Raw genomic sequence first — 230686 nt, 5'->3', positions numbered from 1 at the left:
GCACCCAACACATGGTTGAGCTGCACCGAATATGGGCCGTAATGATGGGCCGTAAACGTAAGCCGTAAGTTCTCTCCGCTCTCTTGAAGGAAATAGGCCAGCTTGTTGGCAGCAAACAGGCTGCTGATGTCTCCAACGGACTCATAATGGAACATCAAGTAAAGCAGCATGGCCTTGGCTGGGGTAAGTTCGGCATCCCGCGGCTTGTCCTCGCCCTGTAGGATACTTTTTATGGCTGCATTGGGCTCATAAACCAAAATGTCGATATCCAGATCGGATAGCTGATCGATAATCATAGGCTTAACAACATTCCAATCCAAACCACCGCTGCCACAACCCAAAGGCGGTATGGCAATGCTTTTTATTTGGTGCTGAATGATGGCTTCCTTTAGTGCCGGAAGCCCTTTCTCGATGTATTCAATCTTGGAGGGGGCCTTCCAGTGCTCTTTGGTGGGAAAATTAACGATATTCTTTTCGCGCAAGAGGTCGCCATCTCTCACAACCAGCATCTGTCCAGTACGGAGCGCCCCCGTTTTACACGCTTCTTTGTATACCTTGTAGTTTTTGGGGAATTGGTTTTTAAATTGCAAAGCGATGCCTTTCCCCATCACGCCGACGGTATTGACGGTGTTAACCAGCGCATCGGCATCAGACCGGAGCAAATCACCTTGCAAGAATGTAATCATCTAAAAGTATAATTTTCCTTCCCGAGCTACCTGCACAGGTATTTCAAGGTCTAATTTACGAACAATATCTGCTATTTCCTTCATTTTTGCTTCCGTATTTACAAATAGCCTATCTATATAAGATGTTGGGATATGATGACGAACCAGGAACTCTGCTTGCTTGAAATCCCTGCGCCGCAAATCGTCTTCGTTATTTTTCCAGTCTTTGGAACGGATGACATCCCATCTCAATTGACCGAAATCTTTGGGATCGGTAAAGAAACGGGCCACCTTTCGCTTGGCATGCTGATCGGTATATACGTATTGAAAATCACCGGCCAGGATATGCGCTGAATTGACTACTACATAGACAATATCTTCCTGTGGATATTGATGCACGCCTTGATAGCCATGCATAATCATGTACAACATCGGAGAATGCCCCCAAAATTAAAACGGAATATATTCACCAAGGTGGCCATAATCCGCTAACGGTATCGGGTGATTGTGCCTGTCTGTGATCAGTTGCTGGTGCCCAATATGGATATAATTTGGATCATGGGAAGGATGCTGGGCACTACATAGACCATGAACCAGAATATGCTCAATATTCTGCCAATGTACGATACGGAAAAGGAAAATAGTATCGGGTATTGACATGGCTTGGCAAAGATAGAAAATCAACCGCATAAAGAAAGTCCCGAAACGGGGAGAATCGGGGCTTGCTAACTAACCAATTATAAACTTAAATTATGAAACGATAAATCTTACTAACTGACTATATAACGCATTCCAGCCCCGCTTTGTTAAGAAATCTTAAAAAGACAATAGGGTGATAAAACTGTGTCTAAAGATACATTTCTTTAAATTATATGTAACTGTATATCCTTTGTGGTCAATTCCAAGTCCCATACCCTTATTTTTCATCGCTCTTCTTTTTGGAGATTGACCAGGTGAATAGACAGATAGTGAACACGGTCAATGCACTAAGGAGCGCGATTTTGGTTCCTTCGTGATTGAGCTGTGGTATTACAAAATAATTCCAAAAAACATTACACTAATTATATTAGTTTTTTTTGTATATTTGGATTGACATAACCAATCTACCTATGGCAAAGACGACAGAGCCTGTTTCTCTTAATGAAATGCTTGCCCATGAAAGTGATATCCAAGACCGGATTTTCAATATACGTGGAATCCAAGTAATGATTGACCGAGATTTGGCCGAATTATATGGGGTGGAGACCAAGGCGCTAAACCAGGCGGTAAAAAGAAACACAGATAGGTTTCCTGAAGACTTTCGTTTTCAGCTCTCTAACCAAGAGAAGACTGAACTGGTCACAATTTGTGACCGGTTCGAAAGCTTAAAACACGCTACGGTAAATCCTCATGCATATACCGAGCACGGTGTACTGATGCTCGCAAACGTTCTGAAAAGCGACCTTGCAACGCAGATTAGTATTCGCTTGGTTAAGGTATTTGTGCAGCTGCGTAGTTTATTAGCGTCGCATACTGGCCTTCAACTTCAGATTGAAGAAATTAAAAATGCAATAGGTAAGCAAAACAACAAGCTGTCAAATCACGATAAAACCATCGAACTGCTCTTTCAATATCTTGACGAACTAAACGATAAGATCAAGCGGCCACCACTGCTGCCGGATAGGGAAATGGTGGGGTATAAAATTGGAAGAGGAAAAGACAAAAATTAGCAAAAACACGACAGGAAAAGGTACTGAGGCAGATAATGTGATCGTGCTAAAACTCAGAAACCATTTGCTGGGCTTCCAACAAAATGACCGACGACCCTCTCCTATCGCTTTTGCTAAGTGATAACGAAGAATACCGGTTTGCAGAGGAGCTGCTAAAAGACAACAATTATTTATTAACCACCACTGATGGGGCTGTGAACGCGACAGCGTGTCCATACTGTAAAACCGGTAAACTGGTGATCAGGCAGCATACTGCCAATGGTAGTCAATTTTTAGGATGCTCACATTACTCCAGTTGTAACCAGACGTTTAAAAACCTTGACATTTTAACGGACAAGCTGATGTGTTCGGATTGCCAAAGTGGTTATATGGTTAAAAGAAATGGGAAATTCGGCGACTTTTTGGGATGTACGAATTATCCTGGGTGTACGAATACGATAAAGTTGAGGTGATACGGCAATGGAAGATGAAAGCTGCTCAATGAGTCGTTAGTGCATTACCTTGCTTAAAATAAGTTTGCTATCTTGTGCATTATGAAAACTGTGACATTAGATATTTTGAACGATAAGGCGATGAACCTACTCAAGGAGTTGGAATTGCTGAAGCTCGTCCGTGTTCGCAGACAGACCTCGACCGGTAAAGAATTGAAGAAAGATCTCATCGCTAAATACAAAGGGGCAATGACTCCTCAAAGTAAAGATGAGATAGATCGTCAACTTCAAGACCTGCGCAACGAATGGGAATAGACTATCCGTGGGATCAGCGATTACGGAGATTGAATTACATCGGCCTGTATACGGTTTTACTCTTGGTCTCATTGCCGTTATGGCTATCCATCCTATTATGCATGATGCTCGGGGGAAAATGTGCATTATCCGGCGATCAACAGATTGGTCAAGGCAACATGCGAAGAATTCGGCGTGACCTACCCGGAACATCGCACGATGGGGCAGGCATTTGCATCGCATCTCCGACATATCGATCGGCTCGGCCGCGCATAGTGTCCCGGTTGGCGGGGATAATGTCGTTGGAAAGCACCTTTGCGCCCAATGTCGCACATTATTATTTGGGTACTCCCCAGTTTGTCCGACTTAATTGCCTACATTTACGGAATACCCTTCACACCAAGCAGCACATGAGGCAACTGAAAATATCCGAATCGATTACCAACCGCGCTAATCGATCCCTGAACAGCTATTTACTTGATATAAGTAAATATGACATGCTCGCCGGTGACGAAGAGGTTGCGCTGGCCATTCGGATACGAGCCGGGGATACCGTGGCGCTGAACAGGCTGGTAAAAGGGAACCTTAGGTTCGTGATTTCGGTAGCCAAGCAATTCCAGCATCAGGGCGTGTTGCTGGAGGATCTGATCAACGAGGGAAATCTGGGGCTGGTAACGGCAGCAAAACGATTTGACGAGACACGCGGCTTCAAGTTCATATCTTATGCCGTCTGGTGGATCAGGCAGAGCATCATGTTGGCCATTTCCGTGCAATCACGTACAGTCCGTTTACCGATAAACCAAATCGCTGATTTGGTCAAAGTGAAGCGGTCGCAATCCGAGTTGGAGCAGCGATTGGAACGTGAGCCCACTGTGGAGGAGCTGGCCGATGTCCTTGGCGTTCCGTCTGAACGATTGGGCCGTACATTGTCAAACGGCGAGAGGCAGGTTTCGATAGACGCGCCTTCCCTTCATTCGCCCGATATCTGCTTATTGGATTCGTTGCCGGATGTCGGGGTGCCGACGGACCATCGGGCGATGCGCGATTCACTGGAAATCGTTATCGGAGACGCGATACGCCGCCTTCCCCAACGGGAGCAATTGGTGTTGAGCCTTTTTTTCGGGCTCGGTGGATCTGAACCGAAACGCCTCGGAGAAATCAGTCGGCAAATGGGGTTAACTACCGAACGTGTGAGGCAGATCAAAGCCAAGGCTTTAGCTTGGTTGCAGCATTCTACAGAAGGAAAAAAACTGGCTCCTTTTAGGAGTTAATCTTTCCAGGTTTTCCTTGAGGCTCTTTACCGCGGTCTTTTTTGGCGCCGTCATTCTTTGATGATCCGTTGTCATTAATGATTCCAGCAGTACCTATGTATCCTCAGGAAATGGAAATAAACATGGGCGTTGTTGCGTGTTTTCCAAACAATAACCTAACCTAATGGTAATTTATACGATACAGATACACGTCTCAGGGTTACCACTTTCCTCCTACCGCAAACAAAGTGGGGCACCGGAATACCTACGTGGATATCGACAGGCAGCGAGGAAATACACTGGCTGTGGAATAACAGGTTGTGATGGCTAACAGAGAAATTTTAAAGGAATGGGTTGATGCCTTCAACTCGGAGAACATAGAGGCAATCATGGAACTTTATGCGGACACTGCTGCCCTCTGTCTTGTAGCGAAGTACCCTGTCATTGGCATCGGAAGGAACAGCATAAAGAAAATATATCGCTGGCTATTTTCATCCGGTCGGAAGACATGCCTGCCAAAGAATATTTTTGAGGACGGAGACAACCTAATTCTTGAATGGAAAGATATCGAAGGATTTTATGCCTGCGAAGTCATCCAGTTTAGTTGTAACAAGATAATTTCCCAACGGAGTTATCAAGAAAAATTGCCGCACCTTAAATTTGAACAGCTATCTTTCCAATCAAACTGAAAATCCTTGGCTGAAGTGACCATTGAGTCTGTGTAATAGATTTTGTTCAGTCATTGAAATGGTAAAGGAATACAACATCTCCGACATAGGCGGGTTTGGCTTTCCCCCGGATGGCCAGGGTTGCCTGGATGATTGCCTTCACCGTTCCCCTGAGATTGATTATTGACTTTACCTTTGCTTTCAGTTGGACTTCGTCGTCTACCAGTACAGGTTGACCGAACCGGAGGTTTTCGATACCGTAATTGATTTCCATCTTCACATTTCTTACGTCCGCAATCTGCTTCCATAGATAAGGGATCAGCGAAAGGGTCAGGTAACCGTGGGCAATGGTTGATTTAAAGGGACCTTCGCGCTCCGCTTTCTCTTTGTCCACATGGATCCATTGGTGATCCAAGGTCGCATCGGCAAATATATTGATCTGCTGCTGGCTGATTGCATGCCAATCGGAAACCCCCAATTCTTTTCCCTCGTGGGTTTTGTAGTCTTCGTAACTGTTTATCGTTACCATGTGGTTGCCATTTCTTAATTGTATTCGTTTATTTATGGGTTGTTGGTATTGTCGGGGCAATTCTAGCGATTTCGTACCTCATATGCAATAGTTAGTTTGCTGCCTTATTCAACCTGAGGATGTAAGCGTGGTCGACACTCGATGAAGAAGGAAGGCCGCTAACTGAAAAATAAAAGGTGAATATAACCCATTATTGGAAAAAAGGCGAAATTGCAAAAGTACTGTTTCGTAAAAACCGATTAGCTTATAAATTAAGTTCGCATTATAGGTTTTGACTTTTTATTTATTTATTTGATTATGTCTTTCCATTTTGTCATTCGATCTTTAAATCTTTTGTTCGACCATCCACGCTGAAGCGCTGAATCTACTTGCATGACAATTCGTAACATCTATTGTCCATCCATTTATTCAAAAGAATCCAAGACAGATCTCCAGGTATCCGAAGGCTAAGAAAGAACCGTTGGAAGCTCCCGTTAAATTTGTGCATGACAATGACGGGGAAATAGCCAGTAACGTCATATCAACGAAAAGAGAAGGGTCAAATATAACTGAGGAAATTCCATTATTCTTTTTTATAGTGCGTTCTGCGTCACTTTTTTTGCTATTTTAGCTTAGCTCAAAAAGCGAATCGAAAACAAATATTTGCAATAAATTACAAATAGAAGAATTTCGCATATATGCGAGTTAGGCGTAATGCTACCAGCGACCGTACCAATCTGGACAGTTAGAAAAATGGACTACAATAACGATACAAAAAGACTTTCACGACTAGCTGCAATTTTGACAATTTTGCAAACGAAACGACTTTTGACAGCTTCGGAATTAGCGCATAAATTTTCAGTAAGCAACAGGACAATTTACCGAGACATAAAAGCCTTAGAACAAGCAGGTGTTCCTATTTTGACAGAAGACGGAAAAGGTTATTCTTTAATGGAAGGTTACAGAATACCACCAGTAATGTTTACCGAAAGCGAAGCCAATGCCTTAATTACAGCGGAACAACTCATTTTAAAAAATAAAGACGCTTCATTTGTAAAAGAATATTCAGAAGCTATCAACAAAATAAAATCTGTTTTACGCAACAACACCAAGGACAAAGCAAACTTACTTTCCGACCGAACTGCATTTAGACAAAATGCATACAACGACAGAACAAGTAATTATCTATCAACATTACAATTAGCCTTGACAAATTTCAACTTTGTCAGAATAAAATATCATTCACCCGACACCAACCAAACTACGGAAAGAACAATTGAACCTTTTGCCATTTACAGCACACAAGAAAATTGGTTACTCATTGCTTTTTGCTCACTACGGAAAGATTTCAGGGCATTTCGTTTGGATAGAATTCAAAACTTAACCACACTCAATGAACAGTTTGAACCACATAAAATGACCTTGCAGGAATATTTTGAAATATGCAAAGAAAAATATTTTTCACAACCCTTGACATAGGGCTGTCGCAACACCATTTTAGTTTTGTGGCTTAACAAAAAATATTTCAAAAATGAACAAAGTAAAAATTGAACCCTTTAAAGTAATCGGCATTTCTGTAAGAACCACAAACGAAAATAATCAGGCTGCTGCGGATATTCCTAACTTGTGGGGAAAATTTCTGGAGGAAGGGGTTTTAGAGAAGATCCCATATAAAGTGGACAACACGGTTTATTGCCTGTATACAGATTATGAAAAAGACCATACACTCCCGTACACTACCATATTAGGCTGTAAAGTAACTTCTTTAGAAAATATCCCGACGGGAATGGTCGGTAAGGACATCGAGGGTATAGCTTATGAAAAATTCACCGTTAGGGGAAATCTACAGCACAATATCGTTTTTAATGAATGGATAAAAATTTGGAATGCTGATCTGCCCCGACTATTCTCGACGGATTTTGAAATATATGGAGTAAAAGCGCAAAATCCGAGTGATGCTGAAGTTGATATCTTAATCGCTGTAAAATAAAAAAATGTCTCAAGAACTTCATAGCTATTACCTGAATAAAGAGGAGCCAAACAAGAGTTGCTTGCTTGCATTACGAAGTATTATTCTTGACCAAGACACAAATGTTACTGAAACGCAGAAGTGGGGAATGCCCTGCTTCTGCTATAAGAAAAAAATGTTTTGCTATTTGTGGACAGATAAAAGGACGAACGAACCGTACATCCTTATGGTAGAAGGAAAATATCTTGACCACCCTGAATTGGAAGAGGGCGACCGTTCCCGAATGAAGATTTTCAGAGTTGATCCAAACAAAGATCTGCCAATAAAGACAATAGAAAACATTTTGCAAAAAGCCTTGGATTTATACAGAACAGGTGTAATAAAACTCAAAGATTGACCGACAGAAAAGCTCATACGCCTAACAGCAGTTTGGCGCAAACCGTTATTGGACTTTAGAGGTGGATAAAAATCCTATTTTTCTCTTCAAACAGCTGTCTTTTGTTTTTTCTTGTATTTTAAAAAAGCCACGAAATCCGACACCTCTTGCCTGAGATTAGCTGGTAAGGAACTGATTTCTGCAAATAATTGAACATCTGATATCGCATGATTTTTCTCGGCTTTGGCGTTGCTTGCTTTTGCACTTTTCGTTGGCACTTCAATCAGATTATATGGAGTATTGAGTAAATTCTGATCCAAATGCAAAAAATCTGACAACTTGCGGATCATGCCTTTCGATAGCCCTCGCTTTTTATTCAGTACTTCGGATACGATTCCGCTACTTCCAATATATGGCTGTAGATCTTTTTGTTTCAACCCCAAATATTCCATTTTAAGTTTGATTATTTCTATGGGGTTGCCTACATGAATGTTGGCATGCTGATTCTCGTAAGCCTCGATCAGATCTGAAAGCAATTCGAACTGTTTTACGAGTTTTTCGTTTTCTTCAAACCCCTCCCGATCACCAAGCTCTTCCAACAAGACTACCGCCTTATTGTACTCTTCCTCATTTCTAAACATTTTCATTTTCATGGCCCTCATTTAAACTTTTCTACCGTATACTGCTTGTTTAGTTTGCAAAGCTTTGAATATGCTGCGTGTGTACCGATCCATTTAACGTAAATCACAGATTGCTTCAATTTGGCGTGAAATTGATATTTAATGATGATTCGTATGTGATTTCCTTTGATGTCAATTACTGCACGTTCAGCTCCGATAATATCTACAGCCTTTGCTCCAAACGATTCGACAATATCTTGGGGCTTTTCCCATGTTAGTGTTTTAACCAGTGATACCCAAGCTTCAAGAGCGTCCTTTACTTTCGGATTTGTTTCGATATATTTACCTATCGAAGTAATTTTAACGATTCTAATCATGCTGTTATTGCCGATTCAATGATCTCACTCTCGACTGCAAATATAATAATTTTACTCTCAAAATGAGAGATTATTTATTTTATTTTGGTCAAAACTTTACGCTATTATACATGGTTTCCATTCGATTCCCTTGTGGAGCACCAAGCTATCTCCCTCCCCAAACAAAATGAATGCAAAAAGAAACCCGTTATTCGTTATGGAGGTGAAATATGCGAATGCAAAAATTATTAAGACGGAGTTACCTATTCAAATTACTCAAGAACAATTTTCAAATTTGGGAAGTCAGGATATGCAAGCTTATTTGGGCATGTAATTAGAGATTGTACTACACCATGTTCATAAATTAAAAAAAAATACTCGTCAATAAATATGGGAACAATTCAATCCTGGTTTTAAGACAGCACAGCTTTGATATTCACGATTTGATAGCGCTGACTCCAAACTGTAGGGTAAAATATTTTGAAAGCACCGGCAAATTGGAAGTAAAGGGGCTTGAAGAAATTGATATTCGCTATTTAACCGTGCATCGATCAAAAGGCACCGAGGCCGACAATGTGATCGTGCTAAAACTCAGCAACCATTTGCTCGGCTTTCCCAACAAAATGACGGATGCCCCCCTCCTATTGCTTTTGCTGAGTGATAACGAAGCATACCGATTTGCAGAGGAGCGTAAGTTGTTTTATGTTGTGTTGACACGAACTAAAAATGAAGTGGCATTACTTGCTCCATCAGAGGCGTCGTTGTTTGTTGAAGAGCTGCTAAAGGACAATAATTATCTACTAACCTCGACCGACGGCGCTGTGAACGCTACAGCATGTCCATACTGTAAAACCGGGAAACTGGTGATCAGACAGCATTCTGCGAATGGCAGTCAATTTTTGGGATGCTCGCATTACCCGAGTTGTAACCAGACGTTTAAAAACCTAGAAATTTTAACGGACAAGCTGATGTGTCCGGATTGCCAAAGTGGCTTTATGGTTAAAAGAAGTGGTAGATTTGGCGACTTTTTGGGATGCACCAATTATCCGGGGTGTACGAATACGATAAAGTGAAATGAACCGATTCGTTATAAAAGCCGCCTAAAACAAAGCCCCGAAACGGGGTGGTGCATTCCGGCCCCGCTTTGTTACAACGGGATTGCTAAGATACGTTAAAAAGACAATATTCCGTCGGTGACACTGTTGGAATATTCTTAAACAATCCGGGAAGCGCAGTGTTGGCAATTAGGTAGTTACCTTAACGGAGAACTCATGGTCAAGCACAGCGAAATCTTTGTCGTATGGCTCATCGCCGGAATCGGGTTGTTCGGCTGCGGCGGAAGGAATACGGAATCGAACGTGGAAGCGCCAGGCGACAAAAAGCCGGGTAAGGACAAACTGCTGGAAGCAGGTGCAGATATGTTACAGGATAAATCCCCGCTCAGGCATTTCAATGCTTACCTGGATGGTTTCCATTTCTACAACGGGAATATCAACGCGCAGATGGAGGCGCACCATTATGTCCACCAGCTTAACGAGGATGTGTACCAAGCCGTCATCTTTGACGGCAACGACCGGGACGCGAAACTGATGGGCGTTGAATACATCATCACCGAGCGGCTGTTCAGGACGCTGCCGGAAGAAGAAAAAAAGCTCTGGCATTCGCATCACTACGAGGAAAAGTCCGGCGCGCTCATTGCGCCGGGTATTCCAGAAGTAGCCGAGCATGAGCTGATGGAAAAGCTGGTATCCACCTACGGTAAGACCATCCATACCTGGCATACGGACCAGCAGCGGACATTGCCGTTGGGATCGCCGATGGTGATGATGGGTTTTACTGAAGATGGGCAGCTCCATCCGCAATTGCTGGAGGAACGAGACAAGCGGTTCAATATTTCGACCGCCGAGAAGAAAGAGAAACGGGCCGACATTCCGATGCCCGACGTCGACCCGATGGCCAATGCCTGGGAACGCGGCGAACTGCGGCAGTTCATCCTGACCAACAACGTGGATAGTGCCCTGCATAAGCACCAGGGACCGGTACAAAAGGAATCAAGAAAAAGCAACGATGGAAAATGACACGAAAGTGATCCAGCAATTAATTGAAACCGCCGACAAACACCAGGGTCTTGTCCGTGTTTTACTGTACAGTTGGTCTTGTCCGTGTTTTACTGTACCGCTTTATTTTTATTACTCGCAACAAGTTGCAAAGCACAATCCGACAAGACTGATCTGCTTAGAAATAAAATTGAGCAGATAGTATCCCGCAAAAATGCGGTAGTTGGAGTGTCAATAATCGGAAATAATGGAAAAGACACGCTTTCAATAAACGGAGATGAACAATTTCCAATGCAAAGTGTGTTTAAGTTTCATATTGCATTGGCAGTATTGTCAGCGATTGATAAAGGTGCATTATCATTAGACCAACTAGTAAAAATAGATAGAGACGACCTTTGGAAAGGCTCCTGGAGTCCACTTAGAGATGAAAATCCTAATGGAGGTAACTTTACAATTGAGAAATTAATTCAATACACAGTTTCCCACAGTGACAATACAGCCTGTGATGTTTTAATAAGTCTTATCGGAACGCCTAAAACGGTTGAGGAATATATAAAAAAGAGTGGTATAGAAGATATAAAAATCACTTTTAACGAAAAAGAAATGCAGGAAAAATGGGAGAATATGTTCCAAAATTGGACAACCCCGAACGCTGCAAACGAAACCTTGAAAATATTTTTTAAAAATAAAAACAACTTACTTTCAAAAAGAAGTTATGATTTTTTTTGGAAAACGAATATAGAAACAACAACAGCATTAGGCCGAATTAGAGGGCAGCTCCCTCAAGAGATTATTGTCGCTCATAAGTCTGGATCTTCTGGTACAAATAAGGAAACTGGAATTACGGATGCTGTAAACAATATTGGGATTGTCTTTTTACCAAATGGAGCGTACTTTTACATTAGTGTTTTTGTAACAAAATCTCATGAAAATGACAAAACGAATGATAAAATTATAGCGGATATTGCGAAAGCTGCTTATGACTTTTATACTTGCCCATAGGTAATTACTTATAATGCGCCGAGTCGGCGCAGCACGGCCTTGGTGATGTCAAGACGGCATTTCATGAAGTCGCCGCTGGGTGTACCGTTGGCCTTGGTGATGCGCGTGGCGAAGAAATACACATTGTCCCTGCGCTGGACGTAGCCGACCCACCAGCCGATGTCTTTACCATCCTGTACGCCCCAGCCGGTCTTGGACCGGATCGTATAGTCGCTTGTCTGTTCGGTGACCATGACGTCTTTGAGGATATCGAGGTTGTGTTTGGAAAAAGGCAGCTTTTCTTCGTAAACGTTGACCAGCATTTCGACCTGATCGCGAGGAGCAACTTTGAGTGGCCCGAAATTCCAGAAGTCTGCATGTTCCGACACCGCGGCATTGCCGTAGCCGATGTCGTGCAGCACCTGTGCGTAGCGTTGGCGGCTGACCTTTTTGGCCAGCTCCATGAACACCCAACCGGCCGATACCTCGAACGCATGCCGCACGGTCATGTCCCGGTAGGTGGATGGTCGGTAGCCGTATAGCGCCGTATCGATGGACCCGACCCAGCCCACCGTATCCATTTCGCTATCGATGACACCCGCTTCGAGTGCGATCAGCAGATTGGGGATTTTGAAGGTGGACGCGGGCACGGTTTCGAGCCAGGAGTCGGTGCTGTCGCTGGTGATCCATTTGCCCTGCTTATAATCGAATACTGTGATGCTGCCTTTGAAGCCGCAGTCGCGGAAGGGCTGCTGGAGGTCGGGCCGGTGCGGCTGTGCGGAGACTCTGCTCATGGCCACGATGGCCAATAAGCAAAACAGGGATGGGGTGTGCGTTATGTTCATTCAGAAATAATTATTCATCAATTGTCTGCCTTCATGGCATTCATGAGTGCTTCGCAATTTGTTCTTAATGGCCTCATGGAACCTGCGCCTTCATCGTTTGTTCGTCAGGCACCCACATGGCAGGTTTCATTGCAGTAAATATAAACATAAACGGAGCAACGGGGGATTGGCCAGGGTAAAAGCTCATGTCATAAGTGCCCTTTCCGAGGCTTTTTTATTATCTTTAACCGTGCAAAAATATGGCAGGACGTTTGTAATCGGGGATGTGCATGGTGCCGCCAAGGCACTGGAGCAATGCCTGGAACGTTCGGGCGCGGACCTGACGAACGATCGGATCATCCAGCTGGGTGATGTGGCGGATGGGTATGCGGATGTGTACGCCTGCGTGGAAATCCTGCTACGCGCGAAGCATTTGATCGCATTGAAGGGCAACCATGATGACTGGTTCCTGGACTTCATCAACACGGATTTCCACCCGCACTACTGGAACCATGGCGGTCCGGGCACCCTAGAATCTTACTTGGAAAAAGCGGATAAACCGGGACGGTGGCGCGCCACGGAGTCGGGATACAAGACCGCATTGGTTTCATCGGACATCCCCCATGCCCATCGCCAGTTCTTCATGCGGCAACGTCACTATTATGTGGATGAAAGGAATCGCTGCTATGTACACGGTGGATTCAAGCCCGGTGTGCCGCTGGAATTGCAGCGCCCGCAGGATTTCTATTGGGACCGCACGCTGTGGGAAAACGCCCAGCCGGTACCGGAATTCCATGAAGTCTACCTTGGCCATACCCCAACCATCAATTGGGAGACCGACCAACCGATGAATGCGTACAATCTCTGGAACCTGGACACGGGCGCTGGCCATTCGGGCAGGCTGACCATCATGGATGCGGACACGAAGGAATACTGGCAATCTGACGCCCTGCCTGACCTGTACGCAAAGGGGTATCGCTAAGATGCACAATTTCGCCCGCGCCCTTCGTTCTGAAGTGCCGTGTATAAAATTTAAAAGGTGAAAGCTAGAAAATAACCACCATACTTATTATCTTTATTGTAACCAATGATTGCCGTGAATGAACAAACAATGAAATTGTGCAACCCAAGGACGTAATTGCGCTCAAACCCCAAAAAGCCTGTTCAGTATTTTAAACAAGCGGTGTAACTGTACCTATAAGTCAATTGTGAAATATAGAAAACCAGATAATCATGAAAAGTATACTAGTCATATTATTATTTTCAACTTGCCACACAGGGTTTTCACAAACATTCGATAATGATTCGATGTCAACGGCGCTCAGCCAATTGGTGGATTATAAAGTTGACTATGAAAGGCTCAAGAATGCCGAATTAAATCCGGAACGGTATTCAAAGAGTAAAGATTCCGTATACGCTGTATATGTTGCCCAATGCAATAAAATTAAAAGTAAACCAGACCTCGGCCTCCCCTGCCCTGAGGAAAATCGGTATTTCTGTAATTGATACACATAAGTTGCGGAAAAAAGAGAGATTTGTTTTCATGCTATGGGTTTGTGCTGAAAATTGACCCGTTGGCGATCAGAGCACGGCGGTTCATCTTCAGGATATCCAATACCCATTGCGCAAAATCTTCGGACTGCAGCACTTTATCCGGATTGCCGTCGGTTAATTTCAGCTGTATGCTCATATCGGTGGCAATAGTACTGGGAGTCAGGGTAATGACACGGATATCGTCTTTGCGCCATTCTGCCATCATGGATTGCGAAAGCGATATCACCGCCGCTTTGGATGCGGCATAGGCGGACATGCCACCGCCCGCTTTCAGCCCGGCGGTAGAGGCCACATTCACAACATCACCTTGCCCGGAGGTTTTCAGGTACGGATACAGAGCTTTGGCAACGTAATACACACCAAAGAGGTTAATAGCAAAGACTTTCTCAAAATCCGCGGAGGACATTTCCATTACCTTGCCGAATTGCCCGACTCCGGCATTGTTGATTAAAATATCTACGCCACCCAATGCTTCGGCCAGCTTCTCGATGCCGCTTTTCACCTCCTCCTCATTGGCTACATTAAACACTGCATAGCTGGCCTTCACGTCGTATCCGCGAAGCTCCGACACCGCCGTTTGGAGGTTTTCCTCATTTTGCCCGGTGATACCGACATGTACGCCTTCAGCGGCAAGCGCAACCGCCACCGCTTTTCCTAAACCGCGGCTTCCGCCCGTTATAATTGCTTTTTTCCCTTTTAAACTACTCATCTTTATCCGTATTCGTTGATTCGTTCAAAAATAGTAATATTCCGGGAAAAGCACAGCTCCATTAAGGTGATGACAATGGTCCTTTTGGAGCTATCGGCATGTCTGATATTCGCTCCCCGTGGATATGCTCATACCTGAACATACGGCGCGTCTTCCGGCGGATGTCTTTGATAAAATGCTCGGTGGTGCGCTAAGAATAGAATCATTTAGATTCGATTTACCGTTAAAGTTATTATCGTTTTATTTTAATTTATATATTTGTTATATTAATTCTAATGACATACTAATGAAACGGACAAAAATCGTTGCTAAGACGCTAAACATCGCCAGTCGGGTGCTGGCCATAGGGTATTCCGCCACCACTTTGTATGCTGGGTTCTGCATAACGACGGGAATTGGGACTGGTTTGGCTGAAGAAAACCTTTTACACATTTTTTATCCCTTTACCTCAAAGCCATTTCTCATTGTGGAAAACACTCCGCTTTACATTATATTTTCGTTCTTCCTTCCCTTAGGGCTATACAGCATATTCTTTTGGTTGGTATCAAACGTGTTCGGGGCTTTTCTGCAATCCCCCTTGTTTACCTCCCAAAATGTAGTTCACTTAAAACGGTTTTACGGATTTAATCTGATCGTACCTGCTTTGGCAACCGTAATTGCTAGTTTCTTTGTCCCGGTTGAAGATTTCATCATTGCACTAATTGCTTTACATTTAATACTCGGGGTTTTCATCTATTTCTTCGCGGAAATTTTCAATCAAGGCATTGGATTGCAAAAAGAACAAGACCTATATATCTGATTATGTCAATTATTGTAAACTTAGACGTGATGCTGGCCAAGCGTAAAATGCAAAGCAAGGAATTGGCCGAAAAAATCGGGATTACTACCGTTAACCTTTCCATCTTAAAAACAGGAAAAGCCAAAGGAGTCCGTTTTGAAACGCTCGAAGCCATCTGCAAAGTTTTGGAATGTCAGCCCGGTGATATTTTGGAATATAAAAAAGATGAAAAATGAACATATTAAGTATTTCTGGTCTCCATAAAACCTACCCAAACGGAGTGAGAGCCATTGATAATATTTCATTCGAAATTGGGAACGGGATGTTTGGGCTGTTAGGACCAAACGGTGCGGGAAAATCATCGTTGATGAAAACGATTGCTGGTCTGCAAAAAGCAGATGGTGGTGAAATTCTATTTAACGGTGAAGATGTCCTAAATGACCCCTCATCAATAAAAAAGCATTTGGGGTTCCTTCCGCAAGATTTTGGGGTATATCCTAAAGTTTCAGCCTATAATTTGCTCAATCATTTGGCAATCTTGAAAGGCATCACAAAAAGAAACGAGAGAAAGGCACAAATTAATGAACTGCTGAATAAGGTCAATCTATATGAACAACGAAACCGGGAAGTACATACGTTTTCGGGTGGAATGAAACAGCGTTTTGGGGTGGCACAGGCACTTTTGGGCACCCCAAAAATCATTATTGTTGACGAACCCACCGCAGGGCTCGACCCCGAAGAACGAAACCGCTTAAACCTGTTGCTTAGTGAAATTAGCAAAAACAGGATTGTTATCCTTTCCACACATTTGGTAGAGGATGTAAAAAACCTTTGTTACCAAATGGCCATTATCCAAAACGGAACGTTATTGTGTGTTGGAGCTCCTTCAGAATTGATGACAAAGATTGACAATAAAATCTGGCAAAAAGCAATGACCCATGTCCAATTTCAAGAATTCAAAACAGGGCATTCGTTTATCAATTACGAGTTTAAACAAGGGGAAATTTGTGTTAATATTTTCTCTGAACACCACCCCGAAGGTTTTACCAAAGCATCGGCGACATTGGAACACGTTTATTTTCATCACCTTAAAACAAATTCTACCCAATGAACCCGATTTTGCTTTTCGATATCAGGTCTTTCAGCAAACCAACCGGGTATATTGTGCTCCTTTTGTTGATGGGAGCCGGTCTATATGCAGGTTACCAATTCAACCTTACTGTTGGGGAAGGCATTTTCCTGAACGGAGCCTACACTATCGGATTTATGTTGGGGTTTTTAAGCCTATCGCTCGTTTTTATAGCCACTATCTTTGCAGGTCAATTGCTGTTTCGGGAAAGGGATTCCCGTTTCGATTTAATTGTATTTTCTACGCCCGTCAAAGAGGACCATTTTGTTTTAGGTAGGTTTCTTTCCTTCTTCGCATTAACCTTTCTATGTTTTTTATTTATGACCCTTGGGTTTATTATCGGTCAAAACTTACGGACCGGAACTGAGATGAACCCCGGTTTTCATTTATCCTATTATCTCTATCCGCTGATAGTCCTGGGAATTGTTAATTCCTTAATTGTATGCAGCGTTTTGTTCTTTTTAGGTGTTTTTACTCGAAACAAAATGGCCGTTATTATTGGTGGGTTATTACTCTACGTTTTGTACATGGTTGTATTGCTTTATTCGGATTCGCCCTTTATGGCAGGCGCATTACCCCAATCGGAAGCTGCCCAAACAATTTCGGCCATAACCGACCCATTTGGCCTCTCCTCCTATTTCTACCAAGCCAGGAACTTCACAGTGGCAGAACGTAATCATACCTTGGTTCCACTTTCGGGTATCTTTCTGTTTAACAGATTGGTAATCTCATTTATTTCCCTTTTTCTAATAGCTATCTCAATAAAATATTTTTCATTCAGGGCGGGAAATAAGCGATTTGGAAAAAGTAAAAGCCTTCGGATTATCCAAAAAGCAGGTTTTAACCCCCTAACTGCAAACCCCGTAACTATCCGACAAAATTATCATCGGGCCAGCAGCATAAAAAGCATCCTTTCATATACAAAAGTAGATTTGATTTATGCGTTTAAAAGCATCGCTTTTTACGCCATTTGTCTGCTTATACTGTTTTATGTGGGCATGGAAATATATGCCGCCATTGACCAAGGCATCCGCTTTCCCCAACACTATGCAAGTTCCGGATTAATGGCACAAACCATCAACAAGAATTTTTATTCGCTTGGCGTATTTATATCAGTTTACCTTGTTAACGAATTTTATTGGCGTAGTCGCACCTCCAATTTTTCATTGGTGGAAAACACAACCTATTTCTCTTTTGTAAAAACAGGCTCACATTGGTTGAGTATTTCTGTCCTTCTCATTGTTCTTTTACTTTTATTGATTTTGGAAGCGGTTGTTTTTCAATGGGTATTCAATTACCTGCATTTCGATGTGACCGCTTATTGGGGTGTCTTCGTTTTTAATATTTTCCCACTGATACTTTTATCGGGGTTTGCCGTATTGTTAAACGCGGTGATGAAAAGAAAATATCACGCATTGGCGGTTTCGGTCGTTTTTGCCATAATATTTGCCTCTCCTCTTTCCAAAACCCTTATCCGGTTTCCATTATTTCGGTTTTTAACGGGCTATAATGGTGCTTATAGTGATTTTTTGGGGTATGGCATTTATCTGAACAATTTTATTCAGCGGCTTTTGTTTGGCTTGGGTGTTCTTCTCATTTTCTGGTTGATGCTCGATTATTTGAAAAGAAAAAAATTCAATTTCCCCAAAATCATAATAAACATAATTGCTTTGGGACTTGTTCTCTATACTGGAAGCAATTTTCAAAAAGGCTACTTGGCCAAAGATGAAAACACCCAATTCCTGAAATCTGCCAACTACGAAAAGAAGTACCGTACGTATCAAAATCTTCCACAGCCCACAGTGGTAGCGGTTAAAACCCGTATAAATTTATACCCCTCTGAAAATGCTTATACCATTGACGGAACGTATTCAATAAAAAACCTAACCGGACAACCTATTAACAGTATCCTATTCAATTTTGACGAAGCCCTTCAATTGAAAAAGGCGGTTTTTACATTCAACGGCCAACCGTCTGAACTAAAAGAAAAGACGGAAGTCTTGACACTCACCACACCATTGGCTCCCGGAAACGAAGCGAAATTAGATTTTTCGTTGCGTTACCAATGGCATTCGGTTAACGGCCACGACCCGATGAATGCCATCTTCGAAAATGGTTCTTTTATGCGTATAAGTCGATACTTTCCGGCAATTGGTTATCAATCAGGATATGAAATCCCGGAAAATAAAAAAGACAAAAGGGTTGAATTTGGCCTTGGTGAGCCTACCGGAATTAAAAAATTGGAAGCCCCGGAAACCAATCTTCAAGATTTTATTGATTTGGATATAACAGTTTCCACAACATCCCGTCAAACAGCCATTGGAACTGGGGAATTGGTGAAGCAATGGAAACAGGGCGACCGAAATTATTTTCAGTACAATGTTCAGGATATTCCCTTCCGGTTTGCAGTTTCTTCAGCGGAGTATGCGGTTAAAAAAGCGGCTCATAAAGGTATAGAAGTCAAGGTTTTTTATCATCCCTCCCATTTTGAAAACGTAAACCGGCTGATTGAAGATGCCAAACAATCGCTGGATTACTGTACCCGGAATTTTGGTGATTATCCGTTTAAATCGGTGTCGTTTGTAGAAGTGTCGTCTTTCACGGCAGGTTTCAGCGCCACAGCATATCCATCGGCAATCTTTATGACAGAAAACATGGCTTTTCACACCAATGTAGAGGCCAACAAAGGCCAAGATGTTATCAACGAATTGGTTGCTCACGAACTTTCCCACTTCTGGTGGGGAAACAACCAGATTTCGCCCGATGACAGGGAAGGGGCCGTAATGCTTACCGAATCGTTGGCTATGTATACAGAAATGATGCTATACAAAGAAAAATATGGCGAAAAGGAGATGAAAAAGCGGTTGAAGATACACGAACAGATTTATCAATCAGAAAAAGGGTTTTCCGAACTTCAGCCACTGTTCAAAGTAACATCCGAACACACACACTTATCTTATTCTAAAGGCGCAATAGTAATGGTGAAGCTTTCAGAAGAAATAGGAGAACAACGATTGAACAATATACTCAAAAATTTTATGACGAATTATAAATATCCGAAACGTGCAACCACATTAGATTTCCTGAAAGAATTAAAGCAAGAATTAATACCTTACGAATACGAGAGAATTGAAAGTTTGTTTACGCAATAGTGTGTAGGCATCTTTTAATTTTCATACTTGACCTTTGTTTTACGTCGCTAAACTCCGATTATGCGCGCCAGTGTATTTTAACTTTAATGCGTGAAATCTTCTTTATTTCTTTGTTTTATTTAAATCAAAACATATAAACTATACACATTATAGAAACACAAAATCAATTCTACTTTTAGCGATGGGAAAAATGGGTGTTGTTTATATTAAACGCAAGAACTTATCAAAAACAAGGGTAGCAAAGCTAAAAAGAAATGGATAGCGGATTACCAAAATTGCAAATGGAATTATTTAGCTTTTTGGCCGACAACGAAGACTCCTGAGTACGGGGAGGGGTCCGATCCAATGGGTTAGGGGCTATATTAGTGACGGCATTTTAGTGAGAATCGCTGGCGGCATTTTAGTGATAAGTTACCTATCCGGTAAAAATCGTTGCTCACTTAGTCTGCGCCAACATTGAAAACTTTTCTTTCCAGAGTTAGTGGCTTAAGATAGAAAACACTACACCTATTTGATTTTTCTGCCGGCGGATGCAGATTCACATGCGTGGCAAGTATCACGACCTTTTGCGTTGCCGATGGTCTCGCAGCTTGATATGTGTGTCTTCGACCAGCCGTAAATCGGACAGCACATATTTGAAAAAAACACCAACTATTTTGAAAACCAAAAATTAGTACTACATTTGTATTATACAACTTGTATAATACAAATGCAACAATATGGGAAATGAAGGAAAACTAAAGGATCTACTATCTTCTTGGGAAGATACGTACAAAAAGGGACAGCTTACCTTATGGATTTTCCTTTCACTCCGAGAAAGTGAAAAATATGTTGAGGAAATTAAGGAATTTGTGGAAACGAAATCTAACGGAACCATAACATGCGAGGAACAGAGTTTGTATCGTGCGCTGAGAAAGTATGAGCACATCGACGTGTTGAAATACGAACTGCGAAAAGGAATGAAAGGCCCAGAAAGAAAATATTATTATTTAACAGATTTAGGTAATGAGCTTTTTAATCGGTTCGTAAGCAGAAACATTAGTCTACTTTATTCAGAGGAAATTAGAAAATTTTTAAAATCATAAATTATGAAAGCAATAACACCCTGTCTTTTAAGATTTGCGCTAACGGCAACAGGATTAACGATAATATTCCGATACTTTTTGAGCTTTGGAATAGAAGATGGATCATCAATTGCCATTATTTTGTCCGCGGTTTCATACGGAATTGCCATGTTCATTGGCGGGCTTTATTTTGGCAGAAAAGATGGAGCGTATCTACCCGTTTACGACGTTGGATTCAGATTTCATTTCATCACATATTTAGTTCATAATAGCGTTTCCGTATTGTGGTTCGCTTTTGGATTGAATTCGCAGTACGAGCAAATAGAAACGGTTTATGCAACAGCCATTATCTGGGGGATATTCCTAACTATCCATTTTATATTTTTTCTATGGGCAAGGAAAAATTCAATTAATAGCCTTAACAAAGAAGATCTATTTGAGTAATTATATTACCTCCGCAGGTAGCCAATGTGTAGAGCAATAAGGCTATTACGAAAAGCACAACCACACGTATAACAGAGACGTTGGGCCCTTCTGAATAACAGGAGTTTTTGGGGCTTGGCTTAAGGTAATTAATAGTGAGGGATTTAATTTGTATTTTTGTTACTCACAACACATTTATTAACATTTAATGTCTTTAATATTTCAGCAACATATAGAAAAGTTCGTTCAAATTTCTAATGATGAATTTGAAGAAATCAAAAAATTCTTTGACACGAAAGAGGTGGCTAAAAAGGAAAATCTATTAGAGGAAGGGCAGATTTGCAGGCATCATTATTTTGTATTGACTGGTTTACTAAGAAAATTTTACATCAACGAGAAAGGAGTTGAACAGACCACCGAATTTGCCATTGAAACTTGGTGGCTTACTGATAACTTTGCCTATGAACGCAACGTCCCCACAGAATTTTATATCCAAGCTGTAGAAAAATCTCTAGTGCTTTATATCACTCAAGAGAAACAGGAAAAGCTACTCGAGAAATTTCCGGTAATGGAACGCTATTTCCGTTTTATTTACCAGCGTGCCTTTGCAGCAGCTCAAAAACGTGTTAAATTCCTTTTTTCATTTTCGAAAGAAGAATTTTATTTCCAAGCGGTTAAAAATCATCCCGATTTTGTGCAACGTGTTCCTCAATATTTAATCGCTTCTTATTTGGGTTTCACTCCCGAATATTTAAGCGAAATACGCAAGAGGCCTCTTTCTTAAACCAGTTTAAGTTCTTTCATTTCCTTATTATTCAATTTTGTATGGAACAATTTTAAAAAAATAGTACAATGCAAAAACGATTTAACATTAAGGAAGCGGCTCCAAATGCACTAAAAGCGATGGTTGGATTAGAAATCTATACTTCTCAGTCATCTATATCCAAGACAGCCAAAGAACTTATAAAAATACGTGCTTCACAAATCAACGGCTGTGCCTATTGTATCAATATTCACACTCAAGATGCCATTAAAAATGGTGAAACCAATCAGCGTATTTTTCTATTGAATGCCTGGAGAGAAGCTGAGGGTATTTTTACAGAAGAAGAGAAAGTAGTGTTGTCAATAACGGAAGAAGTAACATTAATCCATCGAAATGGATTATCAGATGAAACCTATTCCAATGCCTTACAATTTTTTAGCGAAGCCCAAATTGCAGATCTTATAGCTGCCGTAATTACCATCAATCTTTGGAACAGGATTGTATTAAGCACTCACCTACCTATAGGACAAAGTCTTAAATAGGAGTGATTTAAAAAAATAACAAGTTAATGATTTGTGATTTTTACGGGTTGGTTTGCGAGTGTCTGACCGGTTGGTAATTTAATATTCAGCTGTTGAGGTAGGGCTTGTCAAAAGCGGGGAAAGGGCAGTCGCTTGAGACTTTTTCATATTCTAGCTTTCAGATTCCATTGAAGATACTAAGAGAAGATATGATCGCTATAAGAGTCGGTAAGAAACAAAGCCCCGAAACGGGGAGAATCGGGGCTTGTTAACTAACCAATTATAAACCTAAATTATAAACTAGTATAACGAATGTTGGCATCATTTTATTGCAATTAACTCTTTAAGAGTTAAATAGACAACGTCAATTGTGGGTTTTTAACCCTCCCGGTCTCTAAAGCGATGTACACGTCCCCTTCCGGATGAAATGATTTTTGTCAACATCGAATTTCAATTTTTGTCTGGCATCTCAAAACGCGTAACTTTATCAACCTCAAATTAAGCAATAAAATGGCCATCATGCAAAAAGCGATCATACAAGACTACCTAAATAACTATTTCAGCCATTTCGAACCGAAACTTAAAAATGCTTTGGCCAAGGGATGCACAATTAAAACTTTCCCCGCCGGCGAACAGCTGATGCAGACCGGGCAATATTTCAAGTCCACCATGCTGCTTGTGGGAGGGCTCGTCAAAGTATATCGGCAGGGAGACGACGGTGGTGAGTTCTTCGTTTACCACCTGGAACCGGGCAGTGCTTGCGCGCTGTCAATGATATGCGCCACCAAACAGGAAAAAAGTGAAGTGCTCGCCACTGCCGTTGAAGATACCACGGCATTGCTGGTTCCGATTGCGATGATGGACGACCTGATGCGTGACTACAAAACCTGGTATTACTTTGTGTTGGAAACCTATCGTTCGCGTTTTGAGGAATTGCTGGAGGTGATCGACCATATTGCGTTCAAAAGCATGGACGAACGGCTGTCCTATCACCTCGAAAAGCTTAGTAAACAGCATGGTTCCAAGGAACTGTACACCACCCACCAACAGATTGCCAGTGACTTGGGCTCTTCACGCGAAGTAATTTCGCGGTTGCTGAAAAAGATGGAACAGCATGGCAACGTCGTACTCCAGCGCAATTCCATTCAACTACGGAACTGATGATGACAATTTAATGTGAACCATGTGACCTTAGTCACCGACAACGGGCTATCCGACGACGACCTTTGCGATGGTTACTTACAACGATCGCAAAAAAATGGAAATTGTCGGTTATCTCGCTTCATTGTTTATCGGTATCGCCCTGGGCCTTATCGGTGGTGGTGGCTCCATACTCACCGTGCCTGTACTGGTCTATCTTTTTGGCCTCCCTCCCATTACGGCAACGGCCTACTCGCTATTCATCGTAGGCGCTACGAGTCTTGTAGGCGCATGGCCCAAATACCGCAAGGGATTGGTGGATGTCAAAACCGCCGTTATCTTCGGCATGCCTTCCATAGCCGCGGTATATGCCACACGCAAGTTTTTAGTTCCGGCCATCCCGGATACGATTTTCACCATAGGCGATTTTACCGTCGGAAAACCCACGGCTATCATGCTGTTGTTTGCCGTAATGATGTTTGCCGCGTCCATCTCCATGATCCGGAAAAAGCCCTGTAAGGACTGTCCGGACGATGCTGAAATCCAGTATAATTATCCCTTGATCATGTTGGAAGGTGTTTTGGTCGGTACACTCACGGGATTGGTTGGCGCCGGTGGCGGCTTTTTGATTATCCCCGCGCTGGTACTGCTGACCAAGCTGTCCATGAAAAAGGCCGTGGGTACTTCCCTGGTGATCATCGCGGCCAAATCCCTCCTTGGCTTTACCGGAGACGTCGCCAATATGCCCATCGAATGGGGATTCCTGCTGCTGGTTACCGGACTGGCCGTCCTCGGATTCTATGTGGGCAATGGGATTTCCGGCAGGGTGTCGGGATATAAATTGCAGAAAGGTTTTGGGTGGTTTGTGCTTTTCATGAGCATTTATATTTTAATTAATGAACTTTTTCTTTAAGGATCATATCCGAAGGTGACTGAAGTCACTGAATCGAGGCAACCATCGCTGGTATCTTTGTATAATGAATAAAAAAATCAATAAACGTTTATGATTGAATGGTTGAAACAACCGTGGCCGTGGTATATCGCCGGCCCGTTGGTGGGGCTTACGGTGCCCACGCTCCTGATTCTCGGTAACAAGCATTTCGGTATTTCGGCCAATCTGCGCCACGCCTGTGCGATGTGCTTCCCGTCAGACATCAAATTCTTTAAGTACGATTACCGAAAAGAGCTCTGGAATCTTTTTTTCGTCCTCGGCGCTTTCGGTGGCGGAGTCATCGCTATGTGGCTATTGGCAGACCCCAACCCCATCGTGGTCGATCCCGACCTTGTCGGCGAACTTGCCGGATATGGCATCAACGACTATTCGAGCATGGTGCCGAAACAGCTATACAACTGGGATTACCTGCTATCGGCACAAGGGCTCATCATGATGGTCGGCGGTGGATTCCTCGTCGGATTCGGCTCCCGCTATGCCGGAGGGTGTACCAGCGGGCACGCCATCATGGGACTGAGCACCCTGCAATGGCCTTCGCTCGTAGCAACCGTCTGTTTTATGATCGGCGGCTTTCTGATGGCCAATCTATTTCTACCATTTATTTTAGGATAACAGCTAATGGATAATTCAGCAACAGGAAATACGGATTTCGAGATACGCGCGCAGGATACCATATGCATCAATGAATCGCAACTGCAACACAAATGGTACCACAATATCAAATACCTGATCGTGGGTGTCCTATTCGGGATTGTCTTCGTGAAGGCCGAGGTAATCAGCTGGTTTCGTATCCAGGAAATGTTTCGCCTGCAATCGTTCCACATGTATGGCATCATCGGTTCGGCGATAGCCGTGGGTATCCTGTCCGTTTGGTTGATCAAGAAGTTTAACATCAGGACCATCTATGGCGAGCCCATCACCTTCACTCCGAAAAAATTCAACAAAGGCCAGATTTATGGGGGACTGATCTTCGGTCTAGGCTGGGGCCTTACGGGTGCTTGTCCGGGCCCACTGTTTGTACAGATCGGCACGGGCGCCACTGTGGTGGCCGTAGTGCTGCTCAGTGCGATTGCGGGCACCTGGATGTATGGTAAACTGCGGGATAACTTGCCACATTAATAAAGTAGAAAGTGACGTGCTCAATTTTTGACTCAATAAAATAAAAAGCTATGTTTTTTCAACACATTTATGATCAATCACTCGCTCAGGGTAGTTACTTGATCGGGTGCCAGGCGACCGGCGAATCCATCGTGATCGATGCCAAGCGCGACGTCGACACCTATCTTGACATTGCAAAGCAGAATGGCCTCCGCATTACGCATGTCGCGGAAACGCATATCCATGCAGATTTCCTATCCGGCACACGCGAACTCGCCGCACTCACCGGGGCAACGACGTACCTTTCGGACGAAGGCGGGCCCGATTGGCAGTACCAATTTGCGCACGAAGGGCTGCGCGATGGCAGCATTATTAAGGTGGGCAACCTCACTTTGGAGGTCATCCACACGCCGGGGCACACGCCGGAAAGCATCAGCTTCCTGCTGCGCGACCATCCGGCCACGGACGAGCCGATCATGCTCTTTACCGGCGACTTTGTCTTCGTGGGTGACATTGGCCGGCCGGACCTGCTGGAAAAAGCGGCGGGACTGATTGGGACACAGGATATCGGTGCACACCAATTGTTCCAGTCGCTGACGAAATTCAGCAACCTACCCCCTTACGTACAGGTATGGCCGGGGCATGGTGCCGGATCGGCCTGTGGAAAAGCGCTCGGTGCGGTACCCAGCACCACCGTAGGGTATGAGCTGATACGGAACTGGGCGTTCCGTTTCGAAAACGACGAAAAGGGGTTTACCGACTACCTGCTCACCGGACAACCCGAACCGCCGACGTATTTTGCTACGATGAAAAAGCTCAACAAGGTGGATCGCCCGCTGTTGACCCAAGTACCGCAGCATCCAAAGCTCACGAAAGACCAATTCCTTTCGGCATACCAGGCCGGTGCCAAGATCATTGATACCCGTCCCAAAATCAAGCATGCTACCGGAGCCATCCCCGGAAGCCTCGGCATCGAAAACAGCCGGTCGTTCTCCACATGGGTGGGCTGGCTGGTGGGGTACCACGAACAGATCGTACTCGTGGCCGGCGATGCACAGGTTGAAGACCTGACGCGCAAGCTCATGCGCATCGGCCTGGACAACATCCTCGGATATATATCTGGCGTGGATGACCTCGGGCTTACATTGGAAACGCGCAACATCATCGACATGGATACCTTCAGGTCGTTGCTTGGCAACGCAGATGTGCAAGTGGTCGATGTCCGCAGCGCCACTGAATACGCGGCAGGGCATGTACCGGGGGCCATCAACCTGTTTGTCGGTACGCTGGCCGACCACCTGGACGAATTGGATCGGAGCAAACAACTGGTTATCCATTGCCAAAGCGGCGCACGGGCAGCCATTGCCCAGTCGTTACTGGCTGCCCTGGGTTTCAAAGATGTGCAGAATTTCTCGGGCGGCATGGCGGAGTGGCGGCGACAACCCATGCCCAACGCGACGGAATAATCCGTAACTTTAACGTGTCATCACGTTCAGCAGTATGCCCTACCACATCCCCGGCCATCTAAAAGGCCTCACCGACAGCGAAGTAGCTGCTTCCAGGAAGCAATACGGCTATAACCAGTTAGCCACCGTCCGGAAAAGCTCGTGGCTGTCGCTGCTCATCGATATCGTCAAAGAACCGATGCTGATCCTACTCGTTGTCATCTCACTCATCTACGTGATTGTGGGCGATTACGGCGAAGCGGCGTTTATGTTTGCGGCCATCGTTGCCGTTTCTGCCATTTCCTTCTATCAGGATAACCGCAGCAAAAAAGCACTGGAAGCGCTGGAAAAGCTCAACGAACCGCTGAGCCGGGTGATCCGGAATTCAACCGTTGTCGACATCCCCACCCACGAGATTGCCGTGGGCGATCTCTGTATCACCGAAGAAGGAAAAATCATCAATGCCGATGGACGCATTGCACACAGCAACGATTTCTCCGTCAATGAAGCGTCGCTTACCGGCGAGAGCTTCTCCGTATTCAAGGACAGCCGGTCGGAAGACAACCGGGTATACAGCGGTACGCTCACCGTTTCCGGGCTGGCCGTCTTCGAAGTAACAGAAATCGGGAAGGAAACCCGTATCGGCAAGATCGGCGAGTCGCTGCTGACGATAAAGGCGGAACCCTCCCCCCTACAGCTTCAAATCACCCGGTTCGTAAAAACGATGGCCATTATCGGCATTGTCATTTTCCTGATGGTCTGCATCTTCCGGTACTACGAGACCGGCGACTTCGTTGCAAGCCTCCTCAACGGGCTGACGCTGGCTATGTCGGTACTGCCCGAAGAAATCCCAGTTGCGTTCACCACCTTCATGGCATTGGGTGCCTGGAAACTGATGCGGCAGGGCATCATCATCAAGCGAAGCAGCATCGTGGAAACATTGGGCAGCACCACGGTGATCTGCACCGACAAAACCGGTACGATTACCGAAAACTCGATGCAGCTGATCAACCTGTATGATTTCCGGACCGACAAGACCTACGACACGCCATCCTTCGGCGATCCGGAGCTGTCGACCCTCATTAGCTATGCCATGTGGAGCAGTGAGCCTGCCCCTTTTGACCCCATGGAGAAAACGCTTCACAACGTCTACGAGCAAACACAGCCGAGCGACCTGCGGGGCGACTACCATATGTTTCATGAATATCCGCTCGAAGGGAAACCTCCGATGATGACGCACTTATTTGCCGATGCCCACAAAAACCGGATCATTGCGGCCAAAGGTGCCCCCGAAGCCATCCTCAGCGTGTCCCGGCTTTCCGCCGATGAAAAAGAACGGGTACGAGACCGGATCAAAACATTCGCCCAGCAGGGATACCGCATACTGGGTGTGGCTAAATCCCAATTCGAAGGGGATGACTTCCCCAAAAAACAGCAGGATTTCGTCTTTGAATTCCTGGGGCTGACCGTCTTCTACGACCCACCCAAGAAAGGCATCAAAGACGTATTCCAACGGATTTACGACGCCGGGATCGCTGTCAAAGTCATCACGGGCGACAATGCCGATACCACGAACGCCATCGCCGCCCAGGCAGGCATCGTTAGCGATACCCAACCTGTAAACGGTGCCGAGATCATCAATCATTCGGAAGAAGAACTGATGCAGCTCTCGGCGCGCACCACGCTGTTTACGCGGATGTTTCCCGAAGCCAAACTGGCTGTGGTGAACGCACTGAAAAAACGGGGCGAAGTGGTAGCCATGCTGGGCGATGGCGTAAACGATGGTCCCGCCCTGAAAGCGGCCCACATCGGGGTGGCCATGGGCAATAAAGGGACGGAAATCGCCAAATCGGCCGCGGCCCTGGTGATCACCAACGACGATCTGGAAAAGCTGATCACGGGCATTGCCGCTGGAAGGCGGATTTATGCCAACATCAAAAAAGCCATCCAATACATCATTTCCATCCACATCCCCATCATTTTGACGGTTTCCCTGCCGCTGTTTCTGGGGTGGGTATTCCCACAGATCTTTACCCCGGTCCATGTCATATTCCTAGAGCTGGTGATGGGGCCCACCTGTTCCATTGTCTATGAAAATGAACCCATGGAACGAGACGCCATGCAGCGACCGCCACGGATTATGACCGACACGTTTTTAAACGGGCGTGAACTGATGATCAGCATCGTCCAGGGGTTGGTCATAACTGCCGGTGTGCTGTTAGCCTACCAACTGACTACCCAGGCTGGCGGAAGCGAAGAAAAAACGAGAACGATGGTATTTACCACGCTGATTTTCGCAAATATCCTGTTGAGCTTTGCCAACCGCTCGTTCTACTACAGCATTTTTGAGCGTTTCATGAGCCGGAATCTCTTGCTCACCGGCATCACCGTGCTGGTGCTGGTCATGCTCTTTGCCATCCTATACGTAAAGCCGCTTTCCCGATTTTTTGACGTGACATCCCTGCGGGTTTCCGAATTGGGAATTTGTCTGGCCCTAGCCGCGGTCTCGGTGTTGTGGTTCGAGGTTTACAAAGGATTCCGCAGAAAGGAACGCAGGGTTTTGGATCCCTTGACTGGGAAGGCAAAAAAGGATGCAAATCTACATTGAATACCGCCATGACAAGAAACTCCTGAATCCACCACAAAAGGATTTTATTATGAATACGGTAAGTTATTGCGGGATACTGCAGCAACTCGCGGTCTGATGCGTGGACGTATGCTGTTATGGGCGTTTAGGTATTTTGCCATAGAACGGATAGTGATCAAAAGGTTCTTCGGTATCGTTCACTGTATCTTTTGTATCCTTTCTCCATTTCATTAGACGAGAGGCCAGTTCTTGGCGAACTTTGGCGTAGCCCGAATCTTTCGCCAGATTTTTTAACTGATCGGGATCTTTTTGCAGATCATACAGTTCTTCTGCGGCTCTTTTGTCCAAATTCCATAAACGTAGTTTTTCATACGCAGGGTCATCTCTATTTTCCAGCAAAAGTTTCTTTGTATCCCCATCATCGATATCCCCAAAGAACCTGTTTGATTCCCGATTCTCCGGATCCCCCGCAGGCCAGCGATCCGGACGCAGGTTATTAATATATAGAAAGCGCGCTGTCCGGATTGCCCGCATCGGATAGCCCAGATTATCGGCCCGTACGTAGGCATGCCTTTCCCTTTCGCTGAAAATCTCGGCACGCGGATGTTTGCTTTTGCCGGTTTCAAGCAATGATAAAAGGGATTGGCCTTCCATTGATTTTGGCACCGCTATGCCTGCTGCCGAGAGAAAAGTCGGTGCCAGATCGACCAGGCTAACCATCTCGCTGGTTCTCCTTCCTTTAAAATGCCTGCCCCACCGCATAATAAGCGGAATATTGGTACTCCTATCATAGGCATTCGCTTTGACTCTTGGAAAGGGCATTCCGTTATCGCTCGTGATCACAATCAAGGTTTTATCATAAACTCCTTTTGCTTTGAGTAGCGCTATCGCTTTTTCTATGGTCTGGTCAAAACGTTTCGATTCCGCGTAATAGTCGAGGAAGTCCTCGCGCACCACGTTGCTGTCCGGCAACCATGCCGGCACCTTCACTTTCATGGAATCGATGCCCAGACTTTCTTTGAGCGATGGGTTGTATGGCCGGTGCGGGTCGTAGCTGCCTAGCCAGAAACAGAAAGGCGTATCATTTGGCTGATCCTGCATGAAATTCTCGAAACTTGGGTAGGATTTGCCTGCGGGATTTTCCTGATAACCTCCTTTCTGGAAGTTGCCAGGCCCCCAACCCTTTCCCTCCAGACCTACGCGATATCCGTTTTCAGCCAAGATACGGGCATAATTTTCGTGTTTCAGATGGAGTGTTCCATGCAGGTTACCCCCTTCGGCCAGCTGATGAGGGTATTTGCCTGTCAGGATGCTCGCCCTGGAAGGGGTACAGGAAGAAGCAGTGCAGTAGGCACGCTCAAAGACCACGCCGTCTTCGGCCAGGCCATCCATGCCCGGTGTGGTAATGGTACTGTCGCCATAAAGCGGCAAAGTCTTGGAAAGATCGTCCGCGATGATCAGCAGGATATTCGGTTTTTGGTTTTGCAATTCCTGCCCGTAGGCATACGAAGCGGTACAGAGCAATAGGAAGACTAAAAGAGTGCTTACAGGGTGTGGCATATGTTAATCAATAAACGCGCTTTCGAAAAAAAACCCGTTACCTTTTGTAAGATAACGGGTCCGCCCCAATGGGGTTAGGGGCTATCAACCTAAACCTAATGCTTAAACGGAAAAACAGTGTATTTATTTTGCCAGGCCGTAAATTATTTCTCGCTTCAAAGCTCCACCCGGTAGCGCTTGAGGTCTTCCTCAGCGCATTGCTGCAGCAGCTCGTCTTCGATGATAAGCAGTTCGAAATCCTCGCCTTTCTTGGCGAGGTCGCCGGTGATGAATTCCTCTACGTCCCACTTTTGGGGTGTAACGACGCACGTGTCGTCGCCGCCTGCACGTTGCTCGGATACGAGCATCGTGTAACCCTTGGCCTGCAGCTGCTTGAGCAAGGGGATGGTAAGTTGCTGTTCCATATACGGGAGAACAACCAGCACGACGGAATTGTTGGCGAATGTTTCCCCCGGGGCATTATTGGAAGTTCCGCATGCTTGGAGTAATTCATAAATGTTGCCTCAAATATTTAGCCGTTATTGAAATGTTGTCTTTTAACAGGTCGGAAACAGTACCTGTGAACAAAATGTTTCCACCATATTTGCCCGCACCGAGACCAACATCAATTACCCAATCTGCTTGAGCAATAACATCAAGATTATGCTCTATAACAATGATCGTATTATCATTGTCAACTAAGCTATCCATAAAATCCAAGAGTTTTTGGGTATCGCTGGGATGTAACCCCGTGCTTGGCTCATCGAGGACTATCGTTTTATGGGAATGTTTCAATTCTTTGGTCAATTTCAGGCGCTGTCTTTCCCCGCCTGAAAAACTATCTAGCCGTTGGCCCAATGTTAGATAGTCTAACCCCAATTTAAACAGCGTATCAAAAGATGTGTAGTACAATTCATCAGGAAAAAATCCGATCGCTTCCTCAACGGTCATATCCATTATCTCTACAATATTTTTATTGTTATAACGATACTTTAACACCTGTGGTTTAAAACCGGAACCTCCGCATACCTCACATGGTTGTTCTATATCGTCCATAAACGCCAAATCAATTTTTTCCACACCGATTCCTTTACAATTTTTGCAGGCGCCTTCGCTGTTCCTGCTAAAAAGTTTATCGGATACATGGTTTGCTTTTGAAAACCGCTTTCTTATATCGTCGGATAAATTTAAATAGGTAAGCAGATTGGAGCGTATGTTTGTCGCAAATAGAGACTGATCAATAATCTTTATTTCGGGATGAAATTGGGGTAGCACCTTGTTAATCAACGTACTTTTGCCTGACCCGGCCACTCCGGTAACTACAGTCATTACCTTTTGAGGAATTTTTAAATTGATGTTTTTAAGATTATACAAATTACCATTTTCAATTTCTAAATATTCATTTGCAGTTCTTGGTCTATCTTTAATTTCAATTTTTTTTGTAAAATATGAGCCGGTCTTTCCCTTTGACTTTTTTAACCCTTCAAATTTGCCTTCATAGATAATTTCTCCGCCATGTTCACCTGCTTTTGGTCCCATATCAATAATCCAATCAGCGATTTTAATCAAATCGGGATCGTGCTCAACAATTAGTACCGTATTCCCCTTATCTCTTATCTGTTTAATGATGGACGTGATATTTTGTAAGTCTTTGGGGTGGAGTCCTATGCTTGGCTCGTCGAAAATATAGAGTAAGTCTGTTAAACTATTCCCAAGATTCCTTACCATTTTTATTCTCTGGCTTTCTCCCCCAGATAGTGTATCCGTTTTTCTATCTAAGGTTAAATATTGTAATCCGATGCTGATGATGTTTTCGAGCTTTCTTTTAAGTTCGATAAGTATAATTTCATAAGTTTTGGACTGTAGAGAACTGACAAACTCAAACAGTTCGTCTATCGAAAGTGCCGTACAGTCTGCAATGCTTTTGCCGTTGATTTTACAGGATAGGATGTTATCGTTCAATCGTTTACCATCACAAACCGGACAAGGCTTCGTTATAATAATAGTTTTCAATGCCTCTTTTCTTGTGATATTTTCCTTCGATTGCTTTTTTAGAAATGCTTTTTCAATACGTGGAATTACACCTTCATATTTTGCAGTTTTCCACCAACTCCTATTCGGATTCTCGGGCTTGTGTTCGGGAGCGTATAAAAGCAGTTCCCATTCTTTGGAACTGTAATCCTCCAACTTTTTATCATTCTCAAAATAGCCCGACTGCGTATATCTCATTAATCGCCAGCCCCCGGGTTGAAAAGTAGGGAAAGCTATTGCTCCCTCGTTCAAAGACTTTCGTTTATCGATAAGGGCATCCACATTGACGGTCTGCACAAAACCAAGCCCTTCACACTCCCGACACATTCCCAAAGGATTGTTGAATGAAAACACATTGGAATACCCTACAAATGGCTTTCCCATCCGGGAATAAAGTAGTCTTAAAGAGGAGTATACATCCGTGGCTGTTCCGACCGTAGACCTTGCATTTCCTCCTAACCGTCTCTGATTGATTATAATGGGAACATTCAAGTTTTCTATCTTATCTACTTCCGGCACTCCAATATGTTGCAATCGGTTTCTGATAAAACTGCCCTGTGTTTCGTTGAACTGACGTTGAGCTTCTGCCCCAACCGTTTCAAAAACCAACGATGATTTCCCCGAACCGGATACGCCTGTAAAAACCGTAATCTGATTCTTGGGTATCTTTGCGGAAATATTCTTTAGGTTATTTTGCCTTGCGTTTGTTATGATAATGTCGTTCATATTTATTAACTTCTGTAACAATTAATAATGCTAACCAATTTCATACCATGAACAAGACGAAATGAATTCGCATTAACTGCCCCGCGATTCCTTGGAGAGTCAAACAGCAGGTAGCAATCGAGAATAAATCTATTGGTCAGCCTTAGCCTTTGGTCAGTTCATAGCGCTCATCCCCAGCGCTGATGGTCAATTTTATAACACTGCCGTCGGATACTTCAACGAATTCAACGTCCAGCGGCATTGATTTGATGAAATAACGCGTTTCGGTAGCAGGATAAAGATTGGTTTTCGGCAGCCCCTCCGCCGGTGCTTCCACCTTCAATTGTCCGTTTTCCAAAGATATATTTACGGCCAAAGCCCCGGTGTAATGTCCAACGTACTTCCGCAGCGTTGCTTCAGCCACGCGGATGGTTGGCCGGTATGGGATGTATCCCTCCCATTCCCACGGTATGGTTATGCCCGCGAGGCATTCAACGAGCTCTTTATAAATGCTTTCCCCATTCAGGCTGTTCGATAGGATTACGAACCCATCCCCGTTATCGGGGAATCCGATCGTATAGTGCTCCCACCCGTCGTCGCTGTGTCCTTCTTTGAAGAAGGCGGGCCCTTTCGGGGTGTCAAACAAACCCCATCCCAGGCCATAGGATAAGCTTATGGACGCATAGCGGTCGGTCGTATCGCTGGCCAGCGTGGGAAACTGGCGTTCGCTCACAATCCGGATTTGCGGGGAAAGCATATCCTGTCTGGATTGCGCTGTCACTCCCCTGCCTTTCAAAAAAGCTGAAAAAAAGCGGGTATAGTCGGCAATCGTGGTGACCATGGAACCCGCTGCGTTGGCTTCTTCCCGTTTGATGATGGTCAAAACATTTTCATCGTGGTCATGCCCGGCAGCATGTTTTGACTCGAACCGTTCCTGCCACACAAAGCTGGAATTCCCCATCCCGAAGGGTTTGAATACCTTTTGCTGCGCAAGCTCCTCCAGTGTCTGCCCAGTGATCTTCTCTACCACGAACTGAAGAAGGTACATCCCCTCCCCCGAATAGGCATACCGGCTGCCTGGAGTAAAAAAGATTTTCAGTTTCTGGCTTCCATCGGGATTCAGCTGCCGCCAGTTGGGAAAGCCTGTGGTATGATCGAGGCAATGCCTGGCCGTGATGCTCTTCCAGCGGTCGTCGTCTTGAAGATCCTGGTATTCCCGGTATGTTGGCAATGGCTGTGGCAGGTATTCGTGCAGCGGCCGGTCGAGATCCAGCGTCCCCTCGTCCACCAGTTGCATCGCCAAAAAAGCAAACAGGGGCTTAGCAAGCGAAGCGGCATAGAAAAACGTGCTGGTATCGTTCAATTGCCCCTGGTTTTTGTAACCGTATCCGTAAGCGCGTACACCCTGCACCTCACCGGCATGGATGACGCCGATGGATAGCCCGGTTACGCCGGCTGTATCCATCAACCGCCGGACGACGCTGTCGACGGTTTCCATGGCGATGGCACTGCTGCCCGGACTACTCCTTTCGTGCGTTTGCGCCGATAGGGCAAAAGACCCGACTAATCCGATCCATAGGCCAATGGCTTGTTTACCCCAAGTCGTCATGTCATTCTGCTTTTCTGTTCGTTGTCAACGTATGCGCCATCAGCCGATATTGGCTACAACCTGTACCGCAGGGAGACGGCGTGCCAGATGGCCTGTGCAAACGCGGCATTGTCCGCGCCGCTTTCGAATCGCCAGCCATCACCTGAATTGACCAGTATATGCGGCTCGTCGTCGAGCCGGATGCGGAGGGTGTGGGCATAACGGTCCACTTCCTTCTGCAGCAGCCGCAGTTCATGGTCGGAGCCAGCGAATGTGATCCGTAGCGGCAGACCGATGTAGGCGGGCTTCTGTTCAGCTGAAATAAGCTCTTCCATGCGAATATAATTGACTACACAAAAATAGGACGAAACGGCCGATAGTTATCCACAATCTTCGAAATACCTAAAAATAGGTAGAACGGACATGAAAAATGTAAATACTGGTTTTCGTGTATTGATCACAGCGAAATTTACGTATAATTTAGTGAAGACATCATTTAACTAAAGCGCGATGAAAAATCTGTTCATTATTTTTGCATTGGGGTTCTTACTTATCGGTTGTTCTAAAGACGAATCCAAAGTTATTGAGAATGACAATTTCGAAACACTTTATGGCGGCAGACCGTATGTCGGTACAGCACGAGGTATTCGATCACAACAAAACGTGGCGGATTATACTTGGAATGGAGAGGGGCGGGTGGCAGTGATTGAAAGTAACAATGATTCTATTTCTGTGGTATTTATGGCTGATTTTGATGATGAAGGAGAAATTAACCTCAAGTTTCGGGGTAAAATGCATGGCTCCGAATTGAGATTGGAAGCTGAAGGTAGTGATAATTATTTTGTAATTAGCCAGGAGGAGATAGCGGGGCAATTTGAAAACGCAGGTCAAAGCATGGCATTTGATGGGGTTTTCCAGCGTGGAAAGGTGGATCTAAACGTGAACGTACTTTTTAAGCAGACTAATGGCGCCTTCGCTGCTGGATCGACCTTAAATTTACAGTTAAATACAAGTCGGGAAATTCCTACTGAGGGAGACAATGGACCGGGTTGTGATATGCGACTCGTTCCAATCTGGGGTCCAGCTGGCATGACCATGGGCATGGTACCGGATTGTTAGGCAAGTTTTATTCCGGACTTAGTATTTCCAGTGTCTTGCCATCGGAAATGCCTTCGAAGTACTTGTCAAGTACAGCTCGAAAAACCGGCATACCGCTGTTCCCGAGAGGACTTAGGTCAGCATTTTCAGGGTTCGCAGCGTTATTGAATACCGTGGTGTCTTTACGGGTGCAATGCTGTGTTCCCAATCGCTCCGCGCTTCTCCGCTCAGCACGTAAAGCGACCGGCGCCTCACTGGCAGTGTAATGATGGAGCCTCGGCCCTGCCGTGTTTTCTCGTAGGGCCGGAAGCGAAATCTGCAATCAGACATCAGGGATATGCCGATAATGATGTCGAATGGCGGTGCATCCCGGTGCCAATTGATTACCGCCCCGGGCGGATATTCGGTTACTAGCATTTCTTTGATATCTGCGGCGGGCACATTAAGTTGCTTCGCTACGTGCTCCAAAAGCGCGGTGAAGCCTTCGGGAATCGGCCGACCTTCTGTAATCGTCCGGCTGTCGAAATGGTAATCATATCCAAAGCTCCTTACTTTCCGCTTGGCTTCATAGCCCTGGAAAATCAGTGGATGTAAATCCAACCGGCTGATTTCTTCCAACAGTGCTTGTTCTTGCTCTTGGGACAGAAATGGCTCAATGTAGCTGAATCCACGCAGCGCTTTTTCCTCAGCCGGAAAGAGGGAAGTTTGCGCCACCATTATTTGCGCTATGGTAAGTTGCTGTTTCATATACGGAAAAACAACCGGTACGGTGAATTGTTGGCAGAATGTCCGGATGCGATGATGGCGCGAAAATCCCACTCTGCATGGAATTGTAGCGGTGACGACCGTCAAAGCAATTGCGTAACAAAGAAGCTATTATCTTAAAATGAAACTGATTCAGGTTTTTGTGCCCTTAGCGGATAACAAGGGCGATCATTTTCCGGAAAGTTACTTTAACGAGCTCAGATCGGCCTTCAAGGAAAAGTTCGGCGGGGTAACCATTTTTAAACAAATGCCCGTGGAAGGATTTTGGAAAGACGCGGACGAAAATACAGAGAAAGATAGGTTGGCTATTTTCGAGGTCATGGCTGAGGCATTGGATACGGCGTATTGGAAACAATTGAAAGTGCAGCTCGAAAAAAAATTCAGTCAAAGGGATCTACTGATCCGGCACTGGAACGTAAAGGCAATTTGAATTTCTACAACCGGTACCGCAGGGCGACGGCGTGCCGATGATGGCACTTACTTTTTGCCGGCAATTAACTCGCTGATCGATTTATCAATCCGCCGTTGCAGTGTCTCCGGCGTCTTTGCGGATCCGATCGATTCGGCGTGCACCCGCTGCCTGCTGTAGGAAAGCGACTCGAAAAAACGCTTTGCCGCCGGATTTTCATCCAGCGCCTTTTGCAAAGCATCTGGTACGGTTACTTTCCGTTCTTCCGTATCCAGCTCGATCGTGACATCAAGCGTGTCGCCGCCTTTCACGCCGGATTCGGCACGGACGGTCGAATTGACTCCCACCATGTATCGTCCACCCATGACCGCAACGGTACTGCGGTAGGTGTAACCTTTGAGCGTCACCTTGACCGGCGGTCGCTTGCCTGCTCCCAGTTCCTCAATAATGGCATCGGGGATAATGATGCCCGCTTTGTTTTTCCCCTCGGAATGGATCGTTGTCTTAAATGTTGCCATAATCGTTTAAATTTAATTAACTCATGGGTACAAAGTTGAGGTGATTTCTGGAAATCCGTCCGTGTTGAATACGACAACATTACGGGGTGAATACGACATACTGTGATTTACTGAGATGTTAATGTAACGCAATGTCAGGACAAGACACCCGCTGAATCAGCGTTTTTTTTTATTTTTGATAAAAAGGCAAGTATGAATACTAATAACGCATTTAAGGTTGATTTTTATATTAACTACGCAGGTCGTTGTGAAGAAGCATTTAAGTTTTATGAAGAGTATCTTGAAGCGAAAATAACTAATATGATGTTTCACGATCCAGTCCCTCCGAATTTTCCTAAAGAATGGCCAAGACCAGTACTTCATTCAGTTTTGGAAATTGGTGGCAATGTACTTAGAGGCTCTGATATTGCTCAAGCCGAACCAATGCGGAGTGCTTATCTTACATTGATTACAAATACGCCGGAAAGGGCAGATGAAATCTATGAAGTACTTTCCAAAGATGGAGAAGTTTATATGAAAATCGAGAAAGACACATTCTTCGCAAACAGATTTGCAATGTTTCGAGATAAATTCGGAACTGCTTGGATGCTTATCAATGAGAAAGAATAAATGACCTTGCAAGAATATTTTGAGCGCTATCACTACTCTATTTTTGAACCCTGACATAAGGCTGTCACTCAGCAGGAATAAGTTTGCATCATTAATTAATCTTTAAAAGATAAAATATGGCAAACGAAATTAACTCAAGCAATTTTGAAATGGTTGGCACAATAACATGCTTTATAAAAAACTTGGAACCACCGGTAAGCAATGGAACAAAAAAAGCTTATGAGTAAACTAAATGCAATTCCAATCATGGAATTCAAAACAGCTGAGGCATTTGAATATTGGCTCGTAACGAATCACGATAACTCATATGGTCTTTGGATCAAAATATTCAAGAAAGATTCGGGGAAAAAGACCATCAGCTATGCTGAAGCACTTGACGTAGCGCTTTGCTACGGTTGGATCGATGGACAAAAACAAGCATATGACGGACAAGCATGGCTACAAAAGTTTTGCCCCCGAAACGCAAAAAGTATTTGGTCCAAAATAAATATTGGACATATCGAAAGATTAATTAATGAAGGAAGAATGACCCCCGCAGGATTAAAGGCTGTCGAAAAAGCCAAAGCTGACGGTAGTTGGGAAAAGGCATACGATCCTCCGAGCAAAATGACTATCCCTGAAGACTTTCTAAAAGAACTTAGCAAAAACAAAAAAGCAGAAGCGTTTTTTAGGGGTCTCAATAAGACCAATCTGTTCTCCATTGGATTTCGCCTTCAGACCGCAAAAAAACAAGAGACAAGAGAAAAGCGTATGAAAGAGATTATAGAAATGCTGGAAAAAGGTGAGAAATTCCATTAATTGGTAGCGCCTGCTATGGTATAACGCTCACCGACAATCTTCACTGCCGATAGGTCATCGGTCAATTTCGCCAATTCATCTACCTTAAACTCGTATGTTGCTGAAAAGAACTATTTAAGCAACGGCCCGCCTATTCCGGACTTAGAATACCCAAGGTCTTGCCATCGGGAATGCCTTCGAAATACTTGTCAAGTATGGCTTGGAAAACCGGATCGGCATCAGGCACCACTGAAAAAAGCGTCATGCACGATCGGAGCTTGAGGTCGTCTGGCGAGCCGAAGACCGCGGTCGCATCATCGGTGGCAAGACGGAGTAGCTCGTGGGAGATTTCAACCAGCCTTGGTCCCAAAGCCGGATGGCGGAGATACGCATCGGCCTCTTCCCTATCCCGGATCGCATAGTAGCGCGAGGTTTCACTGAACCCCAATCCAGCTAGCTGCGGAAAGATGTACCACATCCAGTGGCTGCGCTTGCGGCCGTTCTTTATTTCTTCGAATGCGGTTGTGTAGTGCCGCTCCTGCGCCATGACAAACCGTTGTAACTGATCATCCGCCATGATTCGTCATGCTTATCTATTCATTTGCCCAAAGACCGTGCCGTGCAGCTAAGTTGGACGGCATACTGATGGCCAATATGAAGCGGTAACAAAGGTCAATGAGCGGCCTCCCGCCTTCAGCGGAACGATGTATTGTCCCATTAAAAGCCCGCGTAGAGCGCTAAGCGCTAATTTCAAGCTTATATCCTTTGCCGCGTATAACAACAACGTTGATATTAGGATCAGGTTCCAGTTTTTTTCTGAGTTTTGAAATAAACATATCCAGGCTGCGCCCCACAATAACACCTTCGTCTTCCCATATCTCTTTTTGCAACCGGCTCCTCGCTATGACCTGGTTAGGAGACAATGCGAAAATAAGCAGCAAACGCGCTTCCGTGTCAGTCAGGCCTATGGTGCTTTTATTTATTACCAGTTGCCGTTCCTGCACATCAAACAAGACCGATCCAAAAGTTAAAATACCGGTATTGTGATTGCCAGGCTCGGCTTTTCGAGGTTTAACCGATCTAAAAAAAATAAAACCAACAAATGCTAAAATTGACAGGCTGCCGAAAATATAGCCATTCTTTGCGGTATCTATTGGTGCCGGTTTAAATTTAATGTTGACCAGGTAATGTCCTTTGGGTTGCACTCTTCCCCTACAAGCTATAATATCATTTCTTTCATCGTTGGATATTGCGTATCCATAGGCTATACTGGAGTTGCTATAGTTCAGAACATTAACAACATAATCACTTGCGAGGGGGTCTTTGGCCAACAAACGCCGGGTAGTATTCACCAGCGAATCCGGTTGAAAAGTAAGCTCATTCTCAAAGCTGATCTGGTATTCATTTTCGGCGATCTTTTTTACCGGAAGAACCCTTGATTTACTGTCGCCCGATTGCGTGAGTAGTTCATCTCCTATCCTCCGAAGCAAAACTTCCCTCCTGGCAATATCAAAGTCGTCACTGCCGGTCATACTGACAGTCACGTATGTTGCGGAGAGAAAAAGGAGCAGTATCAATCCCCACAGGTAATTGCGTTTCCCGGAAAGTAGATTTCGGCTAAAAGACATACCATTTTACGATTTATTTACAAAGGTTACATTTTTATTTACAATTCAAATTCCTCAGGCTGAAATATATCAAAGTAATTTTGTTGGACAAACTTTGAAAGGATATGAAAAAAATCATTTATGCGCTGATCTTACCGCTGGTTGTGGTAAGCGGATTAGTATTTGCGAATCGCGAAATTAACAATGAAACTTCTAAGAAGCCCGGCCCAAAGCCGCTTACTGCTGCCGAAAGGGAGGCCGAAATGAAAAAATGGAAGGCTACCCCTGAAGGCACGAAGTTCACAATATGGGCAGTTTCTCCCGAAGGTAAAAAAGTGCTTGCCACCGCTGCTAAAATAAGGGAAAACATTAATGAGTATACGAATATGGAGGCTGTAGTAACCGCTCTTTCTCTTCCGCCAGGCTCAAGATTAGGTTTCGGTGTGATGGCCAGGATCAATGGTGATGACTATATTATAAAATTTGAGCCGGAAAAGTCTCAACTTGAACAATTGCATAGCCTGAAAGTTAACGACAAGATAATTGTAAGAAGCCATAATGTATCGCACGCGCCCAAGTATTCATACCCAATAATATCAGGCGAATATGTAGAACGAGATGGGAAAGTAATTTATAAACATGTCCCTCGCGAAGACGGTTGCTGAGGAAATAAATTAGTATGTGGTTTCGTGCAGATTAAACAGCTGTCTTTTGTTTTTTCTTGTATTTTAAAAAAGCCACGAAATCCGACACCTCTTGCTTGAGATTAGCCGGTAAGGAACTGATTTCTGCAAATAACTGAACATCTTTTGCACTTTTCGTTGGCACTTCAATCAGATCATATGGAGTATTGAGTAAATTCTGATCCCAATGCAACTTTTTTCCTTTGCCGATTTATCAATGGCAGAATGGAATTGAAGAATGCTCCCGAAACGCCGGATGAACACCTTAATGGACATTTTTGTATATTTACTTTTTGATACAAAATGAAATTCGAGAAACATTTTCCGGCTGAGCGATTAAGGCCCTACATTAAATACGTCGTAGTGTCGGAGAATGATATGGAAAGTGAATACAAGGTTCTGCCATCCGCTGGTTTGGTTATCGGTTTTCAGTATAAAGGACAACTTGCTTCAGTAAAAAACAACGCTGAAAGTAAGTTGTCTTCCGCAAGGATTACGGGGCTTACAGACAGCTACAATATCTTTAAAAATTCTGCGAACATAGGAACCATATTGGTTTATTTTACCGAAATCGGGTTTACGCATTTTGCTTCTCATCCAGCCCATGAACTTTTTAACCTAAGCCTTTCATTAGCTAATACTTTTGATAAAAATGAAATAACGGAAGTTGAAGAAAAATTAGCGATTGCTAGCACCGATAAACTTCGGATAAAAATCGTAGAGCAGTTTCTACTATCCCAACTCAAAGACAGACAAACAGACAAACTAATTGTTGAAGCGGTTAGACTCATTTACGGAAGTAATGGAACTATCCGCATAAAAGAACTGAACGGAAGACTATGTATCAGCCAAAGCCCATTTGAAAAGCGGTTTAGAAAAGTGGTTGGAACAACAGCCAAAAAATTTGCTTCCATTGTTCGCTTCAACGCAGTTCTTGACAATCTGAACGAAACCAAAACGCTGACAGAAATCTGTTACGAAAACAATTTCTTTGACCAAGCTCATTTTATCAAAGACTTCAAACAGTTTACTGGCGACACTCCCGAGAATTTCAAACGCTTGTTGTAAAAAACGACTTTTTACAATTACAGACGTTTTCGTCACCGCATCTTTGCACCGTAATCTTCATGTAAAGACAACTGGTAAAATCAAATCATTGCGTGTCACTCAATAAATCGTTTAACAATTAAAATCAAGGAAAAATGTTTACAGTGGAACAAATTAAAGCAGCGCACAGCAAAGTGCAATCAGGTGCGGACTTTCCGTCTTACATAAAGGAAATTAAAGCATTAGGTGTTACCTATTACGAAACCTTTGTAACAGATGGACACACAGATTATTATGGGGAAAATGATTACAAGACCGCTTCGCCCGCAAGGTATGAACCCTTGACTATTGCCCCTGAATGTAACAAAGAACAATTCAAAGCAGACTTAAAGAAGCATCAACAAGGCAAAACGGACTATCCGACTTTTATCGGAATGAGCGCAAAACTTGGTGTCGAAAAATGGGCGGTTTGTATGGAAAAAATGACTTGCACGTATTACGACAATGCGGGAAACGAAATTCTGGTTGAAGAAATTCCGCAACATTAAAACGAACAGTATATATTCTTGTATACGAGCATGGTATAGCCCCCCGGATTGTCGGCGGAACGTTCAATTGATCGCACTTACTTTCTATCGTTACGAATAGCGCTTGCGACGGAGACGACCATTAAAGTCATAGTTGACACGCTTGCTGCCCACACGTCGAATCCGACCTGCCATGTCGTAGTCGATGCGGTGTTTGCCAACTTGCCGGACGCGGCCTTTAACATCATAGTCTATACGTGCTTCACCGATCTGACAGAGACGACCATCTAAATTATACTGCACCGAAGTGCTATCAACTCGTTTGATGCGGCCTTTAAAATCATATTCAATGTGGATATTCTTCGTTTGAAACAGCTCCGGCTCAAATGTCGTCAGTTTCCCTTTGCTGTCGATCACCAGATAAAACGGTCCTTCCCGCAACACAATATCGGGCGAATGGGGATTTTCTCTTACTTTGATCTTTTGGCCATTCGCAAGATTTATGATAATCAGCACAAGGAACGTAAGTGTTATCGCCTTGAAAGAGCAACCTTGGCTCTTTAACCCGCGCAGTTCAAAACCCAATCGCGTGACGATTTACGGGTGTGAATTTGCTCATTTCAATTTCGCCTGCTTGCTCGGATACGAACGCGATATAGTCCTTGGCGTGTGGATGCTTGAGCCAAGGAATCATCAATTGCCATTTCATATCAGCGAAACAATCGATGCGGCAGATTTGTTGTCCGGAATATTCAATATAACCCCTGCCTGACTTTTTTTTGACGTTGTTGATGACCTTTCGTCAGATGAAGCGATTTACCTTTATTAATAGTTATGATTTAATCCAATTTTATATGAAAGCAAACGTTTTATTCATTGTTTTTTTGTTTACACTATCCAGCATGCTTGCTTGCAAAAAGGATGGCCTGTCTGCAGCGGAAGCGACTGAGGTCACGACCTTGGAAACAGAGTATATTGCCGTGAGCGGGATTACCGATGTCGACTATGCCTTCAACCTTCGTTTCGAAAAGGCATCTGGCATAAAAGAATATGGCATTGTATTTATACCGTGGATCAATGAAAAATCAGAGACAACGCCAACTATTGACGGTGAACATGCGGTACTTATCCCGTTTGAAGATACGCCAGCGACCGCGGGCGCGGTCATAACCAAAAAAATGACCTTTTATTTTTTTGATTTCAACAATGCCAATTACAGGGCTTACGCGATCCTAAAAAATGGCACAGTAGTCTACGGCGAAACACTTTACTTTGCGCTAGGCAGTTGATGGGCGGGGTATTACTTAAGGAATCTTAGATAGATCCTCCATTACGTAATCAATCCAATTTGCTTGCTCTTCGTCAATAACCATTTGCGGAGTAAACCCTGTTCTGTCGATCGGATTTGCATCCGTCCATGAGGATTTCTCAATCGGTATGTACAGTTTAAACGCATCAAACGGAAGTTTTGTGGGATTTGACATTCCTGCATAATCCATCATCCCGATTGTAGGTTGACCATAGGTGATCACTTTTTTACTTTGCTTAGCTAAATGGAAGAAATATTCCGTTGAACTGCCCCCCAACTCATCCACCAATATCGCGACCTTTGCAGGTTGTTTTAGAACAGAATCCAGGGGAAAGCTTACGCTGGGTAAAGGGTAAAATGTTTCGCTGGTTTCCGGCAATTCCTTGTAGGTTTTTCTATATTGATTTAGTGTTTCTTCGGGAAAATATTTTTTGTAATCATCCGGTATCGGATGGTTAACAAAACCGTCTAGATCTTGAAGCTTCTTGGATACATTCGCTTTCGAAACCCGCAGGTACGTCTCTCCTTGGTCTATTTGATTGGTAGCCAAATAGGGGATTAAACTCACCCAGCCTGAACTGCCGCCACCATTTCCCCTGAGGTCAATAATGAGGTATTTGGTATTCCTGATAGCTGAATCGCTCTTCGTAACAAGTTGATGAATGGCACCTTCATTGTTTTCGAAAGTAGGGATTTTAAGATAGCTAAAATCGCTATTCAATTTTTTGAACAATAGCCCATTATTGTTCCCACGCCAACTTTCAAACTCCTCCTCCTCATTCCCGGACAGGGTTACGCCTGTTTTTGCCCAAAGCTGAAAATTCCAGATTTTCAGCAAATTGCCTATTTTCTTTGCAGGGATGTTCACATTGATATTTCGGTTATACAATTTGGTCGAAAAGTTACCGCCATTTTTAACCAACGTGAAGTAAACGAAGCCTTTCGGGAACTGATCGTTTTCAGACGATCGCTTAATGGCCTTATAGGTATTTTTTCCTTGCTTGATAATGGCAATTTCTGTATTGTTTACGTCTCTCCAAACGCCTTCGATTGAATGATCTCCAGTTTGTCCGAATTGCTTATCCGTTCGGTGCATATCGTCGATTACCGAGCTATCAATCTGAGCGTTGTATTCGATTCTGAAGTGCTTGTCATAAAAGAAATTCACATATTCTTTCAATAGTAAATAACAATCCATGGGTGTGTTCGAATCGACCGCTTTTTCTTGCAGTGTATTTTTCAGCTGGCTGTATCGTACTCGGTTTGCGGGCTTTATTTTATCGGGAAAGCCGGCATAATTTTCTTCTGTTTTTTGAATGGTCTCTTGCAGATTATCCAAGCAGTTGCATCGCTCTTGCCCAAAAGCAACAAATGAAACGAAAACAGCGGAGATTAGGAGTGGATGCTTAATCTTCATATGGTCTGCCATAGAAATAGTTAATTGATGATGAACAATCAAAATTACTCAAAATTCCGATAGATGGATTAATTTACTATTCACACCACTCCTAACCTCCACTATGCCATTCCCATACACTGTGATGCTTGGCCAAAGAGCCGATGAAATCCAGAAACCCGCCGTAAAAATCATGGTATCCGATTGTGCTGCTATCCCCAATCACAATCAGCTTTTTCCGGGCACGGGTCATGGCTACATTCATCCGCCTGGTGTCGGCTAAAAAGCCGATTTGCTGCGCTGCATTGCTCCTTGTCAAACTGATGTAGATGACGTCTTTTTCCTGGCCCTGGAAACTGTCTATGGTGTTCACTTGCAGCTGTTCTGCATAAGGCCGTAACCGATCGTCCTGCGCGATGATTTCACGCAGATAAAGTGATTGGGCGCGGTACGGCGTGATGATGCCGATGCTTGGAAAGGCTGGGTCCGTAGGCGGCATGCCCAGGTTTGTTACAAAAGAAGCAAGGTGATTGCGTAAAAAGTGTGCCTCTTCCGGATTGGAAATGGCGTGATCAACGACGGTTTCCTCAAATCCGGCACCCGCGGTATCGATAAACATAATCGGGCTGTCATCGCCGCGCAATGTCCGATGGGCAACGGCAGGCGCTGCCTGTAACCGATCTGCGTAGAAAGCCATAGCGGGGTATTTCATAATCTGGGCATTCATCCGGTACTGCACATCCAACAGCGATACGTGGGCAGGATGTTGCGCAACTAATTTTTCGAACAGGGTGTGGTATAATCCCCCGGTGGCCAGACGGTTGGATTTGACCGTAGGCGGTAACTGGCAATGGTCACCTGCCAGGACGACGCGATCCGCTTTCAGGATAGGGATCCAACAGGCCGGTTCCAGCGCCTGCGCAGCTTCGTCGATAATAACGGTTTGGTACCGCCGATCGCGAATGGTGTAATGGTTGGCACCCACTAAGGTAGCGGTGATTACTTGCGCCTTGTTAAATACATCCTGAACAACATAATCCAACAGCTGATCAATCTCTTTCCGGATTTTACGCGCTTCGTCAAACAGCGCCTTCCGTTGATCCCGCTCGGCCTTTCCGAAATGGCGTTTGTATTTATGCGCCATATCCATATATGCCCGGGCCTGCTTCTCCAGGATCTTGATCGTTTTATGGGAGGCGTGGTTGTCTACCTGGGCATCCAACGTGAGTTCCTGTAAATGCTCCGAAACTTTTACCGGGTTGCCGATGCGGACTACCGACAAGCCGACCGCGTCAAGGCGCTCCGTCAGCACGTCTACGGCCGTATTGCTCGGCGCAACGATGAGGAGTTGATGCGGCCGCTGCTTCAGGAGCGCTTGTACGGCATAGACCAGCGTCGTCGTTTTACCCGTGCCGGGAGGCCCATGCAGGATAGAGAGGGGGCTTTCGCCCAGTATATGGGCTATCGCCTTGTTTTGGCTGGGGTTTAGGCGGTCGTTTTCATAAGCCGGATTGGGAGTCGCCTCGCGAACATCGGCTTCGCCCAGGAGCTGCCTGATCAGGTCGCCTTGTTTTTTATCGGTAAGCGCGAGGCTGGCTTCGTGCAGTGCTCGATGCATTTCTTTGTATGAATTCTCATCGAACAGCAGGTCGACCCCGAGCCTACCTCCACGGCTCCATGCAGGAAGTTCGTCTACGCGAGACGAAATCCGTAGGATGTCACGACCGGCAAATGCAATGATCCCTTGAAGCCGATCCTGCTGCGGATTATGGTTTGAAAACAAGGAGACGGGCATGCCGAACCGGAACCGATGCCCCGCTTCGGTATGGTTGTTTTTGTTTACCGTGATGGTGAGGTAATCACCCAGTCCTAATTCGTGATTGGTTATCGCAACGGGAAACCAGGTAACACCAAGTGCAATCCGTTCCTGAACGGAGCGCTGCTGCAACAGTGCTTCGTGCTGGGCTTTATCAAATGCCTGTTCCTGATCCAACAACGTCGCCAACTCATTAAAATACTTCATAAGGGAATCTGCGATATCAATGCTCGCAAAATACGGTCTTTTTTAATGAATATTTTGGTAATCCTAGCTCCATTGCCAGGTAGCAGGGATATACGCACGGTATAATGTTTCTAAACTATAAGTAGATGGCTATTGATTAGTTGGATGTGCTATTTTTGGCGGAATAGAAGAAAAACTAAATGGCGAAGACTAAACTAACAATCAATAACAACGGATCGGTGAGAATTGAAGGCGACTTTGAAATCGTAGACAGAAATGGTGATGCCTATGGCCTACAAGGTAGGTCCGTACTTTCCATTTGCCGTTGTGGGCTTTCAAAAAACAAACCCTTTTGCGATGGATCACACAACGGGCACTTCGAGCATGAGGCGATAGCTTTTGATCTGCCGCCAAAAAAGGCATAACATCATCGAATTAAACTACTAACGGCCGCTCCAGCTACTTTAACGTACCGCAAACAATCGCGCCCTTCGGATAGATCAACGGGCTCAGGTAGGGAATATTGAGGTTAGCGCCACGTAGCAGGAACCATCCGCCCATTACGATGCAGAGCATAGGCAGCCAAAAAGCGAAGTTGAAACGCGCACGGAACTTGGCGAAGCTACCCAGTAGGGATACCGACAGCATGGCCGGCCAGGTACCCAATCCGAACAACAGCATAAACAGCCCACCGCCGCCCACAGAATCGGCACTGAGCGCTGCCGCCAACGCCATATATACCATGCCGCAAGGCAGGAGGCCATTAAGCATACCCACCACCAGGTGCCCACCCGGTCGATAAAGCCAGTATCCGATCCATCGGGTCAATGGGCCGACCAGCTGTTGCTGCAGGCGGGAAAAGCTGTCGAAGCGTTTTCCGAAAAGGGAGAACAGCCCCATGCCGACCAGCAAAACTCCGGTAATGAGGGTTACCCCTTGTTGCCACGCTTTGATTTCAAATACCCGACCAATTCCGCCTATGGCCAATCCAAGCAGTCCATACACCATCACACGGCCGAATTGATATCGTAACTTATTGCTTACCACCTGCCAGGGGCTGTGAGACTGTCCATCGGAAAACGCCAACACCAGCGGTCCGCACATCGCCACGCAATGTAGGCTCCCAAACAGCCCCATGAAGAATGCCAGCGTATAATAGCTCATGTTTGCTTATTGCTTTGGCGAAACTTGCACCGTGTCTGTGGATTGATGCATGGAATCAATTTTTCGCAAGTGATCGTAATTCAACCCGCGTTCGTAATAATCTTCCGCAACCAGCGAGTCGGTATCCTTGCTCACCATGTATATGCCAAACGACACAATCAGTGCCATGAAGAGTGCCAGTGCTAATGCTATTCTCGTTCCCCAGTTCATTCGCTATCAATTATTGCCCGCCCGGTGGCGCCACAAAGGTGGTTTTCATCGTCTCAATCACTTTCCCGTCTGAGACCACGCCGATCTTCACATCGGTTTTGTACGTCGTTATCGATTGCTGTGGGCTGATCAAGAAAAAAGTCAGTTGTGCCGTAGCGCCAGCTTTGAGCTCGGCCACTGGATTGACTACCCGGATCGTCATACTCCCCCCTATTGCTTCCAGCGTAAACGGCATGTCGGTACTGGTTTTATTGATTAGCTCCAAACTGTACAGGTTGCTCACCGTGCCGTCTTCATGGACCTGATAACTGCTGCCTTTTGCACGCAGCAACGTACCGTCAACCTGCGACCGGCTGAAAATGAGCCATCCGAACACGGCGATGAGTACGCTTAGCACCGCCGTATAGGCGATGGCTCGTGTGTTTCCCGGCTTTTTGGCATTTCCTTCGATCTCATTGACCGAAAAGAAGCCGATCAGACGTTTTGGGCGATCTAATTTTTCCATGACCGCATCGCAGGCATCGATGCAGGCGGTGCAGCTTACACACTCCATCTGCAGACCATTCCGGATATCGATACCTGTGGGGCATACCTGAACGCACAGGCTACAGTCTACACAATCGCCGATAGCTTGTTCGGCGCCCTTTTTCCGATGACCACGTGGTTCGCCCCGGCGATGGTCATAAGCAATGGTTATGCTTTGGTCATCCAATAATACACCCTGCAGCCGCCCGTAAGGGCAGATTGTTGTACAAACAATTTCTCGCAGATAAGCAAATACGCCATAAAACACCAACGTAAACAAGATAATTGAAACAAATCCACCAAGATGCTGGCTGACAGGATCTGTCATGATCTTCCAAAGCTGATCGACACCGATGATATAGGATAAGAAAATATTGGAAATCATAAAAGAAATGAGCAAAAAGATCATATGCTTAGCAACCTTCTTCACATACTTACCTGTCGTAATGGGCTCCTGATTTAGCTTTTTCTGTTGTGTCCAATCACCTTCGATCCAATATTCGATGCGACGGAATACCAACTCCATAAAAATGGTCTGGGGGCAAGCCCAGCCGCACCATACACGACCGTAAACCACCGTAAATAAGACGATGCATACCATGGCAATCAGCATCCCGAACACGAAGATATGTAGATCTTGCGGCCAGAATACACTCCCGAACAGCACGAACTTACGCGCGATGATATTGAACAATAGGAACGGTTCACCGCCGATTTTGATAAAAGGGGCAGCAATAAAGAACGTCAATAGGGTATAACCAAACCATTGCCGACGGTTGAACCACCTGCCTGCCGGCTTTTTGGCATAAATCCAGTTGCGTTTGGGTTTTGACTCCGCGGCCATTCCTGCTGTACCCATGGTATCTTCCTATCGTTGTTTATCCCGCTGTAGCGGCCGGATCAACTGCTTCGCTGTGTTCCTTAGCCTCATACTCAACCTTTTCCCCCTGCGGATCCTTGGCATTTGGTGGGTTTGTACCACGGAGCGTAATGATGTAGTTCGTCACTTCGGCAATCTGCGCCGGTGTGAGGCTCTGCTCCCAAGGCACCATGCCTTTATCCAGTACGCCATACTTTATCACCTTGAATATATCCTGCACTTTGCCACCGTGAAGCCAGTAGTCATCCGCCAAGTTTGGTCCAATCCCTCCTTCGCCGGCTCCCCCATGGCAGGCGATGCAATTCTGGGTGAAGATCGCCATTCCGGCTGCCACCGTTTGGGGATCCGTATCTACCGTTACGGTATTTTCGTCAACATTGTCTGCAGCTTGTGCCAGCCACTCCTGCCTTGCCTGCTCCGCACGTGCCATTTCACGGTCGTACTCCTGATCTTGATTGAGCCCCCAACCAAACACATGATATACACATAAGTAAACCACAGCAAAGGCCAAGCTGGCGTAAAACATGCCGTTGAACCAGGCAGGAACCGGATTGTCCAACTCGGTAATGCCATCATATTCGTGGTCAATGACGAGATCCTTTTCCTCCGCTAGCGGGCGCAGTCCCATCAGTTTGTTCCACCACTGCTGGCGTCGATTCCGCCGTACGAACTTAGCCTCAGTCAAACTTACTTTTTCTGCTTCCAGCACGTGTGGCATTGTAACACGTAACATCACACGCATGGCCCGTAACACCACCAATGCAGCGATCAATACGACCACCATGACCACAAAGAGCGCAACAATCAGGGTATCGTTGGAAGAATCTAAGGCGATTATTTTCATGGTCTGCTGCATTTAGTTAGTTAAATCATCATCCTTACTCCCCGTTTCATCCACGGGCAACCCCTTCATGTAGTTGACATCATCCTTGGGCATTCTGAAGAGCATAATACCTACTGTAATGAAGAAGGCAAGGAAAATCCATAGCGATGCAATGAGATACCATTCATTGCCGCTCAAATCCGTTAGTTGCTTAAACATCGTTTGTTCTTTACTATATTATTCATTCGTTGCCGTTCCTGCTGGTACGTTGATGTCCGTCCCCAACCGTTGGAGATAGGCGATCATCGCGATGATCTCTCGATCGGCCCGTACATCCACACCCTGCTGGCCCATTTCGGCAGCGATTGCTTCGGCCTGCTCGCTGAGGTCAACATTTGCGGTATTGATATCCGCATCGGTATACGGCACCCCCAATAGCCGCATAGCATTCAGTTTAGCTTTGGTTGCTGTCGTATCCAACGATTGCTCGATCAGCCAGGGATAGGGCGGCATGATGCTTCCGGGAGAGGTAATTGTCGGATCCAGCATGTGATCGAAATGCCACTTATGCGGATATTTCTTACCGATGCGATGGAGGTCTGGCCCCGTCCGTTTTGATCCCCAAAGGAAGGGATGGTCATAGACAAATTCGCCAGCTTTGCTATACTCCCCATAGCGCACGGTTTCCGAACGGAATGGGCGGACAGTCTGCGTATGGCAGTTGACACACCCTTCGCGGATGTACAGGTCGCGGCCCTGCAGTTCTAATGCGGTATAGGGTTGTACACTGGATATGGTAGGCACGTTGGACGAAATCATGAAGGTAGGCATCATTTGAACGATGCCACCAATCAAAATGGTGATCAGTGCCAGCACCATAAACAAGATGGGCTTACGCTCCAATCGGCGGTGTGGTGCACGTTCGTTGACGAGTACGGGTGTTAGTTCGGGCGCTTCGGCCGGCTCATTGGCTAAAAGCCGCCCCTGCTTCATGGTTTTCACTAGGTTGTAGGTCATCAGGATCACGCCCGATAAGTAGAGGGCGCCGCCTATTGCACGCAGTAGATGCATGGGTATAATCTGAAGCGTGGTAGCCAGGAAATTTGGATATTTCAACACGCCTTCGGGCGTAAACTCTTTCCACATCAACCCCTGTACCACGGCAGCCCAATACATCGGAATCGCATAGAAAAGAATGCCCAGTGTACCGATCCAGAAATGTGCGGAAGCCAACTTTTTCGAATACAGCTCGGTTTTATAAATACGGGGTATCAGCCAATATAGGATGGCAAATGTCATAAAACCGTTCCATCCCAGCGCCCCGACATGCACGTGGGCCACAATCCAGTCAGTGAAATGTGCGATGGCATTGACCTGCTTCAGCGAGAGCATCGGCCCTTCAAACGTGGCCATGCCATAAGCGGTAAGCGCCACGACCATGAATTTCAAAGTAGGATCGGTGCGTACTTTATCCCACGCACCACGTAGCGTGAGCAGTCCGTTGATCATCCCACCCCAGCTTGGGGCAATAAGCATCACGGAAAAGGCGACGCCAAGGGACTGCACCCAGCCCGGCAGGGCGGTATATAATAGGTGGTGCGGGCCGGCCCAGATGTAGATGAAAATCAACGACCAAAAATGCAGAATACTGAGTTTATAGGAGTAAATAGGCCGGTTGGCCATTTTGGGCAGGAAGTAATACATCATACCCAGATACGGCGTAGTCAAGAAAAACGCCACCGCATTATGCCCGTACCACCATTGCACCAGCGCATCCTGCACGCCGGCATACAGGTAATAGCTTTTCCACATCGAAATGGGCAGCTGTGCCGAATTCACAATGTGCAACACGGCAATCGTGACAAACGTAGCAATGTAAAACCAAATGGCTACATACATATGGCGCTCGCGCCGCTTGATGATGGTACCAAACATGTTGATACCGAAAACCACCCAGATGAGGGTGATAGCCACGTCAATAGGCCATTCCAACTCCGCATATTCATGCGAGGTGGTGAGGCCCAACGGCAAGGTAATGGCGGCTGCTACAATGATGAGTTGCCAGCCCCAGAAATGTACCCGGCTCAGGAAGTCGCTGTACATCCGGGCTTTGAGCAGTCGCTGCAGTGAATAATAAACCCCCATGAAGATGCCATTACCGACAAATGCAAAAACAACTGCATTTGTATGTAGAGGGCGCACACGTCCGAACGTCGTATATTGCAATTCGAAATTCATAAATGGCCATACCAGCTGTATGGCTACCAGTAAGCCCACAGACATCCCGATGATCCCCCAAACGATCGTGGCGATGCCAAAGTCCCTGACGATTTTGTTGTCGTAATTAAATTTAGTTAGCTGCATTGCTATCGTTGTTTTTCCGGCGGTAAAATTACCGTCATCGCAGTGTCATTCGAGTGATTGGTATCGGGTTTAAAAGTGATGATGATCACTATTTCGTACCTGTGCAATAAGCCGTCGATCGGGAATGCATCTGGAAAAACGATAGCTCGACTGATCAGCAGTCGCAGAATGGAAATGAAATTGTTACCTTTGGAGTAGCGAAACAATTATGGATATCACATCTTTCAAAGATTTATTAAAAGAGACCACCCCTCCTATTGGTCTCACCGTGCAGCTCGAAGCCTTGTGGTATGACGGTAAGGGCGACTGGGATCATGCCCACGACTTGATAGACGATCTGGATGACAAGCAGTCTGCCCACGTACACGCCTACCTGCACCGTAAGGAAGGTGACCTGTGGAATGCCGACTACTGGTACCGCCGAGCCGGACGGCAGCGACCTTCCGCTACGCTGGAAGAGGAATGGGAAGAGTTGGTCAGGATTCTGCTTTAAAATCCGCCTTCCGTTCGCTTTAGACCTCGCTTTCATCATCAAACAGCATCCTTATCGATGGGGTATGCGTGTCCTCGTGCTGCCCAGTTTTGTTGGCCCAAAAAAAAGCAGCGAGGAATATCAGGGCGATAAATACACTGCAGCCGATGAGGAAGAAAATAGCGCTCATGACAAATCCTTATTAAGATGGTTTTTAATAGCATATAAATGAGTGGCCACCGTCGTAAATCCGATAATGGTGACCGTACTCAACGGCATCAGCACGGCAGCAAACAACGGTGACATCGTTCCCATGACGGCAAAACTCAGCCCTACGGTATTATACATTAATGAAATTCCGAAACTTGCATGGATGACCTTTCGAACGTCTTTTGCAAATGCAAAGAATCGTGGCAGCTGGGCAAATGATTTTCCATCCAATACCGCATCGCATCCTGGTGAGAAGTTGTTGATATCGTCGCTCACCGCAATTCCCAAATCGGCCTGCTTCAGTGCGCCGGCATCATTGAGCCCATCACCAAACATGCACACAGCCCTCCCCGCAGTCTGCAACGAACGGATATATTCCAGTTTTTCTGCAGGTAGCCGATCAAACAACAAATCCGCATCGCTGGGAAAAACCCCGCGCAACCCATCCTTATCCCGATCGTTATCGCCGGAAATCAGGTTTAGCTTGTAATCGTCCGCTAGTCTGCCCATTAGGGCTCGTAGATTTGGCCGCCACGGCTGCTCCGCATGGAAACAACCCATTATCCGCTCATCAATAGCGATGTAAGTCCGGCTTCCTCCGCTTGCACCTGGACTACCATCGACCACCCCGATGAAAGCACCACTGCCCACACGTATACGATGTGTACCGACAATCGCTTCGATACCTTCACCCGGTAGCTCACGGAAATCGGCGGCAACCAGCGGAGCAACAGCCCCAGCCCAATTCACCAATTCGCGGCTAACCGGATGGCTGGAGTTTCGGCACACGGCCACCACCATGGCCAGCTCGTTTGCCGAAAGGTCGCCTTCAAAATGCATGCGGGAGGCATCCGGCGAAGAAATGGTTCCTGTTTTGTCAAAAACCAGGCAGTCTATCGCCGCCAACTGTTCAATGGCAGCCGTGTTCTTTACGTAGAAACGGTTTCGGTCAAAAACACTTAATGCGGCCGACAGCGTAAATGGACTGCTCAACGCCAATGCGCAGGGGCAACCAATAATTAGTACCGCTGTAAAAGCACCCCAAGCCTTTGCAGGGTTATCCTGGAAAAACCAATACGTCATGGCAGTTATTGCCACCGTAAGCAACGCGATCGTAAAATACCGGCTTACGACATTACTGAATGTCCGGAATTTCCGTTCATATTGCTTGAATGCCTCATTATTCCACAACTGGGTGAGGTAGCTTTGCGACACAGCCCTCGTTACTTCCAGTTCAATTGCCGCTCCCAGCTGTCGCCCCCCAGCGTAGATGATTTCGCCAAGCACCTTTCGTACCGGCTGGGATTCTCCGGTTACGAAACTAAAGTCGATAGCGGCGTTTCCTTTCAAAAGGATGGCATCCGCAGGGATGATCTCGTTATTCCGGATGACCAGCCGGTCCCCTACTTGGATGGCTGCTATCGGCACCGGCTTATTACCATCCTCGGTGATGCGGGTTACCGCCACCGGAAAATAGGATCGGTAGTCGCGCTCAAACGAGATGTGATGATAGGTGCGCTGCTGTACCCACCGGCCTACCAGCAAGAAGAAAACAAGCCCACAAAGTGTATCGGCAAACCCGGCACCGCTGCCGCCAATAATCTCCCATGCCGTGCGCAGAAACAGCACCAAGATACCGAGTGCCAGCGGTACATCCAGGTTGAGCTGCCGCTGCCGCAGGCTATGCCATGCAGACCCGAAGTAATCCCGGCCGCTATACAACAAAACCGGAAGCGTAAACGCTAAGTTCATCCAGCCGAAAAACACCGAATAACTGGCCTCGAATGCCGCCATTCCGAAGTACTCCGGAAAGCTGAGCATCATCGAATTGCCAAAACAAAATCCGGCAACGGCAATCTTAGCGATCAGCCCTTTCTGTGAGAATTTCCGGTTTTCTTGTACGACATCCTGCAGGGTGATTTTCGGTTCGTAGCCAACATCCGCGAGCAGCTCCACCAACCCGCGCAAACTGAGTTCATCCTGTTTGAACGTAATCGTCACCTGCTTCTTCATGAAGTCACTTTGCGATGTCATAATCGCCGGATGCAACTTATACAGGTGCTCAAGCAACCAAATACACGAGCTGCAATGGATCGCCGGAATGTAACAGGTGATAATCGTTAGCTCCTCATTACGGAAATCGATGAGTTTATCGGCTATTGTGGCTTCATCTAGGTAATCATACCGTTCACTGCGCGCTTGCCTTTTCTTTCCGGGATGTGTATTATACCGATAATATTGTTGCATGTTATTGCTATGCAACACCTGGTATACAGTTTGGCAACCCAAGCAGCAAAAGGCATGGTCATCCAGCTCATACGGTGTATGGGCAGTCGGATCACCGCAATGGTAACACCTGGTTTTCTCAGCTATCATACGGCCTTACTGAATAGCGGCTTTGACTGTTGTTTATTATGTAACCTTTCGTCGAATGCCATGCAGATATTGCGCAAGAACGAGAAGCCGGTCTTTGTTGCCCTAATGGCAGTGCCATCCCATATCGCCAACCCGTCTTCAAGCAATGGTGTGAGGCGACGGATTGTCTTGGCCGCCTGCGCACTGGGCATATCCAATAGCGTAAAACCCCGGCACATGATATTGAGGATATGTTTCCGGATCTGTAAATCGATATCCGTAAGTACATGGCCCTTGAAAACAGGTAGCTTCCCTTCCCTCACCAGTGCCTGATACGCTTCGACCGATTTTGCATTCTGCGCAAAAGCCGTCCAAGAATCGCTGATAGCCGACACACCCAGTCCGATAAGCAATGGCGTGTACCGATCGGTATATCCCATAAAATTCCGGTGCAGCGATCCGCCGTCCGCAGCAAGGCACAACGGATCTTCCGGCAAAGCAAAATGATCCATGCCCACATCGCGGTAGCCCGCCTGACCAATCATCCGCTTGCCGAGGTGATATAACTCCAGTTTAGCGCTCCCTGTCGGCAGATCGGCCTCGGTATAGTGTCGTTGGCCTGGTCGCATCCAAGGCACGTGGGCGTAACTATAAAACGAAATCCGGTCGGGCCGCATCGCCAACGCCTTTGTCATGGTTTCGCGAACCGTTTTGGGCGACTGCAACGGGAGGCCGTAAATCAGGTCAAAGTTGATAGACGTATAGCCGATGCGGCGGGCGTCTTCCATCACCCGCCTTACGTCGGCGTCGGTTTGTCGGCGATTGATTAGCCGCTGTACTTCGGGGTCAAAATCCTGTATGCCGAGGCTCAGCCTCTTAAACCCAACATCGAACAACGTTTGGAGATGATCCACCGTTGTATTCGCCGGGTGAGCCTCGAATGAAAATGAGGCCCCGGCAATCACCTTGCTCCCCGCCAGCAATCCTTCAACCAAGCGGCGAAGCTGGTGCGGACTGAAGAACGTGGGGGTTCCGCCACCAAGATGTAATTCGGCAATAGGAATTTCGTCCACGCCGAGGCAATTGCGATAGAGCTTCCATTCTGCCAATACCGTATCGATATACGGCTCTTCCACGCCATGGTTCTTCGTGATCCGTGTGTTGCATCCGCAATACGTACACAGGCTCTCGCAGAAAGGAAGGTGGATATAAAGACTTATTCCCTGCGAAGATGACACTGCGAAGCGCGAACGGACGTGATGATTCCAGTTATCCGAATTCCAGCCTTGCCCATCCCAGCACGGTACCGTCGGGTAACTGGTATAGCGTGGCGCAGCCACATCATAGCGCTGTATCAAGTCGACAATCTTATTTTCTCCCATGGTGCTATCTTTTTCTATCCATTGCACATACCTTTTGGCAACAACAGGCCTTACCTACGCATTTGCCTGTATCCCATGCATTGAGATTACGCATGGTTTGCTTAGCAATACTTTCAAGCGTCTGGTCTTCTTCCGGCACATTGGCAATATTGAAGCCCATCCGTGTTGCTTCCTTTAGGTCGATATGTGTAGTGGTCTTCGAGCGGGTAATGATTTTAGTTACACTGATCGCTTTTAACTCCCAAAGCATTTGGCGATCGAGGATGTCATAGTCCGATATAATCACAACGTCCTTGCCAAGCGCGAAGGACACAGTCTGCGAATTCAATTCATTGGAAATCAAAGTCAAATCATGCCTCTTTCCGTTGGCTACTGCTAAAAATTCCTTCTCTTGCGGTTTTATGCTGTAGGCGATAGCTTTCATGTTTCATCATTATTCCACAAAGCTAAACGGGGCAGCGATAGCCGTAGATGAAGGCCATCAGGATAAAAAGTGATTTAGATCACTTTCGGCGGGTTACTGTTTGATGTGACGCAGTTTATTCAATGACAAGACACGGATGGCATTTCCCTCCTTCGCAATCAGTTTCTCGTCCTTAAAATCGGCAAGCATCCGGCTGATGGTTTCATTGGCGGTACCCGCCAGGGAGGCCAGGTCATCGCGCGAAATACGGATTAGGCATTCGTCGGCTATTACGCCCGACAACGTCTTGTCTGCGACATGGATTAATGCATTGGCCACCCGTTTGCGAACGGAATCATAAGCGAAAGCCAATAATTGGGCCTCCTTGCCACGGATATTGCCCGAAAGCAACTTGATGAATTTGCTGGCGATACCCGGCTTGCGGTAGAGCAACTCAAAGAAATTATCCCGCTCGATAAGCGCCAGCTCCGCATGCTCGAGGGTCTCCGCATTATCCGTATACTGCTGTTGAAGCAATACCGCTCCATAGCCAAAAAACGAACCCTCTGCATGGATATCCGTAGCAAGCTCCCGGCCGTCTAGGTAATGCAGGAACCGCCGCACCTTACCTGTTTTCACAAAGTAGACATACAGGGGTGTATCGCCTTCTTCGTAAACCGCCTGCTTTTTTTTGTAGGTTTTCAGCCGCGACCGCTGCACGAGTTCTTGAAGCAATATATCCTGTTCCTCCTCGCTCAGGTACAGGTTTTTCAGATTGATACTTTCCGATTCCAGTTGTTTACGTTTTTTCAGACGGGTCTCAATCGCATTCAGCAGTTCGATATCATCAAACGGTTTGGTCAGGTAATCATCCGCCCCTAACTCCATCGCCTTGCGCATATCGGCCCGTTCGGCCTTGGCTGTCATGAAAATAAAAGGTATCGTTGAGGCTTGTTGATGTTTGGAAAGCATGTAAAGGACACCAAAACCATCCAGTTCCGGCATCATGATATCGCACAGGATGACATCCGGCAGGTGCTTCAACGCCAGGTCTACACCTGTCTTTCCTTCGGATGCGGTATACACCTCATAGCCGGTGAGTTCGAGGATTTCCTTCGTGCCTTCGCGGATATCATCGTTGTCTTCGATGATCAATATGGTTGTTTTCTTAGCTGCCATTTTGCCTACGATGTGCGGAATGTAAGTGTAAAAATTGCTCCTTTATCCTGCGCACTGTGACAAGCCACTTCTCCCCCCATCAGTGACACGTACCTTTTCACGATATTAAGACCCAAGCCGGTACCTGGTATATTGCCTGTATTATGCGCGCGGAAAAACGGCTCAAAAAGGCTTTTCTGATCGTCCTTGGGGATGCCGATGCCATCGTCTTTTACGATAACCGTACACGTTTCGCCATTGATTTCCGTACTGAATTCAATGAACGTATTTTCGCCCGAATACTTAATCGCATTGGAAATCAGATTAATGATACTATTTTTAAGCAGGTTGGCATCCAACGCAAACGCCCCCTTAGCTCCGGTATGCTGGTAAACGATATGCTGGTTCGTTTTGCAGATCAGCTGCATCTCTTCAGTAATTTCCTCGGCGAGCTCCACCAGGTTTATTTCTTCGTTGTTTGCCAATACCTTACCAGCCTCTAGCCGTTCAAGGGATAAAAAGTCATTCAGGATACTGGTCAGCAACTGCACCGAACTTTTAATCCGGGCTGTGTGCTTGAGTACGTTGGCGGGATCCGGCCTTTCTACATATTTTTCAATTAACGAGGCCGACAACTGCACGGCGCTGAGCGGCGTTCTAAACTCATGCGAAGCCATAGACACGAAGCGCGATTTGAGTTGATTGAGTTCCTTTTCCTTTTCTAGCGATTGGCTTACCTCGGATTTGGTCCTTTCCAGTTCGGACACCAATTTAATCAAATCTTTTGTACGGTTACTAACTGTTGCTTCCAACTCCTCCATGTGTTGGATGAGCTTTTCCTCCGCCTCCTTTTCTTTTGACAGGTCATGTACGAAGCCGGTAAAGGCAATCTTGTTTTCATAATGCACCTCACTCACTGCCAATCGGAATGGAAACGTCGTTCCATCCTTGCGCAACCCCCTCACCTCCCTGCCAATACCGATAATTTTCTTGACGCCGGTCTCCAGGTAATTGTGGAGATACTGGTCATGTCTACTGTGGTCCGGTTCGGGCATCAGCATCGACACGTTGTTACCGATTACTTCATGTGCTTCGTATCCGAAAATATTGGACGCCGCCGGATTGATCGAATCCACGATACCGTGCCGGTCGATCGTGATGATTCCATCGATTGCATTTTCGATAATTGCCTTGAGTAACCTCGACGTATCCATCTATCCTTTGACCAACTTTTTATACTTGATACGCTGGGGTGCATTGTCTCCCAAACGCTTCTTACGGTTTTCTTCGTACTCGGAATAATTCCCCTCAAAGAAATAGACCTGCGAATCGCCTTCAAAAGCAAGGATGTGCGTACAGATGCGGTCGAGGAACCAGCGATCGTGTGAAATAACCACGGCACATCCGCCGAAGTTTTCCAATCCCTCTTCCAGCGCCCGTAGTGTATTGACGTCGATATCGTTTGTAGGTTCATCCAGCAGCAGTACGTTGGCACCTTTTTTTAGGGTGATGGCCAGGTGTACGCGATTTCGTTCACCGCCGGAAAGTACGCCTACTTTCTTCTGCTGGTCAGCGCCATTGAAATTGAACTTAGACACATAAGCCCGTGAATTCATCACCCGGTTCCCCAACTGGATATTTTCATTTCCTCCGGTGATGTTTTCCCAAACCGTCTTATCAGGGTTGAGATCGTCATGCAACTGATCGACATACCCCACTGCTACGGTCTCCCCGACACGGAATGTGCCGTTGTCCGGTTGCTCCTGCCCGGTGATTAATCGGAAGAGTGTTGTTTTTCCGGCGCCGTTGGGGCCGATAATGCCTACAATGCCCGCTGGAGGCAATGAAAAGTCGAGGTTTTCAAACAACAGTTTATCGCCATACGCTTTACTGACTTGCTGGGCTTCGATGACAACATTGCCCAACCGTGGGCCCGGCGGAATAAACAGCTCCAGTTTGTCCTCTCGTTCCTTGGTTTCTTCAGAGGCCAGTTTTTCATAGTTATGCAGGCGGGCTTTGGATTTAGCATGCCGTGCCTTGGGCGCCATACGCGCCCATTCCAACTCGCGCTCCAGGGTCTTCTGTCGCTTACTTTCCGATTTTTCCTCTTGTGCCAGGCGCTTGGCTTTTTGGTCAAGCCATGAAGAGTAATTCCCTTTCCAGGGAATTCCCTCACCCCGATCGAGTTCCAGGATCCAGCCCGCGACATTGTCTAGGAAATAACGGTCGTGCGTCACCGCGATAACCGTACCCTTGTATTGTTGCAGGTGTTGTTCGAGCCAATCGATGGACTCTGCATCGAGGTGGTTGGTGGGCTCATCCAGCAGAAGCACATCCGGTTCTTGCAGCAACAACCGACATAATGCCACCCTGCGACGTTCGCCTCCTGACAATGTGGCTACCTTCCGATCCGGATCGGGGCAACGCAAGGCATCCATCGCACGTTCCAATTGGCTATCGATCTCCCATGCACCGGAAGCGTCGATTTCATCTTGAATCTCCCCTTGGCGGGCCAGTAGTCGGTCCATTTCATCGGCATTTTCGTAGACTTCGGGAAGGCCGAATTTTTCATTGATTTCCTCGTACTCCCGGAGCAGGGCCATCACGTGAGCCACTCCCTCTTCCACCACCTCGAGCACCGTTTTCTGGGCATCCAACTCAGGTTCCTGGGCCAAATAACCCACGGTATACCCCGGTGAGAATACCACTTCGCCATTGATGGATTTATCCAGCCCGGCTATGATGCGTAACAGCGATGACTTACCCGAGCCGTTCAGGCCGATGACGCCGATTTTGGCCCCATAGAAAAAGGAAAGGTAAATATTTTTCAGCACCTGCTTTTGGGGTGGGTAAACTTTGCTTACCCCCGCCATGGAGAATATGATCTTTTCGTCTGACATGCAATGGTCTTTTAAAACGCCCGTAAAAACAAGAAGTGCAAAGATAGTCAGAAAGGTGCAATAAAAGCTTTTATGCCACCTGACAAAATGTTATATTTGTATCAATGGCTTAATTGTTGATAAATGTTACACAAATATTAAGGGCATAAGCGATAATTTTCTTTACATTTATCGCATCCTTAGCATACAAAAAGAAAGGTAAAACATTCATGGAAGCAAAATTTTCGCCTCGCGTAAAGGATGTGATTTCATACAGCAGGGAAGAAGCCATCAGGTTGAAGCATGATTATATCGGCACCGAGCATTTGTTGCTCGGCCTTATTCGTGAAGGAGATGGCATGGCCATCAAGATACTGAAACATGCAGGGATCGACACCACCGAACTACGCAAGTCCATTGAAGATGCCGTGAAAGGTTCTTCGATGTCTCGTGCCCCTATTGGCAATATGCCGCTTACCAAGCAAGCGGAGAAAGTATTGAAAATCACATACCTGGAAGCAAAAATCTTCAAAAGCGACGTTATCGGTACCGAGCACCTGCTCTTGTCTATCCTCCGCGATGAAGACAACATTGCCTCACAGATCCTGCAGCAGTTCGACATCAACTATGATGTATTCAAAGCAGATGTTGAGCAACATAAGGCAGGCATCACGGATCAGGCACCGGGTTCGGCTGCCGGCGATGACGATTTCAAAGAAGAAGATCATTTCAGTCAGCCAAAGAAGGTATCCGATATCAAATCGAAGACACCGGTGTTGGACAACTTTGGCCGCGATCTGACCAAAGCTGCCGAAGAAGGCCGCCTGGATCCTATTGTAGGCCGCGAAAAAGAGATCGAGCGTGTTTCGCAGATCCTATCACGCCGTAAAAAGAACAACCCCATATTGATTGGCGAGCCTGGTGTAGGTAAATCGGCCATTGCCGAGGGACTTGCGCTGCGCATCATCCAACGTAAGGTATCGCGGGTGCTGTTCAACAAAAGGGTGGTTACGCTTGACCTGGCCTCTTTGGTGGCTGGCACCAAATATCGTGGCCAGTTCGAGGAGCGTATGAAAGCAGTGATGAATGAATTGGAGAAATCGCCGGACGTCATCCTATTCATCGACGAGATCCATACCATTGTAGGTGCCGGTGGTGCTTCGGGGTCATTGGACGCCTCCAACATGTTCAAACCGGCATTGGCCCGTGGTGAAATCCAATGCGTTGGTGCCACCACACTCGACGAATACCGGCAATACATCGAAAAAGATGGTGCACTTGACCGCCGTTTCCAAAAAGTGATGATTGAGCCCGCTACGCATGACGAAACGGTGGAAATACTGAACCGCATTAAGGAAAAGTATGAAGAGCACCACAACGTCAACTATACGCCCGAGGCCATCGAAGCCTGTGTGACGTTGACCACACGCTATATCACGGATCGCTTCCTGCCAGACAAGGCCATTGATGCCCTGGATGAGTCGGGCTCTCGTGTGCACCTCACCAATATCCACGTGCCGCAAAGCATCATCGATATCGAACAGAAAATCGAGGAAATAAAGGTCGAGAAAAACAAAGTGGTCCGCAGCCAGAAATACGAGGAAGCGGCTAAACTGCGCGACACGGAGAAAAAATTGCTTGAAGAGCTGGAAGAAGAAAAGACTGCTTGGGAAGCCGAAACCAAAACCAAGCGATATACCGTAACGGAAGACAACGTCGCCGAAGTGGTGTCAATGATGACCGGCATCCCCGTACAGCGGGTAGGGCAATCGGATAGTCAGAAGCTCTTGGGTATGGCCGAATCGATGAAAGATCGCATCATCGGGCAAGACGAGGCCGTGAAGAAACTGGTTAAGGCGATCCAGCGCACGCGCGCTGGATTGAAAGATCCTAAAAAACCAATCGGTTCGTTTATCTTCCTGGGTCCTACCGGTGTCGGCAAGACCGAATTGGCAAAGGAACTGGCCCGCTTCATGTTTGACAGCGAGGACTCCCTCATCCAGATTGACATGAGCGAATACATGGAGAAATTCGCGATCTCCCGCCTAGTGGGTGCGCCCCCGGGATATGTTGGCTATGAAGAAGGAGGCCAGTTGACAGAGAAGGTACGCCGCAAACCGTACTCGGTGGTGTTGCTTGATGAGATTGAAAAAGCACATCCCGATGTCTTCAACCTGTTGCTGCAGGTATTGGATGAAGGGCAGCTTACCGATAGCCTTGGCCGTCGCGTGGATTTCAGGAATACCATTCTCATCATGACCTCCAATATCGGAGCCCGTCAATTAAAGGATTTCGGGCAAGGCGTGGGCTTCACGACCGCTGCCAAGACCGAACAGGCAGGAACGCACTCACGCAGTGTAATTGAGAATGCACTAAAGCGCGCTTTTGCTCCTGAGTTCCTGAACCGGATCGACGATGTGATTGTGTTTAACTCATTGGATAAGGAACACATTTTCAAAATCATTGACATTGAACTGAAGTCGCTCTTCGTCCGCATTGAAGCTTTGGGCTACAACATTAAGCTTACGGATGCCGCTAAGGAATTCGTTGCCGAAAAAGGCTTCGACAGCAATTTTGGTGCGCGTCCGCTTAAGCGAGCTATCCAAAAGTATCTGGAAGACCCCATCGCCGAAGAAATCCTCAAAGGCGTGGTGGCCGAAGGAAACACACTGGAGATTGACTACAAGAAGGATAAAGAAGAGGTAGTCGTCAACATACAGGCAGGTGACAATGGTTCTTCCAAACCGTCGGACCTTGCCGAAGAAAAGAAAGACGACTAATTAAAGGTGCATAATGTAATCGTTAGCGGCCGGCTGATATCAATCAGCTGGCCGCTATTGTTTATTAGCAGGCTCCCAAATTGCTAGGAAGTGGAAAGTAGCTCATCAACGCAAATAGATACGGAACGACACTCCCCCATGCAACCAACGATATTTTTCCTTGCTTAACCCCTCCAAAGGAATGGCGACAAACGGTGTGATGACCATATTATATCGCTTTAGGATTGGCGGGCTTAACTGGCCAGCTATGTGGACGAACCCTAAATAGGTTTTCCCCATATAGAGCGAATCGGACCGTTTGGACGTTGTCCGCTCGCCAACCAGATGGCTGGTTGTATCTCCGGATAAAACGTCACCCTTTACCCATCGAAAGGATTGGAGGATGTCCGTGCGTTGGTCCCGGACCACCCGGAAAGGCACCAGCCCCAAAGATGCTGAGAAATTCTTGGTAACCAGAAAATTTAAGGATACCGGGATTGCGACCATGCCGACTGAATGCCTTATCCCGATGAGTTGCCTCCTTACGGTATCGGTCATATCGGGGGCCATGTCCACCCCAACCCTTAAATTCGTATAGCTTACCCCGATTTCCGTGGATATCCGGCTAAACAGTGGGATTTGCGCAGCTATCCCACCGCCAAAAGAGAATCCCTTGTTCGTGAATGCGGGATTGATGTTGAACCCTATCCGTGTATCCCTCAAATTTATCCAGTTTGATCTTGCCGGTTTGGTCTGCGCCGGATCCCCATGCCTGGGCAAATCTGCACCGAAGTGTCCCGCTTGGAGCCCAACGTTTTTGATGGCCTGTGCCTTGGGTATCGAATCGAGCATTATCCCGGTTGTATTAGCCGTTACCGAGCTGGGCTGGGTTTGTAACTCCCGGTTAAAATCCGGCAATCGCTGAGCAGGCATTATTGCTTCGGGCATTTCCCGCATTTGATCATCACCGTCAACCAAAGGCGGGATAGCACCTACACTAGCTGTGTCTTTCGTCTGTTGCTCCCGGTCTCCAATACAATAGGGCACCGCTTTGGGTACCTTCCCTCCGATTTCATCCTTCCGATCAAAAAATGGAAGAAACCTGACTGATGCATAGACCATCAGGAAGAGGGAGGCAGCGACCCCAGCTAGTTTTATAAAAAGCGGAATGGGTTTCCGCTGCCTGTTTTTTCTTTGCCGTTGGAACCGCTTCCATTCCCCGTGGTCATATGGCTCCTCAAAATCCTTCAGGAAGTCTTTGATGCCGTTTATCAATTCCTTCTTTGGTCTCTTATCCATCGTGCCGCCCCCCGAAATAATTGCTATACAATTCCCTTAATCCCTGTTTTGCCTTTGCCAAATAGACACGGCTCGAACTGACCGGTATTTTTAGCATCTTCCCGATTTCCTCGTGCGAATAGCCTTCCAATTCGTATAAGTTGAACACGATCCGGTGCACGTCAGGCAAGGCTTGTATGAGACGTAAAATATCATCTATCCCCAGCCTGTCATCCATTTCTATAGCGGGATGGTTTTCCAATCCGTCTAAGGGTGTAACCTCAGGCATTGTGCGCTGAGCACGCAATCGGTCTATGGCCGTGTTGACGGTAATGCGAATTAACCAAGCCCTCAGTATAATCGGCTTATCCTGACCTTCGCCCCTGAAGGTTGACAATTTGCTGAACGCCTTGACGAAACTATCGTTCACGATTTCCCGTGCTACTTCCCTTTCCTGCACATACCTGCGGGCTACCCCCATCAGTTTGCCCCAATACCGGCTATAGAGTTTTTCCTCCAGTTCGGCGGTAAGGTCTACCCGGCCATCAAAAAAATCCGTTAAATACTCGTCATCTTTCCCGTCCACGTAAAGCAGGTATCCTGTTCGTTTGAATCTAAAGTTTTGCGTCTCCAATTGTATAGACGAGTATGCTGTGTAAAACGCTAATAAAAATATTCGCTTTTTTCGTTTTCCGTCATTTTCCCGACAAATATGGAAAAACGCTTAGCGTATTAAGTGGCTGTTCCGTCTAAGTTTATGAGGGATACCGAATAACGGCACCCTGTGCAACTTTTCAATTTTCCGTACAGCTCCATGCACCTATCCGTCATTATACCCGTGTTCAACCGCCCTTTCGAAGTAAGGGATTTACTGGAAAGTCTATCCATACAAACGGATCCTGTTTTTGAGGTAATCGTCGTTGAAGATGGTTCAATCATTAAATGTGAAGATGAAGTGGATACTTACCAATCAAAACTGAACCTTCATTATACTTACATCTCAAATTCAGGTCCGGGACAGGCGCGCAACGCAGGGAGCAGGATTGCTAAAGGCGACTATCTGATTATCCTTGATTCGGATTGCGTATTACCGGCGTCTTATATCGAAACCGTCAGAACATCGCTATCACGGAATTACTCCGATGCTTACGGTGGTCCTGACAGAGCAAGGGAAGATTTCACGTCGTTGCAACGGGCGATAAACTATTCCATGACTTCCTTTTTTACCACAGGCGGTATCAGGGGCGGGAGTGAAAAGCTAGACAAATTCCATCCCAGGAGTTTCAACATGGGGTATTCTGCGGAAGTATTCGAACGTACCGGTGGGTTTTCCACGATGCGATTTGGTGAAGACATTGATATGAGTATCCGAATTATCGATGCCGGATTCAAGACTCGACTGATCAAGGACGCATATGTATATCATAGAAGACGCACCAACTTTCGGCGGTTCTTTAAGCAGGTGTATAACTCGGGCATTGCGCGGATCAACCTATACAAACGACACCCTCATTCGTTGAAGTTGGTGCATTTGGCTCCTGCTGCATTCACCATTGGGGTTGGTCTGATTGCTGCGCTGTCCGTAATCGTATCCTCATGCTTTCTCCTGCCGCTGCTATTTCACACCATGTTTATCCTGCTTGATGCCACCTTCAGGACCAGGAATGTCTTGATTGGACTACTGGCAGTCATAACAAGCTATGTGCAACTGTTGGGATATGGGTTTGGATTTGTGCATGCCTTTGCTCGACGAATCATTTTTAAAAAAGGGGAATTTTCTCTGTTTATAAAGTCTTTTTATCATTGAAAATTCCTCCCCTTGTGGAACACCCGTGCGGCATCCCCCTCTTCGGGTGTGGCCAATCCACGAAGCCAGCCGTTCAGATTGGTACAGTGTTGTACGATCACATGGATGACCTCACCTTCGATTTGCAGTTTGCCCGATACCATCAGTAGCCTGGCCTGCAGGATTTCGCGACGGTATTTCTCGAACATCATCCCCCACACAACGAGGTTGGCAAACCCCGTTTCGTCTTCAATGGTGACAAACAGTACTCCCATGGCGGTGCCGGGCCGTTGGCGTACGGTAACCATACCGCATACCTTTACGAACATGCCGTCTTTTAGGCTAGGTAATTCTCCCGTGGGTGTAACACGGAGCAAGCCGAGCTTTTCCCGCAGGAAGCTCACAGGGTGTGCCTTGATGGAGAGCGTTGTACTGGCATAATCCTGCACAACGTGCTCACCCAGCGTCATCAGGGGCAGTTCGATCTGCCCTTCCTTCGTGCATTCTGATGGCAGCCCTTCAAAGAGGGCTACAGGCCGATCCTGCAAAGCCGACACGACCCACAGGGCTTGCCTGCGGTCAAGCCCCATCGAGCGGAAAGCATCCGCATCGGCCAGGTGCTCCATGGCCGCAAGCGGCACCCCAGCCCCAATCACTGCCGTAATGGAAGTATAACCATCACCACGAGCTGTCACCAATACATCCATATCTTCCTTACCCAGCCCCTTCACCTGACGGAATCCGAGGCGCAATGCATGGTGTTTTACATCGAATTCCCATTCCAGCGTATGGTCCCACTGGGAATGGTTCACGTCTACAGGTAATATTTTCACACCGTGCTTGCGGGCATCGATAACGATCTGTGCAGGCTGGTAGAAGCCCATAGGCTGGCTGTTTAGCAGGGAAGCAGCGAAGATGTCGGGGTAATAGCATTTAATCCAGGAGGAAATGTAAACCAATAGCGCAAAGGAAGCGGCATGGCTTTCGGGGAAGCCGTAGCTACCGAAGCCTTCCAGTTGCCTGAATACCCGGTTGGCGAATTCCGATGTGTATCCCTTTTTGACCATGCCGTCTACCATCTTTTCGCGGAAAGCTGAAACCTGCCCTTCCGCCTTAAAGGTGGCCATACTCCTGCGCAGTTCATCGGCTTGGGCTGGCGAAAATTCTGCAGCCACGATGGCGATCTCCATGGCCTGCTCCTGGAATAATGGAACGCCCAAGGTCTTTTCAAGGATTCCCTGGATTTCTTCTGAAGGATAATCCACGGTCTCCTCTTTGTTCCGGCGCCGCAGATAGGGATGCACCATATCACCCTGTATCGGGCCTGGTCGCACGATGGCTACTTCGATGACGAGGTCATAGAAGGTGCGGGGCTTCAGCCGCGGCAGCATGGACATCTGCGCACGGCTTTCAATCTGGAATACGCCAAGCGTGTCGGCACGGCAGATCATGTCGTAAACTTCTGACTTATCCTCGGGGACATTGGCCAGTGTAAGCTCACGGCCGTAGTGATGTTTTGCCAGATCGAACGCCTTGCGGATGCAGGTGAGCATACCGAGACCCAGTACGTCTACCTTCAGGAATCCGAGGGCTTCGAGGTCATCCTTGTTCCACTCCAGGTTCGTCCGGTCTTCCATCCGCGCATTGATGATGGGGCACAACTCATCCAACCTGCCCTGCGTAATGACAAAACCGCCCGTATGCTGCCCCAATTGCCGGGGGAAACCTATATATTGGGCCGTCAATTGCAGCACCTTGCGCAAGTGTGGGTCGCTAGGATTGAAGCCCTGCTCGGCAAGCAGCTGTTCGTCGATGTAATCGTCCCAATGGCTGCTGACCGTACCGGCAAGCCTCCCTATGGCATCCAGCGACAGCCCCATGGCCTTACCAACATCGCGCACGGCACCTTTGGCACGGACTTGCGTGACGGTAGCTACGATGGCTGCCCGACTACGTGTATATTTTTCATAAATGTACTGGATGACTTCCTCGCGCCGTTCGTGTTCGAAGTCTACGTCGATATCGGGTGGCTCATCACGCGCATCAGACATAAAGCGGGCGAACAATAACCGGACCTTAGCTGGATTGACGGAAGTGATGCCTAAACAGTAGCAGACCGTAGAGTTGGCTGCAGAACCTCTGCCCTGGCATAGGATATTGCGCCCACGTGCAAAGCGTACATAGTCGTGTACTGTAAGGAAGTAGGAAGCATAGTTTTTCTTCGCAATGAACGCCAGCTCCATATTAATGGTTTCCCGCACGTTATCCGGAATCTCATCCGCGAAACGTTCCCTGGCACCTTCCCAGGTAAGCCGGGTGAGTTCTTCCTGCGGAGTACGTCCATCCGGGGTCAGTTCTTGGGGGTACACGTACTCCAGCTCACTAAGCGAAAAACGGCAGGCATCGGCGATGGCCTCCCCATTTCGGATAGCTTTGGGGTATTGCCGGAATAAGCGCTCCATCTCATCCGCGGGTTTTAAATACCGCTCCGCATTGGGATGCAAGCGATAGCCAGCGGTCTGGATGGTACATTTCTCGCGGATACAGGTCAGCACGTCCTGCAACTCCCGCCGTTCTGATATGTGGTAGTGTACATCATTGAGCGCCACCATCGGCATATCGAGCCACTCGCAGAGCTGGTGGATACGGAACAGCTTCTTGGCATCATCGCCTAGATAGGTACGTACTGCGCCAAGGCAGAAATGATTACCCAGCACCTCGCGGTATTCTGTAATGTGCTTTACATAATTCGGTTCCAGTTCAAACGCAGCCGTCAGTTTATCGGGTGGAACGGCGATGAATTGCATGCCTTTGCTGTATTCGTAGACATCAGCACGGTACAGGTGACATTGCCCCTTTTCGGCCCTGTAGTTGCCCTTGGTAAGCAGCCGGGATAGCCGCCCGTAGGCTGCCCGGTCGGTGGGATAAGCCAGCAGGCTAGGGCCATCCAGGAGGTCAAGACGGCAGCCCGGAATCAGACGTATGCCGTGCTTCTTCGCCGCCATGTGTGCCCGCACAATGCCCGCGAAGCTGTTGCGGTCCGTCACGGCCACAGCCGGGTAACCCAGTGCCACCGCCCGTTCCACCAGCTCATCGGGATGCGAAGCCCCGCGGAGAAAGCTGAAATTCGTCGTTACCTGTAATTCTACATATGCCATGTCCTACCGAGTTGGGGACATCAAAATTAATACTAATATATTTAGTAGTCAAATTTTGTTGGCATGGAACCTCCTATCCGATGTCAGCGATGCGAAATACAGTAATTGATACGGATGTACTCATTATCCCCCGAACAACTCCAGCTCGGCTTTATGAACACCATCCGGTGTTGTATAAAACGGTCTCCCCTCAACGACAGCATGCTTCTGCGGGTCAATCCCCAAAGCGTGATAAATCGATTGGTGTATCTGTTCAATCCGGATTGGCTTTTCAATGGTTTTACAGGGGCGTTCGTCTGCTGTTTTACCAAAAACAAATCCCTTTTTTATCCCACCGCCAAACATAAGCATGGAGCAACCATCGGTAAAATGACGATGCATGCCATAATTCTTGATATCGTTGATGACATCGGGCTGCTCCACCTGGTGCAACACCTCTGCTCCAGGCCGTCCCTCCATTACCATGTCACGGCTGAATTCACTCGCAACAATAACCAACGTCCTGTCGAGATGCCCACTACGATCCAAATCTTTAAGTAGTTGTGCAATCGGCGCATCAATGAGTTTTTTCATATCACGCGTACGGACATGGCCATTTTCGTGGGTATCCCAGCCCATAAAGGGCTCATATTCCGTTGTGACACTAATGAACCGCGCACCCTGTTCGGTAAGCCGCCGTGCCATCAAGCAACCCAACCCAAACTTTCCGGTATTGTAAATATCGTAGCTTTCCTTGGGCTCATCATTGAGGTCAAATGCCTTAGCTTCAGGCGATTTAAGCAACCGATACGATTGCTCCATAGATCGCCTGAAAGATTCCTTCTGATAATCGCTGGCGTATTCACCTATCGGACTTTGATCCAGCAATTCGGTATATAGCTGGTTACGTCGTTCGAATCGGCTAAACGACATACCGGCAGGAGGCTTTACGGCATCGAGGCCTGATGATGGGTCTGGGATCATGAAAGGCCCGAACTCACTTCCCAAAAAACCGGCGGTATGAAATGCCTTGAGTTCTTCGGCTTCGCCAACGGTCATCCGCTGACCGATGTCGATGAATGCTGGTATCACCGGATTTTTGGGGCCAAGCTCCTGTGCAATCCAGGCACCGATGTGCGGGGCCGCCACCGTCTGAGGGGGTTCATAGCAGGTGTGCCAGTGATACTGATGCCGTGAATGCAAAATATGCCCCAAATCGGCCGCAACATACGAACGAATGAGCGTTCCTTTATCCATAAGGGTCGCCATGTTTTCCAGCCCTTCAGAAAATTGGATTCCATCTAATGCCGTAGGGATTGCTTTGAATGTGCTGAGTACACGCTGGGAGTCCAATCCTTTTTCAAACGGTGTATATCTCTTCGGATCAAACGTATCCGTATGGGCCATACCGCCAGCCATCCACAATAGGATGACTGTATCTGCAGTAGCGGCCGACTTCGCACCGCAGGAGGCCAAAAAGCCCGAAAGGGGCGCACCAGCCGCCAGGGCAGCCAGGGTACTCGCACTGGCGGTCTTCAGGAAATTTCTTCTATTGTACTGCATGGATATATGGATAATTTAATCGATAAACTGAAATTCGGGCAGCAACACCACGGCCCATAACAAATCCTGCACCTGCGCTTCTTCAACGGTATCACCAAATAAACCCTGCGCTACCTGGTGTTCCTTGTCCGTTGGATCGCGGGCTAAGATTTGCCTGTAAACCGAGCGGATAAGCTCATCACTACTTTTGTAGTGGGTTGCCCAGCTATTGGCACCTTTGGCCAACGTCTCATTGAGTAGCTCACCATTTGTCAGCTCCATCGCTTGGAGGAGATTTGACTGTCCATCGCGTACACTGGTTACGTTTTCACGGCTGGGTCTGCCCAGCGCGGTGAGAAACGGGTCATTTTGTACCAACGATGCCCGTACAAAAGTGTTGGCGCGCTGATATTGCTCAGCCCCACCATAAGGGTTATACTTAAGCGATGAAATCGGATATACCGGATGTATCGCCGTGCTGACGGCATCGGCAAACTGCTCGGCAGTAAGCTTGCGCTTGAGCATCCCCGTAAATACAAATTCCATTGAATTAATCATATCCGGATTTTCAATCGACATGGAAGGCTGCTGATAGCTATTTGATGTGGTAATGAGGTAGATCAATTGTTTGATATCATAACCTTCCTCCACGAAATACACCGCAAGCCAATCCAACAAATCGGCACTCCAGGGTTCCCTATCCATTTCATCGGTAGGCGCAACAATCCCCCGACCCATCAGCTGTGCCCAAATCCGGTTCACCACCGTTCGGTATAAGCGGCCATTGTCTGGCTGGGTCAATAGTTCTGCCAGTTCTGCCGATTTTTGCTTTACAGTAGCATCCTTCGAAATGTTTCCTAATTCCTGCCACAGTAATCGTGTATCGGCCATCTTCCCGGTCGGAATATCGCAGCGATTGATTTCCAGCGGTTTTTCAGAAAATATGTTAGCGAAGGCATAGGCATCATCCAGCTTCCAGTTACTGACAAAACTGTCATGGCAAGATGCGCACTTCAGATTCAATCCCAGCAAAGCTTGTGAAACATTCTGTGCCGCCTGCATTGCTGTAGTCTGACTACTGTTGATCGCTCCCCGCCATTCAATACCCTTGATGAATCCTTTTGAACTTTCGTTGGGGTCCAGAAGCTCCATCACAAATTGTTTGTATGGCGTGTTGGCCGCCAAGGATCGATAAAGCCAATCCGATATGTTAAACCGTCCGTTAGTAATATAGCCTGTGCCGGTATAGTCATTTCGTAGCAAGTCATTCCAAAAAGTGGTCCAATGTGTAGCATAGTCATCATTCCGGGCTAACAACGCTTCAACGATCCGATCGCGTTTATCGGGGCGGGTGTCAGCACTGAATTGCTGGAGGTCTTCGGGTGTAGGGGGTAATCCGACAATGTCAAAAAATATCCGGCGAAGAAACGTGCGGTCATCTACAATGGGCTGCCATTTGATCCCCTTTTTCTCAAAATAGGCATTTACCCAACGGTCGATGGGATTGGACAGGCCGGTTGTTGCCGCTGGAAGCTCTGGCTTGCGTGGTGCAAGCTTGGCTTCCTTAAAGACACCTTGGGAAGCACCTTCAGGCCATGGTGCTCCTCTATCTATCCAAAGTTTGAGTAACTCGATATCCCGTTCCTGCAACGGCTTCCCCTTACCAGGCATGGCTTCCTTGTGACCCGCCGGCAACGTAATGCGACGTATCAGCTCGCTTTTCTGCGCGTTGCCTGGTTCAATGACCGGACCTGATTCCCCGCCTTTGAAAACCAATTCCTTTTGATCCAGCCGTAGTTTGCCCTCGGATTTGTCACTACTGTGGCATTGATAACAATGGTGGGCCAGTATGGTACGGGCCGCGATATTAAGGTCTGCCTCTTGTTCTGCGCTCAGACTGTCTGACGCGCTCGCAAAGGAAACCCAATCCAGATTCATCGACGTAGGACCGCCGGCTATTTCTGCTAACTGCTCGTCCTGTGGTGCCCACGGTGTTACACCAATCAAATAATCCTGCCCGTGAGTAAGCGAGCCGCCATAATGGCCTGCAACAAAAATGCCCATTGCCGTAAGGAAAAGTATGCCTCGGTACACCAGTATCAAACCGTAAGTGTGTCGATAGCGGATAAGCCACAGCAAGAGAGCGGCCACCGCCCCTAAAACGGCAGTAGCCACTCCAGTCCATTGGTGTAAGACAAACGTGTCACCCCCATAGTTTCCAGAGGATGCCAGCAACCAGCCAAATAACACAGCAAGCGCCGCACTGGCTGCGCCTAAAAAAACCATCCATCGAATACCGGGCCGAAGCTGCGACTGAAATTTCCGTAGGGTTGCTAGCTCCATTACTGCGCCTATGAGTAATAAGGTCACCGGGAAATGGACCAGCAAAGGATGAAGTCTGCCCAAAAACTCCCAACCCCACCACCGCTCCGTGGCGACAATGGCTTGCTCGGCCTCAGTCGACTGAATCGTTTCAGCGATAGCTGAAACGTGAATAAAAACGACGACAGCAACTGCTAGCAAGGCTTTGATTACCGATGGATAATATACTGGTTTACTAATTTTTATCATTTCAAATGTAGGTCTGTTATTGGACATCAGCACAGCAAAAAACAGCTTATAACCACAAGGTAAATTGGTCAATAGAACAAAGTTAATAAGAAAAACCCGGACAACTATCCTGTACCATGTGCTTCGGGGCACCCGATAGTACATTACATTATAATACTCCAAGCGGGTGCGATGGTCGATGTCAAATACTGCTGCTGCAGGGAATGGAAGTGCGAAAAGTTGATCGCTCACTTTAAATGACTAAATTTGCGCTCGATTTGTCATAGAAGCTGCAATCCATGAATATCCTCCTAATAGAAGACGATAGCCGAATCAGTGAGTTCATCATCAAAGGCTTGGGCGAGCATGGGCACACCGTTGTATTGTCAACGTCGGGTGAAGAAGCCCGAGAACGCATTCAGTCATATACATGGGATATTATTCTAATGGACATCATGTTGCCCGGGATCGATGGCGTGCAGCTTACGAAACTCGTTCGGTATCAGCGCAACCACACCCCAATATTGGTGCTGAGTGCCCTGGATGGAACGAATGACAAGGTAAACGCGCTGGATAGCGGTGCAGACGACTACCTGGTAAAGCCTTTTCATTTCAGGGAATTGATTTCGCGGATAAATGCGTTGGTCCGCAGGAAGAAATTCAATGAAATGGGTACAGGTGGTGTTTATCAGTGCGCCAACCTCACCATTAATGTAGACGAATACGCCGTATATCTTGACCACAAACGGGTAGAATTATCACCCAAAGAATATAAGCTACTGTTATATCTTTTTGAACATAAAAATAAGGTACAGCCCCGCACCCGGATTCTAAACGCAGTGTGGGGAATCGACTATGACAACAATACAAACGTAGTAGATGTATATATATCTTACCTCCGCGCTAAACTCGAAAACGGCGGGATCAAGTTTATCCAAACAGTAAAAGGCGCCGGTTACCTATTCAAAGATCCTCACTACTGATGGCAGCGATGACCATTCGCAATAAACTGACGCTGATCGCTTCCGCGGCATTCGGAATCGCGTTCGCTTTGGCTGCGGTATTGGTCTATGCGGTATTCTATGACACTTCTGAACGGATCATTTTCAGCGAACTTCAAAAAACCAGCATGCTGGCGGCCATGGTATATCTCGAAAAAGATGAGTTGCCCGCCTACGAACATCAGCAGGTGCGCAGCAAATTCGACGCGACCATGTTCAACACGGACGTCAAGATTTACGATCAAAACAATCGCCTGACTTATGGAAATGGAAGACTCGACAAGGAGTTGACTTCCGGCATACTTGAGCGTATCCGCAGCGAGGGCAAGGCAAACACTAATGCCAATGGACATTATTATTACGGTATTTTCTATCCGGACAACCAAGGTGACTTCGTCATAGTGGTCGCTACCACTGACGCATTCCTTGTGTCACAAAGCCGGCAACTGTTGCTCATGATGGTGGTTGCACTACTGCTCGGATTAATCATCATCGTTCTCCTGAGCCGCTGGCTATCCCGCTTGGCTTATCAGCCTGTTGCTCACATCATCAAGCAGGTCAACAAAATAGATATCCATTCGCTGGACAATACGGTTATACCACCGGAGCCCCGTGATGAGCTTCACGCATTGGTCCTGACCTTCAACGACCTTCTTGTCCGGCTATCGGATGCCTTTGTTATCCAACGTAACTTTATCAACTATGTATCGCACGAATTCAAAACGCCATTGGCGTCGATCTCGGGCAACCTCGAAGTTTTCGCACAAAAGGAGCGCACAGCACAGGAATACCGCGAGGTGACAGGCCGGGTCGTGACGCAGGTATACCACATGGAGGAGTTACTCCGCAACCTGATGCTCCTCGCCGGGCTACGAGAAGCTGACCAAGGGAATACCAGCTACCGTGTTGATGAAATGCTTTGGGAAACGCTCGACCGAATTTACCGCGAATGGCCGGATGCGAAACCGCTGATATCCGTATACATGGATGTACCATCAGCCGGGCGGCTTACCATAAAAGGAAATGGAAGTCAAATGCAGATAGCGGTGTATAACTTAATGGAAAATGCGCTGAAATATGCTGATAGCAAACCAGTAACTGTTTCGCTCAAGGAGCAAAACGGTCAATTGACCATGGAGATACAAGACCACGGCCGTGGTATTGCCGAAAATGAACTGCGGTTTATTCATCAACCGTTTTATCGCGGCAACAATGTTGGCCAAATTAAGGGAAGCGGAATCGGCCTATCCTTGGCGGTACTGATCTGCAAACAAAACAATGTATCGTTCAGTATTTCTTCGGTCGAAACAAAGGGCAGCACCGTGCATTTGAGATGGCCGGCCTACACGGTTTTGCACTAATCTAATCGTATTGATCTAATCGTTTTCTAATCCGATTACAACCAGAATCTAATCTTCTCCCAATGCCGCTGTAACCCCCATAAAATACCTTTGTCCGGCAAAAGGTAACATATGCTGAAACTGATACTGCCGTTCATTTATGGGCTGCTATTACTAGACGTGCTGCACGCGAAGCCACTGCGGGATACGCTAGAGATTACTCCAGCGGCCGCGGAGACAGCCCTCATCGAAGGAAACCTGAAATTACTCGCCGGCAGACTTGAAATCAACGAATCGCAAGCGCTGCTCATCCAGGCTCGCGTATGGCCAAACCCCACCATCACGATAGAGGAAGTGAATTTATGGAATAATCATGGCGCTGAAGAACTTGGCCGGATAACCGGCAATTGGGGTAATCACAGTCAACTTTCGGTGGGTATCGAGCAACTGATCCAAACGGCAGGAAAGCGGAAGAAAGCCATTGCTATGGCAAAAACGAGTGTGGATATCGCCGAACAGGATTTTGCAGATCTGCTCCAAAGCCTTAGGCTGGAACTGCGAACCCGCCTAACGGCTTTATATTATAGCCAAAAACGGCTCTCCCTCTACCATCAGCAACTCGAACAGCTTCGTGTGCTGCTTGCTGCATACCAACGACAGGTACAGCAAGGCTATGTAAGCCAAAGCGAGTACCTCAGATTACAAGCTTCTGAGATGGCTCTGATGAAAACCATTGATGATATCCGCGGGGAGAATATTGAAGCCCAGCAAGCACTCCAAAGCATGCTGGGCAGTACCACACACCAGATTTTGGTCGTGAGAGAACCCCCAAACTTGCCTACCCTCGAGTACATTAAGTCGCTCTCCGCCGACGGGTTGGTAACTCGCGCGCTGGAAAACCGGCCAAGTCTCAAAACCGCAACATTGCAATCCGACTATGCAGAACAACAACTTGCATATGAACGCGCCCAGCGCATACCCGACCTAACCCTGAGCATAGGGTATGACCGAGGCGGCAATATCATGCGTGACTTTATCGGGCTGGGCGTATCGGTAGATATCCCGGTTTTCAACAAGAACAAAGGCAACATCATCGCTGCACAGACTACCGTAGAGCGTCGTCGCTTGTTGGCCAGCCACCAAGAAACCGAAGTGAAAGCGGCGGTACTCCAAGCCTGGCAAGCGCTCATGCTCACCGCCGAACGCCTTGAGCGATTCGACACAACCTATGAAACTGGCCTCGACCGGATGGCCGAAAGCCATCATCGCAGTTTCGCCTTGCGCCATACCAGCCTGCTGGAGTACCTGGATTCCCTTTGGGCGTATCTCGAGGGCAAGGACCTGTTATTGGAAACGTATGAATCATTCCTTACCCAATATGAGACGCTACAGTTTACGGTGGGCAGCCAACTAATTAATTGACAAAATAACAACATCAACGTAATGAAGATCAATAATCCCATTTGGATAGGCTTACTGCTTTGTTTTTCATGCAGTAGGCATAGCGATCCGGTAGAAGAACGTACCGTCAACACCTTCTGCCTAAATGAAGCCCTGCGTGCCGGATTGGTGATAGACACCCTGCAAAAGCACGAGGTATTGCAGCACCTGAGACTCACCGGCCAGGTTACTTACAATCCCAATAAGGTGGTGCAATTTGCCAGCCTAGTGGAGGGCGTGATGGTCGAAACGCGTTTTTCATTGGGAGACTATGTCAAGAAAGGGCAAGTCATCGCTTCCTTAAAAAGCCCAGAACTCAACACCATGGTTGCGGACATCCATAGTCTGCAGGCAAACGTCAGGCTCGCACAGCGGGAATATGATGCCATTAAGTCCATGTATGCAGACCATGTCGCTTCGGAGCGTGACCTGATCGAAGCAAAATCAGGGCTGGAGAAACTAGCAGCCGAGCTGGAAGGCCTGCAGGGCACACTGTCCTTGTTCCATCCAAATCCGGCGGAAGGCACCTTCCAGATCCGGTCGCCCGCATCGGGGTACATCGTGGAGAAACAGGTCAGTACCGGCATGCCGATACAGCAGGGGGCAAACCTTTTTACCGTATCGGATTTAGATGAAATATGGGTGATGATCAACGTTTATGCCACAGACATACCGTTTATCCAGCAAGGCATGCCGGTTGCGGTCCGTACCCTGGCTTACCCGGACGAAGAATTTACTGGTCAGATTTCGGCGCTGCCTCAGGTGTTTGACAGCGAAGAACGCGTGCTGAAAGCGCGTATCGTTTTACCCAATGCCGACATGAAACTAAAGCCCGGCATGGCGGTCGATGTATCGGTGGAGCGACAGAATGGAATCGAGGCCGTTGCCATTCCAGCCGATGCTGCGATTTTTGACGACAACCAGCATTTTGCCCTTATTTACCAGGACGACTGCAGCGTTGAGCTGCGCAGATTGATACCGGCTATCCGCGACAACAACTGGTACTTCGTAGACGAAGGTTTTGAAGCAGGCGAACTTATCGTTCGTCAAAACCACCTATTGATTTACGAGAAAATAAAGTCACTATGAACAAAATTGTCCAAGGTATCGTATCCTTTTCCTTAAAAAACACGTTTCTTGTCTTTTTTTTCACCGCCCTACTGGTTGGAGTAGGCATCTACAGCCTTATCCACACGCCTGTTGAAGCGTTTCCTGACGTGACCAATACCCGCGCACGCATCATCACCCAGTGGCCCGGACGCAGCGCCGAAGAGGTGGAGAAATTGGTGACTTTACCCATATCCAAAGAAGTCAACACCATCCCACGAAAAGCGGATGTACGATCGATTTCACTATTCGGCCTTTCCGTGGTGACCGTGATCTTCGAGGATAATGTGGAGGATTTCTACGCCCAGCAATATGCTGCCAACCGAGTACAGGGCGTAAAGCTTCCCGACGGTGCGGAAGCCGAAATCGAACCACCCTCAGGAGCTACCGGCGAGATATTCCGGTATGTGATCAAGAGCGACCTCCCCATCAAAGAGGTGACGGCATTGCAGGATTGGGTAATCGAGCGCGAACTGCTCGGCGTGCCGGGTGTGGCAGACGTAGTGAGTTTCGGCGGCGAAGAAAAAATTTATGAAATCAAAATCAACCCTACCGAGCTGGTCAACTACGACCTGTCGCCACTGGATGTATACGAAGCGGTGAGCAACAGCAATGTCAATGTGGGGGGCGATGTCATCCAGCGGGGAGACCAGGCTTATGTCGTACGTGGCATCGGCCTGCTAGACAAGGTCGAAGACATTGAGAACATTCTGATCACCGTAAAGGGAAGTACCCCTGTATTGATCAAACATGTAGCAAAAGTAGTAATATCCGCAAAGCCCCGGCTCGGACAGGTGGGGCTGCAGGATGATGACGACCTGGTGCAAGGCATTGTCATTATGCTCCGGGGTGAAAACCCTGGAGACGTCATCACCGGTCTGAAGGAGAAAATTAGCGAATTGAACCAGCGCATCCTTCCCGCAAACGTGACCATCGAACCGTTCATCGACCGGACTAGGCTCGTGAACGCAACGGTAGGTACCGTGAGCAGAAACCTAATAGAGGGTATCGTCTTCGTGTCGGTCATCGTATTCATCTTCCTATTTAACTGGCGTACAACCCTGATTGTCACGTCCGTGATCCCATTGGCATTCCTTTTTGCCATCATCATGCTGCGTATTCAAGGGCTCCCGGCCAACTTGATTTCCATGGGTGCACTGGATTTCGGGTTACTGCTGGAGGGGACACTAGTCATCGTCGAAAGTGTCTTTGTCGGCATGCGAAAACGAGCGAATCTAGTAGGCATGGCAAAATTCAATAATTCAATTAAACTTGGCATCATCAAAAAAAGTGTCACGTCGGTCGCCACGTATGTGTTTTTTGCCCAGTTGATTCTCATCGTCGCCCTGCTGCCTATTTTTTCCTTCCAAAAAGTAGAGGGGAAGATGTTTTCGCCGCTGGCGTTTACACTTGGATATGCATTGCTTGGGTCGCTTATCCTCAGCCTGACTTATGTGCCGGCTATGTGCAAAGCGTTGTTGCGCAAAAATATCTCCGAGCGGGAAAACGTCATATCCCGTTCGTTCCATTATGCCGCATCGCAGCTATTTAGATGGGGCCACCGCTACCGCAGGACTGCGCTTTGTGGTTTTTGCTTATTGTTGGCCCTCTGTGCAGCCCGTTTAGCGTTTTACGGCTCTGAATTCATCCCGAGCCTCAATGAAGGGGCTGTTTACATCCGCGCTACACTGCCCAACAGTGTTCACCTTGAAGAGTCGGTACGGCTGGCCAATGAGATGCGTCATAAACTAAGGGCATTTGAAGAGGTGGAATTTGTGATGAGCCAAACCGGCCGGCCGAACGACGGTACCGACCCCACCGGGTTTTTCAATATCGAATTCCATATCCAGCTGTATCCCGAGCAATCTTGGTCGCGGCCCATTTCAAAGACACACCTGCTCGATGAAATGCGTACCGTACTGGAAGCGTATCCGGGGATCAATTTTGGTTTCAGCCAACCCATACAGGACAATGTAGAAGAATATGTAGCAGGTGTGAAGAGCTCGCTGGTGGTTAAGATATTCGGAGATGATCTTGAAGAACTGGAAAACTACGCAGGGAAGGTGAACCAGGTATTGCAGCACGTGGATGGTATCGAAGACCTTAATGTCTATAAAAACATCGGCCTGCCGGAACTGCGCATCCAGTTGCATGACCATAAAATGGCCCGGTATGCCGTAAACACAGCCGATGTGCAGGCCGTAATCGCCATGGCCATCGGTGGACAAGCCGCTACGCAATTCTACGAAGGTGAACGCGTCTTTGACGTGCGCCTGCGCTTTCAGAAATCCTATCGCGATGACGACCTGAAAATCGGCAATATCCTCATCCCTACCCTAGACGGCAAAAGTGTGCCCCTGCGAGAAATCGCGACGATCGATTTTCATACCGGACCGGCTTTTATCTACCGCGAAGGCAGTAGCCGGTATATCGGCGTAGGTTTCAGTATTGCCGGCCGTGATCTCGGAAGTACCATTTCCGAAGCACAGGCCAATGTAGCCCGTGAGGTGGAACTTCTGCCGAACATGAAAATGGAATGGGCGGGTGAATTCGAAAGCAAAGCGCGCGCATCCAAGCAATTGGCCATGGTCATCCCTGTGGTATTGATACTTATTCTTTTCCTGCTATACTTCAATTTTGGCAACTACAAAGACACGTTGGTAGCTGTCGGAGCCATTCCCTTTGCTTTTATAGGTGGTTTCCTGTCACTTTGGGTGACCGGCACGGTATTCGGCATCTCGGCAGGAATCGGGTTTATCATACTCTTTGGGGTCAACACGATCAACGCTATCATCTTAATTGCGGTAATGAAAGAAAACCTGAAGCGTAAAATGCCACTTTCGAAAGCAATCAGCGAGGGCGTAGAAAGCCGGATACGCCCCATCGTAATGATTGCACTGATGGGGTCTATGGGATTGTTACCGGCGGCTTTATCGACTGGCATGGGCTCAGAAATCCAAAAACCACTAGCCATTATGATCGTAGGTGGATTATTGGTCTGCATGGTGCTTTCCTTCACGGTATTGCCACAGCTGTTTTACTGGGTATATAGCCGGGAAGCTGCACGTACAGAGCGCCCTTAGTTTGATTGATTGTAAAAAAACAAAACACCACACAAATCAGCTAACTATTTTAGTACATTTGCTGATGTGAAGCAAACCCATATCCAATACGCTATTGTGGATATCGAGACTACCGGCGGTTATGCAGCAGGGAGCGGTATCACGGAAATCGCCATTTTGATCCACGATGGGCAACAGGTGGTTGAGCGGTTTGAGTCGCTCATCGACCCGCAACGTCCCATTCCATTATCCATCCAAGCGATGACAGGGATTACCGATGATATGGTGGCGGGAAGTCCAACGTTTGGGCAGTTAGCATCTCGGGTATACGGGCTTCTGGATGGCCGTATTTTCGTTGCACACAACGTCAACTTCGACTATTCCTTTATTAAACACCACCTCGAGGTTGCAGGATACGGCTTCGCCGTGCCCAAGCTCTGTACTGTGCGGATGAGCCGGAAAATCAAGCCAGGCCTCCCCTCTTATAGTTTAGGTAGGCTTTGCGATGTACTTGGAGTGCCGATCAGCAACCGCCACCGTGCGGGCGGTGACGCCGACGCCACAGCCATTTTATTTGGCTGGTTGTTGGAATGGGATGTCAACGGGGTCATCGCTGAAATGCTAAAAAAAACATCCAAGCACCAGCAGCTTCCCCCAAACCTAGCAAAAGAGCAATTTGATGCTTTGCCTCATGGAGCTGGAGTGTACTATTTCCGGAACAAGGGTGGCAAAGTCATCTATGTGGGTAAAGCACGTGATATCCGCAGTCGGGTAGCCCAGCATTTCACCGGTCACAACCCCAATCCCCAGCGCCAGCATTTCTTGAGAGATATCCACTCGGTCACTAACCAGCGGTGTGGCACCGAACTGATGGCACTGCTATTAGAAGCGGTCGAAATCCAACGACTGTGGCCTGTCTACAACCGGGCATTGAAACGCTTCGAACCAAAGTATGCCCTATATGCTTACGAAGATGGTGGGGGTTACTTACGCCTGGCTATCGGGAAGTATGGCAAACTCCTCCAACACATCCACGTCTTCCACAGGAAACTCGATGCAATCAATTTACTTCAACAACTCATCAAAGAATTTGACCTTCATCCTAAGTTTTGCGGATTCGGCACCAACGGCACGGAGCTATCGCCAACGGTTTACAACCAACGTGTACAGCGAGCACTTGATCACCTGGCACACCACCTCCCTACATTTGCTATTTTTGACAAGGGACGTGACGAAGATGAAAACGGTTGCATATGGGTGGAAAACGGGAAATTCCACGGTATGGGTTATGTCAGCCATCATGGCGATATCACCTCATTTGAAGCTGTAAAAGAAGCACTCACTCGTTATCCAAGCAACCACTACATGATGCAATTGATCTATAGCTATGCTGAAAAGCATCCGTCAAAAGTATGGAAGCCGGGGCAGCCAAGCCCCGCAATCACACTTGGCAAAAATAACTGAAATATAACTGCTGTTTTTTCAGCACTTTGACTGAAATTTGCAAGGATTCACATTGGTCATGGAAAAAAAAATCGTAAATGCTTATTTCGCATTAGCCGTCGTCTGCGTCGTATGGGGCACCACTTATTTCGCCATGCGCATCGGTGTGGAAACTTTCCCCGCATTTCTTTTTTCTGGCATTAGGCAGGTGACTGCCGGGCTATTGATGGTACTCATCTTATTACTATCAGGTCAAAAAATCACCATTAGCCGTCGCGATATAACGCGTCAGTTTGTGGCTGGCACGCTAATGATTGCCCTTGGTAATGGCGTTGTTGGCTGGGCTGAACGCTACATTCCCAGCGGCTTAGCGGCGCTTATCGTTTCGGTTATGCCTGTTTACGTGGTGTTGATTGGTTACGCGTCGGGCACCGACAGGAAGGCGGTAAATGCACATCTCGTCATCGGCCTATTACTGGGCTGTATCGGTGTTGCATTAATTTTCAGGGACAACTTGGCCGACTTGGGCAACACCAACTACTTCGTTGGGATTCTCGCGGCATTCTTTGCCTGCTTTTGCTGGGCAGCGGGTACGGTATACACCAAACATAAACCCTCCGCAGCCAAAACGTTGGTAAACGTGGCGTTTCAGCTTACCAGTGGAGGTCTCGTTCTGCTCGTTGGCAGTATCTTCCTCGATGATTACTCGGAATTGAATACCGTGTCGACTGACAGCATATGGGCGTTGGTTTACCTCATCCTTTTTGGCTCACTAGCCTCATATGGCTGTTTTCTCTACGCACTGAAGCACCTGCCTTCCGGCCTTGCTTCAGTATATGCTTACGTCAATCCGTTCATCGCATTGCTACTGGGCTATTTCTTTTTGGACGAACGACTTACCTGGGTTACGGCGTTGGCCTTGACGGTCACCCTCTGTGGTGTATATTTCATCAACAAAAGCTATCAAGTCAAACGGATTAGACGTACCACCAGCTTAAAAACTTAAAAACAATAATAGACACTGCCATAGGGTTGTCAGCAACGTGTGTTTTCTTTGTTATCGAAATCAAGAACAAAAAAATATGGAAACATCACAAAAAGACACCACCGTCAACCTTTCGCAATTGCTTACCCATTGGCAGGGACACCGTAGCCTGACCCGCAGGGTGATCGATGCTTTTCCCGACGATAAATTATTTTCGCATTCCATCGGTGGCATGCGTACGTTTGGCGAACTCGCGATGGAACTCAACCGCATGGGTGCAAATGGCGCGCACGGTATTGCTACCGGCGAATGGAAAGACGTGAAAGACCTGCCCGGTGCCGATGGAATTGACTTCTCTCCGACGACGAAGGAGGGTGTGCTCCGCATTTGGGACTGGAGCACGGAGTACATCAATACCATCTGGCCACAAGTGGGCCCCGGCCGCTTGCAGGAACCGGAAAAAGCGTATGGACAATGGGAAGGACCGGTTTGGTGGCAGCTGTTCTATTTCATCGACAACGAAATACACCACCGGGGCCAAGGCTACGTGTATCTCCGATCGCTTGGAATCGAACCACCACCTTTTTGGGACCGGTAGGAATAGCCAACAATTACACGGGCACGTATCTACGGTTAATGTGTTGCCGGATATATATCATGAAACCTAAGGCTACGAGCGCGCCAGCGACGCCTTGGATAAGCAGTGTGTAATGAATTCCCCAAGCGCTTGCCAACGCACCGACCAATAGGCTTCCAAGGGGGAAAACCCCTTGGAATGCCATGATATAATAGCTGATTGCCCTGGCTCGGTATGCGGGCATGGCATGCGTTTGTATATAGGTGTTTATGCTCGAATTCTGCACCATCATCCCCATGGCAGCAAACAAGGTGCTGAATAACGCCAGTGGAAGCCATGATGAAAAAGAAAGTGCCAAAATGCCGAGCGCGAGTAAACCAGATGCTTTCATCACGCGGAAACGCAAGTTGGTACCCATCCGCGTCCTAGCCATATAAATCGCGCCAGCCATCGCACCCAACCCTGCGGCACTCTCAAACCAACTGAACGTGGTGGCATCACCATCGAACATTTCGCGAGCGATTACCGGCAGCAAGGTGGTATAGGGGATGACCAATAGGCTGGATGCCGTAAGCAAGAGGATAAGTGATGATAAATGTGGAGAATGCTTCAAATAGCTAAAACCTTCCTTAAGCCCCCTCCAGGTGCTTTCCTGCTTCGCAGTGATGGGCTTGGGCACCAATTTCATTAATAGCAGCGATCCGATTACGGCAATGAAACTGATGAAATTGACAGCGAAACACACCGCTTCGCCATAGGCACTCAGCAATATGCCTCCCGCAGCCGGCCCCAACATCCGCGCGGCGTTGAATGCGGAAGAATTGAGCGCAATCGCATTGGGTAGATCCGCCTTTTCGTCAACCAGCTCCACCATGAGTGACTGCCGCGCGGTTACATCGAACGTATTGACGACACCCTGGATAAAACTCAACGCACCAATCCACCACACACTGTAATACCCCAAAAAAACCATCAGGGCAAGCGTCCCCGCCTGAACCATCAAACCTATTTGGGTGAATAAAACAATGCGGTATTTCTGGCGCCGGTCGACAAAGCTGCCGATGAAGGGCGACAGGACAAGGGAAGGGATAAGCGACACAAACGAGACGAGCCCCAGAATCAATGCGGACTCCGTGAGCCGGTAAACCAGCCAGCTGATAGCGATTCGTTGCATCCAGGTTCCCATCAGGGAAATGGCTTGTCCTGTAAAGTGCAGTCGATAGTTACGGTGCTTTAGTGCCCGGAAGATATTCACGTCCATTTCATGAACAAAAGTCATACCATGTAACGACCCGGATTTAAAATACCAAAACGTGTTTATTTTTTCGCTTTTTGCTTTATAATCGTTAATTTTACATGCTGGATTCCAGCATTTATGCTTGTTTATACTTAAATAATTTATACAGCTCAAAACATGAAATTTTTCATTGATACCGCTAACTTGCAACAAATCAAAGAGGCCCAAGACCTGGGTGTGTTGGATGGTGTAACCACAAATCCGAGCCTGATGGCCAAAGAAGGCATTACGGGCGAACAAAATGTCATCGATCATTACAAAGCCATCTGCGATATTGTGGACGGAGATGTCAGTGCAGAGGTAATTTCTACGGACTTCGATAACATCATCAAAGAGGGCGAGGCCCTAGCCAAACTCCATGACCGGATCGTTGTGAAAGTACCCATGATTAAAGAGGGCGTGAAAGCCATCAAATACTTCAGCAGCAACGGCATTAAAACTAACTGTACGCTGGTATTTTCGTCCGGACAGGCCCTGTTGGCAGCGAAGGCCGGCGCCACTTATGTATCGCCATTCCTTGGCCGCCTGGACGATATTTCAACGGATGGGTTGGCATTGATTGAAGATATCCGGTTGATTTATGACAACTATGGATACGAAACGCAGATATTGGCTGCATCCATTCGTCACGTCATGCATATCGTCGAATGTGCGAAGATCGGTGCGGATGTGATGACCGGGCCGTTATCAGCAATATTGGGATTGCTTAAACACCCCCTTACGGACAATGGCCTTGCGCAGTTTTTGGCAGACCACGCCAAGGCGGCTGGAAAATAAAGCTCATGAGGCCCATTGTGAGCACAGTGGGCCTCATTAACTAGTAAATGATGCTGACGGCAATGGAAAAAGAACAGGAAAAGGTGCTGGAGGGCGAGAAATTCAGCCGACTGCTCCGCCGTAACAAGCTTAAGGTTACTCAGCCCCGGCTCAGCGTTTTGCACATCATCTCCGATAAAGAAACCGCTATTTCCCAACCGGAACTCGAAAAACTATTGGGCGATGCAGTAGACCGCGTTACGCTCTACCGGGTATTGGCCACCTTTGAGGAAAAAGGGATCCTTCACAAAATATTCGACCTTCATGGCACGGCCACTTATGCGTTGTGTTCCACCGATTGTGACGAGCATCACCATCATGATGAACATGTGCATTTCATCTGTGCATCGTGCAACAGCATCTATTGTCTCGATGATTTCAAGATGCCTAAAATCGATCTACCAGCTGGCTACCAGCTCCACTCCATTGGCGTCAATGCCGTAGGACTTTGCGCGCAGTGCAAGCCCTTGACGAAGTAAATCCGACCCGCTACCCCGGGTGATTGCCATGCTTATTCCTAATCTCACCTTCAGCTACTGCAGGCGCTGATTTTCAAAACACCGGTAGCTAAAACAATCCATATTACTGGCACTTATATTTTAGCAAAAAATATCATAATAAGTTATAAATCAACTATCCATATAAATTAAAATACATCAAAAATCAACACACAACACTTTAGCAAAAGCACTTAACAAGCAAGTAAAATAGGAAACCTCCAAGGAGCCACCAAAAACACGATTAATTACTAAAATACGCCACCATAATTTTGCTAAAATTTAAGCAAAATAAATATAATACAATTATAAACAATCAATTAATATATCTATATAAACAATAAGTTACTATTTGCTTTTTAGCTATCCAAACTCGATGGGGTGCACGACAAGTTTCCGGTTTCCGAAATCAACCTTGTTTTCTGCTTGTTGTTTTGCAGGCCTTATGGCGTGAGCGAAGTGAGCGTTATAGCCGAAAAATGACAAGCAGAAAATATAAACGGAAATTTGTCGTGCACCCAACTCGATGCTCCATCCCGAAGGCGGCCAATATTTTTGTACTTTAGCAGCGTGATCGCTTGGACAAAAATACAGGGGCGGCGTTTCCTCAAGTACGCTAGAACCAGAAAAGGCATAGCCATTATTACATCCGTAACCTGCCTGCTCCTACTCCTCTATTTTTCCTTACCCAAACCCCTATTCCTCGCACCCACTTCATTTGTTATTGAAGATGCTTCGGGAAAGCTTATGGGAGCATCGATCGCAGCGGACGGTCAATGGCGCTTTCCATCGATTAAAGCCGTACCGGAAAAATTTGCCGATTGCATTACGACGTTTGAAGACAAACGGTTCTATTTCCATCCCGGTATTGACCCGATCGCCCTGGCACGGGCAGTCGCCCAAAACATTGCGAATGGGCGAGTCATCAGTGGTGGAAGCACCATCAGTATGCAGGTCATCCGCATGAGCCGCAACAAACGGCGCACTGTTTGGCAGAAAGTTATCGAGGCATTGCTAGCGGTACGGTTGGAAGTGGGATATAGCAAAGCTGCCATTTTGCAATTGTATAGTGCAAACGCTCCGTTCGGCAGCAATGTCGTAGGGCTCGATGCTGCGGCATGGCGGTATTTCGGGCGCTCCCCCGAACAACTTTCATGGGCGGAAACGGCCTTGCTTGCCGTGTTACCCAATGCACCAACGCTCATCCATCTAGGACGCAATCGGCAACGCCTGCTCGCCAAACGGAATACATTACTCGATAAGCTGGTATCGGCAGGCGCCATCGACCAAAATACAGCAACGCTGGCCAAATTGGAACCGCTGCCAGACAAGCCACATTCCTTACCCCGGATTGCGCCCCACTTGTTGGAGCGGTTCAAACAAGAATACAGTCAGTTGGACCAGCGTGTCACCCGTATCCAAACGTCGCTCGACGGCACCTTACAGCAGCGGGTCGCAGATATCGTCGATCGCTACCACCGAAACCTCAGCGCTAACGGCATACAGAATGCCGCTGCATTGATCTTGGAGGTTGAAACCGGCAAAACATTGGCCTACGTGGGAAATGTACACACCCCGCAGAACAGTGAAGCCGAAAGCCACGTGGACATCGTCACCTCCTTGCGGAGCCCTGGGAGTACATTGAAACCCCTGCTGTATGGTGCCATGCTTACAGACGGCCTGATACTGCCACATACACTGATCCCGGATGTCCCCACCCAAATCGGCGGGTATGCGCCGCAAAATTACGATTTGGGTTACGATGGTGCCATACCGGCCTCGCGGGCGTTGAGCAGATCGCTCAACATACCGGCGGTGAAGATGCTGCAACAGTATAAGTACCAGCGCTTCCACCCATTTCTCAAAGTAGTGGGGATCCACACACTCAACCGTCCGGCCAATTTCTATGGGCTATCCATGATTTTGGGGGGCTGCGAGGTTACCATGTGGCAGCTGGCTGGCGCCTATGCCAGCATGGCCCGCACACTTAACCACTACAGCCGCTATAACGCCAATTATAACCCCGCGGACTACCACGCACCTTCCTACCTGAAAGACACACCTGATTTGGGCGGAAAAGCCTTGGAACGGGCTGCTATTATTGATCACGCATCACTCTATTTTACTTTCCAAGCAATGAACGAGGTGATGCGCCCCGGTGAGGAAGCCCTATGGGAGCAATTTGCTTCTTCAAAAAAGATTGCCTGGAAGACCGGTACGAGCTTCGGTTTCCGGGATGGGTGGGCTATCGGGCTGACACCCACTCACGTCGTTTGTGTATGGGTGGGCAATGCTGATGGCGAGGGGCGGCCTGGGCTTACGGGGATCGGCACGGCGGCTCCTATATTGTTTGATATTTTCGATTTATTGCCCGCTACCAGTTGGTTTGAAGCGCCGCTCGACCGGATGGTACAAACGGCGGTATGCCGAGAAAGCGGTCACCTAGCAGGCCCTGACTGCCCTAACCCCGATACCGTTTATATCCCTGTGCCCGGACACCGATCAACGGTATGCCCGTACCACCGCACCATACACACCAATACCGATGGTACCTTGCGGGTTACTGCCAACTGCGTGCCACCCGGCAATATCGTCGCAACTAAATGGTTCGTCCTGCCACCAGCCATGGAATACTATTATAAACCGCGGCATAGCAACTACCGGGAGCTTCCGCCCTTCGCCGCAGGTTGCAACCACAGCGTCGAAGGCCAGGTGATGGAAATGATTTATCCCAAAAACAATGCGAGAATTTACATACCTTTAGAGATTGATGGCCGGCGTGGGCAGGTGATATTCAATGCGGCACATCGCAAACGCGGCAGCAAAATATATTGGCACCTCGACGATACATTCGTTGGTGAAACGGAAACATTCCACCAGCTCGCACTGGATATATTGCCAGGGAAACACCGCATCACATTGGTAGACGATGATGGCATGCGCATGAGCCAGCAGTTTGAAATCTTACAGAAATAACCATGCTCGAAACAATCGATCTGCAACAGGTACTGGTATTGGATATTGAAACGGTAAGCCAAAAAGCCAATTATACTGAACTGCCCGACAACTTTCAGGAATTGTGGACCCTTAAAATGCAAAATTCCCTAAACGACGGCCAAAGCGCAGCCGATGTATACCCGGATGCAGGGCTATATGCGGAATTCGGCAAAATCATCTGTATATCCGTAGGGGTGTTCCATCAGCAGCACGGACAAACCGGCTTTCGCGTAAAATCTTTTGCACATGTAAACGAAAAGGAATTGCTTGCGGAATTCTCGGCACTGCTGCGGAAACAGCCGAGCAACCTTACGCTCTGCGCACATAATGGCAAGGGCTTTGACTTCCCGTACCTCTGCAAGCGGATGTTGATCAACGGGGTTGCCCTCCCGCGGCAGCTGGACCTATCAGGAAAAAAGCCCTGGGAAATCTCGCATTTGGATACGATGGAACTGTGGCGATTCGGCGATTTCCGCAATGCCGTCTCACTCAATCTCATGGCCGCAGTATTAGGTATCCCCTCGCCAAAGGACGATATCAGTGGGAAGGACGTCTTCGAGGTCTACTACGGTGAAAACAATCTGGGCCGTATCCGTGTATATTGTGAAAAAGATGTCATAACCACGGCACAAATCTTGCGGAGATTGCGCAACGAACCGCTGATAACACAAGAGGCCATCAGCTTCGCGGAGTAGTTGGCATTCAGGGATGCGTGGCCGGACCGGTTATTATGGGGTATAAAAAATAACACGAATAAACGAACAACAAAGTCGAGACAACACGACACGGAATAGTCTGATATCTCATAGCTAACATCTCAAATACAATTATGGCAAGCAAGAAAACCAGCGCATTCAAACATGTTCTTACCCAGCTCATTTCGGATCTCATCGAAAAATCGGGTAACAAGCCTATGAACTATAAGCAGGTAGCAGCCAAACTCAATCTGGCCGATCCTGAATCGCGTGAAGCAATCCGTGACATCCTGGAGGAAGAGGCCCGCACGGGGTTATTCAGAGTGGTTGAAAAAGGGAAATACGCCCTCAAGGAGCTTAAGGCATTTGTGGTAGGTCGCGTGGACATGACGGCCGACGGCTCCGCATTCATCGTGCCTGAGGATGAGTTTGAGGACGACATCTATATCGGTCCGCGCAAATTGCGGCAGGCGCTACATGGCGACCGTGTGAAGGTACATACCTACGAAAAGCGGCGTGGCAAACGCAAAGAGGGCGAAGTAGTGGAAATACTTGAACGAGCGCGGACGGAATTTATCGGTACGGTGACGATATCCCCCCGTTTTGCTTTCTTGATTGCAGATGACCGGAAGATGCTTCAAGACATATTCATCCCACTGGCAGATCTCAATGGGGCCAAAGACGGTGAAAAAGTGGTGGTAACCATCACCGAGTGGCCACAGGAGAGTAAAAATCCCGTCGGCAAGGTGACTTATGTGCTCGGCAAAAAGGGAGAGAACGACACCGAGATGGTTGCGATATTGGCCGATTTTGGCTTTCCATTGGCATTTCCCAACGCGGTGGAACAGGAAGCGGAGGCTTTCCCGGCACAGATATCGCCAGATGAAATTGCCAAGCGGCGTGATTTTCGCTCCATTACAACCTTTACTATCGACCCGGCGGACGCCAAGGACTTCGATGATGCGATCTCATTCCAGCAGTTACCCAATGGCCATTATGAAATCGGCGTGCACATCGCGGACGTTGCACACTACGTGCGGCCTGACTCAGCGCTTGACAAGGAAGCTTTCGAGCGGGGTACGTCCGTATACTTGGTAGACCGCGTCATACCCATGCTGCCCGAGCGGCTGTCAAACGACCTCTGCTCATTGCGTCCGCGCGAAGATCGCCTGGTATTCTCAGCGGTATTCGAAATGGATAAAAATGCCAATGTTATCCACGAGTGGTTCGGGAGAAGCGTCATCCATTCCGATAAGCGATTCAGTTACGAGGAAGCGCAAGAAATCATTGAACAGCAAACCGGAGCATTCAGCAAGGAATTGCAGACACTTAACGAATTGGCTTATATACTCCGCGACCGGAAGTTCAGGCATGGTGCCATCAGTTTCGAAACTACGGAAGTGAAATTCCATCTCGACGAAAACGGCAAGCCCTTAGGCGTGTACGTGAAAGAGCGTAAAGACGCTCACAAGCTCATCGAAGACTTCATGCTGCTGGCCAACAGACGCGTGGCCGAATTTATCGGCAAGCAGGGAAAAGGCAACAATAAAAAGACATTCGTATACCGGGTACACGATGTACCGAAAGAAGAGAGTATCACTGCGTTTGCGCAGTTTGCAGCCCGATTCGGATATAAGATCAACACAAAATCGGATCGGGAAACCGCTCGCTCGCTCAATGCATTAATGGAACGGGTAGAAGGCACTAAAGAACAGAACGTACTGACCACACTCGCTATCCGCTCGATGGCCAAAGCCATCTATACCACGAAGAAAACCAGCCACTATGGCTTGGCGTTCGATTATTACACGCACTTCACCTCGCCTATCCGGCGCTATCCCGACGTGATGGTACATCGGCTACTTGACCATTACTTGGCAGGCGGCAAATCCGTTAACGCCGAAGTTTATGAAAAACAATGCGAACACGCCTCCCAGATGGAAAAGAAAGCTGCCGACGCGGAGCGCGCTTCCGTCAAATACAAACAAGCCGAATTTCTGCAGGATCAGGTGGGCGAAATCTATATGGGCATTATCTCCGGGGTGACTGAATGGGGCATGTACGTGGAAATCGAGGAAAACAAATGTGAAGGTATGGTTAGGCTACGCGATATTACGGATGATTTTTATGCACTCGACGAAAAGAACTACGCCATTATTGGTCAGCGGAAAAAGAAACGATACCAACTGGGCGATGAAGTACAAATTCGGGTAAAAAAGGTTGACCTGTCTAAACGGCAGATTGATTTCACGCTGGTATCTTAAAAAGAAAACGTTCGAAACATTATCTACTATTGTTTGTTTCATCCCCAACTTATCGATACATTGCATTATCGCGATGATTTTGCTGCACCGATACAGAAAATATAACAAGCAATTTATCTAAATCATATGGAAGAAACTCCTACCAAACGGCCCTATGCCCTTGAATTGGCGAGCAGCCTCGTTTCCCTAGCGCTTATCATTGCGCTGATGTACGTACTTCAAGGCGTACTCCTACCCCTCATGTTTTCCATCCTTATCGCCATCTCGCTATATCCTGTGGCTGGCACCTTGGAGCGGTTACGACTGGGGAAGGCCTTTTCTGCGCTATTGGCGGTCATTTTGGCCATTGCCATCCTATCGGGTTTGGTCTGGTTTATTGTGCACCAAGTGATTGTCATCGGCAGGGACGGTGCTGAAATCCAGCAAAAGTTCCTCTCGATATTCGACACGATACAGCGTTGGCTACAGGAGCGCTTCGGACTAGAGCCCACCGAAATCGTAGAACGGCTCAGAAGCCAAGCCAACCAGATCCTGTCTAATGCCGCATCGTATATCACTGCTGCTTTCGGCTCATTGGGAAACATACTCGCCGGTGCGGTGTTGGTACCTTTATTTTCCTTTTTCCTGTTGTATTACCGCGTGTTTTTTCGCGAGTTTTTCTTTCGTGCATTCAAATCTACCTCACAGGAAAAAGTGCACAACACACTCAATAAAATTTATAATGTAGTGCAGAGTTACCTGCTTGGCCTTATCACCGTCATGGGTATCGTAGCCATACTTAATACCGTCGGTTTGTGGATACTGGGGATTCAATATGCTTGGTTTTTTGGCACATTGGCATCGTTGCTGATGTTACTCCCTTATATCGGCATTGCGATTGGTTCCATACTCCCAGCATTATTTGCGCTGGCCACGAAAGATACCGCTTGGTATGCGGTGGGGGTCATTGCATGGTTTCAGGTGGTGCAATTTCTCGAGGGCAATCTCATCACACCGAATATTGTGGGAAGTAAGGTAAGCATAAACCCGCTGATGGCCATCATTTCCATCCTTCTTGGCGGCATGCTTTTCGGGCTTGCCGGTTTGATCTTGGCATTGCCGCTCACGGCCACCATTAAGGTCATTTTTGACGCCGTCCCGTCCATGAATGCCTTCGGCTTTCTCATCGGTGAACCCGAAAAGTATCACCTTAAACGGTACTCCACCAAAATCCTGCTTAAGCGCTGGAACCTTCGTGAAATACTGGAAGCGAAGGAACGGAAAACTAAAATCACAGCCGATAAAGCAGGTAATCCCTCAAAGGGCAAAGACGAAAAAAACTGAACATTTCGCTTACACATTTGTTGCTTTCAAACAGAATCAGTGTAAGGAGCATTATGAAAAAGCAACAAAATTTGACCGGCGCACAGGACAAAAGCCGCAATGTGGAGATGGGCAATCCCACGGCAGATAAGACCTTCAAGGATATGCGGACGCTCAAACGCCACCAAGGTTTACCTAATGCAGGCGGCGTGCGCACGGGAAAAACCAAAATCGATAACGGACAGAGCAACGATAAGGAATAACATCCGCCAAGCAACATTATTCCGGAACCTTATACACCAGTGCATTGATATTGACACCGGCACCAACCGCCGCAAATACAATGGTGGCGCCTGCTTTTAATGCATAATTAGGAATCTTCCCGGAGGCCAGGAGGCTGTACAATGTCGGTAACGTGGCTACCGAACTGTTTCCCAACCAAGAGATGGTCATCGGCATCACACCTTCGGGCGCATGTTTCCTGCCGTACAAGCCGTAAAGTTCCCGAAGTATGGCCTCGTCCATTTTGTTGTTTGCCTGATGCACCAATACACTATCTACATCGTCAATGGGCACATTAACCCTGTCCATGCACGTTTTGATGATCTCGGGCACGATCTTGAGGGCCTTTTCATAAAGTTTCCGGCCCTGCATCTTGAGAAATAACCGGTCACTCCGGTATTCGGGGTTGTTGGACTTTCCCATTTTCAGTACGAAAGCGAGTTCATCCGTATAGGACCGCGCGGCATGCGCCAGTATGCCCACGCGCTCCGTTGTTTCAATGGCAGAAAGGATTATCGCACCTGCGCCATCCGCATAAATCATACTGTCTCGATCATGCGGGTCGCATATCCGCGAAAGGGTCTCTGTACCAATCACCATGACGCGGCCCGCCTGGCCGGATCGAATATAATAATCTGCCTGGATGACGCCTTGCAACCACCCCGCACAGCCAAACGTCAAGTCATAGGTCACCGTGTTCGGATTAGTAATCCCCAGCCGATGTTTAACCTTCGAAGCCAAAGCAGGCACAAACTCACTCGTAGGATTTTGCTTACTGATATCGCCGAAATTATGAGCTACAATGATGTAGTCCAACGTTTCCCGATCCGTTTTTGATGAGGCCAGTGCATCTTCCGCTGCTAAAAAAGCAATGTCAGAAGCAAGCAGATCATCAGTCACGTACCTTCTTTCGCGGATACCGGTGATATGCTGAAATTTCTCGATAATTTCTTTGTTCTCGGCGGGAAGCTTAATCCCATCTTGACCAAAAAAAACATGATCGATGAAACCATCGTTGGTTACCCTGTGGGTAGGAAGGTAGCAACCGCTCCCCACGATGATTGAACTGCTATGTTTCATGATGGTATTCATTGATGCCGACAAGCTACAAAAAAAGATTACGTTCTTTTGGAAATCACCAAAATAAAAAAGGCTGCCTGATCAGACAGCCTCCAAAAATATCTAAAGAGGTGTTTTAAACCAACTTGACATTTACCGCATTCAATCCCTTTTGACCCTGCTCCACATCATACGAAACTTCGTCGTTTTCACGGATACGGTCTTTCAAACCAGACGAATGAACAAAAATTTCACGTCCACCGTCACTTGGTGTGATGAATCCGAAACCCTTGGTTTCGTTGAAAAATTTTACTACTCCTGTTGACATTATTTATTAATTTATGAATAAAGGTGTAAAAGTAACTATAATTTATTGAAAATCAGTTATTTTTTTTTCATACCCGTGACTTAACGTGATCTTACCTGGGATATCGCCTCTTTAAAAGCGTGCATTACATCCGTGGCAAGCCAGTTCTAGACCTCGATCTTTGGCGGCATCAGTTTATAAACGACAGGCGTAACCACCCGCGAAAGCAAGGTGGAACTAATCAAGCCACCAATCATCACAATCGCCAGCGGTGAAATCAGCGGGTTGCTCGACCAAGCGATAGGCAGCAACCCTCCAATCGCTGTCAGCGATGTCAGAATAATGGGCAGAAATCGCATCTCGCCGGCCTTTTCGATCGCTTCGTTAAGTTCCATGCCTTCGCGGCGTAGCTGGTTGGTGAAATCAACCAACAGGATGGTGTTTTTTACCTCGATCCCAGCCAGCGCCACCAACCCGATGGAGGCGACGAAAGACAGGGTGTTACCTGTAACCAACAATGCCAACGCAGCACCCACGATGCCCAGTGGAATGACTGAAAGCACAATCAGCGTACTTTTCAGGGTCTTGAATTCGAGCACCAGTACCGCGATAAACAGAAATACCGTAATCAATATCACCGTACCGAAGCCACCGAACGACTGCTCACGGCTTTCCACCTCGCCCCCCATCTCGTAATGATATCCAGCGGGCAATTTCATAGCATCCATTTGATCAACGACGTGCTGAATAACCTCGTCGTTGGTATATCCGGCATCCACAAAAGAGTTGACCGAAACCGTGCGGTCGCGGTTGATGTGATAGATGGCCGGAGGTGAGGGCATCAGTTGCAGCGTAGCCAACTGACTAAAAGGTATCGCCGTTCCCTGCACATTGTCTACATAAACCTGATCGAATACCGACAGATCGGGATAAGCCGCCCGGGGCACGCTCAGCCGTACAAGATAATCGTCGTCGTCTGATGCAGGATCCGTATACGTCGTTACATCCAGTCCAGCCAGCACCATGCGGACCGTCCGGTCGATGTTGGCCGTCGGGACCCCGAGGGCCAAGGCTTTATCGCGCTGGATGTCTACCTGGATATCTGTCTTATCGTTGCTCACCGGGTTATTTACATATAACGCGCCGGGGGTTTGCTCCATCATCCGTTCCGTCCGGTAAGCGAGCTGCTTCAAGGTATCTAGGTTATCCCCGAATAACCGTACTTCCACGGGCGAGATGACGGGCACACCTTGTTCGAAATTCTTCACCTCCACTTTGGCGCCCAGATACGGTGTCCAACGCCTCCGGAGCCGCTCGATCAGCTCCTCTTTATCCCGTGCCCGTGTTTCGGGTTGCAGCTGCACAAAGATTTCGGAAAAATCAGCCCGCTCATTAGCCTGCTCCACGTTATAATAGATCCGCGGATTGCCCTTGCCTACATTGGACGCAAAGTACCGTACCTCTGGCCATGAATCGAGTTCTTTTTCGATCTGGCGGGTGATGCTGTCCGTTGTGTAGATATTTGCCTGCAACGGCGCACTGATGCGGATCAGGAACTGTGGTTTTTCCGATGCAGGAAACAGGCTGAACCCGATGATGGGGATAAGGGCCAGGGCGCCGGCAAAAATAAATGCCGCTATACCCAAGGCGTACCAGGGGCGTTTCAATGCCCGGTCGAGCAATACGGAATAGGTGCTATGGATGGTCCGCTGCAACCAGCGAAGCACCGCATTTCCTTCCGGGTTTTCATGCGGTTTCAGTAGACGGCTCGAAAGGAAAGGAACCACCAATAGCGCCACGAGCATGGAAGCGAGTACCGATCCGATGACCGCCATGGGCAAGCTGCGGATAAAGTCCCCGGCAGCTTCCGGCATAAACATCAGCGGCATGAAGGCGATGGCCAATGTGGCCGTACACCCCACTACCGCCAGGGCAATCTGATGCGTTCCCTTTATGGCTGCCTCAACGCGCGAAAATCCTTCTCGCATCCATCGCTCGATATTCTCCACCACCACAATGCTGTCGTCAACGACCAGCCCCAAGGCCACCACAAACCCCACAATACTCAACTGATTCAACGAATAACCCAATACATTAAGCGCGATTACCCCCATGGCCAAAGACAGGGGTACCGCGATCATCACCACCAGCGAAGCCCGGGTGCCAAGCGGCAGCAACGTAAGGAGCACCAGCGTTACTGCAATCAGGAAGTCGACCCCCAGCCCGCTCAGCCGATTGTTCACATTTTCACCTTGGTCGAAGTGCAGCACCATATCGATGTTGTCGGGCAAACGTTCCCTGAATTGATCCAACACCTGAAGGTAAGCCTCCTGCGTGCGACTGATGTTTTCTCCGGCCTTTTGTGCGGCGTTGACAAACACGGCCCGATGCCCATTTAAGCGGGTAATATGTGTTTCGGGAGCGAAATCGGCATACACATCGGCGATGTCCCGCAACAGGATATTTTTTCCCTGCGCACTCGACACAATGGTGTTACGGATGCCGTCGACACTTTGATAGTTGCCGCTGGTCTTGATACTGAACACCCTTCCGCCTGCCAGCACGCTGCCGCCGGGAATATTCGCGCCTTCGCTCTGGATGGCTTGCATCACCTGATTAAGCGGTATGCCCAATTGTGCCAGGCGTGCTGGCTCGACGTCCACACGGATCAATTGATCCGTTAACCCGCTTACCTTTACTTCCTTAAGCGCTTTTACCTTCTCCAGCTCCTCCTTGAGATCGTCTGATACATCTTTCATCACCTTGCGTGATGCATTTTCGGAGATCAGGGCCACCTGCAGGACATTAACCCCCGTTGGGTCGATTTGCTGGACATCGATGCTGTAGAGCTCATCCGGCAACTGCGGGCGCAAGGCGCCCACCTCGCGGATCAGCTCCTGGTATTTATTGTCGTAGTCTACGTTGTGCTCATACTCTACAAACAGCACCGCTAAGCCATTGACAATCGTCGTGCGGATACGCTTGATATTATCCAGGTCATAAAGCCGGGATTCAATGGGCTTCACAATCAGCTGTTCCATGTCCTTGGGGTTGGTACCGGGATAGATCACCACCACCGGAAAGTTTGGAGGACGCATTTCGGGATCTTCTGCACGGGGCATGGTCAGGATGCTGCTTACGCCGATGGCGATCACCATGAGCACCATGATGAGCGTAAACTGATAGTTCTTAATCGGATATTTGATCAGGTCCATAGCCTTTTATTTTACCGTTATTTTTGAACCATCCCGAAGATAAGGGCTGCCGGACACAATCAGTGAGTTTGCATCTTCCAGTCCGCCTGTCACCACGACACGGTCTTTCTGTATGCTTCCTATTTGTACGGGAATCCGGCGTGCCGTTTGTCCATCATCGGTAACGAATACATAACCCGTACCCGCATCGCCATCCAATAAGGCCTCATAGGGAATGAACCAGGCTCCTGTTTTGGTCGACAGCTGGATTTCAGCCTTACCGAACATACCCGATGCTACCGTAGGCAGTCCGTCGTTCCCTACCAGCTTCAGGTATACTGTAAACGTTCCAGACTTCAGATCGATTCCTTCGGATTTGCGGAATACCTTTGCCGAAAAGCGTTTGTTTCGGACTGCATCTGTGGTTACCTCTGCATTGTCGCCTAATTGGATGGCCGACCATTGCCGGTCGCTCACCCCCGCTTTGAGCAACCAGCCGTCACGCCCCGTACTGCTAACCAACAGCACCGGGGCTCCCGGTCCGACGACCTGCCCGGTGCTGGCCGGGCGCTGCAATACGTACCCATCGAACGCCGCATGGATACGGGTATGGCCCAGGTTGTAAGCAGCACGGTCTGCATCCTGCTTGGCAGCTTCAAATGCCGTTTTCGCATTTTCCATCTGCTCCTGCGTGGCTACGCTGTCGAGGAACAACTGCCGCGCGCGGTGGTAGTCGCGCGCAGCTTTCTCCACCCCCAGCTGCGCCTGCTTCACCGCGGTATTGATTTCCGTAGGTTCCAACGATGCCAGCAATTGCCCTTTCTTGAAGGAATCGCCCTCTTTTACGTGGAGCTGCTGGATCACACCACCGTTCTTGAATGCAAGCACGGTTTCATCGTCGGTTGTAAAGGTACCCGTGGCACGGATTACCTGGCTCGTATCGCGCGTCGCCAGCTGAATAACACGCACGGGGATTACCTCGCTGTCTGCCAGGCTATCGGTACGTTGTTCATCGGAGGGGCCGCACGCACTCAGGATCAGTACAAGCGCCATGGAATAATAGCTGAATGATTTTATATCCATTGTCTTCTGTTTTTATTGGGTAAGGGGATAACTTGCCTGTTCACGTTCGAGGCTTGCTGCTGCTGAAAGTACCTGATAGGTGTTGATCAGCAATGCCATACTGGCGGAGGTGTACTGATTGCGTGCATCTACCGTCTCGATGTAACTGTTCGATCCGGCCTGGTAGCCTTTGGCAATCAGCCGCCGGTACGCCTGTGCAGCCTCCAGTTGGCTTTTCGACGATTGATAGTTCTTCCATGCGGACTGTAGGTTGCGATATGCCATGGAATTTGCAAGCTGCAGCTGTTGTTTTGTTTGTTCCAGTTGCAACTGTGCGTCCTGTAGATCCAGACGTGATTGCTGGATTTTATATTTATTGCGGTTGCCGTTGAAAATGGGGAATTCCAACTGGAGCCCCGCCATGTAATAGCGTGTCTGGCCGTTGAAATGAAAGCCTTCCGATTGCGATCCCAGATCCAGGAAGGCATTCAATTTGGGGATGGCAAACCGTTGGTCCATTTTCAGCATCGTGGAACGGATGTCGATGGCGGTTGATAACGATTGGAGTTCCTCCCGCTCACGGCCGGCGTTGCTATCGTTGTGCAACACAGACGCAGCGTGCAAAAGTGCTGTTTCATGGCCAAACGTGGTATCTACCTCCGCTTCTTCGGCACGATTGAGCAGGCTATTAAAATAAGCCCGCGCGTTACGCGCCTTCATTTCGGCATCCGTCAACCGGGCTTCAGACTCCGCAACTTCGCTGTTTGAACGCAATACATAAGCGGGCAGTCCCTTTCCGTTCTCCACCAGTTTCTCATTGGTACGCTGCCCCTCCCGGGCGAGGTCTACCGCGGCCCGATAAATATCCTTGGCCCGCACAGCACTGAGGTAATTGAAATAGGCTACCTTGATTTCCTTGACTAATTCCCGCTGGTAGATCGCTACGTCCAGTTTGCTGAGTTGCAACTGCTGTTCATGGATACGTTTATTCGCACCGATATCCGTATTGATAAGTGGCATGGTGGTGCGGATGTGCGCATCGTAGTAATTTCTCGGCAGGAAATTGATGGTTTCATTTTCAATTTCCGGAAACGCTCCTGTTCCGGTGAGCTGGTTTAACGTACGATAAACGGGGTTGAGCAGGTCCCCTATGGGAAGTGGGATATTCCGCCCTCCGTCGGCCGTCTGATATCCCGCCTGCAAGGCCACGGTGGGTAGGTACATGCTTTTGGCTGACTTCAACGCATACGTGGCCTTTTGAAGCGACACCGTGCGCTGTTTCATCACCAGGTTGGTTTCCAGCCCTTCTCTGATATAATTGTCAAGTACTTCCTGTGCCATCGTCTGTCCAACGATAAGTCCCAGCATGATTATTAATACTGTTCTCATTATTAACAGTGTTTATAAAGGTGCAAAAAAAATTATTTTAACCGCTCCAATAATTGTAAATAAGCTCCAAACACGCTCTCCAACAAGGTGTCCTGCTTAATGAGTTCAATATCGCTGCATTTTTCTGCAATGTGTTTAAAATGGCTGGTAATATGTAACGAACATAACCCGTGCACCACACTCCAGGAAAGCATTGCCATTTCCTCGGTGGGCATGCTGCTGAAATAACCGTGCACTTTACATCCTTCTACGGTCTGTATCAACGCATTAAACACCTGCTCCCCCTCTTCCCATTCGTCTTCCGGGTGATGGGCTTGCAAATACTGCATTGGCTCCTTCATGATGAACATCAACTCGTAAAAGTCCGGATGATCAATTGCAAATTGGATGTACCCCCTACCCATTGCCTTCAATCGTTCAAAAGGGTCGTCTACATGTGCAAGCGCAGAAAAGCGCTCACGCATTAAGCCAAACCCCTCTTGATGAAGCGCGTAAGCGATATCGGTCTTATCCTTATAATACAAATAGATCGTCGTCGGACTGAATTCGATCTCAGCAGCGATTTTCCGGATAGAGGTCGCCTCGTATCCTTCGGTGATAAATAATTTTTTCGCTGCCTGCAGGATCCGGGCCTTGAAGTCTTCCCGATGCCTTTCCTTTCTTTCCTTAATACCCATCGCAATAAATTAACGAAGCAAATTTACTTAACACTGTTAATTAATCCAATATCTTTTTTTTATTTTTTTGTCAACGGAACCCTATTCTATCCACTAAAGCCCAAAAACAATTATCACAAACCACTATTACAGAACATAATTCATTGTATTATTATATATTTTGAATATTATTCAAATATTCATTAATTTTGCAGAATAATGAACAAAATAGAACATAATTTAGATCAGACCGATTACGCCATCCTGCGGTTGATGCAAGAAAACGCCCGGATCAGCAATGCGGACATCGCCCGCGAACTGGGAATGGCTCCCTCTGCAATCCTGGAGCGAATAAAAAAATTGGAGCAACGGGAAGTGATCCTGCAATACCGAGCGAAAATCAATCCAGCGGCATTGGATCAGACCTTACTCTCGTTCATTTTCATCCGTGCAGCCGATGGGATTGGATGTGCGACCACGGGACAAGCGTTGGCAGCTATTCCCGAAGTACAGGAAGTACACGACATTGCTGGCGACGACGGCTACTTGGTGAAAGTGCGTACGGCAGATTCGGCGGCACTGGTGGAGCTTATGCGGAATTCGTTTGCAAAGATACCAAGCATTATTTCAACCCGCACCACCATTGTGCTGGAAACAGTCAAAGAGGAACAGCAGTTGGTCATTCCTCGATTCGAAGGGTAAGATGAAGGAGTGAGGATCGAGCAACAAAACTAAAAGGAATAAAAAGCAAAGATAAAAATGACGACAGCGGAAATACGAGATGGACACTCCAGATTAAAGATTGTCGTGGCTTTCGCCATCGTTTATGTAGTGTGGGGGTCGACGTTTTTTTTCATCCATAAGGCATTGGCCGGCTTTAGCCCATTCTTGTTGGGAGCCGTACGGTTCAGCACCGCCGGGTTCCTCATGCTGGTGTGGTGTTACCTTAAAGGGTACCGGATTTTTCATCGATCAACCATCCTCCATGCGGGTTTAATGGGTTTGTTGCTCCTGTACATCGACAACGGCATCATTATTTGGGTTGAACAGTTCATGCCCAGCGGACTCGTTGCTATCATGTCGGCATCTGCCGCCATTTGGTTCATCGTCTTGGATAAACCCAATTGGAAAGCCAACTTTGGCAACCTACCGGTGATCATCGGCCTTTTTATGGGTTTCTTCGGTGTGGTCATGCTGTTTGGTGACCGCCTGGCCCAAGCATTGGATGCTTCGCAACGTCAGGCAAATATCTTGGGCATGTCACTCCTATTGCTCGGCACATTGGCTTGGACCATCGGCTCGTTGTATTCCAAATATTATGGCAAGTCCAAAAATAGCGAGAGCGGGAATGGTTTGGTGGGCACCGCGTGGCAAATGTTTATTGCCGGAGTTGCTTTTACACTCACGGCCTCCAGCCGGGGGGAAATTGCCAGCTTCCGTTTTGATATGGTGCCAGCCTCTGCTTGGTGGGCAATGGCTTACCTCATTGGCATGGGATCCATCGTTGCGTATAGTTCATATATCTGGCTCTTGCAGATTCGGCCGGCAACCGAAGTGAGCACGCACACGTATGTGAACCCAATTGTCGCCGTATTGCTCGGCGCCTGGTTTGCCCATGAAACGGTTTCCTACTCCCAGTTGATCGCGTTATTGGTTATTCTGGGAAGCGTCTTCTTAATCAACTGGGATGCGTATAATCTGTCCGCGTTATTCACCCGGCGCAGAAGCCGCTATGCGCGACTCCGCGAAAGCGCCCGCACACGGGCAAAAATCCGGGCTTCGCTTCCTGCTCCTTCCGGTACGCAGTCGATGGGAAAAACGCTTCCCAACTAAAGGTTAACCCCTCAAAAACTTCTTTTCAATTTAACATGCGTTGGTTACCTTTGCTTACCCACGGCCATGTGCCAAAAAAGAGAATTTTGCAACACCATGAAGTATTTTACCCCTAAAAACCGCCTTGCATTGCTCGCCATAGCCCTGGGCTTGGGAAGTGCATCATGCAGTAGGTATTTTGCCCCCCGCGAGCAGGCTGTTTATACAAAGCTTCAAATCGACAGCACCCTAACCGGCGACTCCACTTTTTTACAATTATACGCTCCCTATAGGGAGCAGCTAGAAGCCGAAATGAATCGCGTAGTCGGTTATACCGATGTGAACCTTACCCACCCCCGCGATGTACCCGAGACGCGCCTAGGCAATTTTTTTGCCGATGCATTGCTAGCAGAAGGAAAAAAGCGACATCCGGATGCCGAACTTTCCTTTGGGACGAAAGGTGGCCTGCGCATTGAATTGCAAAAGGGAACCATCACAATGGGCAACCTATTTGAATTGATGCCGTTTGAAAATGAAATGGTACTGTTGGAGCTTTCAGGCAAAAGTTTGCTGCAACTCGCCCAGTTTATCGCGGCCACGGACGGGCAGCCCGTGGCAGGTTTACGTATGAGGATCAAAGATGGTAAAGCCATCGACATCACCGTGGCGGGCAAACCATTGGAACTCTCCCGCACCTACAAACTGATCACCTACGACTATCTCGCCAACGGGGGCGACAATTCCCGTGGGTTGAGCAATCCGGTCAGCCGCACCAACCTCGGACTGAAAGTACGGGAAGCATTGATCACGTACGTCGGAGAACAAACACGGGCTGGTAAACACATAAATACACAACTTGATGGAAGGATTACCCACAATCAATAGGCGCCATTTTCTGAAACAAGCGGGCACGTTTGGTACACTTTCCTTGCTAGGAGGTATTCCCCTGGCTGCTTTAGCCAATGAAGATCACATCGCATTGACCATCCTGCACACCAATGACGTACACAGTCGTATCGATCCGTTTCCCATGGACGGCTCACGCAACCAAGGCCTGGGCGGCGTAGCACGTCGGGCAACACTGGTGGAGCGTATTCGGAGCGAACAACGCAATGTGCTCCTGCTTGATGCAGGCGACACGGTACAGGGCACGCCTTACTTCAACCTTTTTGGGGGAAAAGTGGAACTGGAATTGATGAGCAAGATGGGTTACGAAGCCAGCACCATCGGTAATCACGAGTTCGACAATGGATTGGAGGGCCTGGCTAAGATGCTTCCATATGCTAAATTCCCATTTCTTACTGCAAATTACGATTTCAGCGACACCATGCTGAAAGGAAAAACCCGCGAGTATAGCATCTTTAAGAAACAAGGGCTCCGGATTGGCGTTTTTGGGCTGGGCATCGAATTGGATGGGATGGTCGACCCAACCCTTTGCCGCGATGTCCGCTACCTCGACCCCATTGCTACTGCCAACACACTTGCCGAACGGCTCAAACAGGATTATCGATGTAGCTTTGTGATCTGCCTCTCCCACTTGGGTTACAAATACCAAGGAAATAAAGTTTCCGATGTGGTGTTGGCAAAGAACACACGAAACATCGACCTCATCATCGGTGGGCACACGCACACTTTCATGCCCGCACCCGAAAGCATCCGAAATCTAAACGGTGAATTGACGACCATCAACCAAGTGGGATTCGGCGGCATCAACCTCGGGCGTTTGGATTATGTTTTCGAGCAACAATCTGGCAGGAAAGAATTGGTCACAGCCAGCAGTTATGAAATTACGGATGGTGTTTCCGTATGGAACGGATAAGCCGACACGGATGGCACTGTGAAAGAACTCATACGGATATATATCGACTCGTACCGGGGGCTATCCCGGCCAGCTTGGATGCTGGCATTGGTCATGCTGGTGAACCGTACCGGTGCTATGGTGCTGCCTTTTCTAAGCATCTATATGACCCAAGCGCTCGGCTTCACTATCCAGGAAGTGGGTACCGTGCTGGCGTGCTTCGGTTTGGGCGCGGTCACCGGCTCATGGCTTGGCGGATGGTTAACTGATCGCTTCGGCAATTTCTGGGTGCAGACACTCAGTTTGTTGCTTTCGGTCCCATTATTCCTGGTTATTCCCCAGTTTACGTCGGTTGAAGCCGTATCAATCGCCATCTACGTCCTCAGCGTGGTAACGGAGTCATTCCGTCCGGCCAACTCCGTTTCGGTAGCGCGCTATGCACGACCTGAAAATATCACGCGCGCCTTTTCGCTCAACCGCATGGCCATTAATCTCGGCTTTTCCATCGGCCCGGCATTGGGCGGTTTCCTGGCGTCCATTTCCTATCACTGGATTTTCTATGGGAATGCGCTGGGTGCTTCCATCGCAACGCTCACATTCATCTTGTTTTTCTATAAGCGCAAGGGCACGGTGCGGACTAAGCAGGCCGAACCCATCCCTGCCTCTTCGCAAGCACCGAAATCCCCGTATCGGGATTGGCTATTTTTGCTTTTCAGCTTGCTTTGCTGTATTTATGCCATTTGTTTTTTCCAGTTATTGAGTACAATGCCACTATTTTATCAAAAGGGTCATTTCCTCAACGAGCAACAAATCGGCATCATACTGGGCTTCAGCGGGCTTATCGTTGTGATCTTTGAGATGTTATTGGTACACATCGCAGAGCGACGACTTAACTACGCGAGCAGCATATTCTGGGGTACGGCACTATGCGCCGTTTCATTTGCGTTGCTCCCTTTGCCTACGGGATACTGGATACTCTACGCTTCTATTTTCATGCTCAGCATCTCTGAAATATTGGCCATGCCCTTCATGGCATCTGTAGCCGTAAAACGGGCTTCCAAACAGAACCAAGGTGCCTATATGGGACTGAACGCGCTGGCTTTTTCCACTGCCCACGTATTTTCGCCATTCCTCGGCACACGCATCGCTGACAACTACGGCTTCAATGTATTATGGTGGGGTACAGCCACTGTACTCGTTGGGGTAGCAATTGGACTGTATTTCGTGGTTAGGAAGATGTAACAATTAGCTGACCAACGGGTTCCTTTCCTTCGCAAACAGCTTATACACCTGCCGATCTACCCAATCGGGCAATAGCTTGTTCATCAATACCGCGAGCTTCCCTTGCCGGGTCATAATCAGTGTACGTTTACGGCGGATTATCCCCTGCACGATTCGTGCGGCCACTTCTTCTGCAGTCATCATCTTATCTTCATTCATGCTGGTTTCACCATGTTCGCTCCCAACGGCATTCAATGCTGTTTGCCGGATGTTGGAGGCGGTGAAACCCGGACACGCGACCATCACATGCAAGCCTGTTTTAAGGTTTTCCACCCGCAATGACTCCATAAATCCCTGTATAGCAAATTTGGAAGCCGAATATCCTGTACGGCCAGGGAGTCCGCGATATCCGGCTATGGACGAAACGGCTACGACCGACCCTTGGCTTTGCAGCAATTCGGCCATGGCATACTTGGTACAATACACTGTACCCCAAAAGTTGACATCCATCAGCCGGTGAAGCACTGCCAAATCCAAATCAGCAAACAAAGCACGCATACTGATACCCGCATTGTTGATCAGTGCATCCACCCCGCCAAACGTGTTTATTGCTTGCTGCACTAAAGCCTTGCAATCCGATTCCATCGCCACATCGCACTGCACCGCTACCGCGCGGATACCGTATTCTTTCTCCAATGATTGGGCGATTGCACACAAATCGACGAAGCGCCTGGCACCCAATACGAGATTAGAGCCATGGCGAGCAAAAGCTTCGGCACAAGCTAAGCCGATACCGGAAGAGGCGCCAGTGATGACAATAGTTTTACGATGCAATGTTCCGCTCATAAGGCACACGTGTGGCGATTGAACGCCCCAAGGTCACTTCGTCTACGTATTCCAGCTCACCGCCAAAAGCGATACCCCGGGCGATGGTGCTGATTTGTACACCAAACCCCTTCAGTTTTTTATAAAGGTAAAAAATGGTCGTATCACCTTCCATCGTAGCACTCAGCGCCAAGATGATCTCTTGTACTCCGCCCTCCTCCACGCGCCGTATCAAGCTATCGATCTGGAGATCCGAGGGTCCTATACCATCCATGGGTGAAATGAGTCCACCCAGCACGTGGTAAACGCCATGGTATTGATTGGTGTTTTCTATGGCCATCACGTCACGCGTATCTTCCACGACGCAAATCAGTCCGTTGCCTCGCTTGGCTGAAGCGCATATTTCGCACGTGGTCGCATCCGAAATATTATAGCACGTTGTGCAATGCCGAATTTCTCGCTTTAGGCGATCAAGTGCTTCGGTAAAACGCGAAACTTCGGCGTCCGGCTGTTTCAATAAATGCAATACGAGCCTCAGAGCCGTCTTTTGGCCGATCCCCGGTAACCGGCCAAACTCAGCTACCGCCTGTTCCAATAGTTTGGAGGAGAAGTTCATAAGGCAAAGGTACTTTTTTAGTCCGAAAGTTATAGGGCACAAAAGCAGGAGAAAGCCGATTACTACCTGAAATGGATTTTTTGTGCATGCGTTAAATACAGCGGAACACCCGTTTTAAATTAGTATTTTAGCCAAAATCAAAACATGTTTTATGGCAAGAACACGAGAAGACAAAATCATGCGGGCCTTTGAAAACAAGACCTGGCAGGAGATAAAGGTCAAGGATTCATGGCAGATTTTCAAAATCATGGCTGAATTTGTAGACGGATTCGAAAAGCTTGCCAAAATTGGCCCCTGCGTATCGATGTTCGGTTCGGCACGAACGCCACAAGACCATCCCCATTATAAACTTGCGGAAGATATCGCGCGATTGTTGACGGAACGGGGCTATGGCGTAGTCTCGGGCGGTGGGCCGGGCATTATGGAGGCCGCTAATAAAGGAGCTTATGAAGCTGGCGGAAAATCCGTAGGCATCAATATCGAGCTCCCTTTCGAGCAGTTTCATAACGCATACATCGACCGCGACAAGCTCCTTCAGTTCAATTATTTCTTCGTGCGCAAAGTCATGTTCATGAAATACTCGCAAGGGTTCATCGTACTCCCCGGGGGCTTCGGCACCATGGATGAACTGTTTGAAGCCATCACCCTGATCCAAACTGGGAAAATCGCCCGCTTCCCTATTGTACTGGTGGGCAAAGATTACTGGGGCGGGCTCTTTGAATGGATAAAGAGCAGGATGCTGGAAGCCGGCAACATCAGTCCGGAAGATCTCAACCTATACCGCATGGTGGATACAGCCGAAGAAGCTGCTGAACACATTTTCCGGTTTTACGACAAATATTTGCTTAAGCCGAATTTTTAAGAATTATGGAACATGGGTGTGGAGTAATTATCCTCCCAATCCTTAAATGCCCGTTGGGTGAACGTGCCGTTCAAACTCCCGGCACTTCCGGATCGCATAAGAAATGATCCTGAAATACGCTGCAAAAAGGAATGCAAAAAGCAGGATAATGCCTGCGAAAAGGCTCGCATAAATCCAAGTGTGTTCTGGACGAATGATGATTTGACCAGGAATTTCTGAAAATCGCACCCCAATCAGGAAGAGAAAAGTTGGTAAAAATGCAAATTGAATAGCAAACTGCATAACCATCAGTTTCCGATATCTGCGTTGTAACCACCGATTGTATAGAAATATTCCCAATGAAACCGCAAGATAAACAGACCATACAATCGCCAACAGCCAAGGTGTAGCAATGAGAAAAAATAGCTGGTATAATACCAGGGCGAAACCTCCTACCACCAACAAAGCAGGGAAAGACAGCCACCGTTTCAACTCAAGCGACATTTGACGAAAATATTTCCTACGAAGCGAGTTGGCCATCGCTTCTTTCAATGTACTAAATCCAAACACACCGAATTCCGCATGGGTCTGTTTCAGCGCCTGTCCAAAGGTTGCAGCAGGATTTTCACCCATTTTCTCCTCAATGCTACAGGCCACATGATCAATGATTTCCATTTGGAGATCGATCGCAGTAAAGCCTTGCTGACGGATGAAAGCGCGCAACTGCTTTAGCTGCTGTTTATTCAGTTTCATGATACAACAGGCTTAAGGTTTAACACCAATTGCAGCTTTTCAATAAAGGTGACGGCTTCACTCATTTTTTCTTTCACCTCACCCTTTCCTTCGGAAGACAATGCGTAGTATTTGCGCACACGCCCATCCACCAACTCGGTACTGGTTTCCAGCAAGCCATCTGCTTCTAATTTGTGTAACGCAGGGTATAAAGCACCTTCGGTGAGCTTGAACTCCCCGTGACTCAGCTGCTTTACCTTTTGGGTAATCTCGTAGCCGTACATTTTATCATGATCTTCAAGCAACTTTAAAATAATGGTCTGAAGTGTGCCTTTTAATAGTTTCGTTGAACTCATACAGCAAATATATAGCTTTCCGATATACATAAGAAATTTATGCATAAGTATTTTTATCGTTATCCGAGGCACTTAAGTAGCACAATTGCAACGGGACCTGCTATTTTTTCAGTATAATCCACTAATCACCAGCCAATTATTCAGCATATTTTAATCTCAACCGACAAAATTTCCGATTACCCAATCAAATCCCCCGTGGTACTTGTTTTGATTATACACAGTAAAATCACAAGAAGATGAATTTCAACAACTATACGATCAAAGCACAGGAAGCGATTCAGAAAGCGTCCGAAATTGCCACGGGAAATCAACAACAATCCATTGAAACGGCTCACCTGCTGAAGGCATTGCTGGTGGTGGATGAAAACGTGGTAAGCCACCTGCTCAAAAAGCTGAATGTAAACGTAAAGCATGTAGAGGAAGAGCTCGACAAGCAGATCAGTACGTTCCCCAAAGTGAGTGGCAGCAACATCTACCTATCATCAGGCGCCAATGCCGCCTTGCAGAAAGCGCAATCATACTTAAAGGAATTCAAGGATGAGTTTATCTCCATTGAACACATCCTATTGGGCATTCTTCATGCAAGCGACAAAACCGCGACCCTACTCAAAGACCAGGGAATAACAGAAAAAGACCTCAAAAAAGCCATCAGTGACCTTAGGGGTAATGCGCGGGTAACCGACCAAAACGCAGAGGCTACCTACAATGCCCTGAATAAATATGCGCGCAACCTCAATGAATTTGCAGAGTCCGGCAAGCTCGACCCCGTAATCGGCCGCGACGAAGAAATCCGCAGGGTTATCCAGATTCTTTCGCGCCGGACCAAAAACAACCCCATATTGGTTGGTGAGCCAGGAGTGGGTAAGACCGCTATCGCTGAAGGCATCGCACACCGCATCATTAAAGGTGACGTGCCCGAAAACCTGAAGACCAAAACCGTCTTTTCACTCGATATGGGCGCATTGATTGCAGGAGCCAAATATAAGGGCGAATTTGAGGAAAGGCTCAAGGCTGTGGTAAAGGAAGTAACCCAAAGCGATGGCGAAATCATCCTCTTCATCGATGAAATCCATACGCTCATCGGGGCCGGTGGTGGTGAAGGGGCTATGGATGCGGCCAACATCCTGAAGCCTGCACTGGCACGTGGAGAATTACGCGCCATCGGTGCCACGACGCTCAATGAATACCAAAAATATTTTGAGAAAGACAAGGCGTTGGAGCGACGTTTCCAAAAAGTGATGGTGGAAGAGCCCGATACGCAGGACGCCATTTCCATCTTGCGTGGATTGAAAGAACGTTATGAGACACACCATAAGGTGCGTATCCTCGACGAAGCCATTATCGCTGCCGTAGAACTGTCACAACGCTACATCGCTGATCGATTCCTGCCTGATAAGGCCATTGACCTCATGGATGAGGCTGCTTCAAAACTCCGATTGGAGATGGACTCCGTGCCTGAAGCCGTGGATGAAATCGAGCGTCGCATCATGCAACTTGAGATCGAACGCGAAGCGATCAAGCGGGAAAAAGACACCAAAAAGGTAGAGGAACTCAGTAAGGAAATCGCTAACCTCGGTGCCGAACGAGATTCCCTGCGGGCGGCTTGGCAAAGTGAAAAGTCGCTTGTAGACAACATCAACCAAGAACTGGAACAAATCGAAACCTACAAAATTGAGGCAGATCAAGCTGAGCGCGCTGGCGATTATGGCCGCGTGGCTGAAATCCGTTATGGCCGCATCAAGGAATCGCAGGATAAGGTCGAGTTGCTCAAAAAGGAGCTTGCCGAAAAGCAGGGCGACACCCGGATGCTCAAAGAAGAAGTGACTGCCGAAGACATTGCGGGTGTGGTCTCCCGTTGGACGGGTGTTCCGGTGACCAAAATGGTGCAGAGCGAACGCGACAAACTGCTGTATCTCGAAGAAGAGTTACACAAGCGGGTAGCCGGACAGGAAGAAGCCATCGAGGCAATCTCAGATGCCATCCGGCGATCCCGGGCTGGATTGAGCGATGCACGCCGTCCTATCGGATCATTTATTTTCCTGGGTACCACCGGCGTTGGCAAGACCGAGCTAGCTAAAGCGCTGGCGGAGTTTCTCTTCAACGACGAACATTCCATGGTACGCATCGATATGAGTGAATATCAGGAACGCCACGCTGTTTCGCGCCTTATCGGTGCGCCTCCGGGCTATGTGGGCTATGACGAAGGCGGACAACTTACCGAGGCCATAAGGCGCAGGCCGTATGCCGTGGTGCTATTAGACGAAATCGAAAAGGCGCATCCAGATGTATTTAATATCCTACTGCAGGTATTGGACGACGGACGCCTGACCGATAACAAGGGACGTGTAGTGGACTTCAAGAATACGATCATCATCATGACCTCCAACATCGGTTCGCACCTCATCCAGGAAAACTTCGTTGACCTGAACGATGAAAACCGCGAAGAAGTGATGGCGAAAACACAGAATCAGGTGTTTGAGCTGCTTCAAAAGTCCGTGCGGCCGGAATTCCTCAACCGCATCGACGAGGTTATTATGTTTACCCCGTTGAGCAGGGGGGAAATCGGTAAAATCGTGCACCTACAGTTTGCTCACGTTCAGCACCAATTGACTGAAATGGGCATACAACTCGCCGCCAGCGATGAGGCGCTCGATTGGCTCGCCCAATTGGGGTATGACCCACAGTATGGTGCCCGACCGCTCAAACGTGTCATACAGAAGCACATCCTCAACGAATTATCCAAAGAAATCCTAGCTGGGAAAATCGACAAGGATGCTCATGTCAAATTGGATATGTTTGATAACAAATTTGTGTTTCTGAATCAATAATCGGAAATCAGCAACCCGCTATCAGAACGGGCTTTCTGCGTATCGTAACGCAATTGATGGTCTACTTCTCATGGCGGGTTGCCGTGTTTAGCACAATTTTTGGTAGCTTTACTTGAAAATCAGGGAATAGTGCATGCCTACCCAAGACATACAATCGACTAGAAGTGTACGGCGCAAGGTTATCTTCGTCTTCATATCCTGTGCAGTGTCGCTGGTTTTGGCATGGGTCATCAGCCGCGTTGCGTTTACCGAAATCATGGATACCGTGGAAAACATTACCACACCTGACCCAAAGCTGGAGATGGTGAGCGGCATCTCACGAGATATCATGCGCCTTGATCAACTGCAACGTTCGCAAGCATTCGGGGGTAACGCCACCTATAAAAGTTTTTCCAAGGAATCAGCGGCAATCGTGGCTTCCCTGGATTCGCTGAAGCACCTGTATCAAGGCAGCGGTGTGCAGCTATCCCGGATAGATTCGATAAAAACCCTGCTCCGGCAACGCGATAAGCTATTCAATTCCTACGTAAAGGTACGTGAAAAAGTGGTGGATAGCCGTGAGTTTTCTGAACAGCTACAATCCCTCAGCGACGTTATCTACGAACCCAGCGCCGACAGTACCATCGTCACAACAGAACGGAAACGGCGTACCACGACCATCGCCGGAGACACCAGCGCGGCATCAGCTATTGTGATTGATCAGGATGACCGAGGGTTTTTCGCACGTGTTTTCGGAAGGAAACGACCGGAACAACCGCAACAGGTTACCGAAGAGCGGCGTATGGTAGAGGAAGAAATGGAAACCATCGTAGACACCATCAGGGCCGTGAAGCAAGACAGCACGCTGGCCCGCATTGACAGTGCCGTTCGGCGTTTCCAAATGCTCCAACAACGGCAGCGTGAACAATTCGTCGACCGCGAAATGGAATTGACGGTATTCAGCAACACCTTGATTAGTAATATGCTGAGCATTCTTCATTCCGTAGAAAACGAAGCCATGCAACAGATGGAAGTGGACAACCAGCAAGCCAAGGCCGTTGTGAGTGAGAGCGTATGGCGCATTGGAGGGATTATCCTGGCGTTTTTTATCATCACCGCCATCATGGTTTATTTGATCCTGGCAGACATCCGTCGAAGCAACGCGTATCGGGCCGCTTTAGAGGTAGCAAAAGAGGAAGCCGAGTACCATGCCGCCGCAAAACAGCGCTTCTTAGCCAACATGAGCCACGAGTTGCGCACACCGCTACAATCCATCATCGGATATGCTGAGCAACTCAAACAAGGTGAAAGTACAGACAATCCCAAGGTCGACGCCATATACCAGTCGTCAGAACACCTCTTGCAAATTGTCAATGAAATCCTAGATTACAGTCGGATTACCTCCGGCAAGATCACGCTGAATGAAAAGCCCTTTGCTGTACTGGGTCTGGTAAGCAACGTGGTCTCCGTGATGAAAACCCAGGCCCAGGCCAAGGGGCTCGAATTGTTACTTAATAGCCGTATTTTGGGATCCGGAAATGTATTGGGCGATGCCTTCCGCATCAAGCAAATCCTATTCAATCTACTGAGCAACGCCATCAAATTTACCGACAACGGACGGGTGACACTCTATGTTAGCACCGTGGTGTATGCTGCGAAAACAGAGTTAAATATTGTCGTAAAGGACACGGGTAAGGGCATTCCCAAGGGTGATCTCGAACGCATATTCAACGACTTTGAACAGTCTGAGAATGCCAATTCGGGCGTCCATTTTGGCAGTGGGCTGGGGTTGAGCATTGTAAAAACCATCTGTGAAAACATGAATGGTCACATCCGGGTAGACAGCAAAAAAGGATTCGGCTCCGTGTTCAAAGTCAACCTCCCGCTTAAAACCGCAGCGGAAACGACACCTGAAGCCCGCCCGCATCCATCGCAAATCGCCTCCAAACCTTTTGATGGCAGTGTATGGATTGTAGATGACGATCGGTTTATATTGGGGTTATGCCAAAATATCCTGGATAAGTATATGGTCCCCTATCGTTGTTTCAGCTCGCCGACCGAAGTATTGGCCGCTCATTGGGATCCGAGTGTGAAAACCATCCTAATGGATATCCGGATGCCGGAAATGGATGGCATGCAGCTTAATCGGGAATTGCGTCAAAAAATCGGCTCCGATGGTGTAAATATCTTTGCCTGCACCGCACAGGCCCTACCCGAAGAACAGGAACAAATCCTTGCCCACGGTTTCGATGGCTTGCTGCTCAAGCCATTCAAGGAGGCGGATTTACTGCAGCTGTTGGGCATCACACCACTACCCGCCCAGGCCCCTTCAAACCATCCTAATTTATCGGCGATTGAGCATTTGGCAATGGGTGATGAAGAACAGGCTGATAAAATTATTGCACTTTTTCTGAGGGACACGCTATCCGATATGACATCACTCCAGCATCATTATAAAAAAAACGATCTAACCCATGTGGAGTTGCTGCTCCATCGCATTGCGGGGCGTACTGCGCAGATCGGAGGCAACAGCATCGCCTTTCAATTGCGCAAAATGGAAATTGATGCCCGAAACGGCGAACTGCCCCAACAACAAGTATTGGAACATACCCTCTCCCAACTGAATAGCCTCATGCAGCAGCTTCAGATTCACAGCCGGGCCAAAGCGGTAATTAGTTAAGTCGGCCGACACCTATGTGGCCAGATTCATTATCTTTGCGCACAAAATAACGTCATATGCCACATACGCCACCCCCGCCCCAAGAAACACCTGCAAGCGCCTTCGAACGCCTACTGGCCGTGTTGCATACATTGCGCGTGGAATGTCCTTGGGACAGGAAACAGACCATGGAAACACTCCGTCACCTCAGCATTGAAGAAATGTACGAATTGGGAGATGCCATATTGGATAATGACCTCAATGAAGTAAAAAAGGAGCTTGGTGATCTGATGATGCACCTGGTGTTTTATGCACGTATCGCTGAAGAACAAGGTTTTTTTGACATTGTTGATGTACTCAATGGGGTGTGCGAAAAACTGATTTCACGCCACCCACATATCTATGGCGACGTGGAAGTAAACAATGAAGAAGACGTAAAACGGAACTGGGAGCAGCTAAAACTCAAAGAAGGCAATAAATCAGTACTTGCGGGTGTACCGGCTTCACTACCTGCCCTGGTAAAGGCTTACCGAATACAGGATAAAGTCCGTGGTGTAGGTTTCGACTGGGAAGAAAAGCACCAAGTTTGGCGGAAAGTGGAGGAAGAAATGGCCGAATTCAAGAACGAGTTTGACGTAACAACCGCAACGGCCATTGATACCGAAAAGGCAGAAGCTGAATTTGGCGATCTCCTCTTCTCACTGGTCAACTATGCGCGGTTTGTTGGTATAAATCCCGAAAATGCCCTTGAGCGAACCAATAAGAAATTCATCAATCGATTCACCCATTTAGAGACGCGCGCCAGGGAATCCGGCAAAAATCTAAAGGAAATGACACTTGCCGAAATGGATGTCTTTTGGGAAGAAGCCAAAAGGCTATAATTCGCCGTGCTGGAAGATATTTTCACTCGCGCCCTGCTTTTTAAGGAGTACAAAATGTGACCGCACCGCCTTGATGGCTGGATAGCAGGTATACGGCAAATTATATTCCTTTGCGTATCGCTTGATGATGGGTGTGATATACGGATAATACGTATGAGCCACATGGGGAAACAAATGGTGCGCAACATGATGGGTAAAACCGCCAAAGAGGAAATTGGCAATGGGATTGTCCGCACTGAAATCTTTGGTAACCATCATCTGATGCTCAGCCCATGTCACGTCCATCTTGCCGTCAGCGGGGGGTAATGGAAAAACAGCCGTTTCATCCACGTGTGTAGATATCAGCGCAATAACCCCCAGTAAGCTTCCAAATACATGCATGCATAGCCATCCCAGCAGCACCATATACCAAGGCTGACTAAGCACGATCATTGGGATACCCACCAAATAAAACAGATTGAAAATTTTTGCGGCAAATAGCTTGTAATACTCCACTTTGGGAATTTTCATGATGCGCTTCACGTAGTTATCCTTGGTGCCGAAAAAGTCCTTGAAATCACGGATAAACAACCAATTGAGTGTATACAACGGGTACAGCAAAAACATGTAGATATGCTGGTAGCGATGCTGCTCCAAATACTCGCTATCGGGGAAAATCCGCACCAAATCACTTTGCTTGATATCCGTATCCCAATGTTGGATATTCGGATACGGGTGATGCAATGCGTTATGCCGCTTGCCCCATAACCAACTGTTGCTGCCGAAAAACTCTAAAACGTACATAAACCGCTGGTTATGCCTGCGTTTCTTAAACACAGCACCGTGGGCAGCATCATGAAAGGCGTTGATGAACAGCATAATCATTGAAAACCCTAACAAAATATAGGATAAAAACAACAGGGGAGTGTAGTTGCCTAGCAGTAAAATAGCGGTGTAAAATCCTACATAAAGGAAAAGCAGCAAATAAGTTTTCGCAACATTGCGCCGCTGGATGCGCTTGTCACCAAGTATCTTTTCCTGTACTTCTCTTTGTAGTTTCTTAAAAAAATCATCTGGCCCCGGTTTCTTATATGTCGGTTTCACGAGTGCTTCCATATGCTGCCGCTAAATAATCCTTTGCCAGACAAAAATAAGGATAATAGTGGAGAATTCCTTATTTTCGCGGTCAATATGGAAACAGTAGTGAGCGGCATCCGCAGTACCGGAAAATTACATTTGGGGAATTATTATGGAGCAGTTACCAATTTCGTGCAAATGCAGCATGAACATAACTGCTACTTTTTCATTGCAGACCTCCATTCGTTGACGACACATCCCACGCCGGAGGATCTGCATGCCAACGTACGTCAGGTCGTGGTGGAATACCTCGCCGCCGGCATTGATCCTGATGTGGCTACCATATATATCCAATCTGACGTGCCCGAAGTAGCGGAGTTGTATCTTTACCTCAATATGAATGCCTATTTAGGCGAACTTGAGCGGGCCACATCCTTTAAAGACAAAGTGAGGGCTAATCCCGACAACGTGAATGCGGGCCTACTCACCTACCCCGTATTGATGGCTGCCGATATTCTGCTGCACAGAGCCACCAAGGTGCCTGTGGGAAAAGACCAAGAGCAACACCTCGAAATGACGCGTACGTTCGCAAATCGGTTTAACCGGATGTATAAAACACCCTACTTTATCGAGCCTCATGCATTTTCTTTCAGCAAGCAGCTCGTTAAGATACCTGGTTTGGACGGGAAGGGAAAAATGGGAAAATCGGAAGGCGAAGCTAATGCGGTTTATTTATCGGACACTCCCGAGATTATCCGCAAGAAGGTGATGCGTGCGGTAACCGATGGCGGCCCGACAGAACCTAATCAGCAAAAGCCGGAAGTCATCCAAAACTTATTTACCTTGCTTGCTGCGGTATCCGCTGTCGATACCGTCGCACATTTCGATGAGCTGTATAATTCCTGCCAAATACGCTATGGCGACCTTAAGAAGCAATTGGCGGAAGACATGATCATGGCTACGACACCCATCCGCGCACGCATAGATGAGATTTCCAGTGATAACGAGTATATTAGCAAAGTGATCCGCCGAGGTAACGAGAAAGCAAGGGAAAGTGCGCGCAAAACCTTAGCGGATATCCGTCAAATTATCGGCTTTAGAAAGTTTTAGTATATGCATATTGCCATCGTAGGAAATATCGGAGCAGGGAAAACAACGCTCACCAAGTTGCTGGCCAACCACCTCAAATGGGAACCACAGTTTGAAGCTGTAGACGACAATCCTTACTTGGAAGATTTTTACGGCGACATGAAGCGTTGGGCCTTCAACCTACAAATTTTTTTCCTCAATAGCCGTTTCAGGCATATTGTGCAACTGCAGCAAAAAGAGATTAATATCATCCAAGATCGCACCATTTATGAAGACGCCTATATTTTTGCGGAAAACCTGTATGATATGGGGCTGATGAGTGCCCGGGATTTTGAAAATTACAGCAATATATTCGAGAGCATCATATCATATATCAAACCACCTGATTTATTGATCTATCTTAGGGCTTCTGTCCCTACGCTCGTGGAAAACATACAGACCCGTGGTCGCGAATACGAAGCAAATATCCGATTGGATTACTTATCCAAGCTCAATGCCAAGTACGAAAAATGGATCAAGAACTACAAGGATGGCAAATTGCTTATTTTGGATAAGGATAAGCTCGATTTTGCCAATAAACCGGAGGATATGGGTTTTGTACTCCAGAAAATAGAAACGGAGCTATTTGGGTTGTTTTGAATGGGAAGCTATGCAATGGGCCCTCGGCAATACAACCTAAGGCCCATTGCAGGCCCTTAAAGCCCGCTTACAATTTCCCTGAAATTGGCAACACTCTGTGCGACATCGCCGGCGTTGTTCTCCCAATTATGCTCATACTCTGCAGAGATAACCCCCTTGAACCCTTGGCGTTTCAATTCGGCAATCACCCCTTTCACATTACACACACCGGTTCCCCAATGCACATCGTGCGTCTTACTTGATTTCTCAGCCAGGTCCTTGAAATGCAAGCTGACCAGGTGTCCTTCGTATTGCTTCAGGCTTTCCACCGGGTCTAATCCCGACCGCACCCAATGGCCGATATCGGCACAGGCACCTACATATTCGCTATTGGCAGCAGCGATCGCGTCAAGCACAACCTGAGGACTCCAGTAATGTGAGGGTTCTGGATGATTGTGAATGCCTACTTTTATTTTATACTGGGTTGCAAGCTGGCCAATCAGGGGCATAAATTCTGCCTTCGGCTCGGAATTGATCACTTTTATGCCCATTGCTTTCGCAAACTCAAACAATTGTTTCCATTCTGTTTCGTTGTCACCGTTCACCACACCAAAGGCATAAAGTTTCACGCCCTTCTTTTTTAAGGCTTTCAAAATTGCCTTACGTTTTTCGGCGTCCATCTTATAATCCATCGAACCTTCAATTCCTCCACCGAGTTCCTGGCCATTGAATGCCTCGACAGTATTCAGCCCGGCACTGAGCGTCTTGTCAACGGCTTCAAAGAACGTAAACCTATTGAAGGTATAGGTCTGTGCCGATAAATACCAACCCAGTTTCTTTTCCGGCTGCTGTGCATACAGCTTGGTCACTCCCATGCTTAATGCCACACATCCCATAAGGGCAATTAATCTCAGATGCTTCTTCATTTGCTGTTTATAATTAAGTTAAAAGTTAAAAACTGTAATTTTTTATCGATGTACTTCGTAGCTGAATGAGCGGACTGAATGACGTAGCAAGTGCTGCTGGCTTTCGGATAGCGGCGCGGCGCGGCGTAGTGCTTGGATGCCCTCATCCAATTGAGCTGTTGTCCGTACCCCCAATGTGGCCGTAGCCACAGCCGGGTGTGTCCATACATAGCCCAATGCGACATCCAGGTTAGTTAACCCCGATTCATTAGCCACCTTACTCACAGCCTTTGCTGCTTTTGCCACCTCCCCATCTGTATACTGCAGGTAACGATCAGCCGCCTTGCCAACCAGCAAGCCTTGGGCAATGGCGCCCCGGCAAATCACGCTGATCCCATGCTCGTGGAGTAAAGCCAACAATGATTCCTCAGGCCGGTGATCGAGCAAGCTATATTGCAGCATTACACTAACAATGTTCGAGCGCTTCACATATTCCCTCACTACATTAGGCCGGATAGAGGAAATACCATACCAACGGATTTTCCCCTGCTGCTTGATTACTTCAAATGCGTCTATTATTTCATCGATGGGATCATCGATGGTTCCGCCATGCAACTGGTAAAGGTCTATGTAGTCTGTTTTGAGTCGCTTAAGGCTTTGATCGACGTGCCTCAGGATATAATCTTTACTCGGATTCCAGTCCCAGCCACTACCATCCGGACGCCACTGATTGCCCACTTTCGTGGCGATGAGGACATCCTTGCGGATGGGCTTAAGCGCTTCCCCCACATACAACTCATTCAGTCCTTTCTGGTACAAATCAGCCGTATCAAAATAGTTGATGCCCGCATCTGCTGCTTTCCGCAACAAGTCTTTGTAGACCATTGCATTTTCACCCAATGACATGCAGCCGAAACTTACCGCGCTTACCAATAAATCCGATTTACCTAAGGGATTCATTCGGCTTTGTCCACCGGATCAGCAATAACCGACACCTCGTCTGGCTGCTGCACCGAAATAAGTTCCACATCAAAAATCAACGCGCTATAGGGTGGTATATCCTGCCCCGCTCCACGCTCTCCATACCCCAATTCATAAGGCACATAAATCCGATAATGCGCGCCCACGGGCATCAGCTGCAACCCTTCCTGCCAACCTGGTATCACTCGGCCCAAGGGAAATGTCGCAGGCGCGCCCCGGTCATAGGAGCTATCGAAGACCTTACCATCACTTAGTTGTCCTTTGTAATGCACAGTTACCGTATCCATAAGCCCAGGCCGCCCACCAGTGCCCGCTCGAACCACCTCATATTGGAGACCGGATGCCGTGGTCGTGACACCCTGCCTAGCCCCATTACGTTCCATGAAGGCGCTGGCCTCAGCCTTCATTCGACCATCCATCTTTTCGCGGGCCGCCGTGATGGTGCTCATGATCAATTCGCGTTCCTGTACCTCGTCGAAAGGAATAGCCTTTCCGTCAAATACATCAGCAATAGCCTGTGCAAACGCGTTGGCATTGATTCCTTCGAGACCAGTGCGCTTCAGGTCCCGTGCGACTGAAGCACCAAAAGCATAAGCGACCGAATCGGCGTGATTTTCCAGCGTTGGCCTTTTGACCTCATCAGCTTGTTGAGCAGTTACAATGCCGGTATTCATCAGCAAACACCCCGCGGCGATCATACTTAAAAATTTCATATTGGAGATTGTTTATTACCATTATCCAGTGGGTCAAACTTAGATAAACTCGCACACATATACAAGGCTATCATCCTCACGTCTGCAATCAAATTACACAGTCAATAGACAAGAAGCCGTTCGTTCATATTGCTTCAATGAGATCGCTTCGCTAAATTCGGCAAAAGAGCAGCGACAATCCCGATGAGCGGTAAAAAAGAACACAGGTGATATACATAATCAATTCCTTGGTTGTCGGCCAATTTGCCGAGCACAGCAGAACCTATCCCGCCCATACCAAACGCAAATCCAAAAAAGAGTCCCGATACCATCCCTACATTACCCGGCAATAGCTCCTGCGCATAAACCAATATAGCGGAGAAAGCCGACGCAATGATTACACCGATGATGAAAGACAAGACGGCCGTCCAAAATAAATTCGCGTAAGGTAATGCTAGCGTAAAAGGCGACGCTCCTAAAATCGAAAGCCAGATAACGTATTTCCGCCCAATACGGTCGCCCACCGGGCCGCCAATCATCGTACCAGCAGCCACTGCAAAAAGGAAGATGAACAGGTAAATCTGTGATTGTTGTACAGATACCCCAAACCTATCCATTAGGTAAAAGGTATAGTAGCTTGTGAGGCTTGCAAAATAGAAATACTTAGAAAAAATGAGCACAAGTAACACGACGATGGAGATGACTATTGTTTTACGGGGCAGGGTTATCGGCGCCACCTCCTTTACATTGTGCTTACGTAAAATGTAGTTGCGGATGGATTTCGGTTTATACCATTTGCCGATCCGGTAAAGGATAATGATGGCGGTAAGTGCTGCCGCCGAAAACCAGATGACATTGAACTGTCCGAAAGGTGCGATTAGCATGGCAGCCAGCAGCGGGCCAATAGCACTCCCAGCATTGCCGCCCACTTGAAACAACGATTGCGCAAAGCCGCGTCTCCCTCCCGAAGCCACATATGCCATCCGGGACGCCTCCGGATGGAAGACCGAAGAGCCGGCACCCACAAATGCAACCGAGACCAATATCCATTGATAGCTCGGTGCCAAAGCCATCATCACCAATCCAGTGAGGCTAAACCCCATTCCAACCGGCAATGCATAAGGATAGGGTTTGGCATCGGTAATGATACCTACCAACGGTTGCAATAATGATGAAGAAAGCTGGAACACCAACGTAATCAAACCAATCTGCGAAAAACTCAGGTGGAAGGAATCCTTCACTATCGGATAAATTGCCGGAATAAGGGATTGGATGGTGTCATTGAGCAGGTGCGAAAAGCTCAATGCAAATAAGACGGGATAGATTGTTGCGGATACTTGCTTTTTGACAATAGATTCCTCGGTGTCCATGTACGCAAAAGATAAATTTCTGCAAAGCTAAGCAATCTGATCGCCTCCGTCATCATTTAAACGTAACAAACCTAGGTATTCCGATCGATGGCATTAATATTCTTCTTTTTCCAAAACCCCCGTTTCGGCTTTTGCGGTTGCCATTTTTTTCTTGCCTGTAAACATTTTTACAAGCACTGGGGCCGTTGCCAGCACCACAATACCCATAATGACATATTCCAGGTTGCGTTGTACCCAGTCGTTTTCGCCGAGCAGGTAACCCAATGTAGCCAAGCTGCCTACCCACAAGATTCCGCCCACTACATTATAAAAAGCGAATTTACGGAAATCCATCTCTACAATACCAGCCACTATGGGGGCGAATGTCCGCACTACGGGAAGAAAACGGGCAAGGATGATGGCCACCCCACCTCTCTTTTCATAAAATTCCTGTGCCCGGAAAATATATTCCTTCTTAAAGAGCCAGTTATCTTTCGCCTTCAACAGCCGATGGCCGAAATATTTACCGCACCAATACCCTACGAAATTACCGAGTATCCCCGCCGCCGATATCAATGCAATCCAATATAACAGCGTGAGCACAGAATCCACCGGCCCAAGTGTCAGATTGGCGATGATGATGCCAGCGATAAACAGAATGGGATCACCGGGCAGGAAAAATCCAATTAGAATACCTGTTTCGGCAAAAACAATAAACAACAATAAATAAAGACCACCGTGTGCCACTATCCAATTTGGATCGGTCAGGTTATTCAAGAAATCAAGAAACTCAGCCACTGAATTGTTCCAAAAAATAAAACGCTAAGAAATAAACAAATACTGGAAAGATGTTGTACAAAATCGTGCCGTATTCAAGCCGATGTCTATAACGGCATATACTATTCGCCAAAAATGGCAAAGCGTTGACAATTGAAAGGAACGGAGGAACCTAAAAGCACGAGAACGCCCTTGACTAGTAGATAATGCTTAATTTAAATCGTAAATTTGCTGTTAGCGCTCTTCAAGAGATAGCAAAATGAAACAGTAAATAACTATGAACACACTCTTTATTAAAAATATGGTCTGCAACCGTTGTATTATGGTGGTGCAAAATGAATTGGATAAACTAGGGCTAGATGTAAAGAACATCAGGCTGGGTGAAGTGATCTTGGATAAAGCGCTTACAACAGAAGAAAAAAAGAAATTGAACGAAGCCTTACAGCCACTGGGGTTTGAAATTATTGATCATAAGAAAAGTCGAATCATCGAAAAAATAAAGAATGTAATTATTGAATTGGTTCATTATCAAGACAACGATGCCAAAACCAACCTTTCAGATCTGATAAGCAATAAACTGAACCACGATTATAATTACTTATCCAACCTGTTTTCAGAGGTCGAAGGCACAACCATTGAAAAGTATTTTATTGCCCAAAAAATAGAAAAGGTAAAAGAGCTGTTGGTATATAATGAATTGTCTTTGAGTGAAATTGCTTTCCAACTAAATTATTCAAGCGTAGCTTATTTAAGTAATCAATTTAAAAAAGTAACCGGATTATCGCCAAGCCATTTCAGACAAATAAGAGCAGTTAAAAGAAAGTCGTTGGATGAAGTCTAACAGCACTCCTGAACAACAGCACGTAAATCTTACAACTCAATTCCATAATTCCACAACAGTAAACCTCATTGTAATCGCCAATTTTGCATTGTAAAGTTAAGGCAATCAGATTATGGCAACAATTAGTAATAGCGAAACAGTTTACATCCCATTAGCGGATGTAGAAAGCGAACACTGTGCATTAATCGTGGAAAAGGGATTGGCGCAGGTAAAAGGTGTGGAGAGCCACAAAGTAGAACTAAACAATCGGCGGGCAGCTATTACGGTAGCTAACGACGAAGCAATAGGAGAAGCTGTAAAAGCGATTAAAGACTTGGGTTACGGAGTTCCAACCGTTAGAAATTCCTTTCCGGTATTAGGTATGACTTGTGCCTCCTGTGCGGGTAGTGCAGAAAACATCGTAAAATATGAACCGGGGGTTATCGATGCTTCCGTAAACTTTGCTACGGGCAATCTTACCGTGGAGTATCTACCCAATATGACTGATGCCGCCCGATTAAAAAAGGCAGTGCAGTCCGTTGGTTACGATTTATTGGTAGCAGATGAAGCCAAACAGCAGGAAACGTTGGAAGCTATCCACGCTCAAAAATTCGAAAAACTAAAGCATAAAACCATTTGGGCAATTACCCTGTCTTTGCCGGTTGTGGTTATCGGAATGTTCTTTATGAATATGCCTTACGCCGATCTGATTATGTGGTTATTTTCTACACCGGTTGTGCTATGGTTTGGCAAGGACTTTTTCATCAATGCGTGGAAACAAGCCAAACACCGTTCTGCCAATATGGATACCTTGGTCGCATTGAGTACAGGTATCGCTTACCTATTCAGTGTGTTCAACATGGCGTTTGCAGATTTTTGGCATCAAAGGGGATTGCACGCACACGTTTATTTTGAAGCGGCAGCTGTTATTATCGCGTTCATCCTTTTGGGGAAGTTATTGGAGGAAAAAGCCAAGGGCAACACATCTTCGGCCATTAAAAAACTAATGGGTTTACAACCTAAAACCGTAATTGTCATTAAGCCGGATGGAACCGAACAGCAAATTGCCATCGAACATGTAGACACGGGGAATATTATCCTCGTAAAACCGGGTGAAAAAATTGCGGTGGACGGCTTGGTAGTATCCGGAACATCCTATGTGGATGAAAGTATGTTGAGCGGTGAACCTGTTCCGGTGTTAAAAGAAGAAGGCAAAAAGGTTTTTGCGGGAACGATTAATCAAAAAGGAAGTTTCCAATTTGAAGCAGTAAAAGTAGGCAAAGAAACCATGCTTGCCCAAATTATCAAAATGGTGCAGCATGCACAAGGCAGTAAAGCACCTGTACAAAAATTGGTAGATAAGATTGCGGGTATTTTTGTTCCTATTGTAATAGGCATTTCCATACTCACATTTATTTTATGGTTTGTTTTAGGTGGCGATAACGGTATCGTGCAGGGATTGTTGGCAGCCGTTACGGTATTGGTGATTGCCTGTCCGTGTGCGTTGGGATTGGCTACACCCACGGCAATTATGGTAGGTGTGGGAAAAGGCGCTGAAAACGGTATTTTGATCAAAGATGCCGAAAGTCTTGAACTAGCCAAGAAAGTAAATGCCATCGTATTGGATAAAACTGGAACCATTACCGAGGGAAGACCACAGGTAACAGGTATCCAATGGCTGGATAATGACGATGCAATGAAAGGCGTACTTTTAAGCATCGAAAAGCAATCGGAACATCCATTAGCTGAAGCAGTTGTGAATCATCTTACCGGTGTAGCAACCACCCCTTTGTCAATGTTCGACAGTATTACAGGCAAAGGGGCAAAAGCGAATCACCATAACGAAACCTATTTTGTAGGCAATAAAAAGCTATTGGCAGAAAACAACATCAGGATTGCAGAACAACTACAAAAGCAAGCTGATGAATGGAGTAACCAATCCAAAACTGTCATTTGGTTCGCAGATCGTAAACAGGTACTTTCCGTAATTGCCATCGCTGACGAGATTAAAGAAACTTCGGTGCAAGCTATCAAGGAAATGCAGGAAATGGGCATCGAGCTATATATGCTTACAGGCGACAACGAAGCCACGGCCAAAGCCATTGCACAACAAACAGGCATCAAACATTACAAGGCAGAAGTATTGCCACAGCATAAAGCGGATTTTGTAAAAGAATTGCAGCAGCAAGGCAAAATAATTGCAATGGTTGGTGATGGCATCAATGACAGTACCGCATTGGCAACCGCCGATGTAAGCATTGCGATGGGCAAAGGAAGTGATATTGCAATGGACGTCGCTAAAATGACCATTATTTCATCAGACCTTACCAAGATACCGCAGGCGATAAAGCTTTCAAAACAGACCGTAGCTACCATTAAGCAAAATTTGTTTTGGGCGTTTATCTATAATCTCATAGGTATTCCGATTGCTGCGGGCATTCTCTATCCGATAAATGGCTTTCTGCTTAACCCGATGATTGCAGGTGCAGCAATGGCGTTGAGCAGTGTAAGTGTGGTTAGTAACAGCTTGCGATTAAAATGGAAAAAGTAAATCAGTAAATCTCGCAAATCAAACAAGAAATAACACAACGAGGAGGGGTATGTGTATGCCGAACTTTGCATTGGTAAACGATAAGTGCGGTTCAAAAAATTAAATCATAGTTAACAAAAGTTTAAAAACAATGGAAAACAAAGCATTTCAATTTAAGACGAATATCAATTGTAGTGGTTGTGTAGCAGCTGTAAAGCCTCAGTTAGATAACGCATCAGGCATTAGCGAATGGAACGTGGACATCGCCAATCAGGATAAAATTCTCACCGTAAAATCAGAGGGAATTACCGAAGAACAGGTATTGGATATTATCAAAAAAACAGGTTTCAACGCAGAGCCTATGGTGTAATCATTTCTCCGCTAGGAACGCGCCATACCACTTCCCGGAATCTTTCACGACCCGCTGTTGCGTCTCGAAGTCGACATGTACCAAGCCAAACCGGGCGTGGTAACCTTCTGCCCATTCAAAGTTGTCGGTGAGCGTCCACACAAAATAGCCATGCACGTTCAGCCCATCCTGCTTAGCACGGAGTACCTGGCTGAGGTGATCCTGGAGGTATTGCACGCGTTGGTGATCGGCCACGCTGCCATCCGTAACGCAATCGGGAAAGGCTGTTCCGTTTTCGGTGATATATAATTTAGGGATATTAGGGTAGTCGCTGAATTTCTTGATCATCTCATAGATAGCTTCGGGATATACTTCCCACCCCATTTCAGTGACTCGGGGCACCTTGCGCCTTTTAGCAGGAACCAGCCGTGCACGTATATAGGGCACAAAATACGAATGCTTCACGACCTCGCGGGTGTAATTCTGGATACCAATAAAATCAAAATCGAAAGGCATGAGGCGTTCGTCATCAGCAAGCATGTACTTTTCGATACCCGTCAATGCCTTCAAATCAGCTATGGGATAACCCATTCCCAGTATAGGCTCGATAAACAGGCGATTGATCAAGACATCTGCCCGCTTTGCGGCTGCAATATCACGTTGCCTACCGCTCGCCGGATGGATACTCGAACAGGAAAACGTAGTGCCCACCAGGGCATCAGGCAATTCCGAATGCAATAAGCGCCCAATCTTTCCCATGGCCAATGCCGCATGGTGCGCCGCGGGAAAGAAATTCGGCAAGCCCGTCATCCCCGGTGCATGAACCCCGAAGAAATAGCCGGCTGCAGTAAATACCGTGGGTTCATTGAGCACCATCCAATGCCTTACACGATCCCCGATATGCCCGACAATACGGGCTGTATATTCTTCTAACCACGACAACACGTCACGGTTCGTCCAGCCGCCTTTTTCTTGAAGAGCTTGGGGAAGGTCCCAATGGTAGAGTGTAACCCAAGGAGTGATATTCTTTTCCAGGCAATGGTCTACCAACCGCTCATAGAAATCCAACCCCTTGCTATTGGGTTTACCGGTACCATTAGGCAGGATACGAGGCCAGGATATGGAAAATCGAAAATTGGGGATATGCATTTCCTTTATCAATGCCAGGTCTTCCGGATATCGATTATAAAAATCGCTCGCCTGCTGAGCGTGGTGTGCGCTACGGATTTTCCCCTTACGCTTCGTAAATGTGTCCCATATCGATGCGCCTTTACCATCCGCATCCCATGCCCCTTCCGTCTGGAAGGCAGCGCTAGAAACACCCCATTGAAAATCGGCACCAAAATCTGCTTTCACCATTTACACCATCGTTTTGGGCACGTGTGTTTCCAACAATTTATCAATAATTGTTTGTGTGCAATCGGGATAATCCACCGTAACGGTGTGCTTGCTATTGAGCCAGGCTTCCATGGCTACATCATTCTTGGACTTCAGGCTCTTAACAACCGGTACACCCAACTCCTCGAGTGCCGCCGCATTGAGGTGTTGTTCGTACTGATTTTTCATCGGAATGACGAGCAACTTCTTTCTTAAATACAGGGCCTCGGCCGGGGTCTCAAATCCAGCGCCGCACAATACCCCCGCAGATGCAGCCATACTTTGGATGAAGCAGTCGCTGGCGATTGGCCTGACACTCACATTACGCATATCGAAAGGCTTTTTATTATGCTTCGAGAATACCTGCCATTTGACATCAGGAAAACGCATTAACTGTTTAAGTAACCTCGCGTCGTCATAGGCAGGCAGATAAACGGTATAATGCCCCTCATCGGTAACGTTCAATTGACGTACCTGCTGCCGAATCACAGGCGTGAATATCCGGTGGTTATAACACTTGAAGTGGAATCCATAGTTGACGGTGGCGGGCGCATAATTACGCATAACGAATTTACCCACCATATCCTGATCCTTAGGCTTTGGGGCCAGGGTGTCCATCGCCGCAGCCTGATGACTCAAACCTATGCATTCCTTATCACGCGTATGGCAAGCCCATGCGGAAATCGGCTCAAAATCATTGATGATCAGATCGTAATTTTCTATAGGCAACGTACTCACTTCATGGATAAGGCGACGAACCGTAGAACTCATAAAGGTCTTCCACAGGTCCACACCCCCCTTTTTTCCAAAGATAAAACTGAGTCCATGCATGCGGTATTTTACCGGGAAAGGCAATTCCAAATCTGCTTGAATACCACTCACCAACACATCAACGGCGGCCCGCCGCTGCAAACAAGGAACCACGTCCATCGCCCGACTCAAGTGGCCATTTCCCGTACCCTGTACCGCATAAAGGATTTTCATTTTCAGTGCTTAAACGCCGAGGCCAAAAAACGTAAAAAAATACGGCTTTTCAAACCCATTAGCCAACATATTAGTCCTTTCATATCAGTTACGGATAAAATGTATCGATGCCAAAGACGTCATTTCATGTGATCTCTCTATTAAAAATCCATGAATATTTTGTGATTTCTCCATATATCCCTTAATTTTAACGCATGAGCCGAATCTACCTATTGCTCGTATGTATCGCTGGTGTGATATTGTTGTCTTCGTGGGGATTTCATGCCCACAAACGGATCAATCGGATGGCCGTTTTTACATTGCCTACTGCAATGGCCGGGTTCTATAAGCAACACGTGGATTACATGACCGAACACGCCGTGGATGCTGACAAGCGTTGTTATGTCGACACGGCCGAATCGCCGCGTCATTTCCTCGACGCTGATGAATATGGGAAGCAACCGTTCGACAGCATTCCTATCCACTGGACGGCTGCCGTCGAAAAGTTTAGTGAACGCAGACTAATTGCCTCGGGCATTCTCCCATGGCAAATCAACCGGACTTACCATAATCTTGTGCGCGCGCTCAGCGAGAAACATATGCGGCGGATATTACGGTACTCATCAGACATTGGCCACTACCTGGCCGATGCCCATGTACCATTGCATACCACGAGCAATTACAACGGCCAGCAGACAAACCAAGTGGGTATCCACGCGTTTTGGGAAAGCCGCCTGCCGGAACTATTTTCCGATGGGTATGACTTCGTGGTGGGCCGTGCCCAATACGTCGCTTCACCGGTAGACGAGGCATGGCGGATCGTCAAGGAGAGTCACCATGCGGTAGACTCAGTACTCGGTATCGAGGCCCAGCTGAATAACAGTTTTCCAGCCGGTCGCAAATACGGCTATATCGAGCGAAACCGCATTTTGATCCGTACCTACTCCGATGCATATTCACATGCCTATCACGAGGCATTGCAGGGCATGGTGGAGCGGCGCATGCGGGGAGCTATTCATAGCATTGGCAGCTTCTGGTATTCGGCATGGGTAGATGCCGGGCAGCCGGACATCCGTAATTTGACAGCAGATACGCCCCTACTCGACTCCATCCCGTCGCCCCTCGATGGGCGGAAACCGCTGGGACGCGAGGAGTGGCATTGACTTCCTCAAATTCAAACCTTTATCAACTGATAGCATCGGTTGCTTCTGCAATGACTTGAATAGCATCGGATAATTCTTCAGGTGCCATGCTTCCGAATCCAAAGCGTATGCCGCAGTAGTTATGCGATTGATAGAGCAGGTAACGCGGCAGGTAGAGGTCGTGCTCCAAGCATTGTTTTTGGAGTTGCATCAGATTGAGAGTCACCGGCCATTGCGTCCAGATGGCGAGACCGCCATTCGGCAATGTAAAATCTACACAATGGCCTAGCTTAGACGCCAATACCTGTCCAAGGCAATCGCGCCTTACCCGATAAGCTTGTATGGATTTCTTAAGGTAGCGATGGATTTCGCCGTCGGCAATCATCTCACCGAGTGCGGATTCGGTAAGGGTATCGCCATGCCGATCCATAATACCCAAGAGTTTGTCCATTTCAGCAATCAATCGATCAGGGGCCACGATAAAACCAGATCGGAAACCAGGAGCCATTGACTTTCCAAATGTGCCAACATATACCACCATACCGCCTGTATCCGCACTCGCCATAGGAAGCAATGGACTGCCGTCATAGTGGAAATCATAATCATAATCGTCTTCCAGAATAACAAATCCATACTTTGCAGAGAGCTCCAGTAACTCCACCCTACGCCGTGCACTAAGCGTGACCGTGGTGGGATAATGGTGATGGGGTGTAATGTAGAGCATCCGGAACGGTTGATGTTCGCATAGCCGACGAATAGCAACGACGTCAATCCCTTCATCATCGATTGGAACGGTAAGGATATTGGCCCCAGCTTTTTGGAGGATCATGTTGGTTGCGAAGTAGCTAAGCTCGCCGACCACTACGCGATCACCCGGCGATATCAGCGTTTCCGTCACCAAATAGATACTCAGCTCCTGGCTGCGCGTGGCAAGGATATTCTTCCTGGAGATATGCAGCCCCCTGGTCAGATTCAGGAAGTTCGCCAAGTTTTCTTTGTAGTACTCGCTTCCCATCGTATTGTGGTAACCCAACTTTGCCTGATTGCCCTTGCGCCGCATGTTGGTATGGAGCAAGCGAGAGAGATACCCCACATGAGATAACCTGTGGTCCGGAAGGCCATCGTCCAAGCTGAATTTCGCAGTGGATCGATCGAACGGATTATCCAACACGTTCCATCTCTTGAACTGAAAACCGGTTTGCCGGGGATAGCTGGCTAACACCCCGCCACCTCCATACGCGAGTTTCATGGGCTTTTCGCGCTTGCCATTCCTCACAAAGACTCCCTGGCTCGGGCGCGTTTCTACCCATCCCTGCGCGTCCAACTCGGCATAGCTCGCCACTACGGTATTCCGATGCAGCCCCAATAATTTTGCCAGTAGCCTACTGCCCGGCAACTTGTGCCCGTCCATCAGGTAACCACGCTGGATGGCATTGATGAGTTGGTGGGCCACCTGTAGGTAAACCGGCGTGGAAGACCCACGGTCTACCTGAATGAAACTACGATAAGGAACCAAAACCGGACTATCCATAAAATAAAAACTGGCACATCGTGATGTGCCGGCAAGTTACGATTTTTGCAAAAAACAATCGGATGACAATATTATATACCCTTAAGTACGCAACATTACCTGTATTATGGTCTGGTCTAACACTAGCGCAAATAAACCCCGATAGTCGGTCGGCTCCGCAGTTAGCAGACTCCACCGCAATCCCGTTGAATGAGGTGATCATAACGGAAAATAGGATGCAACTCCCTTTTACCAAGCAGAACCGTAACATCCAGATCATTGATAGACAGCAAATAGAAGCGATGCCTGCCCGCTCAATCAACGAATTGCTAAGCCATGTGGGTGGAGTGGATCTGCGACAACGTGGGCCTTTTGGCACACAAGCGGATGTCAGTATCGATGGAGGCAGTTTTGAGCAGACCCTCATTTTGGTCAACGGCATCAAGGTATTGGATGCCCAAACTGCGCACAATAGCCTCAACCTTCCCATACCGACCGATGCGATCGAGCGGATCGAAATCATACGCGGGCCGGCAGCCCGTATCTATGGCATCAACAGCCTTACGGGTGCCATCAACATCGTAACGAGGAAACCTGCCACTTCGGGCATATCGGCACATGTGTATACAGGTTCGGGATTCAAACGCGACACAGCAAACAACGATATACTTTTCAACGGGCGGGGGATACAGTTTGGCGGCACTTGGGCCGGCCGTGCGGGCCGCCATTCATTGTATGGCAGCCACGAATCGGGCAATGGCTACCGTTACAACACGGCATTCCGCAATAATAAGGTGTTTTATCAAGGCGACGTAGCCACCAATAGCACGGATGCCGTTTCATTGATGGGCGGCTATGTATCCAACGGGTTCGGTGCCAATGGGTTTTATGCCGCGCCGGGGGACAAGGAATCGCGCGAAGTTGTGCAGACGGTACTAGCAGCAATCGGATACCGGAGCCGGTTGAACGACCGCCTTTCGCTGTCGCCCCGTGTTAGCTACCGCTATGGCTACGATGACTACCGCTATTTCCGCCATGACCTGAGCCGTGCCCGGAGCCAACACCACACGCATACGATCAACACCGAGGTAAATGCGACCCTCCAAACGGGAGCAGGTGATATCGGCGTCGGACTCGAAATGCGCAACGAAGTTATCCAAAGCAGCAATATCGGTGATCATAGCCGCAATAACTACGGGTTATATACCGAGTTCAAAACCGAAAAAATAAAGCGGCTGTTACTCAGCGCCGGCGCTTACATCAATTATAATTCGGACTATGGCTGGCAGGTATTTCCAGGCATCGACTTGGGCTACGAATTGAGCGACCGATGGAAGCTGGTGGGCCACACGGGCATGGGTCATAGAATCCCTTCATTTACAGATCTTTATATTGACCAGCGTCCGGGCAACATCGGCAATCCACTGCTGCAGTCGGAAAGCGCTTGGCATGCGGAGGGCGGACTTAAGTACGCGGACAACCGGCTAATGGCCCATATCGGGTATTTCTACCGAAACATGAATGATTTTATCGACTGGGTAAGAACATCAACAAATGAGCCCTGGCAACCACATAATTTCCAGCGCAACCGCACCCGGGGCTTCACATTTTCGGGGAATTACCGAATAGCCTCCCCGTACGAGCGAACCACGTGGATGGCCGGACTGTCTTATACATGGTTATCGCCCGAATTTGAGGACAGCCAAAATGAGGGATTCCTTTCCAAGTACGTCATCGAGAGCCTACGCCATCAGGCAACGGTACATGTACACGTTACGTCGGGCAAACTTTCGGTTACCGCGGCGGCACGGTACAACGAACGCATTAGCTATAAAAGCTATTTCCTAGGCGATGCCCGATTCGGCTACCGCGTCAACCCGGTTGACATCTATTTAGACGTTCAAAACATCTTCGACATTACCTACATTGAGGCATCGGCAGTGCCCATGCCGGGGAGATGGTTTAGTTTGGGTGTTAAGTATGGGATTTAAATCAAAAAAACGGGGGAAGCGAAAAGACATCCCCCGTATTACAATATCAGTTTTTCTTTTCCAAAAGCCGCCAAACAACCGCCGCCACAACAGCCCCCACAATCGGGGCCACGATAAACAGCCACAACTGGCTCACAGCCGCCCCACCCGCTAAGATGGCCGGACCGAAACTACGCGCAGGATTAACCGAAGTGCCCGTAATGGGAATGGCAACCAAATGGATAAGCACCAACGTGAGGCCAATGGCCAGTCCGGCCATCGTGCCATTCCCCCATTTGGAGGTGACGGCAAATATCACAAACAAAAACAGGAACGTCAGCACGGCCTCAGCCAAAAAAGCGGCACCCGTGCCGTATTCATTCTGGTAGCCATCACCCCAACCATTGGAGCCGTAGGCCCACTCAACCGGCGTGAAACCTGCGAGCTGGCCGCTAAGTACCTGTTGCAGCACAAACGCACCCAATAACGCGCCAATGAATTGGGCAATAATATAAGTGATTGCGTCACTTACGGAAATCTTGCCGTTCACAAGCATAGCAATAGTAATGGCCGGATTGATGTGGCAACCGGTGATGCCACCGATAGCGTAAGCAAAGACGACCACCGACAAGCCAAAGGCCAGCGCGATCCCTAATAGACCCAAGCCCGAAAGGCCGGCAAGGGTATCTGCACCGGCCACTGCAGCGGCTCCGCAACCAAAAAGCACCAAACCAAAGGTACCGATCAATTCGGCTACGAACTTAGTTGAAGTTTTAATTTCCATGGATTTTATAAATTGGTTCACTCAAAGATAATATCTTCCGTTTAAAAAAATATATTTTTTATCCACAAAAAAGCCCCGCTTCACAGCAGGGCTTTTCCATTTAACCAAACCTAACAAAATGAATATTGTATTTATCTTCTTGTTGATGCAAAGGTATCCCCTACTTGTTACGCTGCAATTAAACCGTGATTAAGATATTGTCAATAATCACCTTTGCCGACGGATTCAATATACCGTATCAGCAGTTTGTGATGCCGTGGTGACGCCAGGTGCCAATTCGACAATCCGCAGGTTACGGAAATGGATTTCTGCACCTTCCGACTCCAGACATAAGTATCCCTTCTTAATGGTTGATTGGCTTATCCCGTTTACAAATTTACCATTTACGGACAGTTTAATGGTACCATCCACGCAAATTACTTCATAATGGTTCCATTCTCCCTTTCCCTTACACCGATTTTCTATTGATTTGCTGCGCTCGCCCCGTGGATTGTCTGGCACCGTCGTAACCCCACCTACTCCAAATAATTCGCCGTGCACATATGCAATGGGCGGCTTTCTGCCGTCACGAGTATTCAAGTTGACCCAATCCAGCTCCAGCATCTGCACTTCCACGCCACCCGGCAAGCGGTTTTGTTCGCCGGGTTTCGCATCGCTCCACATAAACATACCGGAGTTCCCACCGGCTTCCATATGGCGCCATTCAACCGTAAGGATGTAATTTTCATATTGCTTTTCCGATCGCATTACCCCAATGGGTTCTCCGCTACAGATCAATAAATCACCATCGCGCCGCCAGGTATTAGCGGCCGTATTCACATCAATCCAGTTGATTTTTTTGGGTTTGATCTTTTTACCGGACACCAGCTGTGTAAAATCCGTTTCCGCTCCGAATGTAATGTGCCGCTCTTGTGCGATGCCTTCCGTTGCTGCCAAAACCGCGAGCGACAACAAGGCGGCACAAAGATAGTTGCTGAGTCGGTTAATCTTAGCCAGCATAATTAAATGATTAAGCCCGTTCCGGGTTTCGCCACCGGGACGATTGGAGGAGGCATGTCCATGCGGTAATCCTCGGGATTGGGACCCCACATCACATTTGATTGCAGTGCTTGCTCCCAAGTAACTTCCGTACCGCTGTAAGCCGCCAGTGTGCACAGTATGCCCAACATGGTGCTATTGGTCATCCAGTCGCCATCATTGATGGGTGAGCCCGCGCGTATGGACGCAAACAGTTCGTCATGTTCCGTCTGATACATATTGTTGTTGGGGCCATCATATTTCCATTGGCGCTGCCCTAGGATTTCGTAACGGCTGCCGATTTCGACGGCCATCTTTCCCTTTGTACCGATTACATCCACGCTATTCCGGTTCGTGCATCCTACCTGCTGCCGGGCGAAGTGATATCCCTTCACACCATTTTCATATTCAAACTCCACCGCGAAATGGTCGAATACATTCCCTTTTTCTTCCGCGACCCGTACCTGCCTGCCCCCGCTCCCGATTGCCTTCACCGGGTGGATATCACCCATTACCCAAGACATCATATCCAAGCTATGCACGGCCTGCTCCACAACAAGATCACCCGACATCCAATTGTAATAGAACCAATTGCGCAATTGGAACTCTAAGTCCGACCATCCTGCTTGTCGTGGTTTGAGACTAAGGTCACCACCGTACCGGAATGACGAAAGCGACAGCACATCACCGATAGCACCATCCAATACCTGGCCGAATACCGCCCGGTTGGGGCTTGCATAACGGAAACAGAAACCAGAAACCACTGCGAGGTTTTTCGCTTTGGATTTCCGTACGGCCTCCAAGACTTTCCGAACCCCCGGTGGGTCGATGGCCACGGGCTTTTCGCAAAAGATGTGCTTATCCGCATTGACTGCGGCCTCCAGGTGCAAAGGCCTGAAAACAGGAGGAGAAGCCAATAGTACCACATCTACGCCGGCATCGATTACCTTCTGATAAGCATCGAATCCCACGAATTTATGCTTGTCTTTCACCTTCATCTTCGAGGACTCTATTTTCATCAAGGCATCGTAGGCCGTTGCGATCTGGTCTTCAAAGATGTCGCCCATCGCTACGAGCTGCACATCCGGATCTGCCCGAAGCGCTTGGGCGGCAGCGCCGGTACCACGACCTCCGCAGCCTATCAGGCCAATCTTCAATGTTTTCTTTTTTGCAAGGGACAGGTCATTCGAGAAGCCCAATTGGTGTGCGAACGGCAGGATAATAGCCGCAGCCCCCGCCTTCTTCAGAAAGGTGCGGCGGGAGTCACCCCCGCTGCCGAGAGACATTTTTGTGATCATTGTACGAATTGTTGCTTATTTAGTATCTTCAAACAGGCCACTAATATATTGATCTTTTATAAAAATGAGGCACATGCCTATCAAATTCATCCCACTGGGTGGCCGATTGTACATCTTGGACATCAGATTTCTCAGTAACATTAACCCCGAGTTAATTTCAACCCAATGCCGCTTTGGATAGTTTGGCCTCTAAAAACTCAGAGCCGTTACACAGCTTAAAAACAGCCTTAAATACCAATTGCATTTTTTTCGCTTCAGTTTTCATCCCGATTTTCGCCAAACGAGACCGAAGTCAGTTGGAAAAGTCTCCGAACAAAGTCCGGGAACTCTCCGAAGTCAGTTTCCAAAATGACCGTGGTTAATTTCAAAACGCCCAAACCGTAATATTTTTACACTATCATGCAAATTAAACCCCTATGAATTAATTTCATTTCCGCGATCGCATAGCACGTTCAACAAACCAGCCACACTTATTATAATCAGTCATAAATTTATCCATTTTAGACAAAAAGAATCACATTTTCTCTTTATTTTTGACCCCGCAAATTCACCGCATGAAGCACTACGTAAACAGGTATTACATCACAGAAGTAGACCGGTATTCTGATACGATTTACTGCCATCATGCCGTAATGGGTGAAAAACTCATTCCCGAGCACAAACATGAAAAAGGGCAGTTCCTTTATACGGAAGGTGGAGTCGTGTACCTCAACACACCCGAACAATCCTACTTCCTGCCGGCGAGGCATTACATCTGGATTCCGGCAGGCATGCCCCATAGCATCCATCCCAGTACACCGGAAGTGATCATGCGCAATTTGTATTTTCCGGTATCTGCCTCCGATGATACTTTTTTCCATCGAACGGCCATTTATCCCGTAGACGATTTATTGATGGAATTGATGATGTTTACCAACAGATGGAACGGCAACATCCATCCGGAAGAGGAGAGCAGGTATGGCATCGCTAAATCCTTCAAGCTGCTGCTTCCTGAACTAAGCCGGGGGGCTTTGCCTCTAGCCTTACCTTATCCGGATGACGCCCGCCTCGTGAAGATTGTTGAATACCTCGATAGGCACATTGCGGAAAACATCGGCTTTAAACACATTGCTGATCAGTTTCGTATCAGCGAGCGCTCACTGGCTCGCCTATTCCAAAAGGAACTCAATATGTCCTTTATCCAATATTTCACCATTTTGCGGATGCTCAAAGGGTTAACGTTGCTGCTAGACGAAAAGCTCGCTATCAATGAGGTGGCCGCGAAGGTAGGCTATAGCAGCCTGCCCACATTTAGCAACACGTTTACCCGAATTGTAGGGGTAAGGCCAAGTGAATATGTCAAACACCGTGGGCTTTGGGATCGGTAGGTTATACAATTTATTAGTATCTTCATCGCATTAAAACTAACATCAAACATAAATAGATGAAAGCTCCCCTTATTCTCGCCGTTGCCATGGCTGCAGCGGTATGCGCCTGTACAAACAAGGCAGACAAGCTAAAATGGACCCAACTTTTCAATGGGAAAGACCTCAACGATTGGACGGTGAAAATTGCCAAACACGAAGTCGGCGAGAACTACGCCAATACCTTCCGTGTAGAAGACAGCCTCTTGAAGGTTCGGTATGATGGATATACTGATTTCGATTTCCAGTATGGCCATATCCATTATAACACACCGTACTCGGCTTACCTGCTGCGGATCGTATATCGTTTCACGGGCGAACAGGCTCCGGGAGGCGAAGGCTGGGCCTGGCGAAATAGCGGTGCCATGCTGCACGGACAGGATCCGCAAACCATGTTAAAGGACCAGGACTTCCCCATTTCTATCGAAGGGCAATTACTTGGCGGCGATGGCACCAACGAACGGACTACCAGCAATCTCTGTACTCCAGGCACCAATGTATTGATGGAAAGGGGCGGCGAGTTATTCACCCCACACTGCATCAACTCCGATTCAAAAACTTACCATGGCGACCAATGGGTAACAGCGGAGTTTCTCGTACTGGGCGACTCTGTAGTGCATCACATCCTTGAAGGCGACACGGTATTGACCTATTACAAGCCTCAGATCGGTGGTGGAAACGTATCGAATTACGACCCAGCCGTAAAAACGGATGGAAAGATATTGAAAGGGGGATACGTTTCCTTGCAAAGCGAAAGCCATCCGATCGACTTCCGTACGGTGGAATTGCTCGATCTGGAACCCTATATGCAAGACCAAGCGAAATTGCGGGAGGTATTAAAGGCAGTGAGCAATGAGAAGCGGGACGAAGCAAACAAAACATAAGACACAAAAAAAAGCCGCTCTGGAATCCAGGGCGGCTTTTCGCTTGTTGTATCTGTAGTATTTATTATGACAAACTATTTACAAGCTTCGTCAGCTTCGACTTATTGTTAGAAGCTTTGTTCTTGTGGATGACATTCTTTTTGGCTAAACGATCAAGCATGGAAATTACCCGTGGCAACAGTACCTTTGCATCGGCTGCATCAGTAGTATTCCTCAATTTCTTGATTGCATTACGGGTTGTCTTCGCTTGATAGCGGTTTCTCAAACGCTTCGCGGCGTTGGACCGGATTCTTTTAAGTGCTGATTTATGATTTGCCATTTACTTAGCTAATTATCCCTCTATTTTCAGACCGCAAAGTTACTACCTTCTTTTTAATATTCAAAACAAATCCTACAAAATTTAAAATGGCGACTTTCCTTATCTTTGCGCCATGCAGAAACTATCTATGGATCAATTGCAGCGGCCCTCCGTCGAGGTATTCAAGTCACAGGCAAAACTTCCTATCACACTGGTGCTAGATAACGTCCGCAGCATGCATAATGTAGGCTCGGCTTTTCGCACATCGGACGCCTTTGCCCTTGAACAGGTAATCTTATGCGGCATTACCGGTACGCCCCCCCACCGGGAAATCGAAAAAACGGCACTCGGCGCGACCCAGTCCGTTACCTGGCGCCACGTAACGGACACTAGCCTAGCTATCGGGCAGCTTCGTGAGGCCGGATACCGCATTGTAGCTGTCGAACAGGCCGAAGGCAGTACCCTTCTTCATGAATTCGCCCCCAAGGCTGGAGAAAAATACGCCTTGGTATTCGGTAATGAAGTACATGGGGTATCGGACGAAGTCATGCAGCTCGTAGACGCATGCATAGAAATCCCGCAATGCGGCACTAAACACTCGCTTAACATTGCCGTATCCATCGGGATTGTTTTATGGGACTTCTTCGCCAAAATCCGCCTCTAATAACGGATTCAAAATACAACGGGCCTCGGGTTCCATGTATCGGACGAGGTCGCTTTAAGTATGCCGCTCCCTGAACTTGCAAATAAAGGCAATTTTGTCTAAGTTTGCGGGGCAAAAACGAGAACAATGAGTGTATTAGTAAATAAGGATTCGAAAGTAATCGTACAGGGTTTTACCGGCAACGAGGGCACGTATCACGCCTCTCAGATGATTGAATACGGCACCAATGTAGTTGGTGGCGTAACACCGGGCAAAGGCGGCCAGACGCACCTTGAGCGTCCGGTGTTCAACACCGTTCAGGAAGCCGTGGATAAAACCGGTGCCAATGTCTCCATCATCTTCGTCCCGCCGGCATTCGCTGCCGATGCCATCATGGAAGCCGCGGCTGCCGGTATCGGTGTGATTGTATGTATTACGGAAGGTATCCCCACCAAGGATATGATTCAGGTAAAATCCTACCTGAGTGACAAGACTTCAAGGCTCATCGGCCCTAACTGCCCGGGGATCATCACGGCTGATGAAGCAAAAATCGGCATCATGCCGGGCTTTATCTTCAAAAAGGGTACTGTGGGAATTGTATCCAAATCCGGAACGCTTACCTATGAAGCTGTCGACCAGACAGTGAAGGCCGGATTGGGTATTACAACAGCCATTGGTATCGGTGGCGACCCCATCATTGGCACAACGACCAAGGAAGCCGTTGAATTGCTGATGAATGACCCTGAAACGAAGGGCATCATCGTGATCGGTGAAATCGGCGGTGGAATGGAAGCTGAAGCGGCAAACTGGATCAAGGAGAACGGCACAAAACCGGTAGTTGGTTTCATTGCTGGGCAAACAGCGCCTCCGGGACGTCGCATGGGACATGCCGGCGCCATCGTGGGTGGCGCGGACGATACCGCTGCTGCCAAGATGAAAATCATGCGGGAGTGTGGCATCCGCGTAGTGGAATCGCCGGCAGAAATCGGAAAGGCCATGGCTGAAGAACTGAACGCAAACACGTAGCGGATCAACAGGGGCATCGGGCGTCTTACTTTATTAACAATTTGCCTACCTTTGCCGTTATGCTATCCGATACCGAGGAAAACTACTTGAAAGCACTGCTCCGCATTACCGGCGAGCAAGGCGGCGTTGGCGAAGCAGGCACCAACCAATTGGCAGGGAAGCTCAATGTGCGCCCGGCCACGGCAACGGATATGTTGAAAAAGTTGAAGGAAAAGCAACTGGTCAACTACGAAAAATACGGAAAAATATCCCTCACCGATAACGGACGCAATTTAGCCATCGCGATCATACGCAAACACCGCCTTTGGGAAACATTTCTGTTTGCCAAGCTGGGATTTAGTTGGGACGAAGTGCATGATATCGCCGAGCAATTGGAGCATATTAAATCTGAAAAATTAGTCGAACGGCTCGACAGATTCCTCGGATTTCCGCAATTTGATCCCCATGGTGATGTTATTCCGACTGCCGATGGCGATTATATTAATCAAACGCGTCTCACTTTGGCTGAAGCCATAGCAGGCAACCAATACACCATTATTGCCGTAAAAGATAATAGCCCTGCCTTTCTGCAATACGTTAGCCAAATCGGCATCGGTATCCATAGTAAGGTAACCCTATTGCAGCAATACGAGTTCGATCATTCCATTGCATTGGAAATAGATGGCACAAGGATCAATATCTCGGATAAGGTAGCACAAAATATTTATTGTAGACACCTGTAACGATGGCACTTTCTTCAGATATCAATATCAAAAATAAAAAAGCCTATTTCGAATACCACATGCTCGATACCTACGTAGCGGGCATACACCTCCTTGGCACGGAAATCAAGTCCATCCGCGAAGGGAAAGCCAATATCAACGATTCGTTCTGTTCATTCCTAAACGATGGCCTTTACATCCGTAATATGCACATTGCAGAATACTCCCATGGTTCATTTTATAACCATGAGGCAAAACGGGATCGCCTGCTGCTACTGAATAAAAAGGAACTTAAAAAATTGAGAACCAAAAGTGAGGAACGGGGTTTTACCATTATACCGCTTCGCATCTTCATCAGCACCCGTGGATTTGCCAAGGTAGAAATCGCACTGGCACAGGGCAAAAAAGATTTTGATAAACGGGAGACCATCAAGGAAAGGGATACCAAGCGGGAATTAGCTCGGGTGATGAAACGCTAACCTAGCTATTCCATCACGTCAATACCGATGTTTTTCAATAGTAGGGATGCATTAAAAATTGTGCACTCCCCGGGCTTAAGTTTGTAGTCAAAAAACATCTCACCCTCCCGCACCTGAATGTCAAAATGAAAATTGGCAAGCACGTGGGGGTACTCATCAGCCAATTTAGCCAACTGCAGGTCGTGAGTGGCAACCATACCCACGCCACCATCCGCAATCAATTGTTTGATAATGGCTTTAGACCCCAAATACTTATCTTTAGAATTTGTACCACGCAACATTTCATCAATCAGGAAAAACGTATCCGGCTGGGTCTTGACTGCCTGTAAGACCAGTTGTATCCGGTTAAGCTCCGCTTTAAAGGTAGAGGTGCTTTCATTCAAGGAATCTGCGATACGCATATACGTTACCAAGCGGAAAACCGACAAACGCATCTGCTCACCGCAAACGGGCGCACCACAGTATGCCAGCACAGCATTGATTCCCACCGTACGCAGGAATGTGCTCTTGCCTGCCATGTTGGAACCGGTAATGAGGGCCACGTAATGGCTATCCATTTGGTAATCATTGGCTACTGCTGTATTGAAAGAAATGAGCGGATGCGAAAGGTTGGTTACCGTTACGATCGGTTTGGTAGATTCAATGATCTCCGGAAATGCCCACTTTGGGTGATTTCGGCTCAGGGTGGCCAGGCTGACCAACCCCTCAAATTCGGCAACAACATCAAACGCTGCCAATATCTCATTGCCATATTGTTTGCGCCAGTCAAGAATGGCAAATACCTGCCTGAAATCCCAAAGCGCCGCCATATTGAGTACAGCTCCAACCAGCATGTTTAACCGGTAATCCAATCGATCGATCAGCCCCGCCAACTCCCTGAATACCGATGAAATGGACTTATTGTCTCCGGCGGAATACAACGACACCGACAATGCTTTACTCAATCGGCTCTGCCACGTCCGTCTTTCGATCTGCTCAAATGATCGGGCGAAAGCACCCAAAAGCTGGCCGGCACGATCCACCTGTCCTGAAATATGATTTACCCGGCCGCCAAACCCCATCGCAACCAACAAATGGGCGAGTGCTAGGAAAATAGCCAATGCTGAAAACGCCGGAAAGAAAATAGCCAAGCTGATAACCAAAGCCATCAGCCAAGGTACCGCCTTCACATATAAACGCAGGAAATCGTTCCCAAACCCACGCTTGGTATTTTCCAGAAAGCGGGTAAATTGTTGCTTAAAATCGCCGCGCAACGAAAGGTTAAACACCAATTTGGCTTGAAATTGCTGACACCATTCGATATCTTCAGCCAGTTCCTTGATCACGTGTTGCCGTTCTCCAATAGTTAACCGGTCCGCGGGGCCAGACAACCAATCGGCCAACAAGCGATTGGCTTGGGGAGTGGCACACCGGTTTATCCTTGCGAACAGCGACGAAGACCCAAATATATCCAGATCACTACTATACGGATGACGGCTATCCATAAAATCCTGACCATGGGGATAGCGATTCGATTCGCCGCCGGCAATAGCTATTTCATTTTGATTTACCACTAAGAAATCCTCCCATGTGGCCTTGCGCGCCTCTAGTTTACTCTGCCGCCATACCAGCCCCATAAAGAATACGATGACCACAAAAAACAGCACAAAGACTAACCAGATATTTTCCGACTGCACGGCCACGAATAGTGCGGCGCCACCACCTATGATGGTTGTCAGGCGCAGTAACGAATTACCATTGATACGCTTACGCAGGGCCCCTATTTGCACTTCCGCATCCGCTATATTTTGTCCGTATTTATCAAAAACAGATGCTGCTATCATCGTTATTTTCATCAAGGTTGCTCAATCAATTCACCCACAATGCAACGTGTCCGATACTAAATCTTCAACTGATCGAATCAACGTCACCATGCTTTATCACCTACCAACGGAACAAAACGGAACGTATCCAGTTCAATCCGTTCGTATTCCTGTTCGCCTACCCGCAGGATAGTCACCATTTTCTGTTCTTTTTCACTTCCCACCGGGATGACCAAAAGACCTCCGATACGGAGTTGCTTCAGCATTACATCAGGTACAAATGGTGCACCAGCGGTCACCAGGATTTTATCATAAGGAGCATGTTCGGGTATACCCTTAGATCCGTCGCCAAGGAAAAAATGGGGTTTGTATCCCATATAGGGTAATACTTGGATGGTCCGGTTGTAAAGGTTGGGTTGCCGCTCTATCGTATAGACTTTGGCCCCCAATTCCAGCAAGATACAAGTTTGATATCCGGAACCTGTGCCGATTTCAAGCACGCGATCGCCGCGGTCGATATGAAGCAGTTCGGTCTGATAAGCCACCGTATAAGGCTGGGAGATGGTCTGCCCATCACCGATAGGAAAAGCAATATCTTTATAGGCTTGGTTCCAAAAAGTCTCATCAAAAAAAAAGTGACGAGGCACTTTGCCGATAGCTTTCAGCACATTCACATCAGCTATACCCCGTCGCTTCAGCAATTCTACCAGCTGTTTACGCGCCCCGCGTTCGCGATAATTGTCAATAAACTTGTAAGCCATTATGGCCCAAAAATACATAGATTAGCCGAGATTAACGCTGTTATGGATTCTACAGATTTACAAATCAGCAGTTTTTCGGATTTGCCGATCACGCCACGCCGATATCTAATTTTATTTACTATTTTAGCACGATATAAACGATTTATTTATAGATGAGGTATATACTTTTATTTGCTGTGTTGTGCTTCGGAATTGGGCAATTGGATGCGCAGGTAATAAAAATTGACACAGTCGATTATCCTAATCCCGTTATTCCAAAAACAGATAAGTACAATTTCAATACTGATTTCTGGTATACGATCGCCGTTCGGGCATATGCGCACGAGCAGTTCCCGCAATTGCTTAACCAGCCCGCTGGACAGCCTTTCCAAACCTCTTATTTAAATGGCCTTCTGTTTAAGATTAATGACAATCAAATCAGTTACCGACTCCAAGCAGCCCATTTCAACGATAAGATTACATTTGATAACGAGTGTGAAGGGTGCCTTCCAAAAGTAACCGGCAAATTTCGGAATACAGCTTTTAAAGTCGGTGTGGAAAAAAGTGTGAGCTATTCGCGCGTTCAACCTTATTTAGGTGCAGACTTGGGGTTCATGGTCCAGAAACTCAGCACCAAAGGTTATGGCAACGCCACTGTATTTGCGGAAGACAATAAGAATGCAGCACTAATTTCGCCGTTCATCGGTGTAAAATTGTACCTAATCTCCCGACTTGCTATCGGTGCGGAAGCCAACTTCAACATTGCTTATACCTATCAAAAGGTAAACAATTATGAAGATGACTCATTCAGCAACGCTCCAAACCAAACCAAGCGCTATCGTTGGGAATATTTTTTCTCTCCCGTTGCAGCGATCACCCTTCAATACAGTTTTGGTTTGATTAATCAATAGGGATCCACATCGACTTGTACCCGCACTCCCTTATTAGCTTTATTCGCCTCAAAATATAATAGCGTAACTTTCACGAGTTCCTTGACTTTCGTGATACTAATGCCTGCTCGCTCTACCTTGAGCAAGATACTGTAAATGTAATGGTTGCGCACACGACCCACCAGTGGTGCCTCTGGCCCATATACACGCTGCCCCAACCCTTCCCGCAATGACGCAGCCAAACGTTGTGCCGCGTCATACACGGCCTGTTGCTCTTTATGTTTCACATCGATTTTAAACAATCGAAAAAAGGGTGGATAAGCATAATGCTTTCGTTCGGTCACTTCCGTCATAAACATACCCTCGTAGTCATTTTCTATCACCTGCTGGATGATACGGTGGCTGGGGGCATAGGATTGGACGATCACCTTGCCGTTGCTATTGCGCCTTCCAGCTCTCCCGCTTACCTGGGCGAGCAATGAAAATGCCCGCTCATAAGCTCTGAAATCGGGGTAATTGATCAATCCGTCAGCGTTGATAATACCGATTACACTTACCTTTCCAAAATCCAAGCCCTTCGCCACCATTTGAGTACCCACCAAAATATCGTACCGCTGCTCATCAAATGCATTCAATACCCGGTCAAAGCCATGCTTGCCCCGGGTAGAGTCCAGATCAAGGCGCGCGATGCGTGCATTTGGCAATAAGGTCTCCAGTTCTTCCTCCACCCGTTCGGTACCGAATCCTTTACTTTCAATATGGGTTGAACCACAAGCAGGACACACCTGTATCGGATCTTCGGAAAATCCACAATAGTGGCAATGCAGTTTCCTACTGCTCTTATGATAAGTGAGACTCACGTCACAGTGGATGCATTTGGCAATATAGCCGCAGGTCTTACATTGTAGGAGCGGCGTATGCCCTCTTCTATTCTGGAATAGAATAACCTGCTGCTGCTGATCCAGCGCATGTTCCATTTCCTGCAACAATGTACCACTGAAATAAGAAAGCATGGTACCTTTACGACTTTCCTCACTGATATTCACCGTCACGATTTCAGGCAACCTCGAATTACCAAAACGCTGCTTTAGCTCCACCAACCCATATTTACCAGCCCGGGCGTTGTAATAGCTTTCGATAGCAGGCGTTGCCGAACCCAACAACACCTTAGCCCCATGGATATGCCCCAGATAAATGGCCGTATCACGCGCGTGATAGCGCGGGGCGGGGTCGAATTGCTTGTAGGAAGTTTCGTGTTCTTCATCAACGACAACAAGCCCCAAGGCCCGGAAAGGCAAAAATACGGCCGACCGTGCTCCAACCACCACGCTGTACTCATTATTGAGCACTTTATGCCATACCTCTGCCCGCTCATTGTCATTGAAGCGCGAATGATAAACGCCTAACTTATTACCGAAATGCAGCCGCAGCCGTTCCGTGATCTGTGTAGTGAGTGCAATTTCCGGCAACAAATACAATACATTACTACCATTGGCCACCGCTTCTTCAATTAAGCGGATATAAAGCTGGGTTTTACCAGAAGCAGTAACACCATGCAACAGTACCACGTCCTTCGTCGCAAACTGCCCCTTGATTTTATCAAAGGCCTTTGACTGCGCGTCATTGAACGTAAAGTCACCAGCTATTTCGACATCTTCGCCATCCAACCGGCTTACCGCCCTTTCCTCAACCGTAAATATTCCCTTTTCTACCAAGGCTGCCATGATCGCTGAACTGCAACCGCTTGCCTCCATTATATCCGCTTTGGGTACTTTGGGGTATTGCCGACTCAATTGGATGTAAGCCAATACCGCATCCTGCTGTTTGGGCGCATTGCCCAGCGAATCCAAAAGCAACTTCCGTCCCAAATCATCTGCATAGTCATCATGCAGTCCGATAAACACTTTCATTTTGGGCTTGTACTTCGGCAAAATTTCCTCAGAAATCAAGATAAGTCCTTTGTCAAACAGTTTTTTCAACAGCGGAAAGACGGTTTTTTGCCCAAGGAGCTTTACGATATCGCTTACCTTTAATTCGGACGAAATATCCAGCGCATCCAGTATAAGGTACTCCTTGTCGTTCAACGCTGACCGATCGGTGGCGCTACTGCCGGTTGCTGCAACAATCTTGGTCTCGCTGGCCAGCTTCAATGCAGCCGGCAAAGCTGCTTGCATCACTTCACCCAATGCACATAAGTAGTACATTGAAATCCAATCCCATAGTCGAAGCTGTACGTCATCGACGATGGGTGAATCATCCAGCAAATCGAGGATGTACTTCGCTTCGTACAGTTCAGGAGGGCGGTCAGTCACCCGGTAGATAATAGCGGAATAAACTTTGTTTTTTCCAAACTGAACGATGACGCGTTTGCCAACAGCGATGTCAGCATTCCATCCGTTGGGAACCCGATAGGTATACGTTTTCGAAATCGCCAGCGGTAATACAACTTCCACGAATAAAGTCACGCGTGCGGTAGCATTACCTTCGGTAAATTCCAGCATAGTAATTTTAAAAAAGGAGAAACGTTACCCCTTGTTTTTGATGGTGGCCACAAACAATCCCAACCATCCCAAAATGAAACACAATCCACCAATTGGGGTAATTGGTCCCAAAATAGCGGGGTTTCCAAAATCCGTAATCGCGCGGGTACTCAACACGTACAATGATCCGGAAAACAAGAGCATTCCTAATGTGAACGTAATGAAAGAAAACTTGATGTATGTATTTTTGGCTCTGGAAAAGGTAGCCAAAAATAACAAGGCCACGGTGTGATAAAATTGATAGTCTACCGCAGTCTCCCAAGTTTCAAGATGATTTTTACTGATTTTGTCTTCCAAGCCATGTGCTCCAAAGGCACCCAGTACCACAGCGGTAAGGCCAAAGAAAGAGGCTGTGAGAATAATTCGTTTATTCATCGGTATAGCAGTGATTTATTCAAGGCCAACTTACAATCGCAATATTTTGTCAAACATAATTATATTTAATAGGATATGCAAGGCGGTTGGAGAATGGCACTTTTTATGTTAGGTTTGTAGGTGATGAGGAATATAATCATTGCCACGTCTATTGTATTTATTGCTGTGCTGATCACTTCGTATTTTTATTTTTCGAATTTGAGGCAAAGCGACCTGCCCAACCATGAGATCGAAAACACGGCGATAGATGAAGACGTCGAAGACGAAATATCCTCGGGCGAGAGTCCCATATGGACATTTAACCTCCATGCAGCATTGATAACAAGGCCAATTGTAGGCAGCATCGGGGATACCAGTCGATTCATTTTGGTACAAGATGCCTATCATATCCTATACGCGATTTCGCCAAGCGGCCAACAATTATGGAACGCGCAATTACCGGGTCCAATCCTCGGCGACATCCAGCAACTGGCTGATCTGACCTTGGTATTTACAACCGCGGAACGGCTTTACCGTATCGATACAGATGGAGATCCCCTGCCCGGCTTTTCGTTGCAGCTTCCGCAACGGGCGACTGGGCAAGGCGTTACAGCATCGCATGAAAGTGCCGAAGATATCCGCATCGATGTGCAGGCGGGTAGCCGCCTCCTATCCTTTGACGCTCGCGGAAGGCATCTTCAAACCCGTAACCGTGAGGCAAACGAAGCCGCCGATGGAAACCAGGAAGTGCAGGCCGATACGGGGATCGGTTTGCCGGCAGGCTGCAACCCACTATCTTATTATGGTCCACTATCCGAAGAAGGCAATTACCTGCTTTGCGGTAAGGATGACCGAAAACTGTATTGCTATCGCTACGAATGAGTTTTCCTAAGACGTAGTCTCAGCCTCATAAACGGATATTCGACCAGAAAATTCAGCAGCCAGGCCCCCAATACAGATACAGCCAAGCAGATCAGCACACGTAGGCTGCCGGCCTCTGCAACACCCCAAGCATCTAATGGTCCTTGCAGGATGTGGTTCAAAAATTTATGGCATAAATACATCCCGTATGACAATGCAGCGACTATCGTGCTCACCTTCCAGCGAACACGGTGCAAAATACAGGACGGAGAAAGCGCCGCAAAGACCATCATTCCGTAAGCTAATGAAAGTAGTGGATAACCCAGAAGTGTGGGCCAAAACGCAAGACGGTCGCCCCGCATTAAAAAATAGGAGCCAGCCAATAATACCAGTCCTGCCAGCAGCAATTGATTTCCCCTCTTTGCTTGCCAGGCCCGCCATCGTGGACGATAATTCATGATAGCGGCAATTGCCACGCCAACCATAAGCCCATCCAAACGATTGTACGTCGGATAATAAATCCATTTATTATAGGTAACAAATCGATTGTCAGTCAGACCTCCATCGTAAAAAGGCTTCATGAAATACATCCAATTAACACCCCGCATCAGCAGACCAAAGATGAAGATGCCAAAGAAAATCCAAATCCCTCGTTTCGATGTACCTGAACGTACCACCAGCCACAGCGAGATAGGCAACAGTAAATAGAACTGTTCCTCAATGCACAACGACCATGCGTGAGAGAAAGTAGCCTCGTTGCCGAAATCCAAACCAAAATTCTGGGTAAAGGTTAAAAATTTCCACAGTGGCGCGATGCCTTCTCGCTCACGGATAAACGGAAAGACGAAATATAGGAATACCACCACGAAATATGCCGGAAAGATCCTTAATGCCCGATGCAGGTAAAACTCAGAAAAGCCGATGGATTGCCTAGCCTTAACTTGCTGCATCAGCTGGTTGCCGATCAGGTAGCCGCTTAGCACAAAAAACAGATCGACACCAGTCCAGCCGAACAATCCGATTTCATTTACCCAAGCTGGGCGGTCATAGGCACGATAGTGGCATAAAAAAACCAGTATAATCGCCAATGCGCGCAGGTGGTCCAGCCCAGCCAAGTGCTTGCGATCGACATCTGTTAATTGATTCCAATACGCTTTTAACATCCTTTACCGCCAGCAGTCGATGTTAGTCAGATTTCGGCTCCAACTTTAGATCCACTGTTTTTGATCCGGGTAATGGTCTTATACCCATACCGGGGACATTCGTATATTGCGCGTGGAAACGTAATACCGTTTCTTCAGCCTGCGCATCGGGCTTTTTAGCCACAACGACGCCTTTGGCCGGAAGTGACTTTTGCCTAGCTGAAGCGTTTTCTGCCAACGACATCACCCATTGCACGATTTGCCTTGCCTCACCCTCTTTCATACCCGGGTGTGCGGCCATGGCAACTTCGCCCCATACGCCACCACCGCCATTTATAATCTTATCCACCAGGTAGGCCGTAGCGTCTTTTTGACCGTGATACTTTTCGGCAACCTGCATAAATGAAGGTCCTACGCTTTTTTCTGATAATTTATGGCAGGACTGGCAGTCCGATGCCATCATCAAACTCCGTCCCAAAACAAGTTCTGACACTTGTTGGTGTCCCAATGACGCCCCTGCAAGATCGGTGCCTTTGACATAATCGACAGAGACCACCAAGTTTGCAGGATCAATTTCGCGACCTTGATCATTCACTTTCACTTCATACTCGATACGCTCGCCTGGTTTATAAAAGCCCGACGTATTGGATAAAACAATCTCAACGATGGGCTCTTCATTGCCGGCGTAGACCGATGCGGGGTTCGAAACCGCATTGTTGCCAGATGCGTCACTCACTGTGACGCTAACGGGATAGTCCCCTGATCGATCCAGGGTATAAGTAAGCGAAGGCTCCGTTGTTTGCTGCGTCACTTCACCTATTTTCCAGGTATAGGTCAGCTTATCATTTTCATAGTCGACGGCCGCTACCGTGGCTTTTATGGTAAACGGAACTCCGCCATTATTTTTTTCGAATTTAATTTCACCTACCTGCGGCGGCAGATTGCCAGCGAGGTAGTCAATCCGTGCAATACCGGCATCGGCGTTTTTCGCAAACCAGCCCTTACCATACTCCAGCACATACAATCGGCCATCCTTGCCGACTTCCATATCAATGGGATTGGCAAAGGACTCCCCTTCCACAAATGGTTCCATTTTATCGAAGTCACCATTGGGCAGCATGGTCACAGCCTTGATCCACCCTCGTATCCAGTCATATATGATCAACTTTCCATTGTAGTATGCTGGATATCGGGTAGCTGTGGGAAACATGTCCGTGTAATACACCGGTCCGGCCATCGCATTCCGTCCACCTGTACCTACTTGCGGAAAATCAGGTGATGCGGCATACGGATACCAGATATACGCGGGTTGCGCCGGAGGCAATTGTTGCAAGCCGGTATTGTTCGGCGAGTTGTTTTCCGGTGCTTCTGGGTTGAAAGGCTCGCCGGTCTTCCCTGTTGTATAATCAAATGAACGATAAGCGTAGTTGTTTCCTACAAACAGCGGCCACCCAAAAAAGCCCGCTCTTCTAGCCTGGTTCACTTCGTCGTACCCTCTCGGACCTCGCGTAGCCAAGCTATCATTGTTTGCATCAGGTCCTACTTCTCCCCAATAGAGGTTTCCATTCTTTTGGTCTACAGCGATACGGTATGGATTACGATTGCCCATTACATAGATCTCTGGTTTTGTCTTGTCGGTGCCCTCCGCAAAGAGATTGCCATCGGGTATTTCATACCCGCCGTCTGGCAACACTTTTATACGAAGAATCTTACCCCGAAGGTCGTTGGTATTCCCCGATGAACGGCGAGCATCATATTGTTCGTATCCGGGGCGGCCATCCAAAGGAGCAAACCCCCGGTTTTTGAACTTTGATGGATCAGGCTGGTCAAAAGGAGTAGAATTGTCGCCCGTGGATAAATAAAGTAATCCATCACCGCCAAAGGCGATCGACCCACCGGTATGGCAGCAGATTTGCCGTTGAGAATAAAACTGGAGGATAACCTGTTCGGAAGCGACATCAAGCTTTCCGTTGTCGTACACAAAACGCGATAAGCGATTTACCGCGGTATCAATAGGGCTATAGAATGCATAAAGAAATTTATTTTTTTCATAATCCGGGTCAAGAGCGAGCCCCATGAAACCTTCCTCGGCATTTACATTTGGTACTCCGGATTGATGGTACACATCTAGAAACCCTACTTGTTTGACTGTTTGGCTATCTTGCTGGAAAAGCATCAATTCACCGCGTCGCTGTGCCACAAGAACATCGAAATTGGGCAATATTGCCATCTCTGTCGGCTCGAAAAGCTCACCCGTGAGCAGTTGCGTCTTCACAAATCGTTGCCTTTCGGGTACGAGTTGCGTTTTTGCCTTGCTGTAATTCAATTTTAGGTTCTTGCCAATTGCGTATTTGATGCCCCCTAATATCAGCTTCAGGTGCAGTGGATCGCTGAAAGACTCCGAAGAATGTCCCAATGCGGTGTAGAACGATCGACCACCGTCATATTCGTGGTACCAAATCATAGGATGATTTTCGCCGTTTTCACCACCCTCATAACTATTTTCATCAATCCTGACCAGCACCTTGTTGTCGGGGTTTAGTTTTTTGAAGTTGTACCATTCATCGTGGTAAGTAAACGTTTCCGGCAACCCTTGGGTAGCTGGGTGAAGCGAATCTACCACCTGTAACGTTGCCTCCTGTGGATGGGGATGACTTTTGAAATAGCCCCCAACCAACCGACCGAACCAACCCCAGTCGTATTCCGTATCGGAAGCCGCGTGTATACCGACAAAACCACCACCGGCCTGGATATACCGCTCGAAAGCGGCCTCCTGATAATGGTTGAGCACATCTCCCGTAGTACTCAGGAACACAACGGCCGAATAATTCTTCAGCGTATCTTCATTGAACCACTCCGCATTGGTAGTGGTATCGATGTCGAATCCATTTTCCTTTGCAAGTTTTATCAATGCTTCGTTACCGACGGGAATAGATTCGTGATAAAAGGCAGCCGTCTTGCTAAATACCAGTACTCGAGGATTGCCGCTGCGTTTGTTGCATGAGATTGCAACGACGAAAAGGATCAGTGATAAAAACAAAAAAAACGGTTTAGTATTTACTGATTTCAAAAATCTTTTCATGTTATGATTGATCATGTTTACACCTGGATTGCAAAAATGGTAATTTTTGCAATATAATCGTGAATAATTTAATTTCATAAGTAAGTTTTCTAGTACATTTGATCATTGTGAGCGTATTAACCCAAATTCCCAATTCTTTACAGATTTCGAAGGTTATTTCACTGCCGGAGAAAAAATTAGTGAACGGAGGATTAAGTTGGAAGAATACCGAGACTTAGCATTGGTTATTGCTTGGCCCGATCAAACTGCACGTGGAGATGAACAGTGGATGGCGATACTGAAGCGGGTAGGAATTGTAAAAAACCTGAATTTCAGAGTAGGCCATGCGGCTATCGTATTGGTAAATCAACGTACAGGATTGCTGGCCTATTATGATTTCGGACGGTATGTTACTCCCCGCGGCTACGGACGTGCTCGGTCTGCTGCCTCCGATCCCAGGCTTGTACTAGCTACCCGAGCAAAAGTTGACAACAAAGGACACATCGATAACCTACACGCGATTTTAACTGAACTCCACCAAAAAGAAAGTGCTACACACGGCGGCGGCAGGCTTTTCTTTTCCATTGCCGATGGGCTCTCTTTTGGGAAAGCTACCCAATTCGCGCAAGGGCTGGTTGACCAAGGGCCGATTCCATATGGAGCCGTAGCCGGGGGCAACAATAGTTGTTCGCGGTTTGTTGCACAGGTGTTGCTGGCGGGATGGGAAACGGAAAGCCCCATAAAACGGCGTGTAAAATTTCCCGAAAGCCTCAAACCAAGTCCGATGAGCAACGTGGTGAATGCATCTCCAGACAACATCGTTCACTGTTACCACGAAGGCATATTGGAATCCGAGCAGATGACCCGCTGGCACTCATTGCGCTTTCAGGTAGATTTGCTATTGCATAACCTATCGACATCCAAGGCAAAAAATTTACCCTGCGACAACGAACCCGGCAATATGGCCGAGCCGAAGCGGCCTGCATCAATACCGGTACATGCTCATTGGCTAGGGGGCATCGGCGAAGGAGCTTGGTTCGCCCTAGAACCCGGAACGGAAACTGGCACGCTCTTGGTAGTTAAATACGGAGTGGATGGCCAAGCAGATTATCAGGTGAGTTGTCAAACCGATGGCGGGATAGACCCCTCCTTACCTTATCAATTTACATACGACTGTCATTATCAACGGCATGTGATTACACAGTGCGAGCAGCAATTTCTTTTGAAAACATGTGAGCGGTCCGAAAGTTACATCCGAACAGCATAACAATCAAACTAAAAAACACACAATAACAACAAATGGAGTTAACTATTTTAAAATCAAAAATCCACACTGTTAAAGTAACCGAGGCAAACGTCGAATACAACGGATCGATTACGGTAGATGCCGATCTATTGGATGCTGCCCAAATCAAAAAGTACGAACAGGTATACATCAACAACGCCATAAACGGCGCCCGTATCATGACCTATGTATTGCCTGGAAAGCGCGGCAGTGGTGAAATCTGTATGAACGGTGGTGCTGCGTTGCATGCTAAGGTGGGTGATACGGTACATATCCTCAGCTTCTTCAAGGTTACCGAGGAGGAAGCCGACAGTTATCAGCCGGTATTGGTGTTTACGAAAGAAGGTAACCAAATCGCTTCCGTGGAGCGATATGAATATTGATACAAGGTAATTTTAATTACTGCAATGCTATTTAGAAGAGAGAGCCTTCGCTGAAACGGCGAGGTCTCGCTTCGAAATTCCAGTCGCCGATATGTTCCGCCAAGGGTTATTTGACCAAGCGGTCATCATCGGCATTATTTTTTAGTTTCCCTTCCCCGCCTGAGGTTTTACTTATACTTCGCTTTATCGGGGATTATTAAGCTGGCGAGCCAACTCAGCGCGAAACAACCTAATACACCAACGGCAGCATAAAGCAATAAATGAATGGAAGTAACCTGTTTAATAAAAAACAGCAAGGTAACACTGGCGATAAAACCGGAGAGTACTGCCCGGGCGTGTATATGCTTTGTCAATATCCCAGCCATAAATATGCCGCCCAAACAACCACCCAACAGTCCAATAATGGCGATATATTGATCCCATATCGATGTATTATTTAGTGAAGCTATATAAATTGAAACGACACAACCAATGATACCAAGTGCAACAGTTGTCCATCTGGCAAACCGAAACTGTTCCTTGTCCTGCCCTCCCGGCTTCAAGATTTTGTAAAAATCAGTGGTAATGACTGTAGCCATCGAGTTCATACTTGAGCTAATTGTAGACATCGTCGCGGCAAAAACACCAGCAATCACGAGTCCGGAAACACCGGATGGTAGCTCGTGCGCGATGAACCAAGGAAACACGTCGTCAATCCGACCATGTGGGTCGATTGCCCCGGGGTTATGTCTGAAATATACCCATAGTGCCGAACCGACCCCGAAGAATATAATAGAAGCTGGTATGGTAAGCAATGCGTTGGTATATATAGATTTGCGGGCCTTTTGCTCAGTAGCTGTCGTGAGGTAACGCTGCACCACGACTTGGTCCGATGAGTAAGTAACCAACTGACCGAAAAAACCACCAACAATCATTACCCACAGTACAGGCTCAGCTATGCTATTCCCCAAGTCTGCCAATACCAGTTTATGACCTTCCGATGCTTCACTAAAAAGTTGGATGAACCCGCCATCTAGGGAAAAAGCAACGTAAAACAAGGCGGCCATCGCCCCGCCAAGCAGTACAATTACTTGCATCACGTCCGTCCAAACTACAGCTTCAATCCCTCCCAGAAAACAATAGACGGTCGTCACTAAACTTGTAATCGCGATACAATACACCAGATCAACACCCATCAGCGAACTTACTACCAACGCAGGCAGGTATATGACCACACCCAATCGGCTGATCTGGAAAACGAGAAACACAGCACTGGCCAGGAGCTTTACCGAGCGTGAAAAACGGATCTCCAGGTATTCATATACACTGACAATTTTAAGCTTGCGGAAATAAGGTAAATACAGATATACAATAAACGGAGCCACCACTACGATCATCAAATTGTTTACGAGGTATGTCCAGTTTGTTGCATATGCCTTTGCCGGTACTGCGATAAAGGTAAGAGCACTCAAGGTTGTTCCAAATATACTCAAGCCTGCCGCCCACCAGGGAATCTTACTTCCCCCCAGAAAAAACTCTGAGGTGGTACCACTCATCTTCCTTGACACCACAACACTAATGGCAATAGTCAGCAGGAAGTACGCAATCACCACTAGCCAATCAAGTGCTAGAAATACGCCTTTCTGTTGCACAGGCTGCATGGCAAGCACCCGCGGTGTGCGCGTGGCAGGCCGTACTTCCCCTCCTGGAATGACGAAATACCCATTCCAGTTGGCCGAAGTGGTCGTTACAACGGGCCAGGTACTTCCATTAGGGTTTTCAATGGCATCCGGCTTTTTGTCCACCGGCATGGATTCCCTCGCTGCCCAGACATCGGTAACCACGTTATAGCTCCACACCTGATCCGAAAACCCCGGATGGCGGGATTGCAAGGTAGCCGCCCCGGGCGCCAAAGTGCCGTCGTCTCCCCCAAACACCAACAACGTGGCCTGTCCCGCCGCATAAGCCGGCGTAGGCGCCGCTGCCACCGGGGCAGGTAGATCGCTCAGGCGTGTCCATTCCAACCCGTCCAGCCGGTAAGCATCAGTAAGGTAACTGCGCTGTCCGTCTTCCAGTGCCACCCCACTGAACACATAGAACGCACCGTTCTGCACGCCGGCTACGCTCAACATACGCCCCGGACCGGGAATGGGCGCTTCCTGCCGCCAATGGCGGTTATCGGGCGATTCGGCTAAGTCGATCGACCAACACCCATTGGAGGCCGATTTCGCATCGGGTGCAGGTATCCCCCCGGCAATGTACAATACATCGCCCACCAGCGCACCGCTGGTATTGGCCAAGGGCTCCGGTAACGAAGGCAACTCTTCAATGGCAATTTGCCCCTGCTGATACCGAACGATAAATGCGACCGCCGAATGTCCTTCGGCGTTGCTTCCCCCTACGCATACCATGCCGTCGCGCCAGGAGGCCGATACGCCATATCCCAGATTACGGGGTAGCTGTCCCACGCGCTTCCACTCCCCATCAGGCTGTTCGAGTGCAAAAAGGTCCGCGTACCACCGTTTCGCCCCGCCGTTCCAAGGCGTTTGGCCCGCGGGGAAATTGGCACCCCCACCAACCAGTAGGGCGCCATTAGACACCCCGGCGAACGAGCCAGCAAACCCTACCTTATCCGGCAGTGCCGGAAGCTGCTGCCATTGGAGGTATTGCGGATGGTCATGGGCCGCGCGGCTGACCTGCAGCCCTGTAACCATCACCGCGATCACGCCGACGACCTGCGCCCATCTGCCAAGAAACCTACCTATGCTCTTATCGTATCTCTTTATCATCATTCATTTTATTTTCAATTCCTCCCCTCCATCGGTCTCTGTTCGCAAGGTCAATGCTCGAAAAAAAAACTTGGCAGCATCTTCCTGGCATCCTTTCGGGCCTGGCTTAGGGCCGCCTCCGGAACGGAGCTGTAGGGCCACCTGACCATGGTACTAATGGGGCACCAACCGCCAACAGCAGCCAAAAACTTATCCAAAGCCGGGTTCGAATATCCGGCCTCTTTCAGCGGATCGATAGCTTTGTTGAAAAAACCCAACAACAGCTGCTCAATCGCCAATGCCTCGTTCATATCCGACAACATCATCGTATACCAACGTTGTGCACCCAACGGACTCAAGCAGGCTACGTTCGAATAAGCGCCCGCGGCGACCCCCGCAGCCATACCGGTAGCCAGGTGATGGCCGGGAACAAAAATCGCCAGTTTATCGGCCAGGGGTTTCATCGCTACGTACCATGACCGATCGCCACCGGCTACCTTGATCCCGATTAATGCCGGAACCAAATCAGCCAAGCGATCAAGCGCTGGCGGCGTTAGCAATCGCTTGGCGTGCGGGGGGTTATAGAGCACCAACGGGGCAGGTGCGGCTTGCTCAGCGATTCGCGTTAAGAATGCGACCTGTTCGTCGGCGGTAGGAGCCACCCAGTCGGGTAGGATCACCTGGAAGGCCGACGGAAGCAGGTGTTTCAGGTTCTCGATGCGCCTGAGCGAAACCGTGGGATTGGTGTCGCTGGCCCCGATCTGGTAGGGCATGCCGACTACCTGGCATTTCTGAGCCAGTATTTCATTGACCCTGCGTATTTCTTCTTCCTCGAGGTTATAAAATTCGCCAGCCGTACCGTTTGAGTAGATACCATCCACCCCGGCTCCGATCAGGTAGTCGACTTCATGGGCCAACAGGTCCCAGTCAATCGCTGCTGAAGGGGTGAGCGACAGCAATAGGGTTGCCCAGTTGCCTTTTAACTTATCCATGGTAAGAGGTGCCATTTAGCTACGATGTTAAAGGCATTGATTCAACTTCTACTATGCCTATAAGGACCCGGTTCGTCCGAACACCAGGGCGCACCTCCCCCATCGGAAGAACCACTTGACCCTTCCAAACCACCAACGGCGTCGTCACTGGAGCCCAGGTACTGGCATTGGGGTTGTTCTCTGGATCGGCTTGTCTATCAGTTAATACTTCCCCTACCTCGTTCCATGAATCTGAACCGGCGTCATACGACAGTATGTCGTGCCGGAATCCGGGATGGCGGTCGCGAAGTGCTACCGCTTGATCGCCAAGGATTCCGTCGTCACCGCCGAACACCAGTAGCCTACCTGTATCCGTAGGATAAGCGGGGGTCGGCGCGGCTGCCACGGCATGCGGCAAGTCCGCGATACGCTGCCAACCACTTCCGGTCGCGTAGCGATAAGCGTCGGTCAAATAGGTACGGCGGGCCAGCGAATCGCCCTCCGGTACCCGCAATGCAACCCCGCTCATCAGGTAAAATGCATCACCAATGACGCCTGCAACACCTAACATCCGGGATAAACCAGGCCATCCCTGCAGTATTTCCCATTTTCTTTCCGTGTGGGGAATTTTCAGATCCAGCGACCAAAAAGAATGCGTAGCGGTCGTATCAGCCGGGTGGGCAAGCCCACCGGCGACATAAATTACACCATCTACCAAGGCCCCACAGGCATTGGCATTTGGTGCCGGCAAATCGGGCAGCCGATCGGTGATCAATTTTCCTTCTTCAAAACGCAGTAAATAGGCATCCTGATAGTGGATTGACTGATCGGCGCCTCCTAAAATAATTACCTGATCCTGCCACGTCAGCGATACGCCATATCCCATTGGACGGGGTAAGCGGCCAACTTCCTTCCACCCCCCATCCTGCTCAGCCAACACAAATACCTTATCATTCCATTTTTTTACACCACCCGACCAAGGTCGGGTCCCTGCCGGGAAGTTCGCACCGCCGGCTACGAGTAGGTGTCCGTTGCTGACCCCGGCGTAGGCACCTGCAAATCCAACGGAATCCGGCACTTGCATGGCTTGTTCCCAAGTGGTATGCACCAGTTCTGAGGGTTGGCAACCCTGTCCTATCGTCAACGCCATCACAAATATCCGGCTATTTTTTTGTGCAATACATGATTCATACACGATCGTTCACCGGCTTAATCTGCTTAAGGGTATCAAAAAACCCAATAGCTTCCAGCCGCGTTTGCAATAGTTCTTTATCATGTTGTGATAACGACATCAACGGTAAGCGTGAGGGGCCCAGGTCCATCCCAATCATTTCCATGATTGCCTTCTGTGCGGGAATCGGCGAAAACTTAACCATCTCGCGGATCATACTGACGAGCAGCAGTTGCAATTGCTGTGCTTCATGCAGATGTCCAGCCTCAAAAAGTTCCATGACACGCAAATATAATGGAGCGGCAAAATTATAGGTACTCCCCACTGCACCTTTGGCACCTACGGCCAACGCGGGCAGCAGCAATTCGTCATAACCAAACAACACATCAAATTTACCACCTTTAAAATTCAAGCACGCTTGATATTCATGGATGGTGGCCGCCGTATATTTGATACCCGCCAAATTCGCTATTTTTTCTTCACCGATACGGAGAAATTCTACCATATCCATTCCGACGCCGGTTAATGCAGGGATGTGATAATAGTAAAATGGTGTTTTTGGGGCCGCGGTGGCTATTTGCACCATGCTATCCACTAAGTTTGCCACGTTAGTGGGCTTGAAATAAAACGCGGCTACTGCCGATATCGCATCTGCTCCGATTTTCTCCGCGTGGGCCGCCAGCTTACGGCACTCCGCAATGGATGTATGCCCGACATGAACGAATACAAACAACCTACCTTTTGCCGTTGCAACATACGCCTCTGCCACTGCCATACGCTCCTCTACCGTCAGGTTTGGCCCCTCGCCGTTTGTTCCACAGATAAATACCCCTTTTAAACCATCTTCTATCAACTTTTCAACCAAGGGGGGAATACCACCAAGGTTGAGCGAGCCGTCTGCATGAAATGTCGCAAATGTAGCTGCTATAAGCCCATTTATTTTTACCATATTTTTATGAATTTAATTATTATCGTTACCAATCATCGGTCCTAAACGATGACGCGGGCAATCCCGCAGAGTTATATAAATCGCCGACTACCCAATCTTTAAATGCATAGCGGACGCTTACGGGTTTGACGACCTGCGGACAGGTAACCACAATTTCGTCTTTCGAAGCGATACGAGCTTCAGCCGGATAAAAAACCTGATTTTCACCCGCAATTTCAAAGCATTGTAAGCCCCGTCCGGAATCGACCAGTCCATCGGCTACATGGTCAAAATACAGGCGAACAACCGTTCCACTCATTTTTGTACGCTTTAGCTTCGGACCATAAACCTCCCCCCGTTCCCTGCCGTAAGTTTCAGCCAAAGCAACATTTGAAAGCCTGTTGGCAACGGTTGTTTTATCCGGTGGATGGATGGTGCTTTCGGAGCCAACATCTATGGTTACAGTCATCCCGGCATTGGGAATCCGATCGGCCGCATCCAGTTGGGATTCACGGAGGTATGCGGACTCGTGTTTCCCGTCGTATTTAAATGGCGCAATCTGTACATAATAAAAAGGGAAATCATCCTGTCCCCATCGTTGCCGCCAGCCCCGCACCATCCCCGCAAACCAGTCTGTATAGCGATCGGCTGTAGCGCGGTTTCCTTCTCCTTGGTACCAGATAGCACCTTTGATACCATACCCCAAAATGGGATGGATCATCGCATTGAATAATACGGTGGGTGTATTTTTGCTAATCTTTTCCGGCGCCGGCCTGCCAGCCAATTCCGGAAAGGTATTCAGGGTGGTTGAGTCCATCCATGCTTGCACCTGGGTGCCACCATAGGCAGCCTGCACGATACCAATGGGCACCTTAAGCTCGTGTTGCAAACGAAGCGCAAATTGGTAGGCAACCGCACTGAATGCCGATACTGCTGCAGAATCAGGCGCCATCCATGCCGCGTCGCAGTCGTCTAAGGGCTGAGTCGATTGCTTTACCGGCACCCGAAAAAGGCGGATGAGCGGATTGCCGGCCTCTGCAATAAGTTCGCTTGCATGCAAAACCGTGTCTTTGGGTGAATTCCCAACCCGCATTCCCATATTAGACTGGCCGGAAGCGATCCACACCTCCCCGATCAATATATTCTTCAATATCTTTTCGTTCCCGTCATTCAAACAAATTTCATAAGGCCCTCCGGCTTTCGGTGTTTTGACCATTAATCGCCAAGCACCCTCATCATCCACTTCGGCATGATATTTTTTTCCGTTCCAGGAGGTAGTCACACTTACGGCTGTGCCGTCTGAAGTTCCCCAAATCGGCACATTTGCTTGTTGCTGCAATACCATCCCGTCGCTGAATAATGTGGGCAACGTGATATCGGCATAGGTTTCGCCGAAAAATAGATTGGCCAATAAGAGGAAGATGGCTTCTCTAAAGATTATGAACAGCTTACAACCTTTCATTGCATTAATTCTTCGATACTGATTTTCTGAAAAACCATATCTGCCTGACTGCTCTCGTACAGCACGCCGATGTGTTCACTGTCTACACTGGTTATACACGAATACCCCCTACCCCTCCATTCGTCCAGTAAAAGCCAGTGTTCCGCTGGCCAGCTATTGCCTTCATCAAGGCTTACCTTCAACGTGATGTGATCGCGTGCCGTTTTCGAATTGGGGTTTAGGAAAAACATGGCCCGATTACCTGCACCGTCGGCCATATCCCCGTGGATATATAGACTCGCCATACACGTCGGTTCCGGCAACGCCCGAAAAGACGTAGGGTGTTCTTGCCAGGTGGCACCCATATCGCTGGTGATGGCAATTGCACGTCCATTATCAACTCCTTCGTTACCCCGGTTGCTATTTGCCCGCATGTTCAGCATCAATGCGCCGTCAGCAAGCTGCACCACCGCACACTCCGTGGTTCCACCGGGCACGTCCAATGCGGGATTACTGGTCTTCCAAGTCTCGCCTCCATCGCTGCTATAGGTAATGTTGGAAAACGGCTTACCCGATGCATCGCGCCCCTGCGTGGGAAAAACCAGCGTACCATCTTCCATGGTAATTCCATTTCCTGGCGCCGGGGCCCAAAGCCACCATTCCTCATTTTTGCACCGCGCTGTCAGGTTTATCGGTTCTCCCCAAGTTTTGCCGTCATCGGTGCTTTTCACCACCAGAAACTGAGAAGTTTGTTTTACACCGAAACCGGGCTGCGATCCTTTGTTGCGCCATTGATGGTTCCATACAGTGCTCGTATCCGCCAAACCTTCCACCCATTTACCGCTGTCATCGATTACACCATACATCCATAAACCAGCAATATAAATGGCACCGGAATTTCGGTCTACCAATATACAGGCATCGGACACGCCGTTGAATTTCTGCGGCAGGCCACCCCACTCACCCATATCCATCGCGATCTGCAGCGGCTCCCATGTCTGCCCGCCATCCGTACTGCGGTGCAAACCGATATCCATATGCCCTTGCAGGTCACGAGCGCTTTCATAACGTGCATCGAAGATTGCGAGCAATGTACCCTTATTCGTGGTGGCCAACCCCGGTATCCGAGAGGTATGCACCCCGTCTTGTCCATGTTGCCTCAATGCCATGCCGATACGCTGCTTTACGGGGTTACCCCTACGAACTGGTGCAACTGCTGCATAGCTAAATGACATACTTTTACAAGCGCTTCCAATCCTGCCAAGGATAGCCGCATCGTCTTTGAGGGTATAACATACCCAAAGAAAATGGTCGCCTGGCGCCAACGCCTTTTCTCCTTTTATGGTTGTTGTCAAACGGACCTTGTTTGTGGTACCGAACGACACCGTTTTGGCACCTGATAGTCCATTGAATACAGAATCACTTCCTAAATAAAAGATGTCAATTGCATCGATATCGCTTATGTCAGTTGTACCTTCCAAGTCCACAATCAAGGATTGCAATACCACTGGATGCTCACCCTCAGGCACGGTTACTTTCAGCCGCAATACGGGGTTATGCTTTTTTTGTACTAAAACCGGTAACTGATATTGCTGCTGCTCAACAGTGACCTTATCGGGTTGGATGGCGTGTAACGTCAACGCAGCCATTAGCAGGCTTAGCATGGGAATAATTCGTTTGAATAGCTGGTCTTCTAACATGGTCATCATTAAAAAAATTAAGTCTTAGTTTTTTACCGAAAGGTCTGGTCTCCCTGTATTTTCCGGACGTGCGTTTCTCCATCCATCATGTAGCAGTCGTTTCATTACCGCTTGCTTTTCACTGAACGCTGCCTGATTAACTAGATTCGCTGTTTCGACACCATCTTTATAGTAATATAGCTCTGCCGCTTTGATCGACTTATCGTTGGTTGCTATCCATTCCGTATAGCGATAGTCCGCCGTTCTCACCGAGTAGCCCATCACCTCGGGTTTATCTTTATACATCCAAGGGCGCGGAAATTGACTGAACACCGCCTTTTTCCAGGCACGATCAGGGTTTTCCATCAATGGTGCCATGCTGGTTCCTGCTAAACCCGGGGGAATAGGCAAGCCTACAAGGTCCGCCAAGGTGGGATAGATATCGACCAATTCGACCAGCGCATCGGTATGGACATGCTGATAATGCAATAACGGCGAGGCGACAATTAGCGGCACACGCGTATCCAGCTCGAAATTCGTCGTTTTTGACCAAAGATCCAGCTCGCCCAAATGGAACCCATGGTCGCTCCACAAAACAATCACCGTATTCGCTAACAGGCCTTGCCGTTCCAACTCATCTATCAATCGGCCAATTTGATGGTCGATATAGCTCACGCTGGCGTAATACCCATGACGCAATTCGCGGATTTTCTGCGGGGATAGCGGTCCGATATCCGGAATGTCGCTATATCCGCGCAATTCCACACTATTGTGCAAGGCAATCGCCGGTACATTTTCCGGAGCACGGTCGTGAGCGGGCCACGGGATGTTATCCGCTTCATACAGGTCCCAATATCGCTTGGGCGCCGTAAACGGTAGGTGTGGCCTCCGGAATCCCACAGCGAGAAAAAACGTAGTGTCCTTCAATTCGCTAAGGAGGTGAACTGCTGCATCGCCCACTTTTCCGTCTACGTAAGCGCTATCAGGCACATCCACACACTCTGTTGCCGCTGCCTTCCATGACCCTTCGGTCGGTAAGTTTTCGGTCAGTATGTATTTGGGGCCAGCTACATCCGTGACAGCCATGATTTCCGGTGCCGACCACGAAATCGGGTCCTGTGCATTTTTTGGATCGTGGTAAATCTTACCGACATTTCGGGTGTCGTATCCATGTTGCTTGAAATACTGGGGTAAGGTTACCACATCGGGCAAGGCCGTCCTGAAATGCGCTTTCAAGTCCCACACCTTGGTCTCATCTGGCCTTCGGCCCGTCATGACCGACGCTCGAGAAGGGGCACACACCGCCTGTTGGCAATAAGCTCGATTGAAAACGACACCCATTTTTGCCAACCTGTCGATATTTGGCGTAATGGCAACCTTGTCGCCGTAGCATCCCAATTGCGGACGCAGGTCGTCTACCGCAATAAACAATACATTTGGCCTTGAAGAATCGTTGCCCACCACGTTCCCTCGCATCTGTCCCATGACAATTCCGCTCGGCGGTAATGCCAACACAAATAACAATACGAATCTATTAATCCCTGCGCCCATAAGTATACCTTTCAAAACCGTACTATTTTCCTTGCCCCTGGAGCGACGGTATATCAAACCGTATGAGGTGGATAGACAGCCCTTTCTTTGAGTCGGCTTGCCTGGTTTCATATAAGCAATACCCCGTCCCATCCGGTCCTATAGCCAAGTCTGCATATCCAGCCACACCACGCTCCAATACTTGGGCAGTGGGCCAGGTCTTGCCACCGTCGGCACTCCATTTCACGGTTAGGTTGGCACGTGGGTGTTTGGGTATTGATTCGCTATCGGGGTTAACAAACAACAGTCCCGGCTCACCGCCTGGATTGTCCACACGCAGAATGCTTCCCATGCAGATCGGTTCGAACAGACCTTCGACATAAGTAGGGGGCGTCCATCCCGAAATCCCGTCATTGCTATAGCTTACCCCTCTTCTCCGGCGTTCAGACTCATTACGTATATTCAACATGACGCGGCCATCCACCAATTCCACAGCCATCGTTTCGCTCGGGTTCTTGAATCCTGGCACATCGGGAACCAACGCGCCTCGTTTCCAGGTTGCTCCACCATCGTCGCTGTAGATCGTAGCGATACGCGAAGGTCGATGGCTCCGATGCGGTGTTACGACATCCGACGCTGCCAACCAAACGGGTACCACCAATCGGCCGCTCTGCAATTGAATACTATGGCCAGGTCCCGGGGCGAGCACTTTCCAGGGATATTCATCCTGGAAGGCATCAAAAGCGTACGTGATGTCTGTTGGATTGCTCCAAGTCTTTCCATCATCTACCGATTGAATGTGATAAGCCCGTGCATAATCCCGTTGATATAGCAAGTGAATCGTTCCGTCCTGCCCCACAATAGGAGTCGGATTATCCGTGGGTGTATGTCCTTCCCGTTTGGCTACGACCTGCAAGGGTTGCCAAGTACTGCCGCCGTCTTCACTCCTTCGCATCACGAGGTCCATGTCTGCCCAATCACTTCCGCTATCTATCCTACCTGCAGCAAACGCGAGGAGCGTTCCCCGCTTGGAAACCACCAATGCGGGGATTCGGAGTGAAGAATAGGGATGGATAGCCGGATCGAACACAGCAATAGAAGTACTGTCTGAATAAACCGGTAATTGGTGCGCTGACAACCTCCCCATTAACAGGGCAATGAAAATCAGTATTGCCAGCCCGCATTTCGATAACCTATTCAATTTTATCATAAGCACTAAGATCGTCTTTTATACGGTTATTACCTACCGGGTGTTTGTTTGATATTGGGGTTCGTATTGATTGAAGAATCGTGTACCGGCCACAACAAAACATTTTGTTCGTTTTCGCGACCGGCAAGCGTCGGTACCTCGTCAAACACCACGCCGAAACGGATGAGATCCCACCAAATCTTCCCTTCGGCGACGAATTCCTTCTTCCGTTCGTTCAAAATGGCATCATCTATCTGTTGCGATGATAACGTGTTTGCATAAAAATCAGCTACGCCATAGGCACGCTCAGCCACTTTGTTGACTTGTTCAATCGCCAATGGCGAATTGCCCAATGCATTTTCTATTTCTGCACTCATCAACAGTGCATCGGCATACCGATACACCACGATATCCGAATCGAAAACGCGCGTCTGGTTCTCCCAGCTGCCGGAATATTTATTGATCCACTGGAATGTAGCATCTTTGGGCGCATCGAAAAAGGTCTCGAAGCTTACCTCCGCTCGCTGGTCCCGATCATCTGCCGACAGGAAATCCTTATAGTTGTCCGTCAAGAAAATCCACTGTTGATGCGTCCCGACCTTGATAGGATTTTCGATATATTCCGCAGAAATATACTGCAAGGGAATCAAAAAATCCGCTGGGTATCCACCCGTAAACTCATCCTGGACCAGGCTCCATGCAAAAATAATTTCTTGATTCTGCTCCGAACTGAAGACGCTGGAAAAGTTGCTCATCAGCGAATAGTTGGAATTAGCCAGCACTTGATCGACCGCCTGCTTCGCCGCATTCAAAGATGCGGTCCCTCCTCCTCTAACCTTGGCCATCCAAAGCTGATAGTCAGCCAGCAACAGATTGATCGCTGCTCTTGAGGCCAAATCCCGCTCCACGACATCTTCCGGCATCAATTGCCTCGCTGCTTCCAGATCAATCCCCACTTGCTCAAAAACTCGGTCAGCGGATTCCCGCGAAGGGTATAAATCATCCTGCTGTCCGGATTCGAAACCGTTCAACAGCACCGGCGCATCTCCCCAGACACGGCCGATCCAATAATAGCAGAATGCTCGGACAAACAAGGCATTAGCCAGCACCTCGTTTTTTTCGGATTCGTTGGTAAACGGGATATTGGGGGTATATTTTAGGATCAGGTTACAATCATTGATTGTCGTATACAGGTTAGCCCAGTTGGCATGTGTATGCGTACTGTTCAATTGATTGGAGAACGGGTCGCTGTACGTCGCGTTGGTGGCCAGCCCAGGCCCCCACAGACCGGAACGGTACTCGCCCCAAAAAATATACGCTGTAGCAAATGAAGACCTGAATTTATTGAATGTGCCATAAACAGCTGCTTTAGCGTCACCTTCATCCTGCCACATGGAATTGGCTGTGATTGCGCTTTCTAAGTCAACATTCAATTTATCATGACATCCCTGGAAGGCAAGTGAACATGCGGCCACTCCAGTAAGAAAATATAATTTAGCTTTCATAATTCAAATAGCTTTATAACGTGATTTTGGCTCCGAAAGAAAATCTGCGAATCGGAGGGTAGTTATAATAAGAGGCATTATAGGTAGTGGAAGCCCCTACTTCCGGCGAAATCCCCATCCCTTGCACGGCAGAAAAATAGTGCAGGTTATTCCCCGAAACCGTCAGCGCCAAATCCTTTAAGCCCAGTCTGCCGATGAACTTTTCAGGTACGCGGTATTGGAGTGTAACTTCCCGTATACACAGATAGTCGCCTTTATAGTTAAACACATCCGAGGTTCTGGAAAAATTGGAGTTGCCTACATCTGGATCGTTGGCCGTAAACCTAGCATACTTCGTATCATCGCCCTCGCCGGTCCATGCTTTTTTCACTTCATCCACCAATGTGTAGTTGTTAGCAAACGTATTCATGAAATACCGCATATACGCATTGTGATTAATGGAATGACCCAGTGCCCAGTCAACGAAGATATTCAGGCTGAAATTCTTGTACGAAAACGCGTTGTTTAATCCACCGGTCGTGTGCGGAACGGTTACTCCGAGTTCAAACTGGTCACGGCTTGTAACCCGTCCGTCGCCATCTCGGTCCATCCACTCATAATCCCCCGCGACCTTGCGCCCGCGGATGCTTTGCCCGTCTGCTGGATCCCACCCCCTAGCGCTTTCATCGTACCGGGCATTGGCAGCCTGTTCTGCATTTTGAAGAATGTGATCTACCGTATAACCATAATACCGGTATAACGGCTCCCCTTCGGCGGTCCCTCCAAAAGCAGTACCGTCTGCCAAGGTTATGCCGCCTATGCGATTGCGGTCCCTGCCATTGTCAGGCAGTTCGAGCACCTTATTTTTGACAAAACTCCAAGTCAACTTGGAATCCCATGAAAAGTCACCGCCGGTGATGTTTCGGGAAGAAAGTTCCAGATCGTATCCATGGAATTTAACCTTACCGATATTAGTCTGCACATTGCTGAATCCGGTGGTATTTGGCAATTCCATACTGAACAGTAAATCTTCGGTAATTTTATTGAAATAATCAGCGCTGACAGAAATCCGGTTGTTGACAATACTAAAATCAAATCCAGCATCCAGCTGCGTCGATGTTTCCCAGGTAAGATCCCTATTGGGCATAGTTGCTGGAACGATTCCAGCATTGCTGTTGTACCTGGCATCAGTGGCATACCTACCCAATGCGTCATATAACCCAATCGAATTGTTACCGGTCTGTCCATAGCTCGCCCGTACTTTAAGGTAATTGACGACGGCACTGTTACGCATAAAGTTTTCTTCGGAGACTACCCAACCGCCGGAGATACCGGGAAAGAAACCCCAGCGGTTTTCTTCAGCAAATAGGGATGAGCCATCGTAACGGAAAGTTGCCATCAACAGGTATTTTTTCTGATAGTCATACGATAATCGGCCAAAATAACCGATCAAGACTTCTTTTTCAAACTTGCTGTCGGCCCCGGTTTTGTTGGGCCCCGCGGTCAGGGTGGGCACCTTGTCGGAGCTAGCCCCTGTTGCGCTCGCCGAAAACGCCTTATTGTCTGTCACTTGATAGGAGTAGCCTGCCATTCCGGATACCGAATGAGCACTACCAAAACTTTGATCGTATGAAAGATACGCGTCCAGCTTCGTCCGGTCAAGCTCGCCGAAGCTAGCTTTGGTCGTTCGTAACCCACTGAATTCGTGTGCTTTTTCAAAATAATCATATTGGGTTACGTGATTATAGTTCGAAATCTGGACATTGGCTTTCAGCTGATCCAGTATCCGGTAATCCAACCCACCGATTAAAGAAAGCCTCTTATCCTTATTTGCGATATCACGGGTATAATCCCACCATACGGGATTGGGAGACGATGCATTGTAACCCGGGGTAGGCCGACCATCCGCATAATATACTTTTTGCGTTGCCGGCGTAGCCAGTCCACGTGCGATGACGTTCATCTGGTTCTCGAATTCGCTGGAGCGTGTGCTGGAAAAATCAAAAGCTGTGTTTAATGAGAGCCGCTCCGAAATCTTTACATCGGCTTTTGCCCGTCCGCTGTAGCGTGAATAGCCAGTACCGAGCGCCACGCCGCCGTCGTCGGTAAACCCGCCACTGGCAGCATAGCGAATAAACTCATTACCTCCATCTACGCCAAGATAATAGTTCTGCCATAACACGTTCCGATACATCAGCGACTGGTAATCGTTGTCTTGGTAAATCAGCGTTCTGCTCGGATCAAGCGGATCGGGCATCGATCCATAACCTGCCGGAACGGATTCTCCGTCACGCAGATACCGCGTAGAATAAAGGGAATTTTCGTCATTTCCTGAACTTGCGGAATAGCCGGAGGCACTGTTATATTGCGCATTCGGGCTCAATGCCACGGCGGGTCTTACGGTATTGATATAGTCTCGGGCATCCATAAAATCAATCAGCGTCTCAGGCGATTGATGAGCTAGGTCCACATCAAAGGTAATGCGAGGTGAGCTGGCTGCGGATCCCTTCTTCGTGGTAATAAGTACCACACCATTGGATGCACGCGAGCCGTATATCGCTGTGGATGCGGCGTCTTTAAGTACCTCAATGGACTCCACGTCATTGGGATTGATTCCCGAAAATGCCCGTTCCACACCATCCACCAGTACCAACGGATCATTGGACTTGTTGATGGATGAGCCGCCACGGATCCGGAAGACCGCGTCTGCTCCTGGCGTATTGTTTGATGAATAAACCCGTGCACCGGCTACCTTGCCTTTCAATCCCTCGCCCACGGTACTGATTGGAATATCCTGCAATACCTCGCCCCCTACTTTCGTAATGGCCGAGGTGACCGTGCGGCGGGACTGCGTGCCGTATCCCACGACAACGACTTCATCCAAGTTAGTCTGTGCCTCGTCAAGTACGACGTTAAGCACGTTTGACGTCGGAATGGCTAATTCCTGTGTTTCGAAACCTACTGCCGAAAAAGTAAGTGACTGACCAGCAACAGGTAAATCGATCCGATAACTACCGGCGTCATCCGTCGTGGCCTTAGCGGTTGCCCCCCTCAGGGAGACCGTAACTCCCTGCACGGGCTCTCCAGCCGAAGAAGTGACCGTTCCGGAAACCGATCTGTTTTGTGCATTGACCCCTTGGATCGGAAAGAATATCCAACAAGGGAGAATAAGAATCAATAAAGCTAACCTCATAATTCAGTACAAATTTAATAGTTGGTGATATCGTCCTTATGTAGAACATATCAACAAAAGAAAAATATTAAATCCACACTTCCAAATATTTTTTCCTATTTCTCTTGTTTAGCTGGTTTTGTTACTTGGGATCACCTATTTCCGTATGCGTTCAAAATGCGGGCTCAAATGTTCCTTCATGCCTTGCCGGAAATCGTCAGGATTGCCTTTTTTAAGCAAATCAAGCAAATCCCGATGGGTCACCTTACCTACCTTTGCCTGGCCATTGATTTTTGCTTCCTCACTGACCACATATTCAAATACGGGCAGCAGCATATTCTGGAACCGCCTGAACGTATCGTTACCGGTCATTTGGTAGAGCTTGCCATGGAACGCGATTTCATGTTTTACCTTGAAGGGCTTCTGTACTTTATTCACCTCTTTGTTAACGATCTGCTCCAATTCTTTCAAGTCCTTATCGGTCATCCGAGCAAATAAGATGTCGGCCAAACCCATTTCGAGCACAAGACGCAGCTCAAACAGATCCTGAAGCGTCTTCACATCCAATATCAGTGGATCCATTACCCGTTCGAACCCGCCGAGGATGTCCGGCTCCGCTAATATCATCCCTCGCTTCTTCCTCGATTCAATCATCCCCAACATACGCAAACGGCTGAGTGCCTCACGCAGCACATTGCGACTCACGTCCAATGCTTCCGCCAGCTCCAATTCTTTTGGCAGGGCGTCGCCCGGCTTGAAAGCCTTTCTTTTCAGATATTCCCTTAAACGCAGTTCCACCACGTCCGCCATGGTAGAGGGTGCTATTTTCTCGATGTCCCTACTTAAATTCTTGCTTGCCATCTAATCCTATTGTAGTAACCTGTTGGTGATGATTGCAAAAATGTGATATTTTTTGTGATTATGTAGGACAAAATAAATTTTTGTTTATTACATCAAAAGCGCCGCGGCTTCTTGGTCATCGAACTTTTTGATCTGCTCCGTCAACAGTTTTTTCATTTCGGTGGTTATCGCTTTGTATCCTGTTTTGCCATACAGGTTGTCCATTTCATTCGGATCTTCCTTGAGATCGAAAAGCTCCCAAGCGTCCACCCGTTTGTAAAATCGGATGAGCTTATAGCGCGCCGTCCGTACACCGAAATGCGGGGAGACCGCATGCTCGCCATTTTCATAATAATGATAATACACGGCATCGCGTATGGCGGCTTCTGGCCGCTTGAATAGCGGCAGCATAGACATCCCCTGCATGTCTGCCGGAATAGCTGCACCGGCAAGATCCAGCACCGTTGGTGCAATGTCAGTATTTACCACGAAATGACCGATCTCAGAACCCGGTGCAATTACACCGGGCATCCGCGCCACCATCGGCGTACGAAAAGATTCCTCATACATAAACCGCTTATCAAACCACCCGTGTTCTCCCAGGTAGAACCCTTGGTCTGAAAGGTAAATGACCAACGTGTTTTCCGTGAGCCCGTGGGTGTCAAGATAGTCCAATACCCGTCCGATACTACGGTCCATGGAAGCTGCCGTACTGAGGTAGTCCCGCATATAATGCTGGTACTTCCATTCGGCCAGCGCCCTTCCCGAAAGGTTGCGCGATTTGAAGTCGGCGAATATCGGTTGGTAATACGCGTCAAACTTCTGACGTTGTGCGTCATTCATCCGTTTCACAGCTGCTTCACGATCGGCTTCACCAATCGTCTGCATCTTCAGGTCATAGCCCATCCGCATATCCTTGGCTATACTCATTTCCTGCAGGGCCGCAGCCTGGCGTCCTGTATAATCGTCATAAAAAGTTTTGGGCAGCGGAAAATCCATTTGCTCGTATCGGCCAAAGTCGACTGTATCCGGTAACCACGTTCGGTGGGTCGCTTTGTGACCGATGACTAAGCAAAATGGTCTGTTATGATCTCTTCCTTCGAGCCATGTTTCGGCTTTATCCGTAATAATGTCCGTCACATATCCTTCCACATGCTCCTTTTTACCATCTTGGTTGATAAAATCGGGATTGTAATAACTACCCTGCCCGGGGAGAATACTGTAATAGTCGAAACCTTGCGGGTTATTGCCCAGATGCTGTTTCCCGATCCATGCGGTTTGATAGCCTACGCCCTGTAGCCGTTTTACAAACAGATCCTGTCCATGATCGAACGTGGACGTTTCGTTGTCCTTGAATCCATTTTTATGGCTGTATTTTCCCGTAAGCAATGTCGCGCGGCTTGGTCCGCAGATCGAATTCGTTACATAGGCTCCCACAAACCGCGCACCTTCTCTTGCTATCCGGTCGATATTAGGTGTTTGGACCGAGCCATGTCCATACGCACTAATCGCCTGAAAAGCGTGGTCGTCGGAAAGGATAATGAGGACATTGGGTTGCGATTTGATTTCCGTCACTGAAAAGGGTTGCCGGACCGCCGCGTGGGCGGCCTGCCGAGCAATCGCGGCCTGCGCCTCAGACACTTGATCCGGGCGGTAATGACCTACGGGTGCTTGTTTGCCAAACAGGGATTCGAACCAGGTACATGCCGCGATAAACCGCCCGATGTGCAGATCGAGGTGGTATCCATCGCGCGTAAGGCTATCACCGATAAAACTCGTCCGCGCATTCTGGATGGCCGTACCACAGGGGATCAACAAATCGATGGGAACCAGCTGCTGTGCTTGCGCAGAAGCCTTCATGATGGCTTTGTACATCGTCTGTTGGTCGTTATCATAATTTGCAAAACCGTCATGTGTTGAGTTAGCCGCATATGCCCAGGTCTGGTGCCAAATAAATCTGCTGCTACCGGCTGTCGCACTATCGATATAATGGTACAATGAGTTAAGCGGCAAGCGATAACTATCAAACTGACCGGACAATGGACTAGCCTGCTGGAGTGATATGTAATCCCAGCGTTCGTCCGCTAATGCGGTAAGGATGCTGACATGTTCGCGGGTCGTATTTGCTCCCGCTGCATCGATTTTCCGATAGCTGTATGCAGCCTTGTCGCCCTGGGCATTCTCCCAGTGCAGCGACAGCGGTGCCCCACCGATATACATGTTTCCGATCACCATGTGTTTACCTGCAGCTGCTGCCAGTTCATGTAAATATTGCTCAACAGCATCCTGCGAAAAACTGTTGCCTATTGCCAATACTCGTAATGTGTCCTGCTGGCCCTGAGCCCACGCATGGTGGGTGAATGCCGTCAACAGGCACACCGCTAATAAAAACCGATTGATGTTAATCATCTCCAATTATAGCCATTTTTTTTTTTAACAATTCAAAAATTCCTTAATCGGATTTTTTATAGTAGGTTTGCAACCTTTTAGCAGTTGAATGTTTACACTGGAAGCGCTTAAGGAGGAACTGACCAAACCGAAGCATATCGTTGTCACTACGCACCATAAACCCGATGGAGATGCATTGGGGTCGTCATTGGCAATATACCACTGGCTCCAAGCCAAAGGCCACACCGTCCAGGTTATCGTACCGTCGGATTTCCCGACCTTTCTTGACTGGATGCCTGGCCGTAAAGACGTAGCGATATATACGCAAAACAAAACAGGTAATGACCTATTAATCGCTTCGGCAGATTTCATCTTCTGCCTTGATTTCAATGGACTGCCTCGCATCCATGCGATGGAAGAGTCGGTGAAGAATGCCGCCGCTATCAAAATCATGATCGATCATCATCTGGATCCTGAGGGATTTGATGACTACCGGCATTGGGATAGCCAAGCAGCCGCATCTGCGCAGCTGGTTTATGACTTTATCGTCAATGTCATGGACGATCACCAAGCCATTACACCGGAAATAGCCACCTGCCTGTATACGGGGCTCATGACAGATACCGGTTCATTCCGGTTCCAGACGACCACCCCGTTGGTACACCTCATCACGGCAGACCTGGTCAACTTAGGGGCCAAGAACTGGGAAATCCATGAACACGTGTATAACAGCTACACCGAGAATCGACTGAAATTCCTGGGCTTCTGTTTATTAAACCGGCTGGAGGTATTGCACGAATACCATACCGCTTTCTTTAGCATTTCCCGTCAAGATCTCAACCGCTTCCAAATCACCACCGGTGACACCGAAGGGCTGGTGAATTATGCCTTGGCAATCAATGGCATGAAGCTTGCCGCATTGATCATCGATCGTACGGAGCAGGTTAAACTTTCACTACGGTCTGTGGGCGACTTTCCTTGCAACGAAGTATGTAAAAAACATTTCAATGGCGGGGGTCACCGAAATGCCGCAGGCGGGAATTCAAATGAATCATTATCAAATGTCGTTCAACAATTCAAATCATTATTACCGGAATATAAAGCGCTTTTAATAAAATAATTAATCTCTTACAAAACATGAAGAAATCAGTTTTTAGTTTAGGGCTCGCAATAGCAGTATTGGGCAGTGCCTGTAAGCAATTCGAGAAGGGTGAAGGCGGCCTGCAATACAAAATTGTGAAGGATAACGGCCAACCCAAAGCACAGACGGGCGACCTGCTTTCGGTGAACCTGACGGTCACGACCGACAGGGACTCGCTGCTATCCAGCACCTACAAGATTGGGCTACCGCAGATCATCAACATCGCTGCAGACACCCTACCAGGCCTTTATCCTGGCGATTATAATTCCATGTTCAGGATGCTTGGCGAAGGTGACAGTGCTGTATTTCAGCTCGACTTAGATACCATGGCAGCCAAGACCATGCAACCCAAGCCGGATTTTGCCGATAAATACGTAACGTTTAACGTGAAGGTAAACAAGCATTTCAAAAAAGGCGACCTGACGGACAGTGCGCTGTATGCCGAAGTGAATACTTATTTTGATGCTGAAATCGAAAAATTGAAAACTTCGGAAGAAAGCAAAATTAATAACTACATCAAAACAAACAACCTAGAACCTCAAAAAACGGCTTCCGGCCTGCAATACATCATCACCGAAGAAGGCACAGGTGAAAAGCCTGCTGCTGGCGATACCGTAAAGGTAAACTATACCGGCGCGCTGGTCTCCACTGGGGATGTATTCGATACTTCCATTAAAGAGGTAGCCGAAAAAAGCGGCACCTATAATGCCATGCGTCCTTACGAACCGGCTAAATTTGCCATCGGTGTACGCCAGGTTATTCCTGGATGGGACGAAGGCCTGTTGCTGTTGCCTAAAGGAAGCAAGGCGAAACTCATTATCCCGTCTGAACTGGGATACGGTGAGCGTGGCGACGGCCGCGGTGTAATACCTCCGTTTGCCCCGTTGGTATTCGATATCGAACTGATCGATATCATAAAGCCTGTCGCTCCTGATACCACGGCGCAGGATAGCACTGGAAAATAAGATAAACGGACGCCTTCCCAACGGAAGGCGTTCTTGTTATATAGCTTTTGACGTCTTGCTTTTAACAGGTAAGTTGGCTAAGTTTGTAACGCACCCCAAGATTTGCAATGACGCTTACCGATACCCATACACATCTTTATTACCTGTACGGCACGCCCGATTTGGCCATCCAGATGCAGCGGTGCTTTGACAATGATGTGAGACATTTCTTATTGCCGAATGTGGATAGCGAATCCATCCCAAAGGTACTGGGCACAGCAGCAGCCTACCCAGGCAGTTGCTACGCGATGATGGGCTTGCATCCCTGTAGCGTAAAAACCGACTACCTTGATGAGCTAGCCACCATCGAACAAATAATCGCCGACAATAAAATTTACGGAATCGGCGAAATTGGCATTGACCTTCATTGGGAAAAAACTACGTTACCGTTGCAGCAGGAAGCGTTCCGCATTCAGACCCGCTGGGCGAAGGACCTAGGTCTACCGGTTTCCATTCATTGTCGAGATGCTTTTGACGAGCTCTTCCAATTGCTTGATGAGGTACAAGATGGTCGCTTGAGGGGCGTCCTGCATTGCTTCACCGGAAATAGCCAACAGGCACAACGCACCATTGATTTGGGCCTACACCTTGGGATAGGTGGTGTTGTTACCTACAAAAACGCAGGGTTGGATGCGGTGGTTGCTAACCTAGACCTCCGTCATATCGTATTGGAAACAGATGCCCCATACCTTGCACCAGTACCCTATCGGGGAAAAAAGAATGAAAGCAGTTACCTATTGCATATTGCACAAAAAATTGCAGATTTGCACGGAGTTACCCTAGCAACCGTAGCAGCGACAACCACGGAAAATGCAAAACGAGTATTCGGGATTTGAGCCTGCGCCAAACGCAGCAACCATAACGTTAATTGGATGAACAATGTTTTCGTAATTTATACGGGAGGAACGATCGGGATGGTCAAAGACGACCAAAACGGCACATTCATGCCATTTGATTTTGAGCTCATCGCCAAAAATATCCCGGAATTGGCGCGGCTCAACTATAACCTCACGGTGCACTCGTTTACCCCCATAATCGACTCGTCGAATATGCAGCCTGCTATATGGGTGGAAATGGCCAGCCTCATTAAAGAAAATTATGATGCCTATGATGGGTTTGTCATCCTCCATGGCTCGGACACGATGGCGTTTTCGGCTTCCGCTTTAAGTTTTATGCTTGAGGGATTGCAGAAGCCGGTCATCCTCTCCGGCTCCCAGTTACCGATCGGTGAAATACGGACAGATGCGAGAGAAAACCTGATTACAGCACTGGAACTAGCGTCTGCCAAAAAAAAGGACAGGTCACTCATCCACGAAGTATGCATCTTCTTCGATAATAAGCTTTTCCGCGGTAACCGTTCATTCAAATATAACTCTGCGAAATTTGAGGCCTTCCGGTCTCCCAATTACCCCGTGTTGGTCGAAGCAGGTGTTCACCTCAAATACAACCGCGGGGCCTTGCTCGACAACAGCGGCAAGGAATTTATCTTGCACACCGAATTGGATAATTCGGTATCCGTGCTGAAGTTATACCCGGGCATCAGTTCTGAGATTGTACGTGCGGTATTGGAATCGCCTGCCCGGTCAGTCATCATGGAAACTTTCGGATCAGGCAACACCACAACCGCTCAATGGTTTCTCGACCTGATCGATGGTGCCATAGCGAATGGAAAAAACATCCTTAACATCTCTCAATGCAAGGTCGGAACAGTAGAATTGGGCCGCTATGAAACCAGTAAATATTTAAAGGAAATGGGTGTAATCAGCGGATATGACATGACCTTCGAAGCTGCGGTGACCAAACTGATGTACCTGCAAGGAGAATTCGAACAACAAAGCGATGTCGCTTATTGGGCTGAACAGAATATCCGGGGAGAGTTGACCGCTTGATTACCCTGTTTCAAGCACTAAACCCCATGGCCAGCAGGGCGTCCGCTACAATAAATGTACTACCACCGATAAAAATAAGGTCTGACGAAAGTGCGCTTTCCCGCGCAGCCATGACCGCATCGCTAACACGATCAAACACCTCTCCTTGTAATCCGAAATGTGTCGCAATCTCGTGTAGTTCAGCCGCTGGCAGTGCCCTTGGCATATCCACTTGGCAGAAATAATAGTGGGTATCCCGAGGTAACAACGGAAGCATCTGTTCCAGATCCTTATCACGCATTACGCCAATTACGATGTGAAGTTCGTGATAGGCGATAGCAGCGATGTTAGCCAATACTTCCCGCCAGCCATCTATATTATGCCCCGTATCGCAAATAATCAATGGGTCTGTTGAGAGGGTCTGCCACCGCCCCATCAACCCCGTAAGGCGCTGTACGTGTTTCAATGCATATTGCACAGTGGTATCCGAAATGGAAAAGCCCTGCTTTCTTAATTCATCTACCGCGCAAAGGACTCCCGGAAGGTTCTTGGCTTGATAGCTCCCTGTAAGATCCAATGCATAGGTCCGCTCATCGTCCGAATACCGATGCAAGGTTTTCAGGTGTAACAAGCCTGAATCCTTCCCAATGGCGTCTATCTGCCACTGGTCGGATGCAAATACAAGTGAGCTCCCATTCTCGACAGCGAAACGCTTAAAGATATCAGCCACATCCTGTTGCCATTCTCCCACCACTACAGGTACACCTGGTTTGATAATACCTGCTTTTTCCATGGCGATCTCTTGCAGTGTATTGCCTAGCATATGGGTGTGGTCGTAGCCAATATTCGTGATCACGGAGAGCAACGGCATAACGATATTGGTAGAGTCGAGCCTACCACCTAGGCCGGTCTCGACCACAACGATATCCACCTGCTCTTCGGCGAAATAGCTAAATGCCATGGCTACCGTTACCTCGAAAAACGAAGGCTGGATGATCTCTATCAGGGATTGATTAGCACTGACGAAATCGGCGACCGCATCCCGAGGAATCATGGAACCGTTTATCCGGATCCGTTCGCGGAAATCCAATAGATGGGGTGAGGTATATAAACCGGTTTTATAACCCGCCGCCTGCAAGCTGGCAGCGAGCATATGTGATGTGGATCCCTTACCATTCGTGCCGGCTATATGAATACACTTGAACCGATTTTGGGGATTGCCAATTGCCTCACAAAGCCGATAAGTATTCGTGAGGTCTTTTTTGAATGCCGATGCACCATCGCGTGTAAACATCGGCAACCGCGCGTAGAGGTAATCAACTGCTTCCTCGTAGTTCATGCGGATTAAACAAACGGATGTCGTTATTTTAATTTGAATCTAAACGGGATTAATCCACGTTGCTCTCGCGGCGCCCGTTCGATCTCGTTAAACCTCGCCCCCCTTACTGCACGTTCGCATTTATCCCATAACGATTTATCGGTCAATGTTGTTCCTCTTAGGCTTACACGGGCAAACGTGATCCGGCCATCGCGAGCCACGCGGACCTCCACCATCACCACACCGGCCTGCTGGCCGTTATCTTCAATATCAGGTGGCACCGCCCAGCCACGATTTTGGATGGAAAGGCCCATATCGCCGTCTCCCGAACCGCCCTCGCCATAATCCGGAGAAAGTGGATCGCCCTGGTTGCTGCCTTGATTGCCGCCGGTTGCTCCGGTGCCGTCTCCCCTGCCTGTAGCGTTGTTACGCTTTCCGGTATAAAGGGCATTCGGATTGACTGCAGGTTTACTGTCCTTCTTTTCCACCGTGGCCTCTTCCGCATTGGCCTTTTTTGGCTCATTGGCGACTACAGCAGGCGCATCTTCCATATCCTGCGTAGCAACACTGCGCTCCGTAACCTGCTGCGAAGGCGTGGCTTGGGTTTCCTGCTCCGGGTCAATCTTATCTGGCCTCACGTTATTCGCATTCGGATCCATAGATGCCTCGTCGACTGTCATGTAATCGTCGCCCATCCCGACTTCGGACGTACCATAGTTGACAATGATGCCCCCGGTTCCGATATCCGGGAAAGCCGATCCGATCATGATAATAAAGCTAAGAATCAACAATACCCCCATCACTGCACTTGATATCCACAGTGCTTTAGGATAGTTGTTGTCTTCTTGTAAATGATAATAACCCATCGTATTTCAACACCTTTTACGTTCTCTTATTAGGATGCTTTTCTTACTGGAATTCCATAAGTCAAAAACTCATTCGCGCAATGGCTCCGTAGCCAACACCAGCCGTATTTTCAGCTTGTTGGCAACATCCATTACTGAAATTACATTTTGGATAGGCACCGTACTGTCGGCGTAGAGCATCACGGTAAGATCCTCTCCCGGCTGCACATAGGCCTGGATCGCATTCAACAGGTTATCGTACGGTACTTCCTCCTTATCCAGGTAATATTTCAGATCCTGGGTTACGGATACGGTAAGTGTCTTTTTGGCAACAGACTGCTCTCCGGCGCTGGAGCGCGGCAGCAATAATTTTACCACCTGGGGATTAGCAACCGCGGACGCCAGCAGGAAAAACAACATCAGGAAAAACATGATATCATTCAGGGAATCCGTAAAGACCCTAACCTCTGATTTATTTCGTTTCGCTCTTAAATTCATGCCCAAAAAGTTTATGAACCCGGTTCATCCAATAAGTCAACAAATTCAATGGCATCCGTTTCTATCCGGAGAATCAATCGCTCAAGCATGGTATTCAACCAATGGTATCCGGCAAATGCCAAGATACCAATCGTCAATCCTGCGGCCGAAGCAATCATCTTCACATACAACCCACCCGACACGCTCGCGATATCAATACCACCTGCGGCCTCTACATCCCTGAAGATGATAATAACACCGAAAATCGTTCCAACGAAACCTAACATAGGCGCAACAGCAGCGATGATGCTGAGTATGTTAAGATTCTTCTCCAATCGGGCAACTTCTAGCTTACCGATGTTCTCTATCGCTCCCTCAATATCCTTAATGGGCCGTCCTATACGCACCAGTCCTTTTTCGAGCATCCTTCCCAACGGACTATTACTTGCCCGACAAACTGACAACGCACCATCCAACCTACCCGAAAGCACGCTTTGCTTCACGTGCGACATCAGGCTTGGATCGTATTTTGAAGCTTTCTTTATCGTGAGGTAACGTTCTATGAATATCACCAACGTGGCAAAGAGTAATAATGCCAAAGGGATCATGATCCATCCCGCTTTGAAGAGCAAGCCGATCAGGCTTATTTTTTCATTGGCGAGTTCTACTGTTTGCTGCGCTGCTCCCGCTAACGTGTCAAGCGGGTAAATGGTGTCTTGTTGTAATAGTGACATAAAATAATGATATAATTTCCTTCTGTTGTTTTGTAATCTGCGTGTTCCTAATCGTGTGCAACTTTAGCAATCCATGCACCGGGCTCGAAATTCTTCTGCACCCTTGCCAGCTCCCGGTAGGCTTCTTCTTCGGTAGCATATGATCCCCAGCTTATCTTCTTCCGGTTACCCGGCATCTTGCTATCAATGGCTTGGAGATCGTACCCTTTCGCTTTCATATCAGCTACAAATTTCCTTGCCTGTGCCATAGTGGCAAATGACCCTACGATAATCTCATAAGTTACGGACGGCTTTTCCGTCACAATTTTTGCGTCCGGTATACGCTCAACAGGGATACTATCGATTGCCGAAGCCGTTGCTTGGACCGTATCTTTGGCAACCGAATCGGCCTTACTTTCAACCAACGGAATTTCCGCTACGGGTGGTTCTTGATTAGCTGACTGACGGTGTTGCACCTCCGCCCGTCCGAAAAATCCGGCTATCGCCGTGCGATCGAACAAGGCGGGCTGGAAATACCAAATTGCGGCGACACCAACCAATAGCACCAACAATACAGCAGCGATCATCCACCGCGTCGTACGACCCCTACCGGAGTATTCTTCAGTGGATACTGCCGATTCAGGTTCTCCGCCTTCAATTAATGGGGTCTCCACTTCCCCAATTGCGACCTTCTCGCCTGTGGCAGGTGGCCCTGCGCTTATCGGTTTCCAATGGAAATCATCGTTTTTCAACGGTTCAAATATAAACGACGCGCCATCGGGAAACAAATAACCAAGGCCGTCCAATAACGCTTGACCATTGCGGCTAATGGCCTCCATGACTTCCTTTACTGCCCCGTCCAAAATACGCGAAGCCGTAGCCCCATCAACTTGTTGTTGCGCTTGCAGGTATCCGGTTATCGGAAATACATCGGTATGCTCTTCCGTCAATTCGATGCGGTTTGCTGGCGGAAGAAAAGCAGATCGCGCTTCATCATAGAATGCGGAAACGTACGTTTTCCTAAACACACCGATCCCTGGCACCTCCACAGCTGGGTATCGCCTCAACAAATTCGCTATACACAAACCCAAATTCATATCCTTACTTGCTTAACTATTCACTTACACGCCCGCACTCACCTGACAAGCAAATTGTCAAAATGAAAAATTAATGCCGCCGATGACATTCAAGCCCAACCTGGGGTAAAACAAGTAACGCTCGTAATCATTACCCAACATATTATTCAATCTTACATAGATTCCGATACGATCAGTTGCACGGTATTCGGCTCCCGCACTCAAATCGGCAAACGAGGGTATTGTCACCTTACGCGCCCCCGCATCGCCTATCTCGGTGATGGCGTAGTCGCCAAGGCCCACGCCGGCATCGTTAACCAATCCATAGGTCTGTCCTTGGAAAAGAAGTTCACCATCCACATACAGCTTGTCGCTGATATTGAAACGTGCATTGGCCGCGAGCCGCATTTTGGGCATATACCAAGCCTCCTCTTGCTGCTGAAGATCGAACTCATTGAAGTTCAACCTACCGCCCACTGTCACCACCTCCGAAATGCGGACATTCAGCTCGCCCTCCAATCCCACGATCGTGCTTGCATTATCCCCGTCTTCATAAATAAGATTGAACGCATAGGGCGTACCTGGAGCGATGGCATAAAACGGCATACTCTCAATCCGCCTATAGAACGCCTTCACTTTATAGCCGAAGGTAGCCCCAGCATTCCCCTTGATACCGCCGAACACGTACATGCGATCCACGGAATTCCGGATGTAATTATCCGTCCCCAATGCTGCTAGCCAAGGATTTTCTTTGGTCAGTTCCTTAACAGATGTCCTGTTTACGTCACCATTGATCCCCCCAAAAATATGGGCAAACTGCGGAATCAGCGCGAAATCAACTTCTGCGGACGGAAAAATATTGGTCCGTGAGGAGTCGCCGAACTCCGCTACGAAATTGGCACCTAGTGTGATATTGTAATTAGGCCCCTGAAACCGTATATAGGGATTAATCCGGCCGATATGATTTCCAAGGCTGTAAGCGGCATCTTTCACTGATGTAAAGTCACCGGAGATATTGGCGCCCACATTAAATACGTTAATCTGCTTGTTGATATAGCCGGCCAATGCAAAAGAACTTTCCTTCGTATCGTAGGCATTGCTATAGCTATAGGCATCGGCTTTAAGTGAGTAGCTGAACGCATCCGAAGCCCCCTCGTCATAGTTGCTCGTCAGCTCTCCGGTAAAATAGATATCATTGAATGCCTGTTTGGCCGGGCTGGCATTCAGCGATGCGCCGTCGAGGTCTGCTACCGTACCATAAAACCGGGTGCCGTAACGGTTGAAACCCACTTCACCATCCAAAGTAACCGGCCCAAGCACTGTTCGTCCAAATACGCCGATTTGTTGCGAAGAAAACTTCTGTTCCTCAATCGTCCCCTGCTGGTTCAGGTGCTTCACATACCCGCCCAACCGGGTATCCACCCAATAGTCAGAGCTCAAGTAAACCTCGCCCAGCAGCGTGCCCAGATTACCCGCTCCAATCTTCGCATAGTTATTGGTTAGCGTTTGGGTTCGTGAGAAGGGCATTTCCTGAATTGTCAATCGCTTCGTACCTGTATTGATATCCAGCTTCTTATCGAGGATATTATACGTCAATTCGGGTTGATATTGTCTTTTATTGGTCATATCCGGGCTCTGCCGTATCTTCACGGCATCTGCCAATATCGGCCGGTAATCGCGTACCACATCAATGGAATCAATCGTAGCAGGCCGTCCGTCTTTCTGCGCTTCCTCCTGTGCATATCCAACCATGAGCGTCCCCGACAAAATCCCGGTAAGCAAGTACCCGTATCGCATTGATTTCTGAAAGATCATAACCCGTTAAAATTCCTGTTATTTATTATTCAATTTCTGTAAACGCTCCTTGGCCGAAGGAATGATATCATCCTCGCCCTCGTAATTTTCGATTATGCTCTCCAACGTACGCTGCGCCTGTAAATCATCCCCTTTGCCGGCATAGGCATCGGCCAGCACGATGAAGCTTTTGGCCATCCAATAGTCGTACGACGACCGGTTGTTAATCACGTCAAAGGCACTTTCGATTGCCTTGTCATATCTTTTGCCCTTATATTGTAGCTGTGCAAGGTTGTACTGTGCTTCGGCACCCGTCACCGTCTGGCTTTTTAACGCTGCCAGGTTCATCTCCTTGGCCGCTTCCGTAGAATTTCCCTCCCGCAGCAGCGCCCGACCGGTATACAGATGAGCTTTGGCGATGTCTTCTTCAGCCGACCAGTCATATGCTTTAATCAACTTGGCATATTTGAGTACTTGCTCTATATCGCCGATTTCATAGTAGCAGACCAGCAGGTTGTTTACGGCATACCCATAACTGGCTTCGTATTCTGATGTGAGCTCTAGTTTTTTGAGGTGCACAATTGCCTCGTTATATTGTTCAAGCCCGAGGTACAAATCCGCCACCGCAAGCAGCGTGTTTTCGGTATACTGGCTGGTCCAGTCATTCAAGATGATATTCAGGTCGTGCAGCGCTTCCTTCGGATGGCCGGTACGGTACAGGCTTACCCCGCGGATGTACCGGGCATGTTTCTCCTGGATGGGGTTTGGAAATTTATCGAAATAAGCATTAATGGCTTCAACCGCCGCCTGGTATTGTCCGCGGGAAAACAGCGTGTGTGCAGCCTGGAATGTCAGGTCATCCTGCTCCGCGTTGCTCAGGTCGCCGAGGTTCGAGCTGGTTGCATAGTTGACGTAACCCGATGCATCGCCGCTATCCAGGTACATACTTTCGATAGCACGCAGCGCCTGTCGGGCCTCACCGGTGGTGGAATGTTCCTCCACCACCCTTCTGAATGTAGCCATGGCCGTTTCTCTATCTCCCTGATTATATTGTACCAGGCCGACCGTCATCAGCGCCCGTGGGGCGTAGCTACTGCGTGGGTATTTTTCAATCATCCGCTGCAGCCCCTCAATAGCCGTATCGTAATCGCCCATCGTGAAATGTGTGTACGGGATTTCAAAGGCTACGTCATCGGCATAATTTGAATTCGGAAACTGATCGGTCACCGAGCGAAGCGTACTCATTTTTGTCTGATTGTCACCTTCCAATCCTTGGATAATACCGCGCTGAAACAGTGCATAGTCCTGATTAGGGGCTTTGCTGTTAATCAGTTGGTCATAGTATTGGTTGGCCCGGCCATAATCACGCATCGTCAAATACGAATCACCCAAACGTGCGATGACATCGTTTCGCACGTTATTTTCCATCGAACGACCATCGGTAGACAAAAAAAGTTCAAAATGTCTGGCAGCCGTATTGAAACTGTTGCTGCGAAAGGACGCATATGCCAACGCGTAATTTGCATAGTTGTATACGTCGGTTTCTGGGGCGGCAGGCATCCGGAGAAAACGGGAAAACGCCTGTACAGCTTCTGTATATTTCCGCACTTCATACATTGCCTCCCCTTTCCAATAGGTAGCCAATGCGGCTATCCGCGGATCAATGGGAAACTCTTCCGACCGCATAAACAGGGAAATACTGTTTTCAAATGCCCGTTCGTTGTAGAATTCCAATCCACGATAATACGCTACCTTTTGATAGGTCAAATCGGCTTCCTTATCCCTGTTGGTGAATGATTCCAGCATATTTACGGCCGCCTCGAAATTGCTCGTACCCAACAGGATTTCAGCCAATAAGGTTTCGGGGCTCTCGTTCTTTTCCGCACCCGGAGCGATAACCGCATATTCCTGAACATATTTCAGGGCGACCTCCACGGCAGCCGCTGCGGAGTCCAGTTCATACAAGAGTTTGGCGTAATTAAACAGTCCGTCTACTTTCAATGCCTGGTCGAAATCCAGTTCGGACGCCTTGACAAATGCATTCCGTGCCCTTTGTTTATCGCCGGTTTCCAGAAAAATATTGCCCAACGCAATCATCGAGCCTTGGTAAAAGGCATCTGAAGTTTCCAGTTTTTCAAAAATGGTGGTCGCTCTTTCGTATTCACCATTCTCGTATGCCAAGTAAGCAATCCGGTAGTTATTTATGTTGTTCGGCGTCGCTTCCTGATGCCGTTTTTGCAAGCTCCCGTAATAAGGCTTTCTGAATGCGTTCTTTGCGAAATAAGTGGTAGCGGCTATCCGACGCAACTCGGTCTCAAGTGCCTGCCGGTCGATACGCATGTCAGGGCTTCGGCGAATCTTTACGGCATCCGCCAACATCGGCCGGTAGTCGCGCACCACATCGATCGAATCTATCGTAGCAGGCTCCCTCACTCCCTGTTGTTCAGTTGGCGGTTGCTGTTCTTGCCGTTCCAGTTCGATCTGTTCCTCTTCCTCCTGCGCATAGCCTACGGCTAGCAATACCGAAAAAGCTCCGGTAAGCAAGTATTTGTAGCCGATCGATTCTTGCGCTATCATCGTCCGTTCAAGTTTCTATTCCTTATTATTGAGTTTATTTAGCCGTTCCTTTGCCGAAGGGATGATGTCATCCTCCCCTTCATAGTTTTCGATGACACTTTCCAAGGTACTCTTCGCTTGGAAATCATCCCCTTTGCCGGCATACGCATCCGCAAGCAGGATAAAACTCTTGGCTACCCAATATTCATACGACGCCATATTGTTGATCACCTCAAACGCCGATTCGATCGCCTTATCATACTCTTTCGCCTCGTACTGCAATTGGCCAACCCGATAGCGGGCTTCAGCACCGACAATGGTCTGACTTTTCAGTGCTGCAAGATTAAGTTCTTTCAGCGCTGGTGGAACTTCCCCTTTCATGAGCATCGCACGCGCCGTATAGAGGTGGGCTTTAGCGATGTCTTCCTCCGACGAACGGTCATATGCCTTAATCAACTCCGCATACTTGACCACCTGCTCCATATCACCGATCTTGTCGTAGCAAACCATCAGGTTATTGACTGCATAACCGTAGTTCGATTTATATTCCGAAGTAAGCTCCAATTTTTTGAGGTGGACAATAGCTTCATTATACTGTTCCAGACCAAGGTAGAGCTCGGATACCGTAAGCAGCGTGTTTTCCGTGTATTGGCTCGTCCAATCATTCAGGATGATATTAAGGTCATGCAACGCCTCTTTCGGGTGGCCGGTCCTATAATAGCTAACACCACGTATGTACCGAGCATGCTTCTCCTGTATCGGTTTCGGGAACTTATCAAAATAAGCATTAATGGCTTCCACGGCTCCCTGGTATTCGCCCCGCGCAAACAGGGTATGAGCGGCCTGAAACGCGAGATTATCCTGTTCAGCCTTCGATAAGTCGCCGATATTGGTACTAGTCGCATAATTGATGTACGCCGAAGCATCACCACGGTCCAAATAAATGTTTTCAATGGAGCGCAGGGCTTGCCTGGCCTCGTCGGTTGTGGAATGCTCTTCCACCACCTTTCTGAACGTGGCCATCGCACCCTCGGTATCGTCTTTGTTGTATTGTACAAGGCCAATGGTCATCAATGCCCTAGGTGCATAACTGCTTCGGGGATATTGTTCGATCATCTGTTGTAAACCTTGGATGGCCGTTTCATAATCACCCATTGTAAAATAGGTGTAGGGAATCTCAAATGCCACGTCATCGGCATAGTTGGAATTTGGGAATCGCTCAACGACGGAACGTAAGGTGTTAATCTTAGTCTCGTTGCTACCCTGCAACCCTTGGATGATTCCACGTTGGAATAGTGCATAATCCTGGCTTTGGGCCTTGCTGTTAATCAGTCGATCGTAGTACTGCATCGCCCGGCCGTAATTGCGCATCGAAAAATAAGAATCACCAAGACGTGCAATAGCGTCATTGCGCACATTAGGTTCAATCGCGTTGCCACCCGTAGAGAGGAACCGTTCAAAGTAATTGGCGGATGTATTGAAGCTATCATTCCGGAATGCAGCATATGCCAACGCATAGTTTGCATAGCTATAGACATCGGTATTGCGCGCGGCAGGAAGCCGCAGGAAGCGCGAAAAGTTCTGAACAGCTTCACCATACTTACGCACCTCATACATCGCTTCTGCCTTCCAATAGGCAGCCAAGGCAGTAATATGTGGATCAATCGGATACTGCTCGGAACGCATAAATAGTGAGATACTATTTTCAAACGCACGTTCATTGTAAAATTCCAATCCGCGGTAATACGTTACGCGTTGGTAGGCAGCATCTGCCTCAGGCCCGCGGTTCTTGATCGATTCAAGGATATCCACCGCAGCGCGGTAATTACTTGTGCCTAAAAGGGTCTCGGCATACAATGTTTTTGCATCTTCCAGTCGGCTGGTTTTTGGGTAGGTATCCAAATATTCTTTCGCGGCCTCGAGGGCCACCTGATGGAATTCGAGTTCGGATGACAATTTAGCATAGTTGAAAAGCCCTTCTTCCTTCAATGCGGCATCGAAGTCCAGTTTGGATGCCTTAAAGAACGCATTACGCGCACTCTGTTTGTCTCCGCTTTTCAGAAATGCATCACCCAACGCGATCATAGCGCTTTGGTAATAGGCATCGGGCTCCTCCAGCTTTTGCAACTCAGCAATAGCCGTTTCATAATCCCCGTTTTTATAAGCAATGTAACCGATCTGATAACTGTCTTGGTTGTTTTGCGTCTTACCTTGATCTCCTGCCTGGAATTTATCATAGTATTCCGCCGCACTTTCGAAATCGTTCTTAGCAAAATAGGTAGCGGCAATAATACGGAACATATCGGTTTCATGAACCTGTTTGGTATTTTCCAATATCGGCAAGGCATAAGTCAGCACATCGTCGTATCGATTGTCAAGATAATAAAGTGCCGTAATGTAATACGGATAGGTCGCTTCGTAGGTCTTTGATCCTTTCAGCTTCTCGAATTCCGTCAATGCTGTTTTGAACTCTCGGTCCAGGTAACTTAAGTAGGCATAATAATAGATCGATGCTTCCTGGTAGACGCCACCTTCATCCTTAAGGGTTTCGAAAAGTGGTTTGGCTGAAGCATAATCATCCGTCATAAAAAAAGAATAGCCTTGCTTATAGCGAAACTCCCTATTCTCCCGACCAGCTAAATTCCGACTATCGAGTTTATTGAACCATTCCAACGCATGCTCATAGTCTTTTTTTCCAAAATAGGATCTCCCTACCTGAAAATAAGCAGCCTTGGAATTCGCACTGGCCGGATAGTCTTTGATATACCGAAGGAAATGGCCCTCGGCATCCGATTCCCCCAATTCCAACGCACAAATAGCCTGGTAAAAACGAGCGTTTTCCTTCAATAGCGTCAATTCAACATGCTCATCCTGTTGCATCGTAGAATTTATCCGTATCGCTTCGACCTGGTCGAAATGCTTGGCTGCCGCGGCATACTTCCCCTTTTCATACAACTCCATTCCGGTTTTGTATGCCTGATTGACTTCCTGCCATGCGCTTTGTTGTGCCACAGCAATTGATGCCACCAAACAAAACACAATACCTAACTGATAAATCCGATTAAACATGCCGTCAAATTAATCTTATATTTTTCTCAATCCACGCAAAGTTGGGGCCATAAAATATGCATCACCCAATTCAACCCACTAAATTACAGGGAAACCCTAAAGTTTTCCTCAAAAGTTGTCCACAAATGTTAGTAACATACCCAGGAAGCCGCTTAGCCACGTTTACTGGCAAGCAGGTACAGAACGGCCATCCGAATGGCTACGCCATTTTCCACTTGATCCAGAATAATCGAATGGCGGCTATCGGCCACATCACTGGTAATTTCCACTCCGCGGTTTACCGGTCCCGGATGCATAATGGTTATCTCCTTATCGAGCGAATCAAGCAGCCGCTTATTCAAACCATAAAGCATCGAATATTCCCGCAGTGACGGGAAATAGGCCATATCCTGACGCTCCAATTGAATCCGGAGCATATTGGCAACATCACACCATTTCAGCGCATTAACCAGATTATATTCAACCTTCACCCCCAATGAGCTGATATATTTCGGTATTAAGGTAGTCGGCCCACAAACCATCACTTCAGCACCCAGCTTACGAAGGCAGAGTATGTTGGACAACGCCACCCGAGAGTGGAGAATATCCCCAATGATAGCCACTTTCTTACCCGACACGTCGCCAAGCCGCTCACGGATGGAAAACGCGTCCAACAAGGCCTGTGTAGGATGCTCATGTGCACCATCGCCAGCATTGACAATTTGTGCATCCACATGCCTGCTCAGGAAGATTCCTGCGCCAGGATAAGGGTGCCGCATGACAATCATATCAACCTTCATGGCAAGGATGTTGTTGACTGTATCAATGAGGGTTTCGCCTTTGCTTACTGAAGATGACGAAGCCGCAAAATTAATGGTATCTGCAGACAACCGCTTCTCGGCCAACTCGAACGAAAGTCGGGTACGGGTGGAGTTTTCGAAAAAAATATTCGCTATGGTGATATCACGCAACGATGGGACCTTTTTAATCGGACGGTTGAGCACATCCTTGAAATTATCAGCCGTCTCGAAAATGAGCTGGATGTCTCCGGCTTGGAGGTCTTTAATCCCCAGAAGATGTTGGGTGCTGAGTTGCCTGTTTGATGCTGTCATTTGTTGATTAATGCACAATCAAAAACAATGATACTAATTGTCCTTTTCTGTCAATAACGTAATGCGGTCGTGGGCGTCCACTTCATCCCAACTCACGATTACCCGTTGTGAATCTATGGAATCCACCTGTATGCCAATGTAATCGGGCTCGATAGGCAGTTGCCGAGAAAAACGACGATCTACCAATACCAGCAGCTCGATCTTTTCCGGACGGCCAAATGCCTGCAGCGCATCCATGGCAGCCCGAATGGTTCTTCCCGTCCACAGCACATCATCCATTAAGATCACCTTTTTCCCCTCCACGATAAAATCCATACTGGTACTGCTTGGCACCAAAAGGCCACTATCCTTCCGCCTGAAATCATCCCTGAAAAAAGTAATATCCAGCTCACCGTAAGCAACGGCGGCCAATCCCGGTATCTGCTTTAACTCCTCCGCGATGCGCCGCCCAAGGTAGATACCACGGGGCTGGATACCCACGATGACGGAATCGGAGAAGTCAGCATGATTTTCTATCAATTGATGGCACAGCCGCTGGATGGTAATTTGGAACTTTTGCCCTTCCAATAGTATGGATCGTTTCATTCGAAGCTGACTTTCAAAATGGACACGGAATATGGGTGCAAACCTACTATATTTTTCTGACTTATACGGCGAATACGGGATATTTTTACCGTACGGAATGCCACCTCCACTATTTCTCTTCGAATCCCGAGTTCCGAGCGTTAGTGTCTATCAGCAACGTCGCTATCCTTCCATCGGCACCCGCCAGCACCACCCAGGTACCGTTTTTCGCTTTGCGGACTACATGGAAGCTTGCATCCGACACCGCATCCCAATGGTGCCCACCATCCCTTGAAATATCCACGCCGGTTGTCCCCGCAGCTACTAGCATTTTGCTATTTATGTATTCCACGGCCGAACGGTATCCACGGGTTCCCCGCTTGGGCGGCGTCCATGTAAGACCGCCATCTTCCGTCACAAACACGGCATCCTCGGCAAGCGTGTCTTGTTGATAGTCTCCACCCACCACTACGCCATGGTACTCATCTTGAAACGCAATGGAAAATACTCCCTTCGAAGCACTACCTTGCACGATGGGACAAGCACGTGCCGTCCAGGTCTGCCCATAATCCATCGAATGGAACAGGCGTGATTGGTGCCCACCCGAAGCAATGAATACATGTCCCCCTGGCAACGTCCGAACACCCGTACCGCTTGCGGCAAACCCGGCCTCGCCTTCCGACAGGCGCACAGTTGCCTGCCCACTGATATCCCCCCAAGTTTGGCCACCATCCGAGGTAGCGAGCAACTGCATCACACCATCTATCGGGTCGCCGTAAGCCAGCCCCATTCGATCATCCCAAAAATCCATGCCGTCGAAGAAAATTGCAGGCCGTCCGTCGCGATGGGTTTCCTGCCAACTATGGCCACCATCGGTGGTCCGCAGGATTATCGCCGGCGAGCCGGCACTGATAATGAGCGCTTCGTTCGTTGAAAAAACCTGGATATCCCGAAAATCCACGGTTTCATGGCTAGGTACTTGCCGCCAGTCCCAGGTTTCTCCCCGGTCGGTGGTGCGAGCCACCCAGCCGTTGCCGCCACTTACCCAAGCCACGGAATCGTCCAACACAAAAAGACCGCGTAGGCTTGTCTCCTTTCCCTGGTGGAGGACGTCGATGGCCACCCCCTGCGCTTGGCAAGAGTGCACGGTTCCTGAAAACAGCAGCAAAAAGAACAGCTTTAGCATCGGCATCAAGATCCAAAAAAATGTAAACGATACCGGTCAAAAATCCCCCTTGCCGCCCGTTGCTGATCCGGCTGTCCATGCGCTTCAGCAGCGAAAGCAAACTGCTCCAACGCCACTAAACTATCACGGATCGCCTGCCCTTCCACATTGGGTTTGGTCTCAGCAATGGCCGCATAATAAGCAAGCTGCTCGTCCAAAAAACGCACATTCCGCTCCACCAATGCGTTGGCTTTAGCCGTTTCTCCAAGTTCGTAAAGCTGCGCGGCCAAGACCGGATATTGGCCAGCAAGCCCCACCAAAGGTATACGTTCCGGCAATACCTGCACAGCCCGGTTCACGACATCCTTGGCAGCTTCTCTCCTTCCCTCCGTAATGAGCATTTCGGCGGTATCCGAAAAGACCTTTAACGATTGCCCTACCAGCGCGTACGAAGTTGGATCCAAATACGGTGCATCCTTCATATTTCCCCAAGTAAATTTATGCATGACGTTCTCATATGCGTTATCCGGATTGACCAGATGACCAGCACCGCTTTCGTTCCGAGCCCGTACCGGCATCAGCCTCAGCGCGAAACCTTCAGACACCAGGTAATCATCCAGTCCGAGACGTTGGCTTGTCGGCATGGTGGCTGTAAAGTAAATCGGCCGCTTCCATTCGTTATGCACAAGGATGTCCATTAAAGTCAGTTCCGAACGGGTCACCATATCGTGATCATAGGTCCAAAACATCGTGTCCACGATTTTATCATGCCACTTTTCTGGAACGACATGGTGTTTTAACACCTGCTCTTTATCCACTGTGAGTTTAAAATTCTTCGTGGGCAGGAAATTTCTCCGATCGCCGTTCGAATACACCAATTGGTCGGAGGGATTGTCCGACAGCAGTAGCGCGAGCAGCTTTTGCAATTCCACGGAATCCTGAATACCATAATCATGGTAATAAAGCACATCACGGGTCCCCTTTGCAAACTGGTGATCTGCCATGCTTATTGGTAGTGCCTCGTATCCTTCGGCCGGTTCCTTCATTTGCCGCACCTGCCAATCCATACCCAGCAAACTAAGGTTCACTACACGCACATCCCGTCGTACGCCTTCCACCTCTTGCAGGTACCACAGCGGGAACGTATCGTTATCTATGTATGTAAACAGAATGGCGTTTGGTGCACAGGATTCCAAGTAATTGCGTGCCATATCCCGCGCCATGTATTTCTGCGAACGGTCGTGGTCGTCCCATCCCTCCACCCCCATCAATATCGGCACGGCAAACAAACCAACCGTTATGGCTACCGACACTGCCAGCCGCTGGTTCCAGCTTCGCTTTAGCAAATCTGCGAGCGCCACTGCCCCCATGCCTATCCATATCGCGAAGGCATAAAACGATCCCGCATACGCGTAGTCCCGTTCCCGGGGTTGCAGGGGAGATTGGTTGAGATAAAGCACAATGGCCAACCCGGTAAAAAAGAACAACAGCCCCACTACCGCCATATCCATTCGGCTGCGTTTCAACTGCCAGATTAACCCCATCACACCAAGTATGAGCGGTAGAAAATAAAAGGCGTTACGAGATGGGTCCGTTTTCGCCGCTTCAGGGAGTTTATCCTGTCCGCCCAACCGCCATTGGTCAATAAAATTAATACCGCTTATCCAGTTCCCTTCGCTGTAGCTTGAAATAAGCGGCTGTTGGTCATTCTGGCGTCCTGCAAAATTCCACATAAAATACCGCCAATACATGTGTCCAAGCTGATAGGCGGTAAGGAACTTGAGGTTATCTACCGGCCTTGGCTGCTCCCCTTCACCAAGGCCCAACCAAGCGCGGTAGCCTTGGGGGTGGAAGTCGCGCGTGCTATAAATACGCGGAAACAGTGTCGTGCGGTCATAAACCGGATGATTTTCGGTTCCGGCCACCTCATAGTTCGTTTCTCCCTTCCGGTATTCATTGCTACCCTGCTTGATATCGATGAGCTGCGAGTCGAAGTAAGGGCCGCCAACCAGGGGTTCACTCCCAAATTGCCCCCTATTCAAATACCAGAGGAACGAAAAAGCGTCGTCCGGCTGGCTGTTATTCAGCAATGGATTCGCTTTTGCCCGGATGAGCACCATGGCAAAAGAGCTGTATCCAAAGATGATGAAGCCCATGCAAACCAAAGCGATATTGAGGATCGGCTTTGCCCGCTGCATCGAATACCAAATCCCGTAGCCCAACGCCCCCACCACACAGATTGCAAACACCACCGCACCCGATCCGAACCCCATCCCCAGTGTATTTACGAAGAACAAATCGAAGTATGCGGCAAACTTCACGAGGTACTGCACAACTCCCCACAGGATGAATGCGAGTACCGTACATCCGATCAAAAAGGTTTTTGTAACCCCGGCAAGCGTGACCTTCGTCGTCTTACGAAAATAAATAACCAACGCCAGCGCAGGGATGGTAAGCAAATTGAGCAAATGGATGCCGAGTGATAGCCCCATAATATAGGCAATGAATACCAGCCACCGATTGGCACCAGGGTCATCAGCACGCGCTTCCCACTTTAGTATCGCCCAGAATACCACTGCTGTACACAGCGACGACATCGCATATACCTCAGACTCCACAGCCGAAAACCAAAATGTATCCGAAAGGGCGTAAGCCATGGCACCAATGGCGCCGCCACCCATGATTTGCAGCAATCCCATTGAAGTAAGTTTTGCACCCGCTTGCCAAATCATTTTCCGCACCAGGGCAGTGATGGTCCAAAACAGGAATAGGATAGTCAGTCCGCTCGAAAGCGCCGAGCCGAAATTCATCCAATAAGCAATACGCTCGGGATTACCAAACGCCAACAGCGAAAACACGTTTTGCAATAACAGGAATAAGGGAGCACCCGGCTGATGTACGATCTGCATACGATGTGCAGCCGCAATAAACTCACCGGCATCCCACCAGCTGGTAGTAGGCTCCATGGTCAAGATGTAAATGGTGGTCGATATTGCGGCGCAGATCCAACCGCTCAAGTTGTTGATTTTGTGGTAGTCCATGTTCATCCGGTTAGTGGGTATTCAATAAAAATATGGCTTAAAGTTAGCCGATAAGTCCCCCCATTCACCCGCCCCCGTCGGGCTTTAACATTTTTTAACATTGTTGCTTGCTAAAACCAACGTCGGTCGGCACCATTTCTGCACTCCCTTTGCTGGCACCTGTTTTGAGATAATAAGTATTGCCCCGATAGTCGGACATCAGCGGGGCAGCCCGGATTGAAATCCCGGTTTGTTATGCGAAAATGTGGTAAAGCAGGTCACAATATCGTATCTTTATTGATTCCTAAGTTTGCTCACTGTTATATGTATTATGTGATTAATCACGACAAAGTAGAAACTTATTACGAAGAATTTCACACTTAAAAAAAACTCAAACATCTTTTGTAAATTAATGAATACCGCGAAAAACGAAAATCACACAAAAGCAGCCGAAGCGTTAATAAAACGAATATTACCGAGTAAAGCAGCACAGTTCGAGGTCATCATAGGGCATATCGGCGAGGGCTCAGAAGATTTCTTTAAGATTCAGTCAAAGCGTAACAAAGTTGTCCTCAAGGGAAATAGCCCAATTGCAGTGGCTTCCGCATTGCATTGGTACCTGAAGTACGTATGCGGTTGTCACCTTTCATGGAATAGCGACCAGTTGGATTTACCAGATCTTCTTCCTGTGGATTTTGAATCCATTGTACGTCGTACCGAATTTAACATCCGTGCATACCTTAATTATTGTACGTTTAGCTATTCCATGCCTTGGTGGGATTGGGAGCGATGGGAAAGAGAGATCGATTGGATGGCTTTGCATGGTATCAACATGCCGCTAGCCATTACCGGACTCGAAGCGGTATGGCAGAATACGCTACGGCGTTTGGGAATGGATGACAATTCGATTAGAAATTTCTTGGTGGGACCTACCTATTTTGCGTGGCAGTGGATGGATAACCTAGAAGGGTGGATGGGCCCACTATCTCAAGATTGGATAGACAAGCATTTGGAGTTAGGAAAAAAAATAATCGCCAGAGAGCGTGAGCTTGGCATGAAAACCATCCTTAAGGGGTTCACCGGATACGTCCCTACCGCCCTCACGAAGTTTTATCCCGAGGCTAAGATTTATAAAACGGACTGGATATCGACATTTGAAACGGCCCAGATCGACCCATTGGACCCGTTGTTTACCAAAATAGCTCGAATATTCGTCGAAGAACAACACCAGCTTTTCGGTACTGACCACTATTATTCCGTTGATCCCTTCCATGAGAGCCAGCCGCCCATTAAAACGGAAGAATATCTTGAACAAGCCGGAAATGCCATTTTTTCAGCCATCAAAACGGTCGACCCCGAAGCCGTGTTGGTTATACAAACGTGGTCACTTAGGCAGGGCTTGCTGAGAGCCGTCCCAAAGGACCGTACACTCATGATGGCACTAACCGGAACAAATTGGAAAAAGCACGATAGTTATTGGGGCCGCCCATGGGTGGTTGGTATGATGCATAATTTCGGTGGCCGAAATTATCTCGGAGGAAACCTAGCGCATTTTCTGAGCCATGCGCTACGCTTGAAACAACTACCCGCAGCCCAGAATGTGCAAGGGTTAGGAATTTTTCCCGAAGCAATCGAGCATAATCCCATTGTTTACGAAGCCGCTACAGAGATCGCATGGCACCGTGACGTTCCGGATGTATCTAGCTGGACGAAACAATACGCCACCGCCCGCTATGGAAGTCTTCCAACTCCAGCAGCACGCGCTTGGGAAATAATGTTATCGACCGTATACCAGCAAAAAAAGGTAAAGATTATCTCCATGGAGTCTCCACTATGTGCTCGTCCTGCATTGTATATGCCCAGCGCATCGATGAATGGCGATATGGTTCGGGATTACAACCTAATAGACCTGTGGTCTGCTTGGGACGGAATGCTAGAAGCAGCAAATGAACTGGGAGCAAAACGTACATTTCAGTATGACCTGGTCGACCTTGCCAGGCAATGCCTTGCAGATTTATCTTTACTATTACACCAGGGCATCAGTACCGCCTACAAGTGCAACGACCGCATTGCACTTCCAAAAGCAGGTGGGCTGTTTATCGAGTTGATGCAAGATATAGACGATCTTTTGGCAACCCGTGAAGAGTTCCTGTTGGGCAAGTGGCTTGGGGATGCACGAAAATGGGGTAATCATGAGGAGGAAGAGAACCGCTATGAGCAAGCCGCTCGGACATTGATAACTGTATGGGGGCCGGTAACACCGAATGCCTTGTTTTTCGATTATTCTAACCGGCAGTGGTCTGGTTTAATCAAGGGATTTTATATCCCCCGATGGAAGATGTTCATTGACTATCTTCTCGAACAGCCAGAGGATATCAACAAGCGCTATCACGAGCGAAAACTACGAAAATCTTACGGACGACCAGCAAACAACGCCAATACGTTCTTCGAATCCCTGTCTGCCTGGGAAAAATCATGGACTGAAGGCCATGAAAAATATTCAGCTATACCGGTTGGCGATGGGATCGAGATGGCTAAATACGTTAACGCCAAGTGGCGGCCAATCATGCAGGACGAGACCAAAAAGGTGTTACCACTAGTGCAACAAGACGACTATTTGAAAGAGGTGATTCCGCAGCCCGATAATTTCGGTTTATAACTATTTTTACTATTTTCGACATAGGTTGCGATCAGTAATCTACGGGCAACTGTTTCATAAACTCACTGATGGGCGGATGTACTTCCTTTTCAAACGGCATGCCCGTATTGACCAGCTGCGCAATCCGCGACACTTTAAAATCACGGTAATCCCTGCGCAGTTGACACCATCCAATTACATGCCAGCTAAATGCATAAAATACCAAGCCTATCGGCTCGACCCGCCGGTTGCTACGCTCCCCGCTTTCCTTACAGTAAGCGATATCGATGATGGTTTTGGTGGACACCGCCTGTTGCAAAGTCGCCAAATGCTCATAATCCTGATACAGTCGCTCTGGCAGCTGGAATTTGATACGATCAGCCAGCTGCTCAATCTTTTCTTTTTGAGAAGCCCGCATCACTGCTTTCACTTTATTCAGCGCGGAGGAATAAAAATTCTTGATAGACTTATCGGCAAAACCGATCAATAAATTCTCAACGAGCAACAAGGCATTGGCTTCTTCCAAACTGAACGATACGGGCCGCAGGAAGTAGCCTTCCACCACGAAATAGCCCTTGTTCGGCTCGAAACCGACAGGAATCCCCTGTTCATTCAGCGCTTTGACATCACGGTATACCGTACGGATACTGATGGCAAACTTATCGGCAATCTGGTCGCCCATTACATACCGCCGCGATTGAAGCATTGTCAGTATACCAAATAATCGGTCTATCCTGTTCATGACTATAAACCAACAAAAATTGCGTCAATCCGCTCTATACGCGTTCAATTCATGCTAATTACCGGACGGCATTCCGCCGAAAAACCTCGTCTCATACTGACTGAAAGTCTTCGTTATGCGGGCGCTCAGTTCCTCTTGGCCGTTTTCCTTTGCCGATTCAGCAAACCTATTCAGCGTAAACATGCTATACTGGATATTCTGCATTTCTAGGTTGGGCTTGGTTTCTGCAATGGCCGCGTAATACCGAAGCTGCTCTTCGAGGTAGTTTGTATTTCGCTCGATCAATGCATTAGCCTTGTCGATCTCACCGACAGCGTACAGGTTTTCGGCAATAAACGAATAACCATAGGCATCCATAATCCGGTAAATCCGCTCGGGCATGTATTCCAATGCGTTGTTCAGCAATTTTTTTGCCTCTTCCTTCTTACCTTCGGCAATTAATGCTTCTGCTGGTGCAGCGTAAATATTGTTCAGCATCAAGCTGATCATCCGGTATGATTCTGGGTCTATGTATGGCGAATTTTTAATGTTTCCCCACTTATAGTTATTCATCACGTGGTCGTAAACCGCATCCGCATTGACCAATCCTTGCGACGTGTTCGGCGCCATATTGATAGGCATAAGCCGAAGCGCGAAACCCTCGGATACCAAATACTTATCCAAGCCCATGAAATTATCGCTGGGCACTGTTGTGGCAAAATAAATCGGCCGCTCCCAATTATTATTGACCAAGATATCCATGATGGCCAACTCCGCTCGTGACACATAATTGCGATTATACGTCCACTGGATCGTGTCTGCAATACTGTCCTGCCATACGGTAGGTACCACGTTATGTCTAATTACTGCATCCTTATCTACCGTCAACTGCAGACTCTTCGTCGGCAAGAAATTCTCCGCCTGCTCACTCTGCACCTGTCGCTTATCGTTGGGATTATCTGAAAGCATTAAGGCAACAATGTTCCGGAGCTCAACCGGACCCGGGATTTTTGCGTCTTGGTAATAAATAACGTCACGTACCCCCTTCACGTATTTTTCCTCCGGAATGTCAATGGGCAACGCCTCCGCTTCATTCACTTTTTTTGTCATCTGGCGCACATACCAGTCGGCGCTCAGCAGACTCAGATTTACCACACGTACATCCGGACGTACATTCTCCACCTCCTGCACATACCAAAGCGGATAGGTATCATTATCACCATAGGTAAACAAAATCGCATTCGGAGCGCATGACTCCAGATAGTCTATGGCAATATCGCGAGCAAGAGACTTCTGTGAGCGATCGTGATCGTCCCACCCGTCCTTCGCCAAAATCACCGGCCCCGCCAGCAATCCAATAGCGGTAGCTATCCCAGCGGCAGTCTTTCCGTTCAGCTTGGTTAGCCATTCGCTGATACCGATTACGCCTAAACCGATCCAAATGGTAAATGCGTAGAAAGACCCTGCATAAGCATAGTCGCGCTCGCGCGGTTGGAGGGGATTCTGGTTGAGGTATAATACAATGGCTAGACCGGTAAAGAAAAACAGCAAGCCCACGACGCCGGCATCTTTTTGGCGACGTTTAAAATGCCAAAATGCCCCGATAAGCCCTAAAATCAGGGGCAGGAAGTAAAATCGGTTATGGGAAGGATCAGATTTCAATGACTCCGGTAAGGCATCCTGCCCACCGACATGCAACTGATCAATGAACTTGATGCCGCTGATCCAATTCCCCGTGGAGAGATCGCCATGTCCCTGTTGGTCGTTCTGCCGGCCCACGAAATTCCACAGGAAATACCGGCCATACATATGCCCGATCTGGTAGCTGAAGAAAAAACGCAGGTTGTCACCGAAAGTCGGCTGTTCATTTTCACCAAGGTTCAAATAACTCCGATAATACTGCTGATGCGAAGCTTCCCTACTGCTGTGTATCCGTGGGAATACCGTCTCCCGGTCGTATACGTAGTCAAAATTTCTGCCCGCTACTTCATACTTTTCAGCACCCTTGCGGTAGATGTTGCTCCCGTAGCTAATGTCTACGGGACGCGAATCGAAATAGGGCCCCTTGAGCTTAGGCTCATCACCATACTGCTCACGGTTGAGGTAACTAAGCATAGAAAACACATTATCCGGGTCACTGTTATTCAACGTAGGATCGGCCTTGGCCCGAATCATGATCATGGCAAACGAACTATAGCCGAAAACCACAAAAGCGAATGAAAGCATAATAATATTGAGCAGTGGCTTCGCCTTTTGGATGGAATACCATATCCCGTAAACGGTGCCACCAACGATCAATAACGCAAATACCACCACGCCAGAGCCAAAGCCCATGCCCAACGTATTTACAAAAAACAGATCGAAATAAGCAGCAAACTTGATGAGGTATTGAATGACTCCCCAAAGAACAACAGCCACTACCAAGCAACCAATAAGCAAGGCCTTGATTGCGCCACCGCTCGTAGCCTGTTTCGTGCGCCTGAAATAGACAAGCAGCGCTATCGCGGGGATCGCTAGCAGGTTCAACAAATGGACGCCAATAGACAACCCCATAATATAAGCAATGAACAGCAACCATTTATCTGCGCCGGGCTCGTCGGCATGGGCCTCCCATTTAAGAATTGCCCAAAACACCACAGCAGTGCAGAGGGATGACATGGCGTACACCTCAGACTCTACGGCCGAAAACCAGAACGTATCCGAAAAGGTATAAGCCAGGGCGCCAACCGCTCCCGCGCCCATGATTCGGATCAGACCGGCCTGCGTAAGCTCCGTTCCCGGCTTCCATATCACCTTGCGCGCCAAGGCCGTAATCGTCCAGAATAAAAAAAGGATGGTCAATCCGCTGGATACCGCAGATCCGATATTCATCCAATAGGCGATACGCTCGGCATTGCCGAACGCCAAATTGGAAAAAACGTTCTGCAACATCAGAAACAACGGTGCACCCGGCTGGTGTACAATCTGCATTTTGTAGGCCGAAGCAATAAACTCACCCGTATCCCAAAAACTAGTGGTACGTTCTACGGTCAATACGTATACGATCGTAGCAATCAATCCGCATATCCACCCAATGATGTTGTTCGTTTTATTGTAATTCATATCGTCTTGCACGTATGGTTCGTTGTAAAATCACGCCCCGAAAATAAAGAATAGTATGGTAACACACGTATAATATTTAGATTTTTAACACATTACGCATGCAATCAAGCATTTTCAGTAAAAAACAAAATATTTTTGCAATAATTATTCCTTCCACCTATATTTGCAGTCCCATTCGAAGGGGTGGCACAACAAGTTCGGATTGCCCGATAGTATAATGGTAGTACAACTGATTTTGGTTCAGTTAGTCTAGGTTCGAACCCTGGTCGGGCAACAAAAAAAATTACGGATTGTCGGTTGGCAATCCGTAATTTTTTAATGTATATTTCCGCTATAAAAATTGTTTTTCAATTGCAGAGAAGAAGCGATAAAGTTGCTTTTTTATTCTTTATAATTATAGTTGTATGTCTGAGCAACTTTATCTAAGTTTAGCGCTGAAAGATCACAATACCCCAATCCCATTGCTAACCCACAAAACAACAACAATACTATGCCATTGCAATTCAATCCGGTAAAACTTTTTTCTGGCACCGGTTCTACCGAATTATCCAGGAAAATCGCACAGTCTTATGGCAGGGATCTTGGCGAGATGACGATTTCGCGCTTTAGTGACGGCGAAATCCAACCGTTTTATAACGAATCGGTACGGGGTTGCGACCTCTTTCTTATCCAGTCGACCAACCAGCCAAACGACCACCTTTTCGAGCTCCTGCTGATGATCGACGCTGCCAAACGTGCTTCCGCGCACTACATCACGGCCGTGGTCCCCTACTTCGGGTTCGCGCGGCAGGACCGCAAGGATAAGCCCCGGGTAGCCATCGCTGCCAAAATGATTGCCAACCTCATTACCGCGTCGGGCGCGCACCGCATCATGACGATGGATCTCCATGCCGCGCAAATCCAAGGTTTCTTTGATATCCCCGTAGACCACTTGGACGCTTCGGTGATCTTCGTGCCGCACATCAAATCACTCAATTTACCCAACCTTACCATTGCTTCACCGGATATGGGCGGATCTTACCGGGCACGTACATTTGCCAAATACTTCAACGCCGAGGTGGTCATCTGTGATAAGCAGCGCAAGCGGGCAAACGAAATCGAATCGATGTCGATTATCGGTGATGTCGTCGGGCAGGATATTGTGCTAATCGACGACATCTGCGATACCGCGGGAACATTATCCAAGGCCGCCTCGCTCATCATGGAAAATGGTGCAACAAGCGTACGCGCAGTATGTACACACCCCGTGTTATCGGGCAAGGCTTATGAAACCATTGAAAACTCCGCACTAACAGAGCTCATCGTTACCGACACCATCCCGTTGAAGTACCAAAGCGAGAAAATAAAGGTCCTTTCAACTGCCGGATTGTTTGCCAATGCCATTAAAAATGTCAATGAACACGGGTCCATCAGCAATTTATTCAAGGTAGATTAGGAAGTCCGTGTTATTTACCGTATTTTTGCGGCCTTAATTTTTTAAATATATACTCAAAATGAAATCAATTGCTATTAGCGGTTCTTCAAGAAAGAACGTAGGGAAAAGAGATGCGAAAGAGTTGCGCTACCAAGGTCTGGTACCCGCTGTGCTCTATGGTGGTAAAGAACAATACCACTTTTCCGTATCCGCAGCTGATTTGAAACCGGTGATCTACACTCCGGATGTTCATTTCATCGATATCGAGATCGACGGCAACAAACATCAAGCAGTCCTCCAGGATGCACAATTCCATCCCCTTACGGATCAGGTGCGCCACGTGGACTTCCTTGAGCTGAATGACAAAAAGGAAGTTGTGCTCAGTATCCCCGTTAAACTGACCGGCGCCTCTCCTGGCGTGAAAGTTGGGGGTAAATTGGTGCAAAAACTCCGTAATCTTCGTGTAAAAGCACTTCCGAAAGATCTGCCGCAATACATCGAAGTGAGCTTAACTAGCCTTGAGGTGGGCGATTCCGTACGTGTGGAAGATGTACAAGTCGCGAATGCTAAGGTGCTCAACAATGCGGACGACACCATCGTATCAGTCACGATGTCACGCGCTTTGCGCCAAGCTGAACAGGAAGCAGCCAAGGCCGACAAAAAGTAACAAGACCTAAAGCGGTCGAAAGGACTTGAAGATAGAAAAGCATCAGCCCACAACGCTGGTGCTTTTTTTGCGCACCCCTAAATAATTGTATTTTTGCATCGAAATGGCAAAGAAACAGCTCCTCGTAGGACTTGGGAATATCGGTGCCGAATATGCCGATACCCGGCATAACATCGGGTTCATGGTGGCGGACGAACTGGCAAAACAGGCGGGGGTGAACTTTTCCACCCTCAGGTATGCGTATTATACCGAATACCGTTATCGAAGCAACCAGGTATACCTGATCAAACCCACTACGTACATGAACCTGAGTGGCAAGGCCGTTAACTACTGGATGCATGAGTTAAAAATACCGTTGGAAGATGTCCTGATCATCGTAGATGACATTGCGCTGCCGTTCGGAAAAATCCGGCTCCGGACAAAGGGGAGCAGCGCAGGGCATAATGGGCTGAAAAGCATCGAAGCACTTTGCGGCGGGCAGGGATATCCCCGACTAAGGTTTGGGGTGGGCGACAATTTCCCGAAGGGCAGGCAAGTGGACTACGTGCTGAGTGGATTTGACGAAGATGAACAGCTTGAACTGCCAACCCTCATCGAACACTCCGTGCAAATGGTCAATAGTTTCGTCCATATAGGCGCAGAATTGACCATGACGCAACTCAACAAGTAAACACGGCCGTACCCCTATTTCTTATTCCTCTGGGCTTTTTTGGTGGTAATTTCAATTACTCCTTTCACTCCTTTTTCACCATATTTTTCTACACCGCTTTTACCTTTCCAGACATTCATGGCATGGATATCATCGGGCGATATTTTCTTGAAATCCTCGGCGCTCGCTTCCTCACCATCAATCACGTATAAGACGCCATCGTAACTATTCTCCCCTCCAACTTCCCCTCCTTTCCGGATAGCTAGTTGGTCAGCCAACCGAACCGTATCGACCGCACTAGCCGGATTTATCGATTTGCGGGCGCCTTCTATCCCTCCTGCCTTCTTCTTAGTGACGACCAGAACCACCCCGTTTGCCCCACGGCTACCATAGACAGCCGTAGCAGATGCATCCTTGAGCACGGAAATGCTTTCAATATCATTGGGATTAACCCGATTGAGTTCTTCGCGAGCTTCCAGCAGCTTTCCATCCAATACGTAAAGTGGTTCCTTGTCGGATGTATTTCGAACAGCGATTTTAACTTTTGAAGTATCAGCATTGCGCGCATCCTTTCCGGTGCGTCCGCTGGTATCGGTTACGGCCTTATCGATTTTCCAACCCACAACGGATTTTTCTTTTCGTTTAACGGTGGTATCCGGCCTTGACGCCACTGACTGGACGTTGTCGGCGTCGGCAGAAATCACAGGGAAGTTAGCCGCTGAATCCTGTTCATAGGCTTTCGTGACCGTAAACACCAACACGGAGAATGCGATCACCGGAATCGCAAACACATACTTTCCCAGTTGTAATTGAGAGGAGCTGCGCTTATTCATCATCATAATCCGCCGTTTAAGACTTCTGAAGTTGAAACTATTCACTAAAGCAGGGTTTGCCGCCGCATGCTGTCCAACTTTCAACAGGCTGTATTGGTATGCTTTTTTGTCCACGCCGCTTTGCAGCACGCGCCGATCCGTTATGAATTCCAGGTTTTCATGGATCGCATGCCGGACTAACCAGGCAGCTGGATTGAACCAACAAATGATGCTGCATAGTTCCGAGGCCAATACGTCAACAGTATGCAGTTCCTTAACATGGATTTGCTCATGCTCAAAGATTTCACCCAGCTCCCCGTCACCATGGCTATGCACATTGAGGTAGATGTTCCGCCAAAAAGAAAAAGGAAGCACATGATCGAAAACCTGCCGGTATGGAAAGATCCGCCAGTTAGCAGCCGTTGATCGCCGGTGGATACGCCATAAACTAACTAGCCGAACAACGAATCGCAATACAAACCAACCCGCGCCCAGCCAAAACAAGACGGTTACATAAGGCCATAAACTGAAGGTATCCACAGGGACCTCTTGCCAGTCGGGGATAATCGAACCGATCTCGCCAGAAATTTCAGGTTGCTTGACGAGCCAGCTTCTTACATCCGCCATGGGATAACTAATCGAAAAAAACAACGCAAATAACAGGTAGAACCGATTGAGGTAATAGAACGTCAATTTTCGAAGCAACAACCTATAGCCAAGATAAAACACGATGATGGCAAGATTCGCTTTCAGTAGGTATATGATGATGTCCGGCATGGTATTAGCTACTCTTTTCTTCTTTGATCATCTTAATGATTTCGTCCAATTCAGCTGCGCTTATCTTCTCCTCCTTCGCAAAAAAGCTTACCAATTCCTTATATGAGTTCTTAAAATAATCACTCACAAAGCCACTCATGAAAACCTTTTTATAGTCTTCTTCCACAACGGCGGCCTCATAACGATAAGCGTTTGCATATTTCACAGCCTTCACATATCCCTTGCGTTGCAAGTTCTTTATGGTGGAAGCCAATGTAGTATAAGGCATTTTCTCGCCGGGCATGCTATCCAGCAATTCCTTGATAAACCCACCGCCATTATGCCATATCAGCTGCATTGCTTCTTCCTCTTGTATCGTCAATTTCTCCATTACACTACGTCTATTTCGTAAATGTACGAAAAGAAAATAGAATTCCAAAAATGAATACATTTCAAGTTATGCATATCGTCATTGAGAGCAGGCGTCTCCGTGGTTGTAATGAAGCTTCAGTAATGGTGTACTAAGCAGGATGAATTTGAAATGCGGCCACTAGTATTTCGTCATTTCAAGACAGCAGTTAGTGAGCCGAAGCATAAAAGGTTTTATTAAACATAATTGTGGTAGAGGTATATTATCCGAAGGTAATGTCGGCATCTGGACTTGGTAAGCTCCTCCAAGCTGAAGGACAAACGACAATGATGTCCCTCCGATAGATACACTTCCATTCAGCATTCCCGCCAACTGTCCGCCTCCTGCACTTACAGGAGTTATATTAACGTAACCGGAGGCTGTACCTGGCCCTGAATAAGAAACAAGTGGGCCACTTGGATCATTCATTGTGATACTACCTGAATAATATTGTCTACCCCCCATGAATATTCATTATATGCATAAGTGATGCCTATATTTAAGTCGTAGTTACATGCGACCGTCATCATACCCCAGCTGCCGTATGCGGTTGCGGTATTTTGGACATGTCTGTAATAATAAGCAGTTTCTGTGTCAGAAAAACTCATCGTTTCTGTATTTAGTCCCGATGTAATTCCCTTTGTCTTTAAATCAGCGCTTGGAATAAAAAGCCCTAGCGTATCTATTGCATCCAAATGTAACTGAGAAATTAACTCTACAAAACTTGAGTGTGCTTCTTTCATGGAGGAAAACGAAAGTCGATTCGTGTCCAGACTACGCATGGTTGTGACCTCACCTTTTTCAGAAGGAGCCAAATTAATCAGATCCTCGAGCTTCGACTCGTAAATAGCTTCGTTTTCAACAAAATCATCCAGATCAGATGTGCTTTCGCAAGACCAAAATAAAGACGCGGCTCCTACAAATAACATGATTGAGACGTGTTTCATTATATAAAAAATTAAGCTCATTATTGTAATGAAAAGATCCTATCCATAATCTCTTGCATACTGTCCACATAAACAGCGTTCTGCGGCATCTGAAAAAGGCTGTCGGCCAACTCCATATCTTCTACGTCTTCAACCACAAACAGCGCATAAAACGAAGTGGAGTTGCCATTGGACGATGTTCCCGGAATATGGGTAATCATTCGGCAGACATTCCCATTTACGTTGTTTGGCAAGAAACTGTTTAATGGAGAATTTACCGGCCACGCTAATGCTACATATTGAAGCGAACAGGTATCTTTTCCAAGAAGCACCTTTAACTCCATCTTATCTGGATTGCTCTGCAATGTCATCGGTTCACGACTAACTATTTCGACATTGTCCGCTGATTGCCTGGACTTAAGTACTTTATAACAAACATCTAAGCTAAAATCTTCTAACGGCTGTTGGTAAACGTAATATGTCCCATTGCTATCAATGTGGAAAAGATAAGAAGTATTATTGTCAAAATCCATTAAATAGGACGGTGTTATCATACTCAGTTGCACTTCATTAGTCCCAGGCTCCCCTAGATTTTGTTTTGGGTCTGACTTAAATTTCTCTGATTCTTCAAGGCGGAGTACTTTACCTCCTTTGACATGGTATGTAAATGGTTGGAATAAATAAGTTGAAAGCTCAAAATCTGCTGTATCTTTGCCAGGCAATGAATACATATTAATTTTCACAATTCCTTCCCCAAAATCATACTGTTGCCACCCCCCGATTGGATAAAAAGCCTCAGTGATTAAAAAATTAATTGTCGATAAGAATACATGACTCATAACAAACAACATATGTTAAATATACAGCAAAAAAAACATCATAAAAGTCAAATTTTAACCGATGTTAAGACGATATTAACCTGCAGATATAACTTTTCCATCTTGTAGCTTGGCTCGGTATTTCCGTTAGAAAACCGCTAATGCTGCCCAATCGGGAGGCACAATCCTATCTAACCCTTTACAAATGATACAGCCATAGCTTCCACACTTGTCGTAAAACAGCTTTAAGTTATCGTATTAAATTAACATTAACACAACAATATAATCTGTCTAAACGCTTTTTTTTCGGCCATTTTCATTACATTTGCACTTCATCCAAAAAAATTATGTCAGAAACAGCTTCCATATCGATAAACGGCAAATCACATGAATTACCCGTCATTACGGGTTCCGAAAACGAACAGGCGATTGACATTTCAAAACTCCGTGATGTATCCGGTGCGATTACCCTGGATCCGGGTTTCAAGAACACGGGAGCAACAAAAAGTGCAATTACATTTTTGGATGGGGAACAAGGCGTATTGCGCTACCGCGGCTATCCGATTGAACAACTGGCCGAGAAATCTACATTTTTAGAAGTAGCTTATTTATTAATATATGGCGATTTGCCAACTACTGAAACGTTAAGCGATTTCAGGAATAAAATCAGTCGGCATACGCTGATTCATGAGGATATGAAGAAATTTTTCGATGGTTTCCCGTCGAAGTCGCATCCCATGGGTCAGCTGTCTTGTCTCGTAGGCGCATTATCCGCATTTTATCCCGAATCACTCGACCCCAATCCCAGTGAGGAAGACGAAAATCTCACCATCATGAAACTGTTGGCCAAGATGCCCACCATCGTCTCCTGGATATACAAGAAATCATTGGGGCATCCCGTCATCTATCCGCGGAATAACCTCAACTATGTGCATAATTTCATGAACATGACATTCGGCCAGATCACGGAAGACATCGACATCGACAAGTCAGTGGTCAGCGCCATGCACAAGCTTTTGATTTTACACGCCGACCATGAGCAGAATTGTTCTACGTCTACGGTTCGCATTGTGGGATCTTCCAATGCCAACCTGTATGCTTCCATATCCGCCGGAATTTCCGCGCTTTGGGGGCCGCTGCACGGCGGAGCGAACCAAGCTGTCATCGAAATGCTCGAAAACATCAAGAACGATGGTGGAGACAGCGCCAAATGGCTTGCTAAAGCCAAAAATAAAAACGACCCTTTCCGCCTGATGGGTTTCGGGCATCGTGTTTACAAGAATTTTGATCCACGGGCAAAAATCATCAAAAAAGCATGTGACGATGTGCTCGATAAATTGGGTATCGACGATCCTGTATTGGAGATTGCCAAGGAATTGGAAGCAGCGGCCCTCAAAGACCAATATTTTGTCGATCGCAAGCTTTATCCCAATGTGGACTTCTATTCCGGCATCATCTATCGGGCTTTAGGCTTCCCCACCGATATGTTTACCGTACTGTTTGCATTAGGCCGTTTACCGGGCTGGATTGCTCAATGGAAAGAGATGAAAGCGAATAAAGAACCTATTGGAAGGCCTCGCCAGGTCTATACGGGCGATACCAAACGGGATTACGTGCCATTGGACCAGCGATAGCCTGTCGCGAACAGCCACAGTTATTCATCACGTCAGCTATTAACCGTCCTGATTCGGGCCAACGCCTTTCGGTGGCTATCCAACTCGCGTAAGAACATGCGGAAGTCCAGGCGGTCCACGGATGCCCCACGACGATACAATTCGTTGCTAATACGACACATATATCGGTGGTGCCGTATAAACTCCCTAACAGCAAAACCGTAGGAATGCTTGGGATCATAACAATGGGTAGGCTCGCTCAAGGCGCCGTTCACTTCAACAATCCGGAAATTCAATCCCGCTGCAAACTCGTTCCAGGTATTGAAGCGAATATCCAATCTACCATAGTAAAATTCGCCGATACAGTGGCATATTCGGTTGATCGTCGCCGTTAGCTGTTCATTTATCCGATGGCTTTCGTCCGTAAACAGTGTACCCCGGCAATGGTTCCCAAATGGCATCAAGCGAACGGTTTCGTTCAACTTGGGTATGCGCCCGTAGTCGGACAGCTTTTCGCGTCGCAGCCACGTCCATTGGAGCACACCCCTTGGCGTTTGCCTCATCAACTGCTCAATGGTTGAAACCCCGTCACCCACTACCGCAAAAAACGTCTTGCCGGTAATGCCCGTAATCACACCTTTGCGTTCACCGGGCATACGTACAAAAAAAACACCGGCTTCACAGGGAAGATCAATATACTCCTGGATTAGGTAATTAAACGAAGCGCGCCGGTGGTAGGCATGCAATTCGTTCATATTGTGTATCAGCTTCACCCCCATGCTTCGTACGCCGAAATCCGGCTTGGCAATCAACGGAAATCCCAATGCCGCCACCTCGTTTTCTGGCATGGCCGAATATTCATCACAATTTACAAACACCGTCTCGGGATAAACCGAGTAAGGCAACCGCCGATGGATTTCCATTTTGCTCACGTTACAAAAGCCACTGTTTTTGATTCCCGGATTCACTTCCAAGAAAAAGGTCGGCCGGCGCCAACGAATAATCCAATACACCCAGGCAAACGCCACGGGAAAATAAATAAGCCATGCAGGCCAGTATTCCCAATGCGTTAACTTATGTACAAATAATCGCATAACGTTATAACAAGGCAACCCAGATTGACCAATTACTGCGAGATTCATCGGGGCGCCTATTTAACGCATTAACGTAAAACAGATCGGTTTAGTTTCACTTTATAATAATCCTATCGCCTTATCAAACCGATAGCTAAGCCCGATTTCGTGTGTGGTATTATTAATACGCCGATTCAACGGTTGGTTGCCGGGGTTGAATTGATAGCTATAACCCAACCCGAATCCTCCAAAATTGAACTGCGCCATCCCCGCAACCTCCCCATAGCTCCGCACATTTGCTCCGATACCGAATACCCGCTTAATGAATACCAGGGCCGAAGCCTCCGTTTGGGGTCGCAGGCTCTCCGAGTAGGTAACCAATAACGACGGCCGGAACTGGAAGTCGGCTCCCAGTGCGAATAGCGCTCCGGCCGTTAGGTGGTAAATGTTACTGAATTCATAACGGCTGTCATCTGTCAGCCCGAGATTGCCCAGCATCAGCCGTGGCAGCGATAGTCCTACATAGTACCGTTCCGGGCGGTAAAGCATCACGCCAAAGCCAACCAGTGCGTCCGTTTCCCTTACGTCCTCACGAAAAGCCGGATCCATCGGGTCCAGCTGCGAGAAACGGCCGTCAAGGTAACTCATGCCTGCATTGAGCGACAGACCGAGGTACTCTGTTTCCGATATTCGCACGCTCTTGGCGAAAAATGCACTTGCCTCCGTCAATCGCTCGACCGCGAGGCTTTCATGGCGGATGTTTAAACCCGCCGTGGCACCAACTTTTGCAAACCCCACGTGGCCGCTGCCCCAGAACACCGTTGGAGCGCCGTCCAAACCGACCCATTGCCTGCGGCCGATTACGCTTACTTCGCCGCTCATACGCATCAGGCTGGCGGCCGGATTGACCACCGTGCGTAACTGTCCGTGCTGTGTATGTGTGAGTGGTTGCTGTGCCTGTAAGCCAGTGCTTGTCAGTATACCCGCCAATATTATGAATAGATTCCGTCTCATTTTGTCTGCTGTTTACTATCTAGTGCCTAATACCGCAACACAAACCACCCTTTCTCATGCTTCCACGTATTCCCATCCCTCACCTCTACAAGATAGAAATAGGTACCCGCTGGCAACAGCAGCTGACTTGTGCTGATACCGCGAAAGGCCATTCGGTTGTTGTCATACCCACTCGCTTCCCACAGCAACGTACCGTTGCGATTAAAAATCGTTACCCGGTTTTCCGGATAGTCCTGTATCGCCTCAATCATCAGGAATTCATTGATGCCGTCGCCATTCGGCGATATGACAGGATGTACCCGGATGGGCAGGTCGGATGAAGGATCCACCACACGAATAGTGACCTGCACTGGCTCAGCAGCCTCATGGTTTGCGTCGCCGTCCTGTGTGGCGGTGATACGCACCGTGCCCAAGCGCCGGATATTCAACGCGGCGCCGCTTAGTGAGGCAACCTCGATGTCGTCCACGGAGAGCTCGACAGGCAGCCCACTGCTGCTGGTGGCGATCACCTCCACCGTACCTGCATCGCGGTCGACTTCAGTCGGAGCCGTGAGTGTGATGACCTGCTGCGCCTTATTTACAGTCAGTATTCGGCTTTCCTGTGGCCGGCTGTTATAGTTCGCATTTTCCGGCACCGATGCCGTAATCGTTGTCTCGCCAGCGCCGGTAATAGTTATCCCACCATCCACCGTCACTTCCGCCACATCCGGATTGCTGCTCGTGTAACTGATCACTTCCCTGCTGCTGGCCATCGCAGCTGCATCGAAGTCCGCATCGCCGTAGGTTTTTTCCGGTAGAACCGGGAAATCCAGGGTTCGTTCAGCGCGGATGACCCCCAATGTAGCCGTCAAGACCAACGTTTCGTACCCGTCTCCTCTCATCGTGGCGATAACCTGTTGGCTACCCACGTCCGTGCGGTCATTGTTGGTATATACCAATGATACCCCCTCAGGTAGCTTGCCCTTGATGGTCAACCGATGCGCTGTGCCATCATAGGGGAACATACCATCGTCGAAGTCAATGCCTGTAATTGGCCGCGATACTCGCGGTTTAATCGTGAAAGTGCCCCTCAAAAAGCTGATCGCGTAGTTATCGCCCGCGGTTAGCGCGCCCTGCAGGATGGCATAGTCTCCTACATCCTCCCCATCTTCGCGAGTCAGTGATCCCCTAAAGGTGTCGTCACCGACTAATTCCGGTGAGGTTGTATACGTCAGTACCGGATCCTCCGTACCAAGCACCTTGGCCTTATCCGTCGCCATAACCGTGATTCCAAGCGGCGATATTGTCAGCGTAGCGCTCAGTGTCAGGTATTCGTAGTTATTTCCGCCGTCGATCAGCGCAGTTACCTCATACGTACCCGCATCAATTGCTCCATTACCTGGCTCGCCATCAATCTCGTAGGCCACCGACGCTCCCCCGGGCAGATCGCCCGTAAGGGTAAGCGTATGTTCGGTGCCGTCATAGGTAGATGACAAATCGTTTAATCTTATGTCTTCATATCCATCCCTCGTGATGGTTAGTGTGCCTGCTTCAAAAGCTATGCTGTAATTATCGCCTGCTGTCAGGTTCCCCGCCGTAATCGCGTAGCTACCTACTTCTTCACCCGATTCACGGGTCAGTGCTCCTGCGAAGGCGTCGTCGCCAGCCAATTCCGGCGAGAACGTATAGGTCAAAACGGGGTCGTCCGTACCAAACACCTTCGTTTTATCGGCTGCTGTAACCATGATCTCCAGTGGAGCGATGCTTAGTGTAGCCGTCAACTCCATATCTGTGTAATTCTCACCGCCATCCACAATCGCTTTCACCACATAGGTGCCTGCCTCGCTGGCACCATTGCCCGGTTCGCCGTCGATTTCATAGGCCGCCGTTGCCCCTTCCGGTAGTTCACCTGTCAGTTCAAGTAGGTGTTCCGTGCCATCGTAGACGAAGGAGCCGTTGTTGAATTCAACACCGTCGTATTCAGCTGGTGTGATCGTCAGCGCCCCAGCTTCAAAAGTGATGTCGTAGTTAGTACTCAACGACAGGTCACCTCGCGTAATCGTGTAAGCCCCCACGTTCTCACCTTCCTCACGGCCAAGCTCCCCTGTGAACGCATCGTCACCAATCAATTCCGGCATGAACGTATAGGTTAATACGGGGTCATCCTCACCGAATACCTTGGCTTCATCTGTCGCTATTACCGTGATCTCCAACGGTATTACCACGAAGGCATTATTATCCACTTCGAAGGTAATGGCGTAATTGTCTGCTTGGTCGCCTCCAAACGTCAGTTCGATATCATAAGCACCCACATCCTCGCCTTCCTCGCGCGATGCCGCCGAAACGATATCGGTCAACCCGTCATCAAAAGCCAGCACATCGCCTTCGGCCAGCGCATAGCCATATGCGGCAGGCTCGTCCGCGCCATACACTTTACCCTGATTGGTGATAGCCACGATAGTAATCGGCTGCTCCGCAACAGTAACGGCAATTTCAATGGCAGTCGCCTCGAAATTATCCGTTTCTTCCTGCGCAATGGTTAATGTCGCCGTTCCCGCCTGTTGTGCCGCGACGGCGCTCAGGTTTGTCAGATCGAGTGGCGGCGCGTCGTCATGACCGAATGCATAGGTTAGTTCACCATTGGCATCGGTAAAGCTGACCAACAGCTCGCCGATGTCGCCATAGGTCAGGGAAAGCCCTTCATCTACGTCAATCGAAGCACCGTTCCATGAAGCAGTCAATACCGGCATACCCTTCGCCACCACGATAATGACTTTCGCCTGTAGGTTTTCCGGATTGAGATAGCATTCGGTTTCCGGTATCGATAGCGGTACGGCAAACACATAGGTACCCGCCATATCACCATCATACGCGCCGCCGGCAGGACCGGCTAATGTCCAGTTTGCCAAATTACCATCCAATGGTATGGAAACATCCGTATCGTCGCTCAGGGTAGCCGTAACCGAGGTAGGTAAGCCCCCTACATCTTCCAGCGCGGTACCATAGGCAACCGGCACGGCATCCGGTACGACCAACGACTGAACAAACAATCGCTCTCCTTGATATTCATAGGCTCCCATGTCTATCACACCGTCGCCGGCAAAGTCATACACCCGCGGGTTGCCGCCCATGTCAAGATCATCTGCCAGATCTCCGCCGGCATCGATGTATGCGGGGTTGCTGCCCGTGCTGATGGCAGGGCTGCATGCGCTTAATTGCAAATAACCGGCGTCGCCGGGCGTGGTGCTCACAAATACCGGATCGACGTCGATGTTATTGCCTCCGTCCAGGATGCCTATTGCATTATTCCAGTTCGCGCTTCCACCCAAATGAGCGACCAAACTATTGGCGACGGTTACATCGCCTCCCAATGATATGGATATGGATGCGGACGGATCAGTCGGGTCACCTTCCACTTCATTCCCCCATATCACCACATTGTTCAGCAGGGTCGAAGTCTGCTCCACCTGTATTGCACCTCCATCGAAATGGGGGATAAAAACCCCGACGATCCAGTTTCGGTAAAATGTAGCATTGGTTACCGACAACGATGTGCCATTTCCACTGCTGTATATCCCACCACCCGGACCGGAAGACGTTCCGTCTTCGACAAGTCCGGCGCCATTGTGTGCGAATATGGCTTGCTTGATATCAACAGAACCTACAAAATTACGGATACCGCCACCACCGCCGGGCGCCATGTTCCGATAGAACGTCACATTGGATAACTCCGGCGAGCCGATTTCTGTTGAGAGGGAAGTCGTGTTGTACAACCCACCTCCCCACTCGCCCAAATTATTAGACCATACTATGTGCGTCAATTGTGGCGATGAACTTACAAGATAGGTCCCACCACCAAAAAACCGATAAACTGTCCGCCCCATTACGGACGAGCCCGACGTGTTACCGGTCGCGTAGCCACCGGTAACCGTAAACCCATCCATGAGGGCACTGCCTACATTTCCCGATACAATGGTCACGTGATGGGCATTCTCGGTATGGTTATCATAATTGGTTGTATTGTCGTTGCCGTTGAAATCGCCGCTTAGGATAGTGCCCTGTTCTGGACTATTCATATCCGGCAGGCTACGTGCATCTTCCAAAGACTCAATGCCGGCGATCGGGTCAAACCCACCATATAGTTGCACGTTGGGTACCAGTACAAAACTATTATCGCGACCGCCGTCCGTGGTGTATTGCGCGTCGGCTGCGTGGTATAACGGCAAGTAGGTACCCTTGGCCACAAAGATACGTAGCGGTTCGGTTTCTGTCCATCCCGGGCTCCCGCCATCGTGCTGCTCTCTTGCCCATTTAAGCGCATCGGCCAGTTGGGGGATCGCGTTTTCCCAGCTGTCGCCAGCACCGGTGTAACCAGTTGCCATGGTATTTACGTTGATATCCACGTAGAGGATATTATCGGCATCGGGGGCGATAGGGGTACCGGGCAGCGTGATGCTGCATGTCCCGAGCGCATCGCCCGTGATGTCCCACCCTAAATCATTAATGAGGAAGTCCCGATAGGGAACAACATCCGGACTGTACTCCATAGGTGACCAGGGGTGAAAAATAGCGTCCGCCTTGGTATTCGGATTCGTAGCCCATCCGTAAAGCGTATAACTATAGTTTTCGCAGCTCATGCCGCTCTGGAAGAAAACGCCAACGGATCCAACGAAACTTTCTAAATTCCAAGCGTCCAAGGACTGGTCAAAACTGGAAGCGTCGCGGAACAGATAGTCGAAATTTGTTACGCTACTCACATCCCAAGTGTCCAACGGTTGGTTGAAGCTGCTTGCGCCGTCAAACAAAAAATTCAGGCTGGTTACATTGCTCACGTCCCAGTTGTCCAAAGATTGATTGAAGCCAGTCACATCCTCAAACAAGTTACTTAAATTGGTGACCGTGCTGACATCCCACTCATTGATGTTGGGTATGGATTCGATTCCGCTTTTGCTAAAGGTAAAACTCAAGTCGGTCACACCAGCCAGGTCAGGGATGTCCGTCGCGGTGATCTTCAGGTTGTCACAACCGTAGAACACAAATCTACTCCAATGGATGGTACCCCAGCTTTTCACCTCCAGCAGCTTAGACGCATCATTTCCAGCAAAATTATAATAGAGTTGAATTGCATGAAAAGGGGTGCTTCCCGTTGGCACGATACGTACCTCATAGCTTCCTGATTGTGGAAACGTAACGATTGTCTCATCAGTTCCACTCCCTGCCCCCGTAGCTGCCGGATTGTTGGTATCCACCCAAGTATAGGTAAACTCGCCTACGGCCGGTATCTTGATTTGGTCGGGCCCGGTGCCACCATCAATGTCGGTCTTCCAAACGGTGACGAAGTGGTTTGGGTCGGCTGGACCGACACCACCACCACAATCGGTTGCTTCCGTATCGCCTATAATCGTCCATCCTTTATCAATCAGTTGTTGCCGCGCATTGGCAGCGGCCGTGGCCGGGCAATATTCCTGACCTGTCGCATCGAGCGTAACATTCGAAGGAACCGTAGACAGCCCCGCCCATCCAATAAGCGTAGCACCGTAGTTGGCGGAAGAAAGACCCGTTGAGAGCAGCATGTCGTCCATATCCGTCACATTGGAAATGTCCCAACTTCCCAAGGATTGGTCAAAATCAAGGGCAATGAAGAACATGCTGTTCATCGTGGTTACACTGGATACATCCCAACCGCTCAAGTCCTGGTTAAAGACCGGTGCTTGATAAAACATATAAGACATATCCTCCACCTTGCCTACGTTCCAGCCGCCGATGTCTTGATTAAACACAGATGCCTGCCAGAACATGCCACGCATGTTGGTCACGTTGGATACATCCCACCCCGTAATATTGCCATTGAACGCGAATGCGTTATAAAACATGCTCGCCATATCAGTTACAGCAGACACGTCCCACCCACTGAGGTCGCCATTAAACGCTTCGGCACCGTCAAACATCCGTGACAGCGAGGACACCCCGCTCAAATCCGGTACATCGGTTGCATTCGACACCATATACCTCGCACCCGAAAAGGCTCCTTCCATGGAAGTCCAGGCCATGTCACCCCATTGTTCGATGCTCATGAGTTTATGGGTTACATCGATACCGTGGGCCCCAAGTTTTATCGCCGGAAAATTTCCGGTAATGGTAACGGTAAAGGTACCAGCGGTAGTATAGCTATGGATAGCATCGCCAGTCTGGCCAGGAGAGGTGTTCCCATCCCCCCAGTCTACGGTATAACTATACCCTGTTACATCAGGGCTCACCGGAATTGTAATGCTTTCACCAGGGTTATCTGTTTTCCAAGTAGTGATAAAAGCATCCTGCGCAAACGTAACCAAACTGACCAACACGAACATCAGGGTGGCCCATAATCGAATCGATGGCATGCGTAGACGGGGTAGAAATCTTTCCATAGCGCTACAAATTGACGGAAAATAGGGCAACTCCGCCATCCCTCTTTTGGGGGGCTATATTCCCAAACCGTTTATTTGTACTTACGGCTGATCAGTGCATGGCGGCTATTGACCTGCAGTTTCTCGTAGATGTTTTTGATGTGATATTTGACCGTTTCGAGGGAAATATCGAACCGGATGGCCACTTCTTTGTTAGTAAGGCCTTGCTCGATGTCAACAACGAACAATACAATCACGACACTCCCGGTAACGCAAAAGCCAAATAGCTGTCTCCCTTTCTGGTTCCCAACTTGGTTCCACCGCACGCAATAACAATGTATTGCTTACCGGCTACGGAATAAGTGGCCGGCGTAGCAAAACCGGATGCGGGCAGTTCAACCTGCCAAAGCAGCTTGCCCGTTTCTTTATGGAATGCCCGAAACATGCCGTCCTTGGTGGCGGCTATAAAGAGCAGCCCGCCCGCTGTAACTAACGGACCGCCATAGTTCTCAGTACCAGTCGGCGGCAAGCCTTTCCCGGTCAATTCTTGGAATTCTCCAAGCGGGATTTGCCAGCGATGCAGTCCGGTGGCTAAGTCGATCGCAGTAAGGGTGCCCCAAGGAGGAACAATTGCCGGATACCCGTTTTCATCCAGGAACTTATTGTACCCATTAAATACGTACGGCATCTCGTCTCTTCGGAACTCTGTAGGCGCAGTGGAAAAGACCTCCTCCTTTTCTTCTCCAAAGAGGTAACTGACCAATGCTTGCTTTTGTGATGCGGTAATGTTGGTGAATCCGGGCATCATGCCCTTGCCCGTGGCGATGATAGCCATGACGTCTTTGCGATGCATCTTATCCTTCAGTCGTATCAAACTGGGGTAGCCACTACCGGGATTTCCCGACAGGTCGGGTTTGTGACATGCCATGCAGTATGTGATATACAACTGCTTCCCCAGAGTCACACTGCCATTGTGTTGCAATCCTTCTTTTCGGTTTAGGCTGAAAAGCCAGGGCATTTCATTGGAATTGATGTACATCACACCACTCGGATCGACAGCTGCGCCGCCCCATTCCGCTCCGCCATCTGCTCCGGGGAACAGCAGGGTTTCATTGAAATCCAGTGGGTGAAATGCACCCTTGTTTGCACGGCGATAGATGGCCAGTAGGGAGTCACGGTTAGCTGAGAAATGTGTGATATCTTCTTCAGAAATGGTCTGGCGTGCGAAGGGTTTCGGCAGCCGTGGAACCGGCTGTGTAGGCCATGTATCTTCCCCGGGGAGGATAGTGGACGGCACGCTGATTTCATCGATCGGAAACAGGGATTCGCCCGTTTCCCGGTCAAAAATAAATACATGACCCGATTTGGTAACCTGGGCCACAGCATCGATAACTCGTCCGTCCCGGCGAATGCGCACCAAATTGGGCGGTGCCGGAAAGTCTCGATCCCATACATCATGCCTGACAGCTTGATAATGCCACAGGTATGTTCCGGTCTTCGCATCCAATGCCAAGAGCGAATTGGCAAATAGGTTCTCGCCCTTGCGATTGCCTCCATAAAAGTCAAATGCAGGCGAACCGGTGGGTACATAAACGATGCCGCGACCATGGTCAACAGCCATACCTGCCCAGTTGTTCGCACCACCGATCGCAGGATTTTTGTACGCATCGGCAGGCCAGGTCTCGAAACCGGGTTCACCGGGATGGGGGATCGTGTGGAAAACCCATGCTAATTTGCCGGAGACCACATTGAAGGCCTGGATATAGCCGGGTGCGGCCCCGGGACCTTCGCCAACCCGGGTGGGCATCACGATCAAATCCTCGAAAATGGTACCCGGCGTGGTAGACACCACAAATTTATCACCAGCAGCCTCGCCCAGGCCTTCCCGTAGACTCACCCGGCCATTGCTGCCAAATGCGCGGATGGGTTTGCCGGTAGTTGCGTCTACCGCATACAACCAAGACTGGTACGCATACAGAATCCGCCGGTCGTCCTTCCGTTGCCAATACGCAACCCCACGGTTGACTTGTGAAGAACGGGTACTGTCTGGATCGAAACGCCACAATTCACGACCTGTAACAGCATCCAATGCAAACAAATGGTTGGAGGCTGTGACACCGTATAGTTTCCCTTCAATGATAATCGGGTTGCACTGCACCTGTCCGGAATCGCCGGTGTGGTATTCCCAGGCTGTCTGCAGTAACGCTACGTTGGACGTATCCAGCTGCGAAAGCTTGGAATAATGATTCCGGTCAGCTCCTCCCAAATAGGAAGGCCAGTCGTGATATTGCGTTTCGGCAACCGTACAGCCACACAGCAATAGGCACCATACAAGTCTCTTCATGTCAGTTGCCTTGATTGATATGTTGCGGCAACCATACCCTTATCGGAGCCATCATTCTCTCCTCCCTTGTACCAAGCGGTACCACACGCTTTCAACCGGAAAAAACTGGGAATAATAAAAGGTGTCATAGGAAAACGTATCGATCATCGCGACGATTTCCGCATGATACTGGTCGATAATACGTTGATCAGGTGCCATTGTTACAATCCACGACATCCAAATGGGTTCCCTCATGTAATGCAATTCCTGCACCCGTCTCGGAGAAATCTTCACTAACTCGCTATGCTGGGTAGCGGCTACGTCCAGCGCATCCTGCTCGCTGTGTTGCGGGCGCCACCACTGGTTGAGTACGCGCCAGTCATGCATGAAAAATTGCGTATCCCCGCTGTCAAACCGCCGCCAAAGAGAAATGCCTTCTGCAGCACTCTCAGCACTGGAATTGAGCCCTTCCTCATAAGCTCGTTTATACTTGGGATCACTTTCCATTTCCCATAGCGCCAATAAATCGACAACTCCCGATACGCCCGTCCATCGGTTGGTCTTATTGTGCTCGAAGTGCATCCCTTGCCTGCATATTTCGAGACGGTTTGGCTGGTATTCCCCAGCACTTTCCTGTGTGGCCCGGATATAGCGCTGATGCCACTTGTCATCGCCTGTGAGGTAATGCATGGCCTTGGTAACAAAAAGAATCCGCGGTGCGCCTTCCCAATCAAATGCCGCGAATGTATTGCGGTACCGCGAAGGGGAATATGACATGGTCGGAATACGCCACCCCGTCTGTACGAGTGCTTCAGCTACCTCGGTCATTTTCGCAACGATCAGATCCCGCTCGGCGTCATCGGCGAGTCCTGCATACACATAACGCCATAAACCGTAAAACCACGGGGATGATTGATCGTTGGACCCCATCGCCGGTGGTGTTTTGCCATCGGTGGCCACACTCCTAGCGATGAACCCGGATTTGTCGCCCACGCTAGCCAAAAACAGCAACCCTTTTACCAAACGTCTCGCTTTTTCTTTGTCTGCTTCCTGATGCGTAAGCGCCCACCTCCTGCAGATGGCATCCAAATAGAGCCCGTTAAACATCGAACCGTTCTCCGTGGGCGTCCACCAGGCTAATGCGTTCGGTTTAAGCATACGGTATTCGTCTGCTTCGGGCCTGATAAAGGATCCATCGTAATCAGCGAAATCAATCAACACGTTGTACTCGTCGATAAACCGGTGCCAAATCTCCTCGTGTGCAAGCTCAACCCGATCATTGGTACGGCCGAACAATACCGAATCGGTGGCAACAGGCATCATTCCATGCGCAATGCCTATGGTAAACGCCCAAAACAGGACGTTTACCAGCATACAGATTATTATTTTCATCGCTTAACGGTTAATTCCAGTCGGGATTCTGTTCCAAATTGGGGTTTGCCCGTATTTCGTCCAGTGGTATCGGGAAGTACCGATGTTTAGGCTGGGGATTCCGTTCGGGGTATACGACGTCGACGGCCTTCGGGATGGCCTCCATAAACGTGTTGGTCCGGGTGAGGTCATACCAACGATCGCCCTCGGCAAAGAATTCCCACCCTCTTTCCTGCAGCACCGCTGCGACAAATGCGTCCTTATCCATCGGCAATCCAAGCGTCGGAATACCTGCCCGCGAACGCACGGCGTTGATCTGCTCAAAGGCAAGAGACGTCGGGCCATTCAGTCTTCCTTCTGCTTCCGCGGCAATGAGATGCATGTCAGGCAATCGCAGGATAGGTACGTTGCAACGGTTGCGATCGCCATTCGAGTTTTTATCCATGTACTTCTTGATCAACACGGTGTTCGGAGTAAAGGGGATAATATCTTTTTGTGAAACGTGATTACCTGCCCGGTCGATGAAAAAGGTATCAAGCAACTGTCGCCTTTCGTCTCTGGGATCAAATGAATCGAAAAACGTCTGGTAAGCGAATATGGATCCGAACGTTGAATTTCCGTAATCCCTTCCTGCAGAATTTGCAGGTCCGCAAAGTCCCATCATATTAGCTGTCTTTGTCGGGTTGGCATTATGTCCCTCAAAAGCGAAGATCACTTCCGCCCGTGCATCGTCTTCCTTTTCCACATCATATACGTCCAATACATTATCCATTAAGGTGTATTTCCCGGAGGCAATTACCTGCATCGCTTTTTCCTTGGCCACATTCCATTCTTCAGCATAAAGTGCAGCTTTTGCATACAGCGCAGTAGCCACCTCTTTTGATGGGCGTCCTTTTACCGTTGCTACGCTATAAGGTGGCAATTTCAACTCCGCTTCGCCCAAATCCTTAAAAATTTGATCGTAAACTGCTTTTTTATCGCTCTTTGGCAACAACGTCTCCGCTTCGGTCTTACTCGTTGTTGTTCTGACAATGACGTCCCCGAAATTCTTGGTTAGGGTAAAATGAAAGAATGCCCGGAGAAATAAAGCCTCTCCGATAATGGCATTCTTTCTGCCTTCGTCCATCGTGATCTGGGGAACTTTTTCGATAACCCAATTTACATTTTCGATCCCTTTGTAGCAATATTGCCATACACCGTAAGGTCCCTCCAATTGGCGGCCAAAGCTTTTCTGGGCCGAATAATCCGTATCATAGGTAAAAAGCGGGTACACATTTCTTCCCACTACCGGCTTTGCCCAGGTCTGATCGTCCTGAAAGTCACCAGAAATCACCGTGGTCGACAACACAAAAAGGTCTGCCAACGGGCCGTACGCCGCTATCAAAGCGGCTTCGGCATCCTGGGCACTCTGATAGAAGTTAGTCGTCATTATAGAAGAGTAAACTGTCTCATCCAGTTTCCTGCATGACTGAATAGCAATCATTAGGACTAGTATAATGGTACCCAGACCAAAAGTTCTTTTTTTCATTTCTCTCTTGTTTGCGAAATTGTTCAATTAAAAATTTGCTTGAATTCCGAAGACGTAAGACTTGGCCGCCGGGTAGGTTCCATTGTCATAAAACAACGAATTCGAGCTTCCGAAATTATTGGATTCCGGATCCCATCCTTGGTACCGAGTGATTGTCAGTACATTATTTGCGCTGGCATAAATCCGAAACCCCTTCAACAAGTGATGTTTAGGCAACGTATAACCAAGTGTCAGATTCTTGAGCCTGATGTAGGAATTATCTTCCACCCAACGGTCGCCGACGGGCAAGTTCGTGCCTTGAGCGGCACGTACGTATTCATTACTGGGATTGGTAGGTGTCCATCGGTCTGCCATACCTGCCAGCAGGTTTACTTGACCTGATGGTGTTTCAAAGGTGAAACGGAATGCATTGAACAGGCTACTCCCCTGAATGCCTTGCAGAAATCCACTCAGATCAAAATTCTTGTAACGCAAGTTCGTTGTCAGTCCGAAGTAATACTTGGGCTGCGCGTTACCATAAAGCACCATATCCTCGTTACTGATTTCGCCGTCACCGCTTACATCCTTGAGCTTGATTCCACCCGTGCGTGCGTCAGAACCAGGTAGAAAAGCCTCATCCGTTTGGTATATACCGTCTATCAGGTAAACCTTGTATGTGCCCAATGGGTAGCCAACTTTCAATACCGAATAACTTGATTGCGCAATTTCATCCTGCACGCCATCAAGTGCCAAAACTTTGTTCTGATTGAAGGTAATGTTGCCGGCGATATCCCACGAAAAAGCGCCAGTTAATAGTTTTGCATTGATAGCGACTTCCAGTCCTTTGTTTTCGATGGAACCGTAATTTCCGTTGATTGCGGCATAGCCCGAAGACATAGGTAACATCTTGGTAAACAGCAGGTCGTCGGTACGCTTATAATAATAATCAAGGACACCGTTAAGCCGGTTTCCGAACAACGAAATATCAAGACCGACATCCAGCTGCGTGGCCCGCTCCCACTTTAGGTCAGCATTGGCAATACCGCTGGGGTACGTGCCGAACAACATGACGTTATTGAAATTATAGTTGTAGGAACCGCTCATAACCGTTGCGAGCGAGCCATAGGGCCCGATGGCCCCCGCATTGCCCGTAACGCCATAACTTGCCCGCAATTTTATGTCATCCACCTGATGTACAGCAGACATGAACGACTCCTCGGTGATCCGCCATGCGACGGACGCCGCCGGGAAAAATCCATACTTGTTGTTTGCGCCAAATTTGCTCGAACCGTCGACCCTGCCGGTAAGATCAAGGTAATACCGATCCTTAAACTCGTAGCCTACCCGACCGAGATAGGAATCCAGTAGTGTTTTATTCCGTCCGCTGGATACAGTGAAGTTCCGTGCGGAGCCCGTACTCCAATTTTCGGTATAGTCATTTCCGAATCCTGACGCCGAATGCGCGTTGCTCTGAAACTGATCGGTCTGCGTACCGTACACGGCTGTCGCACTGATGGTGTGGTTATTAGCGAAGTCTTTACGGAATGAAAGGATACTCTCGTGCAGCAAAGACCTATTGTAAGAGCTGGTGTTACCCGCACTCCCGTTGATCGCATTGGGATTGTTCAGCGAAACAGAATCCACAATAGACCTCGGCGAATAGGATTCAAACAGATTGGAACCTAAATCTGCATTGAAACTTGCCCTATACGTTAATC

The 230686-nt window shown here is 48.0% G+C and carries 193 protein-coding genes, 1 tRNA gene and 1 pseudogene (2 of these 195 only partly in view); 89 read left to right on the top strand and 106 right to left on the bottom strand.

Annotated elements, in window-relative coordinates; translation table 11 throughout:
- Window positions 1–686, bottom strand: partial view of a type II toxin-antitoxin system antitoxin DNA ADP-ribosyl glycohydrolase DarG gene (gene darG / locus IEV98_RS11455; protein WP_229738695.1) — the 5' portion only. Its footprint begins 361 nt before the window's first position; the window shows 686 of its 1047 coding nt (coding positions 1–686); it begins with the start codon at window positions 684–686; its stop codon lies off the left edge, out of view.
- Window positions 687–1325: pseudogene (darT, locus tag IEV98_RS24475) on the bottom strand (type II toxin-antitoxin system toxin DNA ADP-ribosyl transferase DarT).
- A 449-nt stretch (window positions 1326–1774) separates the two neighbouring features.
- On the opposite strand from darT, the gene IEV98_RS11440 reads away from it, so the two are divergent.
- The 5 genes from IEV98_RS11440 (at window position 1775) to IEV98_RS11420 (ending at window position 5038) form a co-directional block, all read left to right on the top strand.
- Window positions 1775–2374 (top strand): ORF6N domain-containing protein, encoded by a 600-nt coding sequence (locus IEV98_RS11440; protein ID WP_188505958.1) that lies wholly within the window; start codon window positions 1775–1777, stop codon window positions 2372–2374.
- Between the two features lie 83 nt (window positions 2375–2457).
- Window positions 2458–2826 carry a topoisomerase DNA-binding C4 zinc finger domain-containing protein gene (locus tag IEV98_RS24700; RefSeq protein WP_188505957.1) on the top strand — a complete coding sequence of 123 codons (369 nt, stop codon included), beginning with the start codon at window positions 2458–2460 and terminating at the stop codon, window positions 2824–2826.
- An 81-nt stretch (window positions 2827–2907) separates the two neighbouring features.
- A complete protein-coding gene (locus IEV98_RS11430; RefSeq protein ID WP_188505956.1) occupies window positions 2908–3120 on the top strand; it encodes a hypothetical protein in 213 nt (70 codons plus the stop codon).
- Window positions 3111–4370, top strand: coding sequence for a sigma-70 family RNA polymerase sigma factor (locus IEV98_RS11425; protein WP_229738694.1), 1260 nt, complete (start codon window positions 3111–3113; stop codon window positions 4368–4370). The genes IEV98_RS11430 and IEV98_RS11425 overlap by 10 nt, the downstream gene beginning before the upstream one ends.
- 302 nt (window positions 4371–4672) lie before the next feature.
- Entirely contained in the window at window positions 4673–5038 is a 366-nt protein-coding gene (locus tag IEV98_RS11420; protein ID WP_188505955.1) for a nuclear transport factor 2 family protein, read from the top strand.
- Between the two features lie 46 nt (window positions 5039–5084).
- Here the strand turns inward: IEV98_RS11420 and IEV98_RS11415 are convergent, their stop codons facing one another.
- Window positions 5085–5546 (bottom strand): MaoC family dehydratase, encoded by a 462-nt coding sequence (locus IEV98_RS11415; RefSeq protein ID WP_188505954.1) that lies wholly within the window; start codon window positions 5544–5546, stop codon window positions 5085–5087.
- 732 nt (window positions 5547–6278) lie between these two features.
- Between IEV98_RS11415 and IEV98_RS11410 the strand changes: the two genes are divergently transcribed.
- The 3 genes from IEV98_RS11410 to IEV98_RS11400 are packed head-to-tail and all read left to right on the top strand — an operon-like array spanning window position 6279 to window position 7891.
- Window positions 6279–7004 (top strand): helix-turn-helix transcriptional regulator, encoded by a 726-nt coding sequence (locus IEV98_RS11410; RefSeq protein WP_188505953.1) that lies wholly within the window; start codon window positions 6279–6281, stop codon window positions 7002–7004.
- Between the two features lie 52 nt (window positions 7005–7056).
- Window positions 7057–7515 (top strand): GyrI-like domain-containing protein, encoded by a 459-nt coding sequence (locus tag IEV98_RS11405; RefSeq protein ID WP_188505952.1) that lies wholly within the window; start codon window positions 7057–7059, stop codon window positions 7513–7515.
- Window positions 7516–7519: 4 nt separating this feature from the next.
- A complete protein-coding gene (locus IEV98_RS11400) occupies window positions 7520–7891 on the top strand; it encodes a DUF1801 domain-containing protein (RefSeq protein ID WP_188505951.1) in 372 nt (123 codons plus the stop codon).
- A gap of 86 nt (window positions 7892–7977) precedes the next feature.
- On the opposite strand, the gene IEV98_RS11395 is transcribed toward IEV98_RS11400, so the two are convergent.
- Together IEV98_RS11395 and IEV98_RS11390 are read right to left on the bottom strand one after the other, a co-directional pair.
- Window positions 7978–8523, bottom strand: coding sequence for a DUF2281 domain-containing protein (locus tag IEV98_RS11395; RefSeq protein ID WP_188505950.1), 546 nt, complete (start codon window positions 8521–8523; stop codon window positions 7978–7980).
- A gap of 5 nt (window positions 8524–8528) precedes the next feature.
- Entirely contained in the window at window positions 8529–8867 is a 339-nt protein-coding gene (locus IEV98_RS11390; protein WP_188505949.1) for a type II toxin-antitoxin system HigB family toxin, read from the bottom strand.
- A gap of 476 nt (window positions 8868–9343) precedes the next feature.
- Here IEV98_RS11390 and IEV98_RS11385 point away from each other — a divergent pair, with 476 nt between their 5' ends.
- The 3 genes from IEV98_RS11385 to bla all read left to right on the top strand — a co-directional run bounded on the left by IEV98_RS11385 (window position 9344) and on the right by bla (window position 11905).
- Complete coding sequence (locus IEV98_RS11385) at window positions 9344–9919, top strand: topoisomerase DNA-binding C4 zinc finger domain-containing protein (RefSeq protein ID WP_188505948.1); 576 nt, start codon at window positions 9344–9346, stop codon at window positions 9917–9919.
- Between the two features lie 198 nt (window positions 9920–10117).
- Complete coding sequence (locus IEV98_RS11380; protein WP_188505947.1) at window positions 10118–10924, top strand: OBAP family protein; 807 nt, start codon at window positions 10118–10120, stop codon at window positions 10922–10924.
- A gap of 84 nt (window positions 10925–11008) precedes the next feature.
- Window positions 11009–11905 carry a class A beta-lactamase, subclass A2 gene (gene bla / locus IEV98_RS11375; protein ID WP_262892477.1) on the top strand — a complete coding sequence of 299 codons (897 nt, stop codon included), beginning with the start codon at window positions 11009–11011 and terminating at the stop codon, window positions 11903–11905.
- Between the two features lie 8 nt (window positions 11906–11913).
- Here the strand turns inward: bla and IEV98_RS11370 are convergent, their stop codons facing one another.
- Window positions 11914–12729, bottom strand: a complete 816-nt coding sequence (locus tag IEV98_RS11370; RefSeq protein WP_188505946.1) for a penicillin-binding transpeptidase domain-containing protein — start codon at window positions 12727–12729, stop codon at window positions 11914–11916.
- Window positions 12730–12958: 229 nt separating this feature from the next.
- On the opposite strand from IEV98_RS11370, the gene IEV98_RS11365 reads away from it, so the two are divergent.
- A complete protein-coding gene (locus tag IEV98_RS11365; RefSeq protein WP_229738692.1) occupies window positions 12959–13690 on the top strand; it encodes a metallophosphoesterase in 732 nt (243 codons plus the stop codon).
- A 564-nt stretch (window positions 13691–14254) separates the two neighbouring features.
- On the opposite strand, the gene IEV98_RS11360 is transcribed toward IEV98_RS11365, so the two are convergent.
- Window positions 14255–14971: a 3-ketoacyl-ACP reductase gene (locus IEV98_RS11360; protein ID WP_188505944.1), complete on the bottom strand. Its 717-nt coding sequence runs from the start codon at window positions 14969–14971 to the stop codon at window positions 14255–14257.
- 286 nt (window positions 14972–15257) lie between these two features.
- Here IEV98_RS11360 and IEV98_RS11355 point away from each other — a divergent pair, with 286 nt between their 5' ends.
- From IEV98_RS11355 to IEV98_RS11290, 14 genes are all read left to right on the top strand, one after another.
- Window positions 15258–15770: a DUF2975 domain-containing protein gene (locus tag IEV98_RS11355; RefSeq protein ID WP_229738691.1), complete on the top strand. Its 513-nt coding sequence runs from the start codon at window positions 15258–15260 to the stop codon at window positions 15768–15770.
- Window positions 15771–15799: 29 nt separating this feature from the next.
- Entirely contained in the window at window positions 15800–15985 is a 186-nt protein-coding gene (locus tag IEV98_RS11350; RefSeq protein ID WP_443094353.1) for a helix-turn-helix domain-containing protein, read from the top strand.
- The gene (locus IEV98_RS11345; protein ID WP_188505941.1) at window positions 15982–16860 is read left to right on the top strand and encodes an ABC transporter ATP-binding protein; all 879 of its coding nucleotides are present in this window, start codon (window positions 15982–15984) and stop codon (window positions 16858–16860) included. Before IEV98_RS11350 ends, IEV98_RS11345 begins: the two co-directional genes overlap by 4 nt.
- 53 nt (window positions 16861–16913) lie before the next feature.
- Window positions 16914–20030 (top strand): ABC transporter permease/M1 family aminopeptidase, encoded by a 3117-nt coding sequence (locus IEV98_RS11340; protein ID WP_229738690.1) that lies wholly within the window; start codon window positions 16914–16916, stop codon window positions 20028–20030.
- A 719-nt stretch (window positions 20031–20749) separates the two neighbouring features.
- Window positions 20750–21115, top strand: a complete 366-nt coding sequence (locus tag IEV98_RS11335) for a PadR family transcriptional regulator (protein ID WP_188505939.1) — start codon at window positions 20750–20752, stop codon at window positions 21113–21115.
- 3 nt (window positions 21116–21118) lie between these two features.
- The gene (locus IEV98_RS11330; RefSeq protein WP_188505938.1) at window positions 21119–21538 is read left to right on the top strand and encodes a hypothetical protein; all 420 of its coding nucleotides are present in this window, start codon (window positions 21119–21121) and stop codon (window positions 21536–21538) included.
- Between the two features lie 187 nt (window positions 21539–21725).
- Window positions 21726–22301 (top strand): Crp/Fnr family transcriptional regulator, encoded by a 576-nt coding sequence (locus IEV98_RS11325; protein WP_188505937.1) that lies wholly within the window; start codon window positions 21726–21728, stop codon window positions 22299–22301.
- A gap of 68 nt (window positions 22302–22369) precedes the next feature.
- A complete protein-coding gene (locus IEV98_RS11320) occupies window positions 22370–22822 on the top strand; it encodes a carboxymuconolactone decarboxylase family protein (RefSeq protein WP_188505936.1) in 453 nt (150 codons plus the stop codon).
- A gap of 498 nt (window positions 22823–23320) precedes the next feature.
- A complete protein-coding gene (locus IEV98_RS11315) occupies window positions 23321–23962 on the top strand; it encodes a Crp/Fnr family transcriptional regulator (protein ID WP_229738689.1) in 642 nt (213 codons plus the stop codon).
- A gap of 97 nt (window positions 23963–24059) precedes the next feature.
- Window positions 24060–24854, top strand: a complete 795-nt coding sequence (locus IEV98_RS11310) for a sulfite exporter TauE/SafE family protein (protein ID WP_188505934.1) — start codon at window positions 24060–24062, stop codon at window positions 24852–24854.
- 90 nt (window positions 24855–24944) lie between these two features.
- Window positions 24945–25505, top strand: coding sequence for a YeeE/YedE family protein (locus tag IEV98_RS11305; RefSeq protein ID WP_188505933.1), 561 nt, complete (start codon window positions 24945–24947; stop codon window positions 25503–25505).
- A 6-nt stretch (window positions 25506–25511) separates the two neighbouring features.
- Window positions 25512–26012: a DUF6691 family protein gene (locus IEV98_RS11300; protein WP_188505932.1), complete on the top strand. Its 501-nt coding sequence runs from the start codon at window positions 25512–25514 to the stop codon at window positions 26010–26012.
- Between the two features lie 50 nt (window positions 26013–26062).
- Window positions 26063–27457, top strand: a complete 1395-nt coding sequence (locus tag IEV98_RS11295; RefSeq protein ID WP_188505931.1) for an MBL fold metallo-hydrolase — start codon at window positions 26063–26065, stop codon at window positions 27455–27457.
- A 34-nt stretch (window positions 27458–27491) separates the two neighbouring features.
- Entirely contained in the window at window positions 27492–30044 is a 2553-nt protein-coding gene (locus IEV98_RS11290) for a cation-translocating P-type ATPase (protein WP_188505930.1), read from the top strand.
- Window positions 30045–30158: 114 nt separating this feature from the next.
- On the opposite strand, the gene IEV98_RS11285 is transcribed toward IEV98_RS11290, so the two are convergent.
- From IEV98_RS11285 to IEV98_RS11265, 5 genes are all read right to left on the bottom strand, one after another.
- Window positions 30159–31583 carry a sulfatase family protein gene (locus IEV98_RS11285; RefSeq protein WP_188505929.1) on the bottom strand — a complete coding sequence of 475 codons (1425 nt, stop codon included), beginning with the start codon at window positions 31581–31583 and terminating at the stop codon, window positions 30159–30161.
- A gap of 155 nt (window positions 31584–31738) precedes the next feature.
- Window positions 31739–31987 (bottom strand): hypothetical protein, encoded by a 249-nt coding sequence (locus IEV98_RS11280; RefSeq protein ID WP_188505928.1) that lies wholly within the window; start codon window positions 31985–31987, stop codon window positions 31739–31741.
- 85 nt (window positions 31988–32072) lie between these two features.
- The gene (locus IEV98_RS11275; protein WP_188505927.1) at window positions 32073–34319 is read right to left on the bottom strand and encodes an ATP-binding cassette domain-containing protein; all 2247 of its coding nucleotides are present in this window, start codon (window positions 34317–34319) and stop codon (window positions 32073–32075) included.
- Window positions 34320–34461: 142 nt separating this feature from the next.
- Window positions 34462–35907, bottom strand: coding sequence for a serine hydrolase domain-containing protein (locus IEV98_RS11270; protein WP_188505926.1), 1446 nt, complete (start codon window positions 35905–35907; stop codon window positions 34462–34464).
- Window positions 35908–35960: 53 nt separating this feature from the next.
- Window positions 35961–36221 carry a hypothetical protein gene (locus IEV98_RS11265; protein WP_188505925.1) on the bottom strand — a complete coding sequence of 87 codons (261 nt, stop codon included), beginning with the start codon at window positions 36219–36221 and terminating at the stop codon, window positions 35961–35963.
- A gap of 175 nt (window positions 36222–36396) precedes the next feature.
- Here IEV98_RS11265 and IEV98_RS11260 point away from each other — a divergent pair, with 175 nt between their 5' ends.
- Window positions 36397–37005 carry a hypothetical protein gene (locus tag IEV98_RS11260; protein WP_188505924.1) on the top strand — a complete coding sequence of 203 codons (609 nt, stop codon included), beginning with the start codon at window positions 36397–36399 and terminating at the stop codon, window positions 37003–37005.
- 111 nt (window positions 37006–37116) lie between these two features.
- Here IEV98_RS11260 and IEV98_RS11255 read toward each other — a convergent pair whose 3' ends face one another.
- Window positions 37117–37731 carry an alpha-ketoglutarate-dependent dioxygenase AlkB gene (locus IEV98_RS11255; protein ID WP_188505923.1) on the bottom strand — a complete coding sequence of 205 codons (615 nt, stop codon included), beginning with the start codon at window positions 37729–37731 and terminating at the stop codon, window positions 37117–37119.
- 139 nt (window positions 37732–37870) lie between these two features.
- On the opposite strand from IEV98_RS11255, the gene IEV98_RS11250 reads away from it, so the two are divergent.
- Complete coding sequence (locus IEV98_RS11250; protein ID WP_188505922.1) at window positions 37871–38179, top strand: hypothetical protein; 309 nt, start codon at window positions 37871–37873, stop codon at window positions 38177–38179.
- A gap of 47 nt (window positions 38180–38226) precedes the next feature.
- Here IEV98_RS11250 and IEV98_RS11245 read toward each other — a convergent pair whose 3' ends face one another.
- Entirely contained in the window at window positions 38227–38676 is a 450-nt protein-coding gene (locus tag IEV98_RS11245; RefSeq protein WP_188505921.1) for a YdeI/OmpD-associated family protein, read from the bottom strand.
- A 192-nt stretch (window positions 38677–38868) separates the two neighbouring features.
- Here IEV98_RS11245 and IEV98_RS11240 point away from each other — a divergent pair, with 192 nt between their 5' ends.
- Window positions 38869–39285: a VOC family protein gene (locus IEV98_RS11240; protein ID WP_188505920.1), complete on the top strand. Its 417-nt coding sequence runs from the start codon at window positions 38869–38871 to the stop codon at window positions 39283–39285.
- Window positions 39286–39486: 201 nt separating this feature from the next.
- Window positions 39487–40083 (top strand): YdeI/OmpD-associated family protein, encoded by a 597-nt coding sequence (locus IEV98_RS11235; RefSeq protein ID WP_229738688.1) that lies wholly within the window; start codon window positions 39487–39489, stop codon window positions 40081–40083.
- Window positions 40084–40213: 130 nt separating this feature from the next.
- Here IEV98_RS11235 and IEV98_RS11230 read toward each other — a convergent pair whose 3' ends face one another.
- The gene (locus tag IEV98_RS11230) at window positions 40214–40639 is read right to left on the bottom strand and encodes a DUF1810 domain-containing protein (RefSeq protein WP_188505919.1); all 426 of its coding nucleotides are present in this window, start codon (window positions 40637–40639) and stop codon (window positions 40214–40216) included.
- A 160-nt stretch (window positions 40640–40799) separates the two neighbouring features.
- Window positions 40800–41594: a winged helix-turn-helix domain-containing protein gene (locus tag IEV98_RS11225; RefSeq protein ID WP_229738687.1), complete on the bottom strand. Its 795-nt coding sequence runs from the start codon at window positions 41592–41594 to the stop codon at window positions 40800–40802.
- A 200-nt stretch (window positions 41595–41794) separates the two neighbouring features.
- On the opposite strand from IEV98_RS11225, the gene IEV98_RS11220 reads away from it, so the two are divergent.
- Window positions 41795–42334, top strand: coding sequence for a hypothetical protein (locus IEV98_RS11220; protein ID WP_188505917.1), 540 nt, complete (start codon window positions 41795–41797; stop codon window positions 42332–42334).
- 31 nt (window positions 42335–42365) lie between these two features.
- Here the strand turns inward: IEV98_RS11220 and IEV98_RS24695 are convergent, their stop codons facing one another.
- Complete coding sequence (locus tag IEV98_RS24695; RefSeq protein WP_188506219.1) at window positions 42366–42497, bottom strand: DUF2281 domain-containing protein; 132 nt, start codon at window positions 42495–42497, stop codon at window positions 42366–42368.
- A gap of 158 nt (window positions 42498–42655) precedes the next feature.
- Between IEV98_RS24695 and IEV98_RS11210 the strand changes: the two genes are divergently transcribed.
- Complete coding sequence (locus IEV98_RS11210; RefSeq protein WP_188505916.1) at window positions 42656–43420, top strand: helix-turn-helix domain-containing protein; 765 nt, start codon at window positions 42656–42658, stop codon at window positions 43418–43420.
- 134 nt (window positions 43421–43554) lie between these two features.
- Entirely contained in the window at window positions 43555–43947 is a 393-nt protein-coding gene (locus IEV98_RS11205) for a DUF1398 domain-containing protein (protein ID WP_188505915.1), read from the top strand.
- A 90-nt stretch (window positions 43948–44037) separates the two neighbouring features.
- Here the strand turns inward: IEV98_RS11205 and IEV98_RS11200 are convergent, their stop codons facing one another.
- Window positions 44038–44511 (bottom strand): hypothetical protein, encoded by a 474-nt coding sequence (locus IEV98_RS11200; protein WP_188505914.1) that lies wholly within the window; start codon window positions 44509–44511, stop codon window positions 44038–44040.
- A gap of 269 nt (window positions 44512–44780) precedes the next feature.
- On the opposite strand from IEV98_RS11200, the gene IEV98_RS11195 reads away from it, so the two are divergent.
- Complete coding sequence (locus IEV98_RS11195) at window positions 44781–45215, top strand: hypothetical protein (RefSeq protein WP_188505913.1); 435 nt, start codon at window positions 44781–44783, stop codon at window positions 45213–45215.
- Window positions 45216–45230: 15 nt separating this feature from the next.
- Here the strand turns inward: IEV98_RS11195 and IEV98_RS11190 are convergent, their stop codons facing one another.
- Together IEV98_RS11190 and IEV98_RS11185 are read right to left on the bottom strand one after the other, a co-directional pair.
- Window positions 45231–46664: a S41 family peptidase gene (locus tag IEV98_RS11190; protein WP_188505912.1), complete on the bottom strand. Its 1434-nt coding sequence runs from the start codon at window positions 46662–46664 to the stop codon at window positions 45231–45233.
- A gap of 79 nt (window positions 46665–46743) precedes the next feature.
- Window positions 46744–48654: an AAA domain-containing protein gene (locus IEV98_RS11185; protein ID WP_188505911.1), complete on the bottom strand. Its 1911-nt coding sequence runs from the start codon at window positions 48652–48654 to the stop codon at window positions 46744–46746.
- A gap of 179 nt (window positions 48655–48833) precedes the next feature.
- On the opposite strand from IEV98_RS11185, the gene IEV98_RS11180 reads away from it, so the two are divergent.
- Window positions 48834–49058, top strand: coding sequence for a CDGSH iron-sulfur domain-containing protein (locus tag IEV98_RS11180; protein WP_188505910.1), 225 nt, complete (start codon window positions 48834–48836; stop codon window positions 49056–49058).
- A 34-nt stretch (window positions 49059–49092) separates the two neighbouring features.
- Here the strand turns inward: IEV98_RS11180 and IEV98_RS11175 are convergent, their stop codons facing one another.
- From IEV98_RS11175 to ccoN, 6 genes are read right to left on the bottom strand one after another with little or no spacing between them, the layout of a single operon-like run.
- Window positions 49093–49797, bottom strand: coding sequence for a sulfite exporter TauE/SafE family protein (locus IEV98_RS11175; protein WP_188505909.1), 705 nt, complete (start codon window positions 49795–49797; stop codon window positions 49093–49095).
- A gap of 6 nt (window positions 49798–49803) precedes the next feature.
- Window positions 49804–50007, bottom strand: coding sequence for a FixH family protein (locus IEV98_RS11170; RefSeq protein WP_188505908.1), 204 nt, complete (start codon window positions 50005–50007; stop codon window positions 49804–49806).
- Window positions 50008–50017: 10 nt separating this feature from the next.
- Window positions 50018–51391 carry a cytochrome c oxidase accessory protein CcoG gene (ccoG, locus tag IEV98_RS11165; protein WP_188505907.1) on the bottom strand — a complete coding sequence of 458 codons (1374 nt, stop codon included), beginning with the start codon at window positions 51389–51391 and terminating at the stop codon, window positions 50018–50020.
- A gap of 19 nt (window positions 51392–51410) precedes the next feature.
- Window positions 51411–52256 (bottom strand): cbb3-type cytochrome c oxidase N-terminal domain-containing protein, encoded by an 846-nt coding sequence (locus IEV98_RS11160; RefSeq protein ID WP_188505906.1) that lies wholly within the window; start codon window positions 52254–52256, stop codon window positions 51411–51413.
- Between the two features lie 12 nt (window positions 52257–52268).
- Complete coding sequence (locus tag IEV98_RS11155; protein ID WP_188505905.1) at window positions 52269–52454, bottom strand: hypothetical protein; 186 nt, start codon at window positions 52452–52454, stop codon at window positions 52269–52271.
- 18 nt (window positions 52455–52472) lie between these two features.
- A complete protein-coding gene (gene ccoN / locus IEV98_RS11150; RefSeq protein WP_188505904.1) occupies window positions 52473–54599 on the bottom strand; it encodes a cytochrome-c oxidase, cbb3-type subunit I in 2127 nt (708 codons plus the stop codon).
- Between the two features lie 208 nt (window positions 54600–54807).
- Here ccoN and IEV98_RS11145 point away from each other — a divergent pair, with 208 nt between their 5' ends.
- Window positions 54808–55092: a hypothetical protein gene (locus IEV98_RS11145; protein WP_188505903.1), complete on the top strand. Its 285-nt coding sequence runs from the start codon at window positions 54808–54810 to the stop codon at window positions 55090–55092.
- Window positions 55093–55111: 19 nt separating this feature from the next.
- Here the strand turns inward: IEV98_RS11145 and ccoS are convergent, their stop codons facing one another.
- The 7 genes from ccoS to ettA form a co-directional block, all read right to left on the bottom strand.
- On the bottom strand, window positions 55112–55261 hold the full coding sequence (gene ccoS, locus IEV98_RS11140) for a cbb3-type cytochrome oxidase assembly protein CcoS (RefSeq protein WP_188505902.1): 150 nt from the start codon (window positions 55259–55261) through the stop codon (window positions 55112–55114).
- Window positions 55258–57657, bottom strand: a complete 2400-nt coding sequence (locus IEV98_RS11135; protein ID WP_188505901.1) for a heavy metal translocating P-type ATPase — start codon at window positions 57655–57657, stop codon at window positions 55258–55260. Before IEV98_RS11135 ends, ccoS begins: the two co-directional genes overlap by 4 nt.
- Window positions 57654–59018, bottom strand: coding sequence for an oxygen-independent coproporphyrinogen III oxidase (gene hemN, locus IEV98_RS11130; protein WP_188505900.1), 1365 nt, complete (start codon window positions 59016–59018; stop codon window positions 57654–57656). The genes IEV98_RS11135 and hemN overlap by 4 nt, the downstream gene beginning before the upstream one ends.
- Before the next feature lie 4 nt (window positions 59019–59022).
- Window positions 59023–59442, bottom strand: a complete 420-nt coding sequence (locus IEV98_RS11125) for a Rossmann-fold NAD(P)-binding domain-containing protein (RefSeq protein WP_188505899.1) — start codon at window positions 59440–59442, stop codon at window positions 59023–59025.
- Between the two features lie 93 nt (window positions 59443–59535).
- Complete coding sequence (locus tag IEV98_RS11120; protein ID WP_188505898.1) at window positions 59536–60600, bottom strand: response regulator; 1065 nt, start codon at window positions 60598–60600, stop codon at window positions 59536–59538.
- Window positions 60601–60605: 5 nt separating this feature from the next.
- Window positions 60606–61793: a PAS domain-containing sensor histidine kinase gene (locus tag IEV98_RS11115; RefSeq protein ID WP_188505897.1), complete on the bottom strand. Its 1188-nt coding sequence runs from the start codon at window positions 61791–61793 to the stop codon at window positions 60606–60608.
- Window positions 61794–63479, bottom strand: coding sequence for an energy-dependent translational throttle protein EttA (gene ettA / locus IEV98_RS11110; protein ID WP_188505896.1), 1686 nt, complete (start codon window positions 63477–63479; stop codon window positions 61794–61796).
- Between the two features lie 209 nt (window positions 63480–63688).
- Between ettA and IEV98_RS11105 the strand changes: the two genes are divergently transcribed.
- A complete protein-coding gene (locus IEV98_RS11105) occupies window positions 63689–66238 on the top strand; it encodes an ATP-dependent Clp protease ATP-binding subunit (RefSeq protein WP_188505895.1) in 2550 nt (849 codons plus the stop codon).
- A gap of 105 nt (window positions 66239–66343) precedes the next feature.
- On the opposite strand, the gene IEV98_RS11100 is transcribed toward IEV98_RS11105, so the two are convergent.
- Complete coding sequence (locus tag IEV98_RS11100) at window positions 66344–67516, bottom strand: hypothetical protein (protein ID WP_188505894.1); 1173 nt, start codon at window positions 67514–67516, stop codon at window positions 66344–66346.
- Window positions 67509–68129 carry an RNA polymerase sigma factor gene (locus IEV98_RS11095; protein ID WP_229738686.1) on the bottom strand — a complete coding sequence of 207 codons (621 nt, stop codon included), beginning with the start codon at window positions 68127–68129 and terminating at the stop codon, window positions 67509–67511. Before IEV98_RS11095 ends, IEV98_RS11100 begins: the two co-directional genes overlap by 8 nt.
- 150 nt (window positions 68130–68279) lie before the next feature.
- Here IEV98_RS11095 and IEV98_RS11090 point away from each other — a divergent pair, with 150 nt between their 5' ends.
- Window positions 68280–69302: a glycosyltransferase gene (locus IEV98_RS11090; RefSeq protein ID WP_229738685.1), complete on the top strand. Its 1023-nt coding sequence runs from the start codon at window positions 68280–68282 to the stop codon at window positions 69300–69302.
- Here the strand turns inward: IEV98_RS11090 and IEV98_RS11085 are convergent.
- The 3 genes from IEV98_RS11085 to IEV98_RS11075 all read right to left on the bottom strand — a co-directional run bounded on the left by IEV98_RS11085 (window position 69296) and on the right by IEV98_RS11075 (window position 76531).
- The gene (locus IEV98_RS11085; protein ID WP_188505893.1) at window positions 69296–72439 is read right to left on the bottom strand and encodes an error-prone DNA polymerase; all 3144 of its coding nucleotides are present in this window, start codon (window positions 72437–72439) and stop codon (window positions 69296–69298) included. The genes IEV98_RS11090 and IEV98_RS11085 overlap by 7 nt on opposite strands.
- Before the next feature lie 123 nt (window positions 72440–72562).
- Window positions 72563–73981, bottom strand: a complete 1419-nt coding sequence (locus IEV98_RS11080; RefSeq protein WP_229738684.1) for a DUF1501 domain-containing protein — start codon at window positions 73979–73981, stop codon at window positions 72563–72565.
- Between the two features lie 15 nt (window positions 73982–73996).
- Window positions 73997–76531 (bottom strand): DUF1549 domain-containing protein, encoded by a 2535-nt coding sequence (locus tag IEV98_RS11075; protein ID WP_188505892.1) that lies wholly within the window; start codon window positions 76529–76531, stop codon window positions 73997–73999.
- Window positions 76532–76809: 278 nt separating this feature from the next.
- Between IEV98_RS11075 and IEV98_RS11070 the strand changes: the two genes are divergently transcribed.
- The 8 genes from IEV98_RS11070 (at window position 76810) to IEV98_RS11035 (ending at window position 87486) form a co-directional block, all read left to right on the top strand.
- Window positions 76810–77493: a response regulator transcription factor gene (locus IEV98_RS11070; RefSeq protein WP_188505891.1), complete on the top strand. Its 684-nt coding sequence runs from the start codon at window positions 76810–76812 to the stop codon at window positions 77491–77493.
- The gene (locus IEV98_RS11065; RefSeq protein ID WP_188505890.1) at window positions 77493–78872 is read left to right on the top strand and encodes a sensor histidine kinase; all 1380 of its coding nucleotides are present in this window, start codon (window positions 77493–77495) and stop codon (window positions 78870–78872) included. Before IEV98_RS11070 ends, IEV98_RS11065 begins: the two co-directional genes overlap by 1 nt.
- A gap of 111 nt (window positions 78873–78983) precedes the next feature.
- Window positions 78984–80273, top strand: coding sequence for a TolC family protein (locus IEV98_RS11060; protein ID WP_188505889.1), 1290 nt, complete (start codon window positions 78984–78986; stop codon window positions 80271–80273).
- A gap of 21 nt (window positions 80274–80294) precedes the next feature.
- Window positions 80295–81380, top strand: a complete 1086-nt coding sequence (locus tag IEV98_RS11055) for an efflux RND transporter periplasmic adaptor subunit (protein WP_188505888.1) — start codon at window positions 80295–80297, stop codon at window positions 81378–81380.
- Entirely contained in the window at window positions 81377–84481 is a 3105-nt protein-coding gene (locus IEV98_RS11050; RefSeq protein WP_188505887.1) for an efflux RND transporter permease subunit, read from the top strand. The genes IEV98_RS11055 and IEV98_RS11050 overlap by 4 nt, the downstream gene beginning before the upstream one ends.
- A gap of 66 nt (window positions 84482–84547) precedes the next feature.
- Complete coding sequence (locus tag IEV98_RS11045) at window positions 84548–85924, top strand: exonuclease domain-containing protein (protein ID WP_229738683.1); 1377 nt, start codon at window positions 84548–84550, stop codon at window positions 85922–85924.
- A gap of 58 nt (window positions 85925–85982) precedes the next feature.
- The gene (locus IEV98_RS11040) at window positions 85983–86909 is read left to right on the top strand and encodes a DMT family transporter (RefSeq protein WP_188505886.1); all 927 of its coding nucleotides are present in this window, start codon (window positions 85983–85985) and stop codon (window positions 86907–86909) included.
- A 76-nt stretch (window positions 86910–86985) separates the two neighbouring features.
- The gene (locus tag IEV98_RS11035; protein WP_188505885.1) at window positions 86986–87486 is read left to right on the top strand and encodes a DinB family protein; all 501 of its coding nucleotides are present in this window, start codon (window positions 86986–86988) and stop codon (window positions 87484–87486) included.
- A gap of 13 nt (window positions 87487–87499) precedes the next feature.
- Here IEV98_RS11035 and IEV98_RS11030 read toward each other — a convergent pair whose 3' ends face one another.
- Window positions 87500–88744 carry an MFS transporter gene (locus tag IEV98_RS11030; protein ID WP_229738682.1) on the bottom strand — a complete coding sequence of 415 codons (1245 nt, stop codon included), beginning with the start codon at window positions 88742–88744 and terminating at the stop codon, window positions 87500–87502.
- 135 nt (window positions 88745–88879) lie between these two features.
- Here IEV98_RS11030 and fsa point away from each other — a divergent pair, with 135 nt between their 5' ends.
- From fsa to IEV98_RS10995, 7 genes are all read left to right on the top strand, one after another.
- Entirely contained in the window at window positions 88880–89539 is a 660-nt protein-coding gene (gene fsa, locus IEV98_RS11025; protein WP_188505884.1) for a fructose-6-phosphate aldolase, read from the top strand.
- Between the two features lie 47 nt (window positions 89540–89586).
- A complete protein-coding gene (locus IEV98_RS11020) occupies window positions 89587–90057 on the top strand; it encodes a Fur family transcriptional regulator (RefSeq protein ID WP_229738681.1) in 471 nt (156 codons plus the stop codon).
- 573 nt (window positions 90058–90630) lie between these two features.
- A complete protein-coding gene (gene pbpC / locus IEV98_RS11015; RefSeq protein WP_229738680.1) occupies window positions 90631–93051 on the top strand; it encodes a penicillin-binding protein 1C in 2421 nt (806 codons plus the stop codon).
- A 2-nt stretch (window positions 93052–93053) separates the two neighbouring features.
- Window positions 93054–93767: a 3'-5' exonuclease gene (locus IEV98_RS11010; RefSeq protein WP_188505883.1), complete on the top strand. Its 714-nt coding sequence runs from the start codon at window positions 93054–93056 to the stop codon at window positions 93765–93767.
- Between the two features lie 134 nt (window positions 93768–93901).
- Window positions 93902–96031: a ribonuclease R gene (rnr, locus tag IEV98_RS11005; RefSeq protein ID WP_188505882.1), complete on the top strand. Its 2130-nt coding sequence runs from the start codon at window positions 93902–93904 to the stop codon at window positions 96029–96031.
- A 126-nt stretch (window positions 96032–96157) separates the two neighbouring features.
- Window positions 96158–97354: an AI-2E family transporter gene (locus IEV98_RS11000; RefSeq protein ID WP_188505881.1), complete on the top strand. Its 1197-nt coding sequence runs from the start codon at window positions 96158–96160 to the stop codon at window positions 97352–97354.
- A 53-nt stretch (window positions 97355–97407) separates the two neighbouring features.
- On the top strand, window positions 97408–97596 hold the full coding sequence (locus IEV98_RS10995; protein ID WP_188505880.1) for a hypothetical protein: 189 nt from the start codon (window positions 97408–97410) through the stop codon (window positions 97594–97596).
- 16 nt (window positions 97597–97612) lie between these two features.
- Here IEV98_RS10995 and IEV98_RS10990 read toward each other — a convergent pair whose 3' ends face one another.
- From IEV98_RS10990 to IEV98_RS10965, 6 genes are all read right to left on the bottom strand, one after another.
- Window positions 97613–98695, bottom strand: a complete 1083-nt coding sequence (locus tag IEV98_RS10990) for a 3-oxoacyl-ACP synthase III family protein (RefSeq protein ID WP_229738679.1) — start codon at window positions 98693–98695, stop codon at window positions 97613–97615.
- A gap of 115 nt (window positions 98696–98810) precedes the next feature.
- Window positions 98811–99002 (bottom strand): cold-shock protein, encoded by a 192-nt coding sequence (locus IEV98_RS10985; RefSeq protein ID WP_188505878.1) that lies wholly within the window; start codon window positions 99000–99002, stop codon window positions 98811–98813.
- Between the two features lie 146 nt (window positions 99003–99148).
- Window positions 99149–102196 (bottom strand): efflux RND transporter permease subunit, encoded by a 3048-nt coding sequence (locus IEV98_RS10980; protein WP_188505877.1) that lies wholly within the window; start codon window positions 102194–102196, stop codon window positions 99149–99151.
- A gap of 6 nt (window positions 102197–102202) precedes the next feature.
- Window positions 102203–103258, bottom strand: coding sequence for an efflux RND transporter periplasmic adaptor subunit (locus tag IEV98_RS10975; protein ID WP_229738678.1), 1056 nt, complete (start codon window positions 103256–103258; stop codon window positions 102203–102205).
- A 12-nt stretch (window positions 103259–103270) separates the two neighbouring features.
- Complete coding sequence (locus tag IEV98_RS10970) at window positions 103271–104626, bottom strand: TolC family protein (RefSeq protein WP_188505876.1); 1356 nt, start codon at window positions 104624–104626, stop codon at window positions 103271–103273.
- Window positions 104627–104658: 32 nt separating this feature from the next.
- A complete protein-coding gene (locus IEV98_RS10965; protein ID WP_188505875.1) occupies window positions 104659–105303 on the bottom strand; it encodes a TetR/AcrR family transcriptional regulator in 645 nt (214 codons plus the stop codon).
- A gap of 198 nt (window positions 105304–105501) precedes the next feature.
- Here IEV98_RS10965 and IEV98_RS10960 point away from each other — a divergent pair, with 198 nt between their 5' ends.
- From IEV98_RS10960 to IEV98_RS10940, 5 genes are all read left to right on the top strand, one after another.
- Window positions 105502–105984, top strand: coding sequence for an Lrp/AsnC family transcriptional regulator (locus IEV98_RS10960; protein WP_188505874.1), 483 nt, complete (start codon window positions 105502–105504; stop codon window positions 105982–105984).
- A gap of 57 nt (window positions 105985–106041) precedes the next feature.
- Window positions 106042–107115 carry an EamA family transporter gene (locus IEV98_RS10955; protein ID WP_188505873.1) on the top strand — a complete coding sequence of 358 codons (1074 nt, stop codon included), beginning with the start codon at window positions 106042–106044 and terminating at the stop codon, window positions 107113–107115.
- A 96-nt stretch (window positions 107116–107211) separates the two neighbouring features.
- Window positions 107212–107979 carry a 5'-nucleotidase C-terminal domain-containing protein gene (locus IEV98_RS10950; protein ID WP_229738677.1) on the top strand — a complete coding sequence of 256 codons (768 nt, stop codon included), beginning with the start codon at window positions 107212–107214 and terminating at the stop codon, window positions 107977–107979.
- The gene (locus tag IEV98_RS10945; protein WP_188505872.1) at window positions 107954–108913 is read left to right on the top strand and encodes a bifunctional metallophosphatase/5'-nucleotidase; all 960 of its coding nucleotides are present in this window, start codon (window positions 107954–107956) and stop codon (window positions 108911–108913) included. Before IEV98_RS10950 ends, IEV98_RS10945 begins: the two co-directional genes overlap by 26 nt.
- 18 nt (window positions 108914–108931) lie before the next feature.
- A complete protein-coding gene (locus IEV98_RS10940) occupies window positions 108932–110134 on the top strand; it encodes an MFS transporter (RefSeq protein ID WP_188505871.1) in 1203 nt (400 codons plus the stop codon).
- A gap of 3 nt (window positions 110135–110137) precedes the next feature.
- Here the strand turns inward: IEV98_RS10940 and IEV98_RS10935 are convergent, their stop codons facing one another.
- Entirely contained in the window at window positions 110138–110959 is an 822-nt protein-coding gene (locus IEV98_RS10935) for an SDR family oxidoreductase (RefSeq protein WP_188505870.1), read from the bottom strand.
- On the bottom strand, window positions 110937–111554 hold the full coding sequence (gene recR / locus IEV98_RS10930) for a recombination mediator RecR (protein ID WP_188505869.1): 618 nt from the start codon (window positions 111552–111554) through the stop codon (window positions 110937–110939). The genes IEV98_RS10935 and recR overlap by 23 nt, the downstream gene beginning before the upstream one ends.
- A gap of 151 nt (window positions 111555–111705) precedes the next feature.
- Here recR and IEV98_RS10925 point away from each other — a divergent pair, with 151 nt between their 5' ends.
- The gene (locus tag IEV98_RS10925) at window positions 111706–112416 is read left to right on the top strand and encodes an LOG family protein (protein WP_188505868.1); all 711 of its coding nucleotides are present in this window, start codon (window positions 111706–111708) and stop codon (window positions 112414–112416) included.
- Window positions 112417–112458: 42 nt separating this feature from the next.
- Here the strand turns inward: IEV98_RS10925 and IEV98_RS10920 are convergent, their stop codons facing one another.
- Window positions 112459–113148, bottom strand: a complete 690-nt coding sequence (locus IEV98_RS10920) for a hypothetical protein (protein WP_188505867.1) — start codon at window positions 113146–113148, stop codon at window positions 112459–112461.
- Window positions 113145–113483, bottom strand: coding sequence for a PadR family transcriptional regulator (locus IEV98_RS10915; RefSeq protein ID WP_188505866.1), 339 nt, complete (start codon window positions 113481–113483; stop codon window positions 113145–113147). Before IEV98_RS10915 ends, IEV98_RS10920 begins: the two co-directional genes overlap by 4 nt.
- A 236-nt stretch (window positions 113484–113719) precedes the next feature.
- Between IEV98_RS10915 and clpB the strand changes: the two genes are divergently transcribed.
- The 3 genes from clpB (at window position 113720) to mazG (ending at window position 119830) form a co-directional block, all read left to right on the top strand.
- Complete coding sequence (clpB, locus tag IEV98_RS10910) at window positions 113720–116311, top strand: ATP-dependent chaperone ClpB (RefSeq protein ID WP_188505865.1); 2592 nt, start codon at window positions 113720–113722, stop codon at window positions 116309–116311.
- 133 nt (window positions 116312–116444) lie between these two features.
- Window positions 116445–118970, top strand: coding sequence for a hybrid sensor histidine kinase/response regulator (locus IEV98_RS10905; RefSeq protein WP_188505864.1), 2526 nt, complete (start codon window positions 116445–116447; stop codon window positions 118968–118970).
- 56 nt (window positions 118971–119026) lie between these two features.
- Window positions 119027–119830, top strand: coding sequence for a nucleoside triphosphate pyrophosphohydrolase (gene mazG / locus IEV98_RS10900; protein WP_188505863.1), 804 nt, complete (start codon window positions 119027–119029; stop codon window positions 119828–119830).
- On the opposite strand, the gene IEV98_RS10895 is transcribed toward mazG, so the two are convergent.
- Window positions 119825–120925, bottom strand: coding sequence for a fatty acid desaturase family protein (locus IEV98_RS10895; protein ID WP_188505862.1), 1101 nt, complete (start codon window positions 120923–120925; stop codon window positions 119825–119827). The genes mazG and IEV98_RS10895 overlap by 6 nt on opposite strands.
- A gap of 75 nt (window positions 120926–121000) precedes the next feature.
- Between IEV98_RS10895 and trpS the strand changes: the two genes are divergently transcribed.
- Together trpS and IEV98_RS10885 are read left to right on the top strand one after the other, a co-directional pair.
- Entirely contained in the window at window positions 121001–121996 is a 996-nt protein-coding gene (gene trpS, locus IEV98_RS10890) for a tryptophan--tRNA ligase (RefSeq protein WP_188505861.1), read from the top strand.
- A 3-nt stretch (window positions 121997–121999) separates the two neighbouring features.
- Complete coding sequence (locus IEV98_RS10885; RefSeq protein WP_188505860.1) at window positions 122000–122614, top strand: deoxynucleoside kinase; 615 nt, start codon at window positions 122000–122002, stop codon at window positions 122612–122614.
- 56 nt (window positions 122615–122670) lie between these two features.
- Here the strand turns inward: IEV98_RS10885 and IEV98_RS10880 are convergent, their stop codons facing one another.
- The 5 genes from IEV98_RS10880 to IEV98_RS10860 form a co-directional block, all read right to left on the bottom strand.
- Window positions 122671–123519, bottom strand: coding sequence for a sugar phosphate isomerase/epimerase family protein (locus IEV98_RS10880; RefSeq protein WP_188505859.1), 849 nt, complete (start codon window positions 123517–123519; stop codon window positions 122671–122673).
- A 42-nt stretch (window positions 123520–123561) separates the two neighbouring features.
- Entirely contained in the window at window positions 123562–124458 is an 897-nt protein-coding gene (locus IEV98_RS10875) for an aldo/keto reductase (protein ID WP_188505858.1), read from the bottom strand.
- A complete protein-coding gene (gene bamJ / locus IEV98_RS10870; RefSeq protein ID WP_229738676.1) occupies window positions 124455–125192 on the bottom strand; it encodes a BamJ family beta-barrel-assembly machinery protein in 738 nt (245 codons plus the stop codon). The genes IEV98_RS10875 and bamJ overlap by 4 nt, the downstream gene beginning before the upstream one ends.
- 134 nt (window positions 125193–125326) lie before the next feature.
- Complete coding sequence (locus tag IEV98_RS10865) at window positions 125327–126541, bottom strand: MFS transporter (RefSeq protein ID WP_188505857.1); 1215 nt, start codon at window positions 126539–126541, stop codon at window positions 125327–125329.
- Window positions 126542–126634: 93 nt separating this feature from the next.
- Complete coding sequence (locus tag IEV98_RS10860; RefSeq protein WP_188505856.1) at window positions 126635–127318, bottom strand: DedA family protein; 684 nt, start codon at window positions 127316–127318, stop codon at window positions 126635–126637.
- Between the two features lie 256 nt (window positions 127319–127574).
- Here IEV98_RS10860 and IEV98_RS10855 point away from each other — a divergent pair, with 256 nt between their 5' ends.
- The 3 genes from IEV98_RS10855 to IEV98_RS10845 all read left to right on the top strand — a co-directional run bounded on the left by IEV98_RS10855 (window position 127575) and on the right by IEV98_RS10845 (window position 131017).
- Complete coding sequence (locus IEV98_RS10855) at window positions 127575–128138, top strand: helix-turn-helix domain-containing protein (protein ID WP_188505855.1); 564 nt, start codon at window positions 127575–127577, stop codon at window positions 128136–128138.
- 112 nt (window positions 128139–128250) lie between these two features.
- Complete coding sequence (locus IEV98_RS10850) at window positions 128251–130668, top strand: heavy metal translocating P-type ATPase (RefSeq protein ID WP_188505854.1); 2418 nt, start codon at window positions 128251–128253, stop codon at window positions 130666–130668.
- Between the two features lie 130 nt (window positions 130669–130798).
- Complete coding sequence (locus tag IEV98_RS10845) at window positions 130799–131017, top strand: heavy-metal-associated domain-containing protein (RefSeq protein WP_188505853.1); 219 nt, start codon at window positions 130799–130801, stop codon at window positions 131015–131017.
- On the opposite strand, the gene IEV98_RS10840 is transcribed toward IEV98_RS10845, so the two are convergent.
- Window positions 131018–132355 (bottom strand): GH1 family beta-glucosidase, encoded by a 1338-nt coding sequence (locus tag IEV98_RS10840; RefSeq protein ID WP_188505852.1) that lies wholly within the window; start codon window positions 132353–132355, stop codon window positions 131018–131020. It lies immediately after the preceding gene.
- Window positions 132356–133357 (bottom strand): glycosyltransferase family protein, encoded by a 1002-nt coding sequence (locus tag IEV98_RS10835; RefSeq protein WP_188505851.1) that lies wholly within the window; start codon window positions 133355–133357, stop codon window positions 132356–132358.
- Window positions 133358–133551: 194 nt separating this feature from the next.
- Here IEV98_RS10835 and IEV98_RS10830 point away from each other — a divergent pair, with 194 nt between their 5' ends.
- A complete protein-coding gene (locus IEV98_RS10830; RefSeq protein ID WP_188505850.1) occupies window positions 133552–134499 on the top strand; it encodes a zinc dependent phospholipase C family protein in 948 nt (315 codons plus the stop codon).
- Window positions 134500–134521: 22 nt separating this feature from the next.
- Here the strand turns inward: IEV98_RS10830 and IEV98_RS10825 are convergent, their stop codons facing one another.
- A complete protein-coding gene (locus IEV98_RS10825; RefSeq protein WP_188505849.1) occupies window positions 134522–136009 on the bottom strand; it encodes an aminotransferase-like domain-containing protein in 1488 nt (495 codons plus the stop codon).
- Window positions 136010–136071: 62 nt separating this feature from the next.
- On the opposite strand from IEV98_RS10825, the gene IEV98_RS10820 reads away from it, so the two are divergent.
- Window positions 136072–137979, top strand: a complete 1908-nt coding sequence (locus IEV98_RS10820; RefSeq protein ID WP_188505848.1) for a TonB-dependent receptor plug domain-containing protein — start codon at window positions 136072–136074, stop codon at window positions 137977–137979.
- A 46-nt stretch (window positions 137980–138025) separates the two neighbouring features.
- Here IEV98_RS10820 and IEV98_RS10815 read toward each other — a convergent pair whose 3' ends face one another.
- From IEV98_RS10815 to IEV98_RS10805, 3 genes are all read right to left on the bottom strand, one after another.
- Window positions 138026–138742: an MIP family channel protein gene (locus IEV98_RS10815; protein WP_188505847.1), complete on the bottom strand. Its 717-nt coding sequence runs from the start codon at window positions 138740–138742 to the stop codon at window positions 138026–138028.
- 225 nt (window positions 138743–138967) lie between these two features.
- Window positions 138968–139741: a 3-keto-disaccharide hydrolase gene (locus IEV98_RS10810; RefSeq protein WP_188505846.1), complete on the bottom strand. Its 774-nt coding sequence runs from the start codon at window positions 139739–139741 to the stop codon at window positions 138968–138970.
- Window positions 139742–139743: 2 nt separating this feature from the next.
- Entirely contained in the window at window positions 139744–141057 is a 1314-nt protein-coding gene (locus IEV98_RS10805; protein WP_229738675.1) for a Gfo/Idh/MocA family protein, read from the bottom strand.
- A gap of 554 nt (window positions 141058–141611) precedes the next feature.
- Between IEV98_RS10805 and IEV98_RS10800 the strand changes: the two genes are divergently transcribed.
- Both IEV98_RS10800 and IEV98_RS10795 read left to right on the top strand, forming a co-directional pair.
- Window positions 141612–142424 carry a helix-turn-helix domain-containing protein gene (locus tag IEV98_RS10800; RefSeq protein ID WP_188505845.1) on the top strand — a complete coding sequence of 271 codons (813 nt, stop codon included), beginning with the start codon at window positions 141612–141614 and terminating at the stop codon, window positions 142422–142424.
- A 56-nt stretch (window positions 142425–142480) separates the two neighbouring features.
- Window positions 142481–143344, top strand: a complete 864-nt coding sequence (locus tag IEV98_RS10795; RefSeq protein ID WP_188505844.1) for a 3-keto-disaccharide hydrolase — start codon at window positions 142481–142483, stop codon at window positions 143342–143344.
- A gap of 64 nt (window positions 143345–143408) precedes the next feature.
- On the opposite strand, the gene rpsT is transcribed toward IEV98_RS10795, so the two are convergent.
- Complete coding sequence (gene rpsT / locus IEV98_RS10790) at window positions 143409–143663, bottom strand: 30S ribosomal protein S20 (protein ID WP_188505843.1); 255 nt, start codon at window positions 143661–143663, stop codon at window positions 143409–143411.
- Window positions 143664–143775: 112 nt separating this feature from the next.
- On the opposite strand from rpsT, the gene IEV98_RS10785 reads away from it, so the two are divergent.
- From IEV98_RS10785 to smpB, 4 genes are all read left to right on the top strand, one after another.
- Entirely contained in the window at window positions 143776–144306 is a 531-nt protein-coding gene (locus tag IEV98_RS10785) for an RNA methyltransferase (RefSeq protein ID WP_188505842.1), read from the top strand.
- A gap of 126 nt (window positions 144307–144432) precedes the next feature.
- On the top strand, window positions 144433–145311 hold the full coding sequence (sucD, locus tag IEV98_RS10780; RefSeq protein WP_188505841.1) for a succinate--CoA ligase subunit alpha: 879 nt from the start codon (window positions 144433–144435) through the stop codon (window positions 145309–145311).
- Between the two features lie 59 nt (window positions 145312–145370).
- Entirely contained in the window at window positions 145371–146033 is a 663-nt protein-coding gene (locus IEV98_RS10775; protein ID WP_188505840.1) for a metal-dependent transcriptional regulator, read from the top strand.
- 2 nt (window positions 146034–146035) lie between these two features.
- The gene (gene smpB, locus IEV98_RS10770) at window positions 146036–146491 is read left to right on the top strand and encodes an SsrA-binding protein SmpB (protein ID WP_188505839.1); all 456 of its coding nucleotides are present in this window, start codon (window positions 146036–146038) and stop codon (window positions 146489–146491) included.
- A gap of 5 nt (window positions 146492–146496) precedes the next feature.
- Here the strand turns inward: smpB and IEV98_RS10765 are convergent, their stop codons facing one another.
- Together IEV98_RS10765 and IEV98_RS10760 are read right to left on the bottom strand one after the other, a co-directional pair.
- Window positions 146497–148314 (bottom strand): MutS-related protein, encoded by a 1818-nt coding sequence (locus IEV98_RS10765; RefSeq protein ID WP_188505838.1) that lies wholly within the window; start codon window positions 148312–148314, stop codon window positions 146497–146499.
- Between the two features lie 83 nt (window positions 148315–148397).
- Entirely contained in the window at window positions 148398–149054 is a 657-nt protein-coding gene (locus IEV98_RS10760; RefSeq protein WP_188505837.1) for a protein-L-isoaspartate(D-aspartate) O-methyltransferase, read from the bottom strand.
- Between the two features lie 152 nt (window positions 149055–149206).
- Here IEV98_RS10760 and IEV98_RS10755 point away from each other — a divergent pair, with 152 nt between their 5' ends.
- Window positions 149207–149944 carry a hypothetical protein gene (locus tag IEV98_RS10755; protein ID WP_188505836.1) on the top strand — a complete coding sequence of 246 codons (738 nt, stop codon included), beginning with the start codon at window positions 149207–149209 and terminating at the stop codon, window positions 149942–149944.
- Here the strand turns inward: IEV98_RS10755 and priA are convergent.
- A complete protein-coding gene (gene priA, locus IEV98_RS10750) occupies window positions 149938–152424 on the bottom strand; it encodes a replication restart helicase PriA (RefSeq protein ID WP_188505835.1) in 2487 nt (828 codons plus the stop codon). The two genes, IEV98_RS10755 and priA, sit on opposite strands and share 7 nt — an antisense overlap.
- A 24-nt stretch (window positions 152425–152448) precedes the next feature.
- Complete coding sequence (locus tag IEV98_RS10745) at window positions 152449–152838, bottom strand: DUF423 domain-containing protein (RefSeq protein WP_188505834.1); 390 nt, start codon at window positions 152836–152838, stop codon at window positions 152449–152451.
- 123 nt (window positions 152839–152961) lie between these two features.
- Here IEV98_RS10745 and IEV98_RS10740 point away from each other — a divergent pair, with 123 nt between their 5' ends.
- Window positions 152962–153699, top strand: coding sequence for a PQQ-binding-like beta-propeller repeat protein (locus IEV98_RS10740; protein WP_188505833.1), 738 nt, complete (start codon window positions 152962–152964; stop codon window positions 153697–153699).
- Here the strand turns inward: IEV98_RS10740 and IEV98_RS10735 are convergent.
- Window positions 153690–154841: an acyltransferase family protein gene (locus IEV98_RS10735; protein ID WP_188505832.1), complete on the bottom strand. Its 1152-nt coding sequence runs from the start codon at window positions 154839–154841 to the stop codon at window positions 153690–153692. The genes IEV98_RS10740 and IEV98_RS10735 overlap by 10 nt on opposite strands.
- 22 nt (window positions 154842–154863) lie before the next feature.
- A complete protein-coding gene (locus IEV98_RS10730) occupies window positions 154864–157902 on the bottom strand; it encodes a ThuA domain-containing protein (protein WP_188505831.1) in 3039 nt (1012 codons plus the stop codon).
- Window positions 157903–158098: 196 nt separating this feature from the next.
- On the opposite strand from IEV98_RS10730, the gene IEV98_RS10725 reads away from it, so the two are divergent.
- Entirely contained in the window at window positions 158099–159148 is a 1050-nt protein-coding gene (locus tag IEV98_RS10725) for a DUF6695 family protein (protein WP_188505830.1), read from the top strand.
- Window positions 159149–159180: 32 nt separating this feature from the next.
- On the top strand, window positions 159181–159549 hold the full coding sequence (panD, locus tag IEV98_RS10720) for an aspartate 1-decarboxylase (RefSeq protein ID WP_188505829.1): 369 nt from the start codon (window positions 159181–159183) through the stop codon (window positions 159547–159549).
- Window positions 159550–159716: 167 nt separating this feature from the next.
- Here the strand turns inward: panD and IEV98_RS10715 are convergent, their stop codons facing one another.
- The 12 genes from IEV98_RS10715 to IEV98_RS10660 all read right to left on the bottom strand — a co-directional run bounded on the left by IEV98_RS10715 (window position 159717) and on the right by IEV98_RS10660 (window position 179110).
- Window positions 159717–162320 carry a sodium:solute symporter family protein gene (locus tag IEV98_RS10715; protein ID WP_188505828.1) on the bottom strand — a complete coding sequence of 868 codons (2604 nt, stop codon included), beginning with the start codon at window positions 162318–162320 and terminating at the stop codon, window positions 159717–159719.
- Window positions 162321–162367: 47 nt separating this feature from the next.
- Entirely contained in the window at window positions 162368–163303 is a 936-nt protein-coding gene (locus IEV98_RS10710; RefSeq protein ID WP_188505827.1) for a dihydrodipicolinate synthase family protein, read from the bottom strand.
- A gap of 4 nt (window positions 163304–163307) precedes the next feature.
- Window positions 163308–164417 (bottom strand): galactose oxidase, encoded by a 1110-nt coding sequence (locus tag IEV98_RS10705; protein ID WP_188505826.1) that lies wholly within the window; start codon window positions 164415–164417, stop codon window positions 163308–163310.
- Between the two features lie 37 nt (window positions 164418–164454).
- Window positions 164455–165387 carry a dihydrodipicolinate synthase family protein gene (locus tag IEV98_RS10700; protein ID WP_188505825.1) on the bottom strand — a complete coding sequence of 311 codons (933 nt, stop codon included), beginning with the start codon at window positions 165385–165387 and terminating at the stop codon, window positions 164455–164457.
- Window positions 165388–165412: 25 nt separating this feature from the next.
- Entirely contained in the window at window positions 165413–166828 is a 1416-nt protein-coding gene (locus tag IEV98_RS10695; protein ID WP_188505824.1) for a sialate O-acetylesterase, read from the bottom strand.
- Window positions 166825–168516 carry a sialidase family protein gene (locus IEV98_RS10690; RefSeq protein WP_229738674.1) on the bottom strand — a complete coding sequence of 564 codons (1692 nt, stop codon included), beginning with the start codon at window positions 168514–168516 and terminating at the stop codon, window positions 166825–166827. The genes IEV98_RS10695 and IEV98_RS10690 overlap by 4 nt, the downstream gene beginning before the upstream one ends.
- 15 nt (window positions 168517–168531) lie before the next feature.
- Window positions 168532–170052, bottom strand: coding sequence for a sulfatase (locus tag IEV98_RS10685; protein WP_229738673.1), 1521 nt, complete (start codon window positions 170050–170052; stop codon window positions 168532–168534).
- A 7-nt stretch (window positions 170053–170059) separates the two neighbouring features.
- Complete coding sequence (locus IEV98_RS10680) at window positions 170060–171226, bottom strand: sialidase family protein (RefSeq protein ID WP_229738672.1); 1167 nt, start codon at window positions 171224–171226, stop codon at window positions 170060–170062.
- 29 nt (window positions 171227–171255) lie between these two features.
- Entirely contained in the window at window positions 171256–172710 is a 1455-nt protein-coding gene (locus IEV98_RS10675; protein ID WP_188505823.1) for a RagB/SusD family nutrient uptake outer membrane protein, read from the bottom strand.
- Between the two features lie 13 nt (window positions 172711–172723).
- Window positions 172724–175882 carry a SusC/RagA family TonB-linked outer membrane protein gene (locus IEV98_RS10670; RefSeq protein WP_188505822.1) on the bottom strand — a complete coding sequence of 1053 codons (3159 nt, stop codon included), beginning with the start codon at window positions 175880–175882 and terminating at the stop codon, window positions 172724–172726.
- A gap of 135 nt (window positions 175883–176017) precedes the next feature.
- The gene (locus tag IEV98_RS10665) at window positions 176018–176722 is read right to left on the bottom strand and encodes a FadR/GntR family transcriptional regulator (RefSeq protein WP_188505821.1); all 705 of its coding nucleotides are present in this window, start codon (window positions 176720–176722) and stop codon (window positions 176018–176020) included.
- Window positions 176723–176809: 87 nt separating this feature from the next.
- The gene (locus tag IEV98_RS10660; protein ID WP_229738671.1) at window positions 176810–179110 is read right to left on the bottom strand and encodes a DUF4886 domain-containing protein; all 2301 of its coding nucleotides are present in this window, start codon (window positions 179108–179110) and stop codon (window positions 176810–176812) included.
- 88 nt (window positions 179111–179198) lie between these two features.
- On the opposite strand from IEV98_RS10660, the gene IEV98_RS10655 reads away from it, so the two are divergent.
- The 4 genes from IEV98_RS10655 (at window position 179199) to IEV98_RS10640 (ending at window position 183123) form a co-directional block, all read left to right on the top strand.
- Complete coding sequence (locus IEV98_RS10655) at window positions 179199–180209, top strand: DHH family phosphoesterase (protein ID WP_188505820.1); 1011 nt, start codon at window positions 179199–179201, stop codon at window positions 180207–180209.
- 17 nt (window positions 180210–180226) lie between these two features.
- Window positions 180227–181195: an FKBP-type peptidyl-prolyl cis-trans isomerase gene (locus tag IEV98_RS10650; RefSeq protein ID WP_188505819.1), complete on the top strand. Its 969-nt coding sequence runs from the start codon at window positions 180227–180229 to the stop codon at window positions 181193–181195.
- A gap of 107 nt (window positions 181196–181302) precedes the next feature.
- The gene (locus IEV98_RS10645; protein WP_188505818.1) at window positions 181303–182070 is read left to right on the top strand and encodes a TatD family hydrolase; all 768 of its coding nucleotides are present in this window, start codon (window positions 181303–181305) and stop codon (window positions 182068–182070) included.
- A gap of 36 nt (window positions 182071–182106) precedes the next feature.
- Window positions 182107–183123, top strand: a complete 1017-nt coding sequence (locus IEV98_RS10640) for an asparaginase (protein WP_188505817.1) — start codon at window positions 182107–182109, stop codon at window positions 183121–183123.
- Window positions 183124–183133: 10 nt separating this feature from the next.
- Here IEV98_RS10640 and IEV98_RS10635 read toward each other — a convergent pair whose 3' ends face one another.
- The 12 genes from IEV98_RS10635 to IEV98_RS10580 all read right to left on the bottom strand — a co-directional run bounded on the left by IEV98_RS10635 (window position 183134) and on the right by IEV98_RS10580 (window position 200811).
- Window positions 183134–184441 carry a bifunctional folylpolyglutamate synthase/dihydrofolate synthase gene (locus IEV98_RS10635; RefSeq protein ID WP_188505816.1) on the bottom strand — a complete coding sequence of 436 codons (1308 nt, stop codon included), beginning with the start codon at window positions 184439–184441 and terminating at the stop codon, window positions 183134–183136.
- Between the two features lie 23 nt (window positions 184442–184464).
- Window positions 184465–185286, bottom strand: coding sequence for an energy transducer TonB (locus IEV98_RS10630; RefSeq protein ID WP_188505815.1), 822 nt, complete (start codon window positions 185284–185286; stop codon window positions 184465–184467).
- 69 nt (window positions 185287–185355) lie between these two features.
- Complete coding sequence (locus tag IEV98_RS10625; protein WP_188505814.1) at window positions 185356–185763, bottom strand: ExbD/TolR family protein; 408 nt, start codon at window positions 185761–185763, stop codon at window positions 185356–185358.
- Window positions 185764–185774: 11 nt separating this feature from the next.
- On the bottom strand, window positions 185775–186476 hold the full coding sequence (locus IEV98_RS10620) for a MotA/TolQ/ExbB proton channel family protein (RefSeq protein WP_188505813.1): 702 nt from the start codon (window positions 186474–186476) through the stop codon (window positions 185775–185777).
- A 47-nt stretch (window positions 186477–186523) separates the two neighbouring features.
- Window positions 186524–187552: an SPOR domain-containing protein gene (locus IEV98_RS10615; protein ID WP_229738670.1), complete on the bottom strand. Its 1029-nt coding sequence runs from the start codon at window positions 187550–187552 to the stop codon at window positions 186524–186526.
- 57 nt (window positions 187553–187609) lie between these two features.
- Window positions 187610–189346: a hypothetical protein gene (locus IEV98_RS10610; RefSeq protein ID WP_188505811.1), complete on the bottom strand. Its 1737-nt coding sequence runs from the start codon at window positions 189344–189346 to the stop codon at window positions 187610–187612.
- An 18-nt stretch (window positions 189347–189364) separates the two neighbouring features.
- On the bottom strand, window positions 189365–191902 hold the full coding sequence (locus IEV98_RS10605) for a tetratricopeptide repeat protein (protein ID WP_188505810.1): 2538 nt from the start codon (window positions 191900–191902) through the stop codon (window positions 189365–189367).
- Between the two features lie 15 nt (window positions 191903–191917).
- Window positions 191918–194950: a tetratricopeptide repeat protein gene (locus tag IEV98_RS10600; protein ID WP_188505809.1), complete on the bottom strand. Its 3033-nt coding sequence runs from the start codon at window positions 194948–194950 to the stop codon at window positions 191918–191920.
- A 152-nt stretch (window positions 194951–195102) separates the two neighbouring features.
- Complete coding sequence (locus tag IEV98_RS10595) at window positions 195103–196041, bottom strand: aspartate carbamoyltransferase catalytic subunit (RefSeq protein ID WP_188505808.1); 939 nt, start codon at window positions 196039–196041, stop codon at window positions 195103–195105.
- A 33-nt stretch (window positions 196042–196074) separates the two neighbouring features.
- A complete protein-coding gene (pyrR, locus tag IEV98_RS10590; protein WP_188505807.1) occupies window positions 196075–196626 on the bottom strand; it encodes a bifunctional pyr operon transcriptional regulator/uracil phosphoribosyltransferase PyrR in 552 nt (183 codons plus the stop codon).
- 109 nt (window positions 196627–196735) lie between these two features.
- Window positions 196736–197797: a WD40/YVTN/BNR-like repeat-containing protein gene (locus tag IEV98_RS10585; protein WP_188505806.1), complete on the bottom strand. Its 1062-nt coding sequence runs from the start codon at window positions 197795–197797 to the stop codon at window positions 196736–196738.
- Window positions 197797–200811, bottom strand: a complete 3015-nt coding sequence (locus tag IEV98_RS10580) for a glycosyltransferase family 117 protein (protein WP_188505805.1) — start codon at window positions 200809–200811, stop codon at window positions 197797–197799. Before IEV98_RS10580 ends, IEV98_RS10585 begins: the two co-directional genes overlap by 1 nt.
- Window positions 200812–201202: 391 nt before the next feature.
- Between IEV98_RS10580 and IEV98_RS10575 the strand changes: the two genes are divergently transcribed.
- A complete protein-coding gene (locus IEV98_RS10575; RefSeq protein ID WP_188505804.1) occupies window positions 201203–203449 on the top strand; it encodes an alpha-N-acetylglucosaminidase in 2247 nt (748 codons plus the stop codon).
- A gap of 31 nt (window positions 203450–203480) precedes the next feature.
- On the opposite strand, the gene IEV98_RS10570 is transcribed toward IEV98_RS10575, so the two are convergent.
- Together IEV98_RS10570 and IEV98_RS10565 are read right to left on the bottom strand one after the other, a co-directional pair.
- A complete protein-coding gene (locus IEV98_RS10570) occupies window positions 203481–204170 on the bottom strand; it encodes a helix-turn-helix transcriptional regulator (RefSeq protein ID WP_188505803.1) in 690 nt (229 codons plus the stop codon).
- Between the two features lie 54 nt (window positions 204171–204224).
- The gene (locus IEV98_RS10565; RefSeq protein WP_188505802.1) at window positions 204225–207251 is read right to left on the bottom strand and encodes a DUF2723 domain-containing protein; all 3027 of its coding nucleotides are present in this window, start codon (window positions 207249–207251) and stop codon (window positions 204225–204227) included.
- 203 nt (window positions 207252–207454) lie between these two features.
- Here IEV98_RS10565 and IEV98_RS10560 point away from each other — a divergent pair.
- From IEV98_RS10560 to pth, 4 genes are all read left to right on the top strand, one after another.
- Window positions 207455–207525 (top strand) — tRNA-Gln (locus IEV98_RS10560).
- 216 nt (window positions 207526–207741) lie between these two features.
- Complete coding sequence (locus IEV98_RS10555) at window positions 207742–208686, top strand: ribose-phosphate pyrophosphokinase (protein WP_188505801.1); 945 nt, start codon at window positions 207742–207744, stop codon at window positions 208684–208686.
- 58 nt (window positions 208687–208744) lie between these two features.
- Complete coding sequence (locus IEV98_RS10550) at window positions 208745–209332, top strand: 50S ribosomal protein L25/general stress protein Ctc (RefSeq protein WP_188505800.1); 588 nt, start codon at window positions 208745–208747, stop codon at window positions 209330–209332.
- A gap of 103 nt (window positions 209333–209435) precedes the next feature.
- Complete coding sequence (gene pth / locus IEV98_RS10545) at window positions 209436–210002, top strand: aminoacyl-tRNA hydrolase (RefSeq protein WP_188505799.1); 567 nt, start codon at window positions 209436–209438, stop codon at window positions 210000–210002.
- Window positions 210003–210016: 14 nt separating this feature from the next.
- Here pth and IEV98_RS24640 read toward each other — a convergent pair whose 3' ends face one another.
- From IEV98_RS24640 to IEV98_RS10525, 4 genes are all read right to left on the bottom strand, one after another.
- Window positions 210017–211570: a M56 family metallopeptidase gene (locus IEV98_RS24640; RefSeq protein WP_188505798.1), complete on the bottom strand. Its 1554-nt coding sequence runs from the start codon at window positions 211568–211570 to the stop codon at window positions 210017–210019.
- Between the two features lie 4 nt (window positions 211571–211574).
- Window positions 211575–211940, bottom strand: a complete 366-nt coding sequence (locus tag IEV98_RS10535) for a BlaI/MecI/CopY family transcriptional regulator (RefSeq protein ID WP_188505797.1) — start codon at window positions 211938–211940, stop codon at window positions 211575–211577.
- A 443-nt stretch (window positions 211941–212383) separates the two neighbouring features.
- A complete protein-coding gene (locus tag IEV98_RS10530) occupies window positions 212384–212905 on the bottom strand; it encodes a hypothetical protein (RefSeq protein WP_188505796.1) in 522 nt (173 codons plus the stop codon).
- 20 nt (window positions 212906–212925) lie between these two features.
- A complete protein-coding gene (locus IEV98_RS10525; protein WP_188505795.1) occupies window positions 212926–213723 on the bottom strand; it encodes a hypothetical protein in 798 nt (265 codons plus the stop codon).
- A 326-nt stretch (window positions 213724–214049) separates the two neighbouring features.
- Between IEV98_RS10525 and IEV98_RS10520 the strand changes: the two genes are divergently transcribed.
- Window positions 214050–215336, top strand: coding sequence for a citrate synthase (locus IEV98_RS10520; RefSeq protein ID WP_188505794.1), 1287 nt, complete (start codon window positions 214050–214052; stop codon window positions 215334–215336).
- A gap of 32 nt (window positions 215337–215368) precedes the next feature.
- Here IEV98_RS10520 and IEV98_RS10515 read toward each other — a convergent pair whose 3' ends face one another.
- From IEV98_RS10515 to IEV98_RS10480, 8 genes are all read right to left on the bottom strand, one after another.
- Window positions 215369–216409, bottom strand: a complete 1041-nt coding sequence (locus IEV98_RS10515) for a D-alanine--D-alanine ligase (protein ID WP_188505793.1) — start codon at window positions 216407–216409, stop codon at window positions 215369–215371.
- A 99-nt stretch (window positions 216410–216508) separates the two neighbouring features.
- The gene (locus IEV98_RS10510; protein WP_188505792.1) at window positions 216509–217402 is read right to left on the bottom strand and encodes a PorP/SprF family type IX secretion system membrane protein; all 894 of its coding nucleotides are present in this window, start codon (window positions 217400–217402) and stop codon (window positions 216509–216511) included.
- Window positions 217403–217428: 26 nt separating this feature from the next.
- Window positions 217429–223788 (bottom strand): BspA family leucine-rich repeat surface protein, encoded by a 6360-nt coding sequence (locus IEV98_RS10505; protein WP_188505791.1) that lies wholly within the window; start codon window positions 223786–223788, stop codon window positions 217429–217431.
- A gap of 71 nt (window positions 223789–223859) precedes the next feature.
- A complete protein-coding gene (locus IEV98_RS10500) occupies window positions 223860–224024 on the bottom strand; it encodes a helix-turn-helix transcriptional regulator (RefSeq protein WP_229738669.1) in 165 nt (54 codons plus the stop codon).
- Window positions 224021–226111, bottom strand: a complete 2091-nt coding sequence (locus IEV98_RS10495) for a pyrroloquinoline quinone-dependent dehydrogenase (RefSeq protein WP_188505790.1) — start codon at window positions 226109–226111, stop codon at window positions 224021–224023. Before IEV98_RS10495 ends, IEV98_RS10500 begins: the two co-directional genes overlap by 4 nt.
- 51 nt (window positions 226112–226162) lie before the next feature.
- Window positions 226163–227482: a hypothetical protein gene (locus IEV98_RS10490; RefSeq protein WP_188505789.1), complete on the bottom strand. Its 1320-nt coding sequence runs from the start codon at window positions 227480–227482 to the stop codon at window positions 226163–226165.
- A 10-nt stretch (window positions 227483–227492) separates the two neighbouring features.
- On the bottom strand, window positions 227493–228890 hold the full coding sequence (locus IEV98_RS10485; RefSeq protein WP_229738668.1) for a RagB/SusD family nutrient uptake outer membrane protein: 1398 nt from the start codon (window positions 228888–228890) through the stop codon (window positions 227493–227495).
- A 126-nt stretch (window positions 228891–229016) separates the two neighbouring features.
- Window positions 229017–230686 carry the 3' portion of a SusC/RagA family TonB-linked outer membrane protein gene (locus tag IEV98_RS10480; protein WP_229738667.1) on the bottom strand. 1612 nt of this gene lie beyond the right edge of the window, so only the last 1670 of its 3282 coding nucleotides appear in the window; its start codon lies beyond the right edge, outside the window; the stop codon is at window positions 229017–229019.

The organism is Parapedobacter pyrenivorans (assembly GCF_014636865.1).
Taxonomy (GTDB): domain Bacteria; phylum Bacteroidota; class Bacteroidia; order Sphingobacteriales; family Sphingobacteriaceae; genus Parapedobacter; species Parapedobacter pyrenivorans.
Note: the sequence above shows the minus strand (reverse complement) of the source record. Positions and strands in the feature narration are given on the sequence as shown.

What these genes read in the sequence shown, in the direction of transcription:
- IEV98_RS11440 (WP_188505958.1), top strand. Translation starts at nt 1,775, where the DNA reads ATGGCAAAGACGACAGAGCCTGTTTCTCTTAATGAAATGCTTGCCCAT.
- IEV98_RS24700 (WP_188505957.1), top strand. Translation starts at nt 2,458, where the DNA reads ATGACCGACGACCCTCTCCTATCGCTTTTGCTAAGTGATAACGAAGAA.
- IEV98_RS11430 (WP_188505956.1), top strand. Translation starts at nt 2,908, where the DNA reads ATGAAAACTGTGACATTAGATATTTTGAACGATAAGGCGATGAACCTA.
- IEV98_RS11425 (WP_229738694.1), top strand. Translation starts at nt 3,111, where the DNA reads ATGGGAATAGACTATCCGTGGGATCAGCGATTACGGAGATTGAATTAC.
- IEV98_RS11420 (WP_188505955.1), top strand. Translation starts at nt 4,673, where the DNA reads ATGGCTAACAGAGAAATTTTAAAGGAATGGGTTGATGCCTTCAACTCG.
- IEV98_RS11415 (WP_188505954.1), bottom strand. Translation starts at nt 5,546, where the DNA reads ATGGTAACGATAAACAGTTACGAAGACTACAAAACCCACGAGGGAAAA.
- IEV98_RS11410 (WP_188505953.1), top strand. Translation starts at nt 6,279, where the DNA reads ATGGACTACAATAACGATACAAAAAGACTTTCACGACTAGCTGCAATT.
- IEV98_RS11405 (WP_188505952.1), top strand. Translation starts at nt 7,057, where the DNA reads ATGAACAAAGTAAAAATTGAACCCTTTAAAGTAATCGGCATTTCTGTA.
- IEV98_RS11400 (WP_188505951.1), top strand. Translation starts at nt 7,520, where the DNA reads ATGTCTCAAGAACTTCATAGCTATTACCTGAATAAAGAGGAGCCAAAC.
- IEV98_RS11395 (WP_188505950.1), bottom strand. Translation starts at nt 8,523, where the DNA reads ATGAAAATGAAAATGTTTAGAAATGAGGAAGAGTACAATAAGGCGGTA.
- IEV98_RS11390 (WP_188505949.1), bottom strand. Translation starts at nt 8,867, where the DNA reads ATGATTAGAATCGTTAAAATTACTTCGATAGGTAAATATATCGAAACA.
- IEV98_RS11380 (WP_188505947.1), top strand. Translation starts at nt 10,118, where the DNA reads ATGGTCAAGCACAGCGAAATCTTTGTCGTATGGCTCATCGCCGGAATC.
- IEV98_RS11370 (WP_188505946.1), bottom strand. Translation starts at nt 12,729, where the DNA reads ATGAACATAACGCACACCCCATCCCTGTTTTGCTTATTGGCCATCGTG.
- IEV98_RS11360 (WP_188505944.1), bottom strand. Translation starts at nt 14,971, where the DNA reads ATGAGTAGTTTAAAAGGGAAAAAAGCAATTATAACGGGCGGAAGCCGC.
- IEV98_RS11355 (WP_229738691.1), top strand. Translation starts at nt 15,258, where the DNA reads ATGAAACGGACAAAAATCGTTGCTAAGACGCTAAACATCGCCAGTCGG.
- IEV98_RS11350 (WP_443094353.1), top strand. Translation starts at nt 15,800, where the DNA reads ATGCTGGCCAAGCGTAAAATGCAAAGCAAGGAATTGGCCGAAAAAATC.
- IEV98_RS11345 (WP_188505941.1), top strand. Translation starts at nt 15,982, where the DNA reads ATGAACATATTAAGTATTTCTGGTCTCCATAAAACCTACCCAAACGGA.
- IEV98_RS11335 (WP_188505939.1), top strand. Translation starts at nt 20,750, where the DNA reads ATGGGAAATGAAGGAAAACTAAAGGATCTACTATCTTCTTGGGAAGAT.
- IEV98_RS11330 (WP_188505938.1), top strand. Translation starts at nt 21,119, where the DNA reads ATGAAAGCAATAACACCCTGTCTTTTAAGATTTGCGCTAACGGCAACA.
- IEV98_RS11325 (WP_188505937.1), top strand. Translation starts at nt 21,726, where the DNA reads ATGTCTTTAATATTTCAGCAACATATAGAAAAGTTCGTTCAAATTTCT.
- IEV98_RS11320 (WP_188505936.1), top strand. Translation starts at nt 22,370, where the DNA reads ATGCAAAAACGATTTAACATTAAGGAAGCGGCTCCAAATGCACTAAAA.
- IEV98_RS11315 (WP_229738689.1), top strand. Translation starts at nt 23,321, where the DNA reads ATGCAAAAAGCGATCATACAAGACTACCTAAATAACTATTTCAGCCAT.
- IEV98_RS11310 (WP_188505934.1), top strand. Translation starts at nt 24,060, where the DNA reads ATGGAAATTGTCGGTTATCTCGCTTCATTGTTTATCGGTATCGCCCTG.
- IEV98_RS11305 (WP_188505933.1), top strand. Translation starts at nt 24,945, where the DNA reads ATGATTGAATGGTTGAAACAACCGTGGCCGTGGTATATCGCCGGCCCG.
- IEV98_RS11300 (WP_188505932.1), top strand. Translation starts at nt 25,512, where the DNA reads ATGGATAATTCAGCAACAGGAAATACGGATTTCGAGATACGCGCGCAG.
- IEV98_RS11295 (WP_188505931.1), top strand. Translation starts at nt 26,063, where the DNA reads ATGTTTTTTCAACACATTTATGATCAATCACTCGCTCAGGGTAGTTAC.
- IEV98_RS11290 (WP_188505930.1), top strand. Translation starts at nt 27,492, where the DNA reads ATGCCCTACCACATCCCCGGCCATCTAAAAGGCCTCACCGACAGCGAA.
- IEV98_RS11285 (WP_188505929.1), bottom strand. Translation starts at nt 31,583, where the DNA reads ATGCCACACCCTGTAAGCACTCTTTTAGTCTTCCTATTGCTCTGTACC.
- IEV98_RS11280 (WP_188505928.1), bottom strand. Translation starts at nt 31,987, where the DNA reads ATGGAACAGCAACTTACCATCCCCTTGCTCAAGCAGCTGCAGGCCAAG.
- IEV98_RS11275 (WP_188505927.1), bottom strand. Translation starts at nt 34,319, where the DNA reads ATGAACGACATTATCATAACAAACGCAAGGCAAAATAACCTAAAGAAT.
- IEV98_RS11270 (WP_188505926.1), bottom strand. Translation starts at nt 35,907, where the DNA reads ATGACGACTTGGGGTAAACAAGCCATTGGCCTATGGATCGGATTAGTC.
- IEV98_RS11265 (WP_188505925.1), bottom strand. Translation starts at nt 36,221, where the DNA reads ATGGAAGAGCTTATTTCAGCTGAACAGAAGCCCGCCTACATCGGTCTG.
- IEV98_RS11260 (WP_188505924.1), top strand. Translation starts at nt 36,397, where the DNA reads ATGAAAAATCTGTTCATTATTTTTGCATTGGGGTTCTTACTTATCGGT.
- IEV98_RS11255 (WP_188505923.1), bottom strand. Translation starts at nt 37,731, where the DNA reads ATGAAACAGCAACTTACCATAGCGCAAATAATGGTGGCGCAAACTTCC.
- IEV98_RS11250 (WP_188505922.1), top strand. Translation starts at nt 37,871, where the DNA reads ATGAAACTGATTCAGGTTTTTGTGCCCTTAGCGGATAACAAGGGCGAT.
- IEV98_RS11245 (WP_188505921.1), bottom strand. Translation starts at nt 38,676, where the DNA reads ATGGCAACATTTAAGACAACGATCCATTCCGAGGGGAAAAACAAAGCG.
- IEV98_RS11240 (WP_188505920.1), top strand. Translation starts at nt 38,869, where the DNA reads ATGAATACTAATAACGCATTTAAGGTTGATTTTTATATTAACTACGCA.
- IEV98_RS11235 (WP_229738688.1), top strand. Translation starts at nt 39,487, where the DNA reads ATGGAACAAAAAAAGCTTATGAGTAAACTAAATGCAATTCCAATCATG.
- IEV98_RS11230 (WP_188505919.1), bottom strand. Translation starts at nt 40,639, where the DNA reads ATGGCGGATGATCAGTTACAACGGTTTGTCATGGCGCAGGAGCGGCAC.
- IEV98_RS11225 (WP_229738687.1), bottom strand. Translation starts at nt 41,594, where the DNA reads ATGACCGGCAGTGACGACTTTGATATTGCCAGGAGGGAAGTTTTGCTT.
- IEV98_RS11220 (WP_188505917.1), top strand. Translation starts at nt 41,795, where the DNA reads ATGAAAAAAATCATTTATGCGCTGATCTTACCGCTGGTTGTGGTAAGC.
- IEV98_RS11210 (WP_188505916.1), top strand. Translation starts at nt 42,656, where the DNA reads ATGAAATTCGAGAAACATTTTCCGGCTGAGCGATTAAGGCCCTACATT.
- IEV98_RS11205 (WP_188505915.1), top strand. Translation starts at nt 43,555, where the DNA reads ATGTTTACAGTGGAACAAATTAAAGCAGCGCACAGCAAAGTGCAATCA.
- IEV98_RS11195 (WP_188505913.1), top strand. Translation starts at nt 44,781, where the DNA reads ATGAAAGCAAACGTTTTATTCATTGTTTTTTTGTTTACACTATCCAGC.
- IEV98_RS11190 (WP_188505912.1), bottom strand. Translation starts at nt 46,664, where the DNA reads ATGGCAGACCATATGAAGATTAAGCATCCACTCCTAATCTCCGCTGTT.
- IEV98_RS11185 (WP_188505911.1), bottom strand. Translation starts at nt 48,654, where the DNA reads ATGAAGTATTTTAATGAGTTGGCGACGTTGTTGGATCAGGAACAGGCA.
- IEV98_RS11180 (WP_188505910.1), top strand. Translation starts at nt 48,834, where the DNA reads ATGGCGAAGACTAAACTAACAATCAATAACAACGGATCGGTGAGAATT.
- IEV98_RS11175 (WP_188505909.1), bottom strand. Translation starts at nt 49,797, where the DNA reads ATGAGCTATTATACGCTGGCATTCTTCATGGGGCTGTTTGGGAGCCTA.
- IEV98_RS11170 (WP_188505908.1), bottom strand. Translation starts at nt 50,007, where the DNA reads ATGAACTGGGGAACGAGAATAGCATTAGCACTGGCACTCTTCATGGCA.
- ccoG (WP_188505907.1), bottom strand. Translation starts at nt 51,391, where the DNA reads ATGGGTACAGCAGGAATGGCCGCGGAGTCAAAACCCAAACGCAACTGG.
- IEV98_RS11160 (WP_188505906.1), bottom strand. Translation starts at nt 52,256, where the DNA reads ATGAAAATAATCGCCTTAGATTCTTCCAACGATACCCTGATTGTTGCG.
- IEV98_RS11155 (WP_188505905.1), bottom strand. Translation starts at nt 52,454, where the DNA reads ATGTTTAAGCAACTAACGGATTTGAGCGGCAATGAATGGTATCTCATT.
- ccoN (WP_188505904.1), bottom strand. Translation starts at nt 54,599, where the DNA reads ATGCAGCTAACTAAATTTAATTACGACAACAAAATCGTCAGGGACTTT.
- IEV98_RS11145 (WP_188505903.1), top strand. Translation starts at nt 54,808, where the DNA reads ATGGATATCACATCTTTCAAAGATTTATTAAAAGAGACCACCCCTCCT.
- ccoS (WP_188505902.1), bottom strand. Translation starts at nt 55,261, where the DNA reads ATGAGCGCTATTTTCTTCCTCATCGGCTGCAGTGTATTTATCGCCCTG.
- IEV98_RS11135 (WP_188505901.1), bottom strand. Translation starts at nt 57,657, where the DNA reads ATGATAGCTGAGAAAACCAGGTGTTACCATTGCGGTGATCCGACTGCC.
- hemN (WP_188505900.1), bottom strand. Translation starts at nt 59,018, where the DNA reads ATGGGAGAAAATAAGATTGTCGACTTGATACAGCGCTATGATGTGGCT.
- IEV98_RS11125 (WP_188505899.1), bottom strand. Translation starts at nt 59,442, where the DNA reads ATGAAAGCTATCGCCTACAGCATAAAACCGCAAGAGAAGGAATTTTTA.
- IEV98_RS11120 (WP_188505898.1), bottom strand. Translation starts at nt 60,600, where the DNA reads ATGGCAGCTAAGAAAACAACCATATTGATCATCGAAGACAACGATGAT.
- IEV98_RS11115 (WP_188505897.1), bottom strand. Translation starts at nt 61,793, where the DNA reads ATGGATACGTCGAGGTTACTCAAGGCAATTATCGAAAATGCAATCGAT.
- ettA (WP_188505896.1), bottom strand. Translation starts at nt 63,479, where the DNA reads ATGTCAGACGAAAAGATCATATTCTCCATGGCGGGGGTAAGCAAAGTT.
- IEV98_RS11105 (WP_188505895.1), top strand. Translation starts at nt 63,689, where the DNA reads ATGGAAGCAAAATTTTCGCCTCGCGTAAAGGATGTGATTTCATACAGC.
- IEV98_RS11100 (WP_188505894.1), bottom strand. Translation starts at nt 67,516, where the DNA reads ATGGATAAGAGACCAAAGAAGGAATTGATAAACGGCATCAAAGACTTC.
- IEV98_RS11085 (WP_188505893.1), bottom strand. Translation starts at nt 72,439, where the DNA reads ATGGCATATGTAGAATTACAGGTAACGACGAATTTCAGCTTTCTCCGC.
- IEV98_RS11080 (WP_229738684.1), bottom strand. Translation starts at nt 73,981, where the DNA reads ATGCAGTACAATAGAAGAAATTTCCTGAAGACCGCCAGTGCGAGTACC.
- IEV98_RS11075 (WP_188505892.1), bottom strand. Translation starts at nt 76,531, where the DNA reads ATGATAAAAATTAGTAAACCAGTATATTATCCATCGGTAATCAAAGCC.
- IEV98_RS11070 (WP_188505891.1), top strand. Translation starts at nt 76,810, where the DNA reads ATGAATATCCTCCTAATAGAAGACGATAGCCGAATCAGTGAGTTCATC.
- IEV98_RS11065 (WP_188505890.1), top strand. Translation starts at nt 77,493, where the DNA reads ATGGCAGCGATGACCATTCGCAATAAACTGACGCTGATCGCTTCCGCG.
- IEV98_RS11060 (WP_188505889.1), top strand. Translation starts at nt 78,984, where the DNA reads ATGCTGAAACTGATACTGCCGTTCATTTATGGGCTGCTATTACTAGAC.
- IEV98_RS11055 (WP_188505888.1), top strand. Translation starts at nt 80,295, where the DNA reads ATGAAGATCAATAATCCCATTTGGATAGGCTTACTGCTTTGTTTTTCA.
- IEV98_RS11050 (WP_188505887.1), top strand. Translation starts at nt 81,377, where the DNA reads ATGAACAAAATTGTCCAAGGTATCGTATCCTTTTCCTTAAAAAACACG.
- IEV98_RS11040 (WP_188505886.1), top strand. Translation starts at nt 85,983, where the DNA reads ATGGAAAAAAAAATCGTAAATGCTTATTTCGCATTAGCCGTCGTCTGC.
- IEV98_RS11035 (WP_188505885.1), top strand. Translation starts at nt 86,986, where the DNA reads ATGGAAACATCACAAAAAGACACCACCGTCAACCTTTCGCAATTGCTT.
- IEV98_RS11030 (WP_229738682.1), bottom strand. Translation starts at nt 88,744, where the DNA reads ATGACTTTTGTTCATGAAATGGACGTGAATATCTTCCGGGCACTAAAG.
- fsa (WP_188505884.1), top strand. Translation starts at nt 88,880, where the DNA reads ATGAAATTTTTCATTGATACCGCTAACTTGCAACAAATCAAAGAGGCC.
- IEV98_RS11020 (WP_229738681.1), top strand. Translation starts at nt 89,587, where the DNA reads ATGATGCTGACGGCAATGGAAAAAGAACAGGAAAAGGTGCTGGAGGGC.
- IEV98_RS11010 (WP_188505883.1), top strand. Translation starts at nt 93,054, where the DNA reads ATGCTCGAAACAATCGATCTGCAACAGGTACTGGTATTGGATATTGAA.
- rnr (WP_188505882.1), top strand. Translation starts at nt 93,902, where the DNA reads ATGGCAAGCAAGAAAACCAGCGCATTCAAACATGTTCTTACCCAGCTC.
- IEV98_RS11000 (WP_188505881.1), top strand. Translation starts at nt 96,158, where the DNA reads ATGGAAGAAACTCCTACCAAACGGCCCTATGCCCTTGAATTGGCGAGC.
- IEV98_RS10995 (WP_188505880.1), top strand. Translation starts at nt 97,408, where the DNA reads ATGAAAAAGCAACAAAATTTGACCGGCGCACAGGACAAAAGCCGCAAT.
- IEV98_RS10990 (WP_229738679.1), bottom strand. Translation starts at nt 98,695, where the DNA reads ATGAAACATAGCAGTTCAATCATCGTGGGGAGCGGTTGCTACCTTCCT.
- IEV98_RS10985 (WP_188505878.1), bottom strand. Translation starts at nt 99,002, where the DNA reads ATGTCAACAGGAGTAGTAAAATTTTTCAACGAAACCAAGGGTTTCGGA.
- IEV98_RS10980 (WP_188505877.1), bottom strand. Translation starts at nt 102,196, where the DNA reads ATGGACCTGATCAAATATCCGATTAAGAACTATCAGTTTACGCTCATC.
- IEV98_RS10975 (WP_229738678.1), bottom strand. Translation starts at nt 103,258, where the DNA reads ATGGATATAAAATCATTCAGCTATTATTCCATGGCGCTTGTACTGATC.
- IEV98_RS10970 (WP_188505876.1), bottom strand. Translation starts at nt 104,626, where the DNA reads ATGAGAACAGTATTAATAATCATGCTGGGACTTATCGTTGGACAGACG.
- IEV98_RS10965 (WP_188505875.1), bottom strand. Translation starts at nt 105,303, where the DNA reads ATGGGTATTAAGGAAAGAAAGGAAAGGCATCGGGAAGACTTCAAGGCC.
- IEV98_RS10960 (WP_188505874.1), top strand. Translation starts at nt 105,502, where the DNA reads ATGAACAAAATAGAACATAATTTAGATCAGACCGATTACGCCATCCTG.
- IEV98_RS10955 (WP_188505873.1), top strand. Translation starts at nt 106,042, where the DNA reads ATGACGACAGCGGAAATACGAGATGGACACTCCAGATTAAAGATTGTC.
- IEV98_RS10950 (WP_229738677.1), top strand. Translation starts at nt 107,212, where the DNA reads ATGAAGTATTTTACCCCTAAAAACCGCCTTGCATTGCTCGCCATAGCC.
- IEV98_RS10945 (WP_188505872.1), top strand. Translation starts at nt 107,954, where the DNA reads ATGGAAGGATTACCCACAATCAATAGGCGCCATTTTCTGAAACAAGCG.
- IEV98_RS10935 (WP_188505870.1), bottom strand. Translation starts at nt 110,959, where the DNA reads ATGAGCGGAACATTGCATCGTAAAACTATTGTCATCACTGGCGCCTCT.
- recR (WP_188505869.1), bottom strand. Translation starts at nt 111,554, where the DNA reads ATGAACTTCTCCTCCAAACTATTGGAACAGGCGGTAGCTGAGTTTGGC.
- IEV98_RS10925 (WP_188505868.1), top strand. Translation starts at nt 111,706, where the DNA reads ATGGCAAGAACACGAGAAGACAAAATCATGCGGGCCTTTGAAAACAAG.
- IEV98_RS10920 (WP_188505867.1), bottom strand. Translation starts at nt 113,148, where the DNA reads ATGAAACTGAATAAACAGCAGCTAAAGCAGTTGCGCGCTTTCATCCGT.
- IEV98_RS10915 (WP_188505866.1), bottom strand. Translation starts at nt 113,483, where the DNA reads ATGAGTTCAACGAAACTATTAAAAGGCACACTTCAGACCATTATTTTA.
- clpB (WP_188505865.1), top strand. Translation starts at nt 113,720, where the DNA reads ATGAATTTCAACAACTATACGATCAAAGCACAGGAAGCGATTCAGAAA.
- IEV98_RS10905 (WP_188505864.1), top strand. Translation starts at nt 116,445, where the DNA reads ATGCCTACCCAAGACATACAATCGACTAGAAGTGTACGGCGCAAGGTT.
- mazG (WP_188505863.1), top strand. Translation starts at nt 119,027, where the DNA reads ATGCCACATACGCCACCCCCGCCCCAAGAAACACCTGCAAGCGCCTTC.
- IEV98_RS10895 (WP_188505862.1), bottom strand. Translation starts at nt 120,925, where the DNA reads ATGGAAGCACTCGTGAAACCGACATATAAGAAACCGGGGCCAGATGAT.
- trpS (WP_188505861.1), top strand. Translation starts at nt 121,001, where the DNA reads ATGGAAACAGTAGTGAGCGGCATCCGCAGTACCGGAAAATTACATTTG.
- IEV98_RS10885 (WP_188505860.1), top strand. Translation starts at nt 122,000, where the DNA reads ATGCATATTGCCATCGTAGGAAATATCGGAGCAGGGAAAACAACGCTC.
- IEV98_RS10880 (WP_188505859.1), bottom strand. Translation starts at nt 123,519, where the DNA reads ATGAAGAAGCATCTGAGATTAATTGCCCTTATGGGATGTGTGGCATTA.
- IEV98_RS10875 (WP_188505858.1), bottom strand. Translation starts at nt 124,458, where the DNA reads ATGAATCCCTTAGGTAAATCGGATTTATTGGTAAGCGCGGTAAGTTTC.
- bamJ (WP_229738676.1), bottom strand. Translation starts at nt 125,192, where the DNA reads ATGAAATTTTTAAGTATGATCGCCGCGGGGTGTTTGCTGATGAATACC.
- IEV98_RS10865 (WP_188505857.1), bottom strand. Translation starts at nt 126,541, where the DNA reads ATGGACACCGAGGAATCTATTGTCAAAAAGCAAGTATCCGCAACAATC.
- IEV98_RS10855 (WP_188505855.1), top strand. Translation starts at nt 127,575, where the DNA reads ATGAACACACTCTTTATTAAAAATATGGTCTGCAACCGTTGTATTATG.
- IEV98_RS10850 (WP_188505854.1), top strand. Translation starts at nt 128,251, where the DNA reads ATGGCAACAATTAGTAATAGCGAAACAGTTTACATCCCATTAGCGGAT.
- IEV98_RS10845 (WP_188505853.1), top strand. Translation starts at nt 130,799, where the DNA reads ATGGAAAACAAAGCATTTCAATTTAAGACGAATATCAATTGTAGTGGT.
- IEV98_RS10840 (WP_188505852.1), bottom strand. Translation starts at nt 132,355, where the DNA reads ATGGTGAAAGCAGATTTTGGTGCCGATTTTCAATGGGGTGTTTCTAGC.
- IEV98_RS10835 (WP_188505851.1), bottom strand. Translation starts at nt 133,357, where the DNA reads ATGAAAATCCTTTATGCGGTACAGGGTACGGGAAATGGCCACTTGAGT.
- IEV98_RS10830 (WP_188505850.1), top strand. Translation starts at nt 133,552, where the DNA reads ATGAGCCGAATCTACCTATTGCTCGTATGTATCGCTGGTGTGATATTG.
- IEV98_RS10825 (WP_188505849.1), bottom strand. Translation starts at nt 136,009, where the DNA reads ATGGATAGTCCGGTTTTGGTTCCTTATCGTAGTTTCATTCAGGTAGAC.
- IEV98_RS10820 (WP_188505848.1), top strand. Translation starts at nt 136,072, where the DNA reads ATGACAATATTATATACCCTTAAGTACGCAACATTACCTGTATTATGG.
- IEV98_RS10815 (WP_188505847.1), bottom strand. Translation starts at nt 138,742, where the DNA reads ATGGAAATTAAAACTTCAACTAAGTTCGTAGCCGAATTGATCGGTACC.
- IEV98_RS10810 (WP_188505846.1), bottom strand. Translation starts at nt 139,741, where the DNA reads ATGCTGGCTAAGATTAACCGACTCAGCAACTATCTTTGTGCCGCCTTG.
- IEV98_RS10805 (WP_229738675.1), bottom strand. Translation starts at nt 141,057, where the DNA reads ATGATCACAAAAATGTCTCTCGGCAGCGGGGGTGACTCCCGCCGCACC.
- IEV98_RS10800 (WP_188505845.1), top strand. Translation starts at nt 141,612, where the DNA reads ATGAAGCACTACGTAAACAGGTATTACATCACAGAAGTAGACCGGTAT.
- IEV98_RS10795 (WP_188505844.1), top strand. Translation starts at nt 142,481, where the DNA reads ATGAAAGCTCCCCTTATTCTCGCCGTTGCCATGGCTGCAGCGGTATGC.
- rpsT (WP_188505843.1), bottom strand. Translation starts at nt 143,663, where the DNA reads ATGGCAAATCATAAATCAGCACTTAAAAGAATCCGGTCCAACGCCGCG.
- IEV98_RS10785 (WP_188505842.1), top strand. Translation starts at nt 143,776, where the DNA reads ATGCAGAAACTATCTATGGATCAATTGCAGCGGCCCTCCGTCGAGGTA.
- sucD (WP_188505841.1), top strand. Translation starts at nt 144,433, where the DNA reads ATGAGTGTATTAGTAAATAAGGATTCGAAAGTAATCGTACAGGGTTTT.
- IEV98_RS10775 (WP_188505840.1), top strand. Translation starts at nt 145,371, where the DNA reads ATGCTATCCGATACCGAGGAAAACTACTTGAAAGCACTGCTCCGCATT.
- smpB (WP_188505839.1), top strand. Translation starts at nt 146,036, where the DNA reads ATGGCACTTTCTTCAGATATCAATATCAAAAATAAAAAAGCCTATTTC.
- IEV98_RS10765 (WP_188505838.1), bottom strand. Translation starts at nt 148,314, where the DNA reads ATGATAGCAGCATCTGTTTTTGATAAATACGGACAAAATATAGCGGAT.
- IEV98_RS10760 (WP_188505837.1), bottom strand. Translation starts at nt 149,054, where the DNA reads ATGGCTTACAAGTTTATTGACAATTATCGCGAACGCGGGGCGCGTAAA.
- IEV98_RS10755 (WP_188505836.1), top strand. Translation starts at nt 149,207, where the DNA reads ATGAGGTATATACTTTTATTTGCTGTGTTGTGCTTCGGAATTGGGCAA.
- priA (WP_188505835.1), bottom strand. Translation starts at nt 152,424, where the DNA reads ATGCTGGAATTTACCGAAGGTAATGCTACCGCACGCGTGACTTTATTC.
- IEV98_RS10745 (WP_188505834.1), bottom strand. Translation starts at nt 152,838, where the DNA reads ATGAATAAACGAATTATTCTCACAGCCTCTTTCTTTGGCCTTACCGCT.
- IEV98_RS10740 (WP_188505833.1), top strand. Translation starts at nt 152,962, where the DNA reads ATGAGGAATATAATCATTGCCACGTCTATTGTATTTATTGCTGTGCTG.
- IEV98_RS10735 (WP_188505832.1), bottom strand. Translation starts at nt 154,841, where the DNA reads ATGTTAAAAGCGTATTGGAATCAATTAACAGATGTCGATCGCAAGCAC.
- IEV98_RS10730 (WP_188505831.1), bottom strand. Translation starts at nt 157,902, where the DNA reads ATGAAAAGATTTTTGAAATCAGTAAATACTAAACCGTTTTTTTTGTTT.
- panD (WP_188505829.1), top strand. Translation starts at nt 159,181, where the DNA reads ATGGAGTTAACTATTTTAAAATCAAAAATCCACACTGTTAAAGTAACC.
- IEV98_RS10715 (WP_188505828.1), bottom strand. Translation starts at nt 162,320, where the DNA reads ATGATGATAAAGAGATACGATAAGAGCATAGGTAGGTTTCTTGGCAGA.
- IEV98_RS10710 (WP_188505827.1), bottom strand. Translation starts at nt 163,303, where the DNA reads ATGGCACCTCTTACCATGGATAAGTTAAAAGGCAACTGGGCAACCCTA.
- IEV98_RS10705 (WP_188505826.1), bottom strand. Translation starts at nt 164,417, where the DNA reads ATGGCGTTGACGATAGGACAGGGTTGCCAACCCTCAGAACTGGTGCAT.
- IEV98_RS10700 (WP_188505825.1), bottom strand. Translation starts at nt 165,387, where the DNA reads ATGGTAAAAATAAATGGGCTTATAGCAGCTACATTTGCGACATTTCAT.
- IEV98_RS10695 (WP_188505824.1), bottom strand. Translation starts at nt 166,828, where the DNA reads ATGAAAGGTTGTAAGCTGTTCATAATCTTTAGAGAAGCCATCTTCCTC.
- IEV98_RS10690 (WP_229738674.1), bottom strand. Translation starts at nt 168,516, where the DNA reads ATGATGACCATGTTAGAAGACCAGCTATTCAAACGAATTATTCCCATG.
- IEV98_RS10680 (WP_229738672.1), bottom strand. Translation starts at nt 171,226, where the DNA reads ATGATAAAATTGAATAGGTTATCGAAATGCGGGCTGGCAATACTGATT.
- IEV98_RS10675 (WP_188505823.1), bottom strand. Translation starts at nt 172,710, where the DNA reads ATGAAAGCTAAATTATATTTTCTTACTGGAGTGGCCGCATGTTCACTT.
- IEV98_RS10670 (WP_188505822.1), bottom strand. Translation starts at nt 175,882, where the DNA reads ATGAGGTTAGCTTTATTGATTCTTATTCTCCCTTGTTGGATATTCTTT.
- IEV98_RS10665 (WP_188505821.1), bottom strand. Translation starts at nt 176,722, where the DNA reads ATGGCAAGCAAGAATTTAAGTAGGGACATCGAGAAAATAGCACCCTCT.
- IEV98_RS10660 (WP_229738671.1), bottom strand. Translation starts at nt 179,110, where the DNA reads ATGATTAACATCAATCGGTTTTTATTAGCGGTGTGCCTGTTGACGGCA.
- IEV98_RS10655 (WP_188505820.1), top strand. Translation starts at nt 179,199, where the DNA reads ATGTTTACACTGGAAGCGCTTAAGGAGGAACTGACCAAACCGAAGCAT.
- IEV98_RS10650 (WP_188505819.1), top strand. Translation starts at nt 180,227, where the DNA reads ATGAAGAAATCAGTTTTTAGTTTAGGGCTCGCAATAGCAGTATTGGGC.
- IEV98_RS10645 (WP_188505818.1), top strand. Translation starts at nt 181,303, where the DNA reads ATGACGCTTACCGATACCCATACACATCTTTATTACCTGTACGGCACG.
- IEV98_RS10640 (WP_188505817.1), top strand. Translation starts at nt 182,107, where the DNA reads ATGAACAATGTTTTCGTAATTTATACGGGAGGAACGATCGGGATGGTC.
- IEV98_RS10635 (WP_188505816.1), bottom strand. Translation starts at nt 184,441, where the DNA reads ATGAACTACGAGGAAGCAGTTGATTACCTCTACGCGCGGTTGCCGATG.
- IEV98_RS10630 (WP_188505815.1), bottom strand. Translation starts at nt 185,286, where the DNA reads ATGGGTTATTATCATTTACAAGAAGACAACAACTATCCTAAAGCACTG.
- IEV98_RS10625 (WP_188505814.1), bottom strand. Translation starts at nt 185,763, where the DNA reads ATGAATTTAAGAGCGAAACGAAATAAATCAGAGGTTAGGGTCTTTACG.
- IEV98_RS10620 (WP_188505813.1), bottom strand. Translation starts at nt 186,476, where the DNA reads ATGTCACTATTACAACAAGACACCATTTACCCGCTTGACACGTTAGCG.
- IEV98_RS10615 (WP_229738670.1), bottom strand. Translation starts at nt 187,552, where the DNA reads ATGAATTTGGGTTTGTGTATAGCGAATTTGTTGAGGCGATACCCAGCT.
- IEV98_RS10610 (WP_188505811.1), bottom strand. Translation starts at nt 189,346, where the DNA reads ATGATCTTTCAGAAATCAATGCGATACGGGTACTTGCTTACCGGGATT.
- IEV98_RS10605 (WP_188505810.1), bottom strand. Translation starts at nt 191,902, where the DNA reads ATGATAGCGCAAGAATCGATCGGCTACAAATACTTGCTTACCGGAGCT.
- IEV98_RS10600 (WP_188505809.1), bottom strand. Translation starts at nt 194,950, where the DNA reads ATGTTTAATCGGATTTATCAGTTAGGTATTGTGTTTTGTTTGGTGGCA.
- IEV98_RS10595 (WP_188505808.1), bottom strand. Translation starts at nt 196,041, where the DNA reads ATGACAGCATCAAACAGGCAACTCAGCACCCAACATCTTCTGGGGATT.
- pyrR (WP_188505807.1), bottom strand. Translation starts at nt 196,626, where the DNA reads ATGAAACGATCCATACTATTGGAAGGGCAAAAGTTCCAAATTACCATC.
- IEV98_RS10585 (WP_188505806.1), bottom strand. Translation starts at nt 197,797, where the DNA reads ATGCCGATGCTAAAGCTGTTCTTTTTGCTGCTGTTTTCAGGAACCGTG.
- IEV98_RS10580 (WP_188505805.1), bottom strand. Translation starts at nt 200,811, where the DNA reads ATGGACTACCACAAAATCAACAACTTGAGCGGTTGGATCTGCGCCGCA.
- IEV98_RS10575 (WP_188505804.1), top strand. Translation starts at nt 201,203, where the DNA reads ATGAATACCGCGAAAAACGAAAATCACACAAAAGCAGCCGAAGCGTTA.
- IEV98_RS10570 (WP_188505803.1), bottom strand. Translation starts at nt 204,170, where the DNA reads ATGAACAGGATAGACCGATTATTTGGTATACTGACAATGCTTCAATCG.
- IEV98_RS10565 (WP_188505802.1), bottom strand. Translation starts at nt 207,251, where the DNA reads ATGAATTACAATAAAACGAACAACATCATTGGGTGGATATGCGGATTG.
- IEV98_RS10555 (WP_188505801.1), top strand. Translation starts at nt 207,742, where the DNA reads ATGCCATTGCAATTCAATCCGGTAAAACTTTTTTCTGGCACCGGTTCT.
- IEV98_RS10550 (WP_188505800.1), top strand. Translation starts at nt 208,745, where the DNA reads ATGAAATCAATTGCTATTAGCGGTTCTTCAAGAAAGAACGTAGGGAAA.
- pth (WP_188505799.1), top strand. Translation starts at nt 209,436, where the DNA reads ATGGCAAAGAAACAGCTCCTCGTAGGACTTGGGAATATCGGTGCCGAA.
- IEV98_RS24640 (WP_188505798.1), bottom strand. Translation starts at nt 211,570, where the DNA reads ATGCCGGACATCATCATATACCTACTGAAAGCGAATCTTGCCATCATC.
- IEV98_RS10535 (WP_188505797.1), bottom strand. Translation starts at nt 211,940, where the DNA reads ATGGAGAAATTGACGATACAAGAGGAAGAAGCAATGCAGCTGATATGG.
- IEV98_RS10530 (WP_188505796.1), bottom strand. Translation starts at nt 212,905, where the DNA reads ATGAAACACGTCTCAATCATGTTATTTGTAGGAGCCGCGTCTTTATTT.
- IEV98_RS10525 (WP_188505795.1), bottom strand. Translation starts at nt 213,723, where the DNA reads ATGAGTCATGTATTCTTATCGACAATTAATTTTTTAATCACTGAGGCT.
- IEV98_RS10520 (WP_188505794.1), top strand. Translation starts at nt 214,050, where the DNA reads ATGTCAGAAACAGCTTCCATATCGATAAACGGCAAATCACATGAATTA.
- IEV98_RS10515 (WP_188505793.1), bottom strand. Translation starts at nt 216,409, where the DNA reads ATGCGATTATTTGTACATAAGTTAACGCATTGGGAATACTGGCCTGCA.
- IEV98_RS10510 (WP_188505792.1), bottom strand. Translation starts at nt 217,402, where the DNA reads ATGAGACGGAATCTATTCATAATATTGGCGGGTATACTGACAAGCACT.
- IEV98_RS10505 (WP_188505791.1), bottom strand. Translation starts at nt 223,788, where the DNA reads ATGGAAAGATTTCTACCCCGTCTACGCATGCCATCGATTCGATTATGG.
- IEV98_RS10495 (WP_188505790.1), bottom strand. Translation starts at nt 226,111, where the DNA reads ATGAAGAGACTTGTATGGTGCCTATTGCTGTGTGGCTGTACGGTTGCC.
- IEV98_RS10490 (WP_188505789.1), bottom strand. Translation starts at nt 227,482, where the DNA reads ATGAAAATAATAATCTGTATGCTGGTAAACGTCCTGTTTTGGGCGTTT.
- IEV98_RS10485 (WP_229738668.1), bottom strand. Translation starts at nt 228,890, where the DNA reads ATGACGACTAACTTCTATCAGAGTGCCCAGGATGCCGAAGCCGCTTTG.